207 protein-coding genes, 2 tRNA genes and 4 pseudogenes (1 of these 213 running past the window's edge) are annotated in these 230686 nt (G+C 54.7%); 77 read left to right on the top strand and 136 right to left on the bottom strand.

All coding sequences use genetic code 11. The features are described 5' to 3' along the window. Nucleotides 1–1297 carry the 5' portion of an amino acid permease gene (locus ABTW00_RS07945; protein WP_064544095.1) on the bottom strand. The gene continues 173 nt to the left of window position 1, outside the view, so the window shows 1297 of its 1470 coding nt (coding positions 1–1297); its start codon is at nucleotides 1295–1297; the stop codon falls past the left edge of the window. Between the two features lie 134 nt (nucleotides 1298–1431). Beyond that, complete coding sequence (gene yieE, locus ABTW00_RS07940) at nucleotides 1432–2298, bottom strand: DNA-binding transcriptional regulator YeiE (protein WP_433640038.1); 867 nt, start codon at nucleotides 2296–2298, stop codon at nucleotides 1432–1434. Between the two features lie 118 nt (nucleotides 2299–2416). On the opposite strand from yieE, the gene ABTW00_RS07935 reads away from it, so the two are divergent. Continuing rightward, nucleotides 2417–3469 carry a YeiH family protein gene (locus tag ABTW00_RS07935; protein WP_065357707.1) on the top strand — a complete coding sequence of 351 codons (1053 nt, stop codon included), beginning with the start codon at nucleotides 2417–2419 and terminating at the stop codon, nucleotides 3467–3469. Between the two features lie 160 nt (nucleotides 3470–3629). Beyond that, a complete protein-coding gene (gene nfo / locus ABTW00_RS07930; protein WP_065357708.1) occupies nucleotides 3630–4487 on the top strand; it encodes a deoxyribonuclease IV in 858 nt (285 codons plus the stop codon). 120 nt (nucleotides 4488–4607) lie between these two features. Here nfo and fruA read toward each other — a convergent pair whose 3' ends face one another. The 3 genes from fruA to fruB are packed head-to-tail and all read right to left on the bottom strand — an operon-like array spanning nucleotide 4608 to nucleotide 8383. Further along, entirely contained in the window at nucleotides 4608–6296 is a 1689-nt protein-coding gene (gene fruA, locus ABTW00_RS07925) for a PTS fructose transporter subunit IIBC (RefSeq protein ID WP_433640036.1), read from the bottom strand. A gap of 17 nt (nucleotides 6297–6313) precedes the next feature. Beyond that, complete coding sequence (fruK, locus tag ABTW00_RS07920) at nucleotides 6314–7252, bottom strand: 1-phosphofructokinase (RefSeq protein ID WP_064544086.1); 939 nt, start codon at nucleotides 7250–7252, stop codon at nucleotides 6314–6316. Beyond that, the gene (fruB, locus tag ABTW00_RS07915) at nucleotides 7253–8383 is read right to left on the bottom strand and encodes a fused PTS fructose transporter subunit IIA/HPr protein (RefSeq protein WP_433640033.1); all 1131 of its coding nucleotides are present in this window, start codon (nucleotides 8381–8383) and stop codon (nucleotides 7253–7255) included. Nucleotides 8384–8745: 362 nt separating this feature from the next. Here fruB and setB point away from each other — a divergent pair, with 362 nt between their 5' ends. After that, complete coding sequence (gene setB / locus ABTW00_RS07910; RefSeq protein WP_065357710.1) at nucleotides 8746–9927, top strand: sugar efflux transporter SetB; 1182 nt, start codon at nucleotides 8746–8748, stop codon at nucleotides 9925–9927. Here setB and ABTW00_RS07905 read toward each other — a convergent pair. Next, the gene (locus ABTW00_RS07905) at nucleotides 9924–10178 is read right to left on the bottom strand and encodes a YkgJ family cysteine cluster protein (protein WP_064544080.1); all 255 of its coding nucleotides are present in this window, start codon (nucleotides 10176–10178) and stop codon (nucleotides 9924–9926) included. The genes setB and ABTW00_RS07905 overlap by 4 nt on opposite strands. A gap of 155 nt (nucleotides 10179–10333) precedes the next feature. Here ABTW00_RS07905 and yeiP point away from each other — a divergent pair, with 155 nt between their 5' ends. Then, the gene (yeiP, locus tag ABTW00_RS07900) at nucleotides 10334–10906 is read left to right on the top strand and encodes an elongation factor P-like protein YeiP (protein ID WP_064544078.1); all 573 of its coding nucleotides are present in this window, start codon (nucleotides 10334–10336) and stop codon (nucleotides 10904–10906) included. A 180-nt stretch (nucleotides 10907–11086) separates the two neighbouring features. Here yeiP and uxuA read toward each other — a convergent pair whose 3' ends face one another. Further along, nucleotides 11087–12277: a mannonate dehydratase gene (gene uxuA / locus ABTW00_RS07895; protein ID WP_065357711.1), complete on the bottom strand. Its 1191-nt coding sequence runs from the start codon at nucleotides 12275–12277 to the stop codon at nucleotides 11087–11089. Nucleotides 12278–12481: 204 nt separating this feature from the next. Between uxuA and ABTW00_RS07890 the strand changes: the two genes are divergently transcribed. The 9 genes from ABTW00_RS07890 to yejF all read left to right on the top strand — a co-directional run bounded on the left by ABTW00_RS07890 (nucleotide 12482) and on the right by yejF (nucleotide 24098). Beyond that, nucleotides 12482–13948, top strand: coding sequence for a mannitol dehydrogenase family protein (locus ABTW00_RS07890; RefSeq protein WP_433640030.1), 1467 nt, complete (start codon nucleotides 12482–12484; stop codon nucleotides 13946–13948). A 122-nt stretch (nucleotides 13949–14070) separates the two neighbouring features. Continuing rightward, nucleotides 14071–15048 (top strand): CobW family GTP-binding protein, encoded by a 978-nt coding sequence (locus tag ABTW00_RS07885; protein ID WP_065357713.1) that lies wholly within the window; start codon nucleotides 14071–14073, stop codon nucleotides 15046–15048. A gap of 44 nt (nucleotides 15049–15092) precedes the next feature. Then, nucleotides 15093–15809, top strand: coding sequence for a phosphatase PAP2 family protein (locus tag ABTW00_RS07880; RefSeq protein ID WP_065357714.1), 717 nt, complete (start codon nucleotides 15093–15095; stop codon nucleotides 15807–15809). A gap of 418 nt (nucleotides 15810–16227) precedes the next feature. Beyond that, nucleotides 16228–16800 carry a bifunctional murein DD-endopeptidase/murein LD-carboxypeptidase gene (gene mepS / locus ABTW00_RS07875; RefSeq protein ID WP_064544062.1) on the top strand — a complete coding sequence of 191 codons (573 nt, stop codon included), beginning with the start codon at nucleotides 16228–16230 and terminating at the stop codon, nucleotides 16798–16800. A 123-nt stretch (nucleotides 16801–16923) separates the two neighbouring features. Further along, a complete protein-coding gene (locus ABTW00_RS07870) occupies nucleotides 16924–18489 on the top strand; it encodes a cyclic di-GMP phosphodiesterase (RefSeq protein ID WP_433640027.1) in 1566 nt (521 codons plus the stop codon). 50 nt (nucleotides 18490–18539) lie between these two features. Next, nucleotides 18540–20381 (top strand): extracellular solute-binding protein, encoded by a 1842-nt coding sequence (locus ABTW00_RS07865; RefSeq protein WP_433640025.1) that lies wholly within the window; start codon nucleotides 18540–18542, stop codon nucleotides 20379–20381. Nucleotides 20382–20390: 9 nt separating this feature from the next. After that, nucleotides 20391–21482 carry a microcin C ABC transporter permease YejB gene (locus ABTW00_RS07860; protein WP_433640023.1) on the top strand — a complete coding sequence of 364 codons (1092 nt, stop codon included), beginning with the start codon at nucleotides 20391–20393 and terminating at the stop codon, nucleotides 21480–21482. A gap of 2 nt (nucleotides 21483–21484) precedes the next feature. Further along, a complete protein-coding gene (locus ABTW00_RS07855; RefSeq protein ID WP_433640021.1) occupies nucleotides 21485–22507 on the top strand; it encodes a microcin C ABC transporter permease in 1023 nt (340 codons plus the stop codon). Between the two features lies 1 nt (nucleotide 22508). Next, nucleotides 22509–24098 carry a microcin C ABC transporter ATP-binding protein YejF gene (gene yejF / locus ABTW00_RS07850; RefSeq protein ID WP_433640019.1) on the top strand — a complete coding sequence of 530 codons (1590 nt, stop codon included), beginning with the start codon at nucleotides 22509–22511 and terminating at the stop codon, nucleotides 24096–24098. Nucleotides 24099–24101: 3 nt separating this feature from the next. Here the strand turns inward: yejF and ABTW00_RS07845 are convergent, their stop codons facing one another. From ABTW00_RS07845 to rsuA, 3 genes are all read right to left on the bottom strand, one after another. Then, complete coding sequence (locus ABTW00_RS07845; protein ID WP_064544049.1) at nucleotides 24102–24443, bottom strand: YejG family protein; 342 nt, start codon at nucleotides 24441–24443, stop codon at nucleotides 24102–24104. Nucleotides 24444–24758: 315 nt separating this feature from the next. Continuing rightward, the gene (locus tag ABTW00_RS07840) at nucleotides 24759–25955 is read right to left on the bottom strand and encodes a Bcr/CflA family multidrug efflux MFS transporter (protein WP_271446863.1); all 1197 of its coding nucleotides are present in this window, start codon (nucleotides 25953–25955) and stop codon (nucleotides 24759–24761) included. Nucleotides 25956–25976: 21 nt separating this feature from the next. Further along, nucleotides 25977–26684 (bottom strand): 16S rRNA pseudouridine(516) synthase RsuA, encoded by a 708-nt coding sequence (gene rsuA / locus ABTW00_RS07835; RefSeq protein WP_064544045.1) that lies wholly within the window; start codon nucleotides 26682–26684, stop codon nucleotides 25977–25979. Between the two features lie 154 nt (nucleotides 26685–26838). On the opposite strand from rsuA, the gene ABTW00_RS07830 reads away from it, so the two are divergent. Next, nucleotides 26839–28596: a DEAD/DEAH box helicase gene (locus ABTW00_RS07830; protein ID WP_433640015.1), complete on the top strand. Its 1758-nt coding sequence runs from the start codon at nucleotides 26839–26841 to the stop codon at nucleotides 28594–28596. On the opposite strand, the gene ABTW00_RS07825 is transcribed toward ABTW00_RS07830, so the two are convergent. Then, nucleotides 28593–29126: a lipocalin family protein gene (locus tag ABTW00_RS07825; protein WP_064544040.1), complete on the bottom strand. Its 534-nt coding sequence runs from the start codon at nucleotides 29124–29126 to the stop codon at nucleotides 28593–28595. The two genes, ABTW00_RS07830 and ABTW00_RS07825, sit on opposite strands and share 4 nt — an antisense overlap. A 242-nt stretch (nucleotides 29127–29368) precedes the next feature. Between ABTW00_RS07825 and rplY the strand changes: the two genes are divergently transcribed. Beyond that, a complete protein-coding gene (gene rplY, locus ABTW00_RS07820; RefSeq protein WP_064544038.1) occupies nucleotides 29369–29653 on the top strand; it encodes a 50S ribosomal protein L25 in 285 nt (94 codons plus the stop codon). Nucleotides 29654–29706: 53 nt separating this feature from the next. On the opposite strand, the gene ABTW00_RS07815 is transcribed toward rplY, so the two are convergent. Together ABTW00_RS07815 and yejK are read right to left on the bottom strand one after the other, a co-directional pair. Next, nucleotides 29707–31668 (bottom strand): glycosyl hydrolase family 28 protein, encoded by a 1962-nt coding sequence (locus tag ABTW00_RS07815; RefSeq protein WP_433640012.1) that lies wholly within the window; start codon nucleotides 31666–31668, stop codon nucleotides 29707–29709. A gap of 270 nt (nucleotides 31669–31938) precedes the next feature. Next, entirely contained in the window at nucleotides 31939–32946 is a 1008-nt protein-coding gene (yejK, locus tag ABTW00_RS07810; protein WP_064544034.1) for a nucleoid-associated protein YejK, read from the bottom strand. Between the two features lie 183 nt (nucleotides 32947–33129). On the opposite strand from yejK, the gene ABTW00_RS07805 reads away from it, so the two are divergent. From ABTW00_RS07805 to ABTW00_RS07795, 3 genes are all read left to right on the top strand, one after another. Next, entirely contained in the window at nucleotides 33130–33357 is a 228-nt protein-coding gene (locus ABTW00_RS07805; protein ID WP_064544031.1) for a YejL family protein, read from the top strand. An 18-nt stretch (nucleotides 33358–33375) separates the two neighbouring features. Then, complete coding sequence (gene yejM, locus ABTW00_RS07800) at nucleotides 33376–35130, top strand: LPS biosynthesis-modulating metalloenzyme YejM (protein ID WP_433640009.1); 1755 nt, start codon at nucleotides 33376–33378, stop codon at nucleotides 35128–35130. A 74-nt stretch (nucleotides 35131–35204) separates the two neighbouring features. Continuing rightward, a tRNA-Pro gene (locus ABTW00_RS07795) sits at nucleotides 35205–35281 on the top strand. A 384-nt stretch (nucleotides 35282–35665) separates the two neighbouring features. Here ABTW00_RS07795 and ABTW00_RS07790 read toward each other — a convergent pair. The 3 genes from ABTW00_RS07790 to ABTW00_RS07780 all read right to left on the bottom strand — a co-directional run bounded on the left by ABTW00_RS07790 (nucleotide 35666) and on the right by ABTW00_RS07780 (nucleotide 37701). Continuing rightward, entirely contained in the window at nucleotides 35666–36214 is a 549-nt protein-coding gene (locus ABTW00_RS07790; RefSeq protein ID WP_433640007.1) for a hypothetical protein, read from the bottom strand. Between the two features lie 451 nt (nucleotides 36215–36665). Then, complete coding sequence (locus ABTW00_RS07785; protein ID WP_164092398.1) at nucleotides 36666–37031, bottom strand: hypothetical protein; 366 nt, start codon at nucleotides 37029–37031, stop codon at nucleotides 36666–36668. Nucleotides 37032–37053: 22 nt separating this feature from the next. Further along, complete coding sequence (locus tag ABTW00_RS07780) at nucleotides 37054–37701, bottom strand: hypothetical protein (protein ID WP_433640005.1); 648 nt, start codon at nucleotides 37699–37701, stop codon at nucleotides 37054–37056. 379 nt (nucleotides 37702–38080) lie between these two features. Between ABTW00_RS07780 and eco the strand changes: the two genes are divergently transcribed. Further along, nucleotides 38081–38572 carry a serine protease inhibitor ecotin gene (gene eco, locus ABTW00_RS07775; RefSeq protein WP_433640003.1) on the top strand — a complete coding sequence of 164 codons (492 nt, stop codon included), beginning with the start codon at nucleotides 38081–38083 and terminating at the stop codon, nucleotides 38570–38572. A 48-nt stretch (nucleotides 38573–38620) separates the two neighbouring features. Here the strand turns inward: eco and mqo are convergent, their stop codons facing one another. Then, nucleotides 38621–40273, bottom strand: coding sequence for a malate dehydrogenase (quinone) (gene mqo, locus ABTW00_RS07770; RefSeq protein WP_064544025.1), 1653 nt, complete (start codon nucleotides 40271–40273; stop codon nucleotides 38621–38623). Between the two features lie 273 nt (nucleotides 40274–40546). Between mqo and ABTW00_RS07765 the strand changes: the two genes are divergently transcribed. Next, nucleotides 40547–41764, top strand: a complete 1218-nt coding sequence (locus ABTW00_RS07765; protein ID WP_433640000.1) for a SulP family inorganic anion transporter — start codon at nucleotides 40547–40549, stop codon at nucleotides 41762–41764. Here ABTW00_RS07765 and mgtE read toward each other — a convergent pair. The 6 genes from mgtE to ABTW00_RS07735 all read right to left on the bottom strand — a co-directional run bounded on the left by mgtE (nucleotide 41727) and on the right by ABTW00_RS07735 (nucleotide 49124). Continuing rightward, complete coding sequence (mgtE, locus tag ABTW00_RS07760) at nucleotides 41727–43163, bottom strand: magnesium transporter (protein ID WP_065355732.1); 1437 nt, start codon at nucleotides 43161–43163, stop codon at nucleotides 41727–41729. The two genes, ABTW00_RS07765 and mgtE, sit on opposite strands and share 38 nt — an antisense overlap. Nucleotides 43164–43294: 131 nt before the next feature. Then, the gene (locus tag ABTW00_RS07755; RefSeq protein ID WP_065355733.1) at nucleotides 43295–44938 is read right to left on the bottom strand and encodes a multidrug ABC transporter permease/ATP-binding protein; all 1644 of its coding nucleotides are present in this window, start codon (nucleotides 44936–44938) and stop codon (nucleotides 43295–43297) included. 82 nt (nucleotides 44939–45020) lie between these two features. Continuing rightward, entirely contained in the window at nucleotides 45021–45665 is a 645-nt protein-coding gene (alkB, locus tag ABTW00_RS07750; protein ID WP_064544017.1) for a DNA oxidative demethylase AlkB, read from the bottom strand. Next, on the bottom strand, nucleotides 45659–46726 hold the full coding sequence (gene ada / locus ABTW00_RS07745) for a bifunctional DNA-binding transcriptional regulator/O6-methylguanine-DNA methyltransferase Ada (protein WP_433639996.1): 1068 nt from the start codon (nucleotides 46724–46726) through the stop codon (nucleotides 45659–45661). The genes alkB and ada overlap by 7 nt, the downstream gene beginning before the upstream one ends. 73 nt (nucleotides 46727–46799) lie before the next feature. Then, a complete protein-coding gene (apbE, locus tag ABTW00_RS07740; RefSeq protein ID WP_433639994.1) occupies nucleotides 46800–47852 on the bottom strand; it encodes an FAD:protein FMN transferase ApbE in 1053 nt (350 codons plus the stop codon). A 102-nt stretch (nucleotides 47853–47954) separates the two neighbouring features. Then, entirely contained in the window at nucleotides 47955–49124 is a 1170-nt protein-coding gene (locus tag ABTW00_RS07735) for a porin OmpC (RefSeq protein WP_433639992.1), read from the bottom strand. 836 nt (nucleotides 49125–49960) lie between these two features. Between ABTW00_RS07735 and rcsD the strand changes: the two genes are divergently transcribed. Next, nucleotides 49961–52639, top strand: a complete 2679-nt coding sequence (rcsD, locus tag ABTW00_RS07730; RefSeq protein WP_065355739.1) for a phosphotransferase RcsD — start codon at nucleotides 49961–49963, stop codon at nucleotides 52637–52639. Between the two features lie 15 nt (nucleotides 52640–52654). Then, nucleotides 52655–53305 (top strand): response regulator transcription factor RcsB, encoded by a 651-nt coding sequence (rcsB, locus tag ABTW00_RS07725; RefSeq protein WP_064544005.1) that lies wholly within the window; start codon nucleotides 52655–52657, stop codon nucleotides 53303–53305. Nucleotides 53306–53422: 117 nt separating this feature from the next. Here the strand turns inward: rcsB and rcsC are convergent, their stop codons facing one another. Next, entirely contained in the window at nucleotides 53423–56269 is a 2847-nt protein-coding gene (gene rcsC / locus ABTW00_RS07720) for a two-component system sensor histidine kinase RcsC (protein WP_065355740.1), read from the bottom strand. 124 nt (nucleotides 56270–56393) lie between these two features. Then, the gene (gyrA, locus tag ABTW00_RS07715; RefSeq protein WP_064544001.1) at nucleotides 56394–59030 is read right to left on the bottom strand and encodes a DNA topoisomerase (ATP-hydrolyzing) subunit A; all 2637 of its coding nucleotides are present in this window, start codon (nucleotides 59028–59030) and stop codon (nucleotides 56394–56396) included. Nucleotides 59031–59191: 161 nt separating this feature from the next. Here gyrA and ubiG point away from each other — a divergent pair, with 161 nt between their 5' ends. The 4 genes from ubiG (at nucleotide 59192) to yfaE (ending at nucleotide 64349) form a co-directional block, all read left to right on the top strand. Continuing rightward, nucleotides 59192–59920 (top strand): bifunctional 2-polyprenyl-6-hydroxyphenol methylase/3-demethylubiquinol 3-O-methyltransferase UbiG, encoded by a 729-nt coding sequence (gene ubiG / locus ABTW00_RS07710; protein ID WP_065355741.1) that lies wholly within the window; start codon nucleotides 59192–59194, stop codon nucleotides 59918–59920. A 606-nt stretch (nucleotides 59921–60526) separates the two neighbouring features. After that, nucleotides 60527–62812 carry a class 1a ribonucleoside-diphosphate reductase subunit alpha gene (gene nrdA / locus ABTW00_RS07705; protein ID WP_271446877.1) on the top strand — a complete coding sequence of 762 codons (2286 nt, stop codon included), beginning with the start codon at nucleotides 60527–60529 and terminating at the stop codon, nucleotides 62810–62812. 150 nt (nucleotides 62813–62962) lie between these two features. Continuing rightward, the gene (nrdB, locus tag ABTW00_RS07700; protein WP_064543994.1) at nucleotides 62963–64093 is read left to right on the top strand and encodes a class Ia ribonucleoside-diphosphate reductase subunit beta; all 1131 of its coding nucleotides are present in this window, start codon (nucleotides 62963–62965) and stop codon (nucleotides 64091–64093) included. A 1-nt stretch (nucleotide 64094) separates the two neighbouring features. Further along, nucleotides 64095–64349, top strand: a complete 255-nt coding sequence (gene yfaE, locus ABTW00_RS07695) for a class I ribonucleotide reductase maintenance protein YfaE (protein WP_065355743.1) — start codon at nucleotides 64095–64097, stop codon at nucleotides 64347–64349. A 3-nt stretch (nucleotides 64350–64352) separates the two neighbouring features. Here the strand turns inward: yfaE and ABTW00_RS07690 are convergent, their stop codons facing one another. Beyond that, nucleotides 64353–65543: an MFS transporter gene (locus tag ABTW00_RS07690; RefSeq protein ID WP_433639987.1), complete on the bottom strand. Its 1191-nt coding sequence runs from the start codon at nucleotides 65541–65543 to the stop codon at nucleotides 64353–64355. A 186-nt stretch (nucleotides 65544–65729) separates the two neighbouring features. Between ABTW00_RS07690 and ABTW00_RS07685 the strand changes: the two genes are divergently transcribed. The 4 genes from ABTW00_RS07685 to glpC all read left to right on the top strand — a co-directional run bounded on the left by ABTW00_RS07685 (nucleotide 65730) and on the right by glpC (nucleotide 70805). Then, nucleotides 65730–66608, top strand: coding sequence for a LysR family transcriptional regulator (locus ABTW00_RS07685; RefSeq protein ID WP_433639985.1), 879 nt, complete (start codon nucleotides 65730–65732; stop codon nucleotides 66606–66608). Between the two features lie 126 nt (nucleotides 66609–66734). Further along, on the top strand, nucleotides 66735–68363 hold the full coding sequence (gene glpA, locus ABTW00_RS07680; protein ID WP_433639983.1) for an anaerobic glycerol-3-phosphate dehydrogenase subunit A: 1629 nt from the start codon (nucleotides 66735–66737) through the stop codon (nucleotides 68361–68363). Further along, nucleotides 68353–69612, top strand: a complete 1260-nt coding sequence (gene glpB / locus ABTW00_RS07675; RefSeq protein WP_433639981.1) for a glycerol-3-phosphate dehydrogenase subunit GlpB — start codon at nucleotides 68353–68355, stop codon at nucleotides 69610–69612. The genes glpA and glpB overlap by 11 nt, the downstream gene beginning before the upstream one ends. Continuing rightward, complete coding sequence (glpC, locus tag ABTW00_RS07670; RefSeq protein ID WP_433639979.1) at nucleotides 69609–70805, top strand: anaerobic glycerol-3-phosphate dehydrogenase subunit GlpC; 1197 nt, start codon at nucleotides 69609–69611, stop codon at nucleotides 70803–70805. The genes glpB and glpC overlap by 4 nt, the downstream gene beginning before the upstream one ends. A gap of 66 nt (nucleotides 70806–70871) precedes the next feature. Here the strand turns inward: glpC and ABTW00_RS07665 are convergent, their stop codons facing one another. The 9 genes from ABTW00_RS07665 to ABTW00_RS07625 form a co-directional block, all read right to left on the bottom strand. Continuing rightward, nucleotides 70872–72068, bottom strand: a complete 1197-nt coding sequence (locus ABTW00_RS07665) for a nicotinamide mononucleotide deamidase-related protein YfaY (protein WP_271446882.1) — start codon at nucleotides 72066–72068, stop codon at nucleotides 70872–70874. A 94-nt stretch (nucleotides 72069–72162) separates the two neighbouring features. Further along, on the bottom strand, nucleotides 72163–72705 hold the full coding sequence (locus ABTW00_RS07660) for a YfaZ family protein (RefSeq protein WP_065355749.1): 543 nt from the start codon (nucleotides 72703–72705) through the stop codon (nucleotides 72163–72165). Between the two features lie 183 nt (nucleotides 72706–72888). Continuing rightward, nucleotides 72889–74241, bottom strand: coding sequence for an o-succinylbenzoate--CoA ligase (gene menE / locus ABTW00_RS07655; protein ID WP_433639975.1), 1353 nt, complete (start codon nucleotides 74239–74241; stop codon nucleotides 72889–72891). Beyond that, nucleotides 74238–75203: an o-succinylbenzoate synthase gene (menC, locus tag ABTW00_RS07650; RefSeq protein WP_433639973.1), complete on the bottom strand. Its 966-nt coding sequence runs from the start codon at nucleotides 75201–75203 to the stop codon at nucleotides 74238–74240. The genes menE and menC overlap by 4 nt, the downstream gene beginning before the upstream one ends. After that, entirely contained in the window at nucleotides 75203–76060 is an 858-nt protein-coding gene (gene menB, locus ABTW00_RS07645; RefSeq protein WP_064543973.1) for a 1,4-dihydroxy-2-naphthoyl-CoA synthase, read from the bottom strand. Before menB ends, menC begins: the two co-directional genes overlap by 1 nt. A gap of 8 nt (nucleotides 76061–76068) precedes the next feature. Beyond that, a complete protein-coding gene (menH, locus tag ABTW00_RS07640) occupies nucleotides 76069–76836 on the bottom strand; it encodes a 2-succinyl-6-hydroxy-2,4-cyclohexadiene-1-carboxylate synthase (protein ID WP_433639970.1) in 768 nt (255 codons plus the stop codon). Beyond that, nucleotides 76833–78503, bottom strand: coding sequence for a 2-succinyl-5-enolpyruvyl-6-hydroxy-3-cyclohexene-1-carboxylic-acid synthase (menD, locus tag ABTW00_RS07635; RefSeq protein ID WP_433639968.1), 1671 nt, complete (start codon nucleotides 78501–78503; stop codon nucleotides 76833–76835). Before menD ends, menH begins: the two co-directional genes overlap by 4 nt. Nucleotides 78504–78582: 79 nt before the next feature. Beyond that, nucleotides 78583–79875 carry an isochorismate synthase MenF gene (menF, locus tag ABTW00_RS07630; RefSeq protein ID WP_433639966.1) on the bottom strand — a complete coding sequence of 431 codons (1293 nt, stop codon included), beginning with the start codon at nucleotides 79873–79875 and terminating at the stop codon, nucleotides 78583–78585. A gap of 147 nt (nucleotides 79876–80022) precedes the next feature. After that, a complete protein-coding gene (locus ABTW00_RS07625) occupies nucleotides 80023–80484 on the bottom strand; it encodes a GNAT family N-acetyltransferase (protein ID WP_271446886.1) in 462 nt (153 codons plus the stop codon). 45 nt (nucleotides 80485–80529) lie between these two features. On the opposite strand from ABTW00_RS07625, the gene rnz reads away from it, so the two are divergent. The 3 genes from rnz to ABTW00_RS07610 all read left to right on the top strand — a co-directional run bounded on the left by rnz (nucleotide 80530) and on the right by ABTW00_RS07610 (nucleotide 84098). After that, a complete protein-coding gene (gene rnz, locus ABTW00_RS07620) occupies nucleotides 80530–81450 on the top strand; it encodes a ribonuclease Z (protein ID WP_433639962.1) in 921 nt (306 codons plus the stop codon). Nucleotides 81451–81514: 64 nt separating this feature from the next. Next, nucleotides 81515–82510: a chemotaxis protein gene (locus tag ABTW00_RS07615; RefSeq protein ID WP_433639960.1), complete on the top strand. Its 996-nt coding sequence runs from the start codon at nucleotides 81515–81517 to the stop codon at nucleotides 82508–82510. A 292-nt stretch (nucleotides 82511–82802) separates the two neighbouring features. Next, nucleotides 82803–84098 carry an MFS transporter gene (locus ABTW00_RS07610; RefSeq protein WP_433639958.1) on the top strand — a complete coding sequence of 432 codons (1296 nt, stop codon included), beginning with the start codon at nucleotides 82803–82805 and terminating at the stop codon, nucleotides 84096–84098. A 13-nt stretch (nucleotides 84099–84111) separates the two neighbouring features. Here ABTW00_RS07610 and ABTW00_RS07605 read toward each other — a convergent pair whose 3' ends face one another. The 3 genes from ABTW00_RS07605 to ABTW00_RS07595 all read right to left on the bottom strand — a co-directional run bounded on the left by ABTW00_RS07605 (nucleotide 84112) and on the right by ABTW00_RS07595 (nucleotide 87145). After that, complete coding sequence (locus tag ABTW00_RS07605) at nucleotides 84112–85026, bottom strand: LysR family transcriptional regulator (RefSeq protein ID WP_433639955.1); 915 nt, start codon at nucleotides 85024–85026, stop codon at nucleotides 84112–84114. A 174-nt stretch (nucleotides 85027–85200) separates the two neighbouring features. Continuing rightward, nucleotides 85201–85692, bottom strand: coding sequence for a hypothetical protein (locus ABTW00_RS07600; protein ID WP_433639952.1), 492 nt, complete (start codon nucleotides 85690–85692; stop codon nucleotides 85201–85203). A 10-nt stretch (nucleotides 85693–85702) separates the two neighbouring features. Further along, nucleotides 85703–87145: an alpha/beta hydrolase gene (locus tag ABTW00_RS07595; protein ID WP_433639949.1), complete on the bottom strand. Its 1443-nt coding sequence runs from the start codon at nucleotides 87143–87145 to the stop codon at nucleotides 85703–85705. A gap of 350 nt (nucleotides 87146–87495) precedes the next feature. Here ABTW00_RS07595 and ABTW00_RS07590 point away from each other — a divergent pair, with 350 nt between their 5' ends. The 3 genes from ABTW00_RS07590 to ABTW00_RS07580 all read left to right on the top strand — a co-directional run bounded on the left by ABTW00_RS07590 (nucleotide 87496) and on the right by ABTW00_RS07580 (nucleotide 89281). Beyond that, on the top strand, nucleotides 87496–87753 hold the full coding sequence (locus ABTW00_RS07590; RefSeq protein ID WP_433639947.1) for a YjhX family toxin: 258 nt from the start codon (nucleotides 87496–87498) through the stop codon (nucleotides 87751–87753). 10 nt (nucleotides 87754–87763) lie between these two features. After that, nucleotides 87764–88510 carry an SAM-dependent methyltransferase gene (locus tag ABTW00_RS07585; RefSeq protein ID WP_271446890.1) on the top strand — a complete coding sequence of 249 codons (747 nt, stop codon included), beginning with the start codon at nucleotides 87764–87766 and terminating at the stop codon, nucleotides 88508–88510. A gap of 246 nt (nucleotides 88511–88756) precedes the next feature. Beyond that, entirely contained in the window at nucleotides 88757–89281 is a 525-nt protein-coding gene (locus tag ABTW00_RS07580; protein WP_433639945.1) for a GNAT family N-acetyltransferase, read from the top strand. Nucleotides 89282–89550: 269 nt separating this feature from the next. Here ABTW00_RS07580 and ABTW00_RS07575 read toward each other — a convergent pair. From ABTW00_RS07575 to ABTW00_RS07560, 4 genes and pseudogenes are all read right to left on the bottom strand, one after another. Continuing rightward, nucleotides 89551–90152: pseudogene (locus tag ABTW00_RS07575) on the bottom strand (tyrosine-type recombinase/integrase). Nucleotides 90153–90259: 107 nt separating this feature from the next. Further along, nucleotides 90260–90685, bottom strand: coding sequence for a glutaredoxin-dependent arsenate reductase (arsC, locus tag ABTW00_RS07570; RefSeq protein ID WP_271446891.1), 426 nt, complete (start codon nucleotides 90683–90685; stop codon nucleotides 90260–90262). A 12-nt stretch (nucleotides 90686–90697) separates the two neighbouring features. Then, entirely contained in the window at nucleotides 90698–91987 is a 1290-nt protein-coding gene (locus tag ABTW00_RS07565; protein ID WP_433639942.1) for an arsenic transporter, read from the bottom strand. 44 nt (nucleotides 91988–92031) lie between these two features. After that, on the bottom strand, nucleotides 92032–92352 hold the full coding sequence (locus ABTW00_RS07560; RefSeq protein ID WP_185656550.1) for a transcriptional regulator: 321 nt from the start codon (nucleotides 92350–92352) through the stop codon (nucleotides 92032–92034). Nucleotides 92353–92437: 85 nt separating this feature from the next. Here ABTW00_RS07560 and arsH point away from each other — a divergent pair, with 85 nt between their 5' ends. Further along, a complete protein-coding gene (gene arsH, locus ABTW00_RS07555; protein WP_085049572.1) occupies nucleotides 92438–93136 on the top strand; it encodes an arsenical resistance protein ArsH in 699 nt (232 codons plus the stop codon). A 76-nt stretch (nucleotides 93137–93212) separates the two neighbouring features. Here the strand turns inward: arsH and ABTW00_RS07550 are convergent. Continuing rightward, a pseudogene (locus ABTW00_RS07550) lies at nucleotides 93213–93374 on the bottom strand (helix-turn-helix domain-containing protein); the annotation flags it as partial. 407 nt (nucleotides 93375–93781) lie between these two features. Here ABTW00_RS07550 and ABTW00_RS07545 point away from each other — a divergent pair. From ABTW00_RS07545 to ABTW00_RS07535, 3 genes are all read left to right on the top strand, one after another. Continuing rightward, nucleotides 93782–94393: a hypothetical protein gene (locus tag ABTW00_RS07545; protein ID WP_433639938.1), complete on the top strand. Its 612-nt coding sequence runs from the start codon at nucleotides 93782–93784 to the stop codon at nucleotides 94391–94393. Between the two features lie 380 nt (nucleotides 94394–94773). Continuing rightward, nucleotides 94774–95142, top strand: a complete 369-nt coding sequence (locus ABTW00_RS07540) for a hypothetical protein (protein ID WP_064543949.1) — start codon at nucleotides 94774–94776, stop codon at nucleotides 95140–95142. A gap of 53 nt (nucleotides 95143–95195) precedes the next feature. Further along, nucleotides 95196–95483: a hypothetical protein gene (locus ABTW00_RS07535; protein WP_433639935.1), complete on the top strand. Its 288-nt coding sequence runs from the start codon at nucleotides 95196–95198 to the stop codon at nucleotides 95481–95483. Nucleotides 95484–95658: 175 nt separating this feature from the next. Here the strand turns inward: ABTW00_RS07535 and ABTW00_RS07530 are convergent, their stop codons facing one another. The 21 genes from ABTW00_RS07530 to ABTW00_RS07430 all read right to left on the bottom strand — a co-directional run bounded on the left by ABTW00_RS07530 (nucleotide 95659) and on the right by ABTW00_RS07430 (nucleotide 114234). Then, nucleotides 95659–96024: a VOC family protein gene (locus ABTW00_RS07530; protein WP_064543945.1), complete on the bottom strand. Its 366-nt coding sequence runs from the start codon at nucleotides 96022–96024 to the stop codon at nucleotides 95659–95661. Between the two features lie 183 nt (nucleotides 96025–96207). After that, a complete protein-coding gene (locus tag ABTW00_RS07525; protein ID WP_433639933.1) occupies nucleotides 96208–96690 on the bottom strand; it encodes a glutathione peroxidase in 483 nt (160 codons plus the stop codon). Between the two features lie 104 nt (nucleotides 96691–96794). Next, the gene (locus ABTW00_RS07520) at nucleotides 96795–98039 is read right to left on the bottom strand and encodes an MDR family MFS transporter (RefSeq protein WP_433639930.1); all 1245 of its coding nucleotides are present in this window, start codon (nucleotides 98037–98039) and stop codon (nucleotides 96795–96797) included. Between the two features lie 14 nt (nucleotides 98040–98053). Next, the gene (locus ABTW00_RS07515; RefSeq protein WP_064543940.1) at nucleotides 98054–98815 is read right to left on the bottom strand and encodes an ABC transporter ATP-binding protein; all 762 of its coding nucleotides are present in this window, start codon (nucleotides 98813–98815) and stop codon (nucleotides 98054–98056) included. Then, nucleotides 98815–99852, bottom strand: coding sequence for a FecCD family ABC transporter permease (locus ABTW00_RS07510; RefSeq protein WP_433639926.1), 1038 nt, complete (start codon nucleotides 99850–99852; stop codon nucleotides 98815–98817). The genes ABTW00_RS07515 and ABTW00_RS07510 overlap by 1 nt, the downstream gene beginning before the upstream one ends. Continuing rightward, nucleotides 99852–100850, bottom strand: a complete 999-nt coding sequence (locus ABTW00_RS07505) for an ABC transporter substrate-binding protein (RefSeq protein ID WP_433639924.1) — start codon at nucleotides 100848–100850, stop codon at nucleotides 99852–99854. The genes ABTW00_RS07510 and ABTW00_RS07505 overlap by 1 nt, the downstream gene beginning before the upstream one ends. 165 nt (nucleotides 100851–101015) lie before the next feature. Then, nucleotides 101016–101360, bottom strand: coding sequence for a DUF1294 domain-containing protein (locus ABTW00_RS07500; protein WP_064543933.1), 345 nt, complete (start codon nucleotides 101358–101360; stop codon nucleotides 101016–101018). A gap of 91 nt (nucleotides 101361–101451) precedes the next feature. After that, nucleotides 101452–102411, bottom strand: a complete 960-nt coding sequence (locus tag ABTW00_RS07495; protein ID WP_433639922.1) for a YbgA family protein — start codon at nucleotides 102409–102411, stop codon at nucleotides 101452–101454. 13 nt (nucleotides 102412–102424) lie between these two features. Then, entirely contained in the window at nucleotides 102425–102955 is a 531-nt protein-coding gene (locus ABTW00_RS07490) for a DUF3833 domain-containing protein (RefSeq protein ID WP_167575361.1), read from the bottom strand. Continuing rightward, a complete protein-coding gene (locus ABTW00_RS07485) occupies nucleotides 102952–103479 on the bottom strand; it encodes a hypothetical protein (protein WP_433639919.1) in 528 nt (175 codons plus the stop codon). Before ABTW00_RS07485 ends, ABTW00_RS07490 begins: the two co-directional genes overlap by 4 nt. After that, entirely contained in the window at nucleotides 103476–103961 is a 486-nt protein-coding gene (locus ABTW00_RS07480; RefSeq protein WP_064543926.1) for a DUF2878 domain-containing protein, read from the bottom strand. Before ABTW00_RS07480 ends, ABTW00_RS07485 begins: the two co-directional genes overlap by 4 nt. Further along, the gene (locus ABTW00_RS07475) at nucleotides 103958–105178 is read right to left on the bottom strand and encodes a class I SAM-dependent methyltransferase (RefSeq protein WP_433639916.1); all 1221 of its coding nucleotides are present in this window, start codon (nucleotides 105176–105178) and stop codon (nucleotides 103958–103960) included. Before ABTW00_RS07475 ends, ABTW00_RS07480 begins: the two co-directional genes overlap by 4 nt. Further along, nucleotides 105175–105897 (bottom strand): DUF1365 domain-containing protein, encoded by a 723-nt coding sequence (locus ABTW00_RS07470; RefSeq protein WP_433639914.1) that lies wholly within the window; start codon nucleotides 105895–105897, stop codon nucleotides 105175–105177. The genes ABTW00_RS07475 and ABTW00_RS07470 overlap by 4 nt, the downstream gene beginning before the upstream one ends. Further along, complete coding sequence (locus tag ABTW00_RS07465; protein WP_433639912.1) at nucleotides 105894–107144, bottom strand: NAD(P)/FAD-dependent oxidoreductase; 1251 nt, start codon at nucleotides 107142–107144, stop codon at nucleotides 105894–105896. The genes ABTW00_RS07470 and ABTW00_RS07465 overlap by 4 nt, the downstream gene beginning before the upstream one ends. Continuing rightward, on the bottom strand, nucleotides 107141–107860 hold the full coding sequence (locus tag ABTW00_RS07460; protein ID WP_433639909.1) for an SDR family NAD(P)-dependent oxidoreductase: 720 nt from the start codon (nucleotides 107858–107860) through the stop codon (nucleotides 107141–107143). The genes ABTW00_RS07465 and ABTW00_RS07460 overlap by 4 nt, the downstream gene beginning before the upstream one ends. Beyond that, the gene (locus tag ABTW00_RS07455) at nucleotides 107857–108291 is read right to left on the bottom strand and encodes a nuclear transport factor 2 family protein (RefSeq protein WP_433639906.1); all 435 of its coding nucleotides are present in this window, start codon (nucleotides 108289–108291) and stop codon (nucleotides 107857–107859) included. Before ABTW00_RS07455 ends, ABTW00_RS07460 begins: the two co-directional genes overlap by 4 nt. 214 nt (nucleotides 108292–108505) lie before the next feature. Further along, nucleotides 108506–109234, bottom strand: a complete 729-nt coding sequence (locus tag ABTW00_RS07450) for a MerR family transcriptional regulator (protein WP_064543914.1) — start codon at nucleotides 109232–109234, stop codon at nucleotides 108506–108508. A gap of 149 nt (nucleotides 109235–109383) precedes the next feature. Further along, a complete protein-coding gene (locus tag ABTW00_RS07445) occupies nucleotides 109384–109902 on the bottom strand; it encodes a GNAT family N-acetyltransferase (protein ID WP_065355779.1) in 519 nt (172 codons plus the stop codon). Nucleotides 109903–110113: 211 nt separating this feature from the next. Then, nucleotides 110114–111901, bottom strand: a complete 1788-nt coding sequence (locus ABTW00_RS07440) for an aryl-sulfate sulfotransferase (RefSeq protein WP_433639902.1) — start codon at nucleotides 111899–111901, stop codon at nucleotides 110114–110116. Between the two features lie 24 nt (nucleotides 111902–111925). Next, nucleotides 111926–112669: an ABC transporter ATP-binding protein gene (locus ABTW00_RS07435; protein WP_167575355.1), complete on the bottom strand. Its 744-nt coding sequence runs from the start codon at nucleotides 112667–112669 to the stop codon at nucleotides 111926–111928. Beyond that, nucleotides 112666–114234, bottom strand: coding sequence for an ABC transporter permease (locus tag ABTW00_RS07430; RefSeq protein ID WP_433639900.1), 1569 nt, complete (start codon nucleotides 114232–114234; stop codon nucleotides 112666–112668). The genes ABTW00_RS07435 and ABTW00_RS07430 overlap by 4 nt, the downstream gene beginning before the upstream one ends. Before the next feature lie 223 nt (nucleotides 114235–114457). On the opposite strand from ABTW00_RS07430, the gene ABTW00_RS07425 reads away from it, so the two are divergent. Beyond that, entirely contained in the window at nucleotides 114458–115525 is a 1068-nt protein-coding gene (locus ABTW00_RS07425) for an ABC transporter substrate-binding protein (protein ID WP_065355783.1), read from the top strand. On the opposite strand, the gene ABTW00_RS07420 is transcribed toward ABTW00_RS07425, so the two are convergent. The 3 genes from ABTW00_RS07420 to ABTW00_RS07410 form a co-directional block, all read right to left on the bottom strand. After that, nucleotides 115522–116460 carry a LysR family transcriptional regulator gene (locus tag ABTW00_RS07420; RefSeq protein ID WP_271447551.1) on the bottom strand — a complete coding sequence of 313 codons (939 nt, stop codon included), beginning with the start codon at nucleotides 116458–116460 and terminating at the stop codon, nucleotides 115522–115524. The genes ABTW00_RS07425 and ABTW00_RS07420 overlap by 4 nt on opposite strands. Before the next feature lie 68 nt (nucleotides 116461–116528). Then, nucleotides 116529–118313 carry a diguanylate cyclase gene (locus ABTW00_RS07415; RefSeq protein ID WP_433639896.1) on the bottom strand — a complete coding sequence of 595 codons (1785 nt, stop codon included), beginning with the start codon at nucleotides 118311–118313 and terminating at the stop codon, nucleotides 116529–116531. Between the two features lie 117 nt (nucleotides 118314–118430). Further along, on the bottom strand, nucleotides 118431–119540 hold the full coding sequence (locus ABTW00_RS07410; RefSeq protein ID WP_433639893.1) for an AI-2E family transporter: 1110 nt from the start codon (nucleotides 119538–119540) through the stop codon (nucleotides 118431–118433). A 308-nt stretch (nucleotides 119541–119848) separates the two neighbouring features. On the opposite strand from ABTW00_RS07410, the gene ABTW00_RS07405 reads away from it, so the two are divergent. Together ABTW00_RS07405 and ABTW00_RS07400 are read left to right on the top strand one after the other, a co-directional pair. Next, nucleotides 119849–120820: a DUF1852 domain-containing protein gene (locus tag ABTW00_RS07405; protein ID WP_064543902.1), complete on the top strand. Its 972-nt coding sequence runs from the start codon at nucleotides 119849–119851 to the stop codon at nucleotides 120818–120820. A 27-nt stretch (nucleotides 120821–120847) separates the two neighbouring features. Next, entirely contained in the window at nucleotides 120848–121879 is a 1032-nt protein-coding gene (locus ABTW00_RS07400; protein WP_065355787.1) for a methionine synthase, read from the top strand. A gap of 38 nt (nucleotides 121880–121917) precedes the next feature. Here the strand turns inward: ABTW00_RS07400 and ABTW00_RS07395 are convergent, their stop codons facing one another. The 15 genes from ABTW00_RS07395 to lrhA form a co-directional block, all read right to left on the bottom strand. Continuing rightward, complete coding sequence (locus tag ABTW00_RS07395) at nucleotides 121918–122322, bottom strand: VOC family protein (RefSeq protein ID WP_271447554.1); 405 nt, start codon at nucleotides 122320–122322, stop codon at nucleotides 121918–121920. A gap of 98 nt (nucleotides 122323–122420) precedes the next feature. Further along, nucleotides 122421–123878: an NADH-quinone oxidoreductase subunit NuoN gene (gene nuoN, locus ABTW00_RS07390; RefSeq protein ID WP_433639888.1), complete on the bottom strand. Its 1458-nt coding sequence runs from the start codon at nucleotides 123876–123878 to the stop codon at nucleotides 122421–122423. Between the two features lie 6 nt (nucleotides 123879–123884). Further along, nucleotides 123885–125414 (bottom strand): NADH-quinone oxidoreductase subunit M, encoded by a 1530-nt coding sequence (gene nuoM, locus ABTW00_RS07385; RefSeq protein WP_065355790.1) that lies wholly within the window; start codon nucleotides 125412–125414, stop codon nucleotides 123885–123887. Between the two features lie 101 nt (nucleotides 125415–125515). Then, nucleotides 125516–127357, bottom strand: a complete 1842-nt coding sequence (gene nuoL / locus ABTW00_RS07380; protein ID WP_433639885.1) for an NADH-quinone oxidoreductase subunit L — start codon at nucleotides 127355–127357, stop codon at nucleotides 125516–125518. Beyond that, nucleotides 127354–127656, bottom strand: a complete 303-nt coding sequence (gene nuoK / locus ABTW00_RS07375; RefSeq protein WP_035892477.1) for an NADH-quinone oxidoreductase subunit NuoK — start codon at nucleotides 127654–127656, stop codon at nucleotides 127354–127356. The genes nuoL and nuoK overlap by 4 nt, the downstream gene beginning before the upstream one ends. Continuing rightward, complete coding sequence (nuoJ, locus tag ABTW00_RS07370; protein WP_064543890.1) at nucleotides 127653–128207, bottom strand: NADH-quinone oxidoreductase subunit J; 555 nt, start codon at nucleotides 128205–128207, stop codon at nucleotides 127653–127655. Before nuoJ ends, nuoK begins: the two co-directional genes overlap by 4 nt. Before the next feature lie 11 nt (nucleotides 128208–128218). Further along, nucleotides 128219–128761 carry an NADH-quinone oxidoreductase subunit NuoI gene (gene nuoI, locus ABTW00_RS07365; RefSeq protein WP_433639882.1) on the bottom strand — a complete coding sequence of 181 codons (543 nt, stop codon included), beginning with the start codon at nucleotides 128759–128761 and terminating at the stop codon, nucleotides 128219–128221. Between the two features lie 14 nt (nucleotides 128762–128775). Beyond that, on the bottom strand, nucleotides 128776–129753 hold the full coding sequence (gene nuoH / locus ABTW00_RS07360; protein ID WP_064543888.1) for an NADH-quinone oxidoreductase subunit NuoH: 978 nt from the start codon (nucleotides 129751–129753) through the stop codon (nucleotides 128776–128778). Next, complete coding sequence (gene nuoG / locus ABTW00_RS07355) at nucleotides 129750–132476, bottom strand: NADH-quinone oxidoreductase subunit NuoG (protein ID WP_433639879.1); 2727 nt, start codon at nucleotides 132474–132476, stop codon at nucleotides 129750–129752. The genes nuoH and nuoG overlap by 4 nt, the downstream gene beginning before the upstream one ends. A 32-nt stretch (nucleotides 132477–132508) precedes the next feature. Next, nucleotides 132509–133846, bottom strand: a complete 1338-nt coding sequence (gene nuoF, locus ABTW00_RS07350) for an NADH-quinone oxidoreductase subunit NuoF (protein WP_065355793.1) — start codon at nucleotides 133844–133846, stop codon at nucleotides 132509–132511. Then, nucleotides 133846–134346, bottom strand: a complete 501-nt coding sequence (nuoE, locus tag ABTW00_RS07345) for an NADH-quinone oxidoreductase subunit NuoE (RefSeq protein ID WP_002913160.1) — start codon at nucleotides 134344–134346, stop codon at nucleotides 133846–133848. The genes nuoF and nuoE overlap by 1 nt, the downstream gene beginning before the upstream one ends. A gap of 2 nt (nucleotides 134347–134348) precedes the next feature. Next, nucleotides 134349–136154, bottom strand: coding sequence for an NADH-quinone oxidoreductase subunit C/D (nuoC, locus tag ABTW00_RS07340; RefSeq protein ID WP_157093525.1), 1806 nt, complete (start codon nucleotides 136152–136154; stop codon nucleotides 134349–134351). Nucleotides 136155–136245: 91 nt separating this feature from the next. Continuing rightward, a complete protein-coding gene (nuoB, locus tag ABTW00_RS07335; protein ID WP_002913178.1) occupies nucleotides 136246–136920 on the bottom strand; it encodes an NADH-quinone oxidoreductase subunit NuoB in 675 nt (224 codons plus the stop codon). 15 nt (nucleotides 136921–136935) lie between these two features. Further along, complete coding sequence (nuoA, locus tag ABTW00_RS07330) at nucleotides 136936–137382, bottom strand: NADH-quinone oxidoreductase subunit NuoA (RefSeq protein ID WP_064543881.1); 447 nt, start codon at nucleotides 137380–137382, stop codon at nucleotides 136936–136938. Nucleotides 137383–138008: 626 nt separating this feature from the next. Next, the gene (gene lrhA / locus ABTW00_RS07325) at nucleotides 138009–138950 is read right to left on the bottom strand and encodes a transcriptional regulator LrhA (RefSeq protein WP_433639875.1); all 942 of its coding nucleotides are present in this window, start codon (nucleotides 138948–138950) and stop codon (nucleotides 138009–138011) included. Nucleotides 138951–139859: 909 nt separating this feature from the next. On the opposite strand from lrhA, the gene alaA reads away from it, so the two are divergent. Continuing rightward, nucleotides 139860–141077 (top strand): alanine transaminase AlaA, encoded by a 1218-nt coding sequence (gene alaA / locus ABTW00_RS07320; RefSeq protein ID WP_065355795.1) that lies wholly within the window; start codon nucleotides 139860–139862, stop codon nucleotides 141075–141077. A gap of 88 nt (nucleotides 141078–141165) precedes the next feature. Beyond that, a complete protein-coding gene (yfbR, locus tag ABTW00_RS07315; protein ID WP_064543875.1) occupies nucleotides 141166–141765 on the top strand; it encodes a 5'-deoxynucleotidase in 600 nt (199 codons plus the stop codon). Nucleotides 141766–141879: 114 nt separating this feature from the next. Here the strand turns inward: yfbR and ABTW00_RS07310 are convergent, their stop codons facing one another. The 4 genes from ABTW00_RS07310 to yfbV all read right to left on the bottom strand — a co-directional run bounded on the left by ABTW00_RS07310 (nucleotide 141880) and on the right by yfbV (nucleotide 145519). Continuing rightward, on the bottom strand, nucleotides 141880–143712 hold the full coding sequence (locus ABTW00_RS07310) for an SLC13 family permease (protein ID WP_065355796.1): 1833 nt from the start codon (nucleotides 143710–143712) through the stop codon (nucleotides 141880–141882). Nucleotides 143713–143814: 102 nt separating this feature from the next. Beyond that, nucleotides 143815–144474, bottom strand: coding sequence for a sugar phosphatase (locus tag ABTW00_RS07305; protein WP_433639869.1), 660 nt, complete (start codon nucleotides 144472–144474; stop codon nucleotides 143815–143817). A gap of 11 nt (nucleotides 144475–144485) precedes the next feature. Next, nucleotides 144486–144980 (bottom strand): YfbU family protein, encoded by a 495-nt coding sequence (locus ABTW00_RS07300; protein ID WP_035892491.1) that lies wholly within the window; start codon nucleotides 144978–144980, stop codon nucleotides 144486–144488. Between the two features lie 83 nt (nucleotides 144981–145063). Next, on the bottom strand, nucleotides 145064–145519 hold the full coding sequence (yfbV, locus tag ABTW00_RS07295) for a terminus macrodomain insulation protein YfbV (RefSeq protein WP_064543871.1): 456 nt from the start codon (nucleotides 145517–145519) through the stop codon (nucleotides 145064–145066). A 337-nt stretch (nucleotides 145520–145856) separates the two neighbouring features. Between yfbV and ackA the strand changes: the two genes are divergently transcribed. Further along, complete coding sequence (gene ackA / locus ABTW00_RS07290) at nucleotides 145857–147059, top strand: acetate kinase (RefSeq protein WP_433639866.1); 1203 nt, start codon at nucleotides 145857–145859, stop codon at nucleotides 147057–147059. A gap of 76 nt (nucleotides 147060–147135) precedes the next feature. After that, on the top strand, nucleotides 147136–149280 hold the full coding sequence (pta, locus tag ABTW00_RS07285) for a phosphate acetyltransferase (protein ID WP_064543867.1): 2145 nt from the start codon (nucleotides 147136–147138) through the stop codon (nucleotides 149278–149280). A gap of 47 nt (nucleotides 149281–149327) precedes the next feature. Here the strand turns inward: pta and ABTW00_RS07280 are convergent, their stop codons facing one another. The 5 genes from ABTW00_RS07280 to ABTW00_RS07260 form a co-directional block, all read right to left on the bottom strand. After that, nucleotides 149328–150281, bottom strand: a complete 954-nt coding sequence (locus ABTW00_RS07280) for a transketolase family protein (RefSeq protein ID WP_065355798.1) — start codon at nucleotides 150279–150281, stop codon at nucleotides 149328–149330. Then, the gene (locus tag ABTW00_RS07275) at nucleotides 150274–151104 is read right to left on the bottom strand and encodes a transketolase (protein WP_433639862.1); all 831 of its coding nucleotides are present in this window, start codon (nucleotides 151102–151104) and stop codon (nucleotides 150274–150276) included. The genes ABTW00_RS07280 and ABTW00_RS07275 overlap by 8 nt, the downstream gene beginning before the upstream one ends. Further along, entirely contained in the window at nucleotides 151101–152492 is a 1392-nt protein-coding gene (locus tag ABTW00_RS07270; RefSeq protein ID WP_065355800.1) for a PTS ascorbate transporter subunit IIC, read from the bottom strand. The genes ABTW00_RS07275 and ABTW00_RS07270 overlap by 4 nt, the downstream gene beginning before the upstream one ends. Nucleotides 152493–152512: 20 nt before the next feature. Beyond that, nucleotides 152513–152785 (bottom strand): PTS sugar transporter subunit IIB, encoded by a 273-nt coding sequence (locus tag ABTW00_RS07265; protein ID WP_041146575.1) that lies wholly within the window; start codon nucleotides 152783–152785, stop codon nucleotides 152513–152515. A gap of 77 nt (nucleotides 152786–152862) precedes the next feature. Then, a complete protein-coding gene (locus ABTW00_RS07260) occupies nucleotides 152863–153306 on the bottom strand; it encodes a PTS sugar transporter subunit IIA (RefSeq protein WP_433639861.1) in 444 nt (147 codons plus the stop codon). A 236-nt stretch (nucleotides 153307–153542) separates the two neighbouring features. On the opposite strand from ABTW00_RS07260, the gene ABTW00_RS07255 reads away from it, so the two are divergent. After that, complete coding sequence (locus ABTW00_RS07255) at nucleotides 153543–154562, top strand: LacI family DNA-binding transcriptional regulator (RefSeq protein WP_065355801.1); 1020 nt, start codon at nucleotides 153543–153545, stop codon at nucleotides 154560–154562. Nucleotides 154563–154565: 3 nt separating this feature from the next. On the opposite strand, the gene yfcD is transcribed toward ABTW00_RS07255, so the two are convergent. Genes yfcD through yfcF form a run of 3 tightly spaced genes read right to left on the bottom strand, consistent with a single transcriptional unit; the run spans nucleotide 154566 to nucleotide 156421 of the window. Beyond that, entirely contained in the window at nucleotides 154566–155111 is a 546-nt protein-coding gene (gene yfcD, locus ABTW00_RS07250) for an NUDIX hydrolase YfcD (RefSeq protein ID WP_064543845.1), read from the bottom strand. A 57-nt stretch (nucleotides 155112–155168) separates the two neighbouring features. After that, nucleotides 155169–155720 (bottom strand): phosphodiesterase, encoded by a 552-nt coding sequence (gene yfcE / locus ABTW00_RS07245; RefSeq protein WP_065355802.1) that lies wholly within the window; start codon nucleotides 155718–155720, stop codon nucleotides 155169–155171. Nucleotides 155721–155776: 56 nt separating this feature from the next. Further along, nucleotides 155777–156421, bottom strand: coding sequence for a glutathione transferase (yfcF, locus tag ABTW00_RS07240; RefSeq protein WP_433639857.1), 645 nt, complete (start codon nucleotides 156419–156421; stop codon nucleotides 155777–155779). A 216-nt stretch (nucleotides 156422–156637) separates the two neighbouring features. On the opposite strand from yfcF, the gene folX reads away from it, so the two are divergent. From folX to ABTW00_RS07215, 5 genes are all read left to right on the top strand, one after another. Then, nucleotides 156638–157000: a dihydroneopterin triphosphate 2'-epimerase gene (gene folX, locus ABTW00_RS07235; protein ID WP_065355804.1), complete on the top strand. Its 363-nt coding sequence runs from the start codon at nucleotides 156638–156640 to the stop codon at nucleotides 156998–157000. Between the two features lie 21 nt (nucleotides 157001–157021). Further along, nucleotides 157022–157915: a TIGR01777 family oxidoreductase gene (locus ABTW00_RS07230; RefSeq protein WP_433639854.1), complete on the top strand. Its 894-nt coding sequence runs from the start codon at nucleotides 157022–157024 to the stop codon at nucleotides 157913–157915. 193 nt (nucleotides 157916–158108) lie between these two features. After that, nucleotides 158109–158300, top strand: coding sequence for a hypothetical protein (locus ABTW00_RS07225; RefSeq protein WP_433639852.1), 192 nt, complete (start codon nucleotides 158109–158111; stop codon nucleotides 158298–158300). 43 nt (nucleotides 158301–158343) lie between these two features. Then, nucleotides 158344–158898, top strand: a complete 555-nt coding sequence (locus ABTW00_RS07220; protein WP_064543834.1) for a helix-turn-helix transcriptional regulator — start codon at nucleotides 158344–158346, stop codon at nucleotides 158896–158898. A gap of 66 nt (nucleotides 158899–158964) precedes the next feature. Beyond that, the gene (locus ABTW00_RS07215) at nucleotides 158965–159477 is read left to right on the top strand and encodes a GNAT family N-acetyltransferase (protein WP_433639849.1); all 513 of its coding nucleotides are present in this window, start codon (nucleotides 158965–158967) and stop codon (nucleotides 159475–159477) included. Between the two features lie 12 nt (nucleotides 159478–159489). On the opposite strand, the gene hisP is transcribed toward ABTW00_RS07215, so the two are convergent. The 7 genes from hisP to ABTW00_RS07180 form a co-directional block, all read right to left on the bottom strand. After that, nucleotides 159490–160263, bottom strand: coding sequence for a histidine ABC transporter ATP-binding protein HisP (hisP, locus tag ABTW00_RS07210; RefSeq protein ID WP_064543830.1), 774 nt, complete (start codon nucleotides 160261–160263; stop codon nucleotides 159490–159492). 7 nt (nucleotides 160264–160270) lie between these two features. Continuing rightward, nucleotides 160271–160987: an ABC transporter permease gene (locus tag ABTW00_RS07205; protein WP_065355807.1), complete on the bottom strand. Its 717-nt coding sequence runs from the start codon at nucleotides 160985–160987 to the stop codon at nucleotides 160271–160273. Next, nucleotides 160984–161670, bottom strand: coding sequence for a histidine ABC transporter permease HisQ (locus ABTW00_RS07200; RefSeq protein WP_064543826.1), 687 nt, complete (start codon nucleotides 161668–161670; stop codon nucleotides 160984–160986). Before ABTW00_RS07200 ends, ABTW00_RS07205 begins: the two co-directional genes overlap by 4 nt. A 64-nt stretch (nucleotides 161671–161734) precedes the next feature. Then, complete coding sequence (gene hisJ, locus ABTW00_RS07195) at nucleotides 161735–162517, bottom strand: histidine ABC transporter substrate-binding protein HisJ (RefSeq protein WP_064543824.1); 783 nt, start codon at nucleotides 162515–162517, stop codon at nucleotides 161735–161737. Between the two features lie 221 nt (nucleotides 162518–162738). Continuing rightward, nucleotides 162739–163521 carry a lysine/arginine/ornithine ABC transporter substrate-binding protein ArgT gene (gene argT / locus ABTW00_RS07190; protein ID WP_064543822.1) on the bottom strand — a complete coding sequence of 261 codons (783 nt, stop codon included), beginning with the start codon at nucleotides 163519–163521 and terminating at the stop codon, nucleotides 162739–162741. Between the two features lie 294 nt (nucleotides 163522–163815). Then, nucleotides 163816–164385, bottom strand: a complete 570-nt coding sequence (locus ABTW00_RS07185) for a UbiX family flavin prenyltransferase (RefSeq protein WP_433639843.1) — start codon at nucleotides 164383–164385, stop codon at nucleotides 163816–163818. 41 nt (nucleotides 164386–164426) lie between these two features. Then, nucleotides 164427–165440 (bottom strand): LacI family DNA-binding transcriptional regulator, encoded by a 1014-nt coding sequence (locus ABTW00_RS07180; RefSeq protein ID WP_433639841.1) that lies wholly within the window; start codon nucleotides 165438–165440, stop codon nucleotides 164427–164429. Nucleotides 165441–165785: 345 nt separating this feature from the next. Here ABTW00_RS07180 and ABTW00_RS07175 point away from each other — a divergent pair, with 345 nt between their 5' ends. Both ABTW00_RS07175 and ABTW00_RS07170 read left to right on the top strand, forming a co-directional pair. Then, nucleotides 165786–167189, top strand: coding sequence for an MFS transporter (locus ABTW00_RS07175; RefSeq protein ID WP_433639839.1), 1404 nt, complete (start codon nucleotides 165786–165788; stop codon nucleotides 167187–167189). 7 nt (nucleotides 167190–167196) lie between these two features. Further along, nucleotides 167197–169164, top strand: coding sequence for a glycoside hydrolase family 127 protein (locus ABTW00_RS07170; protein ID WP_433639836.1), 1968 nt, complete (start codon nucleotides 167197–167199; stop codon nucleotides 169162–169164). Nucleotides 169165–169266: 102 nt separating this feature from the next. On the opposite strand, the gene purF is transcribed toward ABTW00_RS07170, so the two are convergent. The 9 genes from purF to pdxB all read right to left on the bottom strand — a co-directional run bounded on the left by purF (nucleotide 169267) and on the right by pdxB (nucleotide 178404). Next, complete coding sequence (gene purF / locus ABTW00_RS07165) at nucleotides 169267–170784, bottom strand: amidophosphoribosyltransferase (RefSeq protein WP_064543817.1); 1518 nt, start codon at nucleotides 170782–170784, stop codon at nucleotides 169267–169269. A 33-nt stretch (nucleotides 170785–170817) separates the two neighbouring features. Beyond that, entirely contained in the window at nucleotides 170818–171306 is a 489-nt protein-coding gene (gene cvpA / locus ABTW00_RS07160; RefSeq protein ID WP_064543815.1) for a colicin V production protein, read from the bottom strand. Between the two features lie 280 nt (nucleotides 171307–171586). Further along, nucleotides 171587–172264: a cell division protein DedD gene (dedD, locus tag ABTW00_RS07155; protein ID WP_064543858.1), complete on the bottom strand. Its 678-nt coding sequence runs from the start codon at nucleotides 172262–172264 to the stop codon at nucleotides 171587–171589. Continuing rightward, nucleotides 172254–173522 (bottom strand): bifunctional tetrahydrofolate synthase/dihydrofolate synthase, encoded by a 1269-nt coding sequence (gene folC / locus ABTW00_RS07150; protein ID WP_433639832.1) that lies wholly within the window; start codon nucleotides 173520–173522, stop codon nucleotides 172254–172256. The genes dedD and folC overlap by 11 nt, the downstream gene beginning before the upstream one ends. A 70-nt stretch (nucleotides 173523–173592) precedes the next feature. Beyond that, entirely contained in the window at nucleotides 173593–174507 is a 915-nt protein-coding gene (gene accD, locus ABTW00_RS07145; RefSeq protein WP_064543811.1) for an acetyl-CoA carboxylase, carboxyltransferase subunit beta, read from the bottom strand. Between the two features lie 196 nt (nucleotides 174508–174703). Continuing rightward, nucleotides 174704–175363 carry a DedA family protein gene (locus tag ABTW00_RS07140; protein WP_064543809.1) on the bottom strand — a complete coding sequence of 220 codons (660 nt, stop codon included), beginning with the start codon at nucleotides 175361–175363 and terminating at the stop codon, nucleotides 174704–174706. Nucleotides 175364–175387: 24 nt separating this feature from the next. Then, nucleotides 175388–176200, bottom strand: coding sequence for a tRNA pseudouridine(38-40) synthase TruA (gene truA, locus ABTW00_RS07135; RefSeq protein ID WP_065355813.1), 813 nt, complete (start codon nucleotides 176198–176200; stop codon nucleotides 175388–175390). Further along, a complete protein-coding gene (locus tag ABTW00_RS07130) occupies nucleotides 176200–177213 on the bottom strand; it encodes an aspartate-semialdehyde dehydrogenase (protein WP_064543803.1) in 1014 nt (337 codons plus the stop codon). Before ABTW00_RS07130 ends, truA begins: the two co-directional genes overlap by 1 nt. A 63-nt stretch (nucleotides 177214–177276) precedes the next feature. Continuing rightward, nucleotides 177277–178404, bottom strand: a complete 1128-nt coding sequence (pdxB, locus tag ABTW00_RS07125) for a 4-phosphoerythronate dehydrogenase PdxB (RefSeq protein ID WP_065355815.1) — start codon at nucleotides 178402–178404, stop codon at nucleotides 177277–177279. Nucleotides 178405–178512: 108 nt separating this feature from the next. On the opposite strand from pdxB, the gene flk reads away from it, so the two are divergent. Further along, complete coding sequence (gene flk / locus ABTW00_RS07120) at nucleotides 178513–179529, top strand: flagella biosynthesis regulator Flk (RefSeq protein ID WP_433639827.1); 1017 nt, start codon at nucleotides 178513–178515, stop codon at nucleotides 179527–179529. Here flk and ABTW00_RS07115 read toward each other — a convergent pair. From ABTW00_RS07115 to ABTW00_RS07100, 4 genes are all read right to left on the bottom strand, one after another. After that, nucleotides 179509–180318 (bottom strand): HAD-IIB family hydrolase, encoded by an 810-nt coding sequence (locus tag ABTW00_RS07115; protein WP_433639825.1) that lies wholly within the window; start codon nucleotides 180316–180318, stop codon nucleotides 179509–179511. The genes flk and ABTW00_RS07115 overlap by 21 nt on opposite strands. A 47-nt stretch (nucleotides 180319–180365) precedes the next feature. Beyond that, nucleotides 180366–182039 carry a carbohydrate porin gene (locus ABTW00_RS07110; RefSeq protein WP_065355817.1) on the bottom strand — a complete coding sequence of 558 codons (1674 nt, stop codon included), beginning with the start codon at nucleotides 182037–182039 and terminating at the stop codon, nucleotides 180366–180368. Nucleotides 182040–182162: 123 nt separating this feature from the next. Then, the gene (locus ABTW00_RS07105) at nucleotides 182163–183494 is read right to left on the bottom strand and encodes a PTS sugar transporter subunit IIC (protein WP_065355818.1); all 1332 of its coding nucleotides are present in this window, start codon (nucleotides 183492–183494) and stop codon (nucleotides 182163–182165) included. 31 nt (nucleotides 183495–183525) lie between these two features. Continuing rightward, nucleotides 183526–183837 carry a PTS sugar transporter subunit IIB gene (locus tag ABTW00_RS07100; protein ID WP_433639822.1) on the bottom strand — a complete coding sequence of 104 codons (312 nt, stop codon included), beginning with the start codon at nucleotides 183835–183837 and terminating at the stop codon, nucleotides 183526–183528. 199 nt (nucleotides 183838–184036) lie between these two features. Here ABTW00_RS07100 and ABTW00_RS07095 point away from each other — a divergent pair, with 199 nt between their 5' ends. Then, nucleotides 184037–184774 carry a GntR family transcriptional regulator gene (locus ABTW00_RS07095; protein ID WP_064543793.1) on the top strand — a complete coding sequence of 246 codons (738 nt, stop codon included), beginning with the start codon at nucleotides 184037–184039 and terminating at the stop codon, nucleotides 184772–184774. Between the two features lie 3 nt (nucleotides 184775–184777). Here ABTW00_RS07095 and ABTW00_RS07090 read toward each other — a convergent pair whose 3' ends face one another. Both ABTW00_RS07090 and fabB read right to left on the bottom strand, forming a co-directional pair. Continuing rightward, nucleotides 184778–185953 carry an MFS transporter gene (locus tag ABTW00_RS07090; RefSeq protein WP_433639818.1) on the bottom strand — a complete coding sequence of 392 codons (1176 nt, stop codon included), beginning with the start codon at nucleotides 185951–185953 and terminating at the stop codon, nucleotides 184778–184780. A gap of 207 nt (nucleotides 185954–186160) precedes the next feature. Further along, nucleotides 186161–187372: a beta-ketoacyl-ACP synthase I gene (gene fabB, locus ABTW00_RS07085; RefSeq protein ID WP_064543787.1), complete on the bottom strand. Its 1212-nt coding sequence runs from the start codon at nucleotides 187370–187372 to the stop codon at nucleotides 186161–186163. A gap of 160 nt (nucleotides 187373–187532) precedes the next feature. Here fabB and mnmC point away from each other — a divergent pair, with 160 nt between their 5' ends. Further along, nucleotides 187533–189533, top strand: coding sequence for a bifunctional tRNA (5-methylaminomethyl-2-thiouridine)(34)-methyltransferase MnmD/FAD-dependent 5-carboxymethylaminomethyl-2-thiouridine(34) oxidoreductase MnmC (gene mnmC, locus ABTW00_RS07080; protein WP_433639815.1), 2001 nt, complete (start codon nucleotides 187533–187535; stop codon nucleotides 189531–189533). Between the two features lie 154 nt (nucleotides 189534–189687). On the opposite strand, the gene ABTW00_RS07075 is transcribed toward mnmC, so the two are convergent. The 6 genes from ABTW00_RS07075 to prmB are packed head-to-tail and all read right to left on the bottom strand — an operon-like array spanning nucleotide 189688 to nucleotide 194232. Next, the gene (locus ABTW00_RS07075) at nucleotides 189688–189963 is read right to left on the bottom strand and encodes a YfcL family protein (protein WP_064543784.1); all 276 of its coding nucleotides are present in this window, start codon (nucleotides 189961–189963) and stop codon (nucleotides 189688–189690) included. Nucleotides 189964–189989: 26 nt separating this feature from the next. Further along, nucleotides 189990–190535 (bottom strand): elongation factor P hydroxylase, encoded by a 546-nt coding sequence (locus ABTW00_RS07070; protein WP_064543782.1) that lies wholly within the window; start codon nucleotides 190533–190535, stop codon nucleotides 189990–189992. Beyond that, nucleotides 190535–191344 carry a sulfite exporter TauE/SafE family protein gene (locus tag ABTW00_RS07065; RefSeq protein WP_065355824.1) on the bottom strand — a complete coding sequence of 270 codons (810 nt, stop codon included), beginning with the start codon at nucleotides 191342–191344 and terminating at the stop codon, nucleotides 190535–190537. The genes ABTW00_RS07070 and ABTW00_RS07065 overlap by 1 nt, the downstream gene beginning before the upstream one ends. Further along, nucleotides 191344–192168, bottom strand: a complete 825-nt coding sequence (mepA, locus tag ABTW00_RS07060) for a penicillin-insensitive murein endopeptidase (RefSeq protein ID WP_064543778.1) — start codon at nucleotides 192166–192168, stop codon at nucleotides 191344–191346. Before mepA ends, ABTW00_RS07065 begins: the two co-directional genes overlap by 1 nt. 2 nt (nucleotides 192169–192170) lie before the next feature. Beyond that, complete coding sequence (aroC, locus tag ABTW00_RS07055) at nucleotides 192171–193256, bottom strand: chorismate synthase (protein WP_065355826.1); 1086 nt, start codon at nucleotides 193254–193256, stop codon at nucleotides 192171–192173. A gap of 43 nt (nucleotides 193257–193299) precedes the next feature. Beyond that, on the bottom strand, nucleotides 193300–194232 hold the full coding sequence (prmB, locus tag ABTW00_RS07050; protein WP_064543790.1) for a 50S ribosomal protein L3 N(5)-glutamine methyltransferase: 933 nt from the start codon (nucleotides 194230–194232) through the stop codon (nucleotides 193300–193302). 164 nt (nucleotides 194233–194396) lie between these two features. On the opposite strand from prmB, the gene smrB reads away from it, so the two are divergent. After that, complete coding sequence (gene smrB / locus ABTW00_RS07045) at nucleotides 194397–194948, top strand: endonuclease SmrB (protein ID WP_064543774.1); 552 nt, start codon at nucleotides 194397–194399, stop codon at nucleotides 194946–194948. A 105-nt stretch (nucleotides 194949–195053) separates the two neighbouring features. Here the strand turns inward: smrB and sixA are convergent, their stop codons facing one another. The 4 genes from sixA to ABTW00_RS07025 form a co-directional block, all read right to left on the bottom strand. Then, the gene (gene sixA / locus ABTW00_RS07040) at nucleotides 195054–195539 is read right to left on the bottom strand and encodes a phosphohistidine phosphatase SixA (RefSeq protein WP_065355827.1); all 486 of its coding nucleotides are present in this window, start codon (nucleotides 195537–195539) and stop codon (nucleotides 195054–195056) included. Between the two features lie 192 nt (nucleotides 195540–195731). After that, entirely contained in the window at nucleotides 195732–197870 is a 2139-nt protein-coding gene (gene fadJ / locus ABTW00_RS07035) for a fatty acid oxidation complex subunit alpha FadJ (protein ID WP_433640962.1), read from the bottom strand. Between the two features lie 8 nt (nucleotides 197871–197878). Further along, a complete protein-coding gene (gene fadI / locus ABTW00_RS07030; protein WP_064543769.1) occupies nucleotides 197879–199189 on the bottom strand; it encodes an acetyl-CoA C-acyltransferase FadI in 1311 nt (436 codons plus the stop codon). A 183-nt stretch (nucleotides 199190–199372) separates the two neighbouring features. Beyond that, a complete protein-coding gene (locus ABTW00_RS07025) occupies nucleotides 199373–199657 on the bottom strand; it encodes a YfcZ/YiiS family protein (RefSeq protein ID WP_065355830.1) in 285 nt (94 codons plus the stop codon). A 372-nt stretch (nucleotides 199658–200029) separates the two neighbouring features. Between ABTW00_RS07025 and fadL the strand changes: the two genes are divergently transcribed. Continuing rightward, complete coding sequence (gene fadL, locus ABTW00_RS07020) at nucleotides 200030–201355, top strand: long-chain fatty acid transporter FadL (protein WP_433639809.1); 1326 nt, start codon at nucleotides 200030–200032, stop codon at nucleotides 201353–201355. Nucleotides 201356–201417: 62 nt separating this feature from the next. Here the strand turns inward: fadL and mlaA are convergent, their stop codons facing one another. After that, nucleotides 201418–202173: a phospholipid-binding lipoprotein MlaA gene (mlaA, locus tag ABTW00_RS07015; RefSeq protein ID WP_065355832.1), complete on the bottom strand. Its 756-nt coding sequence runs from the start codon at nucleotides 202171–202173 to the stop codon at nucleotides 201418–201420. Nucleotides 202174–202461: 288 nt separating this feature from the next. On the opposite strand from mlaA, the gene ABTW00_RS07010 reads away from it, so the two are divergent. The 14 genes and pseudogenes from ABTW00_RS07010 to vexE all read left to right on the top strand — a co-directional run bounded on the left by ABTW00_RS07010 (nucleotide 202462) and on the right by vexE (nucleotide 218735). Further along, a complete protein-coding gene (locus ABTW00_RS07010) occupies nucleotides 202462–203367 on the top strand; it encodes a formate/nitrite transporter family protein (RefSeq protein ID WP_065355833.1) in 906 nt (301 codons plus the stop codon). Nucleotides 203368–203442: 75 nt separating this feature from the next. Then, nucleotides 203443–203517: transfer RNA gene (locus tag ABTW00_RS07005), tRNA-Arg, on the top strand. Between the two features lie 184 nt (nucleotides 203518–203701). After that, a pseudogene (locus tag ABTW00_RS07000) lies at nucleotides 203702–203991 on the top strand (Arm DNA-binding domain-containing protein). 375 nt (nucleotides 203992–204366) lie between these two features. Beyond that, a pseudogene (locus ABTW00_RS06995) lies at nucleotides 204367–204936 on the top strand (integrase core domain-containing protein); the annotation flags it as partial. A 466-nt stretch (nucleotides 204937–205402) separates the two neighbouring features. Further along, nucleotides 205403–205930 carry a Vi polysaccharide biosynthesis protein TviA gene (locus tag ABTW00_RS06990; protein ID WP_433639805.1) on the top strand — a complete coding sequence of 176 codons (528 nt, stop codon included), beginning with the start codon at nucleotides 205403–205405 and terminating at the stop codon, nucleotides 205928–205930. A 257-nt stretch (nucleotides 205931–206187) separates the two neighbouring features. After that, nucleotides 206188–207465 (top strand): Vi polysaccharide biosynthesis UDP-N-acetylglucosamine C-6 dehydrogenase TviB, encoded by a 1278-nt coding sequence (gene tviB / locus ABTW00_RS06985; RefSeq protein ID WP_433639802.1) that lies wholly within the window; start codon nucleotides 206188–206190, stop codon nucleotides 207463–207465. A 2-nt stretch (nucleotides 207466–207467) separates the two neighbouring features. Beyond that, nucleotides 207468–208508, top strand: coding sequence for an NAD-dependent epimerase/dehydratase family protein (locus ABTW00_RS06980; RefSeq protein WP_433639800.1), 1041 nt, complete (start codon nucleotides 207468–207470; stop codon nucleotides 208506–208508). 29 nt (nucleotides 208509–208537) lie between these two features. Next, nucleotides 208538–211033, top strand: coding sequence for a Vi polysaccharide biosynthesis protein TviD (tviD, locus tag ABTW00_RS06975; RefSeq protein ID WP_433640960.1), 2496 nt, complete (start codon nucleotides 208538–208540; stop codon nucleotides 211031–211033). Continuing rightward, complete coding sequence (gene tviE / locus ABTW00_RS06970) at nucleotides 211033–212769, top strand: Vi polysaccharide biosynthesis glycosyltransferase TviE (protein WP_433639797.1); 1737 nt, start codon at nucleotides 211033–211035, stop codon at nucleotides 212767–212769. The genes tviD and tviE overlap by 1 nt, the downstream gene beginning before the upstream one ends. 44 nt (nucleotides 212770–212813) lie before the next feature. Next, on the top strand, nucleotides 212814–213881 hold the full coding sequence (gene vexA, locus ABTW00_RS06965; protein ID WP_433639795.1) for a Vi polysaccharide ABC transporter protein VexA: 1068 nt from the start codon (nucleotides 212814–212816) through the stop codon (nucleotides 213879–213881). Between the two features lie 9 nt (nucleotides 213882–213890). Further along, nucleotides 213891–214685: a Vi polysaccharide ABC transporter inner membrane protein VexB gene (vexB, locus tag ABTW00_RS06960; protein WP_433639792.1), complete on the top strand. Its 795-nt coding sequence runs from the start codon at nucleotides 213891–213893 to the stop codon at nucleotides 214683–214685. A gap of 25 nt (nucleotides 214686–214710) precedes the next feature. Beyond that, the gene (gene vexC / locus ABTW00_RS06955; protein ID WP_433639790.1) at nucleotides 214711–215406 is read left to right on the top strand and encodes a Vi polysaccharide ABC transporter ATP-binding protein VexC; all 696 of its coding nucleotides are present in this window, start codon (nucleotides 214711–214713) and stop codon (nucleotides 215404–215406) included. Between the two features lie 22 nt (nucleotides 215407–215428). Then, a complete protein-coding gene (gene vexD / locus ABTW00_RS06950) occupies nucleotides 215429–216733 on the top strand; it encodes a Vi polysaccharide ABC transporter inner membrane protein VexD (protein WP_433639788.1) in 1305 nt (434 codons plus the stop codon). Between the two features lie 19 nt (nucleotides 216734–216752). Next, entirely contained in the window at nucleotides 216753–218735 is a 1983-nt protein-coding gene (gene vexE, locus ABTW00_RS06945; RefSeq protein WP_433639786.1) for a Vi polysaccharide transport protein VexE, read from the top strand. 275 nt (nucleotides 218736–219010) lie between these two features. On the opposite strand, the gene fucO is transcribed toward vexE, so the two are convergent. Genes fucO through ABTW00_RS06910 form a run of 7 tightly spaced genes read right to left on the bottom strand, consistent with a single transcriptional unit; the run spans nucleotide 219011 to nucleotide 224929 of the window. Continuing rightward, nucleotides 219011–220162: a lactaldehyde reductase gene (fucO, locus tag ABTW00_RS06940; RefSeq protein ID WP_433639783.1), complete on the bottom strand. Its 1152-nt coding sequence runs from the start codon at nucleotides 220160–220162 to the stop codon at nucleotides 219011–219013. An 18-nt stretch (nucleotides 220163–220180) separates the two neighbouring features. Next, nucleotides 220181–220633, bottom strand: coding sequence for a MaoC/PaaZ C-terminal domain-containing protein (locus ABTW00_RS06935; RefSeq protein WP_433639781.1), 453 nt, complete (start codon nucleotides 220631–220633; stop codon nucleotides 220181–220183). Nucleotides 220634–220654: 21 nt separating this feature from the next. After that, nucleotides 220655–220987 carry an L-rhamnose mutarotase gene (locus ABTW00_RS06930; RefSeq protein WP_433639779.1) on the bottom strand — a complete coding sequence of 111 codons (333 nt, stop codon included), beginning with the start codon at nucleotides 220985–220987 and terminating at the stop codon, nucleotides 220655–220657. A 19-nt stretch (nucleotides 220988–221006) separates the two neighbouring features. After that, the gene (locus ABTW00_RS06925) at nucleotides 221007–221909 is read right to left on the bottom strand and encodes a dihydrodipicolinate synthase family protein (protein ID WP_433639777.1); all 903 of its coding nucleotides are present in this window, start codon (nucleotides 221907–221909) and stop codon (nucleotides 221007–221009) included. A gap of 48 nt (nucleotides 221910–221957) precedes the next feature. Then, the gene (locus ABTW00_RS06920; protein WP_433639775.1) at nucleotides 221958–222827 is read right to left on the bottom strand and encodes an amidohydrolase family protein; all 870 of its coding nucleotides are present in this window, start codon (nucleotides 222825–222827) and stop codon (nucleotides 221958–221960) included. 19 nt (nucleotides 222828–222846) lie between these two features. After that, nucleotides 222847–223902: a Gfo/Idh/MocA family protein gene (locus tag ABTW00_RS06915; protein WP_433639773.1), complete on the bottom strand. Its 1056-nt coding sequence runs from the start codon at nucleotides 223900–223902 to the stop codon at nucleotides 222847–222849. Nucleotides 223903–223918: 16 nt separating this feature from the next. Further along, a complete protein-coding gene (locus ABTW00_RS06910; protein ID WP_433639771.1) occupies nucleotides 223919–224929 on the bottom strand; it encodes an L-rhamnose/proton symporter RhaT in 1011 nt (336 codons plus the stop codon). A 266-nt stretch (nucleotides 224930–225195) separates the two neighbouring features. On the opposite strand from ABTW00_RS06910, the gene ABTW00_RS06905 reads away from it, so the two are divergent. From ABTW00_RS06905 to ABTW00_RS06895, 3 genes are read left to right on the top strand one after another with little or no spacing between them, the layout of a single operon-like run. Further along, nucleotides 225196–226338: an extracellular solute-binding protein gene (locus ABTW00_RS06905; RefSeq protein WP_433639768.1), complete on the top strand. Its 1143-nt coding sequence runs from the start codon at nucleotides 225196–225198 to the stop codon at nucleotides 226336–226338. 2 nt (nucleotides 226339–226340) lie between these two features. Next, a complete protein-coding gene (locus ABTW00_RS06900) occupies nucleotides 226341–227495 on the top strand; it encodes a CaiB/BaiF CoA transferase family protein (protein ID WP_433639766.1) in 1155 nt (384 codons plus the stop codon). Next, nucleotides 227495–228616, top strand: coding sequence for a CaiB/BaiF CoA transferase family protein (locus tag ABTW00_RS06895; protein ID WP_433639762.1), 1122 nt, complete (start codon nucleotides 227495–227497; stop codon nucleotides 228614–228616). Before ABTW00_RS06900 ends, ABTW00_RS06895 begins: the two co-directional genes overlap by 1 nt. A gap of 115 nt (nucleotides 228617–228731) precedes the next feature. Here ABTW00_RS06895 and ABTW00_RS06890 read toward each other — a convergent pair whose 3' ends face one another. Together ABTW00_RS06890 and ABTW00_RS06885 are read right to left on the bottom strand one after the other, a co-directional pair. After that, a complete protein-coding gene (locus ABTW00_RS06890) occupies nucleotides 228732–229469 on the bottom strand; it encodes an IclR family transcriptional regulator (protein WP_433639760.1) in 738 nt (245 codons plus the stop codon). A gap of 1 nt (nucleotide 229470) precedes the next feature. Beyond that, nucleotides 229471–230187, bottom strand: coding sequence for a FadR/GntR family transcriptional regulator (locus ABTW00_RS06885; protein WP_433639758.1), 717 nt, complete (start codon nucleotides 230185–230187; stop codon nucleotides 229471–229473). Nucleotides 230188–230686 lie beyond the last annotated feature (499 nt).

Here is a 230686-nt window from a genome sequence, read left to right as displayed (position 1 = left end):
GCGTGATAATCAGGCACAGCACGAAGGCGAAGATCGGCCCCAGCGGGAAGAACCCGGAGCGGTACGGCAGGTTGTTAATATCGTGACCCTGCATAATGTAACCGCGGCGGAAGCGATAATGGCTAATCGCAATCCCCAGCCAGGCGATAAAGCCGGTCATCCCGGAAGTGTTCAGCAGCCACAGGTACACGGTCTGGTTGCCAAACATCGACGTCAGGAAACACAGGCCCGCAATCACGGTGGTCGCATACAGCGCGTTACGCGGCACGCCGCCACGGGAGAGCTTCGAGAAGATGCGCGGCGCTTTGCCGTCACAGGCCAGGGTATACAGCATACGGGTAGAGGCGTACATCCCGGAGTTCCCCGCCGACAGTACCGCCGTCAGGATAACCGCGTTCATAATTGCTGCCGCAGAGAGCAGACCCGCATGCTGGAACACCAGAGTGAACGGACTGACGGAGATATCTTTCACGTCATTTCGCAGCAGGCTTGGGTCAGTGTACGGAATAATCAGGCTGATGATCAGAATCGCGAACACATAGAACAGCAGAATACGCCAGAACACCTGACGCACCGCGCGCGGAATATTCTTCTCCGGATCTTCAGATTCGCCCGCCGCAATACCGATAAGTTCGGTACCCTGGAAGGAGAAACCGACGATCATCGCCACGCCGATCATCGCCGACAGGCCACCGGCAAACGGCGCGTCGCCGGTTGTCCAGTTGCTCCAGCCGACCGGCTGTGCCCCCTTGAAGATGCCAAGGATCATCATAATGCCAACGACGATGAAGATAATCACGGTCGCCACTTTGATCAGCGAGAACCAGTATTCCGCTTCGCCGAAGCCCTTAACAGAGATGTAGTTCAGCAGGAAAATGACGCACAGGAACAGCGCGCTCCAGATCCAGCCTGGGGTATCAGGGAACCACCAGCTCATCACCAGCTGCGCGGCCACCAGGTCAACGGCAATGGTCACCGCCCAGTTGTACCAGTAGTTCCAGCCCAGCGCGAAGCCGAAGCCCTCTTCCACATAGTTCTGACCGTAGGTGGCGAAAGAACCGGATACCGGCATATAAGCCGCCAGTTCGCCCAGGCTGGTCATCAGGAAGTAAACCATCAGGCCAATCAGAATATAGGAAAACAGCGCGCCGCCCGGGCCCGCCTGAGAAATGGTTGCGCCGGACGCAACAAACAGCCCCGTACCGATAGAACCGCCAATGGCGATCATCGTCAGGTGACGCGCCTTGAGTTCGCGACGTAACGCGGGCGCTTGTGTGGTTTTCGTTTCGGAACCCATGTGAAAATGCTATCCATCCAAAAAATGAGGCGCGATTGTAGCAGACGATTTCGCTATATCACGGTAGAAATGCGCAGTTATAAGAGACCTTCATGATTGGTCTCTTATTATAAGTAAAGCATCCACTGGCCGTTTTAGATATCGCAGTACTGCAAAAAGCGCTTCAAGGCATTAGAAAGATGCTTTTGTCGATGATGAATGCGCCACAGCGTGCGGCTCAGCTTCGGCAGTGGGATAGTCACCTCCTTCAGCGTACCGGCCTCGAGCTGCTCGGCAATCACCCGCCGCGACAGACAGCTGAGGCCCAGGTCGTGGCGCACCGCGTGCTTAATGGCCTCTGAGTTACCCAGCTCCATCCCCATCTGGAACTGCGGCAGATGTGAAAGCAGTAAATAATCAACGATTTCACGCGTACCAGAGCCTTTCTCACGCAGGATCCACGGCACCCTCGCCAGCTTATCCAGCGTGACCTCGCCCTGTAGCCAGGCGCTGTCTGGCGCGGAGAACACCACCAGCTCATCCTCCAGCCACGGCTCGGCGATAATATCCGCCGAATGGCACGGCCCCTCAATCAGGCCGATATCGACGCGGAAATCGGCCACCGCGTTAATCACGTCCTGGCTGTTGCCTACGCTCAGCTCCAGCGGTAATGAAGGGAAATCTTTGCGGTAACGGGCGATAACCCCCGGCAAAATGTAGTTGCCGATGGTACTGCTCGCATAAACGCGGATGGCGCCGTTATCTTCACGAAACAGCTGTTCAATTTCGCCCGCCTGCTCCAGCAACGCCAGCGCGCGCGGATACAGCAGCCGTCCGTGTTCATTGACCACCAGCCGCTTGCCGACGCGGTCGAACAGCTGAACGCCGAGCTGACCCTCAAGGTCGGTGAGCGCCGCGCTGACCGCCGACTGCGACAGCGCCAACATCTGCGAAGCCTGTGTCGTCGAACCGCTTTTCAGCACTTCCGCAAAAACTTCTAATTGCCGCAGCGTGATATGCATATGTTTTCAGCCCGCAAGAGCCGCCCTTACCAGTTATTACGATTAATTATAAATATATAATCAATTTTACCTTTTAACCAGCCGGGCGTAACCTTTTAGCCAGACAAAGGAGAAGGTTATGACACAGGTCACCTTAGAAACGCATCATCATCGCGGTATCAAACATTTTATCCCTGGGCTCGCACTTAGCGCCGTCATTACCGGCGCAGCAGTCTGGATCGGTAATATTCCGGCCGTAGCAGGCGTCGGTATGAGCGCACTGACGCTGGCCATCCTGTTTGGGATGGTGATTGGTAACACGATTTACCCGAAACTCTGGCAGTCGTGCGACGGCGGCGTACTGTTCGCCAAACAGCATTTACTGCGTCTGGGCATCATTCTTTACGGCTTCCGTCTGACCTTCGCCCAGATTGCGGACGTGGGCGTAAGCGGAATTATTATCGACGCGCTGACGCTGTGCAGTACCTTTATGATGGCCTGCTGGCTCGGACAGAAAGTGTTCGGTCTGGACAAACACACCAGCTGGCTGATTGGTGCCGGTAGCAGCATCTGCGGTGCTGCGGCGGTACTGGCAACCGAGCCTGTTGTTAAAGCCGAGGCGAGCAAAGTGACCGTAGCGGTCGCGACGGTAGTCATTTTCGGGACGCTGGCTATCTTTATCTACCCGGCAATGTACCCGCTGCTGGCGCACTGGTTTACGCCTGAAACCTATGGTATTTACATCGGTTCTACCATGCACGAAGTTGCACAGGTGGTGGCAGCCGGTCACGCGGTGACGCCAGAAACAGAAAACGCGGCGGTGATTGCCAAAATGCTGCGTGTGATGATGCTGGCTCCGTTCCTGCTGTTTATGGCAGCGCGTGTAAAACAGCTGGCTCCGGCAGGCGCGTCGCAGAAAAGTAAAATCACGATCCCATGGTTTGCCATCATGTTCATCGTGGTCACTATCTTTAACTCGTTCCACCTGCTGCCCAACAGCATTGTGCAGATGCTGATTACGCTGGACACCATCCTGCTGGCAATGGCCATGGCGGCGCTGGGTGTGACCACTCACGTTAGCGCACTGAAAAAAGCCGGTGCAAAACCGCTGATGATGGCGCTGGTACTGTTCATCTGGCTGATTGTGGGTGGCGGTGCGATTAACTTCGCGATTCATTACCTGATGGCATAATCGACAACGACTAACCCCCCTGAACCCGCTATACTCTCCCCTTTTGAGTATGGCGGGTTTTTCCCGTCATATTTCAAGTTGCAGCCGCGTGAGGTGCGAGTTACCCGCTTCATGCCTGGGCGTCGCCCTCCTGCAGTTCGAACTATTTAGGGAATCAATGATGAAATATATCGGAGCGCACGTCAGCGCCGCTGGCGGCCTGGCTAACGCCGCCATTCGCGCCGCGGAAATCGAAGCGACAGCCTTCGCCCTGTTCACCAAAAATCAGCGCCAGTGGCGCGCCGCGCCGTTAACCACTGAGGTTATCGACGACTTCAAAGCCGCCTGCGAGAAGTATCACTACACGCCAGCGCAAATTCTGCCGCACGACAGCTACCTGATTAACCTCGGCCACCCGGTTGAAGAGGCGCTGGAGAAATCCCGTGAAGCCTTTATTGATGAGCTGACGCGCTGTCAGCAACTGGGGCTGACGCTGCTGAACTTCCATCCGGGCAGCCACCTGTTGCAGATCGATGAAGACAAATGTCTGGCGCGAATTGCCGAGTCTATCAACATCGCGCTGGCGCAAACCGAAGGCGTGACGGCGGTGATCGAGAACACCGCCGGCCAGGGCAGTAACCTCGGTTTTAAGTTTGAGCATCTGGCGGCGATCATTGACGGCGTAGAAGACAAGTCGCGCGTTGGCGTGTGCATCGATACCTGCCACGCCTTTGCCGCGGGCTACGATCTGCGCACCACGGAGGCTTGCGCGGACACCTTCGCCGAGTTTGAACGTATCGTCGGCTTCCAGTACCTGCGCGGCATGCACCTGAACGACGCCAAAAGCGAGTTCGGCAGCCGCGTTGACCGCCACCACAGCCTGGGCGAAGGTAACATCGGCCACGACGCGTTCCGCTTTATTATGCAGGATGATCGTTTTGACGGTATCCCGCTGGTGCTGGAAACCATTAATCCGGATATATGGGCGGAAGAGATTGCGTGGCTGAAGGCGCAGCAGGCTGAATCCGCGGCGGCTTGATTGCCCGGTGGCGCTGCGCTTACCGGGCCTACAGATTCGGGTAGGCATGATAAGGCGTAGCCGCCATCAGGCGTAAAAAAAGGGCCGAATCATCGGCCCTTTTTCACATTGACTGAACGCTTACGCTTTTACCGCAACTTCGCCTTCCGGGCGCTTCAGCACCGCGTAAGAGAGGCCCGCCACCAGCGTACCCGCAACAATCGCAATCAGGTAGCCCAGCACCGGCGTGATAGCGCCAGGAATCAGCAGAACAAACAGACCACCGTGCGGTGCCATCAGCTTCGCGCCTACCGCCATTGAGATAGCGCCGGTCACCGCGCCGCCAACGATACAGCAAGGCAGAACGCGCATCGGGTCACGGGCAGCGAACGGAATCGCCCCTTCAGAGATAAAGCACAGACCCAGCACCAGCGCCGCTTTGCCGCCTTCACGTTGACCTTTGTCGAACTTGTTACGCGCAACCAGCGTGGCGATACCCATCGCCAGCGGGGGAACCATACCGGCAGCCATAATCGCCGCCATCGGCGCATAGGTCTGGGTAGACAGCAGGCCTACGCCGAACGCATATGCCGCTTTGTTCACCGGGCCGCCCATGTCGGTACACATCATCGCACCCAGGATAGCGCCCAGCAGGACCGCGTTGGCGGTGCCCATGGTTTGCAGCCAGTGGGTCAGCCAGTTCAGCAGCGCCGCAACCGGCGTACCGATCAGGTAGATCATGGCCAGGCCGACAATCAGGCTCGAAACCAGCGGAATGATCAGAATCGGTTTCAGCGCTTCCATGCTCGGCGGCAGCTTCAGCTTAGTACTGATAAGCTTCGCTACATAACCCGCAAGGAAACCGGCAATGATACCGCCGATAAAGCCGGATCCGCCGCTCACCGCCAGCATACCGCCGATAAGACCCGGCGTCAGACCCGGACGGTCAGCGATGGAGAAGGCAATGAAGCCTGCCAGCACCGGTACCATCAGGGCAAAGGCTGAACCACCGCCGATCTGCATCAGCGCCGCGGCCAGCGTGCCTTTGACTTCAAAGGCTTTAATACCAAACGCGAAGGAGAGCGCAATACACAGACCGCCCGCCACCACCATCGGCAGCATGTAGGACACGCCGGTCAGCAGGTGACGATATGCGCCGCCACCACTCTCTTTTTTGGCCGCATCGGCAGGTGATTTGCTCTGGCCAGCAGGCTGGTAGGGCTTGGCCTCAACCATGGCTTTGTCCAGCTCCTGCGCGGTTTTCTTCAGCGCCAGACCGGTAGTGGTGCGATACATCGGCTTACCGGCAAATTTCGCCAGATCCACTTCGATATCCGCCGCGACGATAACCAGGTCAGCCTGTTCAACTTCTTCCGACGTAATCGCATTGCCAGCGCCCACGGAACCGCGGGTTTCTACTTTCACCCACAGGCCACGCTTTTTCGCTTCAGTTTCAATCGCTTCTGCCGCCATAAAGGTGTGCGCAACGCCGGTTGGGCAGGCGGTCACCGCGACAATACGCTTCACCGCGCCGGTAGCCGTCGGCTCGGCCTGCGCCGGCGCTTCGTAGGGCAGCGCGTGCGATTTGGCTTCGCTCAGGAACAGTTCCGGGTGGGAAACCGCACGGTTAATATCACCAAGGTAAACCTGTTTGCCTACCAGCGCGGTATCGGCTGGCAGCGTGGAGCCCAGCACGATTGCCAGGTCCGCATCGTTTGGGTTATCAATTAACTCCAGGCGCGCTTTCTGCGCCGCCGCGCCCAGCAGGGTCTTCGCCATATAAGCACGAGCCTGTCCGAGTTTGGCATCGATAATCAGCAGCGTTTTCATACGCCTCTCCCCTGCTGTTAGTTAAAAGGTTTCAGGTCGACACGCGCCATCATCGCGGCCAACTGGGTACGATCGGTAATGCCAACGTTGCTCTGGCTTACCGCTAACGCCGCAACGGCGGTGGCAAGGCGCAGGGTATGCTCGCTGGATTCGCGCATCAGCAGGCCATAAATCAGACCGCCAACCATTGAATCCCCAGCCCCTACGGTGCTAACCACTTCCACTGACGGCGGCTTTGCAATCCACTCGCCGGAGGCGTTCACCCACAGCGCGCCTTCCGCACCGAGGGAGATCACCACGTGGGCGATACCCTGCTCACGCAGCGCGTGGGCGGCATCGATCACGTCTTTCATTTCAGGCAGCTTGCGGCCTGCCCAGATCTCCAGCTCGCGACGGTTTGGCTTAACCAGCCACGGCGCGGCCTTCAGACCCGCAACCAGCGCTTCGCGGCTGCTGTCGAAAATAATGCAAGGGCACTGGCTGCGCAGACGGGTCATCCAGTCGGTGAACGCTTCCGGGCTGACGCCGGCCGGCAAGCTGCCGCTGACGCACACCATATCGAACTGACCCAGCCAGCTCAGGGAATCGTTGACAAAACGCTCCCAGTCCGCCGGCGTGACTTCGAAGCCGGAGAAGTTAAAGTCGGTGACTTCGCCGTCTTTTTCGGTCAGCTTAACGTTAATGCGCGTGCGGCCCTGCACCACCTGGAAACGGTTGGCAATACCCAGCTCGCTGAACAGCTGCTGAAAACCGTCCTGGTTGTCTTTCCCCAGGAAGCCGCCAACGGTCACATCGATGCCGAGATCTTTCAGCACTTTTGCCACGTTGATGCCTTTACCCGCCGCGTGCAGCCCGGTGGTTCGCACAAGGTTGACTTCGCCGCGTTCGATTTCTGGCGTGAACCCTACCAAATCATAGGCCGGGTTTAAGGTAATTGTGGCTACTCTTCTGCTCATTTATGCGCCCTCCCCAAGGCCTGAAGCAATGGCTTCGCCAATAGCGTCCAGCGCCTGACGAGCGTCCTCACCCTGGGCGGTAAAGCGCAGGCGATGACCTTTTTTGACACCCAACGCAACCACCTTCATCAGGCTGCGACCGTTCGCCGGTTTACCGCTGCCGTCGAGGTTCGTTACGGTGATGTCACTGTTAAACTGTTTAATGGTATTCACCAGCATGGTGCCCGGACGGGCGTGCAGACCATGCTCGTTACGCACCACGAACTCTTCGCTCAGCACATCGTCAGCCGCCGCATCATCGCTGGTCAGCAATGCCAGCAGCGTGGCTGCGTCGGCTTTCAGCAGACGTTCAGCTTTGTTGTCCAGCAGCAGGTTAACCAGGCGATTCAGCACGGCGGTCGGCTGGGCATCGGCCATCGCCACGGTGAGCAGCAGGGAAGCCGTCTCCTCGCCTACAGCAAACGGCGCGGCCGCACGGCTGACCGCGATAGCGCTGCGCAGGTTGCCTTCCGCGCTGTCGCTCAGCCAGATACCCTGGCCCAGATTCAGCGGCTGCTCATTGATCGCTTTCGCCACGAAGTTCGCATCCGCAGCACCGGCTTCTTTCAGGCGCGCGGCGTTCAGCGCCTGTAAGGTCACCAGATCGCTGGCGGCAACGTCCAGAGACAGCATGTCGTTGTCCAGCTTCAGCGCTTCGCTCTGTTTTTCACCCATCAACAAGGCGCGAAGTTCTTCCGCGGTGGTGGCGGTCTTCAGCTGTTCAGCCACCGCGTCATCGCTCAGCACGTGCGTCAGCTGACGCAGCAGGCCAAGGTGCTCGTCGGAGCTGGCGGCAATACCAATAGCGACATAGGCGGTCTGCCCTTCACCCCAGGTGACGCCCTGCGGAAACTGATAAACCTGTACGCCGGTTTTCAGCACCTGATCGCGGGTATCGGTGGTGCCGTGCGGAATCGCAATACCGTTGCCTAAAAACGTGGAGGTTTGTTGCTCACGCGCCAGCATACCGGCGACGTAGCCGTCCGCGACGTTACCCGCGCTCACCAGCGCAGCGGCAACCTGGCGAATAGCCTCTTCTTTATTTGCGGCCTGCTGGCCGGGATGGATATCCTGAACAGTTAACTGGAACATGGTTCCCCTCGCTCGCCGAATTGAATCGATTCAGCTTTTGTGAGAAAAAATCGTCGTACCTGGCTGGATTAGCGCGGAAGACGACGCTGAAACGTTTCAATAATTCTGTGCCTTTCTTAATCAGCCTGCAAGTTTTGCTGGCAAATTGATCGCATAAATTAGATCCACAGCACATTTCGTTAGCATTATTGCCACATTTGCTGAAGCACAATGACGCTCCTCGCCATCACTTCAGCATGATGTAAGCTCGCTTTTTGAAATGCGTTTTTAATTTTCCGTGCCAAATTTGATTTAGGTGACTGTTCATTATCTGGCTCGCGGCGTAAACTCGCCGCCTCTCCTACAGTGACCGATACAACACCATGCAAAACAGTACCGCCGCCGCCCCACGGCGATCGCTTGATTTCACTTCGACCTCATTTTTGATCGTCGCGTTTTTAACCGGTATTGCCGGTGCGCTGCAAACGCCGACGCTGAGCCTGTTTCTCAGTAATGAGGTCCACGTCCGCCCGGCGATGGTCGGTTTTTTCTTTACCGGCAGCGCGGTGATCGGCATTTTCGTCAGCCAGTTTCTGGCAGGCTATTCGGATAAACGCGGCGACCGCAAAAACCTGATTGTCTTCTGCTGCCTGCTGGGCGTGCTGGCCTGCGCGCTGTTCGCCTGGAACCGCAACTACTTCATTTTGCTGTTCGTTGGCGTGTTCCTCAGCAGCTTCGGCTCTACCGCCAACCCGCAGATGTTTGCCCTCGCCCGTGAGCATGCGGATAAAACCGGTCGTGAAGCGGTGATGTTCAGTTCCATCATGCGCGCCCAGGTGTCGCTGGCGTGGGTGATCGGCCCGCCGCTGGCCTATGCGCTGGCGATGGGTTTCGGTTTCACGGTGATGTATCTGTCTGCGGCGGTGGCGTTTGTGGTGTGTGGTGCGATGGTCTGGCTGTTTCTGCCGACCATGCGCAAAGAGAAAGTGGCCGTTAGCGGTGCGATTCAGGCGCCGCGCACCAACCGCAAAGATGCGTTGCTGCTGTTTGTCATCTGTACCCTGATGTGGGGAACCAACAGCCTCTACATTATCAACATGCCGCTTTACATCATCAACGAGCTGCACCTGCCGGAAAAGCTGGCCGGGGTGATGATGGGCACCGCCGCCGGGCTGGAAATCCCGACGATGCTGATTGCGGGCTACTTTGCCAAACGGCTGGGTAAACGCTTCCTGATGCGCGTCGCGGCGGTTGCGGGGCTATGCTTCTATATCGGTATGCTGACCTTCAACAGCCCGGCGCTGCTGCTGGCGATGCAGCTGCTGAACGCCATTTATATCGGTATTCTCGGCGGGATTGGCATGCTCTACTTCCAGGATCTGATGCCTGGCCAGGCCGGGTCTGCCACGACGCTGTACGCTAACACCTCACGCGTAGGCTGGATTATCGCCGGTTCACTGGCAGGGGTCGTAGCAGAAATCTGGAACTACCACACCGTATTCTGGATTGCGCTGGTGCTGTGCGTCGGCACTATCGGCTGTCTGATGCGCATTAAAGACGTTTAGGGCGCCGTCAGCGCTTCAAGATGCAGAAGCCAGGTCATTGCCTCTTGTCGGCTGGCGCCGCACATGTCGCGCGCGGGCTGGAGCCCTGCGCACACCTTCGGGCGCAGGGGAGAAGTAAAGATTTTACAGCGCTGATTCTCATCCAACTGCACGCAGGGCGTGTTAGCCGGTTTGCCGTTGGGCATACCGGGAATCGGGCTGGATATAGAAGGTGCAGTGCAGCAAGCCCCGCAGTCCGGACGACATTCCATCGCGGGTTCTCTATTGAAGGTGACAAGGTGGTTGTAGCGCACAGTACCACCTTTTCATGAGGGTTAGCAAAAGCCTTTAATTCCGCTTGCCTGAAACGCCCGGCACGAGTACTTTTACGCGATATTTTAGCCCCCTATTTCACAGGATAATTGCAATGCCAAGAGCGAACGAAATTAAAAAAGGTATGGTGCTGAATTACAACGGCAAGCTGCTGATTGTAAAAAACATTGATATTCAGTCACCGAGCGCCCGTGGCGCAGCAACGCTGTACAAAATGCGTTTTTCTGACGTCAGCACCGGTCTGAAAGTTGAAGAACGCTTCAAAGGCGACGACATGGTCGATACCGTGACCCTGAACCGCCGCTTCGTTGATTTCTCCTACATCGACGGCAACGAATACGTGTTCATGGATAAAGAAGACTATACCCCGTATATCTTCTCCCACGACCAGATTGCTGAAGAGCTGCAGTTTATCCCGGAAGGCGGTATGCCGGACATGCAGGTGCTGCTGTGGGACGGCCAGGTGCTGGCGCTGGAACTGCCGCAGACGGTCGATCTGGAAATCGTTGAAACCGCGCCGGGCATCAAAGGCGCATCCGCCAGTTCTCGCACTAAACCCGCGACCCTGACCACCGGTCTGGTTGTGCAGGTGCCTGAGTACCTGACCGCCGGTGAGAAAATTCGCATCCATATCGAAGAAAAACGCTATATGGGTCGCGCGGACTAAGCACCGGTTTTCACAGCGCAAAAGAAAAGGACAGCCAAATGGCTGTCCTTTTTTATACTTGCCGTATTCCCCCTCCCTCCAGGAGCAGAGAGAAAAACCGCACGGCGCACACTCGAGGCCCAAGGACTCCGCGGCGGTTGACTCCCCCCGGAGAAGAGAGTCAGGACGGGAAAATCGTCTTTACAGCAGGTCGCGGAACTTGGTCATTTTCAGCGCCAGCTCAACGCCGCGCACTTCCGCCAGACCTTTCAGACGACCAATCGCGGAGTAGCCCGGGTTGGTTTTCTTCTTCAGGTCGTCCAGCATCTGGTGACCGTGGTCAGGGCGCATCGGAATCGGACGCAGGTCGCCCGCTTTCTTACGGCGCTGTTCTTCGGTCAGAATCGCGTCAACCACGGCAACCATGTTCACGTCGCCCTGCAGATGCGCGGCTTCGTGGAAGGTTTTCGGGTTGTCTTCACGGCAGGTAGAGCGCAGGTGCGTGAAGTGGATACGGTCGCCGAAGGTTTCAATCATTTTCACCAGGTCATTATCGGCGCGTACGCCGTAAGAACCGGTGCACATGGTGAAACCGTTATTAATGCTGTTAACGGTGTCTTTCAGCCACTGCATATCTTCGATGGTAGAGACAATACGCGGCAGACCGAGGATCGGGCGCGGCGGATCGTCCGGGTGCACGGCAAGGCGCACGCCAACTTCTTCCGCCACCGGCACAATCGCACGCAGGAACACGGCCATGTTTTCACGCAGCTGATCTTTGCTGATGTGATCGTACTCGGCCAGACGCGCGCGGAACTGGTCAAGGGTATAGCCCTCTTCCGCTCCCGGCAGGCCGGCAATGATGTTACGGGTCAGTTTAGTGACTTCCGCTTCGCTCATCGCGTTGAAATATTCCAGCGCCTGACGCTGTTCTTCCGCGGAGTAATCCGCTTCAGCGCCTTCGCGTTTCAGGATATGCAGCTCGAAGGCCGCAAACGCGATCTGGTCAAAACGCAGCGCTTTAGAGCCGTCTTCCAGGGTGTACTCAAGGTCGGTACGCGTCCAGTCGAGGATCGGCATGAAGTTGTAGCATACGGTGTCGATACCGCATTCCGCCAGGTTGCGGATGCTTTGCTGATAGTTAGCAATCCAGGTCTGGTACTGGCCAGAACCGGTTTTGATATCTTCATGCACCGGAATACTTTCGACGACAGACCAGGTCAGCCCTTTTTCCGCCAACAGCGCCTGACGCGCTTTGATTTCTTCAACCGGCCATACCTGACCGTTCGGGATATGGTGCAATGCCGTGACTACGCCGGTAGCGCCAGCCTGACGCACATCATCAAGAGATACCGGATCGTTCGGGCCGTACCAACGCCAGGTTTGTTCCATTGCCTCACCTCTAAAGTTGTTATACCAATAAAATCGCTGTTAATGACGACTACCATACATGTTTCTGCCGGAGCGTCAAATAATCCGCCTGGATTGATTGATCCAGCTCACAGTAACGCGATAAATACGGCACACCAATTCAATTTTCTGTCATATAACTTTACACTGGCGACGTTAATTAATCGTTAATCGGATGTATAAACAATGAAGACAATCGCCTCGTGCGCCCTCCCCGCCAACGTGCAGTTACCTCAATATGATAGACAACAGCTACGTTCGCGAATTGTGCATTTCGGTTTTGGCGCCTTTCACCGCGCGCACCAGGCGCTGTTGACCAACCGGGTGCTGAATCAGCACGGCGGCGACTGGGGAATCTGCGAAATCAGCCTGTTCAGCGGCGACCAGCTGATGAGCCAGCTGCGTCAGCAGGATCATCTGTTTACCGTCATGGAGAAAAGTGCGGCAGGTAACCAGCCGATTATTATCGGCGCGGTAAAAGAGTGCCTGAACGCAAAGCTCGATTCATTGGCGGCGATCATCGAAAAGTTCTGCGAACCCCAGGTGGCGATTGTCTCTCTGACCATTACCGAAAAAGGCTATTGCATCGATCCGGCCACCGGGCATCTGGATCTGACCCAGCCGAGGATCGTCCACGATCTGCAATCGCCTGACGAGCCGCATTCCGCGCCGGGGATCCTTGTCGAAGCGCTGCACCGCCGCCGCGAGCGCGGCCTGCCGGCATTCACCGTTCTCTCCTGCGATAACATTCCCGACAACGGCCACGTGGTGAAAAACGCGGTGCTGGACATGGCCGCTAAACGCGATCCACAGCTGGCAAGCTGGATTGCCGAACAGGTCAGCTTCCCCGGGACCATGGTTGATCGTATCGTTCCGGCTGCCACCGACGCGTCGCTGGCGGAAATCACCCGCGAGCTTGGCGTGGAAGACCCTTGCGCCATCAGCTGCGAACCGTTTATTCAGTGGGTCATTGAAGATAACTTCGTCGCTGGGCGTCCGGACTGGGGCAGCGTGGGTGCGCAGCTGGTTGACGACGTACTGCCGTGGGAAGAGATGAAGCTACGGATGCTCAACGGCAGCCATTCCTTCCTCGCCTACCTCGGTTACCTGGCGGGCTATGCGCACATCAGCGACTGTATGCAGGACGCTTCCTACCGCCGCGCCGCACGTCACCTGATGATGGCAGAACAAGCGCCGACCCTGCGCATTTCCGGCGTAGACCTCGGCGCCTATGCCGACAGCCTGATCGAGCGTTTCAGCAACCCGGCGCTCCAGCATCGCACCTGGCAAATCGCCATGGACGGTAGTCAGAAGCTCCCGCAGCGCCTGCTCGACGGTATTCGTATTCACCTAAAACAGGGCAGCCGCTGGCCGCTGCTGGCGCTGGGCGTGGCGGCCTGGATGCGCTACGTGAGCGGCGTGGACGATATGGGCAATGCCATTGATATTCGCGATCCGCTGGCCGAGAAAATTCGTGCTATCGTCGAAACCAGCCATGATGAGAACCGCGTGGCGGCCCTGCTGACGCTGCAAGAAATCTTCGGCAGCGACCTGCCCGCCAACCCGCAGTTTGTGCAGGCCGTGGAAGAAGCCTGGCACAGTCTTGTCCGGGAGGGTGCGCGCCAGGCGGTGCTGACGGCGCTCAATCGTTAACCTTTCCGGCCACCAAACGGGCCATTTAATCTCTGGCCCGCTTCAGGACTTCTCTTTTGATCTCGTTTTCGCCAGGATAAAGTGATCCAGGTAACACTGTTCTCTTTCATCCCGGAGTTTTCGTGACTAAAACCAATCTGATCACCGGCTTTCTCGGCAGCGGTAAAACAACCTCTATTCTGCACCTGCTGGCCCATAAACCCGCCGATGAAAAATGGGCCGTGCTGGTCAACGAGTTTGGCGAGGTGGGCATTGATGGCGCGCTGCTGGCCGACAGCGGCGCACTGCTGAAGGAAATTCCCGGTGGCTGCATGTGCTGCGTCAACGGCCTGCCGATGCAGGTCGGCTTAAACACGCTGCTGCGCCAGGGGAAACCGGATCGCTTGTTGATTGAGCCAACCGGTCTGGGCCATCCGAAGCAGATTCTCGATCTGCTCACCGCGCCGGTTTATGAGCCGTGGATCGACCTGCAAGCCACGCTCTGCGTGATGGACCCACGCCAGTTGCTGGACGAAAAGATCCGGCATAACGAAAATTTCCGCGATCAGCTGGCGTCTGCCGATATCATCGTCAGCAATAAAGCCGACCGCGCCACGGCAGAAAGCCAACGGGCAATGGCGGAATGGTGGCAGGAGAACGGCGGCGAGCGTCTGCGCGTTGACGCAACCCAGGGCAATATTGACGTCGCCCTGCTTGATACTCCTCGCCGCAATCGGGTTGAACTGAAAGCCAGCGCCGCTCATGCTCACTCGCATCCCTCGAACAAGGGTCTGGCCGCGTTAAGCCTGCCTGAGCATCAGCGCTGGCGTCGCAGCGTGAACCAGGGGCAAGGTTACTACGCCTGCGGCTGGATTTTTGATGCCGAGACCACCTTTGACACCATCGGCCTGCTGGAGTGGGCGCGACTCGCCCCGGTAGCCAGGCTAAAGGCCGTGATGCGCATCCCTGAAGGCCTGGTGCGTATTAACCGTCAGGGGGCAGACCTGCATATCGAAACGCAAAACGTCGCCCCGCCCGATAGCCGCATTGAACTGATTAACGACGCTGAAAGTGACTGGAATTCACTACAATCGGCGCTGTTGAAACTTCGTTTAGGGTGATACCGCTAAGGTTTGCGCCGAGACTAACTGCGGTGAATATGACGATGAGTAGACGTTTTTCCTTAATTTTGTTGCTTAACGCCGCTGGCGTGGCGCTTTTTATGTCGTGGTTCCTGCCGGCGAACCACGGGCTGTGGTCGAGCCTTGATTTGGCGATTTTCCATTTTTTCAACCAGGGACTGAGCGCCGACAATCTCGGCTACGCATGGTTTTTAGCCATCATCAACAACCGCGCCTTTGACGGCTGCTCGCTGCTGGCAATGGGCTGCCTGATGCTGAGTTTCTGGCTGAAAGAGGATAGCAACGGTCGCCGTCGTATTGTCATTATTGGCCTGGTGATGCTGCTGGCGGCGGTGATCGTCAACCAGCTGGCGCAGAATCTGCTGCCCGTCACGCGCAGTAGCCCGTCGGTTTCCGTACCGGGCGTACACCGCGTCAGTGATTTTATTGACTTCTCCACCAAAGACGGTTCCCGCGATAGCTTCCCGGGCGATCACGGAATGATGCTGCTGATATTTTCCGCATTTATGTGGCGCTATTTTGGCCGCTGCGCATTCCTTATTTCACTGGTTATTTTTGTGGTTTTTGCCTTTCCTCGGGTCATGATCGGCGCCCATTGGTTTACCGATATCGCCGTCGGATCCCTCACCGCCGTTTTGATTGGCGTGCCGTGGGTGCTGATGACGCCATTAAGCGATATGGCGATTAGGTTATTTGAGCGAAATTTACCCTATTTCACCAAACGCAAATCAGGTCATTAAATAACCTTTCCATCTGGCATTCCAAAAAGAGGGCAAACGCCCTCTTTTTATTTTTTATTAACTTCTCAATAACGTCATCTTCCGGTCACAATATTCACTCTAATAATGAATGGGTTGCTGATTTTTTACCCGCTAACGCTGAATTTTTACCCATTCACAAATTTTAACTTTGTGTATCACTATTTCTTATAAAAAATCGGCCAAAAGCGCTCGCAATGCCGCTTTCGTTAAGGTAATCTCATTCGCGTTTGTCGTTTCAAAGAGCAATTATTGTTGTCATAAATTAAAGTTTGTGCGCTGCACCACAAAACTGAATTCAAAGAATTGTCTCATTGAATGCGTGTATTTAGTCTCAGACGCGTTTGGCATTTTTTATAACGGCTACGGTCGTTAAGGACTTCAAGGGAAAACAACGAAAATGGTCAAATCTCAGCCGATTTTGAGATATATCTTGCGAGCGATTCCAGCGGTAGCAGTTGCGGTTCTGCTTTCTGCATGTAGTTCAACCAGTAATACCGCAAAGAACATGCATTCTGAGACGCATGCTGTGGGCACCGAAGATGCCTCGTCACTGCAAGCCTCTCAGGATGAATTTGAAAATATGGTGCGTAACCTCGACGTGAAATCACGTTTGATGGATCAATACGCAGGCTGGAAAGGCGTTCGTTATCGTCTGGGTGGCGACACGAAACGCGGTATCGATTGTTCCAGCTTCGTACAGCGCACCTTCCGTGAACAGTTCGGTTTAGAGTTGCCGCGTTCTACCTGGGAACAGCAGGAAACGGGTAAATCCGTTAAACGCAGTCAGCTGCGCACCGGTGATTTAGTGCTGTTCCGTGCCGGTTCTACCGGTCGCCACGTCGGCATCTATATTGGTAATAATCAGTTCGTTCATGCATCCACCAGCAGCGGTGTGACCATTTCCAGCATGAATGAGCCTTACTGGAACAAGCGTTACAACGAAGCTCGCCGTGTCCTGAGTCGTTCGTAATGAGGTTTACCGTCGGTTTCCCTTGGCTGACGGTAAGCATAAAAAAAGCACTGCTCCGGCAGTGCTTTTTTTATGCTTCATCAGTATTCTTTTCTTTGAAGTTCCGTAGCATAGAGAAGTTGCATGTTCACTCGTTATTCGTCGATTAACCGCCATATTATCTCTTCCAGCGTTGTCGCTGGCCTGATGATTGCTCTGCTTGCCGGGGTGATCCAGTTTTCTATTTTTCATCATCGTCGCGCGGTACAGTTCGATACCACTATCTCAAGCCTACAGAACTACCTGAACGGTTATTTTCGCCAAATTCTCGTTACCATGGATTCACTCCAGCCGCTGACCATGAGCCCGTGTGACGATGTGTCATCGGAGCTGACCGCACGCGCCGCCTTCAGTATGAACGTCCGCGCGTTTTTGCTGGTGAAAGATCATATTGCCTACTGTTCTTCCGCTACCGGACAAATGTCGCTGCCATTAAAAGATTTGGTGCCGGATCTTGATCTGAACAAAACGCATGTCATGGGGATCCTCCCCGGTACGCCGATGATGCCCACCACGCCCGCCTTTGTGCTGTGGGTTAAGAGCCCGCTGCTGGAAAATCGCGGCATCTTCGCCTCGATTAACGCCAATTTAATGCCGTGGGTGCTTTACTCCTCGAAACAAACTCCGTACAACGGCGTGGCGCTGGTGGTGAACGGCAAAACGGCAATCTCGACGTTCAGCAGCAAACCGCTCGCGCTGAGCGATATTACCGACACCGCGGTACGCCATGTGAAGATCAAAGGCGTTCCGCTTGAGGTCTATCTTTATAGCAACGCCTCGGGGACCGATAACTTGCTCTATGCGCTGCTGTTAGGCCTGACCTGCGGTCTGATTGGCGGGTTGCTGTGCTTCTATATCCTGACCATTCGCTCACGACCGGGGAAAGAGATCCTCTCTGCCATCAAGCACCATCAGTTTTATGTGGTTTACCAGCCGGTGGTCGATGCCAAAAATCAGCAGATTGCCGGAGTTGAAGTGCTCATGCGCTGGTCGCATCCGACAGCTGGCAATATTCCCCCTGATGCTTTTATCAGTTTTGCCGAAGCTCAGAATCTGATTGTTCCCCTCACCCAGCATCTGTTCGAACTGATCGCCATAGATGCCGCCGCCCTGAAAGACATTCTGCCACCGGGCGCGAAGCTGGGGATTAACATCGCCCCAGGGCACCTGCACGCGGAAAGTTTCCAGCAAGATATCCGTAAGCTCGCGGCAAGCCTGCCCGACAACTATTTCCAGTTGGTGCTGGAAATCACCGAACGCGACATGCTCCATCTGGAAAAGGCAATGAGCCTGTTTAGCTGGCTGCGTGGCGAAGGCATTGAGGTGGCGATTGATGACTTCGGAACCGGCCACAGCGCGCTGATTTATCTCGAACGTTTTACCCTCGACTATCTCAAGATCGACCGCGGTTTTGTCAACGCCATTGGCCGGGAGACCATCACTTCCCCGGTGCTGGACGCCGTGCTGACGCTCACTCAGCGGCTGGATATTGTCACGGTTGCCGAAGGCGTGGAAACCGAAGAACAGGCGGCCTGGCTGCGTGACCATGGCGTAGATTTTCTGCAGGGTTACCTGATTAGCCGCCCGCTTACGTTGGAAGACCTGACGGCGGAATACCATAAGCCTGCAAAGTATTTCACAATGGAATGATGCTCAATTAAGATTTCATGATAAAAGGTGTATTCAATCAAGACGTTTCAATGTGGGGTAGACCTGTCGTGATCCTGGCGCGTATCTGTTTTGCCCTGCTGCTGCTTTGCGTTTTACCCGCGCAGGCGCACACCATCAAAGAGAGCTTCGCTTTTGCCGTCATCGGCGACCCCAAATACGACGTTGATTTTCATCACTTTGATTACGTCAACCCCGCAGCGCCCAAGGGCGGTAACGTCACGCTTGCGGCTATCGGCACCTTCGATAACTTTAACCGCTATGCGCTGCGCGGCAATGCCGCCGTCCGCACTGAATCGTTGTACGACGCGCTGTTCACCACCTCGGACGATGAGCCTGGCAGCTACTATCCGCTGGTGGCCGACCGTGCGCGCTATGCCGACGATTATTCATGGATGGAACTGACGATTAACCCCCGCGCCCGTTTTCACGACGGCAGCCCAATAACCGCCGAAGACGTTGCTTTTACCTTCCACAAATTTATGACCGAGGGCGTGCCGCAGTTCCGCCTGATTTACAAAGGCTCGACCGTCAAAGCCATCGCCCCGCTCACCGTGCGTATTGAGCTGGCGAAGCCCGGTAAAGAGGACATGCTCGGGCTGTTTACGCTGCCGATTCTGCCGGAAAAATTCTGGAAAGATCATAAACTCAGCGATCCGCTCAGCACGCCGCCGCTGGCCAGTGGGCCGTACCGCATCAGCAGCTGGAAGATGGGGCAATACATTGTCTATTCCCGCGTCAAAAACTACTGGGGCGCCGATTTACCGGTTAACCGCGGGCGCTGGAATTTCGACACGCTGCGCTACGACTACTATCTGGATGATAATGTCGCCTTCGAGGCCTTTAAGGCGGGAGCCTATGACGTGCGCTCCGAGAGCAGCGCCAAAAACTGGGCCACCCGCTATATTGGCAAAAACTTTACCAGCGGTTATATCGTGAAAGATCAGCAAAAGAACGATGCCGCGCAGGATACCCGCTGGCTCGCCTTTAACATCCAGCGACCGGTATTTGCCGACCGTCGGGTGCGTCAGGCGGTCAGCCTGGCGTTTGATTTTGAGTGGATGAACAAAGCGCTGTTCTATAACGCTTACAGCCGCCCCAACAGCTATTTTCAGAACACCGAGTACGCCGCCCGCGGCTATCCTGACGCCGATGAACTGCTCCTGCTCGGGCCACTGAAAAACGAACTGCCGCCGGAGGTCTTCACCTCCATTTATCAACCGCCGACCTCGAACGGCGACGGCTTCGACCGTGAAAATCTGCTGAAGGCAGGACGCCTGCTGGACGAAGCGGGTTGGGTTCTGAAGGGGCAACAGCGGGTCAATGAAAAAACCGGCCAGCCGCTGCGCTTCGAACTGCTGCTGGCCTCCGGCGGAAACGATCAGTGGGTGATGCCGTTCCAGCATAATTTACAGCGGCTTGGCGTCAGAATGGACATCCGCCAGGTAGATATCTCCCAGCTCACCAATCGTCTACGTAAGCGCGATTATGACATGATGCCAAGCCTGTGGCGGGCGACGCCGTGGCCCAGCGCGGATTTACAGATCTCCTGGTCGTCGGCCTACATCAACTCTTCGTACAATGCGCCCGGCGTCGCCAATCCGGCGATTGATAGCCTGATCAATCAGATCATCCGCTGGCAGGGCAACAAGCAAAAGCTGGTGCCGCTTGGCCGCGCGCTCGACCGGGTGCTGACCTGGAATAACTATATGTTGCCAATGTGGTATATGTCCGGCAGCCGTACCGCCTACTGGAATAAGTTCTCTTACCCGCAGGTGCATCCGCTCTACTCATCCGGCATTGACGCGCCCGGTTTTGACACCTGGTGGTATGACGTCAACAAAGCAGCCACGCTGCCTGCATCACGACGCTAAGGAGAGAATATGGGCGCCTACCTGATTCGTCGACTGCTGCTGATTATCCCAACTCTATGGGCCATCATCACGCTTAATTTCTTTATTGTGCAGATTGCGCCGGGTGGTCCGGTCGATCAGGCTATCGCGGCAGTCGAGTTCGGCCATCAGGGCAGCCTGCCCGGCGGTGGCGGCGGAATGGGCGGCGGCCAGGCGCGCGCGGGCGTCAGTAATATTGCCGAGAGCCAGTATCGCGGCGGACGCGGGCTCGACCCGGAGGTGATCGCTGAAATTACCCAACGCTATGGCTTCGACAAGCCGCTACACGAGCGCTATTTCAAGATGCTGGGCGACTACCTGCGCTTCGATTTTGGCAACAGCCTGTTCCGCAACGCCTCAGTGATGCAGTTGATGAAGGAGAGCCTGCCCGTATCGGTCACATTAGGGCTATGGAGTACCTTAATCATCTATCTGGTCTCTATTCCGCTTGGCATCCGCAAGGCGGTCTATAACGGCAGTCGCTTCGATATCTGGAGCAGTACCGGCATTATCATTGGCTACGCCATCCCGGCATTCCTGTTCGCCATCGTGCTGATCGTGTTGTTTGCTGGCGGCAGTTACTACGATATTTTCCCGCTACGCGGGCTGGTCTCGGCCAATTTCGACACCCTGCCGTGGTATCAAAAAATCACTGACTATCTCTGGCATATCACCCTACCGGTGCTGGCGACGGTGATTGGCGGCTTTGCGGCGCTGACCATGCTGACCAAAAACTCGTTTCTCGATGAAATCCGCAAACAGTACGTGATCACCGCCCGCGCGAAGGGCGTTGGCGAAAACCAGATCTTATGGAAGCACATCTTTCGCAACGCCATGCTGCTGGTGATTGCCGGTTTTCCCGCCACCTTTATCAGTATGTTCTTTACCGGTTCACTGTTAATTGAAGTCATGTTCTCCCTCAACGGGCTGGGGCTGCTGGGCTATGAGGCCACCGTTTCACGCGACTACCCGGTGATGTTCGGCACGCTCTATATCTTCACCCTGATTGGCCTGCTGATGAATATCGTCAGCGATATTAGCTATACGCTGGTCGATCCCCGCATTGATTTTGAGGGCCGCTAACGATGACCCTGAACGCCGTAAATCAGGCGCGCTGGGCGCGCTTTCGCGACAACCGCCGTGGCTACTGGTCGCTGTGGATCTTTCTGGCGATATTTCTGTGCAGCCTGTGCGCCGAGCTTATCGCTAACGACCGCCCGCTGCTGGTGAGCTATCAGGGCAGCCTGTACGTGCCGGTGCTGAAAAACTACGATGAGAAAACCTTTGGCGGCGAATTTGCCACCGCGGCTGATTATCAGGATCCGTGGCTCCAGCAGCAGCTTGAGAATCACGGTTGGGTGCTGTGGGCGCCCGTTCGCTTTGGCGCCAGCAGCATCAACTATGCGAGCAATGTTCCCTTCCCTTCGCCCCCTTCAAGGCAGAACTGGTTGGGCACCGACGCCAATGGTCGCGACGTGATGGCGCGCATTCTCTACGGCACGCGGATCTCGCTGCTCTTCGGCCTGATTCTCACCGTCTGTTCCAGCGTGATGGGCGTGGTGGTCGGCGCAATACAGGGTTACTACGGCGGGCGTATCGATCTCTGGGGGCAACGCGTTATCGAGGTATGGTCGGGGATGCCAACGCTGTTCCTGATTATTCTGCTCTCAAGCGTGGTACAGCCCAACTTCTGGTGGCTACTGGCCATTACCGTGCTGTTCGGCTGGATGTCACTGGTTGGGGTGGTGCGCGCTGAGTTCTTGCGTACCCGCAACTATGACTATATTCGCGCCGCGCAGGCGCTAGGGGTAAGCGATCGCAGCATTATTCTGCGCCACATGCTGCCCAATGCGATGGTGGCTACGCTGACCTTTATTCCGTTTATTCTTTGTAGCTCCATTACTACCCTGACCTCGCTCGATTTTCTCGGCTTTGGTCTGCCGCTTGGTTCGCCGTCGCTGGGCGAATTGTTGTTACAGGGCAAAAACAATCTACAGGCCCCATGGCTTGGGATCGCCGGCTTTCTCTGCGTCGCGGTCCTGCTGTCGCTACTGATTTTTATCGGCGAAGCGGTACGCGATGCCTTCGATCCTTCTAAGGCGGTATAAGATGCAGCAGCCACTTCTGGAAATCGACAACCTCTCTATCGCCTTCCGCCAGCAGGGCATCACCACCACGGTGGTGGAACAGCTATCGCTGTCGCTGAACGCCGGAGAAACCCTGGCGCTGGTCGGTGAGTCCGGTTCAGGGAAAAGCGTGTCGGCGCTCTCCATTTTGCGTCTGCTGCCGGAGCCCCCTGTCACCTATCCTACGGGCGATATCCGTTTTGCGGGCGAGTCGCTGCTTCACGCCAGCCCTCAGACGCTGCGTGGCGTTCGCGGCAACCGCATCGCAATGATTTTCCAGGAGCCGATGGTGTCGCTGAACCCGCTGCACAACCTGGAAAAACAGCTCTACGAGGTGCTGTCGCTACACCGCGGGATGCATAAAGAGACGGCACGCGGTGAGATACTCGACTGTCTGGATCGCGTCGGTATTCGTCAGGCGGCAAAGCGACTGGCGGATTACCCGCATCAGCTCTCCGGCGGCGAGCGCCAGCGGGTGATGATCGCCATGGCGCTGCTGACGCGCCCGGAGCTGCTGATTGCTGATGAACCCACCACCGCGCTGGACGTCTCCGTGCAGGCGCAAATCCTTCAGCTACTGCGCGAACTACGCGTCGAACTGAATATGGGGCTGCTGTTTATCACTCATAACCTGAGCATCGTGCGCAAGCTGGCCGACCGGGTGGCGGTGATGCAGCATGGCCGCTGCGTGGAGCAAAATGCGGCAACGGCGCTGTTTGCCGCACCTCAGCATCCCTACACTCGTAAACTGCTCGACAGCGAACCGGCGGGCGAGCCTGTTCCTCTGCCGCCCAATGCCGCACCGCTGCTCGAAGTGAACAAGCTCAGCGTGGCATTTCCCATTCGTAAAGGCATTTTGCGCCGGGTTGTCGATCATAACCGCGTGGTGAAGGAACTCAGCTTTACGCTGCGGGCCGGTGAAACGCTGGGGCTGGTTGGCGAGTCTGGCTCGGGGAAAAGCACTACCGGGCTGGCGCTGCTGCGGCTGATTGCCTCACAGGGGGACATTCGTTTTGCTGGCGAAGCCATTCAGGGACGAGACAGACGGCAGATGCTGCCGCTGCGTCATCGTATTCAGGTGGTGTTCCAGGATCCGAACTCATCGCTTAACCCGCGACTGACGGCGCTGCAGATTATTGAAGAGGGCCTGAAAGTGCACCATCCATCGCTGAGCGCCGCGGAGCGTGAACAGCAGGTTATCCACGTGATGCAGGAAGTGGGGTTAGATCCCGACACCCGCCAGCGCTATCCGTCGGCGTTTTCCGGTGGGCAACGACAGCGTATTGCTATCGCCCGCGCGCTGATCCTCAAACCGCAGCTGATCGTCCTTGACGAACCGACCTCGTCGCTCGATCGCACGGTTCAGGCGCAGATCCTGACGCTACTGAAGGCGTTGCAGGAAAAGCACCGTCTGGCCTATATCTTTATCAGCCACGATCTGCAGGTTGTGCGGTCATTGTGCCATCAGGTGATGGTGTTACGACAGGGAGAGGTTGTCGAGCAGGGTGAGTGTCGGCACGTGTTTGCCGAACCGAAGCAGGCGTATACGCGTCAGCTCATTGCGCTGAGCTGACGGTCAAAACGGGTTGTTGCCGGAAAAGGGTTCGGCAATCGCCACGCCGAAGTTTTTCAGGCGGCAGGTCGCGGCAAACTCGTCCTGACGTTTGACGAACAGGCACGGCTCCCCTTCGCACTCCAGCACCGAACAATCAACGGAAATATCTGTCAACGCCTGGCTGAGCGAGTGCATCACCGGCCAGGCGTTATCGCCGTCCGGACTCAGAAGTTTTAGCGCGACCAGCGCGTTGTCGCCCGCCACGCCATTTTGCGGAATCGGTTCAACTTTGGAACCTGCAAAACCCGCAGACCAGCGATAGTCCTGTGGCAGTCGATGTACGATTGAAAGCTGGAATGTCATTACGTTTTTCCCCGGAAGCTACATGGCTTCACAATTATTTCACATCCATATTAACACATTGTTGACAAATCGTCTTGCATCCAGCAAAAAAACGCCTGCATTCAACATTCTTCATACGACATTGTTCGGTGTACTGATGCATTTCCGCGCTATATGTACCCGTAACTGTGATCTAACGCAACCTTTTTATCTACAACAATGTGACTTTTTACATTAATGGATTTTACATAAAAGAAACATTACACCCCAGTGGCAATGGCATTTCTGTTGATATGTATCAACAAAGGGGCGTATTTCGCCCCTACTAAAGGTGTATTAGCGCGCGGTTTTGCGGGGACGGCTGGCGTAGAGATAGAAAAGGATCGAGCAGGAGGCGCAAAGCGCAATGGAAATCAGCATTGGCCAGGCGGTCGTAAAGGTCGCCATCGACAGCAGCGCACCGACGATTGCGCCAATGCCAAAGCGGAAGGTTCCCGCCAGCGACGATGCCGTACCGGCCATATGCGGAAATTCATCGAGGATCACCGCCATCGCATTGGACGAAACCATTGATACGCAGCCAATAAATGCCGCGATGCCCAGCACCAGCGACCAGAACCCCACGTCCAGCAGCGCGGTCACCACCATCCAGATAGCCATCGCAAACTGAATCAGTAGCCCGGCGCGGAACATCCACAGCGCCCCCACCCGACGCACGAAGCGGCTATTAATGGTGGTCGTAATAAACAGGAAGACAATGTTCAGCGCGAAGTAGTAACCAAAGTGCTGCGGCGAGACATGGTTCAGCTCGATATAGACAAACGGCCCGGCGCTGAGAAACGAGAACATGGCGGCAAAGCTAAAACCGCTCGCCAGCATGTATGACAGCACGCGCTTATGGCGAAATAGCGAGGCGAAGTTGCCGAGCGTGGTGCCCAGACGAAACGGCTGGCGCTTGTCGACCGGCAACGTTTCGTCGATAAAGAAGTAGATCATCGCCGATGCCAGCAGCGCCGCGATCGCCAGAATCCAGAAAATGGCGTGCCAGCTAAACCACACCAGCACCGCGCCGCCGACCATCGGCGCCACCAGCGGCGCGATGGTCGTGACCAGCATGACGAACGACATCATCCGTGAAAACTCTTCTTTCGGATAAATATCGCGCATCAGGGCGTTGATCACCACGCTCGCCGCCGCCGCGGCCAGGCCGTGGAAGAATCGCGTGGTAATCAGATAGTCGATAGAAGGCGCTAACGCGCAGGCCACCGCCGCCGCCGCAAAGATAAGCGTGCCGCCAAGGATGACCGGCTTACGTCCCAGACTGTCGGCCATCGGGCCATACAGCAGCTGTCCAACGGCAAACCCCAGAATATAGGTGCTGAGGGTCATCTGCGCGCTGCCGGCCGGTACGCCGAACTGTGCGGAAATCACCGGCAGCGCCGGAAGGTACATGTCGATCGACAGCGGCATTAACATGGCCAGAAGGCCAAGAATGAAAACAATTTTTAACGACGAGCGCGGCCTGGACGTCACAATCTACCTCTGTTCAGTGGGTTAGCGCATTGGCGCGCCAACGCTGGCGATTTCTTCTGCGGTTAACGGGCGATATTCCCCTGGCTCCAGCTCGGGGTCGAGGATAATCTCACCGATACGCTCACGGTGCAGCCCCACCACATGGTTGCCTACTGCGGCAAACATACGCTTCACCTGGTGATAGCGCCCTTCGCTGATGGTCAAGCGCACTTCGGTCGGCGTCACCACTTCCAGCACCGCCGGTTTGGTCAGATCTTTTTCATTATGCAGTTGAACGCCTTTAGCAAACTGCGCGGCGGTATCGTCGCTCACCGGGTTTTCCAGCGTCACCAGATAGGTTTTTTCGCAGTGATGGCGCGGCGAGGTGATGCGATGCGACCACTGGCCGTCGTCAGTCATCAATACCAGCCCGGTGGTGTCGATATCTAAACGCCCCGCGGCATGCAGCTTGTATGCAACCGGCTCATCGAGGAAATAGAGCACCGTCGGGTGATCCGGGTCTTCCGTTGAGCAGACGTAGCCCTGAGGCTTGTTCAGCATGAAATAACGCGGGCCGTTCTGCTGGGTCAACGAATTGCCTTCATAGGCCACGTTATGTTCAGGTTGCAGTTTGAAAGCGGTATCGCGTACCACTTCATCATCAACGGTCACATGGTGGCCGCGGATCAGACGCCCGGCAATAGCACGGCTGACGCCGAGTTGCTGAGCGATAAACTTATCAAGTCGCATGAAGTATTTTTAGCCTGTAAAAAGTGCCGGGTGCCGGACGAAGCGTCCGAAAAAAGGGGTAATTACAATCGGTAAGTATAACGGGCTTACCCTGCCACTCAAGTGAAAAGATTCATGGCATACTATTTGTCTGTTAAGGACAATCACAACGCTCATGACTTTTACACTTCGCCCCTATCAACAGGAAGCGGTGGACGCTACGCTGGCCTACTTCCGCCGCCATACGCAGCCTGCGGTTATTGTTCTGCCTACCGGTGCGGGCAAAAGCCTCGTTATCGCCGAACTGGCGCGGCTGGCGCGCGGGCGCGTGCTGGTGCTGGCCCACGTCAAAGAGCTGGTGGCGCAGAACCACGCGAAATATTGCGCGCTGGGGCTGGAGGCCGATATTTATGCGGCCGGGCTACAGCGCAAAGAGAGCCACGGCAAAGTGGTCTTTGGCAGCGTGCAATCCGTCGCCCGCAATCTCGACCATTTCCAGGGAGAGTTTTCGCTGCTGATCGTCGATGAGTGTCATCGTATCAGCGACGATGACGACAGCCAGTACCAGCAAATTCTCAGCCACCTGCAAAAGGTCAACCCGCAGATTCGCCTGCTCGGGCTGACGGCGACGCCGTTTCGTTTGGGTAAAGGCTGGATTTATCAGTTCCATTATCACGGCATGGTGCGCGGCGATGAAAAGGCGCTGTTCCGCGACTGCATCTATGAGCTACCGCTGCGCTATATGATTAAGCACGGCTACCTTACCCCGCCGGAGCGGCTGGATATGCCGGTGGTGCAGTATGATTTCAGCCGCCTGCAAGCCAACAGCAACGGCCTGTTCAGCGAAGCAGATCTCAACCGTGAGCTGAAACAACAGCAGCGTATTACGCCGCACATCATCAGCCAGATTGAAGAGTTCGCCCAGACGCGCAAAGGGGTGATGATCTTTGCCGCCACCGTCGAGCACGCCAGGGAAATTACCGGCCTGCTGCCCGCCGATGACGCCGCCCTGATCACTGGCGAAACGCCAGGGCCACAGCGCGATACGTTAATTGATGCCTTTAAAAATCAGCAGTTCCGCTACCTGGTCAACGTGGCGGTATTGACTACCGGCTTTGATGCCCCACACGTCGACCTGATTGCCATCCTGCGCCCGACCGAATCCATCAGTCTGTATCAGCAGATAATTGGCCGCGGCCTGCGCCTGGCGCCGGGGAAAACCGACTGTCTGATTCTTGATTATGCCGGCAACCCGCACGACCTGTACGCGCCGGAAGTGGGTGCCCCGAAAGGCAAAAGCGACAACGTGCCGGTGCAGGTGTTCTGCCCCGGCTGCGGCTTTGCCAACACCTTCTGGGGCAAAACCACCGCCGACGGCACACTGATTGAACACTTTGGCCGCCGCTGTCAGGGCTGGCTGGAGGACGATGAAGGCCATCGCGAGCAGTGTGACTATCGCTTTCGCTTTAAAAACTGCCCGCAGTGTAACGCCGAAAACGATATTGCCGCCCGCCGCTGTCGCGAGTGCGATACGGTGCTGGTTGACCCGGACGATATGCTGAAGGCCGCGCTGAAGCTCAAAGATGCGCTGGTGCTGCGCTGTAGCGGCATGGTATTGCAGGACGGGATGGACGAGAAAGGCGGCTGGTTGAAAATCACCTACTACGACGAGGACGGTGCCGACGTGAGCGAGCGTTTCCGCCTGCACACCCCGGCGCAAAAAACGGCGTTTGAGCAGCTATTTATCCGCCCACATACCCGCACGCCCGGCGTGCCGCTACGCTGGATTATGCCTGCCGATATCATCGCCCAGCAGGCGCTGCTGCGCGCACCGGATTTTGTCGTTGCCCGCAAGAAAGGCCCTTACTGGCAGGTTCGTGAAAAAGTGTTCGACTATGAGGGGCGATACCGCCGGGCCAACGAGCTACGTTAATCGCGCGTCTGCTTTACCCACACCAGGTCATCAACCGCGAAACCCAGGCCACGCGCGATGGTGAGGTAGTTCTGCCGGACCTGCGGCGGCAATGTTGGCGTGCGTGACAGGATCCACAGGTAGTCACGGTTTGGGCCGCTCACCAGCGCGTACTGGTAGTCATCATCCAGCGCAATCACGTTATAGCCGCCGTAGAATGGGCCGAAGAAGGAAACCTTCAGCGCAGCTGTCGTCGGCTTTCCGGTGAAGTAGGCCTTGCCCTCGCTGAGCTTCCACTCTCCCTTTTGCGGGTCGAAGCCGCGGTTGGCGACCGAAATACCGCCATCGGAACGCTTGCCGTAGGTCGCGCTGACCTGCTCAAGCCCTCGCTCAAAGCGGTTTTCCAGGCGAGCAATTTCATACCACTTGCCCAAATAGCGGCTCGCGTCAAAATCACTTATCGGCGTGACCCCTTTTGGCGGCGTCGGCGAACTACAGGCCACCAGCGCCAATGAAATAGCAACACCTGTCACGACGGGCCATAGCTTCATATTCTCTCCTGTTGAAAGTGATTATCACTTCAGTGTAGAGGATAAACGAAACCGCACGGACAGATTAGGAACATCTCACCGGGCACCCAGGTTCTTGACGCTAGCTGCTGATTTGATGGCGAGGTTTTCATTGCCCGCGCGGGGATTGGAGGCTATAATGCCGCCCGCTTTCACATCCGTGAAGCAGATCATTTGCCTGCTGCTGGGTCGCCTGTAGCAGGATTAATCAAGAGAGCTATTCAATGTTTACTATCGAAGCACAAGTACGTAAAGAGCAGGGTAAGGGTGCGAGCCGCCGCCTGCGCGCAGCTAACAAGTTCCCGGCTATCATTTATGGTGGCGAAGCAGCTCCGGTTGCTATTGAACTGGATCACGACAAGCTGTGGAACCTGCAGAACAACGCTGAATTCTACAGCGAAGTTCTGACCATCGTTGTTGATGGTAAAGAAGAAAAAGTTAAGGCTCAGGCGGTGCAGCGTCACCCGTTCAAGCCGAAACTGGCTCACATCGACTTCGTTCGCGCTTAATCGCCAGCGAGTCTACGTGACGAAAAAACGGCTCCCATCGGGAGCCGTTTTTTTTACTTCTTCGCCGCTTCCCGTACCGTTTTTTCCTTCCCGGTGGCGCTAATCACCTCGTTATTCTGGCTATCCGATAGCGTAATGCCGTTCACCTGCGCAAACTGCCAGGCCTGCCCGGTGTTTTCAAACGTCACATCGGTAAACTGACTGTCGTGCAGGAAGGTGATACTGCTCGCCTGCGTGTTGCGGAACTTCACGCGATGAAACGCAATATTCTGATGATAGGCGTCGCGCAGATAGGCGATCCCGTACGCGGCGGTCATCTCCTCAGCCGTCATCCCGTCCACCAGAATACTCTTTTTCGCCGCCGTGCCGTCGACGGACACATTCTCGACCGTCACGTTGCGAAACTGCGCGGGCTCCGCCGCGGGCGTCGTATCATTCACATCCGCACTGTATTTGATGGTGAAGATAAACGGCTCTTTGGCTAAATCTTTCATCGCGTTGTTGCGGAATACTACATCGCGCGCCCCGCCCCCGTAGTAAGGCCGGCTTTTCATCCGCAGGCCGATATCGGTCAGATACATAACGTTATCTTCTGCGACAATTTTTTCAATCCACACGCCGGTATGGCTGCCGGTCACCACCGCGCCGTGCGCTTTACGGAAGTAGTTGTTGAAAATCCACGTGCCGCTTTGCGCTTTCTGGCCAAACGTCTCCACGCCTTTGCCGTAGCCCGCCGCGAAGTTCATGCCATCATCGCCGGTATCAAAGAAGTTATTGAATACCAAACCGTTCTGGCTGTTGCCGAGCTCGATGCCGTCGGCGTTGTTACCGTCGAAGGTTTTGTGCGTCAGCGCGTTGAAGGCGATATTCTCCGACTCGAGTACCATGATGCCGTGAAATGCCGGGTTGAGAAGGGTTAATCCCTCCAGATAAAGATGACGCACGCCGCGTAACGTCATCAGGCTGGAGCGGCGGTTTTTATAGGCGCTGTCGCGGTCCATCCCTTCCGCCACCGCCTGTTCGGTCTGGTATTTCGCCAGCACGCCGTCCTCCCCCACCTTCTTCGCGTTGCTGGCGCGGTACTGCGGCAGCGAGTTACCCAGCTCATCCACAATCGACTCCGCGCCGCCGGCCTTTATGCCCCGTGTCCAGCCATTACCATCGATATTCCCTTTACCGACGATCCGAATATTCTGGAAGGTGCCCGCATGCGAGCTGCCGCGGTCATCCCCCTCCAGCGCATTAAGCAACGACGGTGGACGTTTTGGTAGCGGGTTATCGGTATACGGATAGAGATAATAGCCTTTGCTCATCGGGTAGTCCGCCGGGTTATCGGAACCCAGCAGCGTGGCGCCGTCGGCAATATCCAGCGTCATATCGCTATGCAGGAACAGCGCGCCGGTTTTAAATATGCCGTCACGCACGCTGACTTTGCATCCCTGGGGATAGGCTTCGAGGGTGCAGCTGTCGATCGCTTTTTGCAGCGCGGCGGTATCCAACGTCTTGCCATCGCCCACCGCGCCAAAGTCTTTCACGTTCACCACGTGCGGCATTTTGGTTGTTCGTAGCGTAATCGGTGCGCTGTCGGCAGACTCTTTACCGTCCTCATAAACGGCGCGCACGGTGAAACGGTATTCTGTATCCGCTTTCAGGCCATCGGCGGTAAACGTGCGCAAATCCACTTTCTGCTGCCAGCCGTCGTCCAGCGTCTGGTAGAAGTTATCGATATAGGGTTTGGCTGGCGAGTAAATGTCCTGGTTATCCCGCGCGCTCCCCATAAAGGTCCCATCGCGATAGATATGATAATCAACCACCTTCTCTGCTTGTGCGAGCGGCTTTTCCCAAACCAGTACCACGTGTCCATCGTCGGCAGACAGTACCGGCGACTGGACGTTCTGCGGCGCTGCCGACGCTGCACGCAGGGCGGCAGCGCTATCGTCGCAGCCGCTCAGCAGGCCTGTAAAGAGTAGCGCTGAAACCAGCGCGATTCGGGAATGCCTGAAGGTATTGTGCATGTTTTATTTTTCCTCTCAGTTTTCCGCGGCATTTGGCACAAACAACCGCGTTCATGAGCTGCTGTTGTAAAAACAGCTCCCCTTATAAAATCAAAATAATTTTGCATTTAAAATGAAACGCATTTTTATTTATTTTCATGCGAAATAACTGAGAGTCAGGTCAAGATTTAACCTGCATACAAAAGAAGCGATCGCGGATTTGCGAGTGGGGTCACTCACCATGCGCAGAAAGGAAATAGACAAAGCCCGCACTAATGCGGGCTTTAGAGATTAGCTTTTGCCTGATGTCCGGCGTTGTAGCTGATCGCGTAGATTCGGCGGTGTGCCTTTAATGGTCAGCGTATCGGTTGCCGGATCCCAGAAGATACGTTCACCCAGCAACATCGCGTCGAAGTTAATCGTCAACCCACCGCCGCTGCCGGCGAATTTGGTCAACTGACGCAGGGTGCTGCGGTCCGCCGGGAAGCTCTCTGCCAGCTCGTAACCTTTTTCGGCAGTAAACTCGCTGAAGCTAACGTCGCTCACGCCGGACAGCTCTTTTGACAGCGACGCCAGTTCAATCTCTTCACCCGCTTGCAACTGTTCGTTGCAGTAGGTATACACCTGCTGGCGCACGTTCTGACGTTCGTTCTTATCCAGCTCCGCTTCGGCAGCGAAATCATCCAGCGCCTGCAGCAAACCACGGTTTTGCACCTTGGCGTTTAACCCTTCGCTGGCGCCGAGGAAGTCCATAAAGAAGTCGGCGACTTTGCGGCCCACGCGGCCTTTCAGGAAGGTCAGGTAGCGGGTCGATTCCGGGTTAGTTTCCCACTCGGTGAGATCGATACGCGCCACGATATCCGCGTGGTTGATATCCAGGTAGTGGGTCGCGCTGATATCGAGCTGTTCATTGACGCGCATGCTGCTGAGGTTATTCAGCACCGCCACCAGCAGATACTCTACCGCCAGATAACGGTAGTGGCAGAACAGCACAATACCGCCGTCAGCGAACGGATATTTCGCTAGCTCATCGCGCAGACGCCCCGTTGCCGCGCGGCTGAATGCGAGGAAATCTTCCTCGCCCTGGCGCTGTAGCTTCAAGGTCTGCGCCAGCTCGCTCTCTTCGTTAAACAGGCCGTAGGCTTTATTTTTAGCGCTATACACCCGATGCAGCTCGGCCATCATCTCTTCAACCGGCGCAGTCGGCTCCAACAGCGTGTCGCGCAGCACCACGTCCAGGTTTTGCTCATCGCGTTTGACGAGCTGATGCAAAGCAATCTGGTCGATATCCAGACTCATGTTAAACTCTCCTTTAAGATCGGGTGTATTCAACCATCCCCGATATAACAGTGCAACTCGCATATTACCGAGGTCGCGGCAGTATAATGCGCAAAGGATAACGCGTTACGCCGAAAAAAAGCGGAAAAAATGCTGCTGCTACGGTAATATACTGCCCTTTAATGAACAGACAGATTTCGATTTATGCCACAACAATCCCGCTATAGTGATGAACACGTAGAACAGCTGCTGAGCGAGCTGGCTAACGTGCTGGAACAACATAAGGCTCCGACCGACCTTTCTCTGATGGTGCTGGGCAATATGGTAACCAACCTGATTAACAGCAGCGTAGCTCCGGCTCAGCGCCAGGCTATCGCGCGTTCTTTTGCCCAGGCGCTGCAATCTTCCATTAATAGCGATCCTGCGCACTAAGGGTACAAGCAACAGTTTATGGTGACACATCGTCAGCCTTACCGAGAAAAGGTCTCCCAGATGGTTAGCTGGGGGCACTGGTTCGCCTTGTTCAACATGCTGTTGGCCATGGTGCTCGGTAGCCGCTATCTGTTTGTCGCCGACTGGCCGACGACGCTGGCAGGACGGATTTTCTCCTACATCAGCCTTGTCGGGCATTTCAGTTTTCTGGTGTTCTCCACCTATCTGCTGATTCTGTTCCCCCTGACCTTTATCGTCATGTCCCAGCGCCTGATGCGCTTCCTGTCCGCCATTCTGGCGACGGCGGGCATGACGCTGTTGATCATCGACAGCGAGGTCTTTACCCGCTTCCACCTGCACCTTAACCCGGTGGTGTGGGAGCTGGTCATCAACCCCGATCAAAATGAGACGGCTCGCGACTGGCAGTTGATGTTTATCAGCGTGCCGGTGATTCTGCTCGTCGAAATGCTGTTTGCGACCTGGAGCTGGCAGAAGCTGCGCAGTCTGACGCGTCGTCGGCACTACGCACGCCCGGTTGCCTGGTTCTTCTTTGCCTCATTTATCGCGTCGCACGTGATGTATATCTGGGCGGATGCCAACTTCTATCGCCCGATCACCATGCAGCGCGCCAACCTGCCGCTCTCCTATCCGATGACGGCCCGCCGCTTCCTGGAGAAACACGGCCTGCTCGATGCGCAGGATTATCAGCGCCGCCTGGTAGAACAAGGCGATCCTGAAGCGGTCACCGTACAATACCCGCTCAGCGAGCTACGCTATCGCGATATGGGTGCCGGACAGAATGTGCTGTTGATTACCGTCGATGGCCTGAACTATTCGCGCTTCGAGCAGCAGATGCCGTCGCTGGCACGCTTTGCCAACGATAACGTCAACTTTACCCAGCATATGAGCGCCGGTAACACCGCCGATAGCGGTATCTTTGGCCTGTTCTACGGTATCTCGCCTGGCTATATGGACGGCGTGCTCGCCGCGCGTGTGCCGGCGGCGCTCATCAGCGCCCTCAACCAGCAGGGATATCAGCTGGGGCTGTTCTCTTCGGACGGCTTCGAAAGCCCGATTTATCGCCAGGCACTGCTGTCCGACTTCTCTCTGCCGCCGGGCAAATCACAGGATGATACCCAGACGGCGAGCCAGTGGATTAACTGGCTAACCAACAATGCGCAGGATGAAACACGCTGGTTCTCATGGGTGTCGTTTAACGGCACGAACGTCAGCAACGCCCAGGCAAGCGACCGTCAGTACGGCCGCGCCGCCGCGCAGGTCGATGAGCAAATCGGCCGCGTGCTGGATGCCCTGCGCGATTCTGGCAAGCTGAAGAATACGGTCGTGATTATTACCGCGGGTCACGGCGTGCCGCTCAGCGGGCAGAAAAACAGCTTCAACTGGTCGCGCGCCCAGCTACAGGTACCGCTGGTCATCCACTGGCCTGGTACCCCGGCCCAGCGTATCGACCTGCTGACCGACCATAAAGATGTGATGACCACGCTAATGCAGCGCCTGCTGCACGTTGGCACCCCTGCCAATGAGTACTCGCAGGGTCAGGATCTGTTCAGCGCGAACCGACGTCATAACTGGGTCACTGCGGCGGATAGCAGCACGCTGGCAATCACCACGCCGACCATTACCGTGGTGCTGGATCACAACGGTCACTATAAAACCTGGACCGCCGAGGGCGACCGGATACGTGACCAGAAAGCCCAGCTCAGTTTACTGCTACAGGTGCTGACCGAGGAAAAACGGTTTATCGCTAACTGATTGATTAATTATGAATCAATCAGTGAGTTACCCGCTTGCAATCGGCGGTAAAAGCGGTAGTATCTCCCATGCGTCGGCACGTAGCGCAGCCTGGTAGCGCACCGTCATGGGGTGTCGGGGGTCGGAGGTTCAAATCCTCTCGTGCCGACCAAAAACACATTGAAAACCAGCCTCTTATGGCTGGTTTTTTTATACCCGTCTCATGGGTGGGGTGAAACTGGGGTGACCTGCTCCCCGTTGATTAACACACCCCGATGTTAGTAATGTCTTCAAAAGCTACACGTGCTGCTTCCTGTGCCTGTTTAAACGGATCGATACATCAGCTACCACTGTTTCTACGCTTGGTGTTTCTACTGCATCTGCCATTTCAACTACTCCAATAAACAGGGCGATATTGCCCTAACTGAGAATGTATTTACTTTTTCATGAAAGCATTGCAAACATGATTTCAATTTTTTATAACTTTTAAATGCATCACACCGAAAAAAAGAAACCCCACCGAGTGGGCGGGGTCATATCAGAGAACACAAATCAATCAATAATGGAAACCGCCACTAGTACGCCCACCACCAATGTGACTACCGCCAGTACTGAAAGCACCTGCTGAACGAGTCGCTTGTGCATTATCGCCACCATTCCCACTACCCCCATGAGAACGACTATTATTAGAATGATCATTATTCCCACCTTTGAACTCAGCAAAGTAATGCACTGGTTTCTTGATAGGTACAGGTGGTGCAGGTGGTGCAGGTGGTACTTTAGGTGCATTAGCAGCAGCTTTAGCATCCAGGGCTATAGCATTTTGTAATGCAACACTAGTTGCTGAGATACGCTGTTGAGCGAGATTCATTGTTTGAGTTTTAGCTCTTACTGATTGTGCAGCAGAATCAATGTCTGCCTGTGTTCCCGTTGCCTTAGCATCATTTAGTTTCTGAGTGGCATTGTTCAAATCAGAAGCTGCAATAGAAGCAAAAGCCTTTGCGGCTGCATTATCTCTGAATGCTTGAGCTTGTAAGGGTTCAGCCTGAATAGACATAGATATAGCAGAAATCGCTATAGCTAATATAGAAAGTTTAATATGCATACCATCACCAATTGTTGAATAAATGTATTAATAAATAAATTAAGTACTAGCAAACTAGTTTAATTATCGAAACCAAAAGTATTGGCGAACGGCAATCTAATTGCATATACCTTTTTTTACAATAGGAAAAAAGGAAAACCAACAAGAGGTAATACCAGTAAAACCCTGTTATTATGTAAATTGCATTTCACGAATAATAATTAGCCTATTAATTTTTAAATTTATGTAACGGGGTTATTTATATTTATAGTTTATTGATAATGTGACCAAATTGTTTAATAAAAAATAAAAATTTAACTAAGTGAATTAATCTCATTTTTTAAATTTTCTTATTATTGCCATTGGAACTAAAAGTGAATGGTTCGTTTTGCAGGGATGCTTACAGTTCCAACAACATCGGTCTGAGCAATGCCCATTGTAGCTACTGTGATTGCTAAGGCACTGATAATTTTCATTTATTCATCTTCCTAAACTCAGTGGAATCAACCACTTTACCAACATAGCGGCCTTGTAAAGTTGCTGTATCGTCTTTGAAAATAAGCCGTGCTGCCCCACCTTCATTATTAACAGTGAGTTGTTGATAGGTTCCCGGTTTTATTTTCTCTGCGACCTCATAAACCGAAGGGCTACCATCAGGGCTAACAAACCAGTATCGCACGCGATTTTTGAATTTATCCGGGCCAATCTCTAGCGATCTTTTGCCATATCTCGGACTCTCACCCTGATAGACGCCGTAAACGCTCTGTGGATTTGCACATACACTTATAGAAACTACCAACAACGAAAATAACCCTACTCTGGAGATCCTTTTCATCATTATAAAATTCTCTGCTAGCATATTAATTCGTAATTGGCTTGGCTTCTTTATCCCATGGTTTAGGGTCTAACCAGCCTTTTGTCGGGCTAAAAGTTTTGCCGCCGTCTAAGGTGTAGATGTGAAGCAAGAAGCCGCCTCGGTAGCCATTCTTAACGGCTTTTTCACAATCGGATTGCATCAAAGCCCCATCACAAACAATCTTCACTTCGCTAACTCCGTTAAGAGGCTTATCAAGAGTCGTAGTTACTCGATTATCTCCCAGCGTTGTTACTCCATAGAAATAAAAGCTATATTTCCGAGCGGTGTGAAGGTCTGCGGCGTATTGCTTGATTTGTTGGGTATTGATTGAGTAATAGCCGGAGCTATCCTTCTTCGCGTTCTCTTGCCCCCATCGATCAACATCATTCAAGAAAGTAACGAGATCTCTCTGTTCCTGCTGTTGCTCTGCCCGATAACGTTCGGCATTTTGTTGGTTTTGTACATAGAGCCAAACACCACCAATCACGCAAACACCAACCACCGCTAAGACGGCATAACCGATCCATTTATAGGCACTACGTGGTAACAGCTTGAAAATCAATATGATTAAAACAATAGCCAGAAGAAAAAGAACGAAACCAACCATTTTTTGAACACCTTCAAACAAACGACGAGAAATAATAATGGGCATTGATTAATCAATGTTGATCCAGATCACATTATTAGTAGCAATACGTACTTCCTAGTGATAAGCCATCATAATACTTTGTGAATCGGGAAGTTGCCTTCTCAAACTTCACCGTAAGAGTTTTACGTGGTTTAACAACACCAACGTAAGGGCCTCGCCCTCCCTTGCACATTTCTCATCGAAAAGCATAAAAAAGAGACAGCCCGCACCTCAGTAGAATCATCAAATACAAAAGTCGTAAAAACATAGATAAAAAAACCAGATCAGAACAACATATCAATATATAGAACTATTCCTAATGCAAAATACAGTAAAAGACGATTACCATTCACGTCAGGAATGCTATTCTCTCTTCGTTGCAAACTGATAAAAAGGATGAACAGTGAAAAAATCACATAAACTTGCCGCTTCATTACTCGCCATCGCCTGCGCTTCCAGCAGTGCCTGGGCTGCAGAACAGCCGCTGGAGAAGGTCGCCCCTTACCCGCAGGCTGAGAAAGGTATGAAGCGTCAGGTGATTCAGTTACCGGCGCAGAAGGATGAGTCGGCCTATAAGGTAGAGTTATTGATTGGTAAAACGCTGGAGGTTGACTGCAACCATCAGCGTCTGGGCGCCGAGCTGGAAAGCAAAACGCTGGAAGGCTGGGGCTATGACTACTATGTGGTAGAGAAAGTCAGCGGCCCGATGTCAACGATGATGGCTTGTCCTGACCAGAAAAAGACCAGGAAATTCATCACCGCCTCGCTGGGTGACGATGGCATGCTGCGCTACAACAGCAAGCTGCCAATCGTCGTCTATACCCCGGAAAACGTGGAAGTCAGATACCGCGTATGGGAAGCACAGGAAACGGTGCATAACGCCGAAGTGCGTTAATAAAAAAACCGGCGATTATGCCGGTTTTTTTCTGCCTGCGAATAGGGCTTACAGCGCGATATCTGCAATCTCTTTCACCGGGACAGCCTTTGGCGTCGCCTGAACCGACGGAACCGGATCGGCGTCACGCGGCGCTTCATGACGCAGACCCAGTACTTCACTGGTGTAGGCCAGCGTTCGCTCAATCAGATGCGGATTTTCGGTCAGCGTTGAGCCATAGGTTGGCACCACGGCACGAATCTTCGTCTGCCATTCGGCAGTTTGCATCTTATCCTTAAACACTTTTTCCATCAGTTCCAGCATGATAGGCGCTGCGGTAGACGCACCAGGCGATGCCCCCAGCAGCGCGGCAACGGTGCCTTCATCGTCGCTCACCACTTCCGTGCCCAAACGCAGCACGCCGCCAATACGGGCATCGCGCTTAATAATTTGTACGCGCTGGCCTGCCTGCCACAGACGCCAGTCCTGTTTTTTCGCCATCGGGTAGTAGGCGCGCAGCGCAGCATGACGATCTTTATCTTTCTGCAGCACCTGGCTCACCAGATATTTGACCAGATCGAAGTTATCCAGACCCACGTTAAGCATCGGCAAAATGTTGGATTTGTTGGTGGACGCCAGCAGGTCCCACAGCGAACCATTTTTCAGGAAGCGCGTGGAGAAAGTGGCGAACGGCCCAAACAGCACCACGCGTTTACCGTCAATGATACGCGTATCGATATGCGGTACCGACATCGGCGGCGCACCCACGGAGGCCTGGCCATAGACTTTCGCCAGATGGTGATTCACCACTTCCGGGTTTTCGCACACCAGGAACTGACCGCCAACCGGGAAGCCCGCATACTCTTTTGCCTGCGGGATTTTGGTTTGTTGCAGCAGCTTCAGCGCCGCGCCGCCCGCGCCAATAAAGATAAACTTCGCTTTAATCGTGCGCTTTTCATGGCTATTGTTGGCGTCGGAAACCGTCACGCTCCAGCTGTTATCCGCGTTACGACGGAAACGGCGGACCACGGTGTTTAACTGGAGCGAAAAACCCTCACGCTTTTTCAGCGCATTAATTAGCTGACGGGTGATCTCGCCGTAGTTTACGTCGGTGCCGGCCTCAGTACGGGTGGCGGCAATTTTCTGCTGCGGATCGCGCCCTTCCATCACCAGCGGCGCCCACGCTTTGATCTGCTCGTGGTCTTCGGAATAGCGCATGCCGTTAAACAGCGGGCTCTTCTGCAACGCACGGTAGCGGGCGCGCAGGAAGTTGACGTTGTCATCGCCCCACACAAAGCTCATGTGCGGCACGGTGTTGATAAAGCTTTTCGGCTGCGTCAGCACGCCGCGTGTCACCTGATGCGCCCAGAACTGACGAGAAATCTGGAATGCTTCGTTAATATCAATGGCTTTTTCGATGCTGACAGAGCCGTCAGCTTTCTGCGGTGTGTAGTTCAGTTCCATCAGCGCCGAGTGCCCGGTACCGGCATTGTTCCAGCCGTTTGAACTCTCTTCCGCAACGCTGTCCATTTGCTCAACCATGGTAATCGACCAGTTTGGTTCAAGCTCCTGCAGCCACGTACCCAGCGTAGCGCTCATAATTCCGCCACCGATCAGCAATACATCCGTCTCGTGAACCGCACGAGCCTTCGCCTTATTCGCCACAGAAGTCTTCTCGGTACCCGATTTCTGTGAGTTGGGTACAGCTATCTTTTTTTTCATCGTAGGGGGCCTTACTTGACTGTCGAGTTGTTACACGCAGGTAAAAACATCCGTACGGTTACGTTACCACCAGGACGGATAAATTTAAATATTGTTTAAAATTTAAGTTGAGTTTTGAGATCTGTTATTAAAATGTTTAATAAATGTGTACAGAAAATGAGATTTGGTACTAGTAGAATGTGACGGGAAGCGGTATTATTCCCCCCTTTGTGATGGTACGCACGGAAGCTGTGGCTTATAGAAAACCGGCCATCGATAACCTGCGAATAACCTATGTCGAACACCTCATCATTGAGCATTCTGCGCTCGCCATCTCTGCTCACCCGTGAAATTCTGGCAGGCGTCATTACCGCTCTGGCACTGATCCCTGAAGTCATCTCGTTTTCGGTGATTGCTGGCGTTGACCCGAAAGTCAGCCTGATTGCATCCGTTGTGCTCTGTCTGAGTATGTCGTTCCTTGGCGGACGCCCGGCAATGGTCACGGCGGCGGCCGGTTCGGTTGCGCTGGTGATTGGCCCGATGGTCCACGTTCACGGCGTGGCCTACATTCTACCTGCGGTTTTATTGGCTGGCATCATTCAAATTTTGTTTGCCCTGTGCGGCATGGCCAAACTGATGCGCTTTATTCCCCAGTCGGTAATGACCGGTTTTGTTAACGCGCTCGGCATCCTCATTTTCTTTGCTCAGGTGCCCCACTTCTGGAGCCGCAGTCCGCTTATCGTCGCGCTGTTTGCCGCCACCATTCTGATCGTACTGTGGTTACCACGGGTGACAAAAAGTATCCCTTCCCCGCTGGTTGCCGTCGTGCTGCTGACGCTGTTTACCGTCACCAGCGGGCAGATTCTGCCAACCGTGGGGGATGAAGGCTCCATGAGCGGCGGCCTGCCGGGGCTGACTCAGTGGCGGGTGCCGTTTAACCTCGAGACGCTACAAATTATCTGGCCCTGCGCGCTGAGCATTGCCTTCGTCGGGCTGATGGAATCGCTGCTGACCGCTAAACTGGTGGACGATCTCACCCATACCCCCTCGAACAAAACGCGTGAAAGCGCGGGCCTCGGCATCGCCAATATGCTGGCTGGCTGCTACGGCGGCATTGCCGGGTGCGCGATGATCGGTCAGACCATCGTCAACGTGGAGATGGGAAAAGGCCGTAGCCGCGTTTCGACGGTTGCCGCCGCGCTGGTGCTGCTGCTGTTGGTCACCGCATTAAGCGAAGTGATGGCGAAGATCCCGATGGCGGTACTGGCGGGGATTATGGTGATTGTAGCCTTTAAGACCTTTAGCTGGCCAAGCCTCCAGCCCGCGACGCTCAAGCGTGCGCCGTGGCCGGAAACGCTGGTGATGCTGGTTACCGTTGGCGCAACGGTCAGTACCGGTAACCTGGCGATTGGCGTACTGGCAGGGCTCATCATGATGGCGATCGTGCCTGCACGCCTGAAGCATCGTGCGAAGCTTAAAGCAGAAACACCGTCGCCAACCCCAGAAAAATAAAGAAGCCGCCGGTATCGGTGATCGCGGTGATCATCACGCTTGAGCCGACCGCCGGGTCGCGCCCAAGCTTGGCCATGATCATCGGGATCAGCACCCCCATAATCGACGCCACCAGCAGGTTCAGGATCATCGCCAGCGTCATCACGCCGCCGAGCGCCAGGTCGTCGTACAGCAGCCAGGTGACGGTGCCCATGATGCCGCCCCAGACGATACCGTTAATCAACGCTACCCCCATCTCACGCAGGATCAGGAACGAGAAGTTACCCGGCTGAATATGCTGTAAAGCCAGCGCGCGCACGATCATGGTGATGGTCTGGTTACCGGTATTACCGCCAATGCCCGCGACGATCGGCATTAACGAGGCCAATGCCACCAGTTGCGAAATGGTGTGTTCAAAACCATCAATGACGCGCGAGGCGATAAACGCGGTACAAAGGTTAATAGCCAGCCACGCCCAGCGAGTTTTCACCGCTTTGGTCACTGGCGCAAATACGTCCTCTTCACTGCTCAGGCCGCCCATGCGACGCAGGTCGCTGTCGGTCTCTTCATAAACTACGTCAACGATCTCATCGATGGTCAGGCGCCCCATCAGCTTGCCCTGCGAATCAATTACCGCGGCGCTGATCAAGTTGTCACGTTCGAAGGTACGCGCCACAATTTCCGATTTTTCTTCCGGGTGGAATGCGACCGGGTCAGATTCCATCACTTCATGAACGAGCTTATCCGCCGAATTGAGCAAAATGGTTTTCAGCTCCAGCTCGCCAATCAGCGTCTGATCGCGCTGGATAACAAACAGCTTATCGGTGTTTTCTGGCATTTTGCCCAACCGGCGCAAAAAACGCTGCACCGAGGCCAACGTGACGTCCGGGCGAATGGTAATCACCTCGAACTCCATGATCGACCCCACCTGCTCGTGGGCGTAGTTCATCACCTGGCGTACGCGCGCGCGCTCTTCCGGCGACATCGACGCCAGCAGGCGTCCGGTCAGGTCACGCGGCAGGTGCTGCACCAGATAAATCTGTTCGTCGATATCCAGCGTTTGCAATGCATCGAGCAACGCCCGGTCGCTCATATCTTCGATGAGGTCGTCCCAGACGTTCTCCGATGCTTCCAGCAACACCTTCCCACGACGATCGTCTTCGACCATGTTCCACAATGCATGGCGCTCTTCGGACGGTAACGCTTCCAGTGTATCGGCAAGATCCGGCGGCGGCAGGTGCGCCACTAAGTTGCCGACTTCGGCGAGGTCGTCAACCAGCGTGCCTTCATCATACTGCTCGGCGAGCGTGAGTTTGCCCAGCAGCGCGGAAGTCACGGCTTTATCGGTAGTCAGCAGCCAGATCAGGCGCTGACGCTCTTCATCGCGCAGACGAGCGCTGTTCTTTTTCAACAGAGGCATGAATAATCCTTATTCGTGAGACGTCGCCCAGCCGGATGGCCGGGCGAATTAAGCATAGCGCGGGGAGATGTAAAAAAGTTTAAACAAGCCGCCCGTACGATGAAAAAATCGGCAGAGCGGCAAAAAAAACCTTAGGCGGTGCGGGCGACCGCGTCGCGGGAAGCGCGTTCACGCTCCTCACCCACCAGCTCACTCAGCTGACCGTTACGCATTTCCAGCAGGCGGTCGGCATGAATAAAGTAGTGATCGTCATGGCTAATAGCGAAAATGGTTTTCCCCATCTGTTGCATCAGCGGTAACAATATCTGATAGAACTCACGGCGGAAGTGCGGATCCTGATCGGCCGCCCACTCATCAAGCATAATGATGTCGCGTTCTTCCGCCAGCGCCAGCAGCAGCGCCACACGCTTCTTCTGCCCTTTCGATAGCTTGAGGTCGAGAATGCGTCCATCTTCCAGCGTAATCTTGTGCGTCATCTGCAGCTGGTTCAGCCATTTCTCAACCAGCGCCGGATCCGCCGTTTTCCCTTCTGGCCCCAGCAGCTGGTCAAACAGCCAAACGTCGGTAAATACCGCTGAGAATAACTTGCGGTAGTCTTCCGGCCTGGCGGTCGCCAGCGGCTGACCGTCCAGCAGAATCTGCCCGGATAGCGGTTGATACAGTCCGGTCAGCAACATCGCCAACGTCGATTTACCGCTGCCGTTGCCGCCAATCAGGAATACCATCTCACCGCGCTTGAGCGTCAGGTTCAGCGGCCCCACCGCGAAGGTGTTGTCTTCATAGTGGAAGGTCACGTCGCGCAGTTCCAGCGTCTGCCAGTTCGGGTGCGCCGTCGGCTGCGGGAAGGTTTCCTGATATGGCGCCAGCGCGAATTTATTCAGCTTATTGAACGCCACCTGCGCGCTCAGCAGCGTGGGCAGCGCGCCCACCGCCGACAGCAGCGGCGTGCGCAGGAACAGCAGCGTAAGCGAGTATGTGGCGGCAACGTTGGTGTCGGCCCAGCCGAGACTGTTCGCCATCCAGAACACCAGACCAATGGCCCCCAGCATCATAATATTCGACCAGTTGACCGCGCTCAGATGGAAGGTGTCAGCCCGTACGATATGGTGGCGGTAGTCTTTCGCATTCGGCGTGAATTTTTGTTCGAAGACATACTCCGCGCGCTCGCGGTTCAGGGTCAGCTCTTTGCGCCCTTCCAGCACCGTCTGGTAATCGTCGTACAAGCGGTCTTCGGTTTCACGCAGCGTCGCCATGTGTTTATACACCCGCGCCACCAGCACGAAACCGCCCCAGATGGTCAGCGCCATCCACAGGGCGGTAATCAGCAGCATTTTGCTCGACAACATCGCCAGGTAGGCCGCGGAACCCACGGTCAGAATAATCCCCTGCACCAATTCTGGCAGCCGCACGAAGGCAATGGTGATCGCGCGGATGTCGCTGGTCAGCCCCGCCAGTAACGCGGCGCTGCCGAGTTTCTCGACGCGCTCCACCTGAGTATCCAGGATACGTTTGATAAATTCCCGGCGCAGGCGATAGACAAAGTGATGGCCAAGCGTGGTCAGCGCCAACTGCGAACCCAGTGTGACCGCCATCAGCAGCAGCAGTAGACCAAGAAATTCCGGCAGTACGGCAAGCGTGGTATCCACCGTCTCAATCAGACGTACGTTAATAAAAGCGATAAGCCCGATACCGAGCGCGGCGCTCAACAAGCTTAAGGCGATAACGCCGATAAAAGGCCAGCGATACTGACGCCAGACAAGTAACAGAAGTTCCATAACAGTGACCAGGACAAGAAAAAACAGCCAGCAGTGTAAACTGCTGAGAGACTACATCAAGAATAATTCTTATTTTTATTCGTCATTCCGCGGCACGACGAAAGGTCAGGTTATAGCGCCACGGACCGACCTGCGGATGGCTCCCCTCTTTGAGTGGCAGAATCGCATGATAAAACAGCCGCGACTCACCGCCCCACACCACCACGTCGCCATGCTCAAGCAGCACGCGTTGCAGCGGATCGCTGCGATTCAGGCCACCGAACTGAAACACCGCGGGTAGGCCGAGCGAAACCGACACGATCGGCGCATCCAGCCGGACCTCGTCTTTATCCTGGTGCAGCGATAGCTTCGCCCCCGGCTGGTAGCGGTTTATCAAGCAGGCATCGGGGTTGAACGTGGGGTAACCCGCGCCGCTCGCCGCCTCCTGCGCCAGCTGGCGAAAGCAGTCCGGCATCGCAGGCCAGGGTTTTCCGCTGAGTGGATCAACGGCAGCATAGCAATAGCCATGACGATCCGTACTCCAGCCAAGCGGGCCGCAGTTGGTCATCGCCACCGACATGGTATAACCACCCGGCGTGACCATATGACGAAATGGCGAAACCGCCGCCACCTGCTCGATAGCCGCCAGCAGCGCGGTGCTGTGCGCCCGCGCTAACCGACGCAAGATCATCGCGCCAGGCGCCAGCGGTTCCGACCACGGCGCTTCATCGGCAAACAAGTCTAACATTCGATCTCCTGTTCTTTTTCACGCGCGAGCAATCGGGCTTTACGGGCCACACCCCAGCGGTATCCCGACAGGCTGCCGTCGCCGCGCACCACCCGGTGACAGGGCACCAGTATCGCCAGCCGGTTTGCCGCACAGGCGCTGGCCACCGCACGCACCGCCTTTGGCCTGCCGATAGCCTCTGCCACCTGCTGGTAGCTACGGGTTTCACCGGGCGGAATGGCACGCAGCGCCTGCCAAACCTGCTGCTGGAAAGCGGTGCCGCGGATATCCAGCGGCAAGCTCAGCGCCGCCGCGCGCGATTCGAGGCTCGCCATCACAGCGGAGGTTGTCTCGCTGACGTCCGCCCCGGCAACCAGCAGCGTTGCGGCAGGAAAACTCTGCCGTAGTTCGCTAAGCAGGCCAGCCTCATCGTCACCCAACAGCACGGCGCAAACGCCGCGCTCACTGAGCGCCACCAGGCAGCGCCCTAGCGAGCACTTACCGACGGTATAGTGAATCTCCGTCGCTTCGCCACCCCGACGGCGAGTACGTGCGGTCATCCCCAGCAGCGCGTCGGCATGACGGTAGTAGCTGCTGCTTGACGGGAAACCCGCCGCCAGCACCGCCTGCGTCACCGGTTCCCCCTCGCTCAGCGCCTCACGCAGGCGATTTGCGCGCCACGCCAGTTGCCAGGCTTTTGGCGTTAAACCAGTGATGGATTTAAACATGCGATGGAAGTGATACGGGCTGACCGCGACCGCCTGCGCCAACGCATCAAGCGTGACCGGGCTATCCCGCTCCAGCAGCCGACAGGCGTGGGCCACTTTGGCAATTTTCTGCTGCTCAGGCGAAAGCGCATCCGGCCGACAGCGTTTGCAGGGACGAAAACCGCCCGCTAGCGCCGCGCTGGCATCGCTGAAAAAACGGACGTTCTGACGCAGCGCATGACGTGCGCGGCACGAAGGACGGCAAAAAATACCGGTGGTCAGCACGGCAAAGACAAACTGACCGTCGGCTTTCGCATCGCGATCGAGAACCGCCTGCCAGCGCGCCTCGTCGTTGTGTAGAGTATCAATCGTCATAACAGGCTCCTCCTTCTAGTGTAACTGCCACAGTGCCTAAAAGGAGGAAATAAAAAACCCGCAATCTTGCTTTTTAATTTTTCCCATTGACCAGGAAAGCGCGGAACTGCGGCGACATCCAGGTGGTAAAACCATCGCCTTCTTTCATGATCATGTACACTGCCAGCCCCTGTTCGCGCACCACCTGCTGGGCTTTTTCGGTCCCCAGCACCATCAGGCCGGTATCCCAGGCGTCAGCTTCCAGTGCGGTCGGCGCAATGACGGTCACCGACACCAGCTTGTGAGTAATCGGGCGTCCGGTTTGCGGATCGATCACGTGCGAAATGCGTTTACCGTCGAGTTCATAGTAGTTGCGGTAGCTCCCGGAGGTGCTGATGCCATGACCGTTGATATCGACGATCGCCTGCACCGCATTTTCCCGGTCGGTCGGTTTTTGAATCGCGACCCGCCACGACTGGCCGTCGGCGTTCATTCCGCGACTCACCAGCGCGCCCCCCACCGAGACCAGATAACGGGAGATACCTTCTTCCGTCATCAGGCGCGCCAGATGATCGGCAGCATAGCCCTCGCCGACGGTAGAAAGATCGACGTAAAGATCGGGGATCGATTTTTGCAGATACTGCCTGTCCGCACGGTTGATAACCGTTAATTTGTCCAGACCGGTGCGCGCTTTCGCGGCGTCAATCTGCGCCTGAGTTGGCGTACTGACCGGCTGTTTGTCCGGGCCAAAGCCCCAGAGATTGACCAGCGGGCCAACGGTAATGTCCATCGCGCCCTGGGTTTTACGCCCAATGCGCAACGATTCAGTGACGATATCCGCCATCGCTTCATTGACCGGCCACGGCGTGGTGCTCTGCGAGTGGTTAAAGCGCATCAGCGCCGAGTCGTTCTTCCAGGTCGACAGCAGACGATCGTCGCCATCGAGCTGGGTTTGTACCTTGCTGCGGAGCGCTTCAGCCTGGGCTTTATCCACGCCCACCACGCTTACGCGCCAGAAGGTGCCCATGGTCTTCCCTTCCAGCACGGTCACCGCCGCTTTGGGTGTTGCCGGCGCGCTGGCGTTATCACAACCCGTCAGCAGAATCACGACGCTCAACAGCGCCATTCGTAAAAAAGTCATTTCCATCCGTTATTACCCTCCTGCAATCGGCGCAAGAGTACACTAATTTGCTGAAATTCGGCACAAAAAAAGGGGCCAAAGGCCCCTTTTGCAATGGTCTTAACAGTATTAGAACTGGTAAACCAGACCCAGTGCAACGATGTTATCGGTAGAGATACCAGCGGCCTGAGTGAAGTCGTTTTTGTCCAGCAGGTTGATTTTGTAATCAACGTAGGTAGACATGTTTTTGTTGAAGTAGTAAGTCGCGCCCAGGTCGATGTATTTCAGGAGATCCTGGTCACCGAAGTCACGTACGCCGTTGTCGATGTTCTTACCTTTAGACTGCAGGTAAGCGATGGACGGACGCAGACCGAAGTCGAACTGGTACTGTGCAACCACTTCGAAGTTCTGAGCTTTGTCAGCAAAACCGTAAACGCCAGCGTTCGGGGAACCGCCGAAACGAGTTGCGTTGTAGGTCTGGGTGTACTGAGTTGCCAGATAGATGTTGTTAGCATCGTATTTCAGGCCAGCAGAGTAGGTTTCAGCGCGGTCGCCGCTACCGTAGATTTTGCTGTTACCAATAGTTGCGCCAGTGTCATCTTTGATAGCAAAGGTGCTGGTGTTTTGCTCAGTAGTACGTTTAGAAGAAGAGATCGCACCACCGATGCTGAAGCCTGCGCCCAGATCGTAGGTCAGGGAGCCGCCGAAGCCGTCACCGTTCTGTTTCAGAGCCTGACGACCGTTAGCAGTCTGGCCTTCGCCGGATACGCTGCCGTTTTTACCCTGATACTGCAGAGCAAAGTTCAGGCCGTCAACCAGACCGAAGAAGTCGGTGTTACGGTAGGTGGCAACGCCGTTAGCACGGGATTGCATGAAGTTGTCAGAACCGTAGGTGTCGCCGCCGAATTCCGGCAGAACGTCAGTCCAGGAAGTTACGTCGTAAACAACGCCGTAGTTACGACCGTAGTCGAAAGAACCAGCGTCAGCAACGCGGATACCTGCGAAGCCTACACGAGTCCATGCCTGGTCAGAAGAACCTTCAGTGTTGTTCGCCTGAACGTTGTATTCCCACTGGCCGTAACCGGTCAGCTGGTCGTTAACCTGAGTTTCACCTTTGAAGCCCAGACGCACGTAGGATTGGTCGCCGTCAGAACCGTTGTCGCTGGAGAAGTAGTGCAGGCCATCGACTTTACCGTACAGATCTAATTTGTTGCCGTCTTTGTTATAAATTTCAGCCGCATTTGCTGCGCCCGCTACCAGCAGAGCCGGTACCAGGAGGGACAGTACTTTAACTTTCATGTTATTAACCCTCTGTTATATATATATGCCTTTATATATGCCACTGCTTACTGATTAACCCTCATTAATCAGTCGGCAGACCCATTGTGCTGTAAAAACAGGAATAATCCAATAGGAATATGATACGAAAATCATTCAAATGTTTCATTTGTCCATATAGATGTTTCTAAATGTAAATTTAAGGGAACTTTTATAAGCACAAAAAGGCCGGAAAAATAGCACTAATAATCAAAAACAGAAAAAATATATACACTGAATCAATGAGTTAAAAAACATGAAATGTATAGCACTGAATGGTAAAACAAAACCTTCACCCATAACTAAAATAGTCAGTGCTATCATCATTAACTTTATTTATTACCGTCATTCAGTTCTGAATGTCTGTTTACCCCTATTTCAACCGGATGCTTCGCATTCGGTTTTTTTTTACCTTTCTTTACGCAAATTTAATCAACGTATGCTACCCATCGTAAATTATAACGACTATTAACTAATCGTTTTTCAGCACAAAAAATGTCATTGCACACCGATAACAATTAATGTCTTGTTATTTAGTGCTATTTTTCCTTGTGGTTTGGTAAATAATTGTACAGTACGCGCTAAATTGTACACATTATCCACAATGTCGAATTTCTCCTGCGCTGAAATAATAAAACGCCTTTTCAACATACAGGCCACCGCGCCCTCGCCCACGACGATTTTGCCTCGTTGATGCATCCTGGTGAATTTTTTGTATATACTGCCTGCAGTACAAAAACAGGGTTTGCATGCCTCAACGCGTTATAAGCTTGAGCATATCCTCATTCAGATGCCGTTATGATGGGTTACACACGCCAATGAGTCAGTCCGACAAGATGAGCCCGACGAAATTTTCCCTGCTGCCGGGGAGCATCACGCGTTTCTTCCTTCTTATGATCATTGTCCTGCTGGTGACGATGGGCGTGATGATTCAGAGCGCGGTTAACGCATGGCTGAAAGATAAGAGCTATCAGATTGTCGATATGACACATGCCGTACATAAGCGCATTGATACCTGGCGCTACACCACCTGGCAGATCTACGACAATATTGCCGCTTCCAGCACCAATGCGGCACCTGGCGACGGCCTTCAGGAAACGCGGCTGAAGCAGGACGTCTATTATCTGGAAAAACCACGGCGTAAAACCGAAGCGCTGATTTTCGGTTCTCACGACAGCGCGACGCTCGACATTACCCAGCGAATGTCGACCTATCTCGATACCCTTTGGGGCGCAGAAAACGTGCCGTGGTCGATGTACTATCTTAACGGTCAGGACAACAGCCTGATTCTGATCTCTACGCTACCGCTCAAAGACCTCTCTTCCGGCTTTAAAGAATCGACGGTTGGCAGCATTGTCGACTCGCGCCGCGCCGAGATGCTCCAGCAGGCCAACACGCTGGATGAGCGCGAAACCTTCTCATCGTTACGACGCCTGGCCTGGCAGAACGGCCGCTACTTTACGCTGCGAACCACCTTTAATCAGCCCGGGCACCTGGCGACCGTCGTGGCGTTCGATTTGCCGATTAACGATCTCGTGCCGCCGACCATGTCGCTGGACAGCTTCCGTCTCGAGCCCGATCCGGCGCAGAATGCCCAGCGTAGTCAGGAGAAAGATCCGGGCGACAGCGTTGCCATCAACTTTAATAGCTCGCGCATCGAGATTACGTCGGCGCTGAATACCACCGGTATGCGGCTGGTGTGGCAGGTGCCGTTCGGCACGCTACTGCTGGATACCTTCCAGAACATCATGCTACCGCTGCTGCTGAACATTGGCCTGTTAGCACTCGCGCTGTTTGGCTACTCCACCTTCCGTAACCTGCCCACGCGCGGCAGCACCAGCAGCAGCGTCTCCTCAAGCGGCACCAATAACGAGCTGCGCGTGCTTAGAGCCATTAATGAAGAGATTGTCTCTTTATTACCGCTGGGGTTGCTGGTACACGACCAGGAATCCAATCGCACCGTCATCAGTAACAAGATAGCCGACCATCTGCTGCCGCACCTGAACCTGCAGAACATCACCAGCATGGCGGATCAGCATCAGGGGGTGATTCAGGCCACCATCAATAATGAACTGTATGAAATTCGCCAGTTCCGCAGTCAGGTATCGCCGCGCACGCAGATTTTTATCATCCGCGATCAGGACCGTGAAGTGCTGGTGAACAAGAAACTCAAGCAGGCGCAACGGCTGTACGAGAAAAACCAGCAGGGCCGCGCCGCGTTCATGCAGAACATCAGCGACACGCTGAAACAACCGATCAAAGCGTTGGCAAACGAAGCCAGCCACATCAATACTCCGGACAGCCAGAGGCTGGCTAATCACGCCGATCTGCTGGTTCGACTGGTGGATGAAATTCAGCTGGCCAACATGCTGGAAAACGACAGCTGGAAAGGCGCTACCACACAATTCTCACTGCAAGAGTTGATAGATGAGGTGGTGCCGGAAGTGTTGCCGTCAATCAAGCGTAAAGGACTGCAGCTACTGATCAACAATCAGGTTCCGGCCAAAGCGCAACGCCACGGTGACCGCGACGCTCTGCGCAGGATCCTGCTGCTGTTGATTCAATACGCCGTCACCACCACCCAGATAGGCAAAATTACCCTTGAGATCAGCGCCGAGGAGTCGGCGGAAGAACGTTTAACCTTCCGCATTCTCGACACCGGCAACGGCGTGTCGCATGGCGAAATCGACAACCTGCACTTCCCGTATCTCAACGATACCCAGTCGGATCGCTACGGTAAGGCCAACGCCCTCACCTTCTGGCTGTGCGATCAGCTGGCGCGTAAGCTTGGCGGGCACCTGAATATTAAGGCGCGGGAATCGCTGGGTACCCGCTATACGCTGCACGTGAAAATGCCGGTACGCGAGGAAGATGCGGAAGCGGAAGAGCTGCTGCTCGATGACGTGGTCGCCATGGTGGATATCACCTCCAACGAAATTCGCAATATTGTCACGCGTCAACTGGAAAGCTGGGGGGCAACCTGCATCAGCCCGGATGAACGCGCAACAAGTCAAGAATTTGATCTGTTTTTAACTGATAATCCGTCTAATCTTACTGCTTCCGGCTTGCTTTTAAGCGATGATGAGGCTGGAGTACGCCAAATTGGCCCTGGCCAACTGCGCGTCAACTTTAACATGAGTAACGCGATGCAGGATGCCGTGCTCCAGCTTATTGAAGAGCAACTGGCACAGGAAGAAGTCACGGAATCACCGTTGGGTGGTGATGAAAATGCCGAGCTTCAGGCCAGCGGCTATTATGCGCTGTTTGTTGATACGGTACCGGAAGATGTTAGCAGGCTGTATACTGAATCCGCGGCAAAGGACTTTGCCGCACTGGCACAGACAGCTCACCGCCTTAAGGGTGTGTTTGCCATGCTAAATCTGGTACCTGGCAAGCAGTTATGTGAAACGCTTGAACATCTTATTCGTGAGAAAGATGCATCCAGCATAGAAAAATACATCAGCGACATTGACGCCTACGTCAAGAGCTTGCTGTAGCAAGGTAGCCTTTACATGAACAATATGAACGTAATTATTGCCGATGACCATCCGATTGTGCTGTTCGGGATCCGTAAATCCCTGGAACAGATTGAATGGGTAAACGTTGTAGGCGAATTTGAAGACTCCACCGCGCTAATTAACAACTTACCAAAACTTGATGCCCACGTGCTGATTACCGACCTCTCCATGCCTGGAGACAAGTACGGTGATGGCATTACGCTGATTAAGTACATCAAACGCCATTTCCCAGGACTGGCGATCATTGTACTGACCATGAACAACAACCCGGCCATTCTGAGCGCCGTGCTGGATCTGGATATCGAAGGGATTGTGCTGAAGCAGGGCGCCCCGACGGATCTACCAAAAGCGCTGGCAGCCCTGCAGAAAGGTAAGAAATTTACCCCGGAAAGCGTCTCTCGTCTGCTGGAGAAAATCAGCGCTGGCGGCTACGGCGATAAACGTCTGTCGCCGAAAGAGAGTGAAGTTCTGCGTCTGTTCGCGGAAGGTTTCCTGGTGACCGAAATTGCCAAGAAGCTCAACCGCAGCATCAAAACCATCAGTAGCCAGAAAAAATCGGCAATGATGAAGCTGGGCGTGGAAAACGACATCGCGCTGCTGAACTACCTCTCTTCCGTGACGCTGTCGCCGTCAGACAAAGACTAAACCTTGTTGCCTATCGGGCCTGCTTTATGCAGGCCCGATAAGCGCTGCGCCATCGGGCAACCTCGCACAAATTGCCGGATGGCGGCGTTGCCTTATCCGGCCTACCAACAAAATCCCTTACTCTCGCGCCTTACGCACTCTTGCCGCATACACCGTCAGCGTTTGTTTTAGCACGTCCAACGTGACCGGCTTCGACAGGCAGCTATCCATACCCGACTCCAGGCAACGCTGCTTCTCTTCGGCCAGCGCGTTCGCCGTCACGCCAACAACCGGTAGCGTCAGCCCCAGCTGGCGGATGCGCTGGGTCAGGCGATAGCCGTCCATATTCGGCATGTTAACGTCGCTCAGCACGATATCGATATGGTTCTTACTCAGTACGTTCAGCGCGTCAACGCCATCGTTGGCCGTCTTACACTGATAGCCTAACGATCCTAACTGATCGGCCAGCAGGCGACGGTTAATCGGATGATCGTCAACCACAAGGATCATCATATCGTCGTTGCTGTCCTCAGGCACTTCCGGCGTCGATTGCAGTTCTTCCGCGCCGCTCGTCGCCACCTTAACCCGATAAATGCGCCCCAGCAGAGTCATCAATTCATGTGGCGAAACGATGCTGTGCACCCATTGTCCCGGCGCGAACTCCTGCGGAATGCCGATATGGCGACGGCAGAAGACCACCGCAGCCCTCCCCGCCCACGGCTGCGAGAGTTCATCATCGGTGATTAATACATCATCCGGCGCCGGCGTTTCGCCATCATAAATCTGCACGTTCATGCCGTGGAAAGCGAGCAGCGACTGAATAAAATCAGCGAGCGAGGCGTTACGCACCGCCAGCCAGCAGCGAATCTTCGCCAGACCGTCAATCTCCAGCGGCGTGGCGTCCTGCTCGCCGTACAGCGGAATGCGCAGCGTAAACTGGCTCCCCATACCCGGCTCGGTATCGACGGCAATATCGCCATCCATCATATTGACCAGCTTTTCACAAATCGCCAGTCCCAGCCCGGTCCCCTGGAAATTACGCTGCACGCCGGTACCCACCTGGAAGAACGGGTCAAACAACCGCACTACCTCTTTGGCCGGGATCCCAACGCCGGTATCGCGAATACTGATGCTCAGGTAGTAACCTTCACGCTTGAGATGCAGCACGATGCAGCCGATATCGGTGAACTTAATGGCATTGCTCAGCAGGTTAGAAATGACCTGCTGAAGGCGCATCGGGTCGCCCATCAGCTTCGTCGGCACATCCGGCTCTATAAAGCAGTACATTCCCAGCTGTTTTCTGACCACCAGCGGCAGATAGTTGGCGGTGATGTGGTTCATCACCTCTTTTGGTGAGAATTCGCGCGGCTCAATTTTCAACTGCTCGGACTCAATTTTCGAGAAGTCGAGAATATCGCTGATGATTTTCAGCAGCAGCCCGGAGGAGTTATTCATCGCCGTCACCAGACGGTCGACGCCCTTTGGCAGCTCTTTCGTTTGCAGCAGGTCAAGGTTACCAATAATCCCATACAGCGGCGTGCGCAGCTCGTGGCTGACGGTAGCAAGGAACATGGATTTCGACTGGCTAGCCTGTTCAGCCGCCTGCGCCATTTCCTGTAACGACTCTTCCATTTTGACGCGTGAACTGACGTCCACCAGCACGCAGATCGCCACGTTTTCGTTGCGATAGCGCGAATGCACAAAGCTAATTTGCAGGTTGGTATTGTTGCTGGTCAGTACGTCGACGAAGTTAACCTGCTGACCACAGATAATCTGCGTCAGACGCTGGCGGTCTTCGTGGGTCAACATATTGAGATAATTGTGCGCCAGCTCGTTACTCAGGATATTGGTACCGTCCTGGGTACGCAGAATACAGATCCCTACCGGCGCCGAGGCGACGATTTTGCGGTTGAACTGCTCGTGTTCTTCGAGACGTAATGCGTCAGATTCAGCCGGTAAGAAAATACGACGCTCGTACATACGCGCCATGGTAAACAACGCGATACCGGTCAGCAGGTTCAACAGCAGAGCATTCAGCACCAGAATGCGAATGCGCTCCAGGACCGCGTCCAAGGGCACTGAATAGACAATGCTTAATGACGAAGGCGCCAGCGTTTTCTTCAGCACCAGCTCGCGATATCCGGCTGTGTAGCCAAACCACAGCCGCTCTTGCAGGCCGCGCGTGCTGATACGCAGGCGTGTATCCGGCCCGGCCAGCGAGATCAGCGTGTTGCCATTATCATCAAGAATGGACACGCCCATGGGCATACTGCCTGGAGTAAAGAAGTTTTCGGCGCGGATGGTTTGCTCCACGCCCAGCAGTGCCTGCAGGCGGTTAGCCAGATAAACCGGCGTCAACGCGTAGAAGTAGCCGACGCTTTGGCGCGGCCCTTGTCCCACCCAGAACAGATTGCCGCCGCGATCGTCCTGCGGCGCGTTGCGGTAGTCCATAATCCGCTGGTGCAGCTCTTTCAGCGCTTCGGTTCGCTCCACCGGCATTTCACGCAGGCCAAAGTTGGCCATACAAAGATTGTCGCTGCCGATCAGAAAGACACGGTTAAGGTCGTAGGCCGCCGAGAAATTTTCGCGCCAGTAGCGCAGGAACCAGGCCAGCGACTCCAGCGGCCCGCGCCAGGTGGTATCGAGCGCGCCGCAGTCGGAGTCGGAGAATAGCGGCTCAAAATCCGGCACGTCAGAACTGTCTTTTGAGGAAATGGCGGGCAACACGCCGTTGACGGCGGTTAAGCGGTTTTCAGCAATGTACTTCAGCTCCTTTATCACATCGGAGGTTCGCTGGAAGTAGCGCTGTGCCTGATCGGAATTGAGGTTAAATTCCTGGCGGATTTCAGACTCTTTCTGATGCAGGGCATTCACAATATAGAACACCGACACCAGCGCGATAAGCAGCCAGAGTAGCAGTGCCAAAGCCCGGAACAGGTAGCGTGAGACTTTCAGCGTGGTGCGAAAGGAGACAAGATATTTCAAGTTGACGAAACTCCGCCGTCAATGGCAAACAGGATGTGGTTAAGGTAGCGGTAAAAGACTTTTACCGCAATGTTAATGAAAAAAGGGCCGGTTTTCACCAGCCCTTTCGCAACGTTGGGTACGATTACTCTTCTGCGTCGTCCGCAACGTCGTCATCGCTGTCGGTTTCCGGCGCGATTTCATCATCGCCTTCCGCCACGCTACCGTCGATAGCGTCCAGCTCTTCGTCGTCAACCGGTTCGGCCACGCGCTGCAGACCCACCACGTTCTCATCTTCCGCCGTACGGATGAGGATCACGCCCTGAGTGTTACGCCCTACCACGCTGACTTCCGACACGCGCGTACGCACCAGCGTACCCGCATCGGTGATCATCATGATCTGGTCGCAGTCGTCAACCTGTACCGCGCCCACGACGGCACCGTTACGCTCGGTCACTTTGATAGAGATAACGCCCTGCGTCGCACGCGACTTGGTCGGATACTCTTCAGCCGCGGTACGTTTACCGTAGCCGTTCTGGGTCACGGTCAGGATCGCGCCTTCGCCGCGCGGAACAATCAGCGACACCACGCTGTCTTTTTCCGCCAGCTTGATACCGCGTACGCCGGTCGCAGTACGACCCATCGCACGCACGGCATCTTCTTTAAAGCGCACCACTTTACCCGCTGCGGAGAACAGCATGACTTCATCGCTTCCGGAAGTCAGGTCAACGCCAATCAGCTCGTCACCTTCGTTCAGGTTCACCGCGATAATACCGGCAGAACGCGGACGGCTGAACTCGGTCAGCGCCGTTTTCTTCACGGTACCGCTGGCAGTCGCCATAAAGACGTTCACGCCCTCTTCGTACTCGCGAACCGGCAGAATAGCGGTGATACGTTCGTTCGCTTCCAGCGGCAGCAGGTTAACGATCGGACGACCACGCGCGCCGCGGCTCGCTTCTGGCAGCTGATACACCTTCATCCAGTACAGACGACCACGGCTGGAGAAGCAGAGGATCGTGTCGTGGGTGTTGGCCACCAGCAGGCGGTCGATAAAGTCTTCTTCTTTAATACGGGCTGCTGACTTACCTTTACCGCCACGACGCTGAGCTTCGTAATCGGTAAGCGGCTGATACTTGACGTAACCCTGGTGAGACAGCGTGACGACAACATCTTCCTGGCTGATCAGATCTTCGATATTAATATCGGCGCTGTTGGCGGTGATTTCGGTACGACGCTCGTCGCCAAACTGTTCGCGAACCAGCTCCAGCTCTTCGCGGATCACTTCCATCAGACGCTCGGCGCTGCCCAGAATGTGCAGCAGTTCTGCGATCTGTTCCAGCAGCTCTTTGTATTCGTCGAGCAGTTTTTCATGCTCAAGGCCGGTCAGTTTCTGCAGTCGCAGATCCAGAATCGCCTGCGCCTGCTGTTCGGTCAGGTAATATTTACCGTCACGCACGCCAAACTGAGGTTCCAGCCATTCCGGACGCGCTGCATCGTCGCCCGCACGTTCCAGCATCGCGGAGACGTTGCCCAGATCCCACGCCTGTGCCACCAGACCCGCTTTCGCTTCGGCCGGCGTTGGTGCGCGACGGATCAGTTCAATGATCGGGTCGATGTTCGCCAGCGCAACCGCCAGCGCTTCCAGGATGTGCGCACGGTCGCGCGCTTTACGCAGTTCAAAGATAGTACGACGCGTCACCACTTCACGACGGTGGCGAACAAACGCGGCGATGATATCTTTCAGGTTCATAATCTTCGGCTGACCATGGTGCAGCGCAACCATGTTGATACCGAAGGAGACCTGCAGCTGGGTCTGGGAATAGAGGTTGTTCAGCACCACTTCCCCGACCGCGTCGCGTTTCACTTCAATCACGATGCGCATACCGTCTTTATCAGACTCGTCGCGCAGCGCGCTGATGCCTTCAACGCGTTTATCTTTTACCAGCTCGGCGATTTTCTCGATCAGGCGAGCTTTGTTCACCTGATACGGAATTTCGTGCACGATGATGGTTTCACGACCGTTTTTCGGGTCAACTTCTACTTCCGCACGTGCGCGAATGTACACTTTGCCGCGACCGGTACGATAGGCTTCTTCAATTCCGCGGCGGCCGTTGATGATGGCGGCAGTCGGGAAGTCCGGGCCTGGGATGTGTTCCATCAGGCCTTCGATAGTGATGTCTTCATTATCGACATAGGCCAGACAGCCGTTGATCACTTCCGTCAGGTTATGCGGCGGAATGTTGGTCGCCATACCTACGGCGATACCGGACGAACCGTTAACCAGCAGGTTAGGAATTTTGGTCGGCATGACGTCCGGAATTTTTTCCGTGCCGTCATAGTTGTCCACGAAATCAACCGTCTCTTTTTCGAGATCGGCCATCAGTTCGTGAGCGATTTTCGCCAGACGGATTTCCGTATAACGCATTGCCGCCGCGGAGTCGCCATCGATGGAACCGAAGTTCCCCTGGCCATCCACCAGCATGTAGCGCAGCGAGAACGGCTGGGCCATACGAACGATGGTGTCATATACCGCGGAGTCGCCGTGCGGGTGGTATTTACCGATGACGTCACCAACGACACGGGCTGATTTTTTGTAGGCTTTGTTCCAGTCATTGCCCAATACGTTCATGGCGTAAAGTACGCGACGGTGTACCGGCTTCAGGCCATCTCGGACATCCGGCAGCGCGCGGCCAACAATGACCGACATCGCATAATCCAGATAAGAGTTCTTAAGCTCTTCCTCAATGTTGACCGGTGTAATTTCTCTCGCAAGGTCGCTCATCTAACCGCTATCCCTCTACTGTATTCCCGGATTCAAAGGTCGCAAATTATAACACATTAGCGTAAAGACAGGTAAACCCATTAGCACCTGCCAGACGCTTTATTCGCGCGTCGGTGCTGATATACTCGCAGACAATAATGAAATAAGGAGCAGGAACACCCATGAATGCCGAAAAAGCTGCGGTTGCGCACAACGTTGACCACCAAGAGATCGCCAAATTCGAGGCCGTCGCGTCACGCTGGTGGGATCTGGAAGGCGAATTTAAGCCTTTGCACCGCATTAACCCGCTGCGTCTGGGCTATATCGCCGAACGTTCTGGCGGCCTGTTCGGTAAAAAGGTGCTCGATGTCGGCTGCGGCGGCGGCATTCTGGCCGAAAGCATGGCGCGTGAAGGCGCGACGGTCACCGGGTTAGATATGGGCTTTGAACCGCTGCAGGTCGCGAAGCTGCACTCGCTGGAAACTGGTATTCCGGTCGACTACGTGCAGGAAACCGTCGAAGAACACGCGGCAAAGCACGCCGGGCAATATGACGTGGTGACCTGCATGGAGATGCTGGAACACGTGCCGGATCCGCAGTCGGTGGTGAAAGCCTGCGCGCAGCTGGTAAAACCCGGCGGCCAGGTGTTCTTCTCTACCCTTAACCGCAACGGCAAATCCTGGCTGATGGCGGTGGTCGGCGCGGAATACATTCTGCGCATGGTGCCGAAGGGAACACACGACGTGAAGAAATTTATCAAGCCTGCCGAGCTGCTGAGCTGGGTTGACCAGACCGTGCTGAAAGAGCGCCATATGATTGGCCTGCACTACAACCCGATAACCAATCGCTTCAAGCTGGCGCCGGGCGTTGACGTTAACTATATGCTGCACACCACGGCAAAAGCGGAATAAGTTAAGGCTTACACCGCCAACGCCTGATGGCGCTACGCTTATCAGGCCTACGTGCCCGCCCCCGTAGGCCGGATAAGACGCGTCAGCGTCGCCATCCGGCATAGCACCGAACGTCAATGCCTGATGGCGCTGCGCTTATCAGGCCTACGTGCCCACACCCGTAGGCCGGATAAGACGCGTCAGCGTCGCCATCCGGCATGGCATCGAACGTCAATGCCTGATGGCGCTGCGCTTATCAGGCCTACTTGTCCCCTACCAATCATTAGGGGACGTTTACGACAAAACTGCGCCACATCATATTGCGCAATTTCTCTCTTCGCCGAAGAAATCAGCACTCGATCAAATTTTCATTTTTTTTTGCATATTATTGACATCCCCGCCAGCCCTTATGCGCCGTGGACTTAGCGTTTTTTACGCTTTATCAACCTCAATTTAACGCCAAAATCAACCCTTGTACTCAAAAGAATCCAGACTAGAATACTCACCATATAGCGTTCAATTAATCAACGAACCCCTACATGTAGTATTTATCCACAGGTTTTACGACTACCGCAATTGTGGATAAATCGGGGGATATTTTCCTTTTCACGGACAGGTAAAAATCACATGAATCAGAGTCTGCTGGTGACGAAGCGTGACGGCCGCACAGAGCGCATTAACCTCGACAAAATTCATCGCGTGCTGGATTGGGCGGCGGAAGGGCTGCATAACGTGTCGATCTCTCAGGTCGAGCTGCGTTCACACATCCAGTTTTACGACGGAATTAAAACGTCTGACATTCATGAAACGATTATTAAGGCCGCTGCTGACCTGATCTCCCGTGAAGCGCCGGACTACCAGTACCTGGCCGCGCGTCTGGCGGTATTCCACCTGCGCAAAAAAGCCTATGGCCAGTTCGAGCCGCCGGCCCTGTTCGACCACGTGAAAAACATGGTTAACCTGGGTAAATACGACAATCATCTGCTGGAAGACTATACGGAAGAAGAGTTCAAGCAGATGGACTCGTTCATCGTTCACGACCGTGACATGACCTTCTCCTACGCTGCCGTTAAGCAGCTGGAAGGCAAATACCTGGTACAGAACCGTGTTACGGGCGAAATCTACGAGAGCGCGCAGTTCCTCTATATTCTGGTGGCGGCATGCCTGTTCTCTAACTACCCGCGTGAAACCCGTCTGAGCTATGTGAAACGCTTTTACGATGCGGTTTCCACTTTCAAAATTTCGCTGCCGACGCCGATTATGTCCGGCGTGCGTACCCCAACCCGTCAGTTCAGCTCCTGCGTACTGATCGAGTGCGGCGACAGCCTGGATTCTATCAACGCCACCTCCAGCGCGATTGTGAAATACGTTTCTCAGCGCGCCGGTATCGGCATCAACGCCGGCCGCATTCGTGCGCTGGGTAGCCCGATTCGCGGTGGTGAAGCGTTCCACACCGGCTGTATCCCGTTCTACAAGCACTTCCAGACGGCGGTGAAATCCTGTTCTCAGGGCGGCGTACGCGGCGGTGCGGCAACGCTGTTCTACCCGATGTGGCATCTGGAAGTGGAAAGCCTGCTGGTGCTGAAAAACAACCGCGGCGTTGAAGGTAACCGCGTGCGTCACATGGACTACGGCGTACAGATCAACAAGCTGATGTACACCCGTCTGCTGAAAGGCGGCGACATCACCCTGTTCAGCCCGTCCGACGTCCCGGGGCTGTACGACGCGTTCTTCGCCGACCAGGATGAATTTGAGCGCCTGTACGTGAAATACGAAAACGACGACAGCATCCGTAAACAGCGCGTGAAAGCGGTCGACCTGTTCTCGTTGATGATGCAGGAACGTGCCTCTACCGGCCGTATCTACATTCAGAACGTTGACCACTGCAACACTCATAGCCCGTTCGACCCGGCCGTTGCACCGGTGCGCCAGTCTAACCTGTGCCTGGAAATCGCCCTGCCGACCAAACCGCTGGACGACGTTAATGACGAAAACGGCGAAATCGCCCTGTGTACGCTGTCGGCATTCAACCTGGGCGCCATCGGCAGCCTTGCTGAACTGGAAGAGCTGGCCGTGCTGGCCGTGCGTGCGCTGGACGCCCTGCTGGACTACCAGGACTACCCGATCAAAGCCGCACAGCGCGGTGCGATGGGCCGTCGTACGCTGGGTATCGGCGTTATCAACTTCGCCTACTGGCTGGCGAAAAACGGCAAGCGCTACTCCGACGGCAGCGCCAACAACCTGACCCACCAGACTTTCGAAGCCATTCAGTACTACCTGCTGAAGGCCTCTAACGAGCTGGCGAAAGAGCAAGGCGCGTGCCCGTGGTTCAACGAAACCACCTATGCCCAGGGTATCCTGCCGATCGACACCTACAAGAAAGACCTGGATGCGATTACCAACGAGCCGCTGCACCTCGACTGGGAAGCGCTGCGTGAGTCCATCAAGACCCACGGTCTGCGTAACTCCACGCTCTCCGCGCTGATGCCGTCCGAGACCTCTTCACAGATCTCCAACGCCACCAACGGCATTGAGCCGCCGCGCGGCTACGTGAGCATCAAAGCGTCGAAAGACGGTATTCTGCGTCAGGTCGTGCCGGACTATGAGCACCTGGGCAACGCCTACGAACTGCTGTGGGAAATGCCGAACAACGACGGCTATCTGCAGCTGGTCGGCATTATGCAGAAGTTTATCGACCAGGCGATCTCCGCCAACACCAACTATGACCCGACGCGCTTCCCGTCAGGCAAAGTACCGATGCAGCAGCTGCTCAAAGACCTGCTCACCGCCTATAAATTCGGCGTGAAGACCCTGTACTATCAAAACACCCGCGACGGTGCGGAAGATGCGCAGGACGATCTGGTGCCGTCCATTCAGGACGACGGCTGCGAAAGCGGCGCCTGTAAGATCTAATAATGATTGCCGGGCAGCGCTATGCTGACCCGGCCTTTGCTTTCCGTACCCACCTAAAACCCTATTTGGTGTACGGATTTATTTGCGATGATATTGTAAGCAGGTAAGTAAACGCCATCCGGCATTACTCTCCAGACAGGATTGACATCAATGGCATACACCACTTTTTCACAGACGAAAAACGATCAGCTCAAAGAGCCGATGTTCTTTGGCCAGCCGGTCAACGTGGCACGCTACGACCAGCAGAAATATGACATCTTCGAAAAGCTGATTGAAAAACAGCTCTCCTTCTTCTGGCGTCCGGAAGAAGTTGACGTGTCCCGCGACCGCATTGACTATCAGGCACTGCCGGAACACGAAAAGCACATTTTCATCAGCAACCTGAAGTATCAGACCCTGCTGGACTCCATCCAGGGCCGTAGCCCGAACGTAGCGCTGCTGCCGCTGATCTCGATTCCTGAGCTGGAAACCTGGGTGGAAACGTGGGCGTTCTCCGAAACGATCCACTCGCGCTCCTACACCCACATCATCCGCAACATCGTCAACGATCCGGCGGTGGTGTTTGATGATATCGTGACCAACGAACAGATTCAGAAACGCGCCGAAGGCATCTCCAGCTATTACGACGACCTGATCGAGATGACCAGCTACTGGCATCTGCTGGGCGAAGGCACCCACACCGTCAACGGCAAAACCGTGACCGTGAACCTGCGCGAGCTGAAGAAAAAGCTGTATATCTGCCTGATGAGCGTCAACGCGCTGGAAGCCATTCGCTTCTACGTCAGCTTTGCCTGCTCCTTCGCCTTCGCCGAGCGCGAGCTGATGGAAGGCAACGCCAAAATCATTCGTCTTATCGCTCGCGACGAAGCGCTGCACCTGACCGGCACTCAGCACATGCTGAACCTGCTGCGCAGCGGCGCGGATGACCCAGAAATGGCGGAAATTGCCGAAGAGTGCAAGCAAGAGTGCTACGACCTGTTCGTGCAGGCCGCCCAGCAGGAAAAAGAGTGGGCCGACTATCTGTTCCGCGATGGCTCAATGATTGGTCTGAACCGCGATATCCTGTGTCAGTACGTTGAGTACATCACCAATATCCGTATGCAGGCGGTGGGGCTGGATCTGCCGTTCCAGACGCGCTCTAACCCGATTCCGTGGATCAACACCTGGCTGGTTTCTGATAACGTGCAGGTTGCACCGCAGGAAGTGGAGGTCAGCTCTTATCTGGTTGGGCAGATTGACTCGGAAGTCGATACTGACGATCTCAGCAACTTCCAGCTTTGATATGAGCCGCGTTTTTCTCCGCATCACTGGCACGCGTCTGCAGTGCCAGGATGAGCACCCTTCCCTGCTGGCAACGCTGGAGTCTCACAATGTTGAGGTGGAGTACCAGTGTCGCGAAGGTTACTGCGGTTCCTGCCGCACGCGGCTGGTCTCCGGCCAGGTTGACTGGTTGACTGAACCGCTGGCCTTTATTCAGCCGGACGAAATTTTGCCCTGCTGCTGCAGGGCAAAAGGCGATATCGAAATCGAGATGTAACGGTTAGTGCACTTCGTGTGCGCTAACTAACGGCATCGCGCCCCGGCGTTTCATCTGCGCGATATACAGCGCGCCCGCCAGCACCACCAACACCGCACCGACCAGGTAAATCGCCCGGTAGCCTACCCCTTCCACCATCAGCCCCATCACAAATGCGCCAATCGCCAGCCCGGCATCCATCACATTAAAGAACAGCGAGTTGGCGACGCCAATTTTATGCGGTTCAACCGAACTGATAATCTGCGTCTGGAAGATAGGCGTGACCGAACCATAACCGATGCCAATCAACGCGCCTGCGAGAATCATCGACACGCTGCCATGGGTATAGCCCAGCACCACCAGGCCAACGGTAAAAGCGAACAGACATGGATAGACCACATATTTCGGTCCCTTTTTGTCACACACATTGCCGGTAAACGCGCGGCAAATCATCAGAAACACCGCATAGCACAGCAGGAAATTACTGGCGGCGGCCATCAGGTCCAGCTCACGGGCATACAGCGCCAGGAAGGCAGAGACCCCAGCGTAGGAGAAGGTCATAAAGAAGGTGACCATGGCAAACGGCATCGCGGCTTTATCAAACATGGCGGAGAAGCCAAGCTTCGGCTGCGAACCGTCCGCATGACGAATGACTGGCGGTACACGTACCATCAACGACAGCACAATGCCAATCGTCGCCACCGCCGTACACATCCAGAACGCCTGGCTGAACGCGCTATGGCGCGCCATGTTCAGACCAATCCACGGCCCCACGACCATCGCCAGCCCCATTGCTAAAGAGAAAAAGCTGATGCCCTCCCCACGTCGGGAGGCGGGTATTAACCGTGCGGAGATAGTCCCTTTTACCGTCGTAATAATCCCGAAGGTTATTCCGTGCAGCACGCGAATAAACAGCAGCGCTTCAATAGAATGGCAAAATGGATACAGCGCGGTGACAACCAAAAACGCCAGAGAGGAAAGCACCAGAATCGTTTTATTCGAATATTTCCCCACCCACTGCCCGGCAAAGGGGCGCACGACAATCGCAGCGGCGAGGAAGCACGTGACCAACAGGCCGGCCTTATCGGCGGTGGCGTGTAGATTATCGGCTATATAAATCGGGAGTAACGTCAGGAGGACATAAAATACGAAGAAAATAATAAAGCTAATAATCGTGATGGCCCAAAAATCCTTAGTCCACAATTTTTCTTTCATTGATTTGCAACCTTGTCCCTACGGCGCGCGGCAATGCATTCACCTTAAATATATAAATTTAAGAATGCATCACCAATAAAAATAATCGCGTGCGTGATTTTGTGATTAAGTCCGTTGAAAAATAATAGGCATCGCTATTTAATTAGTAAAATTAATCATTTTAATAAGTTTAATTAGAGATATCTAATGACACTCACCCAAATCAACGCGCTGCTTACGGTACTGGAGTGCGGTGGATTCACCGAGGCCGGTAAACGCCTGTTTATGACGCAATCGGCGGTCAGCCAGGCTATTTCGGCGCTGGAAGAGGAGCTGGGGGTCGCTATTATGCTGCGCGAGCGGCGTAAAGCGATTTGCCTGACGCCCGCGGGCGAGCGTATCGTCGCTCACCTGCACCGGTTAATGAGCGAAGTTCACGCGGTGAAGGAAATTGCCGAACAGGAAAAAAAGACGCCGCAGCGTCTGCTCCGCATTGGTTGCTTCCCCAGTATTTGCGCCAGCGTGCTGCCCGCCGTGGTGCGCTATTTTGAACAGCATCATCCGAATATAAAAATTGTGCCTCATGAAGCCAACAGCGCGGAAATTATTGAAGCAATTCGCAATAATGATATCGACGCGGGTTTTGTGCATATTCCGATCGAAGGTATGTTTGTCACGCCGATATACAAAGACCGCTTTACCGTCGTGGTCCCCGAGCATCACCCTTTTGCAGCGCAAAAGCAGGTCTCGCTCAGCGCACTGCGCGACGAGCCGCTTATCGTCAGTAAAGGGCGCTACGAAATGAGCATCATGTCGCTGTTTGCGGGCATGAATATGACGCCGCAAATCAAATACGAATTTAACCACCCCAGCACCGCAATGAGCTTTATCCACCAGGGGCTGGGCATCGCGCTTCTGCCAGAGCTGACGCTCAAAACGCTGGCGCAGCCGCTGCATTCAGTGCCGCTGGAGCCCGCATTCTATCGCCAGATCTCACTGATCGCCCGCGAACCGCCGGTCGAGGGGAGCCCGTTGCAGCGGCTGCTCGCGTGCTTGCACCAGTTGGCCCACGACGCAAGCCGGTAAGAAAGTCGATACATGCCGCAAAACGCGCGGTAATGCTTTCGATATATGCTCGAATATGTTCGATATCAAACAATTCATATTGGCAATGTGACTTAATGTGCTTAAAACGAACATTGAGGACACAAAATGGACAGCGCCTCTGCACATGATTTTGACGTCATTATTATCGGTGGCGGCGCCACTGGCGCCGGTATCGCCCGAGACTGCGCCCTGCGCGGCCTGAAGGCTGCGCTGGTTGAACGCTTTGATATCGCCACCGGGGCAACCGGGCGTAACCATGGCCTGCTGCACAGCGGCGCGCGCTATGCGGTCACCGACAGTGAATCCGCACGCGAGTGTATCAGCGAAAACCAGATCCTGCGCCGTATTGCTCGCCACTGCATCGAGCCAACCAGCGGCCTATTCATCACCTTGCCAGAAGATGACCTCCAGTACCAACACACCTTTATCAACGCCTGCCGCGCTGCGGGCATTGACGCGGAGGCGATCGACCCTGCCCTGGCCAGAAGAATGGAACCGTCGGTCAACCCCGCGTTAGTTGGTGCGGTACGCGTGCCGGACGGTACAGTAGACCCCTTCCGCCTGACCGCCGCCAATATGCTCGACGCGCGCGAACACGGAGCCACCGTTCTGACCGCTCATGAAGTGATGGGCCTTATCCGCCACGGCGATCGAATACAGGGCGTGACGCTGCTGAATCACCGCAGCGGCGAAATGTGTGAACTGCATGCGCCGGTGGTGGTTAACGCGGCCGGTATCTGGGGCCAACGCATCGCGGAATATGCCGATTTACGCATCCGCATGTTCCCCGCCAAAGGATCGCTGCTGATCTTCGAAAGCCGGATGAACCAGCACGTGATCAACCGCTGTCGCCCGCCGGCCGACGCCGATATTCTGGTGCCTGGCGACACTATTTCGCTGATTGGCACCACGTCGACACACATTGATTATGCCGATATCGACCGCTGCCGCGTCACGCCTGACGAGGTAGATATTTTGATGCGTGAAGGGGAAAAACTCGCTCCGCGCATGGCCAGCATGCGTATTTTGCGCGCCTACTGCGGCGTACGTCCGCTGGTTGCCAGCGACGACGATCCCAGCGGACGCAACGTCAGCCGCGGTATTGTGCTGCTGGACCACGCCGAGCGCGACGGTCTGGAAGGGTTTATCACCATTACCGGCGGTAAACTGATGACCTATCGCCTGATGGCGGAATGGGCCACCGATGCCGTCTGCCGCAAGCTGAATCATCATCGCCCCTGCGTCACCGCCGACACGCCGCTGCCCGGGTCGCAGGAATCCGCGGAAAAAACCTTGCAGCGCATGATTTCGCTGCCCGCGCCGCTGCGCGGTTCAGCGGTTTATCGCCATGGCGACCGTACCCCGGAGTGGCTTGGCAACAGCCGCCTGCATCGCAGCGTGGTGTGTGAATGCGAGGCGGTGACCGCGGGTGAGGTGCAGTACGCGGTGGAAAATCTGGCGGTGAACAATCTGCTGGATTTACGCCGCCGTACGCGCGTCGGCATGGGGACCTGCCAGGGAGAACTCTGCGCGTGCCGGGCGAGCGGGCTGCTGCATCGCTATAACGTCACCACCGCTGCGCAGTCGCTGGAGCAGCTGTCCGATTTTCTCAACGAACGCTGGAAAGGCGTGCAGCCTATTGCCTGGGGCGATGCGCTACGTGAAAGCGAGCTGACCCGCTGGGTGTATCAGGGGTTGTGTGGTTTAGACAAGGAGTCCCGTCATGAAATTTGATAGCGTGATTATCGGCGGTGGGCTGGCCGGGCTACTGTGCGGAATACGACTACAGCAGTCAGGACTTCGCTGTGCGATCGTCACGCGCGGCCAGAGCGCGCTGCATTTTTCGTCCGGATCGCTGGACTTGCTCGGCGCCCTGCCCGACGGCCAACGGATCGATAACCCGGCAACAGGGCTGGCCTTGCTGGCCGCGCAGTCGCCGCAGCATCCTTATGCTCGCCTGGGCAGCGATAACGTGCTGCGCTATGCACAGCAAACGCAGACGCTATTGAGCGATTGCGGTATCAAAATGCAGGGTCACGCAGCGCAGCCGCACCGGCGCGTCACGCCGCTCGGCACGCTACGCCCCGCCTGGCTCAGCCCGGCGGAAGTGCCGATCGCCCCGCTGGCCGCAGGTTCACTTCGCGTGGTCGGTATCAGCGGCTTTCTGGATTTCCAGCCGCATCTGGCAGCGGAATCCCTGCAACAGCAGGGGCTGACGGTTGATACCGCCGAAATCGATCTGCCGGAACTGGACGTCCTGCGCGACAACCCCACCGAGTTTCGCGCCGCCAATATCGCCAGGGTGCTGGACGAAAAAGTGCTCTGGCAACCGCTTTATGACGCATTACTGCCGCTCTGCGCGGGGCAGGATGCGCTGCTGCTGCCCGCCGTTTTTGGCCTGCGCGATACCGCACTGTTCGACTGGCTCAACGCCCGCCTGCCCTGCGCGTTATTTCTGTTGCCTACGCTGCCGCCCTCGGTGCCGGGCATGCGCCTGCACGCCGCACTTCAGCGACGGTTTATCGCTCTCGGCGGTACCTGGATGGCGGGCGACGAAGTGGTACGCGTCAGCCACGTCGAGGGGGAGATTCAGGCCATCTGGACGCGTAATCACGGCGATATACCGCTGCGCCCGCGCTTTGCCGTACTGGCCAGCGGCAGCTTTTTCAGCAACGGCTTAACCGCCGGACGCGACGGGATTCGCGAGTCCGTGCTGGGACTGGATATTATGCAGCCCGCGCCGCGTGCCGCGTGGTATCGCGACGATTTTTTTGATCCGCAGCCGTGGCAACAGTCTGGCGTCATCGTCGATAACACCTTGCGCCCCGCCTTATGCGGAAAAACCCTGTTAAACCTGTTCGCTATTGGTTCGGTATTGGGCGGCTACGACCCGATTGCGCAAGGCTGCGGCGGCGGCGTTTGTGCCGCGACCGCCCTGCATGCCGCCAAACAGATCATCGGCCTGGCGGGAGGTGACGCATGAGCCAGCAAAGTTTTGAAAACTGTATCAAATGCACCGTGTGCACCACCGTCTGCCCGGTGAGCCGCGTCAACCCGCGCTATCCCGGGCCAAAACAGGCGGGGCCGGACGGCGAGCGCCTGCGACGTAAAAACAGCGAGCTGTACGATGAAGCGCTCAAGTACTGCATCAACTGCAAGCGCTGCGAAGTGGCCTGCCCATCCGATGTGAAAATCGGCGATATTATCCAGCGCGCGCGCGCCGACTATAGCCAGCAAAAACCCGGCCTGCGCGATGCGATTCTTAGCCACACCGACCTGATGGGCAGCCTTTCCACGCCGTTTGCGCCCATCGTCAACGCCACCACCGGCCTGAAACCGGTACGCCAGTTGCTGGATACCGCGCTGAAAATAGACCATCGCCGCAGCCTGCCAAAATATTCCTTCGGCACCTTCCGTCGCCGCTATCAGCGTATCGCCGCACGGCAAGCGCAGTATGCTGAACAGGTTGCCTTCTTTCACGGCTGTTACGTGAACTACAACCACCCGCAGTTGGGGTTCGATCTAGTTAGCGTACTTAACGCGATGGGCGTGGGCGTGCAGCTGCTCAGCAAAGAGAAGTGCTGCGGCGTGCCGCTGATCGCTAACGGCTTCTTTGATAAAGCGCGGCGTCAGGCGCAAACCAACGTGGCTTCGCTGCGTGAAGCCATTGAGACACACCATCTGCCGGTGCTGGCGACCTCATCCACCTGCACGTTTACGCTACGTGATGAGTATCCGCATCTGCTGGAAGTTGATAATCACGACCTGCGCGACAGCATTGAGCTGGCGACGCGCTGGCTGTGGCGCAAGCTGGACGACGGCGCGGAGCTGCCGCTCAAATCATTGCCGCTGAAGGTGGTGTATCACACGCCGTGTCATATGGAGAAGATGGGCTGGTCGCTGTATACGCTGGAACTGCTGCGGCGCATTCCGGGTCTGGAGCTTCAGGTGCTGGAATCGCAGTGCTGCGGCATCGCCGGAACCTATGGTTTCAAAAGCGAGAACTACCCGACGTCGCAGGCGATAGGCGCACCGCTATTTGCCCAAATTGAGAACAGCGGCGCGGATCTGGTGATAACGGATTGCGAAACCTGTAAATGGCAGATTGAGATGTCCACCAGCAAACGATGCGAGCATCCCATCTCGCTGCTGGCGCAGGCGATTTCACGTGATTGAGCCTTGTGCCTGTGATGTGCCGGGTGGCGCTACACGCTTACCCGGCCTACATTGCGCATCGGGCGCTTACAGCACCAGCGAATCGACCACGTTAATCCAGCCATGCTCGCTGGCTACCGGCTTGCCGTGGAGCCAGCGACGCAGCATATTCAGCGCCATCATGGCGCAGACCTCCTGGCGTATCGCCAGGCCATGGCGGGTATTGCTGAACTTCACCTGTAGCGCATGGGTGCCTTCCGGCGTCGAGAGCGCGAAGTTAATATGCTCGCTCTCCAACCCGCTCACCGCCAGGGCCAGCCCGGCAAAGTGATTCACGCGGCGCTCGGCGGCCCAGCGTGCGGTTTGCGCCAGCGTTTCATCCTGCGGCGGCACCACTTCACTCGCCAGCAGCGGCGCAGCGGCGCGAGAAAGCTGGAGCGCAATCAGGCCGCTGGTAAACTGCTCGCTTAGCGTCAGGCTCAGCTGTTTTTCTTTCAGCACGCGGGCCAGCTGCATAGGCAGCCCCTCAGTACCTTCAAAAATCAGGCTTTCCCCGGCCACTTTCTGCACCTCTGGCCACAGCGCCAGCATCGCCTCGCGATGTTCCGCAGGCCCGGTCAGCTTCAGCTCAATAATCGGCATAGAAGAACGGTAGCCCATGGTCACACCGGGCGGCAGATCGAGGTGTTGCAAACTTTGGGCGAGATCGCTTTCCGAGCGCCCAAACGTGGTTAAGCGCAGGCAAACCGGCGGCTCGCCGACCGGGTAACGCTGGCGAATGCGCGGTAAAATTTCATGTTCCACCATCACCTTAAATTCAGACGGTACGCCCGGCGTGAAGAACATCAGACAACGGTTGAGCTTAACGGCAAAACCGCAGGCGGTGCCAACCGGATTATCAATCAGTTCGGCGCTGGCGGGAATCTCGGCCTGCTTGCGATTGCTCGGCGCCATCACGCGGCCGCGCTCGCTGAAGAAACGCTCCATAAACGCCAGCCACTCCTCGTGCAGAATCAGCGACTCACCTTTCGCAGTCGCTGCCGCCAGGGCGCTGAGATCGTCGCTGGTCGGCCCCAGGCCGCCATTGACGATGAGGATGTCAGCCTGCGTGCTACGCTCGCGCAAAATCGCCACTAAATCGTCCAGGTTATCCCCCACGGTATTGCGGCGGGACAACGGAATACCCTGCTGGAAACAAAAATCGGCAAGCCAGGCAGCGTTTGTATCGACGATCTGCCCCGATAAGACTTCGTCACCGGTGGACAGCATCTCTACCGTTATCATCACTTTCTCCAATAAAAAGAGGACGATTAACTATAACGCAAGCGAAGGATTTAAGAAGAGAAAACTGGCGCAGCGGACGCTGCGCCGGAGAAAATCAGAATGAAGCGCTGACGCCGACATACGGGCCATCGGCCACGGCGTTATCGCGGTTGCCGTCTTTACCCGCCAGGTTCAGGTAACGATAGCCCGCTTCAATGCTGATTGGACGCATGATGGTGTAACGCGCACCCGCATTGGCTTCGGTGTAGCTGTCGATGCCGCTGGAGAGGGAGTCCGGAGAGTAGTAGTATTCGCCAAACAGACGCAGGCTGTCGCCAATTTTCCACTGCAGGCCGCCGCCAACCGCTGCCGCATAGCCGGAATCACCATCGTTAGGGTCGGTATAAACCGCTTTACCGCCAACGGTCGCCAGGAACGGACCCAGCGGGATATTCAGCCCCAGGCCCAGACCCGCGACGTCGCCGTCGTCGTCGTTGTGCGTCCAGTTACCGGTTAATGCCAGGCCCGACGTTTCGGTGCCAAGACCAAAGCCCAGGTTGGTATAATCTTTACCGGCCTGACCGTTAAAACTGATCGCACTCGCTGACGCAGAGACAAACATCAGCCCCGCCAGACTCAATAACACGCTCTTTTTCATCTTATTCCTTTCACGCAAAGCGAAAATAAACCCCATAACCCGCTGAATTGTACTGCGATACACGGCGGATTCAATGTAGGAAACGGACAATAATCACCGGGATTGTAACGAATTACTACCCATACATCTGCAATAATGATGTTTATTATTCACAAAATAACTGAAATTTATTATTGATGAAGGTCACTGCGAGGCAACCCAAAGGCTCAGCTGGTGCCGCGAGACTTTTATCCCGCCGCGGGTCATCGCTTCCGGTAAACGCAGCCAACGGCAGGGCTGCTGAAAACCGGCCAATTGATCTTTTGCCCAGGCGGCCAGCTGCGGTAAATCCAGCGAGGGTTCGCCCTCCACCACCGCCACCGGGCGCTGACCAAATTCAGCGTCGTCCACCGGTACAACAAACACCTGATTCACCAAAGGATGCTGAACGATAACCCGCTCGACCTCTTCAGGCTGAATCCCTTCGCCGCCGCTGAAAAACAGATTATCCAGTCGGCCAATTACCCGCAACCGACCGTCATGCAGCTCGCCGCGATCGCGGGTAGCAAACCAGCCTTCGGCGTTAACTAACGGCGTTAAACGCCCATTGCGCCAATAGCCTGCCGCCATGCTGCTGGCCCGCAGCCAGATTTCGCCCTCCACCAGCCGCAGTTCCCGGCCCGGCAGCGGTGTGCCCACATCGTCCCCGCCGTTGGCCTCGCGGGCGCAAACGGTAGAGGCAAATTCGGTCAGACCGTAGCCGCAAAAAGTGCGGATTCCCCTGGCCGCCGCCTGTTCGGTCAGTTCGGCAGGAATCGCCGCACCGCCTAACAATACCGCCTTCAGGGACAGCGGTTGATTGTCGTTCAGCAGCCGCCACAGCTGCGTCGGCACCAATGAGGCATGGGTGCAATGCGCCAGCGCCTCGGCTAATGGACGTTCGCTGACCGCCATCTGCGCGCCCGCCAGCAGCCAGCGCCAGAGTATCCCTTGTCCTGAGACATGAAACAGCGGCAGCGACAGCAGCCAGCCGTCATTTTCGCCGAACGGTATCAGGCTCAATACCCCTTCCGCGCTCGCCAGATGCGCCGCACAGCGGTGTACGGCGGCCTTCGGTAACCCTGTCGAACCGGAGGTCAACGTCATTGATGCCAGACGATCCGCCTGCCACTCCACCTCGCGATACTCCTCCGCCTCTTGCAGGCTGAGTGGCGGGAGGCCGTAATGCGCTTGCGCATCGAGGTTCAGGATATGGCTAAGGGTGAGCGCCGGCAATAGTTCGCCAACCAGCGATGCAGGCAGGCGTGGGTTGAGCGGTAAAATCCGCGCGCCGCACTGGAGCAGCGCCAGCCAGGCCAGCACCGCATCCGCGCTGTTACGCGCACACAGCGCCACGCCATCCTCTGCCTTGACGCCCTGCGCCTGAAACCCGGCGGCGAGCCGATCGACGCGCTGACACAGCGTTGACCAGTTCAGGCTTTCATTATCAAAACGCAGCGCTATCTTCCCGTCACGATGCGCGCACCAGTGTCGCCATGGCCAGGTTGCGAAAGTCACAGTAACGGCTCCATATCCTCAATCGCGCCACACGGCAGCGGGCTTTCCGGCCAGCAGCGAATCAGTTGCGTCTGCATCAGATCCAGCGTATCGAGGCCCGGAATTGTTTGCGGCGTCAGCCAGGCGGCAATGCGCGCCAGCTGGGTAAGCCCAAGGCTGGATTCGAGAGAAGAGCTGATGACCGCCGTCAGGCCAAGGGCATGCGCCGCATCGACCTGTTCTTTCACCCGCGCCAGGCTGCCGGTCAGCGTCGGCTTAATAACCACCGCCCGCACGCCCGGTTCAGCCGCAAAGCGAAAATCCGCTTCACGCAGGCTTTCGTCCCAGGCAATCGCGATGCCGGTTTCCCGGGCAAAGGCGCGCGAGTCGTCGCGGGTTTTACACGGTTCTTCGAGGAAGGCAATACGTGAACGGTTATCCGGATTAACGTATTTGGCGAACTGCTGGGCTTTCAGCGGCGTCCAGGCACGGTTGGCGTCAAGGCGCAGCGTCAGCTCAGGAACCGCTTCCAGCAGCAGGTTGACCACCATGCCGTCGCGTACCGCTTCGTACAGGCCAACTTTCACCTTCGCCACTTTCTCACCGGGCATGTCGGCAAGCTTCAGCACCAGATCGTCAGGATCGCCGGTACAAAGCGGCGCCGCGCGATAGTCTGCCGCCAACGGCAGCGCATCGTTCACTTCCGCCAGCGCGCAGCTGATGCCAAACGCCACGGAAGGCACATCGGGCAGCGACAGGTCATCGCCCTGCCGCCAGGCGTCCACCCAGGCCAGCAGCGCCGACTGCGCCTCATCCAACGTTTCGTGGCTAAAGCCCGGCAGCGGGGAGATTTCTCCCCAGCCGTCCCGTTCGCCGTCACGCAGGTAGACGAATAACCCGTCGCGGGTTTTCAGCCGCCGTTCGCGCAGCACCACACCCGCGTCCATTGGAATCTGCCAGCGATAAACCTGCGCGCTACGCATTACGGATTCCGTTTGAATTTGCTAAAGTCAGGCTGACGCTTCTGGTTGAAGGCATTGCGGCCTTCCTGACCTTCTTCCGTCATGTAGAACAGCATGGTGGCGTTACCCGCCAGCTCCTGCAAACCGGCCTGGCCGTCGCAGTCAGCGTTCAGTGCCGCTTTCAGGCAGCGCAGCGCCATCGGGCTGTTTTGCAGCATTTCGCGGCACCAGCGTACGGTCTCTTTTTCCAGATCCGCCAGCGGAACCACGGTGTTCACCAGGCCCATGTCCAGCGCCGCTTTGGCGTCGTACTGACGGCACAGGAACCAGATTTCACGCGCTTTTTTCTGACCCACGATACGCGCCATGTAAGAAGCGCCCCAGCCGCCGTCGAAGGAGCCGACTTTCGGACCGGTCTGGCCGAAGATGGCGTTTTCCGCCGCAATGGTCAGGTCGCACATCATGTGCAGCACGTGGCCGCCGCCGATGGAGTAGCCAGCCACCATCGCCACCACCGGTTTCGGGCAGGTGCGAATCTGACGCTGGAAATCCAGTACGTTCAGGTGATGCACGCCGCTGTCGTCCTGGTAGCCGCCGTAGTCACCGCGTACTTTCTGGTCACCGCCGGCGCAGAAGGCTTTATCGCCTTCGCCGGTTAAAATGATCGCGCCGATGTTGTCGTCATAGCGTGCGTCCGCCAGCGCCTGGATCATTTCTTTGACCGTCAGCGGACGAAACGCGTTGCGTACCTGCGGGCGATTGATGGTGATTTTAGCAATGCCGTCAGCCGATTTTTCATAACGAATGTCGGTAAAGCCTTCGGAACAGTCGTGCCACTCGGCAGGGGCGTACAGCATAGCTTCATCAGGATAAATCATAGCGATTCCTATAAGTTAGCAGGCAAAATCTGCGCCAGACACGCGACGACGCCTGCGGGATTTTCCCGGTGCGCGTTGTGTCCGGCATCACGAATAATATGGCAAGGCAGCGCCTGCGTTTCGGCAATCGCCTGAAACTTGCGGTCGTGCTCGCCACAGAGATACCAGAAAGGGAAAGTACGGGCTTGCAGCGCCGGACGCAGATCGTCCTGCACCGCGAGAGAGGTGGCCAGCAGCATCGCCGCCAGCCCAACGCCGTGGTTCTGCTGGCGTAGCGCCACCAGCGCATTGCGCTGTTCGTCGCTCAGGCTGGCGAACACCGGCTGCTGATACCAGTCGGCAAAGACCTCAGCCAGCGGCTGTTGGGCAAAACGCTGCGCCCACTGTCGGTCGTTGCGCCAGCGCTGCGCGCGCTCGGCGTCGTCGATCAGGCCAGGATGCCCGCCTTCGACGATAACGCCTGCCAGGCCGTCTGCCCGCGAGCGACAGGCGAAGTGCATCGCCGCCCGGCCGCCCAGCGAGTACCCCACCAGCCAGTAATTAAGTATGTTGTAACTAAGCAACGTCGCCTTGAGCAACGCATCCAGGTCGGCGAAGCCGTCTACCTGCACGTTCGCCGAGCTCCCATGGCCGGGGAGATCGATATACAGCCGGTTGGCGCGCGTAAAGCGCTCGCCCACCGGCCGCCATTCCCGATGGTCGCCGGAAAATCCGTGCAGAAACACCAGCCACGGCTGCGTTGGGTCGCCCCGCTCGGCGACGGCGTGGAGAATCATAGATGACTCACCTGCGCCAACAGTTGTTGCAGCGTTTGCGCGCCGTCGGTGTCGTTAACCACCAGTTCAATGACCGTGGTGGCCGGCACACGCCAGGCGGCACCGAGCACGGACTCCAGCGCCGCCCAGTCCTGCGGCTGATGGTAGTTCAGGCCAAACATTTTCGCCGCATGTTCAAAATGGACGTTCTGCGGCATGGCGTAGAAACGCTCGCGCTCCTCCACCGGCGTCGGCAGCAGCGAAAATATCTGCCCGCCGTTATTGTTGACCACAATCAGCACCAGCGGCGCGGAGACCTGACGCAATAGCGCCAATGCGTTAAGGTCGTAGAGCGCCGAAAGATCGCCGACGATTGCCAGCGTTGGCCGCGCGCTGCCGCGCTGCACGCCTGCCGCCGTCGAAATCAGCCCGTCAATCCCGCTGGCGCCGCGATTGCTATAAACCGGGTAGCCCGCAGGCAGTTGGCCTAAAGCGTCAATCAGGCGCACCACGAGGCTGTTGCCGACAAACAGCTGCCCTTGATCCGGCAGATAGCGGCGAATACGGTGTGCCAGCTGCGCCTCGCCGAAACGTTCGCTCTGAGCAGCCACCGCCTGCCAGGCCTGCGCGGAGAGCGCCGGAATAACCGTGGCCCACGGCGCACGTTTTTCAGCGGGATGCTTCTCCAGCCACTGCTCGATATTGCTAACCAGCCGACGCCCGCGATGGTGTGCCGGGTCCAGACGGCCGGGGAGCGAGTCCACCAGCCAGTATTCGTCCGGCTCGCAGGCGAGCTGCCATTGCAGCACCCGTTTGCCGGTCAGGCTGCTGCCGATTTGCACCACCATCTGCGCCTGCTGCAGTTCGCTGACCGCCGCCGGATTACCCAGCCACAGATCGGCGCAGGGCAGCGGTTGCCCGGTTTGCGACAGCACGTCGCCAATCAGCGGCCAGCCCAGCGTTTTGGCCCATTCGGCGACGCGTTTGCCCTCTTCCGCGCTCATGCGCCCCGCCACCACCACGCCGCGCTTCTGGCGCCAGAAGAACCAGTCGCGCTGGACCGCGCTCTCCTGATGCAGCGCTTCGCGCAGCCAGGGTTTATCCCCCTGCCACCAGTCGCCCAGCGCCTGCTGCCAGTCCAGCCCGGTGTCATCCATATCGCCGTACAGCGGTTCCGCGAACGGGCAATTAATGTGGACGCCGCCAGAATGCAGAGCACCCAGCGCATCATCCACCACCGATACCAGCCAGCGGGCCGGAATATCCTGGCTCGGGCGCGGTAGCGACACGGTCTGTGACGGATGTGAAGCAAACATTCCCGGCTGGCGAATCGCCTGATTCGCGCCGCAGTCAATCAGCTCCGGCGGGCGGTCGGCGGTCAGCAGAATAATTTTTTCGCCGGTCAGCCCGGCTTCGATCAGCGCAGGATAGAGGTTGGCCACGGCGGTACCAGACGTGACGATAACGGCCACCGGCTGGCGGCTCACTTTCGCCAGGCCCAGCGCCAGATGGCCAAGGCCGCGCTCATCAAAATGGGTGTGATGAATAAAGGCGCGGTTTTCCGCCGCCGCAAGGGTGAGCGGCGTTGAACGCGACCCGGGGGCAATGCAAACGTGGCGCACGCCGTGACGGGTTAATGCTTCCAGAATCACCGCCGCCCAGCGTCGGTTAAATGCGCTTACTGACATGAATTTGTCCGGTATCAAATATTGCGACTCAGTATAAAGACTACGACAGCGTAGGATTTTGATATGAGTCGATAATGTTCTATTCAGAGAATAGCAATGAGCGCAGCCCCGCCGCTTTATTTTCGATTTCCTGCCACTCCTGCTCGGGATCGGAGCCTTCGACAATCCCGGCGCCCGCATACAGCCGCACGATCTTGTTTTCCACCCTGGCCGAACGCAGCGCGACGCAAAACTCACTCTGCTGCCGCGAAAGATAGCCCGCGGAACCCGCGTACTCTTCACGGGTAAACGGTTCAAAATGGTCAATAAACGCCAGCGCCGCCGCTCTGGGCAGCCCGGCGACCGCTGCCGTCGGCTGAAGCTGTAGCAGGCACAACGTATCGTCCGGCTGCATGAGTTCTGCCTGAATGCGACGGCGCAGATGCTGCACCTTACGCAGGCGGACGATTTCCGCAGGCAGCACATCCAGCGCGTGCGTGACGTCCTGCAACCGCTGGCAGATATCATCGACCACCAGGCCGTTTTCCCGCTGGTTCTTATCGTCGTGCATCAGCCAATCACCCAACCGCTGCGCGGCGATCGGATCGTCATGCGCTGCCACCGTACCGGCCAGCGCTTCGGTCAGCAGCTGCACGCCACGTCGCCGCCATAAACGTTCCGGCGATGACCCCAGAAACGCCCGGCGAGCGTCAAACGCCATGTAGAAATGATAGCAAGAGAAATTGACCCGGCGACTGGCGGCCATCAGCGCACCGGCGTCCGGCGCATGGCTGAAAGTGAGATCGGTCGCGCGCGCCAGCACCACTTTCGTGAACTCACCGTCGCGGATCGCCTGGATCGCCTGCTGAATCAGCCGACACCAGCCCTCTTTGCCTGGACGATGGGTTTCACTCTCCTGATGCAGCGAAAGTTCAGCAGAGGCGTGATGGGCGCTGAGCGCCGCCAGACAGGCCCGCGCCCGCTCGGCATCCTGCGCCAGCGAAGTCTCGCTCCACAGATTCAGCCGCAGGGTGGCCCTGCCGGCTTCGCGTCGCCATTCCAGACGCGGCAAAAACAGCGTGCCGCGCGTCGGTTCAAAGGCATTCACGCCGTAAACGCGGATGTCATCACGCGGCAGCGTGGCAAGAAAGGCATTTGCCTGCGCCAACGAGGAAAACGTGCACACGGTGTCCAGCGCGGCAATCTCTTCCTTGCCGCTGCGCTGCTGCCAGTAAAATTGTGGCCAGACCGCCTGACCGTTCAGCCAGGCGAGCGGGTCAAAGGCATCATTCAGAGGGAAAGCCGCTTCAAGAATTCGCATGCCGGGCAACGCGGGAAAATCGTCTGCCAGAAGCGCTGACAGGCGCTGCAACGCTGCTAAAATCGAACGCACGCCCACCTCCCTATCATAAAAACCACATAGTATAAGGGGTACTACCCGTAAATTGCAGTACCCACGATTAGGGAGTAAATAGACGCGAAGGCAATATCGCGCTGAAAATCAACGGACTTTGTCTTTTACTATAGCCGGGATTCGCGGTTATGCGCGCACTGCTTCGCGCGCCATACCCACGTGCGGAATGCCGTCCTCGTCATAAACGTCGGTGACGGTAACAAAGCCATACTGGGCGTAAAAATCGCGCAGATGCGCCTGTGCGCCAAGGTAGAGCGCCCGCTGCGGCCAGCGCTGCTGGCACGCGTCAACGGCCCGCGTCATAAGCTGATGGCCTAAACGTTCGCCGCGCACATCGGCGCTGACGATGACCCGGCCAATCACCACCGGCTCAATCTCTTCCTCGCTCACCAGAATCCGCGCGTAGGCCACCAGTCTGTCATCCTTCCAGCCCAGCAGATGACGGTTCTCGCCCAGCAGATCGTCACCGTCGACGTCAAGGTATGGGCAGGTTTGCTCCACCACAAACACTTCGCAGCGCAATTTCAGCAGCGCATACAGCGCCGGGACGGTGAGTTCAGAATGGTGCAAATCTTGCCAGCGAATCATGGTAGGCTCCTTAGACCTTATTTTTACCGCCAGGGGCGCGGCACTATGCAATTGACTTTTTTAGGCACATCCGCGGGCGTGCCAACCCGTACCCGCAACGTAGCAGCAATGCTGCTGAACCTGCAACATCCGACCCAACCGGGACTGTGGCTTTTTGACTGCGGCGAAGGCACTCAGCACCAGCTGCTGCATACCCCGTTTAACCCCGGCAAGATCGAGCGTATTTTTATCAGCCACCTGCACGGCGACCACCTGTTTGGCCTGCCGGGACTCATTTGCAGCCGCTCGATGGCCGGTAGCGCCCAGCCGCTGACGCTGTACGGCCCGACGGGGCTGAAAGAGTTTGTTGAAACGACGCTGCGCCTGAGCGGTTCATGGACCGACTTCCCGCTGACGGTAGTGGAAATCAGCGCGGGCGAGATTCTCGACGACGGCCTGCGCAAAGTGACCGCCTACCCGTTAAACCACCCGGTAGAGTGCTATGGTTTTCGCGTTGAAGAACACGACAAGCCCGGCGCGCTGGACGCAAAGCGGCTGATTGCCGACGGCGTCCCCTTCGGCCCCCTGTTCCAGAAGCTCAAAGCAGGCGAGCGCATTACGCTGGCGGATGGGCGCATCATCGACGGTACTCACTATCTCGCGCCAGCCACGCCGGGCAAAAAAATCGCCATTTTTGGCGATACCGCACCCTGTGAAGCGGCGCTGGCGCTGGCCCGCGACGTTGATCTGATGGTCCACGAAGTTACGCTGGAAGCGGCAATGGCGGAGAAGGCCAATAGCCGGGGACACTCCTCCAGCGAGCAAACCGCCCAGCTGGCGCTGGCCGCCAACGCCAGGCGGCTAATTATCACTCACGTGAGTTCGCGCTACGATGCCGAAGGCTGTCGCCGCCTGCTGGCCGAGTGTCAAAGCCTTTTTGCGAACTGCGAGCTGGCGGAAGATTTCGCCACCTTCACCGCAGAATAACGTTTTTCCTCATTTTGCCGATAACTTAAGTAATAAGTTCACGCTTTATCACGATGAGGACATCATGGATAACTTCCAGAAAGAGATAGACGACAGGGCTAATTTAACCCTGTCCAACCGTTTTGAGCTGCTGCTGTTCCGCCTGGGAAAAGCCTCGCAGAGCGAGGCGTCAGAGCTGTACGGCATCAACGTCTTTAAGCTGCGCGAAATTGTCCCAATGCCGAGTTTCACTCGCCCTGCTGGCATCCAGCCGCCGCTGATGGGGATGGTGAATATTCGCGATCAGATTATCCCGGTTATCGATCTCGCCGCGGTTGCTGGCTGCACCCCGAGCAACGGGCTGAATATTCTGCTGATTACCGAATACGCCCGCAGCGTGCAGGCGTTCGCCGTCGAATCGGTTGAGAACATTACCCGCCTTGACTGGACGCAAATCCACACCGCTGAGAAGGCGGTCAACGGCAAGTACATCACCAGCATTGCCTGTCTCGACGACCATCAGGAGAGCAATAACCTGGCCATGGTTATCGACGTGGAGCAAATTCTGTATGACATCACCCCGTCAAACCACGATCTGCACGCCAAAGCGCTCAATCCGCGTAAGTTCAACATTAAGCCGGGGGCTACGGCCATAGTCGCTGAAGACTCAAAAGTGGCGCGCGCGATGCTGGAAAAAGGGCTCAAGGCTATGGATATCCCCGCACAGCTGCACGTCACCGGCAAAGAAGCGTGGGAGAAAATTGAGCTGATCGCCCAGCAGGCAGCGCAGGAAGGGGTTCCGGTGAGCGACAAAATCGCCCTGGTGCTGACCGACCTCGAAATGCCGGAGATGGACGGTTTTACCCTCACCCGCAAGATCAAAACAGACCCGCGTCTGCGTAATATTCCGGTGGTGATCCACTCTTCGCTATCGGGCAACGCTAACGAGGATCACATCCGCAAGGTCAACGCCGATGGCTACGTCGCCAAGTTTGAGATTAACGAGCTGGCCTCGGTGATTGAGCAAGTGCTCAATAAATATGGGAATAAGAGCGACGCTGCGCTGCATGCAGTGAGGTAATAGCGACCGTTGTGGCTACGCGCCCTGCTGCGTAGCCAGCCCTCGCCGGGCCGTCTGCCGGAATGATCCCGGTCACAAAACGCAGCCATCATTTTCGGCATGCGATCAATCATCTTCAAACAACCGATATATGTTAAAACCATGTTGCAGTTGGTTGCGTGAAATTGTTAAAACAGATTAATGCGCAATACGCATCAGTCGATGATTTTAATGCGCTTATCTCCTTCATTGTCCTGATCCAGTCTGCTGAAACAGGCGCGCTATAAGCGTCACGAACAGACTGGAGATAAAAATGCATCTACCTGCGACAACAATGACCATTCGGGCAAGGGTTAGCGCGATACTGCGCGTCACTTCAGGCAACTTTCTGGAGCAGTTTGATTTTTTCCTGTTCGGATTTTACGCCACCTACATCGCGCATACCTTTTTCCCCGCCAGCAGCGAATTCGCCTCGCTGATGATGACCTTTGCCGTCTTTGGCGCCGGTTTTCTGATGCGGCCAATCGGTGCTATCGTGCTGGGTGCCTACATCGATAAAGTGGGACGCCGTAAAGGGCTGATTGTCACGCTTTCTATCATGGCAGCCGGCACGTTTCTGATCGTCCTTATCCCTTCATATCAGGCCATCGGCCTGTGGGCGCCGCTGCTGGTACTCTGTGGCCGTCTGCTACAGGGGTTATCCGCAGGCGCGGAGCTGGGCGGGGTATCGGTGTATCTGGCAGAGATAGCCACGCCGGGCAATAAGGGCTTTTATACCAGCTGGCAGTCAGGTAGCCAGCAGGTGGCGATTATGGTGGCCGCGGCGATGGGCTTCGCGCTGAGTATGGCGCTGGAAGAGAGTACGATCCACGACTGGGCCTGGCGAATTCCGTTCCTGTTCGGCTGCCTGATTGTGCCGTTTATCTTTTTGCTGCGCCGCAGGCTCGAAGAGACTCAGGAGTTCCAGACCCGTCGCCATCATCTGGCGATGCGTGATGTTTTTAAAACCCTGCTGGCCAACTGGCAGGTTGTCGTGGCGGGCATGCTGATGGTCGCCATGACGACAACCGCCTTCTATCTGATTACCGTCTATGCCCCCACTTTCGGTAAAAAAGTGCTGATGCTCAGCGCATCCGACAGTCTTCTGGTGACTCTGCTGGTCGCCATCTCTAACTTTATCTGGCTGCCGATAGGCGGCGCGCTGTCGGACCGTTTTGGCCGCAAAACCGTGCTGGTAACGATGGCGCTGCTGGCGCTCATCACCGCCTACCCTGCACTCAGCATGCTGGCTCACGCCCCGAGCTTTAGCATGATGCTTTCGGTGCTGCTGTGGCTTTCTTTTATCTACGGCTTGTATAACGGCGCAATGGTCCCCGCATTAACGGAGATCATGCCGGTAGAAGTGCGGGTGGCGGGATTTTCACTCGCTTATAGCCTGGCGACCGCGGTGTTTGGCGGATTCACGCCGGTGATATCAACCGCATTAATTGAATATACCGGCGATAAAGCGTCACCCGGCTACTGGATGAGCTTTGCCGCGGTGTGCGCATTGTTGGCGACGCTGTATCTGTATCGCCGCCGGGCGCTCTCGCTGCAAACCAGTCATTGAACCTGCCAGCGCGCTAAGCGCCGTGGCGGTGTCCAACATGATACTGTTCGACGATCAGCTTTTCTAACTCGGCGGCGACATAGGACTGCATGCGCCCGTTACGTCGGATAAGCCCCACCGTCCGTTTCACCTCCGGGTGGGTCAGCGGACGGTGGGTTAAGACCGAGTGTTCTGCGTCGGGCATCGACATAGCGGGCACCGCAGCAATACCTATCCCCGCTTCGACCATCCCCAGCATCGTCGTCACATGCCGCGTTTCACAGATGCTGGGCCGTTCAGGCGTCACGTCTGCCAGCATTTGATCGAGCAAATTACGGTTGCCGGACGTTTTATCGAGGCTGATATAGTCATATTGATAAAACGTCTGCCACGTCAGGCTTTTTTTACCGGCGATAGGGTGATCGCGTCGGCAGGCCGCGACGTAGACGTCCGTCACCAGCGGCAAAAACTCGATATCCGGCTGTAAATTGCACGCAAAGCAGATGCCGAAGTCGGCCTGTCCGCTGGCGACCGCAGCAATCACATTTCCCGCGCTGCTATCAATGAGCTTAACCCTCACGCGCGGGTAACGCAGCTGGAAGCGGCGAATCACATCGGGCATAAAGTAATATGCCGCAGAGGGCACCGTCGCTACCGTCACCAGCCCAACACGATCCTGGCTCGCTTTATTGACATCGGCCAGCACCGACTCGACGTTCATCAGCAGCTGTTCGGAACGTTCTGCAAAGGTCTGCCCGTACAAGGTCAGCGTCACGTGGCGGGTGGTTCTGTCGAATAGCTTAATCCCCAGCGCCGACTCCAGCTTTTCTATCCGGCGGCTTAATGCCGACTGCGAAAGGCAAATCGATTCCGCGGCAAGGCGGAAATTGCTGTATTCCACCAGCGCGCGAAACGCATAGAGATCGTTGAGATCAAAATTGACGGCCATCGCTGTGCGCCCTCGACTCTCGTGACGATCGCGGAGAAACACGGTTAACACATCTTTCGGCGGCATCAATCCAGCGTGGGTATTTGAATCGTGTTGCTATCGAGTCGGCGTTCATGCACTGCCCCTGTTGTTCACATAAAAGCATCATATCAGCAACAAACACATCGCGTCCCCCTATTCCAGCTGCCAGGGAAAGAGGTGGATCAGGTTACTGGCCAGCGGGTACAGGCCCAGGCTCTCGGTTCTGGCTTTCACTTCGCCCATAGGCAGGCCGGGGATCGGCTCACGGCCTCCCCAGATGAGCAGGCCACGGCGGGCGTAATCCTCCATCACTTCGAGGGTTTTCCCATTATTCAGCCTAATCAGTACATTGTTGCCTTTTACCGTTTGCAAACAGCGCGCCGCATCGGCAATAAGCATCGTGATGCCAACGCTATTTTCCTGACTCAGCGCCACGACAATACCGTTTGCCGCCACGGGCGTGATATTCAATGGCGCTGGAGGCTGACAATCGCTGCGAATTGACAGACCGTGAGGAATGGTCGGCGGTAAGGGGGTGGGGCTTTCAGAGAGCTCGAGCCGCATACCATTATCAAACTCAACGATCAGCTGGCTGCCCTTTTGCAAAACCAGCTCGCCCTGTTCACTGACAAGAAAAATATTCATACGCGATGCTCTAAGGGGCCATGGTGTAGTCAATACGTTTAATCATATAGGGGAAGAAGGGGTTGGATGACATTCGCATCAAGAAATCCAGTTCCACAACCAACGTCGAACGCTCCCCGCGTGCGGCGAAAGTTCCCAGGCTAATTCCATATTCATTTCGCGGTTCGGGGTAACGTCCGTATAGGGAATCACTCATCGGGAACGGTAGCGCAATGTGGGACAGCGAATAAATATCGCGCGGATACTCAATGCCCAACGGTTCAACAATATCATTCACCTCACCCGCAGGGAGAGTGCGCGCTTCGCTATCGGTGGAGGTTGCCGAGGCGGTAGAGACGATGGTGACGCCGTATTTTCGCGGCGGCGAGGGCAGCAGCCGGGAGAGTGCCGTCGTCGACGATACCCGCAGCAATGGCGTCACGCTCGCCGCCGGGTTCAGGTCGAACAGCACCACTTCGCTGCCGTTTGCCGGAAGCCTTTCATATAAGCCTGAGATAACGGCGGCGCTGCTGACCGTCGAATCCACTACCGACTGGAAGGTCAGTATCGGCGGTAGCGCATTCAGCATATGTTGTCGGGAAGCCGCAAGCAGCTGCGTTTGCAGCGCCTGGGTTAACCTGTAGGACTGACGCGCGGCATTGACCGGAAACGAGTTGTATTTAAAAGGATTATATTCGGGGACAATGCCAAGCCACGCGGCTTTAGCAAATGCCGGAAACACCGCAGGCCAGCCCGCAACCCCGGCGAAACGGGCAAAAGCGGTAATGCCAATCATCGGAGAGATCAGAATCACCTGCTGCGGTTTCGCCAGCGTGGAGTCATCCAGCGCATCCAACGCGTATTTCAGCGCCAGTGCCCCCCCGTTTGAGTATCCCACCAGATGCAATGGCAGCTGTTTCGCCGTCAGCGCTTTTGCCTCTCGTACCGCAAGCCGGGTGGCGGCGGCCCAGTCTTGCCAGTCCACATCCGTCAGGGCTCCGGGCACCGTACCGTGCGCGGGTAAACGAATGCCTATCGCCACGTACCCCTGCTGTTGATAGTGTATCGCGATGTGTCGCATGCTGTAGGGCGAGTCGGTGAGCCCATGAATTAACACCACCGCTCCCTTCGGCTGACCGTGCGGTTTCAGGATAAAAGAGCGATTCCAGTCGACGGAGAAGCTGCCGGGATAGTTAGCGCTTTTCGCATAATAACGATTAAACGGGATCTGCTCATCAGGACTTAACTTGTCGGTGACGTTGACGCGAACCGACTCAAAAAGGCGATTTTCCGCCTTGATGTAATCCTGCCAGCTGGCGTTACCTATCTCTTTCGCCCGCATTTCGTGCGGCACAAAGGTGTGCCAGCGCTGCAGTGCGGGTTGGCTTTGGATATCGTAAACACGCGTACCCAGCACGCCGAGCAGTACAAAAACGACCAGCAAAAAAAGACGTTTAGTCCATTTAATTAGCATGATGGTGACGCAGTTCCTTATGTCAGGTGCACGGGGAATTATTCTTATTATGAATAGTTAGTGGTTTCTATCCTAACGTATTCAGCGTTCGCTTTCGGTACGCCCCCGACCCTCTCTGGATCACACTTTTAAACCTTCGCCATTCCCCTACAAAAAATCTGTGTTAACATCCACGGCGTAAATACCTTTTCAACATAACCCGAGGCTTTGATGCTGGAGAATGTAATCATCTGATAATCAGTTTTCCCGACCTTTCCAGGCCGGACTGATTATCAATGCGCCGAAATCGACTGCGAACACCGCTGTGTGTTTGCGCATTTTGCACATGATGATTAAACAGGTTTTCCAGTATGAATTTATCCCGTCAGGAACAACGTACCTTACACGTTCTCGCCAAAGGTGGACGTATTGCGCACGTCCGCGATACTTCCGGCCGCGTTACCGCCGTTGAATGCTACAGCCGCGAAGGGTTGCTGCTCACCGATTGCACGCTTGCCGTCTTCAAAAAACTCAAAACCAAAAAGCTGATCAAATCCGTCAACGGTCAGCCCTACCGCATTAACACGACCGGCCTGAACAACGTTCGCGCCCAGACCGATAACCGTTAAGGAGAGAATAATGGACATTCCTCGTATTTTTACTATTAGCGAAAGTGAACACCGTATCCATAACCCCTTCACCGCAGAAAAGTACGCCACGTTGGGCCGCGTATTACGCATGCCGCCGGGTACGCGTATTCTCGACCTTGGCAGCGGCTCAGGTGAGATGCTTTGTACGTGGGCGCGCGATTATGGCGTGACGGGCCTGGGTATCGACATGAGCCCGCTGTTCACCACGCAGGCTAAACGTCGTGCCGAAGAGCTGAATGTCAGCGATCGCGTGCACTTTCTTCATAACGACGCCGCCGGTTACGTTGCAGAAGAAAAATGCGACATCGCGGCATGCGTTGGCGCGACGTGGATTGCGGGGGGCGTTGCGGGAACGATGTCCCTGCTGGCGAAAAGCCTGCGGCCAGGCGGAATGCTGCTTATCGGCGAGCCGTACTGGCGTCGTCTGCCTGAAACGGAGGCTATCGCCAACGCCTGTGGCGTGAGTTCCGTGGCCGATTTTATGTCCCTTCCCGGCCTGGTCGCCTCCTTCAGCGAGCAGGGCTATGACCTGGTGGAAATGGTGCTGGCGGATCAGGAAGGCTGGGATCGCTATGAAGCGGCGAAATGGCTGACGATGCACCGCTGGCTGGCGCAAAACCCGGATGACGATTTTGCCGAGGAAGTACGCGCCGAGCTCACCCTCGCTCCGCAACGCCACGTAACGTACACGCGGGAATACTTTGGCTGGGGCGTTTTTGCCCTGATTGCCCGCTAACCTGAAACCGACGGGCCTCGCTGCCCGTCGGTTTTCCCCAGCGACTTCATTCACCGCCACCGCTCGCCATTTGCTCAAGATTCTGAGAGATTATTCAATGCAAACGGGGCATAGTAAGTCATTCGGTACAGAATTACGCAGCCCAATTCATCTCCCCAAAATAACTGTGAGGCCACAAATATAACGCCTACATTGCAAGGATCGCTTGTCACGCTCCGTCCTCTGCTTAAAACAGATGCTCAGCTATTGATTGATGCGGCTGCGGATGGGGAACTCTGGTCTCTGCCATTTACGGTTGTTCCCTCTGCTACCACAGCGGATTCGTATATCCAGAAAGCCCTGAAGGGGCAAGCCGAAGGCACAGTCATGCCGTTTGCTGTAACGCTTTCATCCGACCAACGCGTCATTGGTTCAACACGTTTCTGGAAGATTGATAGAGAAAACCGAAAGCTCGAAATAGGTCACACCTGGTATTCACAAAGCTGGCAAAAAACAGCTGCAAATACCGAGAGTAAACTGTTACTGCTGCGATATGCCTTTGAGCAACTGGAGTGTGTTCGGGTTCAGTTTACGACTGATGTATTAAATGAGCGCTCACAGGCTGCCATTCTCCGTATTGGCGCGGTCCAGGAAAGCATCATCAGAAATGAACGAATTATGCCTGATGGTCGAAAACGGACTTCCATACGGTACAGTATCATTGATGATGAGTGGCCGCAGGTTCGGACTAACCTTGAGCGCCGCCTTTCCGCTTACAGAAAAGAGAAATGATTCGAGATTTTGCGGGCGGAAGGTCTGCTGTGAGCGATAAGCAGGCGTTGAAATGATGGCGGCATGCAAATTCTGCCAAATTAAACATTACATCCCGTCGGCGAACTGTAGCCAAGCGGGAATAGGATAGTAGGTTTAGCTAAGCATTCTCTGCCTCTAAAACTCCGCCAAACATGCGCATATTATTTAGATGCAGTGAAATCTTGTTCTCCACGCATTAGAACATCGTCCGCTTCTGGCACAGGGCTGCTGTTGCAGCCCTGACGACCCTATACTTCAATCGATTCAGAGATTTTTAATGCATCATCGACTTCAATGCTCAGATAACGGACTGTGCTTTCCAGTTTCTTATGGCCCAGCAGAAGTTGGATCACCCGGAGATTCTTGGTTTTCTTGTATATCAGGTAAGGTTTTGTTCTTCTCATGGAGTGTGTGCTGTAAAGCGAAGCTTCTAGACCTAGTTTTTCTACCCATCCATGAAAATTCGGTTGTATTGCCGGGTTGATATGTGCCGGTTAGTTCCGATCCGAGACCGAAACAAGAAGTCTTTGCTATGCAAATTTCCAAGTTTTATCAATGCAGCAACGGCTTCTCTTGTCCCTTTGGTTATCTCAAATTGCACAGGACTACCGGTTTTCTGTTGCAGCACCGTTGCTCTGCTGGAAACCGAGCTACCATATGCAACATCAGATACTTTGAGGTTGACCAGATCACAGCCACGTAGCTTACTGTCCAAAGCCATATTGAACAGAGCCAAATCGCGCATCTTACCTTCTAGTTCAAGCCTGATTCGGATTCCCCAGATATGGAATATCTGAAGTGGTCTTTTTTGGCCGACGATACGGTCTTTGTTCCACGGTGACGTGTTCATACTCAAATCTCCTGCAATATGGGAGATTTGAGTATGGTTGTCTCTCATGAGCGAAGAGCGGACGCCCGCATAACGGAACAGGCGTCCGATATTTTGAAGTGGGCAGATTACTTAACCCGCTTCCCCGTTTCGTCAATGACCTTCTCACCATCCTCTTTGGTAAACGCTCGTTTCTGACCTTCCGGTAGAATATCCAACACTATTTCTGAAGGGCGGCAAAGACGAGCGCCAAGCGGCGTAACGACTACCGGCCGATTAATCAGGATCGGATGTTGAAGCATGAAATCAATCAACTGCTCATCACTAAATTTCTCTTCATCAAGACCCAGGTGTTCATAAGGCTCAACATTCTTACGCAGTAATGCACGCACCGTAATTCCCATTTCTGAAATAAGTTTAATCAGCTCATCACGGGTCGGTGGCGTATCGAGATAATAAATTATCGTCGGTTCGTTGCCGCTGTTACGGATCATCTCCAGCGTGTTACGAGAAGTGCCGCAGGCAGGGTTGTGATAGATGGTAATGTTGCTCATATCTGTATCTCATTACAAAGTGATGGAGAACCGCAACGCCAGCGCGGCCAGAGTGACAAACAGCACGGGCAGAGTCATGATAATGCCAGTGCGGAAGTAATATCCCCATGTAATCGTTATATTTTTCTGGGCAAGCACATGCAGCCAAAGCAAGGTTGCCAGACTGCCAATCGGGGTGATTTTCGGGCCTAAATCGCAGCCAATCACATTGGCATAAATCATAGCCTCTTTGACGACGCCAGTCGCCGTACTCCCGTCAATCGACAGTGCGCCAATCAGCACCGTCGGCATATTGTTCATCACCGATGACAGGAACGCGGTCAGGAAACCGGTGCCGAACGTTGCTGCCCATAACCCCTTTTCTGCCAGCAGGTTCAGCACGTCAGACAGATACTCCGTGAGTCCTGCATTGCGCAGGCCATAGACCACCAGGTACATGCCCAGCGAAAAAATAACAATCTGCCATGGCGCACCGCGCAGGACTTTTCCGGTGTTGATGGCATGACCTCTTTTCGCCACTATAAACAGTACTGCTGCGCCAGTAGCCGCTATCGCACTGACCGGGATCCCCAGAGGCTCCAGCACAAAGAAACCGACAAGAAGCAATAACAGGACAATCCAGCCCACCCTGAACGTTGCCGGATCCTTTATCACACTGGCAGGCGTCTTCAGCAGCGAAACGTCATACGTCTCCGGAATGTCCTTGCGGAAGAAGAGATGCAGCATGACCAGAGTGGCCGCAATCGCGGCTACATCTACGGGGATCATAACGGAGGCATACTGCGTAAAGCCCAGACCGAAAAAGTCCGCCGAGACGATATTCACCAGGTTAGAAACAATGAGCGGCAGGCTGGCCGTATCTGCAATAAATCCTGCGGCCATGACAAAGGCCAATGTCGTGCCCTGGCTGAATCCCAGTGCGAGCAGCATCGCAATTACAATCGGCGTCAGGATCAGTGCGGCGCCGTCATTGGCAAACAACGCAGCAACAGCGGCCCCAAGCAAGACTATCCAGGTAAACAAAAGGCGGCCACGTCCGTTACCCCAGCGGGAGACGTGCAGTGCGGCCCATTCAAAGAAGCCGGACTCATCGAGCAGCAGGCTGATGATGATGACCGCAATAAATGCCGCTGTCGCGTTCCAGACGATATTCCAGACAACGGGAATATCAGCGATATGGATGACTCCGGTACCCAGCGCCAGCGCAGCTCCGATACTCGCGCTCCAGCCAATACTCAGACCTCTGGGTTGCCAGATCACCAGTACCAGCGTCAGTAAAAATATACTCCCTGCCAAAAACATTTCAAACCCCATTACATATGATTATGTGAATATGTTTCCCTTCCTCAGCAAGAGATGCAGGCCGACTTTGCCAACCATTCCCGCACATCTTCCCGAAGGCACTGCCAGGACGTCGTGATTGTCTCAGCGGCCCACGCAGGAATATGAGGTGACAGACGATAGTGAATCCATTTGCCTTCCCGACGATCCAGAACTAGCCCAGACTCGCGAAGGATAGCCATATGACGTGATATTTTGGGCTGTGATTCGGCGGTAGCTGCACAGATATCGCACACGCACAGTTCTCCGGACTCTCGCAGAAGCATGACAATGGCGAGCCGTGTTTCATCCGACAGGATTTTGAAAAGCTGAACAGGTTGTAGCATTTTCCACTCCTTTCCCTTTAGAATATATATATGATAAATCATATATATTAACTTTGAAATCATCTGCTCTCTCTGGAGGAGAAAAATGGAACAATTTCCTGCCCTGAATACGGAATGCTTTGATCAAGACATCGCTGAACGCCTGCATCTGCAGGAGCCACCAAGAATTCTGATCCTGTATGGTTCAGTAAGAGAGCGCTCCTACAGCCGCTTTGCCGCGGAGGAAGTGGGTCGCCTGCTGACGGCGATGGGCGCGGAGGTGAAACTCTTTAACCCCTCCGGTTTACCCCTGCCGGATGATGCGCCGGACACGCATCCCAAAGTCACCGAGCTGCGCGGTCTGGTCAGATGGTGTGACGGGATGGTGTGGAGTTCTCCGGAACGGCATGGTGCTATGAGCGCGGTGATGAAGGCGCAGATTGACTGGATACCCTTAAGTGAAGGCGCGGTTCGTCCTTCGCAGGGCAAAACACTTGCGGTAATGCAGGTCTGCGGCGGTTCACAGTCCTTCAATGCCGTGAACCAGATGCGTATTCTGGGTCGCTGGATGCGGATGTTTACGATCCCCAACCAGTCCTCTGTAGCCAAGGCATGGCAAGAGTTCGACGAAAACGGACGAATGAAACCTTCGTCATGGTATGACCGTATCGTCGATGTCGCCGAGGAGCTGTTTAAAATCACGCTGCTGCTTAAGGGACAAACCGGTTACCTTGCAGATCGTTACAGCGAGCGAAAAGAGAGCCATCAGGAGCTTTCATCCCGTGTCAATCAGGACAAAATATAACGTATGTTCTTCGTGAATCGATACTGCATGAGCTTAACAACGTCCGCTCCTGGCACCGAGCAGACCATCCAGCCAGTCACTTAGAGTTATTGCTGTTCAGTACTACCCGGAGTATGGATTGCCGGGTAGTACTGAACTCCCGGGCAATGGTGCTGAACCTCAATCCAGCCTTAATCATTATAATCACCATAATTTGCTGTTTTTCATCTAGTGCTGAAGGACGTCCAAACCGTTTTCCAGGTCGCCCCCGAGATCGCGGTGAAATAGGAGTAAGTGTATTCAGTGTTGAAGTGCTGGATAAATTAATTACCCGCTCTATACAGGATGAAGTGAAAATGGAAGCAATTGCCAGCGCTCGAGCGAAGTGCCATGCCATGCGCAGCTGGTGGCCCACCAGGACGAGTTGAAACAGGCAGGTCACAGGCAAAGAGTCGGCTGATGAAACGGTAGGTGATGTAGTGGCAGAGGATTAGACGCCAGAATTCGCAAAGTAATAACCCGCAAGCTGACGGATTGTCTTTGGAGCTAATGTTTAATCTTCTTATTTATTTTAGATACGCTATGATAGTTGATATTACTTAACATTAAAATTTCAGTTAAGTATTAATTATAAACACTATAGCAATAAAATTCAGAGGGTTAACAATGAGCGTCAGAAGAGATAGCGACGGTAAATATGTGACAAGTGAGCAGCCTTTTAAGCAGTATGATGAAAAGTGGCGTGCTGATAATGCTGCTAGCTGGGAAGCCCCCACCAGCCAACCCACCCAGCCGGTTAATAACTCATGGGAAAATTTCCATCAGCCCACATCTACGTCAATATCTTATGAAAACCAGCTGGCTTTCGCCAGCGGCGCGCGCAAAGTTCTCGCCTTAATTATTATCTGGTTTACGCTATGGGGAATTATCTTAACGCCAGGACTACAGGCTTCGCAAATGCTCATATATGAAGGGGGATTCGCTTCAATCCCGGCAAGGATCATTTTTTCAATCCTTTATATTTTTTATACCATCTTATTTGCCCCTCTTCAGTTTGCTTACCTTTTTGATGCTGGTGACCTGGTAACGCGATTGCTCATTCAGCTAGGTGAGATAATTGTATTGTCATTCCTGGTAGTTAAATTCTGGCAGAAGTTAAAGAAAAAAGTATTGTATAGTATTACATTTATCGCGGTACTGGCATACATAGCCGTTGGGTTGGTGTCGCTTAATAGTGGGCTTTGGGAATCATTTAAGTTTTTTCCGTACCTGAGTTAATAGCTTTCAGGAATGAAGCATTAAATGAGCTAGCGGTGGACTGTTGCCCACCGCTAATACTACGATACTGTAACAACGAGTTCGTTTTCTCTTGGGTAAACCGCATCGCGCAACGCCTTTGGCGCTGAAGAATTTGCCGTCAGCACTCAGCCCTCTGTATATCACCCGTTGATATAGTATTACCGAGTGATGTCATAGAAGATGATGACTTTATCTCCTTACTGCTCCCTGGCCGCTTTTCTTGACTTTATTAAAATTTATAGAATCATACTTCTTACACATCATTATTATTAGTAGTTTTTCACAAAATATTTAATAGCTTGTTGCCAAAAACATTGCATTGTAATACTTTGAATTTTTATTTTATTAACGGACTTGCTATGAAAATCACTACCTTATTCAGTGCAGGGATACTTACGCTACTCCTTGCGGGTTGTAACGACAACGATTTTAAATCACGGACAATTACTATTGAAGGCACTAAGCTAGAGTTATCTGGTAGTAAACTTGTAGGCAAAGTAGGAAATAAAAGTGATACCTGCGATGTAGATACCTACAAATCTGACAGAGAAGGCGATGAAAAAGTCTGGAGTGAATATATTATATATAAGTGTGGTGAGCACAACTTTATCAGAGTTGATTTCAAATACCCCGTAACCAGCGCTGAACCAATGCCAATAAGGGTAGGCAGCGCAAATAATCGTTTCCTGGAGCCGAAATTCTTCACCTGGGCCGATGTAAAAATGTAGTCTTTCCGGCCTTACCTTGCTGTGATATATAGCGTCATGAAAAAGAGGAACTGATGAAAAAATCGTTGCTGGTAATCGTTCTGCTAGGGTTAAGCGCAACCTCCGCCGCCGGGGAAGCGCACTTTTGTGGCTCCCCTGAAGTTGGCGCGCTGGAAACTGGGCGTCAGGATATTACTGACAGTACCGTTTTTACTTGCGGTGGAGGGATTAAAGGCACACTACCCGATCTGGCAAAGCAGGGTTGGAAAGTTGTGCAGGTAAGCGATCAGATGGCATCGTCATCTTCGTCAGACCCGAGTAAAGCCACTGTCTATTCGCGATTGATAATACAGAAAGACTGACAACGCGTGCTTTCTTAATGACCAACCAAACTCCGTCATCTGGCGGAGTTCTTTTTGGTGATGGACCTGTATTTCATATCGGGTTTAGGTTTGAAGGGATGTGGCCAACTAAAGCTGAAAGGTCAAAAACAGCCTTAACGTACAATAAGTTCCGATATCTAAACTGGCCCCTTAATCAGCCCGGCTCATGGCAGACCGCCTCGATATTATGGCCATCAGGGGCAATGACGAATGCAGCATAGTAGTTTTCGCCGTAGGAACGTAGGCCAGGCGCGCCGTTATCCAGGGCACCCGCACGCAAAGCAGCATTGTAAAACTCATCAACTTGCTGCCGGGTTTTGGCGACAAACGCCAGATGCAGAGGAGCCGGTTTATCATTCGTGTGGAACAGGCAAAGTGAAACATTGCCGGAACTCATTTCAACACCGTAGTCCGGCGTGCCTTCATCGATAAGCTTCACGCCAAGCGGCTGAAGCGCGTTGAGGAAGAAGGTTCTACTTTTTTCGTAATCACTTACGCCGAACTTCACATGATCGAACATTATTTATTCCTCTGAAGAGATGAACAAATAAAGAGTATAGAAAGAGATTTAAGTTAAATTCACTTAAGAACGCGTCAATGTGATAAGCATCAATTTTAGCGATCTCTCTATCGACAGTATCAGCCCTGGCTTTTTTTAGCCCCCTCTCAGGCCTCCTGAAATAAAATCAACCAACAGGAGGATTTAGATTTCAAGCGCGGCCTTAATTGCAGCTTCCATTTTCTCCGGAGTCGTCAACGGCGCAAAACGTTTAAGCGGTTTGCCGTCGCGGCCAATGAGAAACTTGGTGAAGTTCCACTTGATTCGCCCACCGAGCACGCCGGGCAATGCATCCTTCAGATAACGGAATACCGGGTGCGCCGCCGCGCCGTTGACTTCCACTTTCTTGAACATCGGGAAACTGACGCCGTAGTTGATGTGGCAGGTCCGAGAGATGTCATCTGCACTACCGGGTTCCTGCTGACCAAACTGGTTACAGGGAAACCCCAGCACCACCAGCCCCTGGTCGGCATACTTCTTATAGAGCGCTTCAAGGCCTGCGTATTGCGGCGTGAAGCCACAATGGCTGGCGGTATTGACCACCAGAACCAGCTTGCCTGCGTAGTCGGACATCGGGATGAGCTGACCATCCAGGCGAGTGGCGGTGAGTTGATAAAAACGATTCATATCAGCATCCTCAGGGCAAAGCGTAGCGGTAGGCGGAGGAATCCCTCTTTCCCACCGTGCAGCCGGTTGTCAGCAATACACCAGTGAAGGCCAAAACAGCCTCCTTAGCCAAATCGGGTTTTCGTGAGCAATGGGCGGCAAATCAGCACCATCGCCGCGGCGCTACACAACGGAAACAGCGCCAGCAGTAGCCAGGGATACATGGCCTGCGGTGAGGGGGTCAGCGCCTCGTCAAGCAGCCCGCCAAACGCTAAATTGCCCGCCAGCACCGCGACGCCGCCGGCTGTAGCGAGCGCGCCGTAGTGCGCGCCAAGCGTCGACTCCGTGGCAAAACGGGGGATCAAATCCTTAGCCGAGGGCACCAGCAGCATTTGCCCTAAGGTGAGCAACGTCACAAAACATATCGACGGAATTAACCGCTGCCAGCCTTCTGCCGGCGGCGTCGAGGCGAACAGCGCCACGCTGGCAAAAGCGGTGGAGAGCAGCAAAAATCCCACCGGCAGGATCCGGACGGCCCCCACGCGATGAGCAAGCCGCGCCAACGGCAGCTGCAAGGCCACAATCAGCAGCGAGGCGAGCATAAACAGCGGCCCGAGATCCTTTTCACTGCCGCCCGCGCGCTGGATCTCAACGGGCAGCGCCAGATAGAGTTGGTTATAGCTTAGCAGCCACGAACTGTAGGCGATAATAAACGCCACAAAACGCGGCTGACGAAATGTCGTCCACCACGGCAGGACGTTGATCTTCTGCGCGCGGCGCGGCGCGGCGGGCAAAGCGAATGAGAGCAGGACCAGCGCAATGACAAAAAACCCTGCCCCCGCCAGCGCAACCTGGCGAAAACCAAAGCCCGTCAGCAGCGCGCCCAAGGCGGGCCCGAGGACGGCACCGAGCTCACCGCAGACCGCAAACAGCGCGAACCACTCCGCCCGGCTGCGTTTGCCGCTCGCCTCACTTTGTGTTCCCGCTTTGGCCAGCAGCGCTTCAATAGACGGTGAAAACAGCGCCCCGCCGATCCCCGTCAGGCAGGCTCCCAGAATAATCGGCCACAGCGATTGACCCAGCGCTAACAGCAGATAACCTACGACCCGGATAATACAGCCGATCAGGATAATCGCACGTGCGCCAAACCGGTCGGAGAGCGCCCCACCGATAATAAACATCCCCTGCTGTGAGAAAGTACGCAGCCCCAGAATCAGGCCAATCAGCCCGCCGGAAAGCAGCATATCGTCGCGCAGAAATATCGCGAGAAACGGCACTACCGCATAGAAACCAATATTAAAAACAAACTGGCTACCCAGTAATACGGGCGGCCAGAGCGTCGTGGCGGGGCGCAGGGGAAAACGCAGCATGAAATTATCCGGCCTTAAACGATAAAGTGGATATGTTTTTTACCATGGAAGCGGGAAATCTCAATTTTGGTCTTCACGCGAAAAACATCCCACAGCAGTTCCTCACTGAGAATATCCTGCGGCGTTCCGCTGGCGATAATTTGCCCTTTCTGCATCACGATCAGCGAATCGCAGAACATCGCCGCGTGGTTCAGATCGTGGATGGCCACAATACTGGTGACGGGCAGTTCGCTAATCAGCTGCATTAACTGCATCTGGTGGTGAATATCGAGGTGATTAGTCGGTTCATCGAGCAAGATCTCCGTCGGTGTCTGCGCCAGCGCGCGGGCGATATGCACACGCTGCCGCTCCCCGCCGGACAAACTCAGCCACCCCTGCTCGCTTTTATCCAGCATATCGACGCGTTGCAGCGCCGCGGTGACGGTTTCGTCATCGTGCGTGCTCCAGTTAGAAAACGGCGTATGATGCGGAATCCGCCCCAGTTTGACCACGTCGCGCACGCGCATATTGGCTTCAGTCATACCGTGCTGCTCAACAAACGCCACCCGCCGAGCAAGCTGCTTTTTCGCCATCTTCGCAATGTCTTTACCGTCGAGCGTCACGCGGCCCGCATCCGGGCGACGCAGGCCCGCAAGAATGCGCAGCAGCGACGATTTGCCGCAGCCGTTAGGGCCAAGCAGCCCCACGGTTTCACCGCGCGCAACCTGTAGCGATACGTCGTTGACGATGACTTTTTTACCGACCTTCCAGGTAATATGTTCAGCGCAGATACTCATCACTTATTCCTTGAACGGTAGATAATGATGGCAAAGAATGGCACGCCGACCAGCGCCGTCACCACGCCTACCGGCAGGCTTTGCGGCGCAATCAGCAGGCGAGAAGCGATATCCGCCAGCACCATTAAAATCGCTCCGGCTAGCGCGCAGGCAATCAGCAGCGTGCGGTGTAGCGGGCCAAAGAAGAAGCGCATCACGTGAGGAACCACCAGCCCAACAAAGCCAATCGAGCCGGCCATGCTGACGATGGTCGCGGTAATAAGCGCGGTGGTGGTAAAGAGGATGAGGCGCACCCAGGGGACAGCAATCCCCAGCGAGGCGGCGGCATCATCGCCAAAGGTGAAAGCATCGAGCGCCCGGGAATAATACAAACAAACGGCCAGGCCAATCACCACGACCACCAGCACCAGCTGGAATTCCGGCCAGCGCACGCCGCTAAAACTGCCCAGCAGCCAGAACATCACGTCACGCGCCTGCTGCGCACTGGCAGAGGTGCTGATGGTGTAAGCGGTAATGGCGTTGAACAGCTGAGAAGCGGCAACGCCCGCCAGAATAGTACGTTCGTTCCCCCCACGGGCACCGTTGGTCAGAAAAGCCACGAAGGCAAAAGCGGCAAAGGCCCCGGCAAACGCCCCGGCGGACAGCGATACCGCGCCGGTGCCGATCCCCAGCACGACCACGGAAACCGCCCCCGTCGACGCCCCGGCAGAGACGCCGAGGACATAGGGTTCCGCCAGCGCATTCTTCAGTAGACTCTGTAATACCGCGCCGCAGATAGCCAGCCCTGCGCCACAGCAAGCCGCCACCAGCGCGCGGCTCAGGCGAAAGTCCCAAATCACGCTTTCATAGATACGATTAAGCGGGACGTCGGTCAGCCCCATCTTATTACCGATGGCGTAAAAGACGTTTTGCAGCGGGATGGCTAGTTCTCCCACGCTGACGCCAACCGCAATCACCAGCAATAGCAAGATGATAGAGAGCAGGCACGAGGTCGTCAGAAACAGCCCCTGTCGCGACGTCATAGCGGTCGCCGTCATCAGTTGAGCCCCAGTTTTCTGAGCTGCTCGCCCACTTGTTCAGCGCCGTAGAGGGTGCGGATGGTCGGGTTCATCGCCTGCCCGTCCATCACCACGATATGGCCTTTTTTCACGGCGTCCAGCTGGCTGACTGCCGGATCGGTTTTCAGGAATTTGATTTTTTCTTCTGCGTTATCCAGCGCCCAGCGGTTGCGATCGAGGCTGGAGACCACAATCACATCCGGGTTCGCCGCGATAATGCTTTCCCAGCTTACCGTCGGCCATTCGGTTTCAGACGTAATGGCGTTATGACCGCCCAGCACGTTGGCAATAAAGCCAGAGGCGCTATTTTTCCCCCCAACGTAGGCATCGGCTGAAGGCGATGCGCTGGAGAACCAGAAGACGAAGGAGAGATCTTTTTTATTCTTGCTAAACTCCGTGCGCAGCGCATTTTCACGCTTTTTGAAATCCGCCACCAGCGCGGTGCCCCGCTCCTGCACATTAAAAATGGTGGCGAAGTCTTCAATCTCTTTATACAGCCAGGTCATATCCCAGAGCTGCTGACGGCTGCCGTACATATCGCCGGTGGCTTTTTTGGTGGCGCACATGCCGGGTGAAACATAGCTGTTTACACCGAGGGTCGCGAAGTCTTCGCGTTTAGCCACTTTACTTTCCGGGCCTAATAAGAGGGGGTTTTGTGACGGAACAAAATCAGGGTTTTGCGCCAGAATAGATTCAAGTGTAGGAATTTCCACCGTCAACAGTTTTATTTTTTCATTCTGCTTTGCCAACTGTGGCAGCACCCTGGTTGGCCAGAAGGCGCTGGCGACCACGTTATTTTGCAGGCCGAGCAGCAGCAAAATCTCAACCGTATTTTGCCCCAGCGCCACAACGCGCTCCGGCGGTTTACTGAACGTCTCTTGATAGCCGCAGTTTTCAATGGTCAGAGGATAGGTCGTTGCCATAGCAGAACTGACCGACGCCAACGCCAGGCCTAACGCACAGAGGGTCTTTTTCATTTAAACGCTATCCTTCATCAACAGGGTTCTCGAAAACCGGGAGGTCTTTTTTAATGTAAATGAAACTCATTACTGAGGCGGGGTTTTATACAATGACCCATTTAGGGTGTCAATGAGAGATAATTCCCGCGGGTTAGCATGGCCGCGGGCAGAATAGGCTGAGGGTTAAAAAGCGCGGAGCGGCGAGAAATAATAGATGGCGATGGTGGCTGAGATACTGACGATGACGCTGATCATAAAATAGGTTTTGAAGGGCTGCTTTTGGGTTTTATGGCGAAAAACCTGCTGCCCAACCATTGCGCCAATCCATCCCCCTACCACGCCAAAGAACAGTAACGTCGCTTCAGGCACTCTTCGCCAGTCCTTGCGCGCCGCCATCTTATCGACCCCGTAAATCACCAGCGTCAGCATGTTCGCCAACAGCAGCCACATCATCACAGGATGCGCGGTAAACAGGCTCGCGATCGCCGCGAGGGCCAGCAGCAAATAACACCAGCGGTTGAGATTCATAGAATTAACGGCAGTCCTGTATAATCGATGTCGACGCTGCATTATACGCAGTGTCGGCGGCGGGAAGATACCGCCGCCGCCCCTCCCAACGCTAATTCACCGCCAGACGCAGCGCCAGGTCCTGCGGATAGGGGTCGAAATAATTCTGCGTCAACAGATAGCCATCCGGGTATTCCGCAAGATAGTGCTTCAGTAGCGTCATTGGCGCAAGAATAGGTAGCACCCCCGCACGATAATGCAGAATCACATCCCGCAGCTCCGTACGCTGCCGCGTGTTGAGCTGATTACGGAAGTAGCCCTGGATGTGCATCAACACGTTGGTATGGTTTTTACGCGAAGCCGGTTTCTTGAGAATCGCCATCAGTTTATCGCGGTACGCCTCAAAGAATGCGTCCAGATCCTCCCACGTGTGCAGCGAAGCGACAAAAGGCCCAATCTCCCGATACCCTGCCTGATGATGCGCCAACAATTGCAGTTTATAGCGACTATGAAAATCAAGCAGCGCCCGCCGCGTCAGGCCATTTTTACGCAGTTGCTGTAACTCGTGCAGCGCGAAGACCCGCTCAACAAAATTTTCACGCAGCAGCGGATCGTGCAGCCGACCGTCTTCCTCAACCGGCAGCCACGGGTACTTCGCCATCAGCGCGGCGGTAAACAGCCCTGTACCCTCTTTACGTCCGCGATTGCCCTTCTCGTCATACAGCCGCACCCGCTCCATACCGCAGCTGGGTGATTTGGCGCAGACGATAAAACCGGATAGCTCGCCTAATCCGGCCAGATACCCGGCGCTAAAGTCGGCCATTTTTTCACTGACGTCGTCATGAGGCGCGTGGCTGAACCGCATGCGGATATCGCCTGCGGTGGTTTGCACCAGCCGCAGCGCCGGGCGGGGAGTCGGCAGGCCAATCGCCATCTCCGGGCAAACAGGCCTGAATGATACCCACTGTGCCAGCCGGTCCATCACAAAGTCCGTCCGTTTATGGCCACCGTCGAAGCGCACGGCCGCGCCGGTTAAACAGCTGCTGATTCCAATCACCGGTTGCGTTTTCATGGCGTCCTCCTCGTTATGGCGCTTTACGGGAGAAGAACAGCGTCACCGTACCGACGGTGAAACCGAATTTCTTCATCTCGGTTTTGTTAAACAGATGGTTGCCATCCTGCAGATACATCCAGTCGTCAAAATGCAGTAGCCAGGTTTTGCCGTTGGCTTTCACATTCATGCTGTAATGCCAGTTGAACGCGTTTCCCGCCGCCTGCCCTTTGGCTACCCCTTCGATGTCTCCGGCGGTTCCCTCATAACGATCGTCGCCAAGCCGCCTGATGTGCCACACCCGCTGCTGCTTCTCGCCATCGTCATAAACAAACCGTTCATTCAGGGTTAAGGTATTGCCCACCACGTCGCCATTGATAGCCACGTGGAAACGTCGCAGCTGTTTGCCGCTGCGATCCTGAACCATCCCCCAGGCCTGGGTTTCCCCCTGGAAATACTGGAAAATATCCAGCCGAGGTTGCTGCTGGCGGTAGTCGGCGATGTCGGCGCTACAGCCGGTCAGTTGCATCATCAAGGGCAGACTTAAAGCCAGTAAACGTTTCATTTTTGACCTCCAGTGAGCTGCTGGCGCAGCTCCGGGTATTGCGTACGCGAATCGAGCCAGATGGCGAGAAAGCTTTGGCTGAAATCCGCCGACTGCCGTGGCCCCAGCGGCATAAAGCGCGTTTGCGCCGCCGAGGCGCGGTACCAGAATTGCCCCTGTTTATCGTTCAGCACAAAGGCCAGCTGCGTACCCGGCTCGACGTCCGGCCATAATTCCGCCAGCATGCGCAGCCAGGCCTGGCTCTGCGCCTCACGCGCCAGAATCCCCTGCGCCTGCCACTGCTCGCGAGTGGCGTTAACCAAATCCTCCCGGTCAATATGCCGGGCGTAGGTGATGATCAGCGCCTGATCCTGAGTTAACCCGTGATATTGCCCGTCCGGCGCGCGGAGCTGGGAGGTATAGACCGTGAACGGTCCCCAGGTCAGCGTCGCGTCGCCGACTTTCCGCCAGCTCAACCAGTCCGCGGCAACGGCCGATGGCGTAGCGACCGCCAGACACAACAGCATCAGTAGCGCAGATTTCATTGCCGTCTCCCCAACAGAATGTGAAATAACAGCATTAACACCAGCCAGCCTGTCGTCAGCGCGCCGACGACGACGATCGTCGGCTGCAAAAAGGTGATGGCGCCCAGACGTTGTCCCAGCCAGTAGGCGACCGGCCCGCCGCAAACCGCCATCAGCGCCAGTATCCATCCCGGCAGCGTGGTCGAACTGGCGAGCTGGGTCCAGACCGTCGCGAACATCAGCCATAGCGCAATCATCCAGAATGGCAGTACGCCTTCGCCATGAAAATCAATCAGCCCCGTCAGCGCCCAGAGCGCATCCAGACAGCTGCCCGCCACCGCCAGCAATAGCGCATATAAGCGGCGTGCGGGCGGCAGCATCATCAGCGCCAGAATGGCTATCCCGAGCCACAACACCAGCCCTCGCTCACGAAAGAACACCACCAGAAACCAGTAAAGGTCGAAGCCGACGGCCAACAGAAAAATCTGCAGATAGCGTTTCATACGCGCTCTGCCGTCAGTTGCACCACGCTTATCGTACGGGCGTTGAAACCGGCCTCGCAGTAGCCGAAGTAGTACAGCCACATCCGGCGAAAGCGTTCGTCAAAGCCCAGCTTCTCGATATCCTGCCAGGCATGGGTAAAACGCTGCCGCCAATGCGCCAGCGTGCGGGCATAGTCCGGCCCCATATCAAACAGGTTGCGCACCACGAAATCGGTATGCCGCGTCATCAGTTCGCTCATCACCGTGATGCTGGGTAAAAAGCCGCCGGGGAAGATATAGCGCTGAATAAAATCCACGCTTTTGCTGTAGTCGCGATAGCGCTGATCCTGAATGGTGATCGCCTGAATCGCCATTTTTCCCCCCGGACGCAGACGCGCCTGGCAGGTGCGGAAGAAGGTGGGCAGATAGCGCTGGCCGACGGCCTCAATCATCTCCACCGAGACCAGCTTGTCGAACTCCCCGGTGAGGTCGCGGTAATCGCACAGCAGCACCTGCACCCGATCCTCAAGCCCGGCGCGGGCAATGCGCGCTTTCGCCCACAGGAACTGCTCCTGTGAAAGCGTGGTGGTGGTGACGCGGCAGCCATAATGCCGCGCGGCGTATTCCGCCATCGCGCCCCACCCTGTGCCAATTTCCAGTAAATGGTCACTGGAATTGAGCGCCAACTGCTCGCAAAGACGCGCCATTTTGGCCTGCTGGGCCTGCGTCAACGCCTGCTCATCGTCAGTAAACAGTGCGCTGGAATAGAGCAGTTCTTCATCGAGAAAATGCGCATAAAATTCATTACCCAGGTCGTAATGCGCGGCGATATTTTCTCGCGCCTGCTGGCGATGGTTGCGACGCGTCCAGTGGCGCAGACGCTCGATGGGCCTGCCCAGCAGACGAAAGCCGTTTTCCAGCTTTCCTAGCGTGCTGCCGTTGAGCGCAAAGATCTCCAGCAATGACGTTAAGTCATGCGTTTCCCACCCGCCGTCAATCCAGGCTTCCGCCGCCGCCAGGCTTCCCCCGGTCAGCGCCCGCCAGTACACCCTGGGGGAGAGAATATGCACTTCGGCGCGCAATGCGGCAGACGCGTCGCCAAACTGAAAGGTTTGCGCCCCTTCCCGCACCGTCAGCGAGCCGTGGCGAATGCCGCTCAGCAACCGGAAAAGCAACCAGCGCGCGATGCGGACGTTGCGCGGAATATCGGGTTCAAGCGCAAAGACGGGATCGGTCATGATCGTTTACTCCTGCTCACGGGATGGGTGTAGAGCGGCACGCGCTTGAGCCAAAGCTTCAGCGCCTGCCAGTAAATAGCGAGTACGGTTTTCAGCGTCATCAACGGGATGCGCAGCAGCAGTGAACGCAGGTTTGTTCGCGTCAGCGGCTCGCGTTTCAGCGTCAAGGTGGCATCAAAAACCTTCGCCGTTTGATGGTTTTCGATGTGCATATGCAGCGTTTTGCCCGGCGGGTTAAACCGCCAGTGATAGATCATGTCCATCGGGTTAAACGGCGAGACATGGAAAGATTTTTCTACCGGCAGCAGCGCCTGGGCGTCGACGGCATAGTAGTGGCGCTCATTCCACGGCGTATTACGGACTTCGGCCAGCACCCAACGCAGGCTGTCCGCGCGGTCATAGCAGTAGTAAAAATTGACCGGATTAAAATGGAAGCCGAGGTAGCGCAACTGCGTCAGCAGCATAACGCGGCCATCCGGCTGCTCACCGGTCAGCAGGGCAAGCTGCTCCAGCGCACGCGCCTTTAACGGCGTTCCCAACGGATAATCCGCATCATAGAAGGCCGCCGCCGCGAAGCGATTGCGCTTCACCCCCACGGTGGGAAGCTGTGGCAGTTCATCCAGATCGAGCCAGGCCATAAAAACGTGGTAGCAAAACTGATGCGCTTTAGGCTGAAAACGGCGATGGCGTAATACGCCCTGGTAAAGGCAACTGTTCATTTGAGCGCCCCTATTCCGTGCACGACATCCAGCGCGCTGCGTACTCCGTCCTCGTGAAAACCGTTGTACCAGTACGCGCCGCAGAACCAGCTGCGATGTAACCCGTTGATCTCGCCGCGACGCGCCTGCGCGCGCCAGCTTTCCGGGTTAAACAACGGGTGCTCGTAAACAAAGCGCCGCCAGACGTAGCGATCGTCAATCGGGGCGTCGGGATTGAGCGTGACGCAGAACAGCGGGCTGCCTGCGGGCACCCCCTGCAGAATATTCATGTTGTAGGTCACGCAGGCGCTGTCCCGTTCCTGCTCGCTCAGCCGATAGTTCCAGCTTGCCCAGGCGCGTTCACGCACCGGCAGCCAGCGGCGGTCGCCGTGTAACACCACCTCATTGCGCTGCCAGCCGATAGCGCCCAGAACATCTCGCTCGGCAAGCGTGGGTTCCTCCAGCATCGCCAACGTCTGTCGGGAGTGACAGGCGAAAATCACCTGATCGAAGGCGTGAACGGCGTCTTCAAGCTGGATTTTCACCCCGCCGTCGTAGCGAATCACCTGCTGTACAGGCGCGTTGAGGCGCAGCGTCAGGCGATCGCCTAGCTGGTCCAGCATCGCGCGGATATACTCTCGCGAGCCGCCGGGAACCACATACCATTGCGGACGATCGCGGATATCCAGCAGACCGTGATGCTCAAAGAAGCGTAAAAACAGCGGCAACGGAAAACGGCGCATTTCGTGTAGCGATGATGACCAGATTGCCGCGCCCATCGGCAGAATGTAATGACGGGCAAAAAAGGCGTCAAAACGGTGCTCTTCGAGGAACATCTGTAAAGTGGCGCTCGGGTCGGCATCGTTTAACGCCTGTTTGGCCAGACGATTAAAACGGACAATCTCCTTCAGTAGCCGCCAGAATGCCGGGTTCACGAGGTTACGCCGCTGGGCGAACAACGAGGTGAGCGTATGGCCGTTGTATTCAAGGCCGCTTTGCGGATTATGCACCGAGAAACTCATCTGCGTTTTCTGGCCGCGGATACCCAGTTCGCTCAGCAGCCCCATAAAACGCGGATAGGTGCGGTCGTTGTACACGATAAAGCCGGTATCAATGGCGTAGTGCCCCTGCGGTGTGGCGACATCCACCGTCGCGGTATGCCCGCCTAGCGTCGCTTCCGCTTCAAAAAGGGTGACCTGATGGTGGCCGGCGAGGCGCCAGGCGCAGGTCAGCCCGGCAATGCCGCTGCCAATAATCGCAATCTTCATGAGCGCACCATCCTGCGTAACAATACGCGCTGCAAACATACGGGAAGCCCGGCCAACGCGCGCAGCGTAACGCCAAAAGCGGTCGGGAAGGCGATATGATTTTTCCCTTTTGCGATCCCGCGGCGAATGGCTTTCACCGCATATTCCACGCTCACCTGAGCGGGCATGGGGAAATCGTTTTTGCGGGTCAGCGGCGTATCGACAAACCCCGGAGAAACCACGGTCACGGCAACGCCTTTCGGCTCCCAGTCCAGACGTAGACAGTTGGCAAACCAGCTTAACGCCGCTTTCGACGCGCCATAGGCTTCCGCCCGAGGGAAGTGCAGCCAGTGCGCCATTGAACTCACCAGCACCACGCGACAGCCGCTAATCAGCTGCGACTGCAAGGCTTCCAGACAATTGACCGGCCCCATAAAGTTGGTGGTCATCACCCGCGCGACCCGCTCAGCATCGATGATGCCGCGTTCGAGATACTCGCAGGTTCCGGCACAGAGAATGACCAGATCGGCGTAGCACCCCTTGAGCGCCTGGCGGCAGGCATCCAGGTCGGTCATGTCGAACTGAAGCGCAGTGATATTGGGGCTGTACAGGCGCAGCGTTTCCAGGCGCACGGCATCGCGGCCGCAGGCAATGACGTGATAACCGTCATCGGCCCACGATTTTGCCAGCCCGGCGCCAATACCGGAGGTTGCGCCGGTGATGAGGACAGTCATCATGAGCGCACCCTCCGTTTGACGCTACGCACCGCCCACCCCAGCAGCGGCAGGTGTTCGTAGAGCATCTCACCGGCATCGTAGTAATCGCGCTGGTGAACGATCCGGTCATCCTGAATCTTAACCATCGAGCACCCTTTCAGGGCCAGCGATGCGCCTGCAGCAATGCGGGGATGCGACCAGTGCATGGTCCACGCTACGGCACAACGCGGCGCGTCATACAGCGGCGTCTCAATGGCAAAGCGACAGGCGTTGACGTTAGCCAGCAGGTGCGTGAAATAACGCTGGATCGTCAGCAACCCGTGATGAGTGCCGAAAGGATCGACAAGCGTGGCATCCGCATCATAGATCGCGGCAAGCGCCGAAGCGGGCTGGTGGTCCAGCCCGGAGTAGTAATCAACAAACCTGTCGATGACGGATGGCAATGCGCTCATAGATCCTACCTTGTCGTGCAACAACATCGTGATGGCATACTTAAAACTTACACAATTAATAATATTTGTCCAAGTTTTGGATGAAATAAATTTTTAATCCTTTTAAATTCAATTTGATAAAAAGAATTCTATGATGAGTTTAAAATGACAAAAATCAGCCCTGCCACCTGAACAGCGGCAGGGAAAAAGCGTCGGGATGGCTGAGAGGGAGGTGTTACAGCGGGATCACATCAAGAGAATCGACCTGCTGCTGCCAGAGGTCTATTTGTTTTTTGCGGGCGACGGTGAGTTTACCGGAGGTCACCAGTAGCCATTTGCGCTGCGGGAAAATCTCCGGGGCCAGCGCCGCGGGCGCCGCGGGAAGCACATCAATGCGATGCCCTTGTCCGGTGCGTTTCAGCGCTTCAAGCCAGATTTCGCAAGGGTCGCTAAGGTGCCAGCCGGTAATCAGGTAATTATCACCCGGCGCGCGTTTATCCCCTTCCAGACAAAACGAGGTGTAGGAGATGATGATGCCGTCGAGAATTTCCCGCAGCGTCATCATTGCCGCGACGTTGGCCGAGACTTTACTGCGCAGCGGGCGCAGCACTTCCGTCACCAGTTCAGGGCGGGGATATTCGCGACCGGCGTCGTAAATCAGCTGGCGCAGAGATTCAATTTTGCCCTCTTTCAGGCGTTGCAGCATGCTCTCCTGCAAGGTGAGCCAGTTATTGGTTTGCCGTGCCCCCGGGCGGGAGAGCAGCGGTTTCACCTGGCTGACCGGCACGCCTTTTTTCACCCAGTCGAGAATTTTGAGCGCCTGCTGGATATCAGCATCGCTGTACTGACGGTGCCCGCCATCGGTGCGCTGCGGTTTGAGCAGGCCGTAACGACGCTGCCAGGCGCGAAGCGTCGTGGCATTAATGCCGCAAAGCCGGGAAAATTCACCAATGGAGTAGGACATAAAGCGCACCTGATAACCAACAATACACTCAATATACTACGAATCACGGCGGGTTGAAGGAAGTGGGAAATTTTGGGTAAGGCTTTCAGGGCATTTCAACGCACGAACCGGCAGGCCATTCACAGCCCCAGAAACACGGAATACTGGCGCTATGTCGCGATACGCATCGCCATTATTTTCAGGACACTCTGCTGCGAAGCCGTTTCAAAAACGATGTCCTTAATGTCCTCCATCCCCTGTTTTTTATAGAAGCGACGGGCGCCTTCGTTCTGTTCCAGCACCTCCAGCCATAGCCATTTTTCACCGCGATTTCGTGCAAGATCGAGGGCATGTGCAAACATCGCCTCACCGTAACGATGGCCCGTCGCGGTAGGGGACAGATACAGTTTGTTGAGAAGAACGCCGCTAATGTCGGTGTCGGGAATCGGGGCTTGCCATGTCAGTTTGGCAAACCCAAGCGGCCTTTCGGTTTCTGCAATATACCAGCCGATGTTTTGACTTTTCAGGCCCTGTTCAAGAACGGAAAGCGAGTATTCGCCCGCCAGGTAATCATTCAATTCCGATTCCGACCGCCACAGATGCCCGAAATGAGCAGGATAGATGCGATAGCCAAGTTCGTTGAGTAATACGGAATCTGCGGATGTTGCTCGTCTTATGCGTAAAGCCATGGGTTAAATTTTCATCCATTACAGAGCGAAAGAACGCTGCGATGACAACCTTCTTCAGTCTGTCCGGTAACGGCCCGCCAGACCTTCATGTTTTCTCTATGACCTGGTTTTATCATAAAACGGCCTCGATTCAACATCGGCTTCCAGCAAAAAAGTGAAGCCTGCTGTTGCCATAAAGTGGGCTTCCCTGCCCTCATTCAACCTTTCAGGCTCACGCCACGTTTTCATCCAGCCATGCCAGCAGCCCTTCCACAGACAGCTGCGCAGGCCCGCGCGCCGTCGGCTGGCCCTGTTTCAGCACCAGTAACGTCGGCAAACCGCGTACGCCGAGGGCCGCGGCGAGTTCCTGATGCTGGTCCGCATCAAGATAGCGGCTGTCGAGCGCGGCAACCCGCTGGCTGAGTTTTTCATGCGCCAGCAGCTGCCAGAGTTTGCGGCAATGTACGCAGCGCTCCGCGCCCACGAACAGCAGGATCGGTCGTTCGCTCTCCAGCTCGCTTGCCGTCGCGATGGGTCTGAAGGCGCTTTCCGCGACGCGGAACAGCTTCGGACTGCGGCGCAGCGTGTCATTATCCGTCGCCACGCACAGCGCGTCGGCACTTTTGCTATAGGGCTGCACGCCCGCCACCCGCACCACGCTCTGCGCGGGGCCTGCCGCTGCCGCGCCGGGCTGGCGCAAGGTGCGGACATCAACGGCGGCAATTGGCGTCTCCTGCGGCCGCGCCAGCTGTGGGATCCAGCCATACGGAATACGGTAAGCGCGATAAACCATATTGTTATTCAGCGTCTTGCCCCAGAACGGCGAAATGTATTCCCAGACGATTTCATGGTCACGGGTCACCTCGAAAATACGCCCGTTCGAGCCCTCGTTAATCAAGGTGTTGCCGTTTTCCAGACGCTGCATGTTGCTGATGTACGGGCTGTAGAAACGGTAAGAATCGGTCGGCTGCGGCAGGTCCGCCTCATACGGCGAGTAGCGCCACTCGATATCGAGGGTAATCGGGTTAATCTCGAGGATCCGCGAATGATCGCGCCAGGCGTTTTTCACGCCGTCCGCCGACGCCGGGTTCGGTGCGCCATATCCGGCCCAGCCGCCGTTATCAAAAATCAGGATATTGCCCGCTCCCGGTAGCCCCTGCGGGATCATATGCGCGTGGTGCTGGCCGATAATCCAGCCGATATGTTTCAGCTCCGGCTTGCTGTAATCAGGCCCAAGCTGCCAGACAATCTTGCCGCTCTGTTTATCGATAATGGCGATAATATTCGATTCGCGGGCATCCCAGATAATATTGTCCGGATGGAAACGTTGATCGCCCGCGTCGTACCATTTGTTCGGCCCCAGCGCCGACATGGAGTTGATATGCATCCAGTCGCCCATGCCGCCGCCGCTGGCGCGCATGTTCGGGTTGTTATACAGCGCCGTACGCGCCGCATCGTCAAAACCCAGCTCCTCAAAATGGTCGCTGCAGCGCCATTCCCATACCACGTTGCCCTGCCAGTCGACCTCAATAATAGTGTCGTCCAGCAGCAGCTTGTCGGAAATGGCCTCGTTCACCAGGTTGGTGTGCGCCAGAATCAGCGTGTTGCCCCCTTCCACCTGCGGCTCCAGCCCCGGCGCATAGTAGCCTACCGGGTTACCCGCTCGCTGATAATCATGGTGCGCGCGCGCCATCCAGCGGGTTTCATTGCCGGGATCGCTCACCTGCTCGTAGCGGTCGAATTTCCAGGTGACGTTACCTTCCCAGTCAACCTGAATCAGATCGAGCATATCCTGCATGCCGTAGCGCGGGTCGCGCTCGCCGCTGTGACCCAGAATCGCGCCGCCGGGCAGAATTTTATTGGGAAACCCGTGCAGTTCTGGCCATTCACGCACCACGTGGCCGTTCATGTCCACCAGCACCGCACCGTGTTCGGTGGCCTGGAAAAGGGTGTAACCGCTCCACGCCCGCTGCGGATCGTAGAGGGTGGCGCCGGTTGGGTAGACGGAAGGATGTCCCATATATTTGCTCCTTAAAGAAGAGAATCAGGCTGAAGTAATCAATTGGCGAATGTGCCGGCAGGCGGCGGTAAACGACGCGTCGTCGCGCAAACGCGGGTGCGGCAGCGCGAGGCTCACCACTTCGCGAATCCGTCCCGGCCGTGGTGAAAGCACCACCACCCGGTCGGCAAGCGCCACCGCCTCTTCCACATCGTGTGTCACCAGCAGCGTGGTGGTGCCGGTGCTTTGGTGAATCTGTAATAGTTCCTGCTGGAGCGTGTGGCGCGTCAGGGCATCCAGCGCGCCAAACGGTTCATCCAGCATCAGGATCTGCGGACGGGCGACCAGGCCGCGAGCAATCGCTACGCGCTGCGCCATACCGCCGGAAAGCTGAGCGGGCAGCGCGCTGGCGAACTCAGTCAACTGCACGCGCGCCAGCATCGCCTGCGCCCGCTGGCGCTTCTCGGCCCGGCTAAGCTTTTCATCCGCGAGGCCAAGCATCACGTTGTCGATAACGCTTAGCCACGGGAACAGCCGGGGTTCCTGAAAGACGATGCCGCGCTCTTTACCCACGCCGGTCACCCGTTCGCCGTTGATCCGAATCTCACCCTGAGTGGTCGGCTCCAGGCCTACCAGCATGCGCAGCAGCGTCGATTTCCCGCAGCCGCTGCTGCCCACCAGCGCCACCAGCTCACCGGCGGCAATATCCAGGCTAAAGTTCTGTAGCGCCGTCACCTGCTGCCAGGATTTACGCACATGCTGAAAAGAGACCAGCGTCGAAGAGGTCATAGTTGCTCCTGTTGGCGCCAGCGGGTGGCGCGAATTTCCAGTAAACGCCCGGCTTTATCCAGCGCCGCACCGGTAATACCGACCAGCAGCATGCCGCACAGAATGGTCGGCATATCTAGCAGCTGCTGGGCGTTGATCATCAGACTGCCGATACCCACGCCGGAAGACATGAAGTACTCCGCGCCGATATTGCCAAGCCAGGCATAAATCAGCGCTAATCGTAGACCGGCGAAGATACCCGGCGCCGCACCGGGAAGAATCAGGGAGCGTAAACGCGCGAAGCCCTTTAAACGCAGGACGTCAGCCACCTCATCCAACTGCGGGTTGCGCTGGGTGACGGCCTGTAAGGTGCTGAAGAACATCGGGAAGAAGGAGGCCAGAGCGATAAAGACAATTTTGCCGCCGTTATCGTTACCCACCCATGCGGTCAGCAGCGGCAGCCAGGCAAACAGCGCGATATGGCGTAGAACGTTGAGCGTTGGCGTGAAGATGTGCCCGGCACGCGGTTGTAGCGCTAACAGCAGCCCGCAAAGCAGGCCGCTCGCAATCCCTAGCGCGCCGCCAAACAGCGCGCGCCCGAGGCTTGCCAGCATCGCCGACGTTAGCTCACCGTTTGCCATTCCCAACACAAAGCGCTCGGCCACCGCCAGCGGTGAGGAGAACAACGCGCCGTCGATCCAGCCCCACTGGCTCGCCAGTTGCCACAGGACCAGCAGCACCGCCGGCAGCTGCAGCGCGCGCCAGCTGGCCTGCGGTTTCCAGGCCAGGCGACCTGTCGCGGGCTGCGGCCAGAACACCAGCCGCGAGTAGGCGCGATTCGCCGCCCACTCCATCAGCATGCCGCTAATCCCCACCACGGCAATGGTGACGAAGACGATATCCAGTTGAAACAGCTGGCGTCCCCAAACCATCAGGTAGCCAATACCTTCCGAAGAAGCCAGCAGTTCGACCACGATCAGCGACACCCAGGCCTGTGAAAGCGCCAGCCGCAGGCCGGTAAACCAACCCGGCAGGCTCGCCGGGATCACCAGCCAGCGCAGGTGCTGCCAGCGGGAAAAATTCATCACCCTGCCCGCTTCACTCAGCGTCAGCGGCACGCTGGTCACCGCCTGCTGGGTATTCAGCGTCATCGGCACGACGGTGGTTTTCACAATCACCGCCAGCTTCAGACCGTTATCAATGCCGAACAGCACCATAAACAGCGGGATCCAGCCCAGCGTGGGAATCTGCGCCAGCGCGTAAAACAGCGGCTCCACCCGCTGCGCTGCCGCGGGGACTAAACCAAACAGCGCGCCAAGCAGCGTTCCGGCCAGGGTTCCTAACAGCAGACCCAGCGCCAGATGCTGGAGGCTGAATCCCCACTGCGCCAGCAGGTCGCCGCTGAATAACGACAGCGCGGTATCGGCAACCACCGACGGTGGCGGCAGGATCTGCTCCGGCATCCAGCCTTCGCGGGCGGCGATGTACCACAGGACAAACAGCAGCGCGGGCAACAGCCACGGCCAGCCGTTCAGCCGGAATATTGGCCTTCTGGGAAGACGAGTTCTGATGAGTATCTGCGACATAGCGGCCCACTTTTCGTGAAGTTATGCCGCTATAAAAACGTGACTTTTCCCACGCCGCCATTGCGTTACGTGAATAATCCCGATGCAACAAATGCATTTCAGCCTGCCGGGTACGCGGCCTTTGCTTTAGCTTTTTTTTGCCTTTGCTTTGCCAATAAAAGTATTTAACAGCGGGGCTGGCGGCTCTTTAGGGTGAGAAAAAAACGCAGAGGAGCAATACGTTATGATGAAAGCACTTTTTCGCCGCACCTTACTGGCGCTAACGGCGACGGTCGGTCTGATGACCAGCCTTCACGCCGAAGAGCTGCGCACCATCCGTATCGGCGTACCGGATCAAAGCGCGGGCAGTCAGCCGTTTATCGAGGGGCCGGTGGGGATGGCGTATATTCGCCATCAGCTTGAAGACGTGTTTAAGCCGCAGGGCGTCGAGATTCAGTGGCAGTTCTTTAAAGGTGCCGGTCCGGCGGTGAATGAAGCGCTGGCCAACCGACAGCTTGATTTTGTCTACCTTGGCGACCTGGCCGCCATTATTGGTAAAGCCAACGGTTTGCCGACGCGCCTGCTGTTAGGCAGCCGCGGTTCAGAATCCTACCTCGCCGCTACCAAAGCGTCGGGTATCAAAACGCTGGCCGACCTGAAGGGTAAGCGCGTGGCGGTCTATCGTGGCACGGCCGATCAGTTGGCCTTTGACCGTGCGTTACAAAGCGCCGGTTTGAACGAGCGTCAGCTGCAGGTGATCAATCTCGACTGGAACGCGGGCAAAGCGGCGCTGGCCGCCGGACGCGTCGATGCGGTGTGGGGCGGCGTCTCGCTGCTGGCGCTGCGCGGCGATAAGATAGACGTGGTGGTGAAAAGCGGCGATTCCGGCCGTCAGAACACCACGCAGGCGGGCTTCCTGGGCACGCAGAGCTTTATCGAAGCCTGGCCGCAGGCCACCCAGCAGATTATCGACGTACTGGTGAAAAACGCGGCGGAAATCAGCGATGAGGCCAATCGTGAAGCCTGGTCAGCGGAAATGTCCAGACAGAGCCAGATTCCACAAGCGCTGTTCCTCGAAGAGCTACAGCCACAGGAGCTGAATTTTAGCACCTCGCCGCGCATCGATCCGTTCCTGACCGAGAGCTTCAGCAGCAGCGTCGAGCAGGCCAAAAATGGCCGACTGATTCGCAGCGCATTTGACGCGAAGCAATGGGTAGACGGCCAGTTTGTTGAACAGGCGTTGAAAAGCCAGAAGCTGGAGAAACACTGGCCGCAGTACAATCCTCAAGGCCAGCCGCTCAACGCCGGTTAAGCGCCCACTCCCTGCGCCAACGGCTGAAGCTGACGGTCGGCATGCAGGATAATCTCCATCAGCTTTTCTGCAAGCGGCGGCTGGGCCGCATGAACCGGGGAGATAATCGCAAACCGAGTCTGCATCAGCCGCCACTCGTCCGGCAGGTCGCTCAACTCCAGCTTAACCAACTGATGACTGTGCTGGCACAGCGCAAAACCGTCTTCACTGGCGAAGCTTATCGCCTCAGTATGCGCCAGCGTCGACCACAACGCATAGATATGGTCGCACTGGATCGCCGGGGTAAAGTCCTGCCGCTGGCTCAGCGTCGCCAACACTTTACGCACGCCCGGCGGTAAATAGGGGGCGGCAAACGGATAGCGCAACATCTGTTGAATAGAAACGGGTCCCTGCTTTGCCAACGGATGGCTGGCATGGCAGACGAAGAAACAACGCTGCGGGCTGAGCGGCTGAACCCGCAGCTGCGGATCCAGCTCGGCCTGCCAGCTGTCGGCCACCACAAACGGATATTGCTGCGAGGTCAGCGCATGGTGCAGGGCATACCAGTTGTCGATATGAAAACGGACCCTCGCCTGCGGCAGACGACGGTGAAATTCACCGACCGCCACCGGAATTAACCGTGCGCCGGGCGCCGGGCCGCAGCCGAACGCCACTTCGCCGTTTTGCGCATCGTCCGCTTCCCGCAGATGGCTGCTTAACTCGACGTTCAGCTCCTGAAAGCGACGCGCGTAGGGCAGCAAGGTTTGCCCATGCAGCGTCAGGGTCGGGAGCTTGCTCTGACGGTCAAAAAGCGGGTGGCCGACACTCTGCTCCAGCGCCTGAATGCTGCGACTGAACGCCGATTGCGACAGGCAGACCGCCTCCGCCGCGCGATTAAAACTGCCATATTCAACCAGCGCGACAAAGTTGCGCAGTTGGCGAAAATCGAGATGCATAGGTCCGCTTCACTTTCTGTTTACATTCAATCACAGTACTGGAAAGCGGCGGTCAAGCGCAATGCCGGTCATCCGGCCTCCAGCATGCCAAAGCTGACGATTCGCGCCCGCCCCAGCTCCTTCGCGCGATAGAGCGCCACGTCGGCGGCGCGCAGCAGGTTGTCACTTTGTACATGTTCCGGGTAGCTGGCGACGCCGATCGAGACGTCCACGTGGCCAATATCCGTCCCGGCAAAACGCAGCGCCATCTCGCGCACGCCGTTATAAATATCGGTGGCAACGCGGCTGGCGGCCTCTTCATCCATGCCGTTAAGCAGCACCAGGAACTCTTCACCGCCGTAGCGGAAAGCCGTGCCGCGCTCACGCACCACGCGCTGAATAATCGCGGCGACGCTTTTAATCACCCCATCCCCCGCCTCGTGGCCAAACCGGTCGTTAATGTGTTTAAAGTGATCGATATCGATCATCAGGCAACTGAGCGGCTCCTTATTGCGCATGGCCTGGTTCAGCTGAGTGCCCAGCATATCTTCGAGGTGGTGGCGATTACGCAGCCCGGTCAGCGGGTCGTACAGTGCTTTTTCCAGCAGCGCGTCGCGCAGCCGCTGGTTAGCCAGGGCCAGCCCCAGCGCCTCCGCCATCAGCTCGAGATAGGCGCGTGTCGAGGCGGTTTGCTCGTTGAGATTCTGGAATGAGAGCAGCCCAATCGCCTCTCCCTGCGCAATCAGCGGTACGCACAGGGAATGGCTGTGGCACGTCTCCGGCAGATGGTAGCAGCCGATATCCGGCTCGCCGTGCACCGGCGGATGGCTTTGGCCGCGACGTACCGCCCAACATTCATCCGGATGGAAAGGACTCGCTTTCCCCTCCGGCGATAGCCACTCGGCAACACAGCGCATCTGCCAGGGGTCGCGGTCGAGAACAAACAGCCGTCCGGCCACGCCGGGCGCAATGTTCGGCGCGAACAGCTCTGCCACGTTAATGACGTCATCAAAATTCTCGCAGCCTTGTAGGCGCTGCGTCATCCGCGCCAGCAGTTCGCGTATCGCCCAGTTGGCATCGCGCTCTTTCTCCAGCTGCTGTCGCGCCAGGCCGTTTTCGCGGAAAATACGCACCGCCTGCGCCATATCGCCAATTTCATCAATCTGCTTAAAGTCGGGCGTCTCCACGGCATAATCCTGCGATGCCAGCCGGTGCACCACATCGCTCAAACGCACGACCGGGCGCAGTACGCGGTGCTGTAAGATAAAGCCCAGCACGAATAAAAACAGCAGCGCCGTCAGCCCCACCATCACTTCCGACAGCGTGCGCAGCGTGCGGGACGCCCGTGTCGCATCGTCAATGGCATCGCGCGCGCGGTTATCCAGAAGCTGGCGGAAGTGATCGATTTTCTCCTGCGCGCTGTCCAACTCCTGCTCATAAATTTTGCCGTAAAGCAGCGCCATCGCCTGTGCGGTTTCACCGCGCGCCATATTGGCCAGCGCCGCTTGCTGCTCGTCCTGCAGCGCATCGACAATCTGCACGCCCTCGTGCAACAGCGCCAGCTCCTCGCCCGTCGCCCCGGCGTCCTTCAGTTTTGAGAGCCGGTGTTCAATCGATTTCAGCGCGGTTTCCTTCTGCCGGTATTCCTTCAGCACGTCCGGGTCTTTACCGACGACGTACAAGCGCGCCAGATCGGATAGCGCCCAGGCATCGTTGTCGATCTCCTCCGTGAGCCGATCGAACACCTGCCGCTGCGCTACCGCCTGACGTTCGGTGTTGTCCGCGCTGGAGGCCATCAACATGACGATACCGGAGGCGATAGTCAGACAGACCGTCGCGCCGTAGGCCCAGTTTGTTATGGTCGCTATTCTCACCGATGGCTTCCTTCTGCGACGAATATTCAATAAGCATCATGGAAATTATAGGAAATGCCCATTTCCGCGTGACAATAAAAAAAGCGGCCGCAGCCGCCTTTTGTTATCGTCATGGCATTACGCATCTGGAGGATTTTTTCCTTCCGCCATAAACTCTTCGTCCAACCCTTCGACGTTCCCCGCGTGGTCACGCCCGGAGAACAGGTTCCAGCAGGCGAGGAACAGCGCCGCGATCAACGGGCCGATGACAAAGCCGTTGATGCCGTAAATTTCCATACCGCCAATGGTGGTAATCAGGATCAGGTAGTCAGGCATTTTGGTGTCTTTACCCACCAGCAGCGGGCGCAAAATGTTATCCACCAGCCCGACAATCACGATAAAGAAACCGACGATAAAGAGCCCCTGCCACAGCTGGTCGGTGGCGAAGAGGTATATCGCCGCCGGTACCCAGATAATCGCCGAGCCCACGGCGGGTACCAGCGACAGAAATGCCATCAGCGCCCCCCACAGTACGCTCCCGTCGATGCCGACAATGGCAAACGCGATACCGCCCAGCGTCCCCTGAACGACCGCCACCACCGCCGTGCCTTTGACCGTCGCCCGGGTGACGCCGACAAATTTGGCAAACAGATGCTGTTTCACAAAATCGGTCAGCGGCAGCGAGTCCAGAATCTGATTCACCAGATACGGGCCATCTTTTAGCAGGAAGAACAGCAGATACAGCATGATGCCGAAGCTAATGGCAAAGCCGAAAGTGCCCTTACCTATCAGGAACGCGCTGCCAGCCAGGTACTGCCCCCCCGCCAACGCGACGTCAGAGAGTTTTTTCTGAATTTGCGCGACGTTATCCAGGTCGTGCTCTATCAGAAAACCTCGCGCCCAGTGCGGTAGATGCGAAAAAATGCTGGCAATAACCTGCGGGAAACGCGTGTTGTTCTCCTGCAGCTTGGTGTAAATCACGTTCAGCTCAAGCGCCAGCGATGACAGGATCGCCATCAGCGGAATAAACACAATCAGACAGATAATGACAATCGTGATGAGCGATGCCAGTTCGTTGCGCTCGCCCAACGCGCTACGCAGCTTATTTTTCACCGGGTTGAACACCACGGTGAGGATAGCCGCCCACAGAATGGCGGAAAAATAGGGGGAAAGTACGTCAAAAAATGCCCAGGTGACGAGAGCAAGAATGAAAATAAAGAAACCTTTGGTCAATCCGTTAAAGCGCATTGCTAAGTCCTGTTGCGGGAAATCTGTCACGACTATAGGTGCGTTTAGCGGGATTTACCAGGTCAGGGCGTTGCGCGCGCCGTCGAGTTGGGCCGAGTGATGTTGAGGAAAACCGCCGTAACGCTAGCGCATCATGAAGATGTCTCATGTTGCAATGAAATTAAGTCGCTTTCACTCACCCAGAGGCTCTGGCATAAAATACACATTATTAACTTATTGGCAACATGAAGCCGCCGGATGCGTGAAGCAAAACACGCGAATAATCAACAGGCTCGGTTTCATATCCCGACTCAGGAGGCAAGACTGCCATGAATAAAGATTTTACTTTTACTATTAAGCACAGCCTTTTCGACGAAAATTATAATCCTTCTGAGAATACCCGTATTACGACTAATTTTGCCAATCTCGCCCGCGGTGAAAACCGTCAGCAGAACTTACGCAATACGCTCAAGATGATTGATAATCGCTTCAATAATTTAGCGTACTGGGATAATCCGCAGGGCGATCGTTATTCCGTTGAGCTGGATATTATTTCCGTTGAAATGAATATTGCGGACACCGCCTTTCCGGCGATTGAAATTCTGAAAACCAATATTATTGATAAAAAAACCAACGAACGAATTGAAGGGATTGTTGGCAATAACTTCTCGTCCTACGTTCGTGATTATGACTTTAGCGTTCTGCTATTAGAACATAATAAGCATCGTACCGAATTTACGATTCCGGAAAACTTTGGCGATTTGCATGGCAATATCTTTAAGCATTTCGTTAATTCAGCGGAATACAAAGCACAGTTTAAAAAGCCGCCGGTCATCTGCCTCAGCGTATCCAATAAGAACGCCTATCAGCAGACCGGCAATCAGCATCCGGTTCTGGGAGTGGAATACCAGCAGCACGGCACCTCGTTAACCGAGCATTATTTCAGCAAGATGGGCCTGAAGGTGCGCTATTTCATGCCGAAAAACAGCGTTGCGCCGCTGGCCTTCTTCTTTACCGGCGATTTGCTGAGCGACTACAGCGACCTGGAACTGATCGGCACCATCAGCACGATGGAGACCTTCCAGAAAATTTATCGCCCGGAAATTTATAACGCTAACTCCGCGGCAGGTTTGCACTATCAGCCGAATCTGAGTCAGCAGGATCATTCATTAACCAAAATTGTTTACGACCGGGAAGAACGCAGCCGGCTCGCCATTGAGCAAGGCAAATTCACCGAAGAACACTTTATCAAACCGTACAAACATATTCTTGAGCAATGGTCAGCCGACTACGCGCTTTAATGAATTCACATTGAAAGGTTATCTATTATGAAAACATTGCTCCCGACATCAACGGCTGGCAGCTTACCGAAACCATCCTGGCTCGCGCAGCCGGAAACGCTGTGGTCGCCGTGGAAACTGCAGAATGAAGAGTTAATTCTGGGCAAACAGGATGCGCTGCGTTTATCATTGGACGATCAGCTGCGGGCCGGAATTGATATTGTCAGCGACGGTGAGCAAACCCGTCAGCATTTTGTCACCACCTTTATTGAGCACCTCAGCGGCGTCGATTTTGAAAAACGCGAAGTGGTGAAAATTCGTAATCGCTACGATGCCAGCGTGCCGACCGTAGTTGGAGCCGTCGAGCGTAAAAAACCGGTCTTTGTCGATGACGCGCGTTATTTACGTCAGCTCACCAAACAGCCGATAAAATGGGCGCTGCCGGGGCCGATGACCATGATCGATACCCTGTACGATGCCCACTATAAAAGCCGCGAAAAGCTGGCCTGGGAATTTGCCAAAATCCTTAATCAGGAAGCGCGCGAGCTGGAAGCGGCGGGCGTGGACATTATCCAATTTGACGAGCCGGCCTTTAACGTCTTCTTCGATGAAGTTAACGACTGGGGCATCGCCACGCTGGAGCGCGCGATTGAGGGGCTGAAATGCGAAACGGCCGTACATATCTGTTACGGCTACGGTATTAAAGCCAATACCGACTGGAAAAAGACGCTGGGCAACGAGTGGCGTCAATATGAAGAAGCGTTTCCGAAGCTGCAGGCGTCGAATATCGATATCATCTCGCTGGAGTGCCATAACTCCCGCGTGCCGATGGACCTGCTGGAACTGATTCGCGGTAAAAAGGTGATGGTCGGGGCCATTGACGTCGCTAACCATACCGTCGAGACGGCGGAAGAAGTTGCCGATACTCTGCGCAAAGCCCTGCAGTTTGTGGATGCCGACAAACTTTATCCGTCAACCAACTGCGGAATGGCCCCGTTGCCACGCCACGTGGCCCAGGGCAAGCTCAACGCGCTGAGCGCGGGGGCGGAAATCATTCGTCGCGAGCTGGCGGCGAAGTAACGTCACAAGATACAGGCGATCGCCGGGATCGCCTGTTATTACGCTGGCTGCGCGTTCTGATAAAGATCCCAGCGGTTGCCATACAGATCTTCAAACACCACCACCGTACCGTACTCCTCCTCACGTGGCGCTTCGCAGAAATGCACGCCTTTCGCCTTCATGGCATGGTAATCGCGCCAGAAGTCATCGGTCTGTAGGAACAGAAAGACTCTTCCGCCGCATTGGTTGCCGATAAAACCTTCCTGCCGTTCGTTGGACGCGCGCGCCAGCAGAAGATTGCAGTCGCTTTCCGGGTTGGGTGATACCACCACCCAGCGTTTACCCGGCTGTGGCGTATCTTCAATGAGCGTGAACCCCAGTTTGTCCGTGTAGTACTCAATCGCGCGGTCGTAGTCGTCGACCACAATGGCGACATGTCCCAGACATCTTTTTTGCGTTCTCATTAGCGGCTCCATTCAGATTTATACGCGACTACCCTACACGCTTTCACGCATAAAAAAACCGCCGATAAATCGGCGGTTATTCACATCATCACGCTGGATTACATCAGCGGCATCGCCAGCTGAACGATGCTAATCAGCGGCTGCGGGTAGATACCCAGCACCAGCACCAGCAGCGCGGAGATCAGCACCACGATACCGCCCGCGCTGTACTGCCAGTTAGACGGCGCATCACGGCCCGGCTGCGGCGGCGCACTCAGGTACAGGCTCACCGCTACACGCAGATAGTAGTAAAGGCCAATCGCGGAGCCAACGACCACCGCGCCAACCAGCCACCACAGGTGCGCCTGGACGCCGACGGCCAGCACGTAGAACTTACCGATAAAGCCAAGCGTCATCGGGATACCGGCCAGCGACAGCATCATCACCGTCATCACCGCCGCCAGAATCGGACGGTTCCAGAACAGACCACGGTAGGAGTACAGAGAATCTGCATCCGGGCCGCGGTACGGGCTGGACATCAGGCTGACGACGCCGAACGCGCCGAGGCTGCTGAACAGGTAACCGGCCAGGTAAACGCCAACGGTCTCCATCGACATCTCGCCGCTGTGCAGCGCAATCAGCGCCACCAGCAGGTAGCCGAGGTGAGAGATAGAGGAGTAACCCAGCAGACGTTTGATGTTGGTCTGGCTCAGCGCCATCAGGTTACCGAAGATGATAGAGGCGAAGGCGATAATCCCCAGCACCACGCGTACCGCTTCGCTGTCGCCTACCGGCGCGTACAGGAACAGACGCATCACCACCCCGAAGATGGCAATCTTGCTGGCGGTCGCCAGGAAGGTGGAAACCGGCGCAGGCGCGCCCTGGTATACGTCCGGCGTCCACAGGTGGAACGGCACCAGCGAAAGCTTGAAGCCCAGACCGACGATCATCATCCCAAGGCCCGCCAGCAGCAGCGGTTCGTGCAGCATGTTGTCGCTGAGGCTCTTACCGAGCGCCAGGAACGACAGGTCGCCAGACTGCGCGTACAGTAACGCGATACCGAACAGCAGGAACGACGATGCCGCAGCGGACAGAATGGTGTATTTGATGCTCGCTTCCAGCGAACGTTTCTGGCGGAAAGCGTAGCCAATCAGACCGAACAGCGGCAGAGAGATAAGCTCAATCCCGAGGAACAGCGCCGCCAGATGGTTGGCGTTAGCCAGCAGAATGCCGCCCAGCGCGGCAATCAGCACCAGCAGGTAGAACTCTTCCCGGTTATCGGTGTAGCCCTCAAGCCACGGATAGGCAAAGGTGCAGGTCGCCAGGCTCGCCAGCAGCACCAGCCCGGTGTAGAGCATCGCGTAACCGTCAACGCGCATCAGCGGGGTGACGTCCATCGCGCCCGCCTGGCCAACAAACCAGAGCGAGACCAGCGCGGCGTTAAGCCCAATGACCGACAGCGTGGCATTGAGGAAGTGATTGCGTCGCCACGCAATGGAGAGCATCACAACCACCACCGTCAAGCCGACGATCAGCAGCGGTAACAGCGCGATCAGTTGTTGTGGAGTTATTGTCATGGCGAATTACGGCCTTGTAGTTGAAACAGAATTAACAAACCACTGCTGGATGTTGCCCATCGCAGAATGTGACGTGTCCAGAATCGGCTGCGGGTAGAAGCCCAGCAGAACCAGAAGCACGACCAGCAACAGCACGATGAACAGCTCGCGCAGCGACATCCCTGGCAGTTCTTTTGCCGCGATTTCGCTCTTCGCTTTACCGAAGTACGCCCGGTGCAGCATCGCCAGTGAATACACAGAAGCGAAGACCAGACCAAAAGTGGAAATAACCGTAATCACCGGCACGATATGGTAGCTGCCGAACAGGATCATAAATTCGCCAACGAAGTTACCGGTACCCGGCATCCCCAACGTCGCGACGGCGAAGAACATTGACAGCGCCGGCAGCCACTTAATTTTGCTCCACAGACCGCCCATCTGACGCATGTCGCGGGTATGCAGACGCTCGTACAGCTGACCACACAGAATGAACAGACCGGCCGCGGACAGACCGTGTGCAATCATCTGAATCACCGCGCCCTGGTACGCCAGCTGGCTGCCGGTATAGATGGCAATCAGCACGAAGCCCATGTGGGACACGGAAGTGTAGGCAATCAGACGTTTAATATCGTACTGGGTAAACGCCATCCACGCGCCGTAGAAAATACCGATAACGCCCAGCCACATCGCGATAGGCGCGAACTCGGCGGAAGCATTCGGGAACAGCGGCAGCGCAAAGCGCAGCAGACCGTAGGCCGCGGTTTTCAGCAAGATACCGGCGAGGTCAACGGAACCTGCGGTGGGTGCCTGAGAGTGCGCGTCCGGCAGCCAGCCGTGCAGCGGAACCACCGGCATTTTCACCGCGAAGGCGATGAAGAAGCCGAGCATCAGCAGATATTCCACGCTGTGGGACATCGGGGTCTTCAGCAGATCCTGATAGTTGAAGGTCCAAACGCCGGTCGCATTGTGGTGCACGAACACCAGCGCCAGGATGGCAATCAGCATCACCAGACCGCTCGCCTGGGTATAGATGAAGAACTTGGTGGCCGCCGTGATACGCGTTTTACCGTCGGAGGCTTTATGGCCCCAGAGCGCGATCAGGAAGTACATCGGCACCAGCATCATCTCCCAGAAGAAGAAGAACAGGAACATGTCGATGGCGAGGAACACGCCGATAACGCCGCCCAGGATCCACATCAGGTTGAGGTGGAAGAAGCCCTGGTATTTCTGGATTTCATTCCAGGAACAGAGCACCGCCAGCACGCCCAGCAGACCGGTCAACACCACCATCAGCAGCGACAGGCCGTCGATAGCCAGGTGGATAGTGATCCCAAAACGCGGGATCCACGGCAGGATGAACTCAGACTGCCACTGCGGCAGACCGGCAGATTGCGTGAGTGAGTAGCCGCCCTGCAGCCACAGCTGCAGGCCAAGCGCCAGCGTCAGCCCCATGGTAATCAGCGCTATCCAGCGCGGCATCTTCACGCCAAAGCGTTCGGTCTGCCAGCAGAGGAAACCGCCAATAAAGGGAATCAGTATTAGCCAGGGTAATAACATGGCAATTCATTTCCTTATTCAACTATCCGGTGGCGACATCGCTCGCCGGAACAGGAAAACAGCACGACATTTTCATGGGGAGGAAAACCCTCCCCAACGAATTAACGCAATACCATCAACAGCGCCAGCACCACCACGGCACCAATGCTCATTGACGCAACATACCAGCGCAGATAACCGTTCGCGCTCAGCACCAGGCCTTTGCCTGCAAAGCGGGAAAGGATCGCCGGAATGTTCATCAGCGCGTTGAGCGGGTCGCTCTTCAGCAGCCAGGCGATGCCCAGGAATGGCTTAACGAACACTTTGTCGTACAGCCAGTCAAAGCCCCAGGCGTTGTACCACCAGGTCCCCAGCAGACGGCCCGGCGCGCTGTTGGCGATAGAGGTCACCAGCGTACGTTGACCCAGCCACAGCCATGCGGCAATCAGGATACCGGCAATCGCCACGATGCCTGAGGTGATTTCCAGCGTCAGCACGCGGCCATGTTCCAGCTCGGTCGTTGCCGGCAGTACGCCGTGCAGCGGCGGCACAATCAGCGCGCCCACGAAGGTCGACAGCACCATCAGCACAATCAGCGGCAGGTGATGGGTAATCCCCTTCCCGGCGTGCGCATGAATCTGCTCTTTACCGTGGAAGACGATGAAGATCATACGGAAGGTGTACAGCGAGGTCATGAACGCACCGACCAGACCCGCCACCATCAGATTGATATGGCCGTTAGCCATCGCCCCGGCAAGGATTTCGTCTTTACTGAAGAAGCCCGCGGTAATCAGCGGCAGCGCGGAGAGCGCGGCGCCACCGACCAGGAAGCAGGCATACACCAGCGGAATCGACTTACGCAGGCCGCCCATCTTGAAGATGTTCTGTTCGTGATGGCAGGCCAGAATCACCGAGCCGGACGCCAGGAACAGCAGCGCTTTGAAGAACGCATGGGTCATCAGATGGAAAATCGCCGCGTCCCACGCCTGTACGCCCAGCGCCAGGAACATGTAGCCAATCTGGCTCATGGTAGAGTACGCGAGTACACGTTTGATGTCGGTCTGCACCAGCGCGGCAAAGCCTGCCAGCACCAGCGTAATCGCCCCAACGATACCCACCAGATGCAGCACTTCCGGCGTCATCAGGAACAGGCCGTGAGTACGGGCAATCAGGTAGACACCGGCGGTTACCATGGTGGCAGCGTGGATCAGCGCGGAGACCGGCGTTGGGCCAGCCATCGCGTCTGCAAGCCAGGTCTGCAACGGCAGCTGCGCGGATTTACCGACGGCACCACCCAGCAGCATCAGCGTTGCCCACATCAGCATGTTATTGCCTGCGGCAAAGTGCGCCGGCGCCAGTTCCACCATTTCGCGGAAGTTCAGCGTGCCCAGCTCGTTGTAGAGAATGAACAGCGCGAACGCGAGGAACACGTCACCCACACGGGTTACCACGAAGGCTTTCATTGCCGCCGCGCCGTTCTTCGGATCGGTGTAGTAGAAACCGATCAGCAGATAGGAGCACAGGCCCACGCCTTCCCAGCCCAGATACATCAGCAGCAGGTTATCGGCCAGTACCAGAACCACCATGCTGGCGATAAACAGGTTGGTGTAGGCGAAGAAGCGAGAGTAGCCCTCTTCACCGCGCATGTACCAGGAGGCGAACATGTGGATCAGGAAACCAACCCCGGTCACGACCGAGAGCATGGTCAGCGACAGGCCGTCCAGCACCAGGTTGAAACCGATATTGAAATCACCGACGGACATCCACGTCCACAGCGGCTGGCTGAACGCCTGCTTGCCGTTAGCGAAGAAGTCGATGCCGACGTACGTCGTGACCAGCGCGGACAGACCAATCGAGCCAATCCCCACGGTGGCGGAGAGGTTTTCCGACCAGCGCCCGCGAGAGAAGGCCAGCAGGACAAAGCCAATTAATGGGAAAATAATGGTTAAAGCAAGCATGTTCATCCGCGCAACTCACTTACTGAATCGATGTTCAGGTTCTGGCGGCGACGATGGAGCTGCAGCAGCAGCGCCAGGCCAATACTCGCTTCCGCAGCCGCGAGGGTAATGGCGAGGATATACATCACCTGACCGTCGGTCTGGCCCCAGTAGCTGCCGGCGACCACGAAGGCCAGCGCGGCGGCGTTAATCATGATTTCCAGCCCAATCAGCATAAACAGCAGGTTACGGCGGATAACCAGACCGGTTAAACCCAGCACGAATAAAATCGCAGCGAGGATCAGCCCATGTTGTAAAGGAATCATGCGTGTTCCTCCGTTTTCCTTTTCGCGCTATCGCCTGCGCGATTGCTCAGCACTTCACCCGGACGGTCTTCGCGTCCCAGGTGGAAGGCCACAACCAGCCCCGCCAGCAGCAGCATAGAGGCCAGCTCTACCGCCAGGACGTATGGCCCGAACAGCGCGATGCCAACTTCTTTAGCGCTAATCGCGTTGCCTTCAATCCCCTGGTCATTCAGGCCAATGATGGCGTAAACCATCACCGCCAGCAGCACGGCAGACAAAATCGCCGGGCCAATCCAGATTTGCGGCTTCAGCCACTCACGTTCCTGAGCGATTTCAGCGCCGCCCAGGTTAAGCATCATCACCACGAAGACGAACAGCACCATGATGGCGCCCGCATAGACGATGATCTCCAGCGCACCGGCGAAATACGCGCCCAGCGAGAAGAACACCCCGGCAATTGCCAGTAGCGAGATAATCAGATACAGCAGCGCATGTACCGGGTTAGTGTGCGTAATCACTCGCAGCGTCGCGAGGACAGCAATCAGGCCACAGATATAAAAAGCGAATTCCATTGCCCCTCTCCTTACGGTAACAGGCTCTTGACGTCGATAGGCTTAGCTTCGTTCTCTGCTTCGCCCTTATCTTTGCCGTCGATTGCCATACCCGCCATCCGGTAGAAGTTATATTCCGGGTATTTACCCGGACCGGAAATCAGCAGATCCTCTTTTTCGTACACCAGATCCTGACGTTTGTATTCGCCCAGCTCGAAGTCCGGGGTCAACTGAATCGCCGTGGTCGGGCACGCTTCTTCACACAGGCCGCAGAAAATGCAGCGCGAGAAGTTAATGCGGAAAAACTCCGGATACCAGCGGCCATCTTTGGTCTCTGCTTTCTGCAGAGAGATACAGCCCACCGGGCAGGCTACCGCGCACAGGTTACAGGCCACGCAGCGCTCTTCACCGTCCGGGTCGCGCGTCAGCACGATACGGCCACGATAGCGCGGCGGCAGGTAAACCGGCTCTTCCGGGTACATTTGCGTTTCGCGTTTGGCGAACGCATGCAGGCCAATCATCCAGATACTGCGTACCTGGGTGCCGAAGCCTACGAATAATTCTTTTAAGGTCATGGTCTATTCGCCCCTTATTGCGCCTGCCACAGAATGACAGCCGCCGTTACCAGCAAGTTGATCAGCGTCAGCGGCAGGCACACTTTCCAGCCGAAGGACATTACCTGGTCATAGCGCGGACGCGGTAATGAGGCGCGAATCAAAATGAACATCATCATGAAGAACGCGGTTTTCAGCGCGAACCAGATGAACGGCGGTAAGAACGGGCCTTGCCAGCCACCGAAGAACAGCGTCACGATCATTGCCGATACGGTAACGATACCGATGTATTCCCCCACGAAGAACAGACCGAATTTCATGCCGGAATATTCAATGTGGTAACCGTCGGCCAGTTCCTGCTCGGCTTCCGGTTGGTCAAACGGGTGGCGGTGACACACCGCTACGCCCGCAATCGCAAAGGTAATGAAGCCGAAGAACTGCGGGATAACGTTCCACAGGTGAGCCTGGTTATTGACGATGTCGGTCATATTGAATGAACCGGCCTGCGCCACCACGCCCATCAGGGACAGGCCGAGGAACACCTCGTAGCTCAGGGTCTGCGCAGACGCACGCATCGCCCCCAGCAGGGAGTATTTGTTGTTACTCGACCAGCCGGCGAACAGCACCGCGTACACCGCGAGGCCCGCCAGCATCAGGAAGAACAGGACGCCAATATTGAGGTCGGCGACCACCCAGCTTGGGCTGACCGGCACAATGGCGAAGGCCAGCAGCAGCGAGGTGAAGGCGATCATCGGTGCCAGGGTAAAGATGACGCGGTCCGAGAATTTCGGTACCCAGTCTTCTTTAAAGAACATCTTGATCATGTCCGCAACCAGCTGGAGCGAACCGCCCCAGCCCACGCGGTTCGGCCCGTAGCGGTTCTGGAACAGGCCCAGCAGGCGACGTTCGCCGAAGCTCATGAACGCCCCGCAGGTGACCACCACCAGCAGGATGACCACGGCTTTAACAATACTGAGGAGGATCTCAATCAGATCCGGCGTTAACCAACTCATGCTTTTGCCTCCTGCAGATTATCAAGGCGCGCACCCGCCAGCACCGGCGCAATGCCCGGCAAGCCCATCGGTAAGCCCACCTGCCCTGCCGCCAGCCCTTCAGAGATGATCAGCGGGAGAACGATGGTCTGGCCGTCGTAGCTAAAGGCGATATTCGCGCCCGCATTAACGCCAAGCTTCGCGGCATCTGCCGGGTTCAGCTTGATGTACGGCTGCGGCATACGGCTCTGGAACACCGGAGAGCGCTGGGACATTTCGTCGCTACCGAACAGATGGTAGTACGGCGCAATACGCCAGTTGCCTTCCTGCGCCTGGAAGCTTGCCGGAACGGTGGTAAAGAATTCCAGACTGTTTTCCGATGCTTCAATCAAACGCACGCCCGGATCGCCGTGGCGCAGTTTGCCGCCCACTTCGGCCTGGAACTTGTTCCATGCCTGCGGGGAGTTCCAGCCCGGCGCCCAGGCGAACGGAATCTGCGAACGCGGAGCAGAAGGCTGGTTGTTCCCTTCCATCGAGAAGGCAAACATGGTGTCTTTATCCTGCGGCTGACGCGGCTCGTGCACGCTGATGTTGGCGCGCATCGCCGTACGGCCGCTGTAGCGGTGCGGTTCACGCGACAGTTTCTGACCGCGAATACGGAAGCTGGCGTCCGGCGCGGCATCTTTAATGCCCGCCAGCTGCGGCAGCTTCTCGATGGCCGCATCAATCACGTGATCGAGCTGCGTCCAGTCCACTTCACGGCTCTGCACGGTGCTGTGCAGCGAGTGCAGCCAGCGCCAGCTTTCAAGCATCACGGTGTTGCTGTCGTAGTACGCCGGGTCATACACCTGGAAGAAGCGCTGTGCACGGCCTTCGTTGTTGATAACCGTTCCGTCGCTTTCTGCGAAGCTTGCCGCAGAGAGGACCAGATGCGCTTTGTCCATAATCGCGGTGCGCTGATGGTCAATCACCATCACCAGCGGCGCTTTGGCAAGCGCGGCGTCAACCCGTGCCGCAGAAGCGTGGCGATGCAGGTCGTTTTCCAGCACCACAACCGCGTCGGCCGCGCCGGTTTCCAGCTCGCTTAACGCCGCTTCCAGAGAGCCGCCGCCAATCATCCCCAGACCGATGCTGTTCACCGCACGCGCAACCATGGTTACGCCCACGTCGGCGCCACGGCCCTTCAGCGCTTTCGCCACGTTGGCAGCCGCCTGAATAACCTCCGCGCTACCGGCGTTGGTGCCGGAAACGATCAACGGTTTCTTCGCCCCGGCCAGCGCCTGGACGATCACATCGATCTTGTTTTGCAGGTCGCGATCCAGGCCTTCAACGGCCGGCGCGCTATTGTCCAACGCATGCGCGATAGCAAAACCGAGGCGCGCCTGATCTTCCACCGGCGCGCGGTAGGTCCACGCCGCGATGTCGTCAAGGCGAGTATCGTCAACGTTGGTCACAAACAGCGGATGCTTCGCGCGCTGGCCGATGTTGAGGATTGCCGCAATCTGCCAGTCAGCCACTTTCTGCGCTGCTGCCATTTCACGTGCTTTGCCTTTCACCGCCTGACGCACCGCCAGGGCGGCGCGAGCGCCGGTTTGCGTCAGGTCTTCACCCAACACCAGTACCGCATCGTAGGATTCAATTTCGCGCAGCGCAGGGGTATGAATACCGCCTTCACGCAGCACTTTCAGCACCAGTTGCAGACGTTCCTGCTCGCCCTCGGCGATACCGGTGTAAAAGTTTTCCGCTCCCACCAGCTCGCGCAGCGCGAAGTTGCTTTCGATGCTGGCGCGCGGGGAACCGATACCGATCACCTTCTTAGACTGGCGCAGAATATCTGCCGCGCCCTGCATCGCCTGTTCGGCGTTGAGGGTGATGACGTCATCGCCACGGCGCTGAACCGGCTGACGCGGACGGTCTTTCAGGTTCACATAGCCATAGCCAAAACGACCGCGGTCGCAGAGGAAGTAGTGGTTAACGGTACCGTTGTAACGGTTTTCGATACGACGCAGTTCGCCGTAACGTTCACCCGGGCTGGTGTTACAGCCCAGCGAACATTGCTGGCAGATGCTTGGCGCAAACTGCATATCCCACTTACGGTTGTAGCGCTCGGAATGCGTTTTGTCGGTAAACACGCCGGTCGGGCAAATCTCGACCAGGTTACCGGAGAATTCGCTTTCCAGGGTACCGTCTTCCGGACGACCGAAATAGACGTTGTCGTGCGCGCCGTACACGCCCAGGTCGGTGCCGTCAGCGTAATCTTTGTAGTAACGCACGCAGCGATAGCAGGCGATGCAGCGGTTCATTTCGTGAGAGATGAACGGCCCCAGATCCTGATTACGGTGGGTACGCTTAGTAAAGCGATAGCGACGGAAGCTATGGCCGGTCATGACGGTCATATCCTGAAGATGGCAGTTACCGCCTTCTTCACAAACCGGGCAGTCGTGCGGGTGGTTGGTCATGAGCCACTCCACCACGCTCTCGCGGAACTGCTTCGCTTCTGCGTCGTCGATAGAAATAAAGGTGCCGTCAGATGCCGGTGTCATACAGGACATCACCAGGCGACCACGCGTGTCTTCCGCGTTCTGATATTGCTTCACCGCACACTGGCGGCAAGCACCGACGCTCCCAAGCGCCGGGTGCCAGCAAAAGTACGGAATATCAAGGCCCATAGAGAGACATGCCTGTAGCAGGTTGTCCGCTCCATTAACCTCGTATTCTTTGCCGTCTACATGAATCGTAGCCATTAGCGTGCTTCCAAAATAAATAAATCTTTAGATTACCAGCGCGTCTTAAGCAGGTTCGGCTGAATCCCATGAATCGCATGAGTGTTGCTGAACTGCTGCTTAATGCCTGCCTCGAATTCGTCGCGGAAATATTTAATGGCGCTCTGCAGCGGCTCAACCGCGCCAGGCGCATGCGCGCAGAAGGTTTTCCCCGGGCCTAAGAATCGACACAGTTGCTCAAGCGTCTCGATATCGCCCGGTTGGCCTTCACCCTTTTCAAGGGCGCGCAGAATTTTCACGCTCCACGGCAGACCGTCGCGGCACGGCGTACACCAGCCGCACGACTCGCGGGCGAAGAACTCTTCCAGGTTACGCACCAGCGATACCATGCCAATCTCGTGGTCGACGGCCATCGCCAGCGCCGTCCCCAGACGGCTGCCCGCTTTACCGATGCTTTCGAATTCCATCGGCAGGTCAAGGTGCGCTTCGGTCAGGAAGTCAGTGCCCGCGCCGCCCGGCTGCCAGGCCTTAAATTTCAGGCCATCACGCATGCCGCCAGCGTAGTCTTCAAGGATTTCACGCGCAGTCGTGCCAAACGGCAGCTCCCACAGGCCCGGATTTTTCACGCGGCCGGAGAAGCCCATCAGCTTGGTACCCGCATCTTTGCTCTTCGAGATGTTCTGGTACCACTCGACGCCGTTCGCCAGAATCGCCGGGACGTTACACAGCGTTTCCACGTTGTTGACGCAGGTCGGCTTGCCCCATACGCCTGAGCTCGCCGGGAACGGCGGCTTGGAACGCGGGTTAGCACGACGCCCTTCGAGGGAGTTAATCAGCGCGGTTTCTTCGCCGCAGATGTAGCGCCCTGCCCCGGTATGCACGAACAGTTCGAAGTCAAAGCCGGTGCCGAGAATGTTTTTCCCAAGCAGGCCCGCTTCGGTCGCTTCGGCAATGGCGCGACGCAGATGCTGTGCCGCTTCAATATATTCGCCGCGCAGGAAGATGTAGCCGCGGTACGCCTTCAGGGCGAACGCGGAGATCAGCATGCCTTCCACCAACAGGTGCGGCAGCTGTTCCATCAGCAGGCGGTCTTTATAGGTACCCGGTTCCATTTCATCGGCGTTACACAGCAGGTAACGGATGTTCATGGATTCGTCTTTCGGCATCAGGCTCCACTTCAGGCCGGTAGAAAAGCCCGCGCCGCCGCGCCCTTTCAGGCCAGCGTCTTTAACCTGGTTGACGATTTCGTCCGGCGCCATGCCACCGAGCGCTTTACGCGCGCCGGCATAACCGTTTTTCGCCTGATACTCTTCCAGCCACACCGGCTGCTTGTCGTCGCGAAGACGCCAGGTCAGCGGATGGGTTTCGGGAGTCAGAATAATATTTTTCATTATTTATACTGCTCCAGTAGGTCAGGAATGGCTTCCGGCGTCAGATGGCTGTGAGTATCCTCATCAATCATCATGGTCGGCCCCTTGTCGCAGTTGCCCAGGCAGCAGGTCGGCAGCAGAGTGAAACGGCCATCAAAGGTGGTTTGACCCGGTTTGATGTTCAGCTTCTTCTCAATGGCGGCCTGAATGCCCTGGTAACCCGTAATGTGACAGACCACGCTGTCGCAGTAGCGAATGACGTGGCGTCCCACCGGCTGGCGGAAAATCTGGCTATAGAACGTCGCAACGCCTTCTACGTCGCTTGCCGGGATACCCAGCACATCGGCGATAGCGTAAATCGCGCCGTCCGGTACCCAGCCGCGCTGCTTCTGAACGATTTTCAGCGCTTCAATGGACGCCGCACGCGGGTCTTCGTAGTGGTGCTTCTCGTGCTCAATAGCTTCACGCTCTGCCGCACTCAGCTCAAAAGCCTCGGTTTGTGGTTGTTGATTCTCGTGCATAATTAGCGGTCCACGTCTGACATAACAAAATCGATACTACCCAGATACACGATCAGGTCGGATACCAGGCTGCCGCGAATCGCCGCCGGAATCTGCTGCAGGTGCGCATAGCTCGGGGTACGGATTCGGGTACGGTAGCTCATGGTGCTGCCGTCGCTGGTCAGGTAGTAACTGTTGATACCCTTGGTGGCTTCCACCATCTGGAAAGATTCCTGCGCCGGCATGACCGGGCCCCAGGAAACCTGCAGGAAGTGGGTAATCAGGGTTTCGATGTGCTGCAGCGTGCGCTCTTTCGGCGGCGGCGTGGTCAGCGGATGATCCGCCTTGAACGGGCCTTCCGGCATGTTGTCGAGGCACTGCTGAAGAATACGCAGGCTCTGGCGCAGCTCTTCCACTTTCAGCATCACGCGGGTGTAGCAGTCAGAAACGCCACCGCCGGTCGGGATTTCGAAGTCGAAGTTTTCGTAACCAGAGTACGGACGCCATTTACGCACGTCGAAGCCAATACCGGTTGCACGCAGGCCGGCCCCGGTGGTGCCCCACTCCAGCGCTTCTTTTGCGGTATAAGCAGCAACGCCGACGGAGCGGCCTTTCAGAATGGTGTTACGCAGCGCGGCTTTCTCGTAGGAGTCCAGACGCTTCGGCATCCACTCAAGGAATTCACGCAGCAGGCGATCCCAGCCGCGCGGCAGGTCGTGCGCGACGCCGCCGATGCGGAACCAGGCCGGGTGCATACGGAAACCGGTAATCGCTTCCACCAGGTCATAGATTTTCTGACGGTCGGTGAAGGCGAAGAAGACCGGAGTCATCGCGCCGACGTCCTGAATGAACGTTGAGATGTACAGCAGGTGGCTGTTGATACGGAACAGTTCGGAGAGCATCACGCGAATCACGTTCACGCGGTCCGGCACGGTAATCCCCGCCAGTTTTTCGACCGCCAGCACGTACGGCATTTCGTTCACGCAGCCGCCGAGGTACTCGATACGGTCGGTGTACGGAATGTAGCTGTGCCAGGATTGACGCTCGCCCATTTTCTCCGCACCACGGTGGTGGTAGCCGATATCCGGTACACAGTCGACAATCTCTTCGCCATCAAGCTGCAGAATAATACGGAATGCACCGTGCGCAGACGGGTGGTTAGGGCCGAGGTTAAGGAACATAAAGTCCTCGTTTTCGGTCCCACGCTTCATCCCCCACTCTTCCGGTTTGAAGGTCAGCGCTTCCATTTCCAGATCCTGCTTGGCTTTGGTCAGCTCAAACGGATCGAATTCGGTGGCGCGCGCCGGGTAGTCTTTACGCAGCGGATGGCCTTCCCAGGTCGGCGGCATCATGATGCGACGCAGGTTCGGGTGGCCGTTAAAGGTGATGCCGAACATTTCCCAGGTTTCACGCTCATACCAGTTGGCGTTCGGGAAAAGTTTGGTCAGCGTCGGTACGTTCAGATCGTTTTCAGACAGCGCCACCTTGAGCATGATGTCGCGATTGCGGTCGATGGAGATCAGGTGGTAGAAAACGGAAAAATCCGCGGCCGGTAAACCGTCGCGGTGAGTACGCAGGCGTTCGTCCATACCGTGCAGGTCGAACAGCATGACGTAAGGTTTCGGTAACTTCTTCAGGAAATCGACAATTTCCAGCAGCTGTTCACGCTTAACCCAAACGACAGGAACCCCGGTGCGGGTGGCCTGAACGGTAAATGCATCCGGCCCAAAACGGTTGCGCAGTTCGCCGATGACCGGATCATCAAGGTGATCGCGGGTTTGCCATGCGGCCGCTTCTTGCGCGGTTAAATCGGTCATATTGTTCACCATTGCAAAAGGTCCGTGGTGACTGCCGGGAGTGGCCTTCGCGCTGTTGTATGTTGATTTGCGAAGTCAAAATGCCACCGCCCGCAGGCGCAAATTAAATCTCGTCAGGCGTGCGCAGATTGGTCACTGCAATGCGTTCGCCGCGTTTACGCTCGCGTTCCGACTGCATGTTGGCGCGGTAAACGCCCTGATCGCCAACCACCCACGACAGCGGACGACGCTCTTTACCAATCGATTCCTGCAGCAGCATCAGCGCCTGCATGTAGGCTTCCGGACGAGGTGGGCAGCCAGGAATATACACATCGACAGGAATAAACTTATCGACGCCCTGCACCACGGAGTAGATGTCGTACATGCCGCCGGAGTTGGCGCAGGCACCCATCGAGATAACCCATTTTGGTTCCAGCATCTGGTCATACAGGCGCTGAATAACCGGGGCCATTTTGGTGAAGCAGGTTCCGGCCACCACCATCAGGTCTGCCTGACGCGGGGAGGCACGCAGAACTTCTGCACCAAAACGCGCAACGTCATGCACCGCAGTGAATGACGTAACCATTTCAACGTAGCAGCAAGAAAGGCCAAAGTTGTATGGCCAGATTGAGTTCTTACGACCCCAGTTGACCATATCGTGCAGCGCGTGTTCGAGTTTCCCCATATACACGCTTTTGTTCACCTCTTGCTCCAGGGGATCGGTAACAATCTCCTGCTTTTGCAGAGGGTAACGGTCGTTCTCACCGTTAGGATCTATGCGGGTGAGCGTATAATCCATCTTATTGCCTCGCTTTTACTGCGTATTACGGTTAGTGACGCTGTCGGTTTCCGGGTTAACCAGCGTGCGGCGCGAACGCGCAGGCGTCCAATCCAGCGCGCCAATGCGAACGAGGTAAACCAGGCCGGCCAGCAGCACAAATATGAAAATGGCGGCTTCGATAAAGCCAACCCAACCGCTTTCACGGATGGACGTTGACCAGGCATACAGGTAGAGCGCTTCCACGTCGAAGATGACGAAGAACATGGCGACCAGATAAAACTTGGCCGACAGGCGCAAACGTGCGGAGCCAACGGAGTCGATACCCGATTCAAACGGGGTGTTTTTGCTTCGCGCGCGCGCGCGACCGCCAAGGTACCAGCCGCCGATTAACATCAGGCAGCAAAGGCCAATGGCAATGATCAGAAAGATAGCGAATGCCCAGTGATGAGCGATGATTTCTGTGGATGTTGACATACGCAAAGCTTTACCAAATAAGTAGCACGACCTGCTCTGCTCTTACCGGCAGATGGACGCTACATCGATTCATGGGGAGGATTAAAAAACCTACAAACAGCCCAACTGGAAACGTAGACCGCAAAATGTTGAGGTTTTTTACTCCTTTCTATAACCTTTTGTCAACTTTAACAAAAGTTTCCTCACATTAATTTACATCAAAGGTATTTCATTAACATTACGTGCCCTTTGATTCGATTCGCTTCAGAAGACCTTACGGTTTACCTGTTGTTGAATCGTGTCCGTTTTGTAGCAATAACCGGAATTACCCCTCTATTTTGACAGGATTTTCTGATGATTCATCCCCCCAAATAGGGGTATTTTCTTGATCTAAGACACGCTTTTGTTAATTCGACCTGTAAAACGGCAACAATCTATCCGTTTTTTTAACATTAGCAGGTGATATGACATCGCGTTTGACGGAGGGGGAATTGAATGGGAAAATATTTCTAATTACATGATTATTATCACATTATCAGATTGATTTTTTCCTCGACATCGCAAAAGCACAAAAAAAGAACCGCAAACTCATTTTTTATCGTCTACGATTCTTTTTTGCACTTACATTTTGTTACTACTTTTCAACCGGAATGTTAATCAATGTCCCTTTCGAATATAAGGGTATTTTCCCCCTCTTCCGGAGTATACATTCCCGCCGAGGGCCACGGATTATGGCGCGGTTCCTGAGACTGGAAGATCATCTGCGTCAGTTCGTTTTCACTTTCCGCATCGTAGCTCAGCATATACTCCGTTTCCGGCAGTTCTGGCATCCCCTCGCCTTTGCCCAACGCACGCAGATCGGGGCTCATCATTTCCACCGGACGTGCGGTGACGCCAAGCCCTGCCTTCACCGCCGCGCGTACCGCGGAGAGCGTCGAGGCGACGTAGGCTAATCGCCATGGCATGCCTACGGCATCCAGCGTCTTAATAATCGTATCGCGGAATGGGCTCGGATCGTCAAGCAGCACCAGCGGCAGCGGCTCTTCAGGACGCAGCATAAATTCTGACGCACAGTACCAAAGCGTCGGTGAGGTACGCAGTACCGTCGAGGTAAAGCCTTCCAGCGGATGCGTCGTCAGCGCCAGGTCGACCTCTTTGTTTCGCAACATATCGCCCATGACGCTATGACGCTTCACGCGTACGTCAAGAGCCAGCTTCGGATACGCCGAGCTAATTCGGTTCAATAAAAAAGGAAGAATGGTGTCTGCCGATTCATCAGATGAACCCAGCGTCAGTTGTCCCTGAAGCGGGCTAAACATTAGCGATGTGCATGCTTCATCATTAAATCGCAGAATCTTTCGTGCATAGCCCAACAGCTGGATACCATGCTCCGTCAGCAGCTTATTTCGCCCATGACGGGCGAAGAGCTCCTTTCCCACCAGTTGCTCCAGACGCTGCATCTGCTGGCTCACGGCGGATTGGGTTCGACATACCGCAGCGGCAGCGGCGGCGAAAGTACTCAGATCGGCAACAGCAACAAACGTTCTCAGCAGATCGAGATCGAGGTTCAGTATCGGACGATTGGCATTTATCATATTAATCCACTTACAGGTTCGGAGGCCGACCTGCCTTATTGATGCTGCACTCAAAAATTTCAGGCTAATCCTTTAATCATCTTTCACCAATCGCTGACGAATGACTGCCTGACGAGTGTCAGTATTAAAATTGTCTGTTGCCACGATCGGCAACAGTTCCTTTTAACAATATATCCTTTAGCCTGCAGCTATTTATCGGATTCCCCCCTGAGCGAAGCCTGGCGTAGGGAGTTGTAGAAAGCGAGGTCACGATAATGCTTCAGGGAGATTGCTGTACGTTTTTAAATAAGCTAATAAACATGATGAATAACAGTGAGTTATAAAAACAAACATGGATAATCATCAACGAAACTAACTCATAAGAGTCTTACTAACCCCGACATATTAACCGAAATCCATAACATTTATAAGCCTAAATAAGCTCTATCTCAAAGTGAAAAAGGTTCAGAATCAAAACAATTTAAGAAATCTAACAAATCACATTCATTACTTTTCAAAATATAAAAAAATATTAATCTTTGTCGGAAGCGGCCATTAACATCAACTTCACAAAAGTAGGTATCATTACTAATCCTTATTTGTTGGAATTTTATTTTAAATTAAAAGTGTTGAAGCATGCTTAAAGTATATCCAGGTTGCCGATACCTAAGCTAAATCATTTCTTTTTTCTTAGACATAAAAACCACGCAATCGCAAAATATTGGCATAACGAACTACAAAACAATAAATTAACAAAACATCAAACACAGACATCCGTCACTCCCTAGTAAAAAACAATGTTCCAACAACAAAAAATCGACAAAATCTTCTACTGCTAACCCTTCAAAACGCCGGGGATGGGGAGTACATTGTTCGGTGCTGACTTCCACGGCAGGGAGTGGCGATAACAGCTAAAAAGGTCAAAGGTTCATGTCCCCCATCGAAAAATCCAGAAAGTTAGACAACGTTTGTTACGACATTCGTGGCCCGGTTCTCAAAGAGGCCAAACGCCTTGAAGAAGAAGGCAACAAAGTTCTTAAACTGAATATCGGCAACCCGGCGCCTTTCGGGTTTGACGCGCCGGATGAAATTCTGGTCGACGTGATCCGCAACCTGCCGACGGCGCAGGGTTACTGTGACTCCAAAGGTCTCTATTCCGCGCGTAAGGCCATTATGCAGCACTACCAGGCGCGCGGTATGCGCGACGTGACGGTAGAAGACATTTACATTGGCAACGGCGTTTCCGAGCTGATCGTTCAGGCCATGCAGGCGCTGCTCAACAGCGGCGACGAAATGCTGGTGCCGGCACCGGACTACCCGCTGTGGACAGCGGCGGTATCATTATCCAGCGGCAACGCGGTGCACTACCTGTGCGATGAATCCGCCGGCTGGTTCCCGGACCTCGACGATATCCGTGCGAAAATTACCCCGCGCACGCGTGGTATCGTGATAATCAACCCGAATAACCCGACCGGCGCGGTATACTCGAAAGAGCTATTGATGGAGATCGTGGCGATCGCTCGCGAACACAATCTGATCATCTTCGCCGACGAAATCTACGACAAGATCCTCTATGACGAGGCGCAGCATCACTCCATTGCCGCCCTGGCGCCGGATCTGCTGACCGTGACCTTTAACGGTTTGTCCAAAACCTATCGCGTGGCCGGTTTCCGTCAAGGCTGGATGGTGCTCAACGGGCCGAAGAAGCACGCAAAAGGCTACATTGAGGGGCTGGAAATGCTGGCCTCGATGCGTCTGTGCGCTAACGTTCCGGCGCAGCACGCCATCCAGACCGCGCTGGGCGGTTATCAGAGTATCAGCGAGTTTATTACGCCGGGCGGACGTCTGTACGAACAGCGTAACCGTGCGTGGGAGCTGATTAACGAGATCCCGGGCGTTTCTTGCGTTAAACCGCAGGGCGCGCTGTACATGTTCCCGAAAATCGACGCGAAACGCTTCAATATTCACGACGATCAGCGCATGGTGCTGGACTTCCTGTTACAGGAAAAGGTCCTGCTGGTTCAGGGCACCGCCTTTAACTGGCCGTGGCCGGATCACGTCCGTATCGTCACCCTGCCGCGTGAAGACGATCTGGAAATGGCCATCACCCGCTTTGGCCGCTTCCTGTCGGGCTATCACCAGCTGTAATCATCATCTGAATTGGCCGTCGGCATTTGCATCCGGCGGCCATCTCTGCGCACAATGCCTTTACTAAAGTTGCTGAGTAAGGGTTGCTATGAATCAGAGTCATTTTTTTGCCCACCTCTCCCGCCTGAAGTTAATTAACCGCTGGCCGCTGATGCGCAACGTGCGCACCGAGAACGTCTCTGAACACAGCCTTCAGGTCGCGATGGTCGCTCACGCGCTCGCCGCCATTAAAAACCGCAAGTTTAACGGACAGGTCAACGCCGAACGTATTGCGCTGCTGGCGATGTATCACGACGCCTCCGAAGTGCTAACCGGCGATCTGCCGACCCCGGTCAAGTATTTCAACTCTCAGATTGCCCAGGAGTACAAGGCGATAGAAAAAATCGCCCAGCAGAAGCTGATTGAAATGGTACCGGACGAACTACGCGATATTTTTGCGCCGCTTGTCGACGAACATCAAAGCAGCGAAGAAGAAAAAGCGATTGTGAAGCAGGCCGACGCCCTGTGCGCCTACCTGAAGTGTCTGGAAGAGCTCTCTGCCGGGAACAACGAGTTCCTGCTGGCGAAAGGTCGTCTGGAGAAAACGCTGGCCTCCCGGCGCAGCGAAGAGATGGACTATTTTATGGCGGTGTTCGTCCCCAGCTTCCATCTTTCACTGGACGAAATAAGTCAGGATTCACCTCTGTAAGCGCCCCGACGACGGTGAGTTTGTAGGCCGGATAAGACGTTTACGTCGCCATCCGGCATCTCACGTCTTAATGCCTGATAGCGCTACGCTTATCAGGCCTACCTATCCCGTTCATCAGAACGGGAATAAAATCGGCACCAGCACTACGCAGATAATCATCACCAGCACCGTAAACGGCACGCCGATTTTGACGAAATCGCTGAAGCTGTATCTTCCAGGCCCCAGTACCAGCGTGTTTACCGGTGAGGACACCGGCGTCATAAAGGCCGCCGAGGCCGCCATCGCGACAATCATCGCAAACGGATAGGGTGATACCCCCATCGATTTTGCCGTCGCCAGCGCAATCGGTGCCATCAGCACCGCCGTGGCGGTGTTGGAGATAAACAGACCTATCGCCGCGCACATGACGAACAGGCAGCCCAGCATCAAGTAAGGCCCCTGCCCGCCGCCCACGTCCATCAGCCCTTTCACCACCAGATCGACGCCGCCGGTTTTTTGCAGTGCTAACGCAAACGGCATCATCCCGACGATCAGGATAATGCTCGGCCAGTGAATAGATTTATAGGCGCTCTGGGCATCGATACAGCGGAATTTGCCCATCAGCAGGCAAGCGATAATCGCGGCAATCGGGTTAGGAATTTCATCGGTGAGCATCAGCGCGACCATCAGCACCAGACAAAAAATGGCGTGCGGCGCCTGGCTGTGCGCCGGCGATGCATCGCTCACTTCGACCGGCAGATTGAGTACCACGAAATCACGACCATTCTGTGCCAGCTGGCTTATCTGCTTCCAGTTGCCGACCACCAGCACAATGTCGCCCAACTGCAGTGACTCATCCACGACCGAGCCATCGAGCGCTTCGCCATCGCGTTTCATCCCCACGACGTTTAGCCCGTAGCGGGTACGGAAGCCCATTTCACGAATGGTTTTACCAATCAGCTCGGACTCTGGAATCAGCGACACTTCCGCCATCCCGACGTCCAGCGCCTGATCGGAAAAATATTCACCGCGCAGCACCATCGGCTCAAGCATCTGCTCGCTACAGAACTGACGCAGGTCGATTTCCGCGGCGGACATATCAATCAGCAGCACGTCACGGGCGCGAAATTCAGACACCCCGTTGACGTTCACAATCACCCGACGAAACCGGCGCCAGCGTTCCACCCCGATAATATTGGCGCCATAGCGCTCGCGCAGCTTCATGTCGTCAAGACGCTGACCGATCATGGGCGAGCCGGGACGAATCGCCAGACGACGAGCGCGGCCGGTCAGATGATACTCTTTAATCAGGTCGCGGAAGGTACTGCGTTTGCGGCCATCTCGCGGCTGGTTGCCGTCATCGCCCTTCAGCAGAAAGCGCATCACCAGCATATAGAAGATGCCGAAAACCAGCACCACCAGACCAATTGGCGTGACGCTAAAGAAGCTGAAACCCTCCAGCCCCTCGCGGATAAGCTCACTGTTGATAACCAGGTTAGGCGGCGTGGCCACCAGCGTCATCATGCCGCTGATAAGCCCGGCAAAGCTCAGCGGCATCATCAGACGCGAGGGGGAAATATTCATGCGCGCCGAGACGCTAAGTACCACCGGGATAAAGATTGCCACCACGCCGGTCGAGCTCATAAACGCCCCCAGCCCGGCGACAGTTAACATCAGGAATACCAGCATTTTGGTTTCGCTGTTTCCCGCCACCTGTACCAGCCAGGAGCCCATGTTGGTGGCCACACCGGTGCGCACCAAACCGTCGCCGATAATAAACAGCGCGGCAATCAAAATCACGTTAGGGTCGCTGAAGCCCGAAAAAGCTTCGCTAAGGGTCAGCGTGCCGCTGAGCACAAAGGCCACGATAATACCCAGCGCGATCGCATCCATGCGCACCTTGCCGGTGGCGAAAAGCACCACCGCAACCACAAGCAGACACAGCACCCAAATCAGTTCACCGTTCACAGCACATCCTTGTCATCAAATAAGCGGTAAGTTGTTCAAGTAAAAAGCCGTTGACTATAGTGACAGAAAAAAGCCCCAACGATGTGGGGCTAAATCATAAGATCATGCATTCTGCGAGACGTTGACCCAGCCATCAGCCCGTTTTTCAACCCGCAGCGACGCCAGCGTCGAGAGCACAAAGTCGACTTCCAGCAGCTCGGGCGTTTCCGGGGGGACATTCACGGCGGCAACATGGCAGCCCGCCGCCAGCCCTGACTGCACGCCCGCCTGCGCATCTTCAACCACCAGGCAGTCCTGCGGCGGCAGCCCCAGCAGTTCGGCGCCGAGTAAATAGGCATCCGGTTGCGGCTTTCCGCGTTTGACCTGCTCAGCGGTCACGAACACCGCAGGCGCCGGCAGCCCCGCCGCGAGATGACGCGCATGGGCGACCGGAATGGAGCCAGAGGTGACGATGGCCCACGGAATGCTTTGCGCATCAAGATGCTGAAGCAGCGCGATCGCACCGGGCAGCGCGCGGATACCGTCGAGATCGTTCGCTTCTATCTGCTCCAGTCGCAGAAATTCGGCCTGAATTTCGGCTTCTGATTTACCCGGCATAAAGTGACGCAGCGTGGTGATCGCCTGCTTGCCGTGAATAAAGTCCAGAACCGCTTGCGGATCGACGCCGTAGCTTTCCGCCCAAAACTGCCAGGAGCGCTCAACCACCGGCAGTGAATCCACCAGCGTACCGTCCAAATCAAACAGGAAACCTTTGCACTGCACGGCAGCCTCCATCAGGCGTTAATGATCTGATTAATTTCGTTGCTGCTCAGATGATACTGGCGCGGGCACCCGTGCCAGACGTTCAGCATGCGCTGGTACTTGTCCCACATCGGGGTCTGCGCGTTGAAGCCGTGAGTACCGGCATCGAAATGGGTATAGCGGCCTTCCACATTCACCATAAAGCGGACATAGCCCAGGAAACGCGCTTCGGTCGCCGCATCAAAGCCGAGGAAAGTCACACGACGTTCATCAATGGTGTCGGCATCTTTCAGGTTGGTCCAGGAGACGTGCAGCGCGTGGTACATCTCCATGATGTCGATAACGATACGACAGGTCTCTTCTTTGAGTTCGCCAAATTCACGGTCCAGTTCGCGCATCTGTAAACCATAACCACGTTCGATAATGGTCTGCAGGCGGCGGTAGCGCTCAGCGTTGTCGGGATCAAGCATAGTCATCATTTTGTACTGATTGGACAAAATCAGACGTTGAGCATGGGTCATTTCCATTTTTCGACTCCTGTTGCGCTTTGCAGCATATAAAAAAAGACACAAGGTTTGTGTCTTCTTTTATATGCGTTTTTCGCTATCAATTACAAATCATCGAGGAAAGTTTTATCCAGTTGTTTGAAGGCGCGCTTAAGCGTGTCAGCCAGCGCCTGGTAATCCGGCTTTCCTTCGACCGGTGCCAGCGCCTGCCCGGCTTCCTGTAATTTGCCGCGCACTTCGTAGAACCACTGCAGGATTGACGGCGGCAATGGCGTGACGGAACGCTTACCCAACCACCACAGACCTTGCATTGGCAGGCTCAGCGCAAAGAGCGCCGTGGCCACTGCCGGGCCAAGCTGGCCGCCAAGGGCGATTTGCCAGCAGAGCGTAAAAATAGCGAGCGGCGGCATCAAGCGTATCGCATGGCGCGTCGCGCGAATCACGCGATTCTCAACGAACACCGGCGCAAGACGTTTTTCCAGCGGCCACGTCTTTGCATAGTGCTGCCCCCGGCTAAACAAACTGAAAAAACTGACCGGGCGTTGCTCGGGAGTCGACATGGCTTACCTCAACTTCTCGTATAAAGATTAAAATATTTTTGCAAAACAACAACTGGGTATGACATCGTTCAAAAAATTTTGGCATAGACCCGGCAATCGGGTATCCTGTGCCAGCCTGAGATAACCTGATTCTATAGACTCCGGCACATCAAATTATCGCATATTCTGCCATTGGCTGAAAATTATGCAAAATGGCTTAGAATCAATATGTATTTCTTAGATCATGCCTGAAAAGTGTTCCGGGCATGATGTTAATCATAAATGTCGGTGTCATCCTGCGCTACGCTTAATGACTCATTGACGTTTTTTTAGCCACGTATCATAAATAGGTACTTCCATGTCGAGTAAGTTAGTACTGGTTCTGAACTGCGGTAGCTCCTCACTGAAATTTGCAATCATCGATGCAGTTAATGGTGAAGAATACCTCTCTGGTTTAGCCGAATGTTTCCATCTTCCAGAAGCACGTATTAAGTGGAAAATGGACGGCGGTAAACAAGAAGCGGCTTTAGGTGCAGGCGCCGCTCACAGTGAAGCGCTGAACTTCATCGTTAATACAATTCTGGCACAAAAACCAGAACTGTCTGCTCAGCTGACCGCGATCGGCCACCGTATCGTACACGGCGGCGAGAAGTACACCAGCTCCGTTGTGATCGACGAATCCGTTATCCAGGGCATCAAAGATTCTGCCTCTTTCGCTCCGCTGCACAACCCGGCTCACCTGATCGGTATCGCCGAAGCGCTGAAATCCTTCCCGCAGCTGAAAGACAAAAACGTTGCCGTATTCGATACCGCGTTCCACCAGACCATGCCGGAAGAATCTTACCTGTATGCTCTGCCGTACAGCCTGTACAAAGAACACGGCATCCGTCGCTACGGCGCGCACGGCACCAGCCACTTCTATGTGACTCAGGAAGCCGCGAAAGTTCTGAACAAACCGGTTAAAGAAGTTAACATCATCACCTGCCACCTGGGCAACGGCGGTTCCGTTTCCGCTATCCGTAACGGCGTGTGCGTAGACACCTCCATGGGTCTGACCCCGCTGGAAGGTCTGGTGATGGGTACTCGCTCTGGCGATATCGACCCGGCTATCATTTTCCATCTGCATGACACCCTGGGCATGAGCATCGACCAGATCAACAAGCTGCTGACCAAAGAGTCCGGCCTGCTGGGTCTGACCGAAGTGACCAGCGACTGCCGTTATGTAGAAGACAACTACAAAGATAAAGAAGACGCTAAACGTGCAATGGACGTTTACTGCCACCGTCTGGCGAAATACATCGGCGCTTACACCGCTCTGATGGACGGTCGTCTGGACGCGGTTATCTTCACCGGCGGTATCGGTGAGAACGCGGCAATGGTGCGTGAACTGTCCCTGGGCAAACTGGGCGTTCTGGGCTTCGAAGTTGATCACGAACGTAACCTGGCTGCCCGTTTCGGCAAGTCTGGCTTCATCAACAAAGAAGGCACTCGTCCTGCCATCGTTATCCCGACCAACGAAGAACTGGTCATTGCACAAGACGCCAGCCGTCTGACTGCCTGATATCACACCGCCAGCCTAGCTGGCGGTGCTGTTTTGTATCCCGCCCGAAACTGGCGGTAACGAAAGAGGATAAACCGTGTCCCGTACTATTATGCTGATCCCTACCGGAACCAGCGTCGGCCTGACCAGCGTCAGCCTTGGCGTGATCCGTGCTATGGAACGCAAAGGCGTTCGTCTGAGCGTCTTTAAGCCTATCGCTCAACCGCGTTCCGGTGGCGATGCGCCTGACCAGACTACCACCATCGTTCGCGCTAACTCATCCACCACCACGGCGGCTGAACCGCTGAAGATGAGCCATGTAGAAACGCTGCTCTCCAGCAATCAGAAAGATGTGCTGATGGAAGAGATCATTGCTAACTACCACGCGAACAGCAAAGATGCGGAAGTGGTGCTGGTTGAAGGCCTGGTCCCAACCCGTAAACACCAGTTCGCTCAGTCTCTGAACTACGAAATCGCGAAAACGCTGAATGCGGAAATCGTCTTCGTCATGTCTCAGGGTACCGACACCCCGGAACAGCTGAACGAGCGTATTGAACTGACTCGCAACAGCTTCGGCGGCGCGAAAAATACCAACATCACCGGCGTTATCGTCAACAAACTGAACGCACCGGTTGATGAACAGGGCCGTACTCGCCCGGATCTGTCTGAGATCTTCGACGACTCATCCAAAGCGCAGGTTGTGAAAATCGACGCTGAACAGCTGAAAGGCCACAGCACGCTGCCTGTGCTGGGCGCGGTACCGTGGAGCTTCGATCTGATCGCCACTCGCGCGATCGATATGGCGCGTCACCTGAACGCCACCGTGATCAACGAAGGCGACATCAACACTCGTCGCGTGAAGTCCGTGACCTTCTGTGCGCGTAGCATCCCGCACATGCTGGAGCACTTCCGTGCAGGTTCCCTGCTGGTGACCTCCGCAGACCGTCCAGACGTGCTGGTTGCAGCCTGCCTGGCCGCGATGAACGGCGTGGAAATCGGCGCCCTGCTGCTGACCGGCGGTTACGACATGGATCCGCGCATCAGCAAGCTGTGCGAGCGTGCATTCGCTACCGGCCTGCCGGTATTCATGGTGAACACCAACACCTGGCAGACCTCTCTGAGCCTGCAGAGCTTCAACCTGGAAGTTCCGGTTGATGACCGCGAGCGCATCGAGAAAGTTCAGGAATACGTTGCCAACTTTATCAATCCGGAATGGATTGATTCCCTGACTGCGACCTCTGAACACAGCCGTCGCCTGTCTCCGCCGGCATTCCGCTACCAGCTGACCGAGCTGGCGCGTAAAGCGGGCAAACGCGTTGTTCTGCCGGAAGGCGACGAACCGCGTACCGTTAAAGCGGCCGCTATCTGTGCGGAACGCGGCATCGCGACCTGCGTCCTGCTGGGTAACCCAGACGAGATCAACCGCGTTGCGGCATCTCAGGGCGTTGAACTGGGCGCTGGCGTTGAAATCGTTGACCCGGATGTGGTTCGCGAAAGCTACGTGGCTCGCCTGGTCGAACTGCGTAAGAACAAAGGCATGACCGAAACCGTTGCCCGCGAACAGCTGGAAGACAACGTGGTTCTCGGTACCCTGATGCTCGAACAGGACGACGTAGACGGCCTGGTTTCCGGTGCCGTTCACACCACCGCAAACACCATTCGTCCGCCGCTGCAGCTGATCAAAACTGCGCCGGGTAGCTCTCTGGTGTCTTCCGTGTTCTTCATGCTGCTGCCGGAACAGGTTTACGTTTACGGCGACTGCGCGATCAACCCGGATCCGACCGCAGAACAGCTGGCAGAAATCGCCATTCAGTCCGCTGAATCCGCGATTGCTTTCGGTATCGAGCCGCGCGTTGCGATGCTCTCCTACTCCACCGGCACCTCTGGTGCAGGTAGCGACGTAGAAAAAGTTCGCGAAGCAACTCGTCTGGCGCAGGAAAAACGTCCTGACCTGATGATCGACGGCCCGCTGCAGTACGACGCCGCGGTTATGGCTGACGTAGCAAAATCCAAAGCGCCGAACTCTCCGGTTGCCGGTCGCGCTACCGTGTTCATCTTCCCGGATCTGAACACCGGTAACACCACCTACAAAGCGGTACAGCGTTCTGCCGACCTGATCTCCATCGGGCCGATGCTGCAGGGTATGCGCAAGCCGGTGAACGACCTGTCTCGTGGCGCGCTGGTAGACGATATTGTCTACACCATCGCTCTGACCGCGATCCAGTCTTCACAGCAGCAGTAATTCTTGCTGATGGCATGAAAAAGGCGACCAACTGGTCGCCTTTTTATTTACAGCAGCTCTCGCGCTGCCGACACAATATCATGCGCAGTCAGGCCATATTCTTTCTGTAAAAAGTCCTGCGTTCCCACCTGACCGTAGCGTTCTTTTACCCCCACCCGCCGCATCGGTACGGGACATGTTTCGACAAGCACTTCAGCCACCGCTGACCCCAGGCCGTTATGGATGCTGTGATTTTCACAGGTCACAATACGTCCGGTTTTTTCCGCGTAGTTTTTCACCAGCATTTTGTCGATAGGCTTAAGGGTAAACATGTCTATCACCGCCGCGCTTACCCCAACCTGTTCAAGCTGGCGTGCCGCCTCGAGGGCCTCCGCCACCATAATACCGTTTGCAATCAGCGTGATATCACCACCTTCACGCAATACGTTACCCTTACCGATGGTAAAGGTTGATCCCGGCGCATACACGCTCGGCGCTTGCTTACGAATCGTGCGCAGCCAGTAAAAACCGTCAAGGTTGATGAGCTGACGCAGAATATCCTCAAACATCACCGCATCGGTGACTTCAAGTACCACCGAATGCGCCAGCCCGCGGACAATCCCCATATCCTCAAAAGACATATGCGTACCACCGTTATGACAAGCGGTCACCCCCGCGTCAGAGGCAATCACTTTGACGTTATTGCGCTGATAATCCAGCGACATAAACAGTTGGTCAAAGCAGCGACGGCTGGCAAATGCAGTGAATGTATGAACAAACGGCTTACGTCCGGTGAGCGACAGTCCGGCGGCGGTGCCAATCACATTCGCTTCCATAATGCCGCAGTTGATCACATGTTGCGGATACTCGCGGGCAACGCTGTCCATCGCCATAGAGCTCATCAGGTCGGCTTCCAGCGCAATGATAGGGCTACCCTCGGCAATCTGCCGGGCAACAAACCCGGCATATACTTTACGCATTTCCAGAGCGTCTTTTTGTCCTGTAGGGGCAACCTTAATCATGTTCAGTCTCCAGTTGGCGAATACTCTCGTTTATCGTCTCTTTCATCTCATCCGTCAGGCGTAAATGGTGGTTATTAGCGAGATTCTCGAGATAGGGTACCCCCTGGCCTTTCACGCTATCGAGGAGCACCACCCGTGGGCGAGCATCAACAGGCGGAACCGGCTGTACCGCCGCCAGCAGCCCAGGGATGTCATCGCCTTTTACGGTCACCACGTCAAAACCAAAGGCACGGAATTTTTCTTCAAGGTTGAAAGGATTGATAATGTCATCCAACCTGCCGTCAAGCTGCAGCTTGTTCCAGTCGACAAACACGGTCAGATTATTCAGGCGATGATGGGCAATAAACTGGAACGCCTCCCAGCACTGCCCCTCATTAAGTTCACCATCCCCCACGATGCAGAAAACACGATTCGCGCGCCCCGCCAGTTGATGCGAGAGCGCCATCCCCGCCGCGATGGAAATCCCCTGCCCCAACGACCCCGTTGTCGCGTCCACGCCGCGCGTTTTGAGTCTGTCCGGATGACTCGGAAGCCGCGTTCCGTTTTGGTTCAGCGTGCTAAGCTCCTCAATCGGGAAATATCCTTTAATCGCCAGCGTACTGTACAGCGCCGGGCCGGCGTGCCCTTTCGACAGCACAAAATAGTCCCGTTCTGGCCAATCCGGGTCTGCCGGGTCAATTTTCATTACCGCGCCGTACAGCACGGCCAGCGTTTCCACCACCGACATGCTGCCGCCGTAATGGCCGAACCCCAGATTGGTCAGCGATTTCAGGGTTTCCACGCGAATCTCACGCGCCAGTGCGCGCACTTCTTTCACATTCATGATTTAGCCCCGTTGTTCTCCTGCGCGCTACCGCCCACAGATTTCTTTTTCGCAAAAACGTTGTACGCCACCAGTAGTGCAAACAAGGCGACGACCAGGCCCGTAATAGCAAACGGCGACAGGTAGCGGGCCAGGTTCCCCAGCACAATACCGACGACGCCAAAATCAGCATCCGAGAAGGTCGTATTGGCAAAGCCAATTGCCCCCAGTACAGGCAATAGCAGTACAGGCAGGAAGGTGATCAGCAGACCGTTAGCAAACGCGCCGATCATCGCGCCGCGTCGGCCACCGGTGGCATTGCCAAACACGCCGGCCGTCGCGCCGGTAAAGAAGTGCGGCACCACACCGGGTAAAATCAGCACCCACTTAAACTGCCCGCAAAGGAACAGCCCAACTAATCCGCCCAGGAAGCTGAACAAGAAACCAATTAACACCGCGTTAGGGGCGTAGGGATACACCACCGGGCAGTCCAGCGCCGGGCGTGCGTGCGGCACCAGCTTTTCCGAGAAACCGGTAAACGCCGGTACGATCTCAGCCAGAATCAGGCGCACCCCTTGCAGGATGATGAATACACCGGCAGCAAAGGTGATCGCCATAATGATGGCGTAGACGAGATAGTTCTGACCGCCGCTGAAGGTGCTTTCAACATATTCACGCCCTGCGCTGACCGCCATGATCAGGTAGATAATCATCATGGTCAGTGAAATGGAGATAGAGCTGTCACGCAGAAAACTCAGGTTCTTCGGCAGGTTCATCTCTTCGGTCGAGCGCGACCCTTTACCACAGACGCTGCCGATCCAGCCCGAAAGCACATAGCCCAACGTACCGAAGTGGCCGAAAGCGATGTCATCGGTGCCGGTAATACGCTTCATATAGCGCTGTGCCAGCGCCGGGAAGAATGCCATGACCAGGCCGAGGATCAGCGAGCCGGTAAAGACCAACCCGATACCCTCGAAACCCGCAACGGTCAGGATTACGCCGATCATGCAGGCCATATAGAAAGTATGATGGCCGGTCAGGAATATATATTTCAGGCGCGTAAAACGGGCGACCAGAATATTCGCGACCATACCAAATGCCATAATTAACGCCGTTGACGCGCCGTACTTCTCAAGCGCAATAGAAACAATCGCCTCATTATTTGGAATAATTCCTTGAATGTTAAAGGCGTGTTCAAACATACCTCCCAGTGGATTCAATGAGCCAACTAATACTGTCGCCCCGCCGCCCAGGACAATAAATCCCAGGATAGTTTTAATCGTTCCCTTCACAACATCGGAAAAAGATTTTTTTTGTGCCACCAGACCAATTAGCGCAATTAGCCCGACCAACACCGAAGGCACTTTGAGTATATCAACAACAAAATTCAGCGTTTCAAGGATAAACATATCCGCCTCGCTATAAAGAATTATTGTTTGGCAAACCAGGCGCGCAGCTGCGCTTCGAGTTCGTTAATATCAATGATGTTAGTAATGACCACCAGTTGGCTCTCCGGCACGCTCGCGCTGGCGGCGATGTCTTTGGCCATCACGAATAAGTCAGCCGCTCCTGGGGTAGCGGATGACAGATCAGAGTGCTCCACCTCAGCCTCTATTTCGAGCTTTTTAAGCACTTTTTTAATATTCATCTCAACCATAAAACTACTGCCCAGGCCAGAACCGCAAATTGCCATAATTTTCATTATTGTCACCTTTTGGGTAGAGTGCATTCCCATCACGCAGGCGCGTAATGTGCTATAAGTCGGATTGTATAAATAAATTAGAAACGTGCGATGATAGTTTTAATCTCCTCGAGACGGGTTGCCTGATGTAATTTATGCATATCTTCGTCGCTGGAAAATAATTCTGCCAGCGCAGAGATCATTTCAATATGGCTATGCTTATCCGGTGCCGCCAGCATAATAACGAGGTCCACAGGATCGAATTCTTCACAACCAAATGATACGCCCTGCTGCAATTTCAGCAGCGACAGCCCTAAACCGTTGGCGCCTTCTTCTGGCCGCGCATGAGGCATAGCCAAACCCGGCGCAAGCACATAGTACGACCCCAGCTTATGGTGCTGTTCCACGATGGCCGCCACGTATTTTTTTTCAATCACGCCCGCTTCCAGCAGCGGCCGGGCGCAGATATCCAACGCCTGCGACCAGTCATCGACACGCTGTTGCAGCGTAATTGTGGCATCGGAGATCCAGGTATTGAGCATTTTGTCCCTCGTCTTTTCGCAAAAGATGGGCAAACTTTATGCAACCAGACAACAGTTATCTGAGACAGCGCTCACAAAGATAGCGCTATCAATCGAGAACACGCAGATTTGTGATAGCGCTATCATTTCGCAATCATCACATGAAAACGCAGAAAAATTTCCCGTTTAGGGCGTATACTCCCTGACATACGAAGCAATGGATGACAATAAAAAACGTCTGTTTAGCAGGAATATGTATGTCTCTTACCCGAAAACGGCGGAGTACCGGCAAGGTGACGATCGCCGATGTTGCTCAATTAGCTGGCGTCGGCACAATGACCGTGTCTCGCGCGCTTCGCACGCCGGAACAGGTCTCCGATAAGCTACGAGAAAAAATCGAAGCGGCGGTTGCAGAACTCGGGTATATGCCCAACCTCGCCGCCAGCGCGCTGGCATCTGCCTCTTCGAAGACCATCGCCATGGTGGTGCCCAATCTTGCCGAGGCGGGCTGTTCCGCCATGTTTGCCGGGCTTCAGCAGATATTGCAGCCGGCAGGCTATCAAATCATGCTCGCAGAATCGCAACATCGTCTTGAACAGGAAGAAAAGTTGCTGGAAACGCTGCTGGCCTCAAATATCGCCGCCGCCATACTGCTTAGCGTTGAACATAGCGACACCGTACGTCACTGGCTAAAGAACGCCTCGATTCCGGTCATGGAAATCGGTGCAATGCGGGCCGATCCTCTCGATATGAATATTGGGATTGATAACGTAGCCGCCATGTTCGAGCTGACTGAGATGCTTATCCATCGCGGATATCAGAACATTGGTTTACTGTGCGCCAACCAGGAGCAGTGGATTTTTCAGCAGCATTTACATGGATGGTATAAAGCGATGTTGCGCCACCATATGTCGCCCACCCGTGTGATTAACGCGGCCCTACCCGCAAACTTCTCCACGGGTGCCTCTCAGCTTCCCGAATTTATTCTGGCATGGCCGGAGCTGGATGCGCTGGTCTGTGTTTCCGATGAGCTTGCCTGTGGAGTGTTATATGAATGCCAACGTCGGCGTATTAAAGTACCGGATGATTTAGCCGTCGTCGGCTTTGGCGACAGCGACGTTAGCCGGGTATGCCAACCGCCGTTGACAACTATGGCTGTACCGCATCATAAAATTGGCCTGGAGGCCGGACGCGCGCTTCTGGAACGCCTTAATGAAGGAGACTGGAGCGACAGGAAAACCATCGTCTCCAGCTTATGCATGAGGGAAAGCTGCTAGCGATTACTCGGCTTCTTCCTCAACGTGGGCTTCGTTGTTGGCGTTTCGCGTCATCCACAGCGCCAGCGCCTTCAGCGAGTCATCGGTAAATTCATCACAACGGGCGGTAATCTCTTCCGGCGTCATCCAGCACACTTCGCTCACCTCTTCTTCCTGCAAGGCAAACGGCCCGTGCGAGACGCAGCTGAACAGGCTTCCCCAAACGCGGCAGTTCTTATCTTCAAAATAGAATTGCCCGTGGTCGGCAAACGGCACGCCAGCAATTCCCAGCTCCTCTTCCGCCTCGCGGCGAGCGGATTCCAGCAGCGGCTCATCAGCCTGAACGACACCCCCAGCGGTGGCGTCCAGCATCCCCGGCTGGTAGTCTTTCGTTTCGGTGCGGCGTTGCACCAGGATTTTGCCCATGCCGTCGTGCACGACGATATAGGTTGCCCGGTGACGCAGGCACTGCGCGCGCATCTGTTCACGGCTCGCTTGCGCGATGACCTCATTGTCTTCGCTGACAATATCGACCCATTCCGTGCTTGCCAAATGATTCTGCTCGACCATCCGAAAACCTTACCTTGAAAGCGCTCTTTACGGCGCGTTTTGTGATTGATGGGTAACTTACGGGTTAATAGCAACCTCTGCAATAACCTGTTGATCATTGAGTGCTAAAACTTGCAGTTTATGCCCGTCAAGCAGCCCATAGCTGGCAGCAAAACCGCCCTTGGGAATGCTAACTGAACCGGGGTTAAATAAGAATATCCGATCGCGTTTTTCTGCCACCGGAAGGTGCGTATGGCCATAAACCAGCACATCGCCCGCGGCCAGCGGCGGGAGATTCGTTGGTCCATAAAGATGCCCGTGGGTCAAAAATAGCCGCTGATGTTCGGTGAGCACCTGTTGCCACGGCGCGGTGATCGGAAACTGCAGCAACATCTGGTCAACTTCGCTATCGCAGTTACCGCGCACGGCGATAATACGCTCTGCAACGCTATTGAGGCGTTCTGCCACCTGTGCCGGCGCATAGCCTTCCGGTAGCGCGTTACGCGGCCCATGGTTAAGCACATCCCCCAGAATCACCAGCCAGCGCGCACCGCTCTCGGCAAACAGCGCCAGCACCCGTTCGGCAGCCGGTAAGGAGCCATGAATATCCGATGCAAACATCAGCTTCATTAATCAAATCCCCACAATGATAAAGCCCAATATCATAATGGATTACATCGACTTTTTCAGCCTGCGCGTTTTGCCGAAAGCGCCACATAGCGCTGCACTGAAGCGCGCTGCCATTGGAAGGCGGCATAGTCAGCAAGCAGCTCCGGCACAGCGTCGCCGCTGAACACCAGCCGGTTAAGCATCAGCGCCAGGTCGGTATCCGCCAGACACCATTCGCCAAACAAATTGGGGCGACCATGCGCCAGCAGCGCGCTGGCGGTGTCAAACAGTTTAGCCGCGCTGTTACGTCCTGCCTCCGTCAGCGGTGCTTTTTTCTCACCAGCAAAGATAACCGACGTCGGGCGCTCTTCGCGGATCGGTCCCAGGTCGCTGCGTAACCATGCCTGAATCTGCCGGGTAAGCGCGCGCTTTTGCGGGTCGTGGGGGTACAGCCGTTCCCACTCTGGCGGCGCAAAGCGCTCATCGAGGTATTCGGTGATGGCGGAAGATTCGCTCAGGACAAAATCATCCACCTCAAGCAGCGGAACGCGACGGGTCGCCGCATAGCCGCGCCACCCCGCCTGCAGATGTTCGCCCAGGTCGAGATTGACGGTTTTCAGGGAAAACGGCAGTCCTTTCTCCTGGAGGGCAACGTAAACGGACATCACATAAGGCGAAAAGAAATCGGAATCGGACCAAAGCGTGAGAGTGGGCTGGCTCATAGTTTCCTCAACGGTGGGCAGACGAAAAGCGAACGACGCAGGCGCGAATCGGCGTCCATGACAACTGATTGCCAACATAGCTTGTCTTTATACGGATGTCACTTGCCCACAACATGAGGATTTTGCAATCAGCAATCCCTACGTCAGACCTTGCGGTGTGACAGGTGCTTTCGTGTATGATGAAGTGGACAAAAATAAATAAGGAGAACACCTGCAATGTCTCAGTCCGACGCGGTCATCCGCATCAAAAACCTGCGCCTGCGCACCTTTATCGGCATCAAAGAAGAGGAGATCGCGAATCGTCAGGACATCGTCATCAATCTGCAAATTCGCTATCCGGCTGAGAAATCACGCAGCAGCGAAGATATCAACGATGCGCTGAACTACCGCACCATCACCAAAAATATTATTCGTCACGTTGAGAATAACCGTTTCTCTTTGCTGGAAAAATTAACTCAGGATGTGCTCGATATCGCACGCGAACATCACTGGGTCACTTATGCTGAAGTGGAGGTCGATAAACTTCATGCGCTGCGTTATGCCGACTCGGTGTCCATCAGCCTAAGCTGGCAACGCTAAGCGCCCCCTGCGGGAGGTTGTATGAGAATTCTGCTTACCGGCGGCACCGGGCTGATTGGCCGCCATTTAGTTTCGCGCTTGCTGGCGCTGGGCCATACGGCGTGCGTCGTGACCCGTTCTCCGGAAAAAGCCCGGCAGATGCTCGACGCACGCGTCGAGATTTGGCCAGACTTGCAGAAGGTGTCCACCCTCGACGGTATTGATGCAGTCATTAACCTCGCTGGTGAACCCATTGCCGACAAGCGCTGGACCCACGCGCAAAAGCAGAAACTGTGCGAGAGCCGCTGGGTAATCACCCAGCGTATCAGCGAACTCATTCAGGCGAGTGAGACGCCGCCGAACGTGCTGATTTCCGGCTCGGCCACCGGCTACTATGGCGATCTTGGCGAAGTCGTGGTCACGGAAGAAGAGCCGCCGCACAACGAATTCACCCATAAGCTGTGCGCCCGCTGGGAGCAAATCGCCTGTACCGCCCAGAGCGACCGCACCCGCGTCTGTCTGCTGCGTACCGGCGTGGTGCTGGCCCGCAACGGAGGGATCCTCAGCAAAATGGTGCCGCCGTTTAAGCTTGGGCTCGGCGGCCCCATCGGCAACGGCAGGCAGTACCTGGCGTGGATTCATATCGACGATATGGTCAACGGCATCCTGTGGCTGCTGGATAACGATCTGCGCGGTCCATTTAATATGGTCTCTCCCTACCCGGTCCGTAACGAGCAGTTTTCCCACGCGTTGGGGCAAGTCTTAAACCGTCCGGCCTTTCTGCGCGTTCCCGCTCCCGCTATCCGCCTGCTGATGGGAGAGTCGTCCGTTCTGGTTCTCGGCGGTCAGCGCGCGCTGCCAAAACGGCTGGAAGCCGCCGGATTTACCTTCCGCTGGTACGATCTGGAGGAAGCGCTGGGCGATATTCTGGGCTAGCGCCGCTTGCGTCTATCCGGTGATAGCGCCTGGCTATCACCGGCCCTCCTCACCTGGAAGCCGCCTCACATTAGCTGCAAGTATTAGCGCAGCGCGACACAAACCGTGAAGCCCTAACGGTATGCGCACAGCGATGAGGCGCAAAACTGTTGACGCTCGTCAACACTCGTTTGATACTCCCCGGAACAACGCGATGAAGGAACATCCCGATAAACACATCAGAGCGGCCATTGCCTATGCGTTGGCTCGCGGATGGCTATTTAGCACCAGCAGCGGTAGCGCTCACTACTTTGGGCGGTTGAAGTGCGGTATCGCAGAACACCGCGAACATAGGATGAGCATCTGGTCGACACCAGCGGTACCGATTCATCATACGCATGGTTGACCATTGTCAGCCAAAGCATTCATAGCACCAGAGGCAGGTAACAATAGCACTCTTTAACTTCACACTCACGCTTTCCGGCGCCACCATCAGCACGCCCGGCCTGGAAGACGCCTTATATGCGGCACATTGCGATGACGCATTAATCTGCTTCTACGGTACCGCCGTGTACCTCGACTTCGACCGTGAAAGCGACTCCCTGGAACATGCCATCCTCTCGGCTATTCAGGACGTTGAATCAGCCCCTGGGTTGAATGCCCGCGTTGAATCTGTCGACGCCGCGCTGGTCGGTCTGAGCGATATCGCAGAACTGACCGGCGTTTCTCGTCAGGCTATCGCCTTGCTCAAAGACGGCGCGCGCGGAAGCGGCCAGTTTCCCGGGCCTGTACAGCGCGTAAAAGGCAACTCTCCGCTATGGCGTTGGCAAACGGTCGTGGAGTGGCTGGTTGCCGAGGGGCGGATTCCTGCGCAATCGCCGGTGGTTGCCCATGCCCGCACGCTGGATAGCCTCAATCTCGCACTGCAGCTGCGCGCGTCAACTGAGAGCAATACGGTACTGCACTATTTTCAAGGTCTGGAACGCACAGCGGCTCGCGGTTAATAGGCTGTTATCGCTCGTTTTCTGGTGCTAAGGTTATCCCTTACGATTTTGCGCAATGGCACTCTTATGGCAATCATTAGCACTTCACGGCTACAGCTTTCCCCCTTCAATGAACACGACTGGCACTTCTTTTTACAACTGCGACAAAACCGCGAAGTGATGCGCTATATGGGCGAAGTGCTGGATGAAGCGGCGATACGTACGGTATTTAATGCGCGCTGCCGGGAAGCCGGGATTTTCGTGATCCGCGATGCTGAGGGTACACCGCTGGGCGATATTGGCCTGCGTATCAGCAGTAAAAACCCGCACGAAGCGGATGTCGGTTACGCGCTATTGCCTTCTGCGCAGGGTAAGGGCTACGCCAGCGAAGCGCTCGCGGCCATTTGCGACTATGGCTTTTACCAGCTTTCGCTGTGGGCGATTAATGCCTGGGTGCTGGGCGATAATCAGAGTTCGGCGCATCTGTTGGAAAAGCACGGATTTGTCCGCACGCAGGTGCTGGAAAAAGCCTATCAGCTTAACGGTGAATACTTTGACGACTGGGTGTATCGGCGGGAAAGCGCCCTCACTCATCCGTGAGGGCGAGAAGGGTTATTTTAGTGCGCCGCTGAGGAACTGCTGCAAACGCGGGCTTTTCGGATTACCGAACACCTCTTCCGGTTTGCCTTCCTCTTCAATTTTCCCCTGATGGAGGAAAATGACGTGCGAAGAGACATGGCGCGCAAAGCCCATTTCGTGGGTCACCACCACCATCGTTTTCCCCTCTTCCGCCAGTTGCTGCATGATGCGCAGCACCTCGCCCACCAGCTCAGGGTCCAGCGCGGAAGTCGGTTCGTCAAACAGCAGCACTTCCGGCTCCATCGCCAGCGCACGGGCGATGGAAACACGCTGCTGCTGGCCACCGGACAGATGCACCGGATACTTACCCTGCTGCCGTTCGTCGATGCCCACCTTTGCCAGATACTTCACCGCCCGCTCGCGCGCTTCCTGCTTGCTCAGGCCCAGTACCTGAATGGGGGCTTCCATCACGTTCTCCAGCACCGTCATGTGGCTCCACAGGTTGAAGTGCTGAAAGACCATCGTCAGGCGCGTGCGTAGCAGGCGCAGCTGGTTTTTATCGGCTACCTTGAGCTGACCGTCATTATCGCGCACCAGACCAATATTCTGCCCATTAACGATAATCGTGCCTTCACTCGGCTTTTCGAGGAAGTTAATACAGCGCAGGAAAGTACTTTTACCCGAGCCCGACGAACCGATAATGCTGATCACGTCGCCAGCGTTAGCCTTCAGCGACACGCCCTTCAGCACCTCGTGCTCGCCGTAGCGTTTGTGCAGGTCGATTACGTTTAGTTTTTTATCAGCCATCATGTTCTCAGTGCGTAGAAGTCGGTTTCATATGCTGGAGCCAGCGCTTTTCCGCTTTGCGGAACAGGCGAATCAGCACATAGGAGATAATCAAATAGAGCACCGCAGCAATTCCAAAAGCGGTAAACGGCTGATAGGTTGCCGAGTTGATATCGCGGGCAATCTTCAGCAGATCCGGAACGGTCGCGGTGAACGCCAACGCCGTCGAGTGCAGCATCAGGATCACCTCATTGCTGTATGCGGGCAGCGCGATGCGCAGCGCCGACGGCAGAATAATGCAGCGGTAGAGCTTAAACGATGAGAAGCCGTAGGCGCGCGCGGCCTCGATTTCCCCCGCCGGCACCGAGCGAATCGCCCCGGCGAAAATTTCGGTTGTATAGGCGCACGTGTTGAGCGTTAAGGCCAGCACCGTACAGTTCAGGCCGCTGCGGAAAAAAGCGTTCAGCAGTTCGGTGCCTTTGACAATCTCCAGCGTATACATCCCGGAATAGAACACCAGCAGCTGCACATACAGCGGCGTACCGCGAAAAATATAGGTGAACAGCCACACCGGAAACTTGATGTATTTGTTGCTTGAGACGCGGGCAATAGCGAGAAACAGCGCCATAATGCCGCCCATCACCACCGACAGCACCAGCAGCCACAGGGTGATCGCCACGCCGGTAAAACGGTAACCGTCGCTCCACAGCAGCGCTTTCCAGTACTCCTGAATAATCTCAATCACAGGTCAGCCCTCTTCACGCCCACGGAGTAGCGGCGTTCGAGCAGCAGCAACACGCCATTGGAAACGGTAGTAAATAGCAGATAAATCAAGCCACAGACGATGGCGAAATAGAACGGTTCCCAGGTGCTCTTCCCGGCCAGTTGGGTGGCTTTGACCACATCTTCCAGCCCCAGCAGCGACACCAGCGCGGTGGCTTTGAGGATCACCTGCCAGTTGTTGCCAATCCCCGGCAGCGCGTAACGCATCATGGCCGGAAAAAGAATACGACGGAAGGTTTGCCCGCCGGTAAAACCAAAGGCCGTCGCGGCTTCAATATGCCCTTTCGGCACGGCCATAAAGGCCCCGCGGAAAGTTTCGGTGAAATAGGCACCGTAGATGAAACCGAGGGTGATAATCCCGGCGATCATCGGGTCAATATCAAACTGTCCGATGCCGAGCGAGTCGGTGATAAGGTTAAGTACCATCTGCAGACCATAAAAGATCAGCAGCATCAGCACTAAGTCGGGCACCCCACGAATCAGCGTGGTGTAGCCCTCAAAAATTAACGCCAGTACGCGATTTCGGGAGAGCTTGGCTCCCGCGCCGACCAGACCAATAAGCACGGCCAGAACCACTGAGCTGATAGCCAGCTCAAGGGTGACAAGGGCGCCCTGAAAAATTACCTGTGAAAACCCGTACAGCATGCTGCCAGTCCTGTCTTTACGCCCATCGCCCCGTGCGTGCGAAGCGATGGGTTACTCGTGATGATTATTCGCCGTAAACGTTAAAATCGAAGTACTTCTTCGCCAGCTTGTCGTAGGTGCCATCGGCACGCATTTCAGCAAACGCTTTGTTCAGCGCGTTCAGCAGCTCGGTATCGTCTTTACGCAGGCCCATACCGGTACCGACGCCAAACAGCTTTTCGTCTTTAATAGACGGGCCACCGAACTGGTAGTCTTTGCCAATAGGCTGTTTCAGGAAACCTTCGCTCGCCGCCACTTCGTCCTGGAACGCCGCGTCAATACGGCCGGCAGTCAGGTCAGAGTAGATATTGTCCTGGCCCTGGTAGGAGACGATTTCAATCCCTTTCGGCGCCCAGTGCTCGTTACCGTAGGTTTCCTGGGTGGTGCCCTGCAGCACGCCCACGCGCTTGCCTTTCAGCGTGGCGAGGTCCGGGGTAACCGGGGAACCTTTTTTCACTACCAGACGCGAATCGGCGGCATAAAGTTTGTCGGTAAAGGCGATTTCCTGCTGACGTTTTTCCGTGATCGACAGCGATGACATGATGGCATCGATTTTCTTCGCTTTCAGCGAGGGGATCAGGGCGTCCAGCGGGTTCTCCACGAAGGTACATTGTGTCTGGATGCGCTTACACAGCTCTTTTGCCAGATCAATGTCAAAACCCACTAATTCACCCTGGGCATTTTTCGACTCGAACGGTGCGTACGTTGGGTCAGTGCCGATACGTACTTTTTGCGGAATTGCTGCAAATGCGCTGGAAGCAGAAGCAAGCGCTAAGACCAGAGAAAAAGACAACGCCAGTTTTTTCATAATCATCCTCAACAGACCGAAATTCTTGTGGGTTTTTAGAAATTATCTGAGCAGTTATCGTGCCATCTTTCGGCCCATCAAGGCAAAGTATTCTGCCCTTCCGGCTGGCTTTTTTCTCATTAAAAATGCTTAATTATGCAACCTCGCACAACTTTCGAGCAAAAAACGCACCATCATGGTGCACCGCAAAATATATGCACCATGATGATACTTCTGACGGTTTAGTCGCCGTAGACGTTAAAGTTGAAGTATTTCTTCGCCATTTTGTCGTAGGTGCCATCGGCACGCAGTTCCGCCAGCGCTTTATCCAGCGCCGCTTTCAGCTCAACGTCGTCTTTACGTAGCCCAACGCCCGTGCCGTCGCCGAAGTATTTCTTGTCTTTTACCGACGGACCGGCAAAGTCAAAATCTTTCCCGGCGGGTTGTTTGAGGAAGCCTTCGCTGGCGGCCACTTCGTCCTGGAATGCAGCGTCAAGACGCCCGGCGGCCATGTCTGAGTAGATCAGGTCCTGATTTTGATAGGCGACCACGTCAACGCCTTTGCTCCGCCAGTTTTCATTGGCATAGGCTTCCTGAGTCGATCCCTGCAGCACACCGATATGTTTGCCTTTCAGCGCCTCCAGCGTCGGCTTAATAGCCGAGCCTTTCGCCGCAATCAGGCGAGAGTCAGCGGCATACAGCTTGTCGGAGAAGGCAATCTCCTGCTGACGTTTTTCCGTGATGGACAATGAAGAGATGATGGCATCGATTTTCTTCGCCTTCAGCGAAGGAATCAGCGCATCGAAATCGCTCCCAACCCAGGTGCACTTGATGCTGGCGCGTTTACACATTTCGTTGCCCAGATCGATATCAAAGCCAATAAAATCGCCTTTGGCATCTTTCGATGAGAACGGTGCGTAGGTGGTATCGGTACCGATGCGAATGCTCTGCGGCAGTGCGGCAAAAACGCTGGCGGCGCTGCTGAGGCCCAGCAGCAAAGAGAGAGCAAGAACCGTCTTCTTCATACGTTCCCCTATTAAATCGTGATGTTGTTAACTGCGATATAGTTATGTTGTGTTGTGCTTGCCAACCTGACATTGCATCTTCTGTGCCATATTTTTCGCCTTAACACCAAACGACGTTAAATATGTTAACAATAAGATAACAAGAGGTGAACATCAGGGAAGATATCAGCCGCAGCGTATAAATCGAGCACAAAAACGCAATCGGGATGATTTAATAGCGAGGATTTGATCGGCGTTGCAGATTTGCCCTGAAACAGGGCAAAAGATACATAAAGTGCACTTTTTCGTGCGCGGTCAGGCGCCCGACCAGCGGGTAAACAGATCGTCCGGCAAGACGATATCGAACTGATCGAGCACCCGGTTGACGGTCTGGTTGATGACGTCATCCAGCGTTTGCGGTCGATGATAGAACGCCGGTACCGGCGGCATGATGACGGCGCCCATCTCTGCGGCCTGAGTCATCAGCCGCAAATGCCCCAGATGCAGCGGCGTTTCGCGCACGCACAGCACTAGCGGGCGACGCTCCTTCAGTACCACGTCGGCAGCGCGCGTCAGCAGGCCGTCAGTGTAGCTGTTCACGATGCCGGAAAGGGTTTTAATGGAACAGGGTAATATCGCCATGCCTGCCGTTTTGAATGAACCGGAGGAGATGCTGGCGGCAATATCCCGCGCGTCGTGCACCACGTCGGCCAGCGCCTGAACCTCACGCAGCGACAGGTCCGTTTCCAGCGACAGCGTCTGCCGCGCCGCCAGACTCATCACCAGATGCGTTTCCACATCCGGCACAGATTGCAGCACTTCAAGCATACGCACGCCGTAAATAGCGCCGCTGGCGCCGGAGATTCCAATGATGAGTCGTTTCACGATGACCGCCTTGTATCCGTAATGGCGCCAACTTTGCCGGATTACGGCGCCAGACGCAACCGCGACGCGCTGGCGTCGGTCACAGAGCTTTCGCGGGCCACCAGCCTTACCGGCAGCAGCAGGTTTCTTTCGCTCTCCTCACTGAGCAACAGCTGGAAAGCATCACGCCCCAACTCACGTTTATCGACGGCCACCGTCGACAGCGGCGGGTGCGCCCAGGCTGCGGCGTCGATATCATCGAAACCGACAATCGCCACGTCTTCCGGGACGCGAATCCCCCGGCGCGCGCATTCGCGCATTGCTACCAGCGCCGCCACGTCGTTGTAGGCGAAAATCGCATCCGGCGGCTGCGCCAGCGCCAACAGCTGTGACATCCCCTCCACCAGCGCCTGCTCGATATCCTTCACCGGCGGCACCTCAATGCGGTACGCCGCTGGCAGAACCAGACCGGCGTCGAACAGCGCCTGCTGATAGCCCTCAACGCGTTGGCGAATACTGTAGTGGCGCTGCGAAGTCCCCAGAAACGCGATACGCGTTCTCCCCTGCTCAAGCAGATGGCGGGTCGCCACAAAGCCACCGTGGTAGTTATCGGGATTCACACAGGGAAAATCCGCCGCCCACAGGTCAACTAGCGCCACCGGCAGCGCGGCCTGGCGGAGCTCGGCCAGTACCTCCGGCTCAAGATATCCCGCGCAGATGAGCGCGTCCGGCTGATGCAGATTAATCAGCTCCGCCAGCGCGTCTTCCGGGCCAATCGGCTGGAAGCTCATCGCGATGTCGTTTTCACGGCAGGCGTCTGCCACGCCGAGCATCACCGTGGAGTAGAATGGCAGCGCACTGGCGATATTGTGTTCGCGGTGCAGCAAAAACAGCAGCCGCTTGATGCGCCCGCTGCGCAGGCGGCTGAAGTCATACCCTTCCGCCTGGGCAATCGCCAGAATACGCTGTCGCGTTTCATCGCTCAGCCCCGGCTGCCCTTTCAGCGCACGAGAAACTGCCGCAATCGAGACGCCGCACGCGCTGGCAATGTCTTTGATTCGGGTTTTCTTCACCATCCTTCGCTTTACCTCATTAACGGCCTGACGGGACAAAGAGTATCACGCGTGGTCATCCCCCCTGCAATCTTAAGTTTTATTTTTACTAAACATTTTAATACCCAGCACCAATATGTGTTCCCGTCGGCGTAAAACCCTCTTCACTCAACATAAATTGTGATAACAGTCACTATTTTTGGTTTATTTATAGTAAAAATAAGATCAATTTCACCATTTGAAATCTACGTTATATACCCACATCTCGCCCAGGTTCTATCCTCAACGCCGCTAGTTATTTACTAAAAATTCGTCAGAGATACGCCGTAATGACTTTTTGAATCATCACACCCTGTTCGAGGATTGGTTATGACCATTGCTGATAACCTGAATACCGATGTCCAGACCGTTGATGCGGGAGAGACGCTCTCTACCCGCGAAAAGATAGGCTATGGATTAGGCGATGCCGGCGGGCATTGCATCTCAGATTTGATAAGCGGCTTTTTACTTTTTTTCTACACCGACGTCTTTGGGCTCAGCCCGGCTATCGTCGGCGCGATGTTCTTTACGCTGCGAATTTTCGACGCGATTTCCGACCCGGTGATGGGCGTGATTGCCGACCGCACCCGCAGCCGCTGGGGGCGCTTTCGTCCGTGGCAGCTGTGGACAGCTGTCCCGCTTGGCATCATCGGCATTCTGACTTTTACCGTGCCGGATATGGGGCCCAACGCAAAAATAGCGTGGGCGTTCGGGACCTACTTCCTGCTCTCCATCGGCTATACCGCCAACAACGTGCCCTACTGCGCACTGATTAACGCCATCACCAACCGCCACGATCAGGTGATGTCCTGCCAGTCCTGGCGCTTTGTGCTCAGCGGTATCGCCGGGTTCCTCGTATCTGTCGGCTTGCCGTGGATGGTCGAGTTTTTCGGCAACGGCAACCTGGCGAAAGGTTATCAGTACGGCGTGAGCGTGCTGTGTACCATCGGCATGGTGCTGTTTCTGTTGTGCTTCTTCTGGGTCAAAGAGCGCGTCCCCTTATCGCTGGCGGGCAATTTCACCCTCCGCGAACACCTGAAGGGGCTGCGTAAAAATGATCAACTGCTGATGATGCTCATTATGTCGTTCCTGCTGGTGAACATTCTGTGCATCCGCGGCGGCGGCTATATGTATTTTATCTCCTACGTGCTGCAAGGCAGTGCGGCCTACATGTCGCTGTTCTTCGGCATTCTGACGATTGCCGGGATCGCTGGCGCGGTGATCGTCAATCCGCTCTCCCGCCGCGTGGATATGGTACGTCTGTACTACTGGACTAACCTCGCGCTGGTTGCTTTCGGCATTGGTATGTACTTCCTACCAACCGGCCCGCAGTTCCAGAGACTCTGGCTGATCTGCATTGCGGTTAACAGCGTGATTCAGGGCTTCACCCTGCCGCTGCACTTCTCGATTATGGCCTTCGCCGACGACTACGGTGAATGGAAAACCGGCGTGCGCTCCTCCGGCATGAATTTCGCCTTTAACCTCTTTTTCATCAAGCTCTCCTGGGCCTCTTCCGGCGGCATTATCAGCCTGATCCTGATAATGGTGGCCTACCAACCAGGGCTGGGGAACCAGACGCCAGCGTCTATTCATGGCATTACCCTGCTGCAAAGCCTGGTTCCAGCGCTGTTCCACTTTGTCCTCGCCCTGTGCCTGCTGAAGTGCCGTCTCAACGGCCCGATGATGAAACGTATTTCTACCGATCTTCACCAAAGACATTCACACATTTCTTGAGGTAAACATGATGCAGTCTGATGTGATTGAAGCCGATCTGAACCGTATTACCGTCACCGACCCGTTCCTGGGCGAATATCAGCGGCTGATCCGCGATGTGGTGATCCCTTATCAGTGGGAAGCGCTTAATGACAATCTTCCGGAGGCAGAGCCGAGTCATGCGCTGGCGAACTATCGCATCGCCGCCGGGCTTGAACAGGGTGAGTTTTACGGCATGGTCTTCCAGGACAGTGACGTCACCAAATGGCTGGAAGCGGTCGCCTGGTCTCTGAGCCAGAAGCCGGATGCCCGGCTTGAACAAACCGCCGATGAAGTGATTGAACTGCTGGCGCAAGCACAATGTGAAGATGGTTATCTCAACACCTGGTATACCGTGAAAGAGCCGGGCCAGCGCTGGACCAACGTCGCCGAGTGCCACGAAATGTACTGCGCCGGACATCTTTTCGAAGCCGCCGTGGCGTTCTTCAACGCCACCGGTAAGCGCCGTCTGCTGGAAATTGCCTGCCGATTTGCCGATCATATCGACACCGTTTTTGGCCCGAACGACGGCCAACTGCGCGGTTATCCCGGGCACCCGGAAATTGAGCTGGCGCTGATGCGGCTTTACGAAGTCACACAAGAGCCACGCTATCAGGCGCTGGCCAGTTTCTTCGTCGAAGAGCGGGGTCAGCAGCCTTACTATTACGATATTGAGTTTGAAAAACGCGGCGGCACTCGCCACTGGGTAGGCTGGGGCGATGCCTGGCCGGGAATGATCAAAGACAAAAGTTACACCCATGCGCACAAGCCGTTGTCAGAACAGAATGAAGCGGTCGGCCACGCGGTGCGTTCGGTGTATCTAATGACCGGCCTGGCGCATATCGCGCGCATGACCCAGGATGAAGAGAAGCGCCAGACCTGCCTGCGCATCTGGAACAATATGGTGCAGCGCCGCATGTACATCACCGGCGGCATTGGCTCACAAGGTATCGGCGAAGCCTTCACCAGCGATTACGACCTGCCGAACGACACCGCCTACGGCGAGAGCTGCGCCTCCATCGGCCTGATGATGTTTGCCCGCCGCATGCTGGAGATGGAGGGCGACGCCCACTACGCCGACGTCATGGAGCGCGCGTTCTACAACACGGTGCTGGGCGGCATGGCGCTGGACGGCAAGCACTTCTTCTACGTAAACCCGCTGGAAACGCACCCAAAAAGCATTCCGCATAACCATATTTACGACCACATCAAGCCGGTACGTCAGCGCTGGTTCGGTTGCGCCTGCTGCCCACCGAACATCGCGCGCACGCTTGTCGCCATCGGCCACTATCTCTTCACCCCGCGCCCGGATGCGCTGTTTATCAACTTCTACGCCGGTAGCGAAGCGCAGTTTACGGTGAACGATCGGATGCTGGCGCTGAAAATTGAGGGCAACTATCCGTGGGATGAGCAGGTCACGATTCGCTTTAACCACCCACAGGCGGTCGAACATACGCTGGCGCTGCGCCTGCCGGAATGGTGTGAATCACCGCAGGTGCAAGTGAACGGTGAAGCCGCGCAGGGCGAAACCATCAAAGGCTATTTGCATCTGCACCGCCAATGGCAGGAAGGCGACGTGATTACGCTGCAACTACCGATGACCATCCGCCGTGTCTACGCGAACTCGCGTGTGCGCCATAACGCCGGTAAAGTGGCGATTCAGCGCGGGCCACTGGTCTACTGCCTGGAAGGAGCGGATAACGGCGCAGAATTGCACAACCTGTCGCTGCCAAAAACAAGCACGTTTCGTGAACTTCAGGGCGTTGGCGTGCTGAAAGGCAAAGTACTGATCCAGGCGGAGGGGCTACGCCTCCCGACTGCGCAGGAAGAGAAACCGCTGTACAGCTTTGATAATCGTCAGACGGTCGCCGAAAAGCAGACCTTAACCTTTATTCCGTGGTTTAGCTGGGCCAACCGTGGCGAGGGCGAAATGCGGATTTGGGTGGACGAGGCGTAACCATAAAAAAGCCGGATGGCTGCTACGCCTTATCCGGCCTACAACAAGGGTGGACCGTAGGCCGGATAAGACGCGATGCGTCGCCATCCGGCATGTCCTGATTTATCCTTCGTTATGCATCTCTAAGTTTTCCACTTCATTCTGCAGCTGAACGGCTTTCGCATCGTCGTTACGCAGCGAGTCGAGGAAATCGAGATAGGTCTGGTCAACGTCTTTGGTCACGTACACACCGTTAAATACCGAGCACTCAAACTGTTGAATATCCGGGTTTTCTGCGCGCACCGCGTCAATCAGATCGTCAAGATCCTGGAAGATAAGGCCGTCGGCGCCGATGATCTGACGAATCTCATCCACTTCACGCCCGTGAGCAATCAGCTCATTAGCGGTTGGCATATCGATACCGTAGACGTTCGGGAAACGAATTTCCGGTGCCGCAGAGGCCAGGTAAACCTTCTTCGCCCCGGCTTCGCGCGCCATCTCGATAATCTGCTCAGAGGTGGTGCCGCGCACGATGGAGTCATCCACCAGCAGCACGTTTTTATCACGGAACTCGGCGCGGTTGGCGTTCAGCTTACGGCGAACGGATTTACGACGCAACTGCTGGCCCGGCATGATAAAGGTACGGCCCACATAGCGGTTTTTCACGAACCCCTGGCGGTACGGTTTACCCAGAATACGCGCGATTTCCAGCGCGATATCACAGGAGGTTTCCGGAATTGGAATGACCACGTCGATATCCAAATCTTCCCACTCGCGCGCAATCTTCTCGCCAAGCTTGGTGCCCATGTTCACGCGGGCGCTGTAGACGGAGATTTTGTCGATAAAGGAGTCCGGACGCGCAAAGTAGACGTACTCAAACAGGCATGGATTGCTGACCGGGTTATCGGCGCACTGACGCGTAAACAGCTGCCCTTTTTCGGTGATGTAAATCGCTTCGCCCGGCGCAACATCACGCAGGAATTCAAAGCCAAGGGTATCCAGCGCCACGCTTTCGGAGGCCACCATGTACTCGGTGCGGCCGTCGCCCACGTCACGTTTACCCAGCACCAGCGGACGGATACCGTTCGGGTCGCGGAAAGCCACCATGCCGTGGCCGATAATCATCGCCACGCAGGCGTACGCACCGCGAATCTGGCGGTTGGTCGCGGCAATGGCGGCGAAGATGTTGTCGGCTTCCAGCGGATAATGGCGGAAGTTATCCAGCTCGCTGGCGAAGATATTGAGCAGGATTTCTGAATCAGAGGTGGTGTTGATGTGGCGGCGTTTTTCTTCAAACAGCTTCTGACGTAACTCGTGCGCATTGGTCAGGTTACCGTTATGCGCCAGCGTAATGCCGTACGGGGAGTTCACGTAGAAAGGCTGGGCCTCAGAAGCGCTGGAGCTGCCCGCCGTTGGGTAACGCACGTGGCCAATACCCATATTGCCCTGCATACGCTGCATGTGGCGGGCTTCAAAGACATCGCTCACCAGACCGTTCGCCTTACGCAACCGGAAGCAGTTGTTGGCATCAATGGTGATGATGCCAGCGGCATCCTGTCCACGGTGCTGCAGCACCGTTAGCGCATCATAAATCGACTGGTTTACCGGCATGACACCGGCGATACCGACAATACCGCACATACGTCTTTTCCTCGTTAAGCAACGACCCAAAGCTTATACTTTGGGCAAGAAACTTGACGAGCTTTGAAGGTATTCAAAAAACCATCTGATAACCGGCGAAAAATAGGGAATAAACTGCGACTGCTGCCAGTCTTCGCTTTTTGCCATACCGGTAAAGGTGTCGAGGAAGAACAGGATAGCGGCGATAATCAGCACCCCGCGCAGCGCGCCGAAGCAGACGCCCAATACCCTGTCGGTACCCGACAAACCGGTTTTCTCCACCAGCTGACCTATCACGTAGTTGACGATAGCGCCGACGATGAGCGTCGCGATAAACAGCGCCGCAATAGCAATCCCATTTCGAACCCGTTCGTCTTCAAAGCCCGTAAACCAGACAGACAGGTCAGTGTAGTAATGGCTGGCTACGTAAAAAGCACAACCCCACGTGACCAACGATAGCGCTTCACGAACGAAGCCACGGATAAGGCTCACTAAGCAAGAAAAGCCCAGCACCGCGATAATGGCGTAATCAATCCAGACCATATTTGTCCCACGATTTTACGCCCTGTCATCCAGTTCGGGCGCATTCTAACAGAAAAAGAAAACGTTTGCGTAGGGATTTCCTTCCCTGGCATAAATAAAAAATGGCGCTGAAAAAATATTCAACGCCATCGTTTTTCTGGTCGCTTTCGGCGTTGTTTGTGGCCCCTCACCCTAACCCTCTGCCCAGAGGGGACCGTAGGGAGCCGTCGATGAGCTTCGCGCCGACTTACTCTCTCGCCCCTTTGGGGAGAGGGCCGGGGTGAGGGGAAAACCCCACGCCTTAGTTCGGCGTATACCCCATCACCACACCGCTCAGCCCCGAGAGCTGTTTAAGCTCACCAAGCGAACCTTTCAGCTTATCTTTCGAGGCATCAGGGCCGACCAGAATACGGGTGATTTTACCCTGAACCGGCGTCGAAGGCGACGTGAAAGCGTGATAGCCCGCGCCGCGCAGACTGGCCACAATTTCGTTAACCTTGTCGGCGTTCTTCAGCGCACCGAGCTGCACCACGTAGGCTTTACCCACCGGCGCCGGTTTCTCTTCCGGCGCGGCTTTTGGCGGCGGCGTGGTGGCGGCAACCTGATCCGTCACCGGCTTCGGCTGCGGTTTCGGTTTTTCTACGGGTTTTGGCTTTATCGGTTCGGCCGTTGGCGGGATCTGCTCCAGATCGCCGTTACCGTTTACCGCCAGACGGCTGGAATCGAGCGACGGTGCCGCGGCATCGCCAGCGCGAACTTCTTCCGCTGCGCCTTCCGGCGGCTGTGCAGGCAACGCCTGCGTGGCCGTCGGCAACATATCCGGTTCATCGCGATCGCCTGGTTTAGGCACCAGCGGGATAGCCGCAAACTCATCCTGATAATGCTTTTTTTGCCCGTCAAGCAGCCCTGGCAGCACAATAACGCCCAGAGCAACTAACACAATTGTCCCGACAAGACGGTTTTGAAACTTACTTGCCACCGGCACTCCCCGCGTCTAACTCTTCCATCACATGCGCTACCGTGTGGAAAGACCCACACACCAGCACCGTATCTTCCGGCGCGGCGTCCGCCATTGCGGCATGCCACGCCTGCGCCACGCTGCTATACACGGCCCCCGCGCGCAGATGTTCGCGCAGTTGTTCGGCCGTCGCACCGCGCGGCCCTTCGAGAGGCGCACAGTACCAGCTGTCGACGACGTTTTCCAGACAGGCCAGCGTACCGGCAATGTCCTTATCATGCAGCATACCAATAACCGCCAGTACTCGCCCGGTTTTCGGCAGCGATTTGAGACGCCCGGCAAGGTAGCCTGCGGCATGCGGGTTATGCGCAACGTCGAGAATCACGCGAGGCTGCAGTTGGATGGTCTGGAATCGGCCCGGCAGAATCGCGCTGGCGATGCCCTCGCGGATAGCCTCTTCGCTCACCTTAAGCCCACTGGCGCGTAGCGCAGCTAGCGCGGTGGCGGCATTCGGTTGCGGGACGTTCGGCAGCGGAAGATGACGCAGTTCCCCCCGCGCGTCGCTAAAGGTCCAGTGCTCAGCCTCAACCGTATAGTTCCAGTCGACGCCACGCTGCATCAGCAACGCCCCCTTTTCTCGTGCAACATCAGCAATGGTGTGCGGCATATCCGGTTCGCCCACCACCGCCGGTCGCCCGCCGCGGAACACGCCCGCCTTTTCGCGGCCAATACTTTCACGATCCGGGCCGAGCCAGTCGGTATGGTCCAGCGCGATACTGGTCACTACCGCGACGTTGGCATCGACAATGTTAGTGGCGTCCAGCCGCCCGCCGAGGCCCACTTCGAGAATCGCTACGTCAACATTTTGCTGCTTGAATAACCAAAGCGCCGAGAGCGTGCCGTACTCAAAATAGGTTAACGAGGTCTCGCCACGCGCCGCCTCAATCGCGGCAAACGAAGCCGTATGGGCGCTTTCTGCCAGCTCCTCTCCCTGTATGCGGACACGTTCGGTATAGCGCACCAGGTGCGGGGAACTGTAAACGCCCACTTTGTAGCCCGCCGCCATCAGAATGGTTTCCAGCGTTCGACAAGTGGTGCCTTTGCCGTTGGTGCCCGCAACGGTGAAAACAAACGGCGCGGGTTGCAGCACGTCGAGCGAACCCGCGACCTGGCTGACGCGCGCCAGCCCCAGATCGATGGTTTTTGAATGGAGGTTTTCCAGATAAGAAAGCCACGTAGCCAGGGGCGACGTGGCCTGAGGAATAAGATGTTTGTCCATGGTGCCCGCAACTTTCAACGGTGAATAATAGCAAAAAGGGCAGCGCCAACCGGCCCTGCCCTTTACATCATCAGGCCTCTGGTTCCTGATCCGGTACCGGCGGTACCACCACGCTTTCGCGCGGCGCGTCCGGATTCGGTGCCGGGAGGTTCATCAGCTTCGCCAGAATACTGGCCAGCTTCAGACGCATTTCCGGGCGGCGAACGATCATGTCGATCGCCCCTTTTTCGATGAGGAATTCACTGCGCTGGAAGCCCGGCGGCAGTTTCTCACGAACGGTCTGTTCGATAACGCGCGGGCCGGCAAAGCCGATCAGCGCTTTTGGTTCCGCGACGTTCAGGTCGCCCAGCATCGCGAAGCTGGCGGAAACGCCGCCCATGGTTGGGTCGGTCAGCACGGAAATATACGGTAAACCGCGTTCCTGCATTTTCGCCAGCGCAGCAGAGGTTTTCGCCATCTGCATCAGGGACATCAGCGCTTCCTGCATGCGCGCGCCGCCGGATGCGGAGAAGCAGATCAGCGGGCAGTTGTCTTCCAGCGCCTGCTCAACGGCACGCACAAAGCGCGCGCCAACCACGGAACCCATAGAGCCGCCCATAAAGGAGAACTCAAAGGCCGCAGCGACAACCGGCATTTCATGCAGGGTACCCTTCATGACCACCAGCGCGTCTTTCTCACCCGTCTCTTTCTGAGCGGATGCCAGACGATCTTTATACTTTTTAGAGTCACGGAACTTCAGCACGTCTTTCGGCTCAAGTTCGCTACCCAGTTCTACCAGGGACCCTTCATCCAACAGGCTATGCAGGCGATTACGCGCTGACATACGCATGTGGTGATCGCACTTCGGGCAAACCTCGAGGTTACGCTCCAGCTCGGCGCGATACAAAACCTGACCACAGCTATCGCACTTGGTCCATACCCCTTCCGGGATGCTCGCCTTGCGGGTAGGTGTGATGTTGCTTTTAATTCGTTCAATCCAGCTCATTGATAACCTTTCTGCCTGAACCTGGTCGATGCCAGTTTTGCCATTAAGGGGCCGCGCATAATGCCACTTTTCCCCTTCATAGACCATGAATGTTGCACATTAAAACATAACAGCCCGAAACTTGGCATAAAAAAGTGGTCGAACCGCGAAACATGTCGTAACAGGGCACGGCTGAATCGTGCCCCGTGTGCAGGGTTTATTTTGCCTGTTTTGCCGCCTTGCGACGGTGACGGATCACTTCGATTACCCCCGGCAGCACCGACAGAACGATGATAGCCACAATCAGCAGCTTCAGGTTCTCTTGTACCACCGGCAGGTCGCCGAACAGATAGCCGGCGTAGGTGAACAGCAGCACCCACAGCAGCGCGCCCGCGACGTTATAGAGCGCAAAATGACGATAGGACATGTGGCCCATTCCCGCCACAAAAGGCGCGAATGTTCTGACGATGGGGACAAATCGTGCCAGAATAATGGTTTTCCCACCATGTCTATCGTAGAAGGCATGGGTCTTATCCAGGTAGCTACGACGGAAAATTTTCGAGTCTGGGTTGCTGAACAGCTTCTCGCCGAACAGTCTGCCAATGGTGTAGTTCACCGCATCGCCGACAATCGCCGCAATCACCATCAGCACAACCATCACGTGCACGTTGATGTCGTTCGTCGGCAGCGCGGAGAGCGCCCCGGCGACAAACAGCAGCGAGTCACCCGGCAGGAATGGCGTCACCACCAGCCCCGTTTCACAGAACAGAATCAGGAACAGAATGGCATACACCCAGACGCCATACTGCGCGACCAGCTCCGCCAGATGCACATCAATGTGCAGAATGAAATCAATTAAAAAACGGATAAGATCCATATTGTTTAGCCCCAAATGACTACGTTAGTCCGCCAGAAATAGCGGGCCCATCGGCACGGAAGGCAGCGCAAAGTGTGCGGGGTAGTCCACCGCCACCAGATACAACCCTTCCGCTTTCGCCGTTGCGGCGGCAAGCGTCCTGTCCTTTGCCGCCAGCAGTTCTGCAATCCAGCTCTCCGGCTGGTTTCCTGCGCCAACTTCCATCAGGCTGCCAACAATATTCCTTACCATATGGTGAACAAAGGCGTTCGCTTTAATGTCCACCACAATATAAGCACCGTAACGCGTCACGTTGATGTGCATAACGTTACGCCACGGCGTGCGCGACTGACACTGGACCGCACGGAACGAGGTGAAGTCGTTTTCACCCAGCAGGCTTTGCGCCGCGCGATGCATCCGCTCAGCGTCCAGCGGCTGGTGATAGTGCGTCACCCCCTGGCCCAGCACCGCAGGACGCAGGCGGTGGTTGTAAATCACGTAGCGATAACGGCGCGCCGTCGCGCTAAAACGCGCGTGAAAATCGTCGGGAACAGCTTTCACCCAACGTACCGCAATGTCACCAGGTAAATTCGCATTTACGCCGAGCGTCCACGCCGCATCTTTACGCGCCGCGTGGGTTTCGAAGTGCACGACCTGGCCGGTCCCGTGTACGCCCGCGTCGGTACGCCCGGCGCAGAAAACGTTAATCGGTTCGTTAGCCACCTGAGAGAGCGCTTTTTCCAGCTTCTCCTGCACGCTGCGCACTTCATTTTGCCGCTGCCAGCCGTAGTATTTGCTGCCGTCGTACTCAATGCCCAGCGCAATTCGATAGACAGGCAGTTGCTCCATTTCAGACATCAGTACAGATACTCCTGCACCAGTTTCTCGGCGATTTTCACCGCCATCAGCGCGCCGCCAAAGCGAACGTTATCCGCCACCGACCAGAACTGAACCTGCTCCGGCATGCCGTAATCGTTACGCACGCAGCCCACGGACAGATGGGCGCTACCGGTGGCATCACCGACCTGAGTCGGGAATTCGCGCTCTTCAGACAGCACAATATCTTCGCCGCGCGCAAAGGCGTCTCGCGCCTCTTCCGCCGACAGCGGGCGCATGGCTTCAAACGTCACCATCTGCGCATGACCATAGAATACCGGCGACTGAATGCAGCTGGCGGAGATCATCAGGCCGTCGTCCTGCATGATTTTACGCACCTGATCAACAATACGACGCTCGTCGCTCACCGCGCCTTCACGATCCGGCAGCATTGGCAGCATGTTGAACGCCAGCTGGCGGCCGAAGAAATCATCTTCATCAATTGGAATACCGTTCAGCAGCTTGGCGCTCTGCCCGGCCAGCGCGTCAACGGCTTTTTTACCGTGCGCCGAGGCGGAGATCAGGCTGGTGACGTTGATGCGCGACAGGCCGCCGTCATCAATCAGCGGCTTCAGCGCGGCCAGCAGCTGGCTGGTCTGGCTATCGGCCACGGCAATCACGTTACGATTGCGGTAGTCGGCCAGCACGAATGGGTTCACTTCCGGCACCACCAGCGGTACGTCCGGCTCCAGCGCAAACAGGCCGCTGAGATCGATAACCAGACAGCCGGCGTTAGTGGCCTCTTCAACATAGGTCGCGCTGGCTTCCACGCCAGCCGCAAAGAACGCCAGCTGCGCCTGCGTCCAGTCAAACTCCGCCGCATCCTGCACTCTGACCGATTTACCGTTAAAACGCAGATGTTCGCCCGCGCTGTCGGTGCGCGCCAGCGCGTAGATATCACCCACCGGGAACTGACGTTCAGCAAGGGTTTCAAGCAGGGCTTCGCCTACGGCGCCGGTTGCGCCCAGGATGGCAATATTCCAGCCTTCAGACATGGTGATTTACTCCAGAAAAAAAGCGGCTCTGCCGGAGTATCCGGCAGAGGCATTAAGAAGACATTAACAGTGTACGGCGTTAAACCCGAGTTTTTGCAGCAGCGCGGCCGCATCGGCGTCATCGCACTCGACGGTCAGCGATGACCATTCGCGACGCTCAAGATAATTCTTGCGCAGCTTATCGAATTCGCCCGGGATCCCCGCCACTTTCCGCAGCGGCGCGTCATCGCGGCGCACATCATACACCAAATGCACCAGTCTTTTCAGCGTAGGCTGATCGAGCGGGCCGTGCAGGCTAATCCGGCCGAATTCCGGCGCGGGCAGCAGCGACGAGAGCGCCACTTCCTGCGGCTGGCCGATAAACTGGCTATAGGCTTCAAACACCTGGGTGGTGCCGCGCGCCTTCCCTTCCAGGGTGTAGCCCGCAATATGCGAAGTGCCGAGGTCGACTTTATCCAGCAGCGCCAGATTAAGATCCGGCTCCGGTTCCCAGACGTCGAGCACCACGCTCAGCTTCTGCCCGGCGTTCAGGCATTTCAGCAGCGCGGCGTTATCCACTACCGGGCCGCGGCAGGCATTGATGAGAATAGCGCCCGGCTTCAGGCTGGCAATCAGCGCCTCGTTGGCCAGATGCAGCGACTTATACGGGCCATCTTTATACAGCGGCGTGTGGAAAGTCAGCACGTCGGCCTGCGCCACCAGCTCGTCCAACGAACGGAAATCGCCCTCTTCGCCGTTGTCGGCGCGCGGCGGATCGCAGAGCAGCGTTTTGATGCCCAGGGCTTCCAGCCTTTTTTGCAGGCGTCCGCCTACGTTACCCACGCCGACAATACCGACGGTGCGGTCGGCCAGCGCAAACCCATCGCGCTCGGCCAACATCAACAGCGCAGAAAACACGTACTCAACGACCGCAATCGCGTTACACCCCGGCGCGGCGGAGAAACCAATCCCTGCCTGTTCCAGCCACGCCTGATCGACGTGATCGGTGCCCGCCGTCGCGGTGCCAACGAACTTAATCGCCTTATCGCCCAGCAGCGCTTCATTCACCTTAGTGACCGAACGGACCATCAGCGCATCGGCATCGGTTAACGCCTCGGTCGGGATCGGACGGCCTGGGACAGCCTTAACTTCACCCAAACGGCTAAAAAGTTCGCGGGCGTAGGGCATATTTTCATCAACGAGGATTTTCACGGTTCAGTACCTGTCTGAGAACGAGAGTAAACCGGGGAAGTGTGCCATAATCTGGCCGCCAGGCATACTTGCGCCGGGCATCAGTATTCGGTTTGGAAAGGATCAATCATGACGCAACCCATTTCAGGTATGCCCGCGCGCCCTCCGGGGACAGGCCCCACTCCGCTCTCTCCTGCCGGAGAGCAGCCGCTTAGTACCCAGCAACGCACGGTGCTGGAACGACTGATCACGCGCTTAATAGCAATGACCTCGCAGCAGAATGCAGAGGTTTGGGCGGGCGTAAAACACGATCTGGGTTTGAAAAACGACACGCCGCTGCTGGCGCGCCACTTTCCTGCCGCCGAGCAGAATCTGAATCAGCGTATTGGCGCAGCCGAACAGAAGCTCAGCACGCGTCAGACGCTATCGCAACTAACTGAACTGCTGAACCAGGGGAATAATCGCCAGGCCGTCAGCGACTATATCCGTCAACAGTATGGGCAAACGGCTCTTAGCCAACTGACGCCGCAGCAGTTGAAAAACGTGCTGCAATTGCTTCAGCAAGGCCAGCTCTCCATACCGCAGCCTCTGCAACGCCCGGCGACCGATCGACCGCTGCTGCCTGCCGAGCACAACACCCTGAATCAGCTGGTGACCAAGGTTTCCGCCGCCACCGGTGACTCCAGCAAGCTTATCTGGCAGTCGCTGCTTGAGCTTTCCGGCGTGAAGTCCGGCGATCCGTTACCCGCAAAGCACTTTAACGCGCTGGTGACGCTATTGCAGGCGCGCCTGACCCTCAGCACGCATCCAGCCCCGACGCTCAACGTTTTACAGGCGGCGCTCAAACAACCGCTGGAGCCGCAGGAAGGACAAACACTGCGCGATTTCGCCCAGCAAAACTGGAACGCCACCCCGCAGACGGTGCTTACCCAGGTACAGGTACAGGAGCTGCTGAACCTGCTGTTCCTTAAGCGTATCGAACGCGAACGCGTGGCCCACGCCCAAACCCTGGAAGCACGCGATATCCAGCCTATTTATGCGCCGTTCGTGCCGGTTATCAGCACGCTGAAATCGTTGTCGGCGCGCCCGGGATTGGCCTTTGTGGCGATCATTGTTGCCGCGATACTACTGTGGCTGCTGCTGTAAGCTCAGCAGCTGCGCGATGGTCGTCATCACCGCGTCTTCCTCATTACTGCCAGTGATATATCGCGCCGCCTGTTTGGTTTCGTCAAAGGCATTACGCATGGCGAAACTCCAGGCTGCGCGCGTCATCAGTGCAATATCGTTCAGACCATCACCAAACACCATGGTCTCATCTTTGCTAACTCCAAGCCGTTGTTGCAAAATTTCCACCGTGTGGCCTTTATGGACCCCGACGTCAGCGATATCAATCCACGCATCTTCTGAGACCACGATATAGGCCTTATCAAAAAAGTCGGCGAGATGTGGTTTTATCTGCGGGCTACGACCTTTGATATCGAACAGTGAGATTTTGACAAAGTCGTGCGCCACCTCCGCGAAGGAGTCCACCTGCACCACATGGGCATACGACATTTTTACCTTTGCCAGCATATCCGGCACAATTGACGTTTTGACGTAGGCGCCGTGCGGCGTACAGGCGATAATCACCGGCTCGCTGTTCACGGCTTCCAGCTTGGCGATAATTTCTCGCCCCAGCGCATTTTTAATCAGCGACTGGTAGACATATTCGCCGTCATGCTTAATGCGCGTCGCGCTATCGCCAAGGATCCAGAAATCACGGACCTGTTCACCAAAAAGTTCCTCAACGCGTTCACACTGCTTGCCGGTACACAATGCGAAAGCCACGCCCTGCTGCGCCATCAGATGTTTAATGTGTACAAACCGCTCGCGGTTGTAATCGCCGCCACGGTTTAAAAAAGTGCCATCAAGATCGGTAATAATCAGCTTAATCATAACGTTTCCATGAATAAGCGCCGGTCATTGACCGGCGCACAATAAACTTACCACCACACTTCGGCTTGTACCCCGGCCATAAACTCATCTTTACTGTCATCGTTAAACTTAAACTGCGACAGCTGGTTATCGATAATATTGATGTAGGTGCCGTAGAAACGAATTTCCGGACGCGAACCTAACAAACTTGGCCCAACCTTAAAGGCGTGGTAGAGCGTGGTTTTGTAGGCCGATTCTTTGAGATCCTGGCCCTGCTGGGTCGTGTTTTTCTGCGCAAACCAACCCAGCTCGACACCGGTTTGGTTCCAGGTATCCCAAATCCAGGCCGGGCGGATAACGGCGCGGAAACTGTTAAAATCGCTGTGCGCGCCGCTCTCATAGCTATAGATGTCTTCGCCATGCGACCAAACCAGCGCGTTCGCCATGATAATGCGATCCGCCAGATACATTTCACCCTGCGAGATTAAGCGCCAGGCGATACCATTGCTGTGATCGCCATAGTAGTAACGTCCGTTCGCCATGGAGTCACTGGCACCGGAGAAATTGGAGAAACTGCTGGCGTAGGAGTTATTCGCCACCTGGAGGGTAAATTCGTTAAAACCTTTGCGTTCAAGCTCCTGACGTACGATCCCGGTCGCCATCCAGGTATCTTTCATCTCAAAGTAGCTATTGTTACTCTCATTATTTTTCTGATCGTCCGTCTTATTGGCAAACGCGTATTTACCCATTAGCGACAGTGAACCATCCTGCCACAGTGGAATATTGCGATAGCGTAGATCGACGGAGTTGGTGTTCATCTGGGTAGTATTGTTGAAGTCCCGCGAGTAAACATCCACATCGTTGCGGCTTAATGAGGCGTCGAACTGACCGACGCCCAGGTTCCAGTTCTGAATACCCACCGCCGCCGCGACATCAGTGGTCAGCGTTTTCCAGTCCAGCATCTGAATTTCGTACTCCGGCAGCTTATGCTTACCCACCCAGAAATCCGCCTCAGGAGCGAACGGCAGAAAGCCTCGCGTCGTCAGGAAGATATCACTGAACTGCATGATATTTTCGTTATCGCTGTCGCCGAACCAGGCATCGTTATACTGCTCACCCACGTTACCATCATAGGTCACCACGGCATTGGCGGTTTTTCCATCCTGATTGTAAACCCGCTGGTTGAGCGTTAAGTCAAACCAGCCGCTCATTTCGTTACCGAAACGACCTAGCGAACCGGCGGCATAGGTTTGTGAAGATCCGTGGTTAGACGTTCCCCACCCGGAGCGGAAGTAGCCTTCATAGCTGAAACCGATATCCTCTTTCACAAACTTACTGATATCTTTCATGGTTACGCTTTCAATCGTCGGTTTATTTCCTTCGGTATTAATAACCGCCACCTGCTGCGTTGCCGTTACCTCCGACTTCGACACCCGTGTTTCTTTTTCACTATTCTCATTTTCAATATTTTCCGCAGCCGGTGACAATGTCGTTATATTTGTTGCAGTCACATTGCGTTGATCATTTTCTTTAATACTTTTTTGCAGCGTGGCGACTTTTTCTTTATAGCTCGACAGCTCGGACTGCGTTTGTTTCAGCGCTGTTTTATTGGCCGACAACTCCGCTTCCAGCATCTCCAGGCGTTGTTCAACGGTTAATTTTGCTGCCATCACTTCGATTGGCGATAATGCTACCAGAATAGATAATGACAACAGACTAATATTCAATGCACTTGAATTCATAGGATACCCTTAAAATATAATTATAATGCTCCTTCAGCCATCGCAGGCTGAAGGAGGAGTACAAATACAGAGTGAGTGTTCTAAATTATTCGTCTTTCCCTGACGAAAATATCTAATGAGGGATTACGAATTTTGTTCTGCCGCTGCGGACGTATTCACTTTATTGGCGGCAATAACGAATGGCAGGTAGATAAGCGTCGCCACAACTAGACACAGTACGCCGACAAATAGCGCCATCCAGTTGCCTCCAGTGCCAAAGAAGGCAATCAGCGGCCCCGGCGTGGTCCACGGTACGGCATAGGCAATCGGCGGAATTATTTCCAGAGTTATAAAGAAATACCCTATCAGCGAGTTAACGAACGGTACCAGAATAAACGGAATCACCAGGATCGGGTTCAGTACAATCGGCAGGCCAAACATCACCGGTTCGTTGATATTGAATAACCCCGGCACAAAGGCCATTTTCGCTAAATCGCGGTAATCTTTGCGGCGCGAGGCAATAAAGATCGCCAGCAGCAGCCCTAAGGTCATTCCTGAACCGCCGCAGTTGGCAAAGGCGTCGTTAATTCCTCCCCAGGTAATGGGATATGGCGCGCCCCAGGTTGAACCGTGCGATGCGGCATAGGACAGGTTTTCCAGGTTCGCTTCGGAGAAAATGGTTTCGCGAATCGCCGCTACGGTATTCGGCCCATGAATACCAAGGATCCACAGGAAGTTCGCCACCAGCCCCAGAATCAGCACCGTGAAAATGTTGGTGCCCATGTCTTTCAGCGGTGCCTGAATCAGGGTGTAGATCAGGTCATTCAGCCCGTTCGGCGAGATTTTTGACAGCAGGTAGTTCACTATCGAGAAAAAGATCATCACGAAGAAAATCGGCAGAAGAACTTTAAAGGAGCGAGCCACCGCAGGCGGCACTGCCGCAGGCATGTTGATCGTCACCTTCGGGTTACGCGCCAGTCGGCAGAAAATTTCACTGGCGAGCAGCGCCACAATAACCGCCACAAACAGCCCCTGCGGCCCCAGATATTTGGTAGTTAGATAGGCCTGGCCGTCGATAATGGTATACGGCGTATAGACCACGAAGAAGGCACCAATCGCCGTCAAACCGCACAGCAGATCGTCCTGCTGGTAGCTGATAGCCATATTGCGAGCCACGAGGAAGGTGATCAGCACCGCCATGATATTCACTGAGCCGTTCATCACCGGAGTGAATATTTGCTGTGCATCAGCAAGGTTTGGGAACAGTGTTCCTAAATGCAGAATGCTGGCAATAAAGCCATCCGGCGACAGTATCGCAAAGTTGATCAGAATAATCAGCGAACTTGCCATAACAATCGGGAATGAGAGAATAAAAGCATCACGAATTGCCGAGACGTGTATCTGAGAGTTTAATTTTATAGCGATAGGAACGAGGATTTTTTCCATTCCTCGTTCAAATGAATTCATTAACCCCATAATGATCCCTTAATTTTGAATAAAAAACACATTATTTATTTAATAATTGCAGCGCTTGTTCTAAAACGGCTTTACCATCCATTTGCCCGTAACTTTTCATATCAATAACCGCAACAGGAATTTTACCCTGTACAATCGCTTCAATTTCCTTTTGCTGAAAACGCACCTGAGGCCCTAATAGCACCACATCTACGCCATTTTGTTTTATTTTTTCTTTCGCTTCAGAAATGGCCAATGCATTAATATTGGCGGAAATATCGACTGACTCCGCATGTTCACGCATCCGTTTGACCAACATACTCGTCGACATTCCCGCCGCACATACCAGCAATATATTTTTCATACTATTTATCCTTTTTAATAAAATAGGTCATTAATTGACGCCCACTTTAATAATTGTTAATTTCCGTAACTAGTATTCCGATCACAGTTAACGGCGTCGAAGTTGTTCAATAATGATGCAATACGTGAACGTGTCGCCTTTTTCTCGCCGAAATGGATTTTTAACCTTTTGTTTTAAAAAGGTTTTAGGAGGTTCAAAAGTGGTATATCAGAACATCATAAATTTGCTGAAAAACAGATTAAACAGCTCAATCTACAATGTCGGCGATCTTCTACCCTCGGAAAAAGAACTGGCGACGCTTTATGATGTTTCGCGTAATACCTTACGCAAGGCGTTAAAAACGCTGGAAGAGGAAGGGATGATTGAACGGCGGCACGGTTCAGGAACCTACCTACGTAACAAACATTTTCAGGCGTCACTGACGCACCTCGACAGCTTTACCGAAATTGCGCGCAACGAAGGCAAAACGCCCACGAGCCAGATCCTGAAATTTGAGCTGCAGCGTGCGTCGGACGATATCGCCGCCAGCCTGAAGGTCAGCCACGGCGAACCGGTTTATTACGCCAAACGGCTGCGTTTTATCGACAATATCGCCATGCAGGTGGAGGAAACCTGGCTTTCTGCCAGCCGTTTTCCCGACCTGACGATCGCCCACATGAAGAACTCCAAGTTTGCCTACATAGAAAATGAATGCGGGGTGAAAATTCTGGGTTGTTATGAATCTATCCAGCCGATTTTGCCGTCGCCAGAGGTAGCGCAGCTCCTGCACATTAGCGCGCTGGATCCGATAGTCCGGATGCAAACTCAGGCCGTCGACGAGCAGCAGAATCCCATCGACTACTCCATTCTCTACACCAACATGTTCGAGTTCCAGGTGAAATATTTTCTGCCGCGTAAAGCGACGACCGGCTCTCAGGTGCGCAGAGCCGGCCGATAAACGCTATTTGCGGAACGACCACAGCGTGACGCCAATTCCCAATATAGCGGCAATGGCGCCGCCGAGAAACACGGACGCATAGCCGAACGAGGTTGCCAGCATGCCCGCCAAGGGCCCGGAGATACCGAGCGCGATATCCTGGAACGCGGCATAACCGCCGAGCGCCGTCCCGCGTACCTGCTGCGGCACGCGCTTAACCACTTCAACCCCCAACGCCGGGAAGATCAGCGAGCAACCGGCCCCGGTCAAAGCGGCGCCGGCCAGCGCATACCATGCGTCAGGCGCCAGCCACAGCAGCAGCAGACCAACGGTTTCCACCAGCAGCGAGCCGACCGCCACCTTCACGCCGCCAAAGCGGTCAGGCATCCAGCCAAACAAAATGCGCACTAACACGAAGGTGCCGCCAAAGGCCGTCAGGGTGAAGCCCGCCATCGACCAGCCTTTGCTGACAAAGTACAGTGAGACGAAAGTGCCAATCACCGCAAAGCCCACGCCCTGAAGCGCCAGCCCTACCCCCGGCTTCCAGATAAGGCCAATTACGCTGAACAGTGATGGGCGTTCCCCGGCCATCGCCGCCACCTTACGCACCGAGCCGTTAAAGGCCCAGGCCAGCAGAGGTAACGCCATGGTGACGCCAGCCAGCACGGCAAAGCCGTATCGGCTATTGATATACAGCCCCAACGGCGCGCCGGCCGCCAGCGCGCCGAAAATCGCCATCCCGTTCCACGACATCACTTTACCAGAACGCTTCGGGCCAACCAGCCCCATCCCCCAGGTAAGCGTGCCGGTCAGCAGTTGGCTTTCACCGAAGCCAAGAATTAAGCGCCCGACGATCAACAGGCCAAATTTGACCATCGTATCCACCGGCAGCAGCGCTGCGCCAAGCCACGCCGCCCCGGCAAAGGCACAGGCAAACATGCCCTGTAGGGCAGAACGCTTGCCGCCGTACTGATCGGCAAGACGCCCGGCGTAGCCACGCGTTAATACCGTGGCGAAAAACTGGATGCCGACGGCGATACCCACCATGGTGTTACCGTAGCCCAGCTCCTGGTGAACAAATAGCGGGATTACCGGCAGCGGAATACCGACGGTTAAATAGGTCAAAAACACCGCGAACGCGATGCGAAAGAGCGACACGTTGGATGAAGAAGTACTTTCAGTTTGAGTTACTGCGGTCATGCTTTACTCCGAATGCTGAGTAAGGCGAGGATCTGTAGCCACGCCCCCTCTACCTGGCAATCAGGATTAAGGTGCGTCGGATGACGTTAAACGCTTACGCATTATCATGATGATAATGTTGAGCCGCGAGTTTGCCTGTTCTTTCAGGCCGTTGTCAACGCATAAAAAAAGGAGCCAGAAGGCTCCTTTTTCTCATCAGCCGTAAAATTACAGCTTACGCATCACCAGCGTGGCGTTGGTGCCGCCAAAGCCGAAGCTGTTGGACATCACGGTGGTCAGCTCACGATCGGTCGGTTCAGTCACGATGTTCAGACCTGCCGCCTGCTCGTCCATTTCGTCAATGTTGATGCTCGGGGCGATAAAGCCGTGTTCCAGCATCAACAGAGAGTAAATTGCTTCCTGTACGCCGGCGGCGCCCAGAGAGTGGCCGGTCATCGCTTTCGTTGCGGAGATAGCCGGGCTGTTGTCACCGAATACTTCACGAATAGCGCCCAGTTCTTTCACGTCGCCTACCGGGGTGGAGGTACCGTGGGAGTTCAGGTAGTCGATCGGCGTATCAACGCCGTGCATTGCCATCTTCATGCAGCGCACCGCGCCTTCGCCAGACGGAGCAACCATGTCTGCGCCATCGGAGGTTGCGCCGTAGCCAACGATTTCTGCATAGATATGCGCGCCACGAGCCAGCGCGTGTTCCAGTTCTTCAACCACAACCATACCGCCGCCGCCTGCGATGATGAAGCCATCGCGGTGGGCGTCATAGGTACGGGAGGCTTTTTCTGGCGTTTCGTTATATTTGGTAGACAGTGCGCCCATCGCGTCGAACTCACAGGCCATTTCCCAGCCCAGTTCTTCGCCGCCGCCGGCAAACACGATGTCCTGTTTACCCAGCTGAATCTGTTCTACCGCATTACCGATACAGTGCGCGGAAGTGGCGCAAGCAGAGCTGATGGAGTAGTTCACACCGTGGATTTTGAACGGCGTAGCGAGGCACGCGGAAACCGCAGAACCCATCGCCTTGGTAACCACGTACGGGCCAACCGCTTTCAGGCCGCGCGGGCTGCGCATTGCGTCTGCGCCAAATACCTGCGCACGGGAGGAACCGCCGGAACCGGCAATCAGGCCCACGCGCGGGTTGTTCTGGTAGTCTTCTGCTTTCAGGCCAGCGTCTTCAACCGCCTGCTGCATGGAGAGATAAGCATAGATAGAGGCATCGTTCATGAAACGGACCACTTTACGGTCGATCAGACCCGTGGTGTCCAGTTTGACGTTACCCCATACGTGGCTACGCATCCCAGAATCTTTGAACTCTTGAGAGAAAGTGATCCCCGAGCGTCCTTCACGCAGAGATGCCAGGACTTCCTGCTGGTTGCTACCGATGCTGGAAACGATACCCAGGCCAGTAATCACTGCACGTTTCATTCAATACCTCTGTAAGTCATCACTATTTTAAAGTTTCGAGTCGCAAGATAGCGTACACTTGTACGCCGAACAAGTCCGATCAGCAAATTTATGCAGAAATTTGCGCCTGCGGACGCTCATCGTTAAGATCGGCAGACTCCTTGCCGCGCGAGTAACTTACGTGAAACAAAACGCCATACAATCCGCCAACCTCGAATTTAACAGTGAGGGTACACCTGTTTCCCGAGATTTTGACGACGTCTATTTCTCCAACGATAACGGTCTGGAAGAGACCCGCTACGTTTTTCTCGGGGGTAACCAGATAGAGGTACGTTTACCTCTGCACCCGCATCCACTTTTCGTGGTCGCAGAAAGCGGCTTTGGCACCGGTCTCAATTTCCTGACGCTGTGGCAAGCTTTTGACGCATTCCGCCGTGAGCATCCTGACGCTACGCTACAAAGATTACATTTTGTCAGTTTTGAGAAATTTCCGCTGAAGGCCGATGACTTGCGCCTGGCCCACCAACACTGGCCGGAGTTGGCCCCCTGGGCCGAGCAGCTTCAGGCGCAGTGGCCGCTGCCGCTGGCGGGCTGTCATCGCCTGCTGCTCGATGAAGGGCGAGTGACGCTGGACCTGTGGTTCGGCGATATCAATGAACTGACCGATAAGCTCGACGATACCTTCAATCAGCAGGTAGATGCCTGGTTCCTCGACGGCTTCGCCCCGGCCAAAAATCCGGATATGTGGACGCCCGCGTTGTTTGCGGCCATGGCTCGCACCGCCCGCCCGGGAGGCACCCTGGCGACCTTTACCTCGGCGGGCTTTGTGCGTCGTGGGCTACAGGAAGCCGGGTTCGCCATGCGCAAGAGCAAAGGTTTTGGCCGTAAGCGCGAAATGCTGGTCGGCGAAATGATGGCCCCTCAGCCCGACGCCACCCGTACGCCGTGGTTTGCGCGTAGCGGTAGCCAGGCACGGGAAGCAGCGATTATCGGCGGCGGCATCGCCAGCGCCCTGCTCTCGCTCGCCCTGCTGCGCCGCGGCTGGTCGGTGACGCTCTACTGCGCCGACGCGGAACCCGCACAGGGCGCATCCGGCAACCGTCAGGGGGCGCTCTATCCATTGTTGAGCGCCCACGATGCGGCGCTGGCGCAATTCTTCCCGGCGGCCTATCTCTATGCCCGTCGACTGTACGATACGCTGCCCGTCGCCTTCGACCATCAATGGTGCGGCGTAACGCAGCTTGGCTGGGATGAAAAAAGCGCACAGAAGATTGCCCAAATGCTGACGCTGGGCCTGCCCGAAGAGATCGCTCACGCGGTCACGGCGCAAGAAGCTCGAGCCAGTATCGGCCTAGAGACAGGCTGCGGTGGCATTCAGTACCCACTGGGCGGCTGGTTATGCCCGGCACAGCTCACCGCAAGCGTATTTGAACTGGCGCGCCAGCAAGGGTTGCAGGCGCACTGGGGGAAAACGCTGACCACCCTCACCCGGCAGGACGAGGGCTGGCAGTTGGCATTCAGCGACGGAGAGACAAGCATTGCACCGTGCGTCGTATTGGCAAACGGCCACAACATCAATCAGTTCGCGCAAACCGAGGCATTACCAGTGTATGCCGTCGGTGGGCAGGTGAGCCATATTCCGACCACCGAAAGCCTCTCAAAGCTTGAACAGGTGCTGTGCTACGACGGGTATCTCACGCCGCAGAATCCGAATAATCAGCAGCACTGTATCGGCGCCAGCTATCATCGCGGCCAGCGCGAGATGACCTTCAACGAGGACGATCAGCAGCATAATCGCCAGCGGTTGCTGGACTGTTTCCCACAGCAGACGTGGCCGCAGGAGGTCGATGTCAGCGCTAACGATGCCCGCTGCGGCGTGCGCTGCGCCACGCGCGATCATCTGCCGATGGTCGGCAACGTGCCGGATTATGCCGCCACGCTTGCCGAATACGCCACGCTGAACGAGAGTCCAGAGACGGCGAGTGCCGCGCCAATCTATCCCGAGCTGTTTATGCTTGGCGGCCTTGGATCGCGAGGGCTATGCTCAGCGCCGTTAACCGCGGAAGTGCTGGCGGCGCAGATGAGCAATGAACCGCTGCCGCTGGACGCGCAAACGCTGGCAGGTCTTAATCCAAATCGTTTGTGGGTTCGAAAATTGCTGAAGGGAAAGGCGGTAAAATAAGCGCGGAGATGTACCGGGTAAAGAAACAGTAGGCCGGATAAGGCATTTACGCCGCTATCCGGCACTGCTCGGGCTGCCGGATGGCGCTGCGCTTATCCGGCCTACCACATCCTGCATCAGGAGTTTGCCCGGCAGCGATACCGGGCAACCCGGCTTAGCGGGAAGCCTGCTGGTAGAGGCTGTCCCACATCTCCTTGACCAGCGCCTGGTCGCGCGGCGACAGTTCGCCCGCGCCAATCGCCGTTTCCAGGCTCTGGGTCACGTTGCGATACAGCGCCTCTGCCGAGTGCGCTTCGCTCTCGTCCAGCTCGGCAACCGCCAACGTCAGGTGACCGCGCAGATAACCGCTGGCAAACAGCTCATCATCACTGGCGTGTTCCACCATTTCATCAATTAACGCCAGAATGCGTGCTTCAAACTCCGCGATCATCTTCTTTCCTCTTTCTGTAACATGGCTTAGAGATCCTCCGGCCATGGGAAGTGTTCCGCCGTAAGGCTCGGCGTCTGGTAATAATTCTGTAGCGCTTTGATAAATTTCGCCGGGCGCGGCGGGATACCCTCGTTAAGATAGGTCATCACCTGCGCGTGCACGCGCCGCTGAAAGACGATGCGGTCGGGCTCAAAATCGCCTTCGAGGTTGTCGCAGCTGACGTTGAACGGGAAGCCCGCCGCCACGCAGAACAGCCAGTCAAAGGCCTGCGGTTTTACCTCGACGTCTTCAAACTGCCCCTGGGTTTTAGCATCGCGCCCGTCCGGACAGTACCAGTAACCAAAATCAACCTGCTCGCGGCGCGCCTTGCCGGCAATGCACCAGTGGGAGATTTCGTGCAGCGCGCTGGCAAAAAAGCCGTGGGCGAAAACGATACGGTTGTAAGGCACTTCGTCATCTGCCGGAAGATAGATGGGTTCGTCGTCGCCTTTAATCAGACGAGTATTAAACTCGTCGGCAAAGCAGTCATCGAAGATGGCGATCAACTGCTGGTAGTCATGCGTCTTTGTCATTAGCTCATCCCTAACCACTGAAGGATTTCCTGTCCATGGCTGTCGTAGAGCAGCTTGGCGCTCATAACCGCCGAAACAATGACGATCATTGGGCGAATGAGCGACTGCCCTTTGCTTAACACCAGGCGCGAGCCCATGCGCGCGCCGAAAAATTGGCCAATCATCATCACAAAGCCAGTCGCCCAGATGACCTTGCCGCCGATAATAAACAGCAGCAAGCCGCCGACGTTAGAAGTGGCGTTCAGCACCTTAGCGTGCGCGGTAGACTTAGCGAGGTTAAAGCCCATCAGCGTGACGAAGGCCAGCGCGTAAAATGAGCCCGCGCCGGGGCCGAAGAAGCCGTCGTAAAACCCGACGCAGCCACCAGCGACCAGCGCGAACGGCAGCCCATAGAGACGCTGCTGGCGATCGGCTTCGCCAAGCTTCGGCGTGAGCAGAAAATAGAGACCAATGCCGATCACCAGAATCGGCAGGATCTGGCGCAGAACGTCAGACTGCACGTGCTGCACCAGCAGCGCGCCGCTCATCGAGCCGATAAAGGTCATCAGGATATTGAGCTTCTGGTCGGCCAGATTAACCACCTTGCGGCGAATAAAATAGAGCGAGGCGGAAAGCGAGCCGCCGCAGGCCTGCAGTTTATTGGTCGCCAACGCCTGCGCGGGCGGCATGCCCGCAGCCAGCAGCGCCGGGACGGTCAGCAAACCGCCGCCGCCCGCCAGGGAATCAATAAAGCCCGCCAGAATAGCGATGAGAAAAAGCGCCACCAGCATCAGCGGCTCAACCATAAATAACGCGGAGAAACTGTCCATCAGAGTACGTGTTCATCCAGTAACGCCTGGCAGGAAGGCGGCAACGGAGGAGGCGTCTTCTTCACAGGTTTGGTGGTGCCAGGTTTTGGCGGTTCGAACCAGCTTTGCAGCTCAGCGCCGCAGCCGTCACCCGCAGGCGGTGGCGCCTGCTCTTCACACTCGAAGCTATTGGCCGGGCACTTCAGCCGCACGTGCATATGCGCGCGGTGCTGGAACCACGGGCGCACTTTACGCAGCCAGTCGCGATCGCTGCCGGCCTCCAGGCAAAGCTGTTGTTTAATCGCCGGGTTGACGAAAATACGCGTCACCTCGCTGTCTTCCGCCGCCAGCTTAATCAACTGGCCGATTTCCGGTTTCCACAGGGTCGGGACTACGCGCTTACCGTCGGCGCTGACGAGATCCAACGCCTGCGGCTTCAGCAACTGCGACGAGCTCCAGCGCGTTTTCGGTAATTGCAGGAAAATATCGACATCCAGCCCGCTTTGGTGGCTGGCGTGTCCGCCGTTAAAGCGCCCGCCCGCAGGCATTCCCATGTCGCCAATCAGCATCGTCCCCATTCCGTGCTGCTGCACGTTCCGGCCCAGACGTTGGATAAACTGCACCAGATCGGGATGACCAAAGTAGCGGCGCTGATCGGTACGCATCACCTGATAGGTATCCGACTGCAACGGCAGCGCTTCGGCACCGACGATGCAGCCGTTAGCAAACGCCCCGATAGACTGGGCGCTACCGTTAATAGGTTGCGTGATTTTTTGCCACGGCGTTGCCGCCAGCGCGGTGCTGCTGGCCACCAGAGCCAGCAGCGCAATAACGGTTTTTCTCATGTTTACCAGCGTGGAATTGAGGTCGTCACATCGGCGTTTTGCGCGCGTTGGCGCATAAAGTGATCCATCAGCACGATTGCCAGCATCGCTTCAGCGATCGGCACCGCGCGGATACCGACGCAAGGATCGTGACGACCTTTGGTGATCATCTCGACTTCCTCACCAAAGCGATCGATCGTCTTGCCCGGAACGGTAATGCTCGAGGTTGGCTTCAGCGCAATATTGGCTACAATCTGCTGGCCGCTGCTGATACCGCCCAGAATACCGCCCGCGTGGTTACTCTGGAAACCGGCTTTGGTAATTTCGTCGCGGTTTTCGCTGCCGCGCAGTTTGACCACTTCAAAACCGTCGCCAATTTCCACGCCTTTCACCGCGTTGATGCTCATCAGCGCGTGGGCAATGTCCGCATCAAGACGATCGAATACCGGCTCACCGAGACCCGCCGGTACGCCGTCGGCGACTACGGTGACCTTCGCGCCGATGGAGTCGCCCTCTTTTTTGAGGCCGCGCATCAGTTCATCCAGGGCGTCGATTTTGTCCGGATCCGGGCAGAAGAACGGGTTCTGTTCCACCAGCCCCCAGTCTTTGATCGCCAGCGGAATATCGCCCATCTGGGTCAGACAGCCGCGAATGACGATACCAAACTTCGCCGCGAGGAATTTCTTGGCAATCGCCCCTGCCGCCACGCGCATCGCCGTTTCACGGGCGGAGGAACGTCCGCCGCCGCGATAGTCGCGCAGGCCGTATTTTTGCTCATAGGTGTAGTCGGCGTGCCCCGGACGAAAAACGTCCTTAATGGCGCCGTAGTCCTGAGAGCGCTGATCGGTATTTTCAATCAGCAGGCCGATGCTAGTACCCGTGGTCACGCCTTCGAACACGCCGGAGAGGATTTTCACCTGGTCCGGTTCGCGACGTTGGGTGGTATAGCGCGACGTGCCCGGGCGACGACGGTCCAGGTCGTGCTGAAGATCCGCTTCGGTTAACGGAATGCCGGGCGGCACGCCGTCAACGATGCAGCCCAGCGCCAGGCCGTGCGACTCGCCAAAGGTGGTTACGCGAAAGAGTTGTCCAATTGTATTTCCTGCCATCACGGCTCCGTTATCGTTGTTCTGTTGTTGCGTGCTGGATAAATCAGTCTTTGTACTGCCCGAAGTGGTTCTGCGCGGCGACAAGCTGCGCTTTGGTCAGCATAAAGACGCCGTCACCGCCGTTATCAAACTCAAGCCAGGTGAACGGAACATCCGGATATTGGTCCATCAGATGTACCATGCTGTTACCCACTTCACAAATCAGAATACCGTCGTCGGTCAGATAATCCGGCGCACAGCCGAGGATGCGGCGGGTCAGGTGCAGGCCGTCGGAACCAGAGGCCAGGCCCAGCTCGGGCTCGTGGCGATATTCTGACGGCAGGTCGGACATATCTTCTTCGTCCACGTACGGCGGATTAGTGACGATCAGGTCGTACTGCAGCTGCGGCGCGTCGCGGAACAGATCGGAGCGGATCGGCGTGACGTTGTGGATCATGCCGTGCTCTTCGATGTTGTATTCGGTCACGGCCAGCGCGTCGGTAGAGACGTCGATAGCGTCAACTTCCGCTTCCGGGAAGGCATAGGCGCAGGCAATCGCGATGCAGCCGCTGCCGGTGCACATATCGAGAATATGCTCGGGGCGATGGTTAATCAGGCCGGCAAAGCGATTGTTGATCAGCTCGCCAATCGGCGAACGCGGCACCAGCACGCGATCGTCAACGTAGAATTCATGGCCGCAGAACCAGGCTTTATTGGTCAGGTAAGCTACCGGGATACGCTCGTTGACGCGACGAATCACGCGCTCGACGATCAGCTGTTTTTCACTGGTGGTCAGGCGCGCGTTGCGCATATCTTCCGGAATATCGAGCGGCAGGTACAAAGTCGGCAGTACCAGTTGGACGGCTTCATCCCACGGGTTATCGGTTCCGTGACCGTACCAGATTTCGGCCGCGCTAAAGCGGCTTACCGCCCAGCGCAGCATGTCCTGAATGGTGTGCAGCTCATTGACTGCTTCTTCAACAAAAATCTTATCCACGTTGTCCTCCAGGGCATGCGTCGGGGTAAATTCGGCGGCTAGTTTGCCATGAAGACGGCGATAAATCAGCATTCTTGCGTAGGGCGCGGGGAAAAAAGCGTTTTCGCTGCAGGAACGACAACGAAAAGGTAAACTAGAGAAAAATGCGAATTTGAGAAGAATCGATGAAAAACAAAAACTCATTGAGCGAGGAGGATCAGGCGCTCTTCCAGCAGTTGATGACGGGCACGCGCAAAATAAAGCAGGACACCATAGTCCACCGTCCGCAGCGCAAGAAAATCAGCGAAGTGCCGCCCAAGCGTTTATTGCAGGAGCAGGCGGACAACAGCCACTATTTTTCCGACGAGTTTCAGCCGCTACTCAATACTAACGGGCCGGTAAAATACGTGCGCCAGGATGTCAGCCATTTTGAGCTGAAGAAGCTGCGTCGCGGCGACTACTCGCCCGAACTGTTCCTCGATCTACACGGGTTAACGCAGATGCAGGCCAAGCAGGAACTGGGCGCGCTGATCGCCGCCTGCCGCCGCGAACATGTGTTCTGCGCCTGCGTCATGCATGGTCACGGCAAACATATTCTCAAACAGCAGACGCCGCTGTGGCTAGCCCAACATCCACACGTGATGGCCTTTCATCAGGCATCGAAGGAGTATGGCGGCGACGCCGCGCTGCTGGTGCTGATTGAAGTAGAAGAGTGGCTGCCGCCGGAGTTACCGTAAGTCAACGTAGGCCGGATAAGCGCAGCGCCATCCGGCAATGTGCGCTGGATGGCTGATGGCGCTGTGCTTATCCGGCCTACAGAGAGGACTTAAGCCGCGATCGCGTTAAATCGCTTTCGCCATTTTGAGATTGCAGGGGCTCATTTGCCAGTTCAGGGTCCCTTTCCCGTTAGCATCGAGGGTGACGCTGGCAATGGCGGAAGTGGTAAACATCGGCGGAACTTCGCCAGGACAGAGTTCGGCGACCAGGTAGCCCACCAGCGGAAGGTGGGAAATCACCAGCACCGATGAAACGCCTTCATTCGCTAATGCCTGGAGATAGGCGCTGACCAGACCAATATCGCCGCACGGCGTCAACTCGGGCAAAACATCCACCTCTTTTGGCAGGTTCATGCACTCCCCTACCACTTCCAGCGTCTGTTCCGCACGCAGATATGGGCTCACCAGAACGCGACCGATATCCACTTTTTGGTCTTTCAACCAGATTGCCATCTGACGAGATTCATCACAACCACAGCCGGTCAGAGGACGAACCGAGTCACTGGCTGCATCGAGGGCAGCGTCGCCGTGACGCATAATAAACACTTGCATATTGCACCGCTTTTGTTAACCAGAAGCACCAGCGTCACCCTGAGGATGACGCGGTAGCCGGGCATTGTGCCTTATCCATTCACTGAATGAAACGCTGATTTTTACCTTACTGGCGTAAGTATAGTCAACATCTGTTTACAAAATAGCCAGAAACCTTGCGATTCATCAGGGTTCACCTACTTTGACAGCCATTCATTGAATCTGTTCATCCTCGGGCCAAAAGGTCTCTTCCCGCTCCGCCCGCTGCAAAAGTGCATCACACGGCGTAAAGCGTGGACCGTACAGACCGGCCAATCGTTGCAGTCTGGCAACCACTTCACCCGCGCCGAGCGCATCCATATAGCGGAGCGGGCCACCGAGGAACGGTGGAAAACCGATACCAAATACCGCGCCGATATCGCCATCGCGCGCGCTACGGATGATACCTTCATCAACACAACGCGCCGCCTCGTTGAGCATCAGCATCACGCAACGTTCGGCAATCTGCTCTGCCGAGCAGCGGGCGTTACGCGCTGACATGCCCGCCAGGGCGTAGACCGCGGTATCAACCTGTTTCTTGCTTTTACGCCCTTTTACACCATAAAGATAGAAACCACGGCCATTTTTTCTGCCTTTGCGATCGTCATTCAAAATTGCCTGAATCAACGTTGCAGGGGCGCTAAAACGTTCGCCGTAGGCCGCTTCCAGCACAGGGAGAATTTTAGTCCCCGTATCTATACCCACTTCATCCAGTAGCTGAATAGGTCCAACCGGGAAACCAAATTTAACTAACGCATTATCAATATCTTCCACGCGCTCGCCGTCAACAAGCATGCGCATGGCTTCGGCGATGTATGGTGCGAGAATACGGTTTACGTAGAATCCTGCTTTATCAGCGACCACAATCGGCGTTTTGCCCTGTTTCTTCGCGAGCTTGACGGTCGTTGCGATCGTCTGTTCGGACGTTCCAGCATGTGGAATAACCTCCACAAGGGGCATTTTCTCTACCGGACTGAAAAAGTGTAAACCGATAACCTGCTCAGGGCGCTGTGCGTGGGCTGCAATATCGCCAATGGGTAAAGAAGAGGTATTTGAAGCAAAAATGGTGTGAGGAGCACAATATTGTTCAATCTCACCCACCATCTTCTGTTTGAGCGCGAGGTCTTCAAAAACGGCCTCGATTACGAGGTCACGATGCGCAAAGCCCCGGTAATCGATGCTGCCGGAAATCAGCGCCAGCTGCGCGTCGCGCTCGGCGGGTTTCAGATGGCGGCGGCGTACTTTTTGCTCCAGCTGATCCCAGCTGTATTTCAGCGCGTGGTTGATGCCGTTGGCGTTGATATCTTTAATACGTACCGGCAGCTTGCCCTTAATGGCGGTAACGTAGGCAATACCGCCCCCCATCAGACCGCCGCCCAATACGCCGACCGAACCCAGCGGGCCAGATGCAACGCTGGCGCCGGGATCTTTTTTGATATCCGTACTGGCAAAGAAAATACTACGCAACGCGCGCGACTGCGGCGTCATCGCCAGCTCGCCAAAGGCGCGAGCTTCCGCCTCGTAGCCGCTGCTGGCGCCGTGCGCCAACCCGGTTTCAATCACCTGGAGAATTTTATCCGTCGCCGGGTAATTGCCCTGGGTCTTCTGCGCGGTTTTCTTTGCCGCCATGCTGAACAGCAGATGACGCCCCAGCGGACCAGCCAGAATACGATCGCGCACCGACAGACGGCGATGTTGATGATGTGCTTTACGCGCATATTCCGCAGCGGCATCGAGCAAAATCGAACGCGGCACAACCTCATCCACCAGCCCCACTTTTAGCGCCTGACGAGCTCGAAGCTGTTTGCCGGTCAAAATCATATCCAGCGCGGTGCTGACGCCAATCAGACGCGGTAAACGCTGAGTGCCGCCCGACCCCGGCAGCAGCCCCAGCTGCACTTCCGGTAGTCCCAACACCGTTCGCCCATCATCAGAACAGATGCGCGCATGGCAGGCCAGCGCCAGCTCGAGACCGCCCCCCAGGCAAGCCCCGTGAATCGCCGCCACCACTGGAATCGGCAGGCTTTGAATTTCCGCCATCACCTGCTGCCCCTGACGAGCCAGCGACTCGGCTTGCTGCGCGCTTTGACAGCGGCCAATCATATTAATGTCGGCCCCGGCGATAAAGTTATCGGGTTTGGCGGAGATAAATACCACGCCCTGCAGCGCTTTGTTATCCCGAATCAGTTTGAGGATGGTACGCACCTGACCGCCAAACTCCGCCTTTAGGGTATTCATCTTTTCATCAGGTACGTCGATGATGACCACCGCCACGTTGTCCGGGCGTACGGTGAAAGTAAATGCCGATTTCATCGCGTCCATTATTCAGCCTCCAGAACCATCGCCGCGCCTAACCCGCCCGCAGCACAGGCAGTTACCAGCCCAAAACCACCGCCGCGGCGTCGCAATTCATTGAGCGTTTGCGTGATCATCCGCGCCCCGGTTGCCGCAAACGGGTGTCCGTAGGCGATGGAACCACCCAACACGTTAAATTTGCTCTCTTCAATTTCGCCGGTCGCCTGGCTGCGCCCCAGCACCTCGCGAGCAAATTTATCGCTGGCCAGACACTGAATATTGGCCAGCGTTTGCGCAGCAAAGGCTTCGTGCATATCAATCAGCGTCAGATCGGAGAAGGTCAGCCCGGCGCGATCCAGCGCCAGCGGCGTAGACCATGCCGGCCCCAGCAGCATATCCTGCCAGACATCAATGGCGGTAAAGGCATAGCTACGTAGATAACCCAGCGGCGTCAGCCCCAGTTCTTTCGCTCGCGATTCCGTCATCAGAATCACCGCCGCCGCGCCGTCGGTTAATGGCGTGCTGTTGGCCGCCGTGACGGTGCCGTGCTGACGGTCGAACGCCGGACGCAGCTTGGCGTAGTCCGCCAGCGTAGAGTTGGCGCGGACATTGTTGTCCTGCTCCAGCGGGTTCCGGTAGGGAGGCACGTAGGCGGTCATCACCTCATCAGTGAGCTTGCCCGCCGCCCAAGCCTGCGCGGCCAGCTGGTGCGAGCGGTTTGCCAGCGCATCCTGCTGTTCGCGGGTAATGCCGTAGGTTTTGGCCATCTGTTCGGCGGTATCGCCCATACGCAGGCCGGTGGAATACTCGGCCACCGCAGGCGGTACCGGCAAGAGATCGCGCAGACGCAGCTGAGAAAAAAGTTTGAGCTTCTGGCCAAGCGTACGGGCTTTATTGGCATCAACCAACGTACGCGCCAACTTTTTACTCACGCCTATCGGCAGGACAGAAGAGGAATCTGCTCCACCGGCGATACCCGCGCGAATGGTTCCCGCCATCAGACTCTCCGCCACGTTCGCCACCGCTTGGAAGCTGGTGGCGCAGGCACGGCTCACGCTGTAGGCATCGGTATGCACGTTCATCCCGGTGCCGAGGACGATCTCACGGGCAATATTGGGCGCAGCCGGCATCTGCACCACCTGACCAAAAACGAGCTGTTCGATGACTTCGGGGGGAATTTCGCTGCGCGCCAGCATTTCACCCACCACCATTTTGCCTAAATCAACGGCGGGTACGCCGTGAAAAGCCGTCGCCTGTCGGGCAAAAGGGGTTCGTAACCCACTGACAATTGCAATGCGATCGCCCTGGCGGGTGATTAGCGGTAACGCCTGACTCATAACTCTCCCCTGTTATCGGAAATCGACCAAGTGGTCTGACCTGATAACATTCTTAACTAATTTTTTACACTTAGCCAATCAGGGAGAGGAAAAAATGCGAGCTAAAACACACTGAGCAGAAAAGAAAACGCCCCCATTGCATCGGCAGCGGGGGCGTAAAGAGAGAGGTCGTCGCAGAGGCGATTAACGCAGGCCCAACTGGAAAATCAGGGTTTCTGCTTCGCAGGCAAAGACAAAGTCGATATCCAGCTGCACGCCGCCTTCAACTTCTTTAAAGTCAGCGGTGATTTTGCACGGTTCGGACTCTACGCCACGCGCTTTTTCAGTCAGCGCCGCCAGCGTTTCTTCCGCATCTGCGCGGTTGGCGAACACGCGGCTGTAAGATGCGGTGCAGTCGGAGTTGTCCATAATGGTACCAACGTCCATGCAGCAGCATACCGGAGTTTCATCAGCACTACATTTACTCATCGTAGATTTCCTCTGTTTGGTGCACTCAGGGTGCCAGATAAACTATGCGTTTATTTTACGCCCGCCCATTGTGCGTCTCCAGTCGAGAATGTGATCCAAGGCGATAAGTGACCGAAATCACAATTAAAAATGATCTAAAACAAATTCCAGCATTCAGACGCCATGACCAAACCCGCATTTTTGCCAACCAGATCTCGTTTCAAACAACATCTTAGAAAAATCTAATAAACAATATTGCAACATACCAGCTGGTCAGACCTATACTCTCGTCACTGGTCTGATTTCTCTGTCGTAGTCCAGCCCCTACACTTCGCGCTTCTGTTACTACATGTAACATTGTTTGTATAAAAATAACTCAATGAGGTTATGGTCATGAGCCAGAAAACCCGTTACACGAAGTCTGCTCTTGCTGTCGCAGTGGCACTTGTTTCAACCCAAGCCTGGTCAGCGGGCTTCCAGCTTAATGAATTTTCGGCCTCTGGTCTGGGCCGTGCCTATTCTGGTGAAGGCGCTATCGCCGATGACGCAGGTAACGCCAGCCGTAACCCGGCGTTAATTATGATGTTCGATCGCCCGACGTTTTCTGCCGGTGCGGTTTATATCGACCCTGATGTGAATATTTCGGGCACTTCGCCAAAAACGAATAAAAGTACCGACGCCGATAATATTGCACCAACGGCATGGGTGCCTAACATGCACTTCGTTATGCCTATTAATGAACAGTTTGGCTGGGGGGCTTCGGTTACCTCCAACTATGGTCTGGCTACGGAGTTTAATGATAACTACGCAGCGGGGCCGTTTGGCGGCACCACTGACCTGCAAACACTTAACCTGAACCTGAGCGGCGCTTATCGTCTGAACAGTTCATGGAGCTTCGGCCTCGGTTTTGATGCGGTATATGCCAAAGCGAAAATTGAGCGTACAGCAGGTGATATCAGCACCGCCGTCACCGGTTTAGCGGGTCCTGGGGCGGCTAACGCTCTGGGTGTACCTTCCACCGACTCGCAGATTGCGCACCTGAAGGGTGATGAGTGGGGCTACGGCTGGAACGCTGGTATCCTGTACGAACTGGATAAAAACAACCGCTGGGGTCTGACCTATCGCTCCGAAGTTAAAATTGATTTCGACGGCGATTACAGAAGCTCAATTACCCCTATGGGGAATGCGATGCTTCCTGGTCTGGGCGTTGCAGCACCATACGGTACCAGCGGTGCCACCGTCCCTGGTTCTCTGACCCTGAACCTGCCTGAAATGTGGGAAATCTCCGGTTATAACCGCGTTGACCCACAGTGGGCGATTCACTATAGCATCGCGTACACCAGCTGGAGCCAGTTCCAGGAGCTGAAAGCCACCGGCTCAAACGGTCAGGAGCTGTTCTATAAAGACGAAAGCTTTAAAGACGCCTACCGTATTGCGCTGGGTACCACCTATTACTACGACAAAACCTGGACTTTCCGTGCCGGTATTGCGTTTGACGATAGCCCGGTTCCGGCCAACCATCGCTCAATCTCCATCCCGGACCAGGATCGTTTCTGGCTGAGCGCCGGTACCACCTATGCGTTTAACGAAGATGCCTCTATCGACGTCGGCGCTTCTTATATGCATGGTCAGAACGTCACCATTCAGGAAGGGGATTACACCTTCAAATCTGAAGGTAAGGCGTGGCTGTTCGGTACTAACTTCAACTATCGCTTCTGATAGATTGTCGACATCAAAAAAGGGTGAACAAATGTTCACCCTTTTTTATTGCTGTCGATTCGTTATTCGGAATCGATATCCTTCAGATCGCCTTCAATCGCCTGCGCATTCGGGTTCTCTTCCGGCTTCAGCTTGCCGCCATTAGCGATAAAGTCATGCTGCTGGAAGTAGGCTTCACGCACCATAATGTACGGGTCGGAAGACTGGCGCAGCAGGCCGTCGGAGTCGAGAAGCTGAGCGCGTGTCTCTACGCCTTCAACCATCCACTTGCCAATAGACATCGGCCAGGTCAGCCAGGAGAGCACCGGATAGGTGGTGTCGACCATATCGCCGCCTTCGTCACGCAGCGTGAAGCTACCGTAGAACGGAAGCTGCAGATACGGGCCGTAACCGACGCCATAGTGCCCAAGCGTGCTGCCAAAACGGTGCGGTTGCACGCGCTGCAGTTTCGGGTTTGCCATCCCGGCAACGTCAATAAAGCCACCCATCCCCAGAATGGTGTTCAGGAAGAAGCGGGTAAAGTGAACCATCCCCGTGTACGGGTCGCCTTGCAGGAATGAGTTGACCATAATGGCCGGCTCTTCAAGGTTACTGGTAAAGTTGCCAAGGCCATTACGCGCGGGCTGCGGAACGTAGTCGCGCCACGCGACGGCGACAGGACGAACAATGTACGGATCCAGCACATCAAAGTTGAAGCTGTACATCGTACGGTTAAAACCTTCAAACGGGTCAGAACGCCCCTGCTGTTCTGTTCCGGAACTTGCACAGCCCACCAGCAGTGTTGTTCCGAGCGCAAGCGCCGACAGGCGAAGCTTCATAAATGTCTCCCTGGTGATTATGGCTATCACTGATTGCCATCCATGACGGACCTTAATCGTATCCGCCTGTTTAGGTGTAAGTGATTGTAACAGCACGCCGACGATGTCTATATAGCCAATTTTGTTGATCTGATCATAGCCTGGTAAAGAGCACGCCGTGGCGCTTATATTCTAACGGTGAGAAAAAAACAAATATTACCATTTTTGCACTTTCAGAATATCTCCACCGCACCTCAATCTAACAGCCGCTACGCTTAGCAATACGTCTCTTTATTCAGGATCATTGCGATGGATGACATCAAGGTGGAAAGCGAAGAGAAGCTTAGCGGACAAAAAATCGAAATCAATGAAGACCGACTCCCCTCTCGAGCCATGGCGATTCATGAACATATACGCCAGGAAGGTGAAAAAGAGATGGAGCGCGACGCGATGGCACTGTTGTGGTCAGCAATCGCTGCCGGGCTATCGATGGGCGCATCGTTAGTCGCCAAAGGGATTTTTCATGTTGAACTGGCCGGCGTACCGGGCGGTTATTTACTCGAAAACCTCGGTTACACCTTCGGTTTCATCATCGTCATCATGGCGCGACAGCAGCTGTTTACCGAAAATACCGTCACCGCCGTCCTGCCGGTCATGCAAAACCTGACGCTGGGCAATGTCGGCTTGCTGATGAGACTGTGGGGCGTAGTTCTGCTCGGCAACCTGATCGGCACCGGTATCGCGGCGTGGGCGTTTGAGTATATGCCTATCTTTAAGGAAGAGACCCGTGATGCCTTTATTAAAATAGGCATGGATGTGATGAAAAACAGCCCAACGGAGATGTTCGCTAACGCCATCATTTCCGGTTGGCTAATTGCAACCATGGTCTGGATGTTTCCCGCCGCGGGCGCGGCGAAAATCGTGGTTATCATCCTGATGACCTGGCTAATCGCCCTTAGCGATACCACCCATATTGTGGTCGGGTCCGTAGAAATACTCTATCTGGTTTTCAACGGCACGTTGCACTGGAGTGATTTTATCTGGCCTTTCGCCCTCCCTACCCTCGCAGGCAATATTTTCGGCGGTACGTTTATCTTTGCCTTGATGAGTCACGCGCAAATTCGCAATGACATGAGCAACAAACGCAAAGAAGAAGCACGTTTAAAAGCAGAACAAGAGGCCAAAAAGCAGAAACGTGAGGAAAAACAGCTTTGAATGGCGACTGTTTGAGCAGTCAAGCGGCAGCGCACTTACCCGAATGCGCAAAAAACGCTATACTCGTGCCGCTTCGTCCCCTTAGTTAAATGGATATAACGAGCCCCTCCTAAGGGCTAGTTGCAGGTTCGATTCCTGCAGGGGACACCATATACACCTCTCCTGACGTCTACCGAATTCAATAAAACCCCCGTATAATCAGCGATAAACCCTCTTGTCCGGCTATGCGACTTCAACTGAAGTTAATCCATATCCAGGTGAATCAATAAACGTTTGGGGCCTAATTGGGTGCTTATCCTGTTCAATGAAAAATGGGCCCCCAAACTGTCGCTGAATGCGCGTCAGGTCGAGACTGCATAGGCCCAGAGATAAAGACTATAAGCTCGCTGACGGCAGAGGGCTCTATCTCATGGTCAATACTAACGGTTCAAAGTACTGGCGTATGAAGTATCGATTTGCCGGGAAGGAAAAAAGCTCTCATTTGGAACCTACCCGGACATTTCGCTTGCGGAAGCCCGTACTAAGCATGATGAAGCAAGAAAAACACTAGCGAATGATAAAGATCCTGGTGAAGTTAAAAAGCCGAACTACTTGCCAAAAGCTCTCAGTAACGAACACTTTTGAAGCGATAGCTCTCGAATGATACAACGCAAAAGTCTCAGGCTGGTCAGAAAACTACGCTGACTATGTTAACCGGGCTTTCAAAAACAATGTCTTCCCTTTGTCAGATCACAGCCGGTTAATGGGATAAAGCCACTGGAGCTTCCGTCTGTATTACAACGTATGGAAAAGTGAGGAGCGCTGGAGCTTGCCAGTAAAGTGCGCCAGCGTTGTAGCGAAGTATTCCGATATGCAATTGTTACTGGCCGCGCCGAATACAACCCTGCGGCTGATCTCGGTAGTGCTTTGCAGGGCTACAAAAAACAATATTATCCCTTTCTTACTGCTGCAGAGCTGCCCGAGTTCTTACACAAACTTTCACAATACACAGGCAGTCTATTTCGTCGCAAAGGCAAACAGCGTCTGCCAGTACGTAAGCCATCACCGGCTACACCGGGAGCGTTGAACCAGAGCTGGTCTGTTGATTTTATGCACGATGCATTAATCTGTGGTCGTCGTTTTCGTACGTTCAATGTCGTTGATGATTTTAATCGTGAGGCTTTGGAAATCGAAATTGATCTGAATTTGTCCGCCCAGCGAATGGTTTGTGTACTCGACTGGATCGCGGCGAACCGGGGAGAGCCCGTAATGCTTCGCATGGATAACGGCCCAGAATTTATTTCACTGACTCTGCCGGAGTGGGCAGAAATGCATGCAATAAAGCTGGAATTTATAAAACCAGGCAAACCGACTCAGAATGCTTTCATTGAGCGTTTTAACCGGACATACCGTACAGAAATACTCGATTTCTATCTGTTCAGGACATTGAATGAAGTGCGGGAAATCACGGAGCGATGGCTATCAGAATATAACTGTGAACGTCCGCATGAATCACTGAACAACCTGACGCCGGAGGAATACCGATTACAACATCATCTGGCCGGGATCTCAAAAAATGCGTGGAACTAAAACGGGTCTATTTACAAGTAGTACTGATTAAAATCTCACACGGTATAGCTAAGAATTTAAAGGTAGAGACATGGGGGATAATTCAGTCAGGCTACCTTTAACCCAGTATGTATGCTGGTAATTTGTAAGAAAATGTTTCTTTGTGTTTTGAGAATTTTCTCATTTTGAATAAAAGATGAAAATGCAGTTTCACAGGGGGTGCTGATAATACAACCAATAATCGTATTAAAATGCCGATATCCATTAGTAATTCAAATCTAAGAATGAGTGATTGATAGTTTTTAGCTATGAATGGCGAGGGTTGATATCACATCCTTGTTGTGTAAAAGTTCGTCTCATGTATTTGGCAATATTAATAAAATCAATTACTCGATTGTTAGGCATTTTTTAGAGGGTAGGTGTGCTTAAAAGCACACACTTGCCTTTCCATGGATGAAATAGTGTTTTTTGAGGTTATGGAGGCTTCATGAAGTATCAACATTTCTGGCCACCTAATGATATTTACTTTGGGGGTGGTGTCGCTAGCGTTATTGATGAAATGTCACTAATTACAAACGAAAGAAATTATTTATTCGTGAATCTTAATCAATATAGCTTACGTAGTACATTGGTTTTTTTCTCACGGAATAAAAATATCAATAAAATAATAATCATCATTTCCAGCTCACGATTGATGCCTTTGGCTCTTTTTTGGCTGGATAACATAAAAAATGTTATTGCTGTTTTCGATACCTCAACATCTGTGTCGGAGATGATTAAGAAAATAAGCCTATATCGACGAAATGGTGACAAGATAACGACAGGGCGAAGGGAATGTAACTTTAAGATTAGCAACAAAGATATCATGAAGATGAAGTACTTCTTAACCGAAAGCGGTATGGAAGAGCTTCAGGATAGATTTATGAACTCGCCGTCAACTTTGTATCGCTGGAGAAAAGAGATCGCCCTTAAATTCGGCGTGCGAGACCCTCGATATCTTCTATTGCCAGAATAAAATGCTATGCGTTTTCTCATTAAGAATTACAATTAAAGATCCGATCTTTAATTGTTGTTTTAGAACGGATACTGCATACAATCTCCATTTAACTAAAATTAGTAAATATAAAATTTCTAGCCTTGCTTAAACTAGAAACTGTCGTAATTTCGATAAAAATAGATACGCTGGCTAAGAACGTCAGGGGCGGTAGCGTTCCAGAAAACATCTGGGATTTATTTAAAATTAATAATTATTAAATAAGGGACTTATCAGTAATGATCAGCAAAGAGGATGTAAAAATTGCCATTATTGGACTCGGGTATGTTGGCTTACCATTGGCTGCTGAATTTGGGAAAATTTGTCAGGTGGTTGGTTTTGATGTTAATCATAAACGTATACACGAGCTAAAAGAAGGGATCGATGTCAATCTCGAAACCACAGAAGAAGAGCTACGTAATGCTCGCCATCTGACGTTTACCTCATCAATTGATGAAATCAGAGAATGCAATTTTTACATCATTACCGTCCCGACACCGATCAACGATTATAAGCAACCAGATCTCACGCCTTTGATTAGGGCAAGTGAAACTGTTGGCAAAGTACTGAGGCCTGGGGATATTGTGGTGTATGAATCTACAGTATATCCAGGGTGTACTGAAGAAGAATGCGTGCCTATTCTTGAGCGTATGTCTGCGATGACATTTAACAAAGACTTCTTCGTTGGATATAGCCCAGAGCGCATCAATCCCGGCGATAAAAAATATCGTCTGACAACTATCAAGAAAATTACCTCTGGTTCAACTGCAGAAACGGCCTGTCTAGTTGATGAGATCTATCGACAGATCATCACGGCAGGGACGTACAAAACGGAAAGCATTAAGATCGCGGAAGCGGCTAAGGTGATTGAAAATACCCAACGCGATCTCAATATCGCGTTGGTAAATGAATTAGCGATTATCTTTAACCGATTAGAGATTGACACTGAAGCCGTACTGCGAGCAGCGGGAAGTAAATGGAACTTCCTGCCATTCCGTCCTGGACTGGTTGGTGGTCACTGCATTGGCGTCGATCCCTATTATCTGACTCATAAATCTCAAGGCATCGGTTACTATCCGGAAATTATCCTCGCAGGTCGTCGACTGAACGATAATATGGGTAACTATGTTTCGGGACAGTTGATCAAAGCCATGATCAAAAAAGGGATTAATGTTGAGGGTTCTAACGTTCTGATTATGGGGTTTACCTTTAAAGAAAACTGCCCGGATATCAGGAATACCCGCATTATCGATGTTGTAAAAGAGTTGGGAAATTACAGCTGTAATGTTGATATTTTTGACCCTTGGGTGGATGCTGAGGAAGTCGAAGAGGAATACGGGATTATACCTGTATCGGAAGTCAAGGCGGCTTCTTATGATGCCATTATTGTCGCCGTTGGCCATGAGCAGTTTAAGAAGATGGGCAGTACTGATATTCGTGGTTTTGGAAAAGATAAACATGTACTTTATGATTTGAAGTATATCCTTTCACCTGAGCAGTCAGATGTGAGGTTATAATCATGACAGCTTATGATGAATTAAAAATACAACTCGTTCTTGAACCAAAACGTTGGCTTATTACTGGTGTAGCAGGTTTTATCGGCTCTGGATTATTAGAAGAACTACTCAATTTAAATCAAACAGTAATTGGGTTGGATAACTTTTCAACTGGCTATCAACATAATTTAGAGGATGTGCGTGCCGCTGTCAGTGAAGAACAATGGTCCCGGTTTACCTTTGTCCATGGGGATATCCGATCGTTTGCCGATTGCCAGGCTGTTTGTGGGAATGTCGATTACGTTTTACATCAGGCCGCTCTGGGAAGCGTACCACGTTCTTTGCAGGATCCTATCACGACAAATAGCGCAAACATTGATGGTTTTTTAAATATGTTGACGGCGGCGAGAGATGCGCATGTATCTGGTTTCACTTATGCCGCAAGCAGTAGTACTTATGGTGATCATCCCGATTTACCTAAAATTGAGGAACGAATCGGCAGGCCATTAAGCCCGTATGCGGTTACAAAATACGTCAATGAATTGTACGCAGAGGTGTTTGCTCGCAGCTATGATTTTAACGCTATTGGTCTACGCTACTTTAATGTATTTGGCCGTCGGCAAAACCCTAACGGAGCATACTCTGCAGTTATTCCTCGCTGGATACTATCGATGCTTAAAGATGAACCAATTTATATCAATGGTGATGGTTCAACAAGCCGGGATTTTTGTTATATAGAAAATGTTATTCAGGCTAATTTATTATCAGCAACGACTAATGATTTAGACTCAAAAAATAAAGTCTATAATGTGGCTATTGGAGATAGAACTTCGCTAAATGAGCTTTATTATCTCATTCGCAACGGGTTGAATTTATGGCGAGAAGAACAAATTAGCGCTGAACCAATTTATAAAGATTTTCGTGACGGTGACGTTAAGCATAGTCAGGCAGACATTACCAGAATAAAAACATTTCTTTTATATGAGCCTGAATTTGATATCAAAGAAGGACTTAAGCAAACTCTAAAATGGTATATCGATAAAAAGACTTCTTTGTATTCCTGAATATAACTATTTACCTTCCTTTCACGTGGATTAATTTAATGAAATCGTCAGGGATGTTTACACTTACAGCCATTGGCAGTTGCCGTATTGTGAGTCCGGTAAAACGAGCTCAGCCTTATTTTAATTTCCAGGCAAACTTTAAGAGAATATATGGTTTTACGCATACGAGCAGCGAGGCATTACAGCAGATTCGGTTTATTTTGGGCTTGATAGACATTCCTGAAAAGGTCCGACCATTTATTTTTAGACCTAATGTAAACTATTCAAACACCGACGTACATAGTCGTTCTGATTTCTATATCATTGAGATTTCAAGTCAGAAGAAGATTATGGCCTATGGGTTCTGCTTACAAATAAATTATTTAACCCGTCATTTCTATGAATTTTTTAGCCAAACAGAGCGGGCGCGCGTGTACTGGTCGCTGGCCACGCAAGGAAATCAACACAAACTGCTGGCCTATCTCAAAGACGATCCCTGTTTTGCCGGAATGTCGGAAGAAGATCGTGCCTTATTAAGCAATATCAATGTCGAGCAGATGGATGAGCATGCTATCGAACAGGATATGATGGAAATCGTTCAGCTTCTTGGTCGCGATCGCGTTATGTTTATGACACATGTTGATGCCGTGACTCGTGCTGGAACCGTCATTCTATCCCGTAGTCGGTTGATTAAAAATGTCGACACCATCGCCGCCAGGATGGATATTCCCTGCGTTAACCCGACAAATTTGATGGAAAAGTGGGGGCAGAAACGAGCCCTGGAAAAAAATGGCGACGATCTTACTCATTATACCGATATGTTTGGTGACGCGATCGTTGCGGCTATTTTTAAGGGAGTGATCAATAATACTAATCATCATCTTGATGAGGGGCGACAAGAGAAACAGGACCAAATACGTGAGATTACCTTATCGATCACTAAGCAGCTTGCAGATGGCGACATTATTGCTGCATCACAACAACTTTTTGCCGCATTAAGAAATCAGCAGCAAGAGCCCGTTCTAATCCAACTTCGGTCCGTAATCTTCAGCCATTTAGGTTATTATGAACAGGCTTATCAGGATATTAGTGATGTTGAGAAAATTATCGGTACGACTGACAGTACATTACGTTGTCGGCTGAGGTCTCTACATGGATTAGCGCGTTGGCAGGAAGCCTTATCGACGGCAGAGATGATGCTTTCCAATGAAATTGAAGATGAAGAAGTCCTTACCGTTGCCGCCGGCTCAGCCGATGCTTTACAGCTGTTTGATAAGTCATATCAATATTGGAAACGTGTACTATTATTGAATCCTGAAACTCAAAGCGGATGGGTTAATTTCCTGAGCAGCACGCAATATTTCCATGATGGCAACGCATTCTCTGAAGCTTTCCATGCCGGCATTCAATCGCAGCACCTAAATGATGCGTTTATGGAAACGGCGTTATCTTTGGCAATCAAATTCAGTGATGAATTGATTTTCATGCATGCGCTCGAGCAGCTACTCCGCCATGAGTCAGAATTTGCGCTGACGGTATTGTCGACGATTCATGATACCGGTCTCGTTATCCGCACAGCTTTCTGCATCAAGAATATGAGCTATCATCAGGCGCTTCGCACCTCGTATAAAGATAAAATCCACGACGTTTTTGAGGCATGGAACAATACCGCGCTGTCGCTACATTCGGTTGATGATTTTGTCTCACTGAGTACTTCGCTAGTCTATAGCTACTCTGCATTTATGGTTTATCCCCATTCACGTATTTCTCGCTTTAATAATGAAGTTAAAATGGCATGGCGCGATAAATTAAGAGAAATGTATGAGCGTGAGGATTATGAAAATATCCTGGCAGGGGCGAAAATAGTGTGGCCACTTCTGGAGTTTGATCCCGTTAGCACCGTATATTGTGCAAGAACGCTGGTGAATCTTGGTGCCTGGAAAGACGCGTGCACGTTGGCCCACATGACCTTGATTCGTAACTCGAACATTACCAGCCTGCAGTCGATTATGTTACGCAGCATACGTCATATTAACAACATTCCGTTCCTCATTGATTTGATTGCTAACGTCATGAGCATTTCTCCATCATTCCAGAATGCCTCAATGAACGAGTTGTTTGAGAAAGAGTGTCGCAATGTTGCAACCAGAGCCCTTAAATATGTACGCCAGAAGAAAACTGAAGGGCGTCTGGATGAAGCATTGTCTGTATTGATTAGCCTGAAACGAATTGAGCCTGATGTTTCTCGTCTGATGCGTGAATATAAGCAAATTATCAGATTATTTAATGAGTCACTGAAGGATGGCGGTAGCACTATCGCGTCTTATGAACATCTAGACTATGCGAAAAAATTACTCGTTTTTGATAGCGAAAATGCCTATGCCTTGAAATATGCCGCATTAAATGCAATGCATTTACGCGACTACACGCAGGCTTTGCAGTATTGGCAGCGACTGGAGAAAGTGAATGGACCAACGGAGCCGGTGACAAGGCAGATCTCGACCTGCATAACCGCATTACAAAAAAATACATCAGGGAAGTCGTAATGATTACGCAGGAAGAAAAGTTAGCTGCACTAGGAAAAACGCTTTTAACATTGAAGCAAGAGAAGAAGCTTGCGCAAGCTGTTGCATTAATTGACAGTGAATTACCGACTGAGGCTTTAACTTCATTAGCGATGCTAAAAAAAGCAGAGTTTCTTCATGATGTCAATGAAACGGAGCGTGCATACGCGCTCTACGAAACGCTGATTGCACAAAACAATGATGAAGCACGTTATGAGTATGCACGTCGTTTATATAATACGGGGCTAGCCAAAGATGCTCAGCTAATTCTTAAAAAGGTTAGCAACGGCGTGCAGAAAAAATATAACAATTATTTAGGCAAAATAAATAAGATCTGTGATTTGCTTGAACGCCTTGAAGGGAAAGCGATCCCTGTGGGGACCAACACTCGTATTATTGCAATGAAGCATGCCATCTTGTTCTATAGAAATCGTCAGCCACGGCAGCTTCCCGTCGGAGCTTTTGGTCGTCTTGTGCTCTGTACAGGCTCGCTAGGTAGCGGCGGTGCAGAGCGTCAGATTTCCAGGCTGGCTATTGAGATCGCCAGAAAATATCGGCAACAGGGGAAAATTGGCGACCTGAAAATAGAAGAGCCGGTAGAGCTCATTATTCGCTCCCTGGCACCAGAACTCAGGCAAGACTTTTTCCTGAAAGAAGTGCTGGAAGAACAGGTCGAAGTGATTGAAATCGCGAAGATTACCGGAAACTTCTTTGACGATGCGATAATAGAATCTCTGGAGTTGCGCTTATTGCTCTCTCATCTGCCGCCGGTGTGTAACTACGGCATCAAGCTTCTGGTCCCCCACTTATGCGAGCGCAAGCCGGATTACCTCTCCGTTTGGCAGGATGGCGCTTGTCTGATGATTGCGCTTGCAGCGCTGATTGCTGGCGTGCCCAGAATTCAACTGGGATTACGTGGCTTACCGCCAGTGGTGAGAAAGCGTCTGTTCAAGCCGGAATATGAGCCTCTCTACCAAGCGCTGGCGGTCGTGCCTGGCGTTGATTTTATGAGTAACAACCATTGTGTGACCCGCCATTATGCCGACTGGCTAAAGTTGGAGGCAAAGCACTTCCAGGTTGTATATAACGGCGTCTTACCGCCATCTACTGAACCCTCTTCTGAGGTGCCACATAAAATCTGGCAGCAGTTTACGCTAAAGACCCAGGATGCGGACACGACTATTGGTGGCGTTTTCCGCTTTGTAGGCGATAAGAACCCTTTTGCATGGATTGATTTTGCAGCACGCTATTTACAGCAACACCCCGCCACGCGCTTTGTGCTGGTAGGCGATGGTGATTTACGCGCTGAAGCGCAGAAACGCGCCGAACAGTTAGGGATTCTGGAGAGAATACTATTCGTTGGCGTCTCGCGTGACGTGGGGTATTGGCTGCAAAAAATGAACGTATTCATTTTGTTTTCGCGTTATGAAGGGCTACCTAATGTGCTTATTGAAGCACAAATGGTCGGGGTGCCGGTGATTTCAACCCCTGCAGGTGGATCGGCAGAATGCTTTATTGAGGGTGTTTCGGGTTTCATTCTTGATGATGCACAGACGGTCAATCTTGACCAGGCTTGCCGCTATGCAGAAAAGTTGGTCAATTTATGGCGCAGCAGAACCGGTATTTGCCAACAGACGCAGTCATTTTTACAAGAACGCTTCACCGTGGAACATATGGTGGGAACGTTTGTAAAAACCATTGCCTCTCAGCCTCGTTAATTAATGGGCAGCATTTTTCAGCTATTTCATTTATAAAATAAGTTATGAAAAAAATCATTATATTATTAACGACTTTTTTTCTGCTTTCGGGATGCACTATTCCCAGGGCGGCATTTAAATCCAGCCTGATTAATCAGGACGATCCTCATTATCATCTGGTCGAAGTTACGCCGACATTAAAACTGAGTGATGCCGATAGTATGCCGAAAACTATTGTCGATCCGGTCTTTACCGAAAATAACTGGCATTGGACATCTTTGGCTAAAGGCGATGTGCTGCATATCACTATTTTATCCTCAGGCGGGGCGGGATATTTATCCAATAACGCGAGCGGCGACCGGGCGGATTTTGAAAATATTCTTGTGACTGACGGTAATATCGTTCAGGTGCCTTATGCCGGGATAATTCCGGTTACCGGAATGGATGTGACACAACTGGCTGAAGAGATCAGAAAGCGACTTTCGCGCGTTGTCCTGAATCCTCAGGTGCTGGTGACGCTTACCGCCCGCACCGGAGCCATGGTGACGGTCGAGGGTAGCGGGAAAACGGGTCGTTACCCTCTCGAACAGAGTATGAATCGTCTTAGTCATTTTTTGGCAACCGCGGCGGCAGTAGAAAATACCAGCGCCGATATGATGGAAGTTCACGTGACGCGCCAGCAGCATTATTTCAATGCGCGACTGTCAGATATTTATCAGTATCCCGGGTTGGATATTGTCTTACAGCCGGATGACCGTATCACTCTGCGTCAAGTGACCGAGTATGTTAATGTGCTCGGCGCGGCGGGTGTTCAGGGGAAACATGCTCTGGTTCAGCGTCATTCCAGCGTAGTGGATGCTTTAGCGCTGGCGAAAGGATTAAACGACAATCTTGCTGATCCGCAGGCGGTTTTTCTGTACAAGCATAACGAAGCGGAACAGGCGAAACAGCAGATGCGTAAGCTGAATATCTATCATGTCGATATGAGCCAACCTGACTCGGTGTTTTTAGCACAGGCCATGCCGGTAGAAGACGGCGATGTTATCTATATCTCGAACGCCTCTTTGACTGATTTCGCTAAGGTGAAAGCCGCATTCGATAGCTTTTTGACCCGCGGCTCTAATTCTTTCTAACGTCGCCAAATGAATATTTTGAAAAAAAATACTTATTATTTTATGAAACTCATTACCGTCTGTGAGTTAATCGTTTTATTAATGTCACGCGATATCAAAACACGCTATAACGGTAATTTATTAAACTATATGATGGTGCTGGCCGTCCCACTGGTATGGATAACCATTACCGTTATTTCTTTTCAATATTTAAATCGCACGGTGCCCATATTTACTGACGATATCAGTTTTGTTATTGCAGGTATATTACCGTATCTGTTATTTCGTTATACCATTACCGCAACCATGCGTACCCATTCATTCTCCATATCGTTAGCGGTTGTCTCGCAGATTAAGAAAAGACATGTGATTTTTGCTCTTGCCGCAGTCGAATTTGTTAATGCAGTTATCATTTATATTATTGTTTCATTAATTAACTTTCTTATATTCTCCCGTTGGGAGGCCCAAAAACCGATCCTTATTTTTGAAGGGATGGTTATCGCATGGCTTCTGGGGTTATCGTTTGGTTACTTTTGTGACGCATTGTCTGAACGGTTTCCGCTGGTCTACAAAGCCGTTCCTGTGGTGCTAAGACCGATGTTTTTGATTTCGGCTGTCTTTTATACGGCGAATGAATTGCCTTATTCATTATTAAGCATATTCAGCTGGAACCCTCTACTACATGCTAATGAGATAGTCAGAGAAGGTATGTTTGAGGGGTATCACTCCTTGTACCTTGAACCTCTTTACCCTCTGGCATTTTCCGCAACGTTATTCCTCGCGGGCATCATTTTTCACCTGATTTGTGACACTGGAAATCACTGACTTTAGCTTCAGGAGAGACGCGTTCGTGTTCGGTTTATTAGGTTGTACACGCTATTTTGAGTCTGATAAGGGCCCGCGGGTGGTCCTTGATAAAACAGATTTTGTCATGGGCTACCATGAGCATATCGGTATTCTGGCGGCCCCTGGTTCAGGCAAAACGACGCTAACCCGGTTGCTGTGCGGCCTGGATGCTCCTGATGAGGGGAATTTTATTGGGCTACGGGGTGATGCGCTCCCGCTGGGGGCAAATGCTTTTGTTCTGCCGGGGTTAACCGGCGAAGAGAACGCGCGCATGATGGCCAGTCTTTATGGCCTGGATGGCGATGAGTTTTCACATTTCTGCTATCAATTGACCCAGCTTGAACAGCGCTATACCGACAGGGTGAGTGAATATTCTGTCACGATGAAAGCGCATCTGGCATTTGCCATTAATTTACTGCTTCCCTGCCGCCTTTATATTGCTGATGACAAGCTGTACACCGGGGATAATGCCACACAGTTGCGTATGCAGGCGGCGCTAGCTTATCAGTTGCAACAGAAAGGGTTGATTGTGCTAACGCGCAACCCTCGGCTTATTAAAGAACACTGTCATGCGTTTGGCGTACTGCTACATGGAAAAATTACAATGTGTGAAGATTTAGCGCAGGCATCTGCGCTTTTTGAACAATATCAGTCAAATCAGGCGACAATTCAAACTGATGATTACTCCTTTGATATATAATTAGAAAATATACGGATAGAGTGTGGAAAATTCAGAACGTATTAAAAAATGGAAAGAGGAAAGAGCGAAGGTAGCAGAAGAAAGCCGAGCCTCGCGACTACAACAAAAAGAGGATGAACGCGCCCTTCGCCAGACGGAAAAATCGGCCGATGCGAAAAGTCATCATCGCCCAGACGCCGGGTGGTCCGCGACGGATGCGAATTCTGTCCGTAGAGCGTCATTGGTTATTAAAGAGCGACGTGTTCAGCAAGCCAAGCAATCGCTACGTCGGCTCTTTCTTTATATTGCTTTGCCGCTGCTGGTTATTATGCTTATGTCGTGGATTTTAACCTCGCATTTTTATAGCGCGGATGCCACCTTTATTGTACAAACTGATGCCAGCCAGGATAATTTTTCTGGAGCATCTTTCTTTGGTGCAGGCAATGAGATGTCGGAGGGCTTTCAGGTTCGCGAGTTTATACTTTCGAAAGAAATGATGGAGCGGATGGAAAAAGAGCTCGGTTTTTTATCTTATTTCTCGCAAGACGATATCGCATTATTTTCCCGCTTCCACGCGCCGCTGGGTATTAATGATGATCCTTATCGTTACTATTTATCGAAAGTCTCGGTTGCTGTCGATATTCAACAAGGCATGCTGCGTTTAAACGTGAAGGCGCGGAGTGCGAAACAGGCTGAGTTTTTTGCCCAGCGCATTCTGGCTTTTGCTGAACAGCACGTTAATACCGTTTCAGCGCGGATGCAGCAGGAACGGATTTTGTGGCTGGAAAACGATGTTAAATCGGCCCAAGAGAATCTGGGGGCAGCTCGGCTTGAATTGCTAAAAATACAGCATATACAAAAAGATATTGAACCGCAGGAAACCATAAGCGCGATTTATCAATTAATTGCTGGCTTTGAAACGCAGTTGGCCGAGGCGAAAGCGGAATACGCGCAATTAATGGCGAATGGTTTGGATCAGAACCCCCTTATTCCTCGCCTGTCGGCCAAAATCAAGGTCCTGGAAAAGCAGATCGGCGAACAACGTAACCGCCTGTCAAATAAGTTAGGGTCGCAAGGCTCTTCAGAAAGTCTGTCGCTGTTTGAAGATCTTCGCCTGCAGAGTGAGATCGCCAAAACACGCTGGGAATCTGCCTTACAGACCTTACAGCAAGGGAAGCTTCAAGCGCTACGTGAGAGACGGTATTTGCTGATCATTTCTCAACCAATGGTGGTGTCTGACACCACTCGCTATGCCGATGGAACAAAGTGGTTACTGTTCTTCGTGTTGCTGGGCATCGCGTACCTGGTGACTTCTCTCCTGATAACCATCAGGCGGATGCGTGAATAAGGCGGAGTAAGGAAATACGATGAGCTTGCACTCTACATGTAAAAAAATATCGCCAACCACCCTGCTCAAACAAGAGGATTGGGAGGGACTATGTCACTATTTCGGTCAGCATCCCGAAAAAGTGCGAGATAGTGCTGGAAATGAGCAAAACATTATTCTTTTCGCTATCGCGTGTCTGCGTAAAGATGAAACAGATGCAGCGCTGACTTTGTTGTCCGACCGTGTGCTGACGGCAAAGAATAGCCGTGATTTATTGCGACGCTGGGTTATTTCGCCGCTAGCATCGCATCATCAGGACGCTGTACTACAGGTGGTTAACAAACTGCTGGCGGTGAATGTGTGCCAGCCGGAGGATGTCCTGCTGGTCGCAAGCCTGCTGCTTAAGAGTAAACAATATGCGACTGTTGCTGACTTAACCGAGCGGGCATGGCTCGCTTTTTCGAGCAATAGCAAAATTTTTGCCCTCCATTTGCGCAGCCTGACGCTGGTGGATAAAGAGTTACAGGCAATCTCGTTGGCCAGAACACAGGCGCACAAAGTTCCCCCGCGGGGAGATATGATTGCGACCTGCCTCAGTTTCTTAAATAAAAGCCGCCTACCAGAAGATCATGACCTGGCCCGCGCATTGCTCCCTTTCTTCGCGTTAGAAAGCCAGGAGTCGGCGGGGCTGGCGGTTGATACGCTGTGCGCTGTCGGTAAATATCAGGAAGCCATTCAGACCGGGGAGTCCGCATTAGCCCGTGGGTTGGATGGTGCAGCACTGCGTCGTAGCCTGGGGCTTGCCTACTATCAATCCGGCCGCAGCCGGGAAGCGAAGCTTCAGGCCGCTGAGCATTGGCGTCAAGCCCTGCAATTTAACTCCGATAATTTACGTATCGTGACCCTGTATGCCGATGCCTTAATCAGAACGGGTCAGAATGAGAAAGCCATTCCGTTACTGCAGCAGTCGCTCGCAACTCATCCTGATCTTCCTTATGTCAGAGCAATGTATGCCCGAGCACTGCGCCAGGTTGGGCAATACGCTGCTGCCAGCGATGAGTTTGTACAACTGGCAAGGGAAAAAGGGGCGACGAGCAAATGGAACCGTTATGCCGCGGCTGCGTTGTTACAGGCGGGGAAAACAAGCGAAGCGGAAAGCGTCTTTGAGCACTATATTCAGGCCAGAGCAAGCCATCTGCCTCAATCATTCGAAGAGGGGCTGCTGGCGCTTGATGGGCAAATATCTGCCGTTAATCTACCCCCTGAGCGCCTTGACTGGGCATGGGAAGTTGCCGGCAGACAGTCCGGTATCGATCGCGATGAATGGGAACGCCGGGCGAAGTGGGGGTATCTTGCAGATAATTATCTCCTCGAATGGCTTGAATGCCGTGGAGAGCAGGCCGACGAACCAATGTACCGGTTGGCCGATATATCGAATGTCGAGCAGTTTTTCCAACGGCTGCAGCTCGATAAGCGTGGTTGCATTGTTGTATCGGCTCATCTGGGCGCAATGTATGCCGGCCCGATGATCCTGTCCTTGCTGGAAATGAACAGCAAATGGGTGGCTTCCACGCCTGGCGTGCTCAAAGGGGGCTACGGTGAGCGGTTGATTTCGGTCAGTGACAAAAGCGAAGCGGACGTGGTCAGGGCCTGCATACAGACCTTACATAGTGGGCAGTCGCTTGTAGTGGCGATCGACGGCGCACTGAATTTGAGTGCGCCGACTATCGACTTTTTCGGCCAGCAGATTACCTACTCCACCTTTTGCTCTCGACTTGCCTGGAAAATGCACTTACCCACCGTATTTGGTGTTCCGGTGTGGCGAGACGGGCGCATCCATTTTGTTTTGGAGAAAATGGTCGATCCGCAGAGGTTCGAAAGCCAGTCTTCTTTTATTGAGCGCTGGAAAGACAATTACCTGAAATGTGTAACCCAAATCCTGAAAAGCGGTCCGGAAAACCTGAGACTGTCGGGGGGGATTTGGCGAAATATCACGCGCAGGGATGAATCATCTTCGGGCTGAAAAGACGTTTGCCCCGCAATGCCTTTGGCGCGCCAGGCGGGGCCGACCGCTATGTAAGACTAATGTATCGAGATACAAAAATACCAATTTTGGTAGACTTCAATATTTGATATGAAATTAAACCACAATTAATCCTGTATATTATAACAGATTTCACAGGCACCTCTGAGCTATTTAAGAAGACCAGAGGCACCTTAACTTGTATACATTCTCATAACTGTTCTATGAGAGCATACATTATTTATCAATAGTACGATGCCGAATTCCGTAAACTGTCACATTGCCAGTTCATAGAGAGCTTTTATATCTTCTAAAGAGGCCGTTCGTGGATTGCCGCCTGTACAAACATCGTCCAGAGCCGCCTGCGCCAGCTGAGGAATATCCTCCTTGCTTGCGCCCGCTAGAGTAAGCCCTTGAGGAATGCCTACCTCGCGACACAGTGCGCGCACAGCATCTACAGCAAGTCTGCGGGCATCCGCAAGGTTCACGCTATACGCTTTGTCTACTCCCATTGCATGGGCAATGTCGCGATATTTCTCCCCGGTATAGTCAGCGTTCCATTCCATGATATGCGGCAGCAGAATGGCGTTGGCGACACCGTGGGGCATGTTATAGAACGCCCCCAATGGATGTGCCATCCCATGAACCAGGCCTAGCCCCACGTTAGAGAAGCCCATCCCGGCAATATACTGCGCCAGCGCCATCCCCTCACCTCCTTCAGATTGACCGGCCACGGAATCGACCAGGCTGCGGGAAATCAATGATATCGCTTTGAGATGCAGCATATCCGTCATCTCCCATGCTCCTCGGGTCGTGAATCCCTCAATCGCATGTGTCAACGCGTCAATCCCGGTGGCGGCTTTTAAGGCTGGCGGCATGGTGCTCATCATGTCGGAATCAATGATCGAAACCAGCGGAATATCATGCGGATCGATACAAACGAATTTCCGCCGCTTCTCTTCGTCGGTAATGACGTAGTTGATGGTCACTTCGGCAGCGGTACCCGCCGTGGTCGGCACGGCAATAATCGGCACGCAGGGCTTCCGGGTGGCGGCAAATCCTTCCAGGCTGCGGACATCGGCAAATTCCGGGTTATTGATAATAATCCCGATGGCTTTACAGGTATCCTGCGGTGATCCACCGCCAATAGCAACCAGGTAGTCAGCCGACGTGCGTTTAAATACCTCAACCCCCTGCTGTACCATCGAGATAGTCGGGTTAGGCAGGACGTCAGCAAAAACGTCGAACTCCAGCCCTGAATGCACCAACAGGGAGGTGACTTTATCCACCACGCCGCACTCCACTAGTACCCGATCCGTCACTATCAACCCTTTTTTATACCCCCGGCGTTTCACTTCATCCACGATATGGTTAATCGCCCCGGCGCCAAACCAGGCAGTTTCATTAAGTATCATTCGATAAGTCATTGGTGCACTCCTTTTGATTTAATCCACAAGCTCCCGTTTTTCCACCAGCAGCACGTGCTGCGTCGCCATCACGCACTCATCGCGCTGATTAACGACCTCGAGTTTTTCCGTCACAAGGCCATATTTTGCATTACGCGGGTGATCGCGTTTTTCGCTAATAGAAATATTGACCCGCAGGGTATCGCCGATAAAAACCGGGTGTGGGAAACGTAATTTCTCATAGCCATAAGTCATGGCTTTAGAATTAATAACGCCAGCCGTCATTCCTACGGCAATGGAAAACGTTAAGGTGCCATGAGCAATACGCTGGCCAAAAGGCTGAGTTTTACACCACTCGGCATCCATATGATGAGGATAAAAGTCACCAGTCTGCCCGGCATGAATAACAATATCGCTTTCAGTGATGGTACGCCCCGTTGTTGTCCGACACTCAGACAGAGAGAAATCTTCGAAATATTTATCGATAAACATAATACTTACCTCGACAGGCGGTTATTCCAGGTGATAAACCTCTTCCATTGATGCCCACAGCTCCCCATCCTTTCGGCTTTCAAGGGGCGTCAGGCAGGGAATGCACTCATCCCACCAGCGCTGGGTAACCGGATCTGCGGCCATCTTCGCCATATCTTTTTGATAATCATCACCGTGATATTCATAATAGCTAAATAGCCAGCCATCTTTAAAGTAAATTGAGTAATTAGAGATATTACAGGCTTTAATCATGGCATTCACTTCCGGCCACGGATTAGCATGTAGTTGTGCATAATAAGCATATTTTTCAGGTTTAACCTGAATTGCACCACTGAATCGTTGGATAATTTTCATATTAACCCTCATAAATTTATTAGATAATGGCGCTTTGCTTTAGCACCTCACGAATTTTAATTTTTCGTTCTTCAGTTAATGGCCTGGTTGGGCGCAGTGAATTAACCGGCACATCGAGACCTGTCAGCTGCAACGCATATTTAATGACATTATAAAACGGCACATCCAGGCCATAGAGCGGAGGGATCCAGGAAAGCCGCTGCTGCAATGCGACAGCTTCACTCAGCTCCCCTTTTCGCCAGTGCTGATAAATACCGCAGGTCAGCTCCGGAGCAAAGTTAGCGCTGGCAGGGATCGCGCCGTCGCCGCCTAAAATTAAGGTACCGAACAGATATTCATCGTAGCCGGAGAACACGGAAAAATCGGGACGCAGCGGCTTAACGGCATGAATCACCTCGCGAATATGATTTAGTGTATCAACAGTATCCTTCAACCCTACGATATTCGGGCACGCCAGAGCCAGGCGCTGAATGCAGGAGACGGGTATCGCCTGCGCGGTCAGCGTCGGAAAGTTATACAATACGATGGGCAACGGCAGCTGTTCGGCAATATAGCGGAAATGCTCAAACAAGTACTCTTCGGCCAGCGGGTTGTACCACGGATTGATAACGACGACACCATCTGTTCCCGCCTCCAGCGCTTTACGGCCAAACTCAATCGTCGCCTGCGTGCCCGGGCAAGAGATACCAACCAGCACTGGCTTACGGCCTGCGACATACTCAATACAGAACTGCATCACTTCCTGGCGCAGACTGTCAGACATATGCGCGAATTCGCCAGCGCTACCGAGAAAGAAAAGACCATTTACGTCGCTGGCAATCAGATGATCAATCAGCCTCGACATCGCCAGCCGATCTAACTGCTCGTGCTCATCAAACAACGTCGGAACCGGAGGGATAATGCCGCTAAATGTCGTACTCATGTGTCACTCCTGATGTTCTAAAAGATATCGGTTAAAAACACCCTCGCGTCATGCTTCCCTTAACCGATAGAGTTGTTGCGCATTGTGGCTAAAGAAGCGTGTTTGCCAGGCGCTTCCCAGCGCATCAGTAAGGCGTATAAGTGTATTGACCCATGGGACGAGCCCGGTATTCAGCGAACAGACCGGAAAATTACTGGCGAAAACGACCCTGTCACCAGAGAACATCTCAAGACACTGCTCCACAACCGGGCGAACACCATTACAATCACTACCCGCAGGAATATTGACGCCGGAAACTTTGCACCAGACATGCCGCTGCAGCGCCAACGCTTGCATATTTCGCCGCCAGTTCGCCGCATAGTTGGCATCTTCCGCCAGGCGAACGCTATCAACATTACCCATATGATTTAAAACTAGAGTTGTTGACGTCCGTTCAGCCAGCACTACCGCATCCGCCAGATCTTCATTACGCAGGCATACTTCAAAACAGAGTCCCGCGTTGCCCAGCGCATTAACATTACGGATAAAGTCAGGAGTCAGGCAGGCTCCGGACGGTTGGCTGGCAACATGCAGTACGTGGCGTACGCCCTTCACCGCCGGGTGAAATGCATCGGTATCCAGCCAACGCGCTACCGCCCCGGACTGCTGCAGGTCGAGCGAGACAATGCCACCCTCAACAAAATTCGTCGGATCTGCGCAGAGATCGCGCATAAACAGGCTTTCCGACCCGCGCTGCTCAGGCGCAACGTCCACTTCAACATACAGTGCACGATCGATGCACCACCTATCATGCTCGACCAACGCGCGATAATCCTGCCAGCTAACGTCATGGTTTAGCACCGGAACCGCGCTGAGCCACGGTAGCCGAAAACGCGACAGATCCCAAAGGTGAAGATGGGTATCGGTAATGTGCAACATGCCGGACCTCCCGTAATAATCAGTATTTCACCGCGGTCGCACCGCTGGCGGTTGACTGGTAGCAGGCTTCAACAACACACATCGTTTTCCACGCATCGTTGATGTCGTTAAGCCAGACATAATTCGGGTCTTCAAGTTTGCACTGCAGGCCAGCCATCGGGCCCATAAAGGCATCCGGGAACCAGGTACCTTCAACAGGTAAGGTTCGCCATCCTTTACCATCATCAAGGATAAACTCGAATTTATCGTCGGCACCCTGTGGGTAATTCAAAATAACCCCGATCTGAATTTTAATCGCGCCCCTGGTCCCTTCGATTTTAAAGAAACACTCCTGTTTATCCGGTGCATAATCATGGCCGTGATTCGTATGAATATTGGCGCGAATGACATCGCCGTAGTCCATGATGATTGATGAACGAGTTTGCGCCAGCTCCATCATTTTAGGATGCTTCATGGTTTTGCAATAAACAGACTGCGGGTCGCCAAGGAAGAAACGAATCGCATCAATGTAATGAATGCTGTGATAATTGACCTCCATGCGCTCCTTTTCGAATAAAAACTCCCAGAGATTCCATGGTGTCTGACAAATAACACGCATTTCGACATCATGAATATCCCCCAGCAATCCTTCATTAATCATTTTTTTTGCTGCGATCATAAAGGGGGCACGACGCAGCTGGAAATTAATGCCAGCGGTAATATTTTTCTCATGACAACAATCAAGAATCGCTCTGGCCTGTTCGATAGATTCACCCATCGGCTTTTGAATCAGCGCTCCGGCATCGGAAGGTAATTTTTGCAGAATAGGTAAAATCTCAGAGGCCGGTACAGCAATATCAAATACGCAGCCCCCAGATTGCGCCAGTTCGATCAGTTCATCAAGCGTCTGGCAGGCATGAGGAATATCCCACTGGCTGGCTACGCTTTGCGCTTTTTGATAATCACGGTCATACAGACCGAGAACCTGGAACCCGGCTTGACGATAAGCAGGCAAGTGCGAGTCGGTGACGATCCCACCCGCACCAATAATGGCCACAGGTTTACTGTATTGGGGCATGTCCAGTTGCATTGTCATTTCTTTATCCTCTTTTTTAAGCTAATCCGTTGGCATATCCGACGATAACGACGGAGAGAACCAAAATCACATTACCCAGAAGCATAACTTTTTTCGGTTTTTCATAGCCTTGCCACTCACCCGTTTTCAGACCCCAAGCATTGGAAATAATCAGCGCCCCTGACAAGAACGCTATCCAGCCGATAACCGGTCCCAGGTCGCCCAGCAGCGCGGTTGACTTGGCATATAAGCCTAGCGCAGCAAACCAAATCCCCCCTGTTAACAACGCTTTAAACCATGCGAAGGAGGAACCTGGCCGGGCAAAATCACTAAACGTGTTGTTTTTTCTCAGCACCCACAGTGCATAACCGATATTAGAGATAAAGCCGCCGGATGCAAAAACGATGACATAGGCGATCAGGCTGGCGCTGACCGGATTGATACCGTCCTCCACTGCCAGAGCGCTGGCCCGACTGGCGTAGGTATAACCAATGTTCATTGCTGCAGTGCCAAACCCGGAAGCCAGCGCCATGAGCAATCCGCTGACGAACTTTTCATTTTTTACCCGCGATGCATCCTGTTTTGATTCTTTATCTTTAAGAATACCGGCTTTAGTAATCACCCCTACGCCAATAAGCATCACCGCCATTCCAGCCAGCAGCCAGCTTAATGAATTAGCGGGCGGAATTTTATTAAGAATAAATAGCGGGATTAATGAACCGAGAGAACATCCCACGCCGGTATTGATCCCAACAGTTAGAGACATACCGATATTATCAATACCTTTGCCGTACCAGATAGCGCTTATTCCCCAAAGAAAACCGCAGGCAGCAGCGATAGCTAAAATCCAGCCGGGGGTAACCAGTATATATTTTAAAAATCCTGGGACTTCAATCCACGTCCAGACAATGGGAATTATCAATATACCAATGATGGAAAATATCACCCAAAAGGCTTCCCAGGAAAATGGCCGATAGTTTTTCATACCCAGACCAAAGCTTCCCTGGAACATACAAGCGATCATCAAGACAAAAAATCCCGCTAGCATAGAGCTTCTCCTGTTAATTAGTTTATGTTTTCAAAAATAACCTCGACTCAATTGTTCATATATGTGAATTAACAACCACAAATAGAAACTAATTGAAAACTAATCCTCGTTTTTTTTATGGTCAACAGGAAAAGTAAATCAATTATTATTTTTCAATGTCGATCACAATTTCACCTAATCCGACTACAAAAGTAACAGTGGCTGTGACTCAATGGTAGTGCGGTACTACCAATTTTATGTGAAGCTCATTACAAAAAGGAGTTCTTATGGTGACGTTGAGGGGCATTACCTGGGGTCATAGTCGTGGATTTACATCCGTAGTGGCCACCGCACAGCGGTTTAACGAGCTAAATCCTGATGTCGAAATTGTGTGGGAAAAGCGTTCATTGCAGGCCTTCGCCGATGGAGATCTGGATGAACTGGCGCGACTTTACGACCTGCTGGTTATTGACCATCCGTGGGCGGGGTTCGTCGCGGAGAAAGCGATTCTTTTGCCCCTTCAGGACTATTTGCCAAAAGCTTACCTTGACGATCAGGCAGCAAATTCAGTGGGAGGCTCTCATGAAAGCTATCTTTTTAACGGCTTTCAGAGCGCTCTGGCTATTGATGCGGCAACGCCTGTCGCCGTCTATCGCCCGGATCACCTGCAACAGGGTCAATTCGTACTACCGGAAACCTGGCAAGACCTGCTCGCCCTCGCGCGCAGCGGAAAAGTCATCTACGCAGGGATCCCGATTAACTTGTTGATGGACTTCCTCATGCTCTGCGCCACCCGCGGCGGTACCTGGTTTGATGAACAGCATATCGCCAGCCGCGACACCGGTATCGAAGCGCTTGAAGCGCTGCGCGAACTGGCCAGCCACTGTTCGAAAGAGATTTTCGACTACGATCCCATCGCCGTTCACGAAATGCTTTCGTCCCGCGATGACTGGAGCTACTGCCCTTTCGCCTATGGTTATTCAAACTATTCCCGCGCCGGATATGCCCGTCACCTGCTGAAAGCCACAGATGTTGTCTCCTGGCACGGCGAACCGCTGAAAACCGTTCTCGGTGGAACCGGCCTTGCGATCTCCGCGAAATGCCAACATCAAGAGGCGGCTCTCGCCTATGCCAGCTATACCGCGTCGGCAGAGGTACAGAGAACACTGTTCTTTGATAACGGCGGCCAACCTGGACATCGCGGGGCCTGGCTTGATGAAGAAGTGAACCGCCGCAGCCTGGATTTCTTCGCCGACACCCTTCCCACTCTTGACCGCTCGGCTAAGCGTCCACGCTACAGCGGCTTTCTGAACTTTCAGGATCATGCAGGCGACCTGGTACGGGAATATGTCATGAACGGTGGTAACAGCAGCACCGTGTTCGCCAGCATGAACACGCTTTATCAAAAATCACGCGGCTTAATGGAGTAACTATGCTTCCTTTAACAGGTTTAGTGGTACTGGATTTCAGCCAGTTTCTGGCCGGGCCTTCCGCTGCGCTACGCCTTGCGGATATGGGAGCCAGGGTCATCAAAGTGGAACGTCCCCGGGGCGGAGACGCCAGCAGAAACCTGAGTCTTAACAATCAGTGGATCAATAACGACAGCCTGCTTTTCCATACTATCAATCGCGGTAAAGAGAGTTTCTCCGCCAATCTGAAGGAGCCTCGAGAGCTGGCACAGGTCAAGCAGCTGATCGCTCAGGCCGATATTCTTATCGAAAATTTTCGCCCTGGCGTGATGAATAAAATCGGTCTCGGTTATGAAGAAGCCCGTCAGCTCAATCCACAGCTGGTCTATGCCTCCGTCACCGGGTACGGTACCGAGGGGCCTTGGGTTAAAAAGCCCGGTCAAGATCTGCTGGTGCAAGCCATGTCGGGTCTCACCTGGCTAAACGGCAACAAGGACCAACCGCCGACGCCATTTGCACTATCGGTTGCTGATTCGCTTGCTGGGGCGCATCTGGTGGAGGGGATCCTCGCCTGCCTGATCCGTCGCGGCAAAACCCGGATCGGCGGGCGAGTTGAAGTTAGCCTGATGGAGTCGCTGCTTAGCATGCAGTTTGAAGTTCTGACCACCTGGCTTAACGATGGACACCAAGCCCCGTGCCGTAGCGCGGATAATAACGCTCATGCTTACCTCGCCGCACCTTACGGTATTTATGCAACCAGGAGAGGCTATATTGCGCTTGCCATGGGATCGGTGGTTGAGTTGGGCAAAATTCTGGGGGCTCCAGCTCTCGCTGAATACCGCGAACCGAACGAATGGTTCAGCCGTCGGGATGAGATCAAGCAGGTGATAGCCGGAATTCTGTCCACCGAAACCGCCGCCTTTTGGCTGGAAAAGCTTGAAAAAGCAGGCTACTGGTGCGCTGAGGTGAGTGACTGGCCAACTTTGATGGCAAGCGAGGGATTCCGCGCGCTGGATATGACTCAGGATGTTCAACTTGATGACGGCAAAACGATCGCGATGCTGAAATCGCCGCTGCGTTTCAACGGCGAGCGCACCTCCTCCTCCCGCCCTGCACCAGTGTTAGGAGCAAACACGGCGCAGATTCAGGCCGACTTTCACTTAGCGGAGGCTGATTGATGAAACCACTAACAGGCATTAATGTGCTGGATTTCAGCCAGTTTCTTTCTGGCCCCTCAGCGGCGCTTCGACTCGCCGACTTAGGGGCTAACGTAACCAAAATTGAGAATCCGGACGGCGGTGATATCTGTCGTAAACTCTATATTTCTGAGCTGCAGATTGATGGTGACAGCTCGCTGTTCCACGCGATTAATCGCAATAAGAAAAGCATCACCGTGAATCTAAAGGACGAGGGGCAAAAAAACGCCCTGCGGCCGCTTCTGGAGCAGACCGATGTGGTTATCTTTAATTACCGGCCCGGCGTCTCACAGCGCCTCGGCCTGGATTATGCAGCACTGCGGGAAATCAATCCGGGCCTGATTTACGGTGAAATTTCCGGCTACGGAGATAAAGGTCCTTGGGTTTCACGTCCGGGCCAGGATTTGCTGGTTCAGGCGCTTTCAGGTCTGTGCTGGCTCAACGGCGATAAGGATCAGCCTCCGCTTCCATTCGGCCTTTCCGTTTGCGATATTTTCGCTGGAGAGTATCTGGTTCAGGGACTCATGGCTGGGCTGGTACAGCGGGCCAAGAGCGGTAGCGGATGCCTGGTCCAGGTGAGTTTACTGGATACCATCCTCGACCTGCAGTTTGAAGTCTTAACCACCTGGCTGAACGACGGTCAACAGTCACCGGTGAGGAGCGCGGTCAATAATGCCAACGCTTATATTTCCGCACCCTATGGTATTTATCCTACCGCCGATGGTTTTATCGCGCTGGCAATGGCGCCTGTTCCTCTTCTGGGAAACCTGCTGGGATGTCCGGCACTGCTTGAGTTTAACGAACCAAAAGAGTGGTTCAACCGTCGGGATGAGATCAAACGGGTCCTGCTGGCGCACTTGCGGCATAAGAAAAGCGAGGAGTGGTTACGCATTCTGGAAGCGGAGGATATCTGGTGCGCGAAAGTGATGGACTGGCAGCAGTTGATTGCCAGCGAAGGCTTTCAGTCGTTGAAGATGTTGCAGGAAGTTCGGTTAAAGAGTGGAAAAACCCTGCAAACCACCCGTTGTCCGATAAAAATCGACGGCGAGATCTTCACAAGCACCCTCGGCGCACCGCCGCTTGGCGCACATAATCTGGGATGATACGACAACACCTTGCACGGGCTACGGAACCGCAGAAGTCTGAGAGCGAGTGTAGCCCGGACAAATACACAACATCGCCTCCGGGGGACGATTCGACGATATGCTGAAAATATCGCTATTGCGCCAGGATCCGGCACTCTTTCATCACCGCCAGCACATCCTCAAGCACCAGCGACTCCCACTCGTAGGCAAGAGTGGTCACGCTAAACGCCGCGACCATTTTTCCTGCGCCAGAATAAATAGGCAGAGCAATACACGCCGCGCGTTCGTTGGCCTCGCGTTGCTCAATCGCATATCCCTGCTGGCGTACCTCACCTAATTCGGCAAGCAATACCGGCAACGTCCCTATTGAATCGACCGTCATTTTCTCCAGCGGCGCGTCGCCATAAAGCCAGGTAATCTCCTCATCGCTGTATTGGCTCAGCAGCACTTTACCGACGGCGGTACAGTGCGCCGGGAGATGATTGCCGATATGCCGCATTAACGAGAGGTCGTCCTGGGCGAGCGCTTTCGCCAGATAAACCACCTGCCTACCGTCCAGAATCGCCGCATGGCTGGTTTTACACAGCCGTTTACTCAGAAATGCGGTCAACAAACGCAAGTCGCGGACCAGATCGGTGCTTTCAATGCAGTTAGCGGCAATTTTTATCAGCGCCAGACCCGCGTGATACAAGCGTGTATCCGGCATATAAAGTAGATAATCGTTATCGAGAAACTCCTGAATTAAACTATGAGCGGAGCTTCTGGGAATCTCGAGGCTGGTTTGCAGCTCGGTAAAGCTTAACCCCTCGCGATGGCTGGCAATCAATTCCAGCAGGCGAAAGGCTCTCTCAGCAGATTTAACCCTGGCCATTTTATTTGTCTTTATTATCCGCAATACGATCGTAGAATTTGCGCGAAGACTGATAGAAGGACTTCAGATTTTTACGCAAATGGACTTTATCCCTCTGGATGAAAGCCTCATGAATACTTAACCTCAGCTTAAAACTGTGCGCCATCGCCCCGTCGGCGTTAAGCAATTTACGCGAGAAGTCCTTACGCAGCATCACAATGGTTTGCATCAGCTTGTCATAGATCTGGTTGCCGCACAGACGGCCCATCAAGAGATCGTATTCATCAAGCAACTGATGGTAGGTTTCCGGCTTGCCATCCCCGGCAATCAGCTCCGCCATCTGGTCAATTAAGGCCTGAAAGCGAATAAGATCATCATGACTTACTACGCCAACCGCGGTGAGGTAAACCTCTTCTTCTATCAGCTTTCTTGCAGCATAGACTTCATCAAGGTTATGAATCTCTTTATGGAAGATCCAGGTCATCGTCTCTTCGGGAAGCTGCGGTTTATTTTCGCAGACATAGCTGCCATCGCCGGGTTTTATTTCAATAAGCCCAATCAGCGATAGTGCACGTAGCGCTTCACGCACCCGGCTGCGCGTCACGTTGAACATCTCCCCCATCGCTCGCTCATTAGGCAGGCGTTGGCCAGGCTTGAGCTTTCCGGAGGTAATTTGGGACGCAATCTGCTCCATAATCTGCTCGGTAAGAGTGGTTTTTTTGAGTGCTGTCACATCCATGGTTTTTCCCATATGCAGACAAAGTTCACATACTTGAATTTACGTTAGCTTTGCTGTTTGTGCAACAACTTGGTGTCCATCGCTACTTCGCACACAACCATCCTGTATCTGACATCAAACAGCTAATTAATTCGATGAGTATGAAGTCAGAGTCACAGTTTAACGCCTTTGAATGACTGGCATGACAGGAAAATAATTATGGAAGATCTGTACCAAATCGTCTTCCAGCATATTTATTAAGGTCAATGCCATTCAACACGGTACGTCCGTAACAGGTGGCGATTCGCTGAAAGGTATAAGCCCACCCTATCTCTGCCCTATCCATTATTCGGTTAAACAGCAGTAAGCTTCTTACTTTTTAACAATGTGTCAGAACTATCCTGCGCTGAACGAGCAGTATTGATATTTAATGTAATCCCTGATTCTACATCAGGCAAAATTTCAGGAGGTGATGTACTTTTCCATCACCCTCTGCAATGCATCCAGTACATCTAATCAA

The organism is Kluyvera georgiana (assembly GCF_050990895.1).
In the GTDB taxonomy this organism is placed as follows: domain Bacteria; phylum Pseudomonadota; class Gammaproteobacteria; order Enterobacterales; family Enterobacteriaceae; genus Kluyvera; species Kluyvera georgiana.
This window is presented reverse-complemented; position numbering and strand designations above follow the sequence as displayed.

Excerpts from the sequence above, each read along its gene's own strand:
- ABTW00_RS07410 (WP_433639893.1), bottom strand. The coding sequence starts at position 119,540 with ATGCGCTTTAACGGATTGACCAAAGGTTTCTTTATTTTCATTCTTGCT.
- yfbR (WP_064543875.1), top strand. The coding sequence starts at position 141,166 with ATGAATCAGAGTCATTTTTTTGCCCACCTCTCCCGCCTGAAGTTAATT.
- yieE (WP_433640038.1), bottom strand. The coding sequence starts at position 2,298 with ATGCATATCACGCTGCGGCAATTAGAAGTTTTTGCGGAAGTGCTGAAA.
- yejM (WP_433640009.1), top strand. The coding sequence starts at position 33,376 with ATGGTGACACATCGTCAGCCTTACCGAGAAAAGGTCTCCCAGATGGTT.
- ABTW00_RS07520 (WP_433639930.1), bottom strand. The coding sequence starts at position 98,039 with ATGCTGCGTTTTCCCCTGCGCCCCGCCACGACGCTCTGGCCGCCCGTA.
- fruK (WP_064544086.1), bottom strand. The coding sequence starts at position 7,252 with ATGAGCAGAAGAGTAGCCACAATTACCTTAAACCCGGCCTATGATTTG.
- ABTW00_RS07275 (WP_433639862.1), bottom strand. The coding sequence starts at position 151,104 with ATGAATGTGAAAGAAGTGCGCGCACTGGCGCGTGAGATTCGCGTGGAA.
- mlaA (WP_065355832.1), bottom strand. The coding sequence starts at position 202,173 with ATGAAGCTTCGCCTGTCGGCGCTTGCGCTCGGAACAACACTGCTGGTG.
- ackA (WP_433639866.1), top strand. The coding sequence starts at position 145,857 with ATGTCGAGTAAGTTAGTACTGGTTCTGAACTGCGGTAGCTCCTCACTG.
- menC (WP_433639973.1), bottom strand. The coding sequence starts at position 75,203 with ATGCGTAGCGCGCAGGTTTATCGCTGGCAGATTCCAATGGACGCGGGT.
- ABTW00_RS06895 (WP_433639762.1), top strand. The coding sequence starts at position 227,495 with ATGAAACCACTAACAGGCATTAATGTGCTGGATTTCAGCCAGTTTCTT.
- cvpA (WP_064543815.1), bottom strand. The coding sequence starts at position 171,306 with ATGGTCTGGATTGATTACGCCATTATCGCGGTGCTGGGCTTTTCTTGC.
- tviE (WP_433639797.1), top strand. The coding sequence starts at position 211,033 with ATGATTACGCAGGAAGAAAAGTTAGCTGCACTAGGAAAAACGCTTTTA.
- ABTW00_RS07215 (WP_433639849.1), top strand. The coding sequence starts at position 158,965 with ATGGCAATCATTAGCACTTCACGGCTACAGCTTTCCCCCTTCAATGAA.
- rplY (WP_064544038.1), top strand. The coding sequence starts at position 29,369 with ATGTTTACTATCGAAGCACAAGTACGTAAAGAGCAGGGTAAGGGTGCG.
- nuoF (WP_065355793.1), bottom strand. The coding sequence starts at position 133,846 with ATGAAAAATATTATTCTGACTCCCGAAACCCATCCGCTGACCTGGCGT.
- ABTW00_RS07130 (WP_064543803.1), bottom strand. The coding sequence starts at position 177,213 with ATGTCTGAAGGCTGGAATATTGCCATCCTGGGCGCAACCGGCGCCGTA.
- ABTW00_RS07500 (WP_064543933.1), bottom strand. The coding sequence starts at position 101,360 with ATGAATCTCAACCGCTGGTGTTATTTGCTGCTGGCCCTCGCGGCGATC.
- ABTW00_RS07260 (WP_433639861.1), bottom strand. The coding sequence starts at position 153,306 with ATGCTCAATACCTGGATCTCCGATGCCACAATTACGCTGCAACAGCGT.
- ABTW00_RS07435 (WP_167575355.1), bottom strand. The coding sequence starts at position 112,669 with ATGACCTCTTCGACGCTGGTCTCTTTTCAGCATGTGCGTAAATCCTGG.
- nfo (WP_065357708.1), top strand. The coding sequence starts at position 3,630 with ATGAAATATATCGGAGCGCACGTCAGCGCCGCTGGCGGCCTGGCTAAC.
- ABTW00_RS07510 (WP_433639926.1), bottom strand. The coding sequence starts at position 99,852 with ATGACGGCGACCGCTATGACGTCGCGACAGGGGCTGTTTCTGACGACC.
- ABTW00_RS07765 (WP_433640000.1), top strand. The coding sequence starts at position 40,547 with ATGTCGAACACCTCATCATTGAGCATTCTGCGCTCGCCATCTCTGCTC.
- ABTW00_RS06885 (WP_433639758.1), bottom strand. The coding sequence starts at position 230,187 with ATGGATGTGACAGCACTCAAAAAAACCACTCTTACCGAGCAGATTATG.
- nuoL (WP_433639885.1), bottom strand. The coding sequence starts at position 127,357 with ATGAACATGCTTGCTTTAACCATTATTTTCCCATTAATTGGCTTTGTC.
- lrhA (WP_433639875.1), bottom strand. The coding sequence starts at position 138,950 with ATGATAAATGCCAATCGTCCGATACTGAACCTCGATCTCGATCTGCTG.
- ABTW00_RS07405 (WP_064543902.1), top strand. The coding sequence starts at position 119,849 with ATGAATAAAGATTTTACTTTTACTATTAAGCACAGCCTTTTCGACGAA.
- ABTW00_RS06900 (WP_433639766.1), top strand. The coding sequence starts at position 226,341 with ATGCTTCCTTTAACAGGTTTAGTGGTACTGGATTTCAGCCAGTTTCTG.
- ada (WP_433639996.1), bottom strand. The coding sequence starts at position 46,726 with ATGACGATTGATACTCTACACAACGACGAGGCGCGCTGGCAGGCGGTT.
- ABTW00_RS06915 (WP_433639773.1), bottom strand. The coding sequence starts at position 223,902 with ATGACAATGCAACTGGACATGCCCCAATACAGTAAACCTGTGGCCATT.
- ABTW00_RS06990 (WP_433639805.1), top strand. The coding sequence starts at position 205,403 with ATGAAGTATCAACATTTCTGGCCACCTAATGATATTTACTTTGGGGGT.
- nuoG (WP_433639879.1), bottom strand. The coding sequence starts at position 132,476 with ATGGCTACGATTCATGTAGACGGCAAAGAATACGAGGTTAATGGAGCG.
- ABTW00_RS07605 (WP_433639955.1), bottom strand. The coding sequence starts at position 85,026 with ATGGCCGTCAATTTTGATCTCAACGATCTCTATGCGTTTCGCGCGCTG.
- ABTW00_RS07100 (WP_433639822.1), bottom strand. The coding sequence starts at position 183,837 with ATGAAAAATATATTGCTGGTATGTGCGGCGGGAATGTCGACGAGTATG.
- ABTW00_RS07565 (WP_433639942.1), bottom strand. The coding sequence starts at position 91,987 with ATGTTTTTGGCAGGGAGTATATTTTTACTGACGCTGGTACTGGTGATC.
- ABTW00_RS07815 (WP_433640012.1), bottom strand. The coding sequence starts at position 31,668 with ATGCACAATACCTTCAGGCATTCCCGAATCGCGCTGGTTTCAGCGCTA.
- ABTW00_RS07495 (WP_433639922.1), bottom strand. The coding sequence starts at position 102,411 with ATGAAAACGCAACCGGTGATTGGAATCAGCAGCTGTTTAACCGGCGCG.
- ABTW00_RS07175 (WP_433639839.1), top strand. The coding sequence starts at position 165,786 with ATGACCATTGCTGATAACCTGAATACCGATGTCCAGACCGTTGATGCG.
- ABTW00_RS07660 (WP_065355749.1), bottom strand. The coding sequence starts at position 72,705 with ATGAAAAAGAGCGTGTTATTGAGTCTGGCGGGGCTGATGTTTGTCTCT.
- fabB (WP_064543787.1), bottom strand. The coding sequence starts at position 187,372 with ATGAAACGTGCAGTGATTACTGGCCTGGGTATCGTTTCCAGCATCGGT.
- ABTW00_RS07115 (WP_433639825.1), bottom strand. The coding sequence starts at position 180,318 with ATGATTAAGCTGATTATTACCGATCTTGATGGCACTTTTTTAAACCGT.
- vexA (WP_433639795.1), top strand. The coding sequence starts at position 212,814 with ATGAAAAAAATCATTATATTATTAACGACTTTTTTTCTGCTTTCGGGA.
- glpB (WP_433639981.1), top strand. The coding sequence starts at position 68,353 with ATGAAATTTGATAGCGTGATTATCGGCGGTGGGCTGGCCGGGCTACTG.
- ABTW00_RS07880 (WP_065357714.1), top strand. The coding sequence starts at position 15,093 with ATGAGTAGACGTTTTTCCTTAATTTTGTTGCTTAACGCCGCTGGCGTG.
- ABTW00_RS07535 (WP_433639935.1), top strand. The coding sequence starts at position 95,196 with ATGAAAAAATCGTTGCTGGTAATCGTTCTGCTAGGGTTAAGCGCAACC.
- ABTW00_RS07065 (WP_065355824.1), bottom strand. The coding sequence starts at position 191,344 with ATGGACAGTTTCTCCGCGTTATTTATGGTTGAGCCGCTGATGCTGGTG.
- vexE (WP_433639786.1), top strand. The coding sequence starts at position 216,753 with ATGAGCTTGCACTCTACATGTAAAAAAATATCGCCAACCACCCTGCTC.
- truA (WP_065355813.1), bottom strand. The coding sequence starts at position 176,200 with ATGTCTGAAATGGAGCAACTGCCTGTCTATCGAATTGCGCTGGGCATT.
- ABTW00_RS07395 (WP_271447554.1), bottom strand. The coding sequence starts at position 122,322 with ATGAGAACGCAAAAAAGATGTCTGGGACATGTCGCCATTGTGGTCGAC.
- ABTW00_RS07450 (WP_064543914.1), bottom strand. The coding sequence starts at position 109,234 with ATGTCCTACTCCATTGGTGAATTTTCCCGGCTTTGCGGCATTAATGCC.
- ABTW00_RS07485 (WP_433639919.1), bottom strand. The coding sequence starts at position 103,479 with ATGAAATCTGCGCTACTGATGCTGTTGTGTCTGGCGGTCGCTACGCCA.
- ABTW00_RS07690 (WP_433639987.1), bottom strand. The coding sequence starts at position 65,543 with ATGAAAGAAAAATTGTGGACTAAGGATTTTTGGGCCATCACGATTATT.
- ubiG (WP_065355741.1), top strand. The coding sequence starts at position 59,192 with ATGAATGCCGAAAAAGCTGCGGTTGCGCACAACGTTGACCACCAAGAG.
- ABTW00_RS07595 (WP_433639949.1), bottom strand. The coding sequence starts at position 87,145 with ATGCTAATTAAATGGACTAAACGTCTTTTTTTGCTGGTCGTTTTTGTA.
- folX (WP_065355804.1), top strand. The coding sequence starts at position 156,638 with ATGTCTCAGTCCGACGCGGTCATCCGCATCAAAAACCTGCGCCTGCGC.
- aroC (WP_065355826.1), bottom strand. The coding sequence starts at position 193,256 with ATGGCAGGAAATACAATTGGACAACTCTTTCGCGTAACCACCTTTGGC.
- apbE (WP_433639994.1), bottom strand. The coding sequence starts at position 47,852 with ATGGAAATGACTTTTTTACGAATGGCGCTGTTGAGCGTCGTGATTCTG.
- ABTW00_RS07400 (WP_065355787.1), top strand. The coding sequence starts at position 120,848 with ATGAAAACATTGCTCCCGACATCAACGGCTGGCAGCTTACCGAAACCA.
- sixA (WP_065355827.1), bottom strand. The coding sequence starts at position 195,539 with ATGCAAGTGTTTATTATGCGTCACGGCGACGCTGCCCTCGATGCAGCC.
- arsC (WP_271446891.1), bottom strand. The coding sequence starts at position 90,685 with ATGAGCAACATTACCATCTATCACAACCCTGCCTGCGGCACTTCTCGT.
- hisJ (WP_064543824.1), bottom strand. The coding sequence starts at position 162,517 with ATGAAAAAACTGGCGTTGTCTTTTTCTCTGGTCTTAGCGCTTGCTTCT.
- ABTW00_RS07110 (WP_065355817.1), bottom strand. The coding sequence starts at position 182,039 with ATGAATTCAAGTGCATTGAATATTAGTCTGTTGTCATTATCTATTCTG.
- ABTW00_RS07805 (WP_064544031.1), top strand. The coding sequence starts at position 33,130 with ATGCCACAACAATCCCGCTATAGTGATGAACACGTAGAACAGCTGCTG.
- ABTW00_RS07735 (WP_433639992.1), bottom strand. The coding sequence starts at position 49,124 with ATGAAAGTTAAAGTACTGTCCCTCCTGGTACCGGCTCTGCTGGTAGCG.
- alkB (WP_064544017.1), bottom strand. The coding sequence starts at position 45,665 with ATGTTAGACTTGTTTGCCGATGAAGCGCCGTGGTCGGAACCGCTGGCG.
- fruB (WP_433640033.1), bottom strand. The coding sequence starts at position 8,383 with ATGTTCCAGTTAACTGTTCAGGATATCCATCCCGGCCAGCAGGCCGCA.
- menB (WP_064543973.1), bottom strand. The coding sequence starts at position 76,060 with ATGATTTATCCTGATGAAGCTATGCTGTACGCCCCTGCCGAGTGGCAC.
- ABTW00_RS07280 (WP_065355798.1), bottom strand. The coding sequence starts at position 150,281 with ATGATTAAGGTTGCCCCTACAGGACAAAAAGACGCTCTGGAAATGCGT.
- fadI (WP_064543769.1), bottom strand. The coding sequence starts at position 199,189 with ATGAGTCAGGCGTTACCGCTAATCACCCGCCAGGGCGATCGCATTGCA.
- ABTW00_RS07870 (WP_433640027.1), top strand. The coding sequence starts at position 16,924 with ATGTTCACTCGTTATTCGTCGATTAACCGCCATATTATCTCTTCCAGC.
- purF (WP_064543817.1), bottom strand. The coding sequence starts at position 170,784 with ATGTGCGGTATTGTCGGTATCGCCGGTGTCATGCCGGTAAACCAGTCG.
- alaA (WP_065355795.1), top strand. The coding sequence starts at position 139,860 with ATGTCCCCCATCGAAAAATCCAGAAAGTTAGACAACGTTTGTTACGAC.
- ABTW00_RS06890 (WP_433639760.1), bottom strand. The coding sequence starts at position 229,469 with ATGGCCAGGGTTAAATCTGCTGAGAGAGCCTTTCGCCTGCTGGAATTG.
- ABTW00_RS07255 (WP_065355801.1), top strand. The coding sequence starts at position 153,543 with ATGTCTCTTACCCGAAAACGGCGGAGTACCGGCAAGGTGACGATCGCC.
- ABTW00_RS07685 (WP_433639985.1), top strand. The coding sequence starts at position 65,730 with ATGACACTCACCCAAATCAACGCGCTGCTTACGGTACTGGAGTGCGGT.
- ABTW00_RS07590 (WP_433639947.1), top strand. The coding sequence starts at position 87,496 with ATGAATTTATCCCGTCAGGAACAACGTACCTTACACGTTCTCGCCAAA.
- ABTW00_RS07265 (WP_041146575.1), bottom strand. The coding sequence starts at position 152,785 with ATGAAAATTATGGCAATTTGCGGTTCTGGCCTGGGCAGTAGTTTTATG.
- ABTW00_RS07505 (WP_433639924.1), bottom strand. The coding sequence starts at position 100,850 with ATGAAAAAGACCCTCTGTGCGTTAGGCCTGGCGTTGGCGTCGGTCAGT.
- nrdB (WP_064543994.1), top strand. The coding sequence starts at position 62,963 with ATGGCATACACCACTTTTTCACAGACGAAAAACGATCAGCTCAAAGAG.
- nuoI (WP_433639882.1), bottom strand. The coding sequence starts at position 128,761 with ATGACCTTAAAAGAATTATTCGTAGGCTTCGGCACCCAGGTACGCAGT.
- ABTW00_RS07530 (WP_064543945.1), bottom strand. The coding sequence starts at position 96,024 with ATGTTCGATCATGTGAAGTTCGGCGTAAGTGATTACGAAAAAAGTAGA.
- ABTW00_RS07105 (WP_065355818.1), bottom strand. The coding sequence starts at position 183,494 with ATGGGGTTAATGAATTCATTTGAACGAGGAATGGAAAAAATCCTCGTT.
- ABTW00_RS07445 (WP_065355779.1), bottom strand. The coding sequence starts at position 109,902 with ATGGCTTTACGCATAAGACGAGCAACATCCGCAGATTCCGTATTACTC.
- ABTW00_RS07545 (WP_433639938.1), top strand. The coding sequence starts at position 93,782 with ATGAGCGTCAGAAGAGATAGCGACGGTAAATATGTGACAAGTGAGCAG.
- rcsD (WP_065355739.1), top strand. The coding sequence starts at position 49,961 with ATGAGTCAGTCCGACAAGATGAGCCCGACGAAATTTTCCCTGCTGCCG.
- ABTW00_RS06905 (WP_433639768.1), top strand. The coding sequence starts at position 225,196 with ATGGTGACGTTGAGGGGCATTACCTGGGGTCATAGTCGTGGATTTACA.
- mgtE (WP_065355732.1), bottom strand. The coding sequence starts at position 43,163 with ATGCCTCTGTTGAAAAAGAACAGCGCTCGTCTGCGCGATGAAGAGCGT.
- fruA (WP_433640036.1), bottom strand. The coding sequence starts at position 6,296 with ATGAAAACGCTGCTGATTATCGATGCCAAACTCGGACAGGCTCGTGCT.
- ABTW00_RS07780 (WP_433640005.1), bottom strand. The coding sequence starts at position 37,701 with ATGCCCATTATTATTTCTCGTCGTTTGTTTGAAGGTGTTCAAAAAATG.
- ABTW00_RS07860 (WP_433640023.1), top strand. The coding sequence starts at position 20,391 with ATGGGCGCCTACCTGATTCGTCGACTGCTGCTGATTATCCCAACTCTA.
- nuoN (WP_433639888.1), bottom strand. The coding sequence starts at position 123,878 with ATGACAATAACTCCACAACAACTGATCGCGCTGTTACCGCTGCTGATC.
- ABTW00_RS07460 (WP_433639909.1), bottom strand. The coding sequence starts at position 107,860 with ATGATGACTGTCCTCATCACCGGCGCAACCTCCGGTATTGGCGCCGGG.
- nuoE (WP_002913160.1), bottom strand. The coding sequence starts at position 134,346 with ATGCACGAGAATCAACAACCACAAACCGAGGCTTTTGAGCTGAGTGCG.
- ABTW00_RS07905 (WP_064544080.1), bottom strand. The coding sequence starts at position 10,178 with ATGGAATGTCGTCCGGACTGCGGGGCTTGCTGCACTGCACCTTCTATA.
- rcsB (WP_064544005.1), top strand. The coding sequence starts at position 52,655 with ATGAACAATATGAACGTAATTATTGCCGATGACCATCCGATTGTGCTG.
- ABTW00_RS07865 (WP_433640025.1), top strand. The coding sequence starts at position 18,540 with ATGTGGGGTAGACCTGTCGTGATCCTGGCGCGTATCTGTTTTGCCCTG.
- yfcF (WP_433639857.1), bottom strand. The coding sequence starts at position 156,421 with ATGAGCCAGCCCACTCTCACGCTTTGGTCCGATTCCGATTTCTTTTCG.
- ABTW00_RS07025 (WP_065355830.1), bottom strand. The coding sequence starts at position 199,657 with ATGAGTAAATGTAGTGCTGATGAAACTCCGGTATGCTGCTGCATGGAC.
- yejF (WP_433640019.1), top strand. The coding sequence starts at position 22,509 with ATGCAGCAGCCACTTCTGGAAATCGACAACCTCTCTATCGCCTTCCGC.
- ABTW00_RS07600 (WP_433639952.1), bottom strand. The coding sequence starts at position 85,692 with ATGAATATTTTTCTTGTCAGTGAACAGGGCGAGCTGGTTTTGCAAAAG.
- ABTW00_RS07610 (WP_433639958.1), top strand. The coding sequence starts at position 82,803 with ATGCATCTACCTGCGACAACAATGACCATTCGGGCAAGGGTTAGCGCG.
- yfbV (WP_064543871.1), bottom strand. The coding sequence starts at position 145,519 with ATGTCGACTCCCGAGCAACGCCCGGTCAGTTTTTTCAGTTTGTTTAGC.
- ABTW00_RS07075 (WP_064543784.1), bottom strand. The coding sequence starts at position 189,963 with ATGATCGCGGAGTTTGAAGCACGCATTCTGGCGTTAATTGATGAAATG.
- ABTW00_RS07935 (WP_065357707.1), top strand. The coding sequence starts at position 2,417 with ATGACACAGGTCACCTTAGAAACGCATCATCATCGCGGTATCAAACAT.
- ABTW00_RS07420 (WP_271447551.1), bottom strand. The coding sequence starts at position 116,460 with ATGCATCTCGATTTTCGCCAACTGCGCAACTTTGTCGCGCTGGTTGAA.
- ABTW00_RS07455 (WP_433639906.1), bottom strand. The coding sequence starts at position 108,291 with ATGAGCGCATTGCCATCCGTCATCGACAGGTTTGTTGATTACTACTCC.
- ABTW00_RS06925 (WP_433639777.1), bottom strand. The coding sequence starts at position 221,909 with ATGAGTACGACATTTAGCGGCATTATCCCTCCGGTTCCGACGTTGTTT.
- glpC (WP_433639979.1), top strand. The coding sequence starts at position 69,609 with ATGAGCCAGCAAAGTTTTGAAAACTGTATCAAATGCACCGTGTGCACC.
- tviB (WP_433639802.1), top strand. The coding sequence starts at position 206,188 with ATGATCAGCAAAGAGGATGTAAAAATTGCCATTATTGGACTCGGGTAT.
- glpA (WP_433639983.1), top strand. The coding sequence starts at position 66,735 with ATGGACAGCGCCTCTGCACATGATTTTGACGTCATTATTATCGGTGGC.
- ABTW00_RS07225 (WP_433639852.1), top strand. The coding sequence starts at position 158,109 with ATGAAGGAACATCCCGATAAACACATCAGAGCGGCCATTGCCTATGCG.
- ABTW00_RS06980 (WP_433639800.1), top strand. The coding sequence starts at position 207,468 with ATGACAGCTTATGATGAATTAAAAATACAACTCGTTCTTGAACCAAAA.
- argT (WP_064543822.1), bottom strand. The coding sequence starts at position 163,521 with ATGAAGAAGACGGTTCTTGCTCTCTCTTTGCTGCTGGGCCTCAGCAGC.
- yfcD (WP_064543845.1), bottom strand. The coding sequence starts at position 155,111 with ATGGTCGAGCAGAATCATTTGGCAAGCACGGAATGGGTCGATATTGTC.
- yfcE (WP_065355802.1), bottom strand. The coding sequence starts at position 155,720 with ATGAAGCTGATGTTTGCATCGGATATTCATGGCTCCTTACCGGCTGCC.
- ABTW00_RS07480 (WP_064543926.1), bottom strand. The coding sequence starts at position 103,961 with ATGAAACGCTATCTGCAGATTTTTCTGTTGGCCGTCGGCTTCGACCTT.
- ABTW00_RS07430 (WP_433639900.1), bottom strand. The coding sequence starts at position 114,234 with ATGTCGCAGATACTCATCAGAACTCGTCTTCCCAGAAGGCCAATATTC.
- ABTW00_RS07300 (WP_035892491.1), bottom strand. The coding sequence starts at position 144,980 with ATGGAAATGACCCATGCTCAACGTCTGATTTTGTCCAATCAGTACAAA.
- ABTW00_RS07470 (WP_433639914.1), bottom strand. The coding sequence starts at position 105,897 with ATGAACAGTTGCCTTTACCAGGGCGTATTACGCCATCGCCGTTTTCAG.
- setB (WP_065357710.1), top strand. The coding sequence starts at position 8,746 with ATGCAAAACAGTACCGCCGCCGCCCCACGGCGATCGCTTGATTTCACT.
- nrdA (WP_271446877.1), top strand. The coding sequence starts at position 60,527 with ATGAATCAGAGTCTGCTGGTGACGAAGCGTGACGGCCGCACAGAGCGC.
- ABTW00_RS06910 (WP_433639771.1), bottom strand. The coding sequence starts at position 224,929 with ATGCTAGCGGGATTTTTTGTCTTGATGATCGCTTGTATGTTCCAGGGA.
- flk (WP_433639827.1), top strand. The coding sequence starts at position 178,513 with ATGACGCAACCCATTTCAGGTATGCCCGCGCGCCCTCCGGGGACAGGC.
- ABTW00_RS07615 (WP_433639960.1), top strand. The coding sequence starts at position 81,515 with ATGGATAACTTCCAGAAAGAGATAGACGACAGGGCTAATTTAACCCTG.
- nuoM (WP_065355790.1), bottom strand. The coding sequence starts at position 125,414 with ATGTTATTACCCTGGCTAATACTGATTCCCTTTATTGGCGGTTTCCTC.
- ABTW00_RS07090 (WP_433639818.1), bottom strand. The coding sequence starts at position 185,953 with ATGACCGCAGTAACTCAAACTGAAAGTACTTCTTCATCCAACGTGTCG.
- folC (WP_433639832.1), bottom strand. The coding sequence starts at position 173,522 with ATGGACAAACATCTTATTCCTCAGGCCACGTCGCCCCTGGCTACGTGG.
- menD (WP_433639968.1), bottom strand. The coding sequence starts at position 78,503 with ATGTCAGTAAGCGCATTTAACCGACGCTGGGCGGCGGTGATTCTGGAA.
- ABTW00_RS07170 (WP_433639836.1), top strand. The coding sequence starts at position 167,197 with ATGATGCAGTCTGATGTGATTGAAGCCGATCTGAACCGTATTACCGTC.
- mepA (WP_064543778.1), bottom strand. The coding sequence starts at position 192,168 with ATGAGAAAAACCGTTATTGCGCTGCTGGCTCTGGTGGCCAGCAGCACC.
- ABTW00_RS07200 (WP_064543826.1), bottom strand. The coding sequence starts at position 161,670 with ATGCTGTACGGGTTTTCACAGGTAATTTTTCAGGGCGCCCTTGTCACC.
- ABTW00_RS07625 (WP_271446886.1), bottom strand. The coding sequence starts at position 80,484 with ATGATTCGCTGGCAAGATTTGCACCATTCTGAACTCACCGTCCCGGCG.
- fadJ (WP_433640962.1), bottom strand. The coding sequence starts at position 197,870 with ATGAAATCGGCATTTACTTTCACCGTACGCCCGGACAACGTGGCGGTG.
- nuoH (WP_064543888.1), bottom strand. The coding sequence starts at position 129,753 with ATGAGTTGGTTAACGCCGGATCTGATTGAGATCCTCCTCAGTATTGTT.
- ABTW00_RS07180 (WP_433639841.1), bottom strand. The coding sequence starts at position 165,440 with ATGGTGAAGAAAACCCGAATCAAAGACATTGCCAGCGCGTGCGGCGTC.
- ABTW00_RS07540 (WP_064543949.1), top strand. The coding sequence starts at position 94,774 with ATGAAAATCACTACCTTATTCAGTGCAGGGATACTTACGCTACTCCTT.
- ABTW00_RS07890 (WP_433640030.1), top strand. The coding sequence starts at position 12,482 with ATGAAGACAATCGCCTCGTGCGCCCTCCCCGCCAACGTGCAGTTACCT.
- ABTW00_RS06930 (WP_433639779.1), bottom strand. The coding sequence starts at position 220,987 with ATGAAAATTATCCAACGATTCAGTGGTGCAATTCAGGTTAAACCTGAA.
- smrB (WP_064543774.1), top strand. The coding sequence starts at position 194,397 with ATGAAAAACAAAAACTCATTGAGCGAGGAGGATCAGGCGCTCTTCCAG.
- ABTW00_RS07465 (WP_433639912.1), bottom strand. The coding sequence starts at position 107,144 with ATGAAGATTGCGATTATTGGCAGCGGCATTGCCGGGCTGACCTGCGCC.
- fucO (WP_433639783.1), bottom strand. The coding sequence starts at position 220,162 with ATGACTTATCGAATGATACTTAATGAAACTGCCTGGTTTGGCGCCGGG.
- ABTW00_RS06935 (WP_433639781.1), bottom strand. The coding sequence starts at position 220,633 with ATGTTTATCGATAAATATTTCGAAGATTTCTCTCTGTCTGAGTGTCGG.
- mepS (WP_064544062.1), top strand. The coding sequence starts at position 16,228 with ATGGTCAAATCTCAGCCGATTTTGAGATATATCTTGCGAGCGATTCCA.
- ABTW00_RS07475 (WP_433639916.1), bottom strand. The coding sequence starts at position 105,178 with ATGACCGATCCCGTCTTTGCGCTTGAACCCGATATTCCGCGCAACGTC.
- gyrA (WP_064544001.1), bottom strand. The coding sequence starts at position 59,030 with ATGAGCGACCTTGCGAGAGAAATTACACCGGTCAACATTGAGGAAGAG.
- yejK (WP_064544034.1), bottom strand. The coding sequence starts at position 32,946 with ATGAGTCTGGATATCGACCAGATTGCTTTGCATCAGCTCGTCAAACGC.
- ABTW00_RS07790 (WP_433640007.1), bottom strand. The coding sequence starts at position 36,214 with ATGCATATTAAACTTTCTATATTAGCTATAGCGATTTCTGCTATATCT.
- ABTW00_RS07515 (WP_064543940.1), bottom strand. The coding sequence starts at position 98,815 with ATGAGTATCTGCGCTGAACATATTACCTGGAAGGTCGGTAAAAAAGTC.
- ABTW00_RS07825 (WP_064544040.1), bottom strand. The coding sequence starts at position 29,126 with ATGAAGCTATGGCCCGTCGTGACAGGTGTTGCTATTTCATTGGCGCTG.
- accD (WP_064543811.1), bottom strand. The coding sequence starts at position 174,507 with ATGAGCTGGATTGAACGAATTAAAAGCAACATCACACCTACCCGCAAG.
- yfaE (WP_065355743.1), top strand. The coding sequence starts at position 64,095 with ATGAGCCGCGTTTTTCTCCGCATCACTGGCACGCGTCTGCAGTGCCAG.
- ABTW00_RS07830 (WP_433640015.1), top strand. The coding sequence starts at position 26,839 with ATGACTTTTACACTTCGCCCCTATCAACAGGAAGCGGTGGACGCTACG.
- ABTW00_RS07440 (WP_433639902.1), bottom strand. The coding sequence starts at position 111,901 with ATGGGACATCCTTCCGTCTACCCAACCGGCGCCACCCTCTACGATCCG.
- ABTW00_RS07490 (WP_167575361.1), bottom strand. The coding sequence starts at position 102,955 with ATGAAACGTTTACTGGCTTTAAGTCTGCCCTTGATGATGCAACTGACC.
- hisP (WP_064543830.1), bottom strand. The coding sequence starts at position 160,263 with ATGGCTGATAAAAAACTAAACGTAATCGACCTGCACAAACGCTACGGC.
- nuoJ (WP_064543890.1), bottom strand. The coding sequence starts at position 128,207 with ATGGAATTCGCTTTTTATATCTGTGGCCTGATTGCTGTCCTCGCGACG.
- ABTW00_RS07070 (WP_064543782.1), bottom strand. The coding sequence starts at position 190,535 with ATGACAAAGACGCATGACTACCAGCAGTTGATCGCCATCTTCGATGAC.
- nuoK (WP_035892477.1), bottom strand. The coding sequence starts at position 127,656 with ATGATTCCTTTACAACATGGGCTGATCCTCGCTGCGATTTTATTCGTG.
- arsH (WP_085049572.1), top strand. The coding sequence starts at position 92,438 with ATGGAACAATTTCCTGCCCTGAATACGGAATGCTTTGATCAAGACATC.
- ABTW00_RS07845 (WP_064544049.1), bottom strand. The coding sequence starts at position 24,443 with ATGACATTCCAGCTTTCAATCGTACATCGACTGCCACAGGACTATCGC.
- ABTW00_RS07270 (WP_065355800.1), bottom strand. The coding sequence starts at position 152,492 with ATGTTTATCCTTGAAACGCTGAATTTTGTTGTTGATATACTCAAAGTG.
- fadL (WP_433639809.1), top strand. The coding sequence starts at position 200,030 with ATGAGCCAGAAAACCCGTTACACGAAGTCTGCTCTTGCTGTCGCAGTG.
- ABTW00_RS06920 (WP_433639775.1), bottom strand. The coding sequence starts at position 222,827 with ATGTTGCACATTACCGATACCCATCTTCACCTTTGGGATCTGTCGCGT.
- nuoC (WP_157093525.1), bottom strand. The coding sequence starts at position 136,154 with ATGGTGAACAATATGACCGATTTAACCGCGCAAGAAGCGGCCGCATGG.
- ABTW00_RS07560 (WP_185656550.1), bottom strand. The coding sequence starts at position 92,352 with ATGCTACAACCTGTTCAGCTTTTCAAAATCCTGTCGGATGAAACACGG.
- ABTW00_RS07010 (WP_065355833.1), top strand. The coding sequence starts at position 202,462 with ATGGATGACATCAAGGTGGAAAGCGAAGAGAAGCTTAGCGGACAAAAA.
- vexB (WP_433639792.1), top strand. The coding sequence starts at position 213,891 with ATGAATATTTTGAAAAAAAATACTTATTATTTTATGAAACTCATTACC.
- uxuA (WP_065357711.1), bottom strand. The coding sequence starts at position 12,277 with ATGGAACAAACCTGGCGTTGGTACGGCCCGAACGATCCGGTATCTCTT.
- ABTW00_RS07425 (WP_065355783.1), top strand. The coding sequence starts at position 114,458 with ATGATGAAAGCACTTTTTCGCCGCACCTTACTGGCGCTAACGGCGACG.
- ABTW00_RS07585 (WP_271446890.1), top strand. The coding sequence starts at position 87,764 with ATGGACATTCCTCGTATTTTTACTATTAGCGAAAGTGAACACCGTATC.
- yeiP (WP_064544078.1), top strand. The coding sequence starts at position 10,334 with ATGCCAAGAGCGAACGAAATTAAAAAAGGTATGGTGCTGAATTACAAC.
- ABTW00_RS07855 (WP_433640021.1), top strand. The coding sequence starts at position 21,485 with ATGACCCTGAACGCCGTAAATCAGGCGCGCTGGGCGCGCTTTCGCGAC.
- ABTW00_RS07525 (WP_433639933.1), bottom strand. The coding sequence starts at position 96,690 with ATGAATCGTTTTTATCAACTCACCGCCACTCGCCTGGATGGTCAGCTC.
- ABTW00_RS07785 (WP_164092398.1), bottom strand. The coding sequence starts at position 37,031 with ATGATGAAAAGGATCTCCAGAGTAGGGTTATTTTCGTTGTTGGTAGTT.
- ABTW00_RS07665 (WP_271446882.1), bottom strand. The coding sequence starts at position 72,068 with ATGATAACGGTAGAGATGCTGTCCACCGGTGACGAAGTCTTATCGGGG.
- ABTW00_RS07755 (WP_065355733.1), bottom strand. The coding sequence starts at position 44,938 with ATGGAACTTCTGTTACTTGTCTGGCGTCAGTATCGCTGGCCTTTTATC.
- ABTW00_RS07230 (WP_433639854.1), top strand. The coding sequence starts at position 157,022 with ATGAGAATTCTGCTTACCGGCGGCACCGGGCTGATTGGCCGCCATTTA.
- rsuA (WP_064544045.1), bottom strand. The coding sequence starts at position 26,684 with ATGCGACTTGATAAGTTTATCGCTCAGCAACTCGGCGTCAGCCGTGCT.
- ABTW00_RS07140 (WP_064543809.1), bottom strand. The coding sequence starts at position 175,363 with ATGGATCTTATCCGTTTTTTAATTGATTTCATTCTGCACATTGATGTG.
- menH (WP_433639970.1), bottom strand. The coding sequence starts at position 76,836 with ATGATTCTCCACGCCGTCGCCGAGCGGGGCGACCCAACGCAGCCGTGG.
- nuoB (WP_002913178.1), bottom strand. The coding sequence starts at position 136,920 with ATGGATTATACGCTCACCCGCATAGATCCTAACGGTGAGAACGACCGT.
- rnz (WP_433639962.1), top strand. The coding sequence starts at position 80,530 with ATGCAATTGACTTTTTTAGGCACATCCGCGGGCGTGCCAACCCGTACC.
- mqo (WP_064544025.1), bottom strand. The coding sequence starts at position 40,273 with ATGAAAAAAAAGATAGCTGTACCCAACTCACAGAAATCGGGTACCGAG.